Below are 230,686 nucleotides of genomic sequence, written 5' to 3'. Positions count from 1 at the left end.
GTCGTCGTCGGACTACTTCGTCGCGCCCGACGTGAAGCCGTTGTAGATGTACCGCTGCAGGAACAGGAAGAGCACGAGGATCGGGATGATCGTGATGACCACGCACGCGCAGATGGCTTCCCACTGCGAGCCGTAGGGCCCCTTGAAGGCAAAGAGCGCCGTGGAGATCGGGAGCTTGTCGGGGTCGTTGAGGTAGAGGTACGGCAGGTAGAACTCGTTGTAGATGCCGATGCCCTTGATGATGACGACCGTCGCGATCGCGGGCTTGAGGTTGGGCAGGATGATCTGGAAGAAGATCCGCAGGTGCCCGGCACCCTCGATCATCGCGGCCTCGTCCAGCGAGCGCGGGATGCTGCGCATGAACTGCACGAAGATGTAGATCGAGACGATGTCCGTGCCCATGAAGAGCAGGATCAGCGCCCAGCGCGAGCCGTACAGCCCCAGGCCGTTGATGATCTGGAACGTCGCGACCTGCGTGGTGACACCCGGCACGAGCGTCGCCAGCAGGAACATGAGGAGCACCAGGCTGCGTCCCCGGAACCGGAAGCGGTCCAGCGCGTACGCGGTGCCGGCGCCGATGAGGATGGTGCCCGCGATGGCAGCGCCGAAGATGAGCGCGGTGTTGAAGAACGCCAGCGCCATGCCGCCCTTGGTGAACGCCAGCACGTAGTTGTCGAAGTTGAACCAGCTGTCGGGCGGCTGGAACGGGTTGGTCGACAGGAACTCCTGGTTGGTCTTGAAGGACCCGAACAGGATGAGCCCCAGCGGGAGCAGCGTGACGATCGAGGCGACGACGAGGGAGACGTACTTGGCGGTGCTGGTGGCTGCGACCTTCACGTGAGGTCCACCTCCTCCTCCGGGACGAGCCGGCGCTGGAGCCAGGTGACCAGCAGAACGAACACCAGCAGCACGACGGCCATCGAGGAGGCGAGCCCGACCATGTTGCGCTGGAAGGCCATCCACAGGGTCCGCAGGACGAACGTCTCCGTGCCGTTGGCGCCGTTGGTCATGACGAACGGGATCTCGAAGACGGACAGCGAGCCGGAGATGCCGAGGATGAAGGCCAGGCCCACGATGGGTCGGATCGACGGCAGGATGATCGACCAGAACTCGTGCCAGCGGTTGGCGCCGTCGAGCGCGGCCGCCTCGTAGATCTCCGAGTTGATGGACTGGATCGCGCCCAGGAACATCACGAAGGTCAGGCCGGTGTACCGCCAGACGGAGACGGCCGCGAGCGAGAAGTTGGCGATGTCGGGGTCGCCGGTCCACTGGTGGATGAGGCTCTCGAGCCCGGTCTTCATGAGAACCGTGTCGAGGCCGCCGCCCGGCTTGAGGAAGTTGAGGAAGATCAGCCCGATCGCAACGCCGTTGATGAGGTACGGGAAGAACAGGATGCCCTTCCACATGTTCTTGAAGCGCACCTTGAACGACAGGATCGTCGCGAAGTAGAGCGCGAGCGCCATCTGCACGAGCGAGCCCACGATGTAGAACAGCGAGACGTAGAAGACCCGCAGGTTGTCGGGGTCCGTGAACACGTTGATGTAGTTCTCGAGCCCGATGAAGTTCTTGGTCTTGTCCAGGCCGTCCCAGTCGGTGACCGAGTACCAGAACATGTTGACGACGGGCGTGTACGTCAGGAGCAGCAGCAGCCCGACGGGGACGAGCAGGAACAGGTAGGGCGTGAGTCGGCGGTACCACGCGGAGCGGCGGCCCGCCCCACCCGGAACGTTCCGGGTGGGGCGGGCCAGCTCGGGCTCGGTCGCTACGGCCGTGGCCCGGCTGGCGTAGCTGGAGGATGAGGTCGTCATGGTGCGGTGAACTCAGGCGCCGGCGTCGGCGCGACCCTTGGCCCACTTGGAGTTCAGGTCGTCGAAGATCTGCTCCTTGGTGCGGTCACCGGAGCGGGCGTCGTCGATGATCTGCAGGCGGTACTTCGGGTCCGTGGTCACGATGCCCGACGCGGTGTCGATGTCCGCGAACAGCGACTCCTTGCCCTCGGGGGCCGGGTTCATGGTGATGAGCTCGACGCTGTCCATGAAGCTCTTGAGGGCATCGGGGACCGGGCCGTCGGCGAGGGGCGAGAGGCCGACCTGCGACTCCGAATAGCCCGAGTCGTGGTTGAACCAGTCGATCCACGCGCGAGCGGTCGCCTTGTTCTTCGAGTGCACGTTGATGCCGAGGTTGTAGTCGCCGCCGGCCACCGTGTGGAACTTGCCGTCCACCTGCACCGGGGTCGGCATGTAGGCGATGTCCGCGGGATCGGCGCCTGCGGCCTCCGCGGCCGCGGCCATCTGCGGGATCGCCCAGGAGCCAAGGACCATCGTGGCGATGTCGCCGACGCCGATCTGGCGCTTGGAGCCCTCCCAGTCCGTGGTGGTCGGGTCGGCCTCGGTGAGGCCCTCGGCGACGGCGTCGAAGATGGTGCCGTCGATGACTCCGTAGTCGGAGTCGTCGGTCCACGGGGTGTCCGTCTGCGCCATCTTGTTCAGGGCGTCCGGGTCCGCGGTCACCGCCCCGCGCCAGCCGTCCCACTGCGAGAGCGTCCAGCCGTCCTTGTAGTTGGTGTAGAGCGGGGCGACCTTGGCGACGCCCTTGTCCTTGATGGCCTGCAGGTCGTCGAGGAACTCCTGCGGGGTTGTCGGGAACTCGGTGATCCCCGCCTCCTCCCACACACGCTTGTTGTAGAGGATGCCCTGCACGTTGCCGACGACGGGGATGCCGTAGGACTTGCCCTCGAACGACTTGTCGTTGAGCCAGTTGTACTCCTTCTGCATCTCGGCGAGGTCGCCGAGCGGCTCGAAGAAGTCGCCGAACTGGTCGGGAGTCACGGAACCCGGGATGGCGAGGACGTCGCCGTAGTCGTCGGTGTTCATCCGGGTCTTGACGGTGCCCTCGTAGTCCTTGACGCCCTCGACCTTGACGTCGGTGACGTCGGGGTACTTGGCCTTGAACTCCTCGACGTACTTGTCGAACGTGCCGTCCTCCACGAGGTCGGTGCGCCAGGTCAGGACGTTGAGCTCCCCCGAGGGGGTGCCGTCGTCGTTGCCCCCGCCGCTGTCGCCGCCGCCCGAGCAGGCGGCCGTGAGGGCCAGGATCGAGCTGGCAGCCGCGACCGCGATGAGGCGGGTGCGTCGCTTCTGAGGGAACATCTTTGATCCTCTCGTCGTGCCGGCACCTCCGCGTGCCGACCGGGGTCTGATGAGGCAGGGCCACTCGGGATCGAGGGGTCTTGCTCCCGTGTGGCATTCTTAGGCAAGTGAACAAAGTAAGTCAACGGGCGTGTCTTGGGAGTCTGCTCCCGTTCCCGGATCGTTATGGTGTGCGACGAGGGGGACACCCCACGGAGGAGGATCAGTGAGCGGCTCGCAGCCGGGCCTCGGCGCCGCGCACGCCAGCAGCAGGTCGGCGATCCTCGACCTCATCCGGGCAGCCGGCACCATCAGTCGCGTCGAGCTCACCCGGGCGACCGGACTGACCGCCGCCACGATCTCCACGGTCGTGCGCCGGCTCATCGACGACGGCCTCGTGCTCGAGGTCGGGCGCGCCGAGTCCACGGGCGGCAAGCCCCGCATGCTCCTGCAGCTCGACCCGTCGGCGCGGTACGCCGTCGGCGTGCACCTGGACCACGCCGGCATCACCTACGTCATCGCGAACCTGGGCGGCGCGATCGTCGCCCGGTGGCGCCGGCCCGGCGCGGGGTCCGACGACCCGCGCGAGGTGGTCGCCCGCATCGCCGCGGAGATCCGCACCACCGTCACGCGCGTCGGGGTCGACCCCACCCGGATCCTCGGGCTCGGCGTGGTCTCGCCCGGGCCGATCTCGTCGTCCACGGGCATGACGCTGACCCCGCCCGTGATGCAGGCGTGGGCCGAGTTCCCGCTCGCCGACGCCCTGGAGGACGCCGTCGGGCTGCCCGTGCTGCTCGACAACGACGCGACCGCCGCCGCCATCGGGGAGTACTGGTCCGGCGGGATCGCGACCGGCTCCGCGTTCGCGGCGCTCTACATGGGCACGGGCATCGGCTCCGGGATCATCGTCGACGGCACCGTCTACCGCGGGTCGAGCTCCAACGCGGGGGAGGTCGGGCACATCTGCGTCGACCTCGACGGCCCGCAGTGCTGGTGCGGCAGCGTCGGGTGCGTCGAGGCGCTGGCCGGCCCCGCGGCCGTCGTCGCCGCCGCCCGCGACGCCGGCCTCGAGCTGGCCGGACGCAACATCGCCGAGAACTTCGGGTCGCTCGCCCGCGCCGCCAGCCGCGGCGAGGCCCTGCCCATGGAGCTGCTCCAGCGGTCGGCCCGGTACCTGGCGGTAGCCGCGCAGACGCTGGCCAACGTGCTCGACCTCGAGCTGGTGGTCCTCACCGGTCCGGCGTTCGCGCTCGCGGGCTCGCTCTACCTGCCGGAGATCGAGCGCCGGCTCGGGCAGTCCTTCTTCGCGCGTGGCAGCCATCCCGTGCGCGTCACCATCTCGTCGAACGCGCCCGAGGCCGCCGCCGTCGGCGCCGCGGCGCTGGTGCTGCAGAGCGAGCTCGCGCCGCGACAGGCCGGCGTGCGGATGCCGCTGKAGCTGCCGCTCGAGGTCACCGCCGGCGCCTGATCAGCCGGCCAGGCGCTCCAGCCCGGCGATCGGGATGGGCAGCCACGACGGGCGGTTGCGGGACTCGTAGACGGCCTCGTAGAGCGTCTTGTCCAGCTCGAGCGCGCGCAGCAGGGTCTGGTCCCCGCCGCCGTACCCGCGGAGCAGGCCCGCGCGGGCGGTGGCCGTCCAGTCGGCGGCGGCGGCCCTCGTCAGCCCGCCGACGGCCGCGGCGTAGTCGATCGAGCGCAGCAGGCCCGCGACGTCGCGCAGCGCCAGGTCGGGCCGGGTCCGCTGCGCGAGGGGGGCCAGGGGCTCGCCCTCGAAGTCCATGATGAACCAGGTGCCGTGCGAGCGCAGCACCTGGCCGAGGTGCAGGTCGCCGTGCACGCGCTGGCGCGGGGGAGCCGACGACAGGGCGCGCACCTCGGCGACGACCCGGGCGACGCCGTCGGCGAAGCGCGAGAGCGACGGGACCGCGGAGAGCGCCCACGAGAAGCGGGCTGCGACCGCGCGGGCGACCTCCTCGGGCCCCTGGTCGCCCACCTCGACGCCGTACGCCCGGACGAGCGCGTCGTGCATGGTCGCCGTGACCGCCCCGAGGGCGGCGGCGGGGCCCTCGAACGGCTCGCCCCGGCCCGCGTACGCGCACGCGAGCTCGAACCCGTCCTCGGCGGCGTCGACGAACGCGGCGAGCACGCCGAGGTAGCCCGTCACCGGCTCGCCGTCGTGGCCGGGCCACTCGCCCTGCAGCCACGCCAGCGGCGCCGGGACGTTCTGCCAGCCGACGTCCACCAGGTGGCGCGGCACGTCGACGTCCGGGTTCTCGCCCGGGGCGATGGCGCGCAGCACCTTGAGGATGCCGGGCCGCGCGCCGGGCAGGATCACCGAGGTGTTGGACTGCTCGCCGGAGACCGCTCGCGCCCGGGAGACGTCGACGTCCGCGCCGGGTCCGTCGGCGGCGGCGAGCCAGGCGGTCAGGAACGCCGGATGGTCGGCGCCGTCGAGGACGGTGCGACCGTCGAGGACGCCCAGCGCGCCGTCCCCGGGGCCGTCGGTCAGGACCAGCGGCACCTGCAGGAGGGCGTCGACGGACCCCGCCCGTGCCCGCACGAGCAGGACGGTCACGTCCGGGGCGAGCGCGAACGACGCGACGGCCGACAGCTCCGCCGACTGGCCCTTGGCGGGGAACCAGCGCTTCGTCGGCAGCCACTCGCGCACGACGTCGAGCAGGCGGGCGTCGTCGGGGGACCTGCGGGCGACCAGGCTCACGGGGCGGTCAGCTCCAGCCAGTAGAAGTCGCGCGACCCGAGCGTGAACGACGCGGACCCGTCGGCGCCGATCGGGGTGAACGGCGCGCCGCCGAACACGTCGCGCGTCGTCCAACGGGCGCGGTCCGGGAGCTTCACCGTCGCGGCGCGCGCGGTCGATGCCAGGTTGGCGACGACCAGGATCGTCTCGTCGGCCGTGTGCCGGCAGAACGCCAGGACCGACTCGTTGTCGCAGGGGAGGACCTCGAAACCGCCCGCTCCCAGCGCGGGGTGCTGCCGCCGGACGGCGAGCATGCCGTGCACCCAGTGCAGCAGCGACGTCGGCTGCGCCAGCTGGGTCTCGACGTTGGTGTGGCTGTAGTGGTGGACCAGCGACTGCACCAGCGGGAGGTAGAGCTTGCCCGGGTCGGCCGTGGAGAAGCCGGAGTTGCGGTCGGGGGTCCACTGCATGGGCGTCCGCACGGAGTCGCGGTCGGGCAGCCAGATGTTGTCGCCCATGCCGATCTCGTCGCCGTAGTAGAGGCAGGGGCTGCCCGGCAGCGAGAGCAGGAGCGCGTGCGCGAGCTCGATCTCCTTGCGGGAGTTGTCCAGCAGGGGAGCCAGGCGACGCCGGATGCCGACGTTGGCGCGCATGCGGGAGTCGGGCGCGAACCACCCGTACATCGACGCGCGCTCCTCGGTGGAGACCATCTCGAGCGTCAGCTCGTCGTGGTTGCGCAGGAACGTGCTCCACTGGGCGCCGTTGTTCGGGATCGGCGGTGTGTCGGCCAGGATGTCGACGATCTGCGCGGCCCGCTGGTCACGGATCGAGTAGTAGATGCGCGGCATCACGGGGAAGTGGAAGCACATGTGGCACTCCGGCTCCTCCTCGGTGCCGAAGTAGTGCACGACGTCCTCGGGCCACTGGTTGGCCTCGGCCAGCATGATGCGGCCGGGGAACTCGTCGTCGATCATCTTGCGGACCTTGCGCAGGAACGCGTGCGTCTCCGGCAGGTTCTCGCAGTTGGTGCCCTCGGCCTCGAACAGGTACGGCACGGCGTCGAGCCGGAAGCCGTCCACGCCGATGCCCAGCCAGTAGCGACCCACGTCGAGCATGGCCTCGACCACGCGCGGGTTCTCGAAGTTGAGGTCGGGCTGGTGGCCGAAGAAGCGGTGCCAGAAGAACTGGCGCCGGACGGGGTCGAAGGTCCAGTTGGACGTCTCGGTGTCGACGAAGATGATGCGGGCGTCCTGGTACTTCGTGTTGTCGTCGCTCCAGACGTAGAAGTCCCCGTACGGGCCCTCGGGGTCGGAGCGGGACGCCTGGAACCACGGGTGCTGGTCGCTCGTGTGGTTCATCACCAGGTCGACGACGATCCGCATGCCGCGGGCGTGCACCTGCTCGATGAGCTCGGTGAAGTCGGCCATGGTGCCGTACTGGCCCGCGATCGCGGTGTAGTCGGCGACGTCGTAGCCACCGTCGCGCAAGGGGCTGGGGTAGAACGGCGGCAGCCACAGGCAGTCGATGCCGAGCCACTGCAGGTAGTCGAGCCGGTCGATCAGGCCGCGCAGATCGCCGCTGCCCTGGCCCGAGCTGTCGGAGAACGTGCGGAGCATGACCTCGTAGAAGACCGCGGTGCGGTACCACTCCGGGTCGTCGGACAGCCCGGTCGTGTCGGGGGCGGGGTGCGGGAGCACGGGGGTGCGCCGTCCCGGCAGCACGATCTGGGCGGTCGTCGGCGCGGGCTCCCGGGCGTGGCGCCCGGCGGGCGGCGTCAGCGGTGTCTCCGTCACGGCGCCACCAGGTGGACCACGTGCGCGGCGCGGATCATCGGGTTGAGCTTGACGTAGACGGAGGACCCCCACTCGTAGGTCTCCTCCGACAGGACGTCGTGCGCGACGACCGGGCGGCCCGTGTCCAGCCCGTACGCGTGCAGGTCCAGCTGGACCGAGCCCTCGCGGGTGTTCCACGGGTCGAGGTTGACGATGACGACGATCGTGTCGGCCCGACCGGTGGGCGAGTGCTCGGCGTCGAGGTGCTTGGAGAACGCGACGAGCGCGTCGTCCGACGTCGGGAGCACGCGCAGGTTGCGCAGCTGCTGCAGGGCGGGGTGCGCGTGCCGGAGCTCGTTGAGCCGGCCGAGGAGCAGGTTGATGCCGATGGCGTCGGCCTTGGCCCAGTCGCGGGGCTTGAACTCGTACTTCTCGTTGTCGATCTGCTCGTCGACGCCCGGTCGCGGCACGTCCTCGACCAGCTCGTAGCCCGAGTAGATGCCCCACGTCGGGGCGCCCAGCGCGGCGAGCACGGCCCGGACCGCGAAGCCCCGCACGCCCGTGGCCTGCAGGTACGGCGGCAGGATGTCGTGCGTCGTCGGCCAGAAGGCGGGTCGCATCCAGGCGCCCTGGTCACCCGAGACCTCGGCCAGGTACTCGGTGATCTCGTCCTTCGTGTTCCGCCAGGTGAAGTACGTGTACGACTGGTGGAAGCCGATCTTGGCGAGCGTCTGCATCATGGCCGGCCGCGTGAACGCCTCGGACAGGAAGATCACGTCGGGGTGGTCGGCGCGCACCGACTGCAGGATGCGCGCCCAGAAGTCGAGCGGCTTGGTGTGCGGGTTGTCCACCCGGAACAGCGTCACCCCGTGGTCGATCCACACCTGCAGGACCCGGCGGATCTCGGTGTAGATGCCCTCCGGGTCGTTGTCGAAGTTCAGCGGGTAGATGTCCTGGTACTTCTTCGGCGGGTTCTCGGCGTACGCGATGGTGCCGTCCGCGCGCGTGGTGAACCACTCCGGGTGTGCCGTGACCCACGGGTGATCGGGCGAGCACTGCAGCGCGATGTCGATCGCGACCTCCATGCCGAGCGCGCGGGAGGCGGCGACGAAGCGGTCGAAGTCGTCGAACGTGCCGAGCGTCGGCTCGATCGCGTCGTGGCCGCCCGCGGGCGAGCCGATCGCGTACGGGGAGCCGGGGTCGCCTTGGTCGGAGTACAGCGAGTTGTTGCGGCCCTTGCGGTGCGTCGCGCCGATCGGGTGCACCGGGGTCAGGTACACGACGTCGAACCCCATGCCGGCGATGCGCGGCAGGTCCTCGGCCGCCGTCCGCAGCGTCCCGGAGACCCACGCGCCGATGTCGGGGTCGTACCGGGCGCCCTGCGAGCGGGGGAAGATCTCGTACCAGGCGCCGGCCAGGGCGAGCGGTCGCTCGACGACGAGCGGGTACGAGGGCGACCGGGTGACGTCGTCGCGCAGCGGGGTCTGGGCGAGCGCGGCGTGCACCGCGGCGGACAGGCCGGCCGAGAGCCGCTGGTGGGGCGTGTCGCGGACGTCCCGCAGCGCGAGGACCGCGTCGCGGAGCACCCGCACGGCCTCCGTGGGCATCGCCGTCGCGCCCGTGCGCCCGGCGGCCCGCTCGAGAAGGAGCGCACCCTCCGTGAGCATGAGCTCGACGTCGACGCCCGCCTCGACCTTGATCTCGGCGTCGTGCGCCCACGTGCCGTACGGGTCCGACCAGCCCTCGACCCGGAACGTCCAGTCGCCCTCGCTGGTCGGCACCAGCCGGGCCTCGAAGCGGTCCAGACCGGGCGCGATGTCGACCATCCGGGCGCTCGCCACGTCGACGCCCGAGGGGTCCGTGAGCACCGCGGTGGCCCCGACGGCGTCGTGCCCCTCGCGGAACACGGTCGCCCTGAAGGGCACCGCCTCGCCGACCACGGCTTTCGCCGGGAAGCGCCCGGCCTCGGCGACGGGGGAGACGTCCACGATCGGGATGCGGCCGACGGACGTGCCGAGCGGCGCAGGGGGAGTCGTCACGCTCCCGAACCTATCCGTAGGTCCAGGTCGGGGGCATCTGGTGGGGGCGTGGCGCGGATGTTTACGCCCCGAGTGCGCGCCCGACCGTCCGACCCGTGAACAGGCAGCCGCCGAGGAACGTCCCCTCGAGCGCGCGGTGCCCGTGCGCTCCGCCGCCGCCGAACCCGGACGCCTCACCGACCGCCCACAGGCCGGGCAGCACCTGGCCGTCGGGACGCAGCACGCGGCCCTCGAGGTCGGTGTGCAGGCCACCGAGGGTCTTGCGGGTGAGAACCGAGAGGCGCACGGCCAGCAGAGGGCCGTGCTCGGGGTCGAGCAGGCGGTGCGGCTTGGCCACGCGGATGAGCTTGTCGACGATGTACCGCCGGGCCATCGCGGTGGCCACCACCTGCAGGTCCTTGCCCAGGCCGGTCTCGACCTGACGGTCGCGCGCGACGATGGTGCGCTCGAGAGCCTCGGCGTCGATGCGGTTCGTGCCGGACAGCGCGTTCATCTTCGCGGCCAGCTCGGCGGGGGTGTCGGCCCAGAGGAACTCGTCGGACTTCTGCGCGAACGCCTCGACCGGCCCGACCGCGCCCGGCTTGACCCGCTCGAGCAGCAGCTTCATGTCCTTGCCAGTCAGGTCCGGGTTCTGCTCGGAGCCGGACAGTGCGAACTCCGACCCGAGGATCGTCTTGTCCAGCACGAACCACGAGTGGTCGTCGCCACGGGACGTGATGTGCGTCAGCGCTCCGAGGGAGTCGAAGCCCGGGAACAGCGGGACCGGCAGGCGGTGGCCGTCGGCGTCGAGCCACAGGCTGCTCGGTCCGGGCAGGATGCGGATCCCGTGCTTCGACCACACGGGCGAATGGTTGGTGATGCCCTCGGGGTAGTGCCACATGCGGTCCTCGTGCACCACCGCGGCGCCGGACGCCTTCGCCGCGGCGATGCCCGAGCCGTCGACGTGGTCCGGCACGCCCGAGAGCATGCGTGCGGGGAGCCGACCCGCCGACGCGGGCCACGTGGCGCGGACCAGCTCGTGGTTGGCGCCGATGCCGCCGGTGGCGACGACGACCGCGCTCGCGGAGATCTCGAAGGGCTCGGCGACCTCGCGGGAGCTGGGCACGGCGCGCTCCACGGGGTCGGCCACGAGCACGTCGCCCCGGACGCCCGTCACACGGCCGTCCGTCGTCACCAGCTCGGTCACGCGGTGCCGGAACCGCACGTCGACCAGGCCGTCGCGGCGCGCGTCGAGCAGCGCGCGGACGAACGGCTCGAGGATGCCGGGGCCGGTGCCCCACGTGACGTGGAACCGCGGGACCGAGTTGCCGTGGCCGTCGGCGAGGTACCCGCCGCGCTCGGGCCACTGCACGAGCGGGAACCAGCGCACGCCCTTGCCGTGGAGCCAGGGGCGCATGTCGCCGGCGGCGAAGTCGACGAACCCCTCGGCCCAGGCGCGGCCCCAGCGGTCGGAGCCGTCCGTCGAGAAGTCGGCGGACCCGAGCCAGTCCGCGAGCGCGAGCTCGGCGGAGTCCTTGACGCCGAGGCGGCGCTGCTCGGGGGAGTCGACGAGGAACAGGCCGCCGAACGACCAGAAGGCCTGGCCGCCCAGGCTCGCGGCGGGTTCGGCGTCGAGCAGGGTGACCCGGCGACCGGCGGCGACCAGCTCGGCGGTGGCGACCAGACCGGCGAGGCCTGCGCCGACGACCACGACATCGGAGTGCGTCATGGCTCGTACCGTACGCGTTTGGACGCTCGTCCAGAACTCTACGATCCGTGTCGCGTCCTATCTGCTCAGCGACGACCCTGACCGCCTCGACCGCGACGCGGTCTGGGCCCGGCTACACCAGGACGTACACGCGCATGCTGAGCGCCTCGACCACGGTCGCCTCGCCCGGCTCCGCGTGCAGCCCGCCCTCGATCGCGGCGGCGCGCTCCTCCGCGGGGTTCTCCCAGACCGAGTCCCACGCGAGGCGCCAGCGGCCGCCGTGGTCGTCGGCCAGGATCAGGTGCACCGCGTCGAGCGAGCCGTTGATCACCAGCAGCACGGTGTCCTGCTCGGGCGGCGGCGCCGTGCGGACCATCTGCAGGGTGCGGATCGACGGGTCGTGCCAGCGGTCGTGGTCGAACGGCAGGCCCAGCGCGTCGAACCAGGCGAGGTCCGGGCGCCTGCCGGGCACGTACGGCCGGCCCGAGTAGAAGCGCTCGGTGCGCAGGGCCGGGTGCTCGCGGCGCAGCAGCAGCAGCCAGCGGGCGGTCGACAGCATGTCCTTGCGCCAGGCCGACATGTCCCAGCGCAGCCAGGAGATCTCGTTGTCCTGGCAGTAGGCGTTGTTGTTGCCCCGCTGGGTCCGACCCATCTCGTCGCCCGCCGTGATCATCGGCGTGCCGGCCGCGAGCACGAGCGTGGCGAACAGGTTGCGGATCGAGCGGCGGCGCAGGGGCACCAGGTCGACGGCCGGGGAGTCCTGCTCCACCGGGCCCTCGACGCCGTGGTTCCACGAGCGGTTGTCGTCGCTGCCGTCGCGGTTCTGCTCGCCGTTGGCGGCGTTGTGCTTGTGGTCGTACGCGACCAGGTCGGCCAGCGTGAAGCCGTCGTGCGCGGTGATGTAGTTGACCGACGTGGCCGGCCCGCGGACCAGCGGCGGGTCGCTGTGCCCGAACAGGTCGACGGACCCGGACAGCCGCGTCGCCAGGTCGCGCACCCGGTGGCCGGGCAGGCCGTGGGCCGCGCGGCCCGGGTCGGCCAGCCAGAACGACCGGGCGGCGTTGCGGAACCTGTCGTTCCACTCCGCGAACGGGATGGGGAACTGCCCGGTGCGCCAGCCGCCGGGGCCGACGTCCCAGGGCTCGGCGACGAGCTTGAGGCCGTGCAGCGCGGGCTCCGTGGCCATCGCGACGAGCGCGGGGTGGTCGGGCGAGAAGCCGCCCGGGTCCCGCCCGAGCGTGACCGCGAGGTCGAACCGGAAGCCGTCGACGCCGACGACGTCCGCCCAGTAGCGCAGCGAGTCGAGCGTCATGCGGACCACCTCGGACCGGCGGAAGTCCAGCGTGTTGCCGGTGCCGGTGACGTCCGCGAGCGCGGCCGGAGCGCCGCCGTCGTGCGCGTAGTAGACGGAGCTGTCGAGCCCGCGCCACGACAGGTGCTGCCCGGGCAGGCCGCCCTCGCACGTGTGGTTGTAGACGACGTCGAGCAGCACCTCGAGGCCCGCCTCGTGCAGCGCGTGCACCGCCGTGCGCAGCTCAGCCAGCACCGCGGCCGGGCCCTGCGCCCGCGCGGAGGCCGTCGCGTACGCCGCGTGCGGGGCGAAGAAGCCGAGCGTGCTGTAGCCCCAGTAGTTGGTCAGGCCTTTCTCGACGAGGTGCGGCTCGTCGGCGAACGCGTGCACGGGCAGCAGCTCGACCGCCGTCACGCCCAGCCCGAGCAGGTGGTCGATCACGACGGGGTGCGCCAGGCCGGCGTACGTGCCGCGCAGCTCCTCGGGCAGGCCGTCCGCCAGGAGCGTGAGCCCGCGGACGTGCGCCTCGTAGACCACCGTCTCGGACCACGGGATCCACGGGCGGTTCGTCGTGGGGTCGGGACCGGGCAGCTGGCGGGTGTCCACGACGACGGAGAACGGGACGTGGCCCGCCGAGTCGCGCGGGTCCGCCGGACCGTAGGGGTCGCCGACCAGGTCCGGCCCGACGCGGTGGCCGTACGTGTGCGGGGTGTGCGCGACCTCGCCGTCCAGCCCCCGGGCATAGGGGTCGACCAGCAGCTTGGCGGGGTTGTAGCGGTGGCCCGCTGCCGGGTCCCAGGGGCCGTGCGCGCGGAAGCCGTACCGCTGGCCCGCGGCCACGTCCGGGACGGACGCGCTGAACACGCCGTGCACCGGGCCGTCGAGCCGGATCCGGCGCTCCTGGCGTCCGTCGGGACCGTCGAACAGGCACAGGTCGACACCCGTGGCGTGCGCCGCGAAGACAGCGGCATCGACGCCCTCGTCGGTCACGTGCACACCGAGGCGGGGCGCGCGTCGGCGGGGGGAGGGCTGGGTCACCGGGACATTGTGCGGGACGGAAGCCCACACATGTCGGGCGGAAGGGCCTGAGGAAGATGTTGAAGTTCTCACACAACGGTCGTCAGGCCCGTCCGTGGGACGGAGGTCCACCGCGTCGGGGCCGGGCGGTAACGTTCCGCGGGTGAGGATCGTCGTCTGCGTGAAGCATGTCCCTGACATCCAGTCCGAGCGGGCCCTGGGCCCCGACGGTCGCGTGGTTCGCGACGGCGGGGACGGCACCATCAACGAGCTGGACGAGAACGCCGTCGAGGCGGCGCTCGCGCTGGTCGAGTCGCACGAGGGTTCCGTGGTCGCCCTGACCGTGGGTCCCGACGACGCCGCCGACGCCGTCCGCCGCGGCCTGCAGCTCGGCGCGGACGAGGCCGTCCACGTGGTCGACGACGCGATCGCCGGCTCTGACGTGATCGGCACGGCCCGGGTGCTCGCCGCCGCGATCCGTCACCTCGACGCGCAGGAACCGGTCGACCTGGTCATCACCGGCATGGCCGGCCTGGACGGGCTGACGTCCCTGCTGCCGACCGCGCTCGCCGAGCTGCTGGACCTGCCCGCGCTGCCGCTCGCCGCCGGCCTCACCGTCGACGGCCGCACCGTGCGGGTGGAGCGCAACCTCGACCACGCCGCCGAGGTGCTCGAGGCGTCGCTGCCCGCGCTCGTGTCCGTCACCGACCAGGCCAACGAGCCGCGCTACCCCAACTTCAAGGGCATCATGGCGGCCCGCAAGAAGCCGATCACCACCCTGACGCTGGCCGACCTCGACATCGACGGTGCGCACGTGGGCGCCGCGGGTGCCCGCACCGAGGTGCTCGAGGCCGCCGCCCGACCGCCCCGTGACAACCGCGTGCTGGTGCAGGACACGGGGGACGCCGGCATCCGGCTCGCCGCGTACCTCGTCGACAACCAGCTCGTCTGACCTGGCTCCGAAAGCGATGAACAGAGGACCGCTGCTGTGACTGCTCCCGTAATCGTGCTCGTCGACCACACCGAGGCCGGTGCCGTCCGCGCGCCCGTGCGCGAGCTGCTGACGCTCGCGCGCGACCTGGCCGGGTCGGCCGGCGTGCACGCCGCGTGGGCCGTCGACGGGGTCGAGCCGTCCCCCGAGGTCGTCGCCGAGCTCGCCGCCCTGGGTGCCACGCACGTGCACCGCGTCGTCGCCGACGCCGACCTGCACCTCTCGGCCGTGCTCGCGGAGGCGCTCGCGTCGCTGCTCGACGCCACGGGCGCCGCCCTGGTGCTGACGGTCTCGTCGTTCGAGAACAAGGAGGCCGCCGCGCGCCTCGCGGTGAGCACCGGTGCGGGGGTCGTCACCGACGCGGACGGGCTCGCGCTCGTCGACGGTCGGTACGTCGCCTCGAAGACGGTCTTCGCGGGCACCTGGACCACCGCGTGCGCCGTCACCACCCCGCTGGCGATCGTCACGGTCAAGCCGAACTCGGTGCAGGCCTCGACCGTGGACGGCGTCACGCCGCAGGTCGGCGAGCACACCGTCACCGTGAGCGACAAGGCCCGGCGGGTCACCCTGGTCGAGCGCACCGAGCGACCCGCGAGCGGGCGGCCCGACCTCGGCAGCGCGAGCGTCGTCGTCGCCGGCGGTCGCGGCACCGAGGGCGACTTCTCCGTGGTCGAGGAGCTGGCCGACGTGCTCGGCGGCGCGGTGGGTGCCACGCGCGTGGCCACCGACGAGGGCTGGATCGGCCACGACGCGCAGATCGGGCAGACCGGCGTCACCATCGCGCCGCGGCTCTACGTCGGCGTCGGCGTCTCCGGTGCGGTCCACCACCGCGGCGGCATGCAGGCGTCCGGCACGATCGTGGCCGTGAACTCCGACCCCGACGCCCCGATCTTCGAGATCGCGGACTTCGGCGTCGTCGGGGACCTGTTCACCGTCCTGCCGCAGGCCGTCGCGGAGATCCGCCGCCTCAAGGGCTGACCCGCCGGGGCGAGCGCGGGCGGATAATCGCGCCATGCGGCGCGTGGGCATGGACGCGGTCGAGCTCGTCGAGCACGACGACGTTCCCGCGCGCCCGACCGAGCAGGTGCCGCCGCGCCGGTCGAGGCGATGGCTGCTGGTCCCCGCTGTCGCTCTGGCCGCGCTCGTTGCCGTGCAGGTCGTCGTGCAGGTGCGCGAGCGTGCCGCCGTCTCTGAGCTGGCGCGGGTGCCGGGGGTCGTCCGGCCGGTCGACCAGCGCCTGCAGATCCAGTGGCGGCCGGAGGCAGGTGCCGAGTCGGTGCTCTGGTCCGGCATCAACCCCGACGGCGCGCTGGTGGGACTGCGCCGGGCGAGCGACGAGTCGCAGGCAGTGGTCGCCGTCGACGAGCGGACGGGCGAGCAGATCTGGAGCACGCCGCTCGCCGACGCGCACGAGGTGGCCCGCGACGACGAGGGATTCAGCTCGCTCGGCGGGTGCGTGGGCGACCCCGGGGACGCCGGCCGGGCGGTCTGCCTGGTCACCGACGCCGTCATGGCCTACCGCGAGGCCGAGAACGTCCTCGTCCCGTCGGACCTGAGCCGGCTCGTGGTCGTGGACCTTTCCGACGGCTCGGTCGTCGCCGACCGGCAGGCGCCGGGAGCGACGGCGTTCGCTGCGCTCCCGGGCGGCGTGGTCGTCGTCGGGACCCCGGGCGCGGACGATGCGCTCGTCGTCACGGCCACCGACCTGCTGAGCGGGCGCGGGCGATGGCAGACCGTCGTGCCGTCCGACACGGCCGAGCCGGACGAGGGCGGTTTCGTCGACCGGTCGACGACCGTCTTCCCCACGGCGGACGGGCTCGCCGTCGTGACGGCGGGCGACCGGATCACGCTTCTCGACGGCGAAGGCCATCGGCTGGGCGCGGGCGTCGACGCGAGCAACGGCTTCGAGCCCGAACCACGGTGGGGGACCGTGGCTGCGTTCACGCAGGACGACCGGCGCCGCGAGACGACGACGCTCATGGGTGACGGGCCGGACGTCGTCCTGGACGGCCGGCTGGCGCCGGTCTCGGCGGACGACGGCAGCCTTCCCGGGCTGGTGCTCGCGGCGGGCTCGAGGATCCACGCGTACGACCGATCGACGGGACGCGAGCGGTGGAGCGTGGGGCACGGCCTGTCGGGCTCCGCGGTCGTGGCGCGCGGGCACGTGTACCTCAGCACCCCGGACGGGGTCGTGGCCGTGGACGGCCGCACAGGCGAGGAGCTCTGGCGGGCACAGGTCATGAAGGGCCGGACGATGGGCGACCTGGTCACCGACGGTCGCCACCTGCTCAGCGGCCAGGTGCGGCCGGACGAGCCGGGCGACGTGGCCGCGCTGAACGACTGGCCCGGGGTCGGCGAGCTCGTCGCGTACCGGTTCGCCGACGGCGCCGAGCAGTGGCGCGTCGACCTGCCCGGGACCCTGCTCGGCATCGGCTCGGTGGGGCACGCCCTGCTGGGCTGGGGCTCCACGTCCGCGGTCCTCGGCTGAGCGGGTTCGGGGATGAACCGGTCGGTCCAGTGGCGTCGCTGCCAGAAGGACTGACGGCGATCGCTGACTGCTCGTCCTCGTCCTCCTGCGCTCGGGGCGGTGGCGCCGAGACGCAGGCCGACGAGGTGGGGACCGGCTGGTGGGCGGGTGGCCCGGCGAGGTGGTCGTCCTGGCGGCCGGCGGCGCGTTCTGGTTCGGCTGACCGTGCGTTGTGTGCCCGGATAGTCTCCGGCCATGGCTCGGCGCGAGGTCATGCAGGCGGTCGAGCTCGTCGAGCACGACGTCGCGGCCGACGAGCCTGCCGCCGACGGGCCCCCGTCGCGCCGCCGGCTGTCCCGCCGCCGGCTGCTGGTGCCGGCGGCCGTGGTGGTCGCGCTCGTCGGGACGCAGCTCGTCGTCGCGACACGGGAGCGCGCGGCCGTCGCCGCTCTGGCCGAGGTCCCGGGCGTCGTCCGGCCCGTGGACGCCGATCTCCGGGTGCTGTGGACGCCAGAGCCGCAGTCGTCGGTGCTCGGGTCGGGCATCGTCGTCGACGGGAAGCTCGTCGGCCTGGACACCGCGGCCGACGGCGCGCAGTCCCTCGTGGCCGTCGACGAGCAGACAGGCGCCCGCACGTGGGCGACACCGCTGAGCGACGCCCACACGATCGACCGCGGCACCGACGGGTTCTCCCCGGTCGGCGGGTGTCTCGCCGAGCCGGGAACGGCCGGCCGGGCGGCCTGTCTCGTCACCGACGGGTACCTGACCTATCGGGACACGGCGATCGTCTACGTCCCGGACACGGCGAGCCGGCTCGTCGTGGTCGACGTCGCCGACGGCTCGATCCTCGCCGACCGGCCGGCACCGTCCGCGGTGGCGGCCGTCCTGCTGCCGAGCACGGCCGTGACTGCCGTACCGCAGGAGGACGGCGCGGTCGTGGTCACCGCCACGGACCTGGTCAGCGGGAGCCCGGCGTGGCAGACCGTCGTCCCACCTTCGCCCAGCGTGCCGGACGACAGCGGCTTCTCCGACGGGTCCACCTCGATGTTCGCGACCGCCGACGGGGTCGGCGTGGTCCTGCGGGGCCGACGCCTGACCCTGCTGGACACGCAGGGTCGCGTCGTGCGGTCGGACCTCGACGCGGACATGGGCTACTCGGCCGACCCGGGCCGCGCGAGCGTGGCCGTGTTCTCGATGGACGAGGCGGGTCGGCAGCGCACGACGGTCGTGGGCGACGGGCCGGATCTCGAGCTCACGGGCGGGATGGTCCAGCTGTCGGCCGACGACGGGAGCGTGCCCGACCTCGTGCTCGTCGCGGACACCACGGTCCGCGCCTACGACCGGTCGACGGGAGACGCGCGCTGGAGCATCCGGCACGTCATCGCGGGGGACGCCCTCGTGCTGCGCGGGCGGGTGTACGTGAGCACCGGCGGCGGCGTGGTCGCGGTCGACGGCCGCACGGGCAAGGAGCTCTGGCGCGCGCCGGTCGGGCCCGGGCTGACCCTGGGCGGGCTGGTCACGGACGGGCGCCACCTGCTCAGCTCGCAGCAGCGCCCCGAGGAGCCGGGAGACGTGACGTCACCGGACGACTGGCCGGGGGTCGGGGTGCTCGTCGCGTACCGGTTCGACGACGGTGGCGAGGACTGGCGAATCGACCTGCCCGACGGCCTGTTCGGGGTCGGGGCGGTCCGCCACACCCTCGTCGGCTGGGGATCCACGTCGGCCGTGCTCGGGTGAGTGCTCCGTCCGGGTGATCGGCTCCGCCGGGCGACGAAGCGCCGGACAACGGGATCCGCGGTTGGCTAGCGTGCGCGTCGGTCCCGGCTGCCCGTGCGCCGGGTGGGCGCCCGAGGAGAGACCGTGATCCGCTACCTGCCGTTCCTGATCGAGCTGGCGCTGCTGGTGTACTGCCTCATCGACTGCATCCAGACCGATGTGCCGCGGAACCTCTCGAAGACCACCTGGGTGTTCGTCATCATCATCCTGCCGCTGGTCGGCGGGATCGCGTGGCTGGTCGCGGGCCGCCCCGAGCACCGGCCCGCGCGGAACGTGGCGTGGCCGTCGACGCGGACCGCGGGGTTCCCGGAGTACGAGCGGCCGCGCCGGTCGGGCCCGGACGACGACGCCGAGTTCCTGGCGGGCATGCGCACGTCCGACCAGACCCACGAGCAGATGCTCAGGGACTGGGAGGCGCAGCTGCGCGAGCGGGAGCAGAAGCTCGAGCGCGACGACACGTCGTCCTGAGGATCAGGACAGCTCGCGCAGCCAGCGGACCGTGGCGAGGCCCTGCGCGGCCTGGAACCGGCGCAGGTTGGGGATGCCGAGGGGCGCGGGCTGCCGTGAGCTCCACGCGAAGTAGCCGGCCAGCCCCGCCAGCCCCGCCCGCAGGTGGTCGTCGTGCACACCGTCCGACACCGCGTGCGTGCGGAAGTTCGTCGCCGGGTCGCCGCCGCCCTGCAGCGCGACGCTGGGCAGCATGAACGCGAGGTCGAGCCAGGGGGCGCCGACGCTCGCGTGCGGCCAGTCGATGAGCCAGACGCGGTGCTGGTGGTCGGGGTCGATCATGACGTTGTCGGCGCGCAGGTCGCCGTGCACGAGCGCGTCGCCGGCGCACACCCGCAGCGCCTCCTGCTCCCAGCGGACCAGCCGCTCGATGTTGTCGAGCGCCCACCGCCCGGCGTCGCCGGCCAGCTCGGCGTAGCGGACCTGCGTCTCGGCGTCGAGCGCGCGCAGCTTGCGCCAGCCGGTGAAGTCGTCGGCCAGCTGGTCGTCGGTGCGGGGCAGCTGGTGGCCGGGCAGCGGCTCGGCGTCTGCAAGCGCTCCCAACGCGTCGGCGACGGCCCGCAGGTCGGCCGGCTTCCACGGCAGCTCGGGGGAGCGCCCGTGGACCACCTCGAAGCCGAGGATGACCCAGTCGTCGTCGTCGGAGAACCACAGCAGCCGCGGGGCGGGGACCTGCGGCGGCAGGGCGCGCGAGACGCGGATCTCGGCGCGCGCGAGGTCCGGCGAGACGGGGTTCTGCTCGGCGGAGACGGCCTTGACGAAGACGCCGCGCCCGTCGGCGAGCTCGAGGACGGCGGCGAAGCCGGGACTGAACCCGCTGGTCGCGCTGATCTCGGCCGTGACCTGGGAGCCGGCGAGCTCGGCGATCCGGGCCCGGACGGGGCGCGGGAGGTCGCGCCAGTCCAGCCGCTGGCCGCTGAAGGCGAGCGGGAGGGCGATGACGTCGTCGGCACTCACGCCGGACATCCTGCCAGGAGATTCGCGGCCGTCGGAGGGCCATCCCACGGACTGTGCGGTCGGGGCCGTCCGAGACTGTGCCGCGCGGTTCGTAGGATGGACCCCGATGAGCGTGTATCTCGATCATGCGGCGACCACGCCCATGATCCCGGAGGCCGCGCGGGTGCTCGCCGAGCAGCTCGCGCGCCCCGGCAACCCCTCCTCGCTGCACGCGTCGGGCCGGGCCGCCCGGCGGGTGGTGGAGGAGTCCCGTGAGCGGCTCGCCGCGGCCCTGGGTGCGCGCCCGAGCGAGGTCGTCTGGACCTCGGGCGGCACGGAGGCCGACAACCTCGCGGTGAAGGGCCTGTTCTGGGCCCGCCGCACGCAGCACCCGGACCGCCGACGCCTGCTGGTGTCCGCCGTCGAGCACCACGCCGTGCTCGACCCCGCCTTCTGGATGGCCGAGCACGCCGGCGCCGAGCTTGTGCTGCTGCCGGTCGACGCCGACGGCGTGCTCGAGGTGGACGCCCTGCGCGAGGAGCTCGAGCGGAACGGCGAGCAGGCCGCGCTGATCTCCGTGATGTGGGCGAACAACGAGGTCGGGGCGCTGCAGCCCCTCGACGAGGTGGTCGCGCTGGGCCGCCGGTTCGGGGTGCCTGTGCATGCCGACGCCGTGCAGGCCGTGGGGCAGGTGCCCGTCGACTTCGGTGCGTCCGGGCTCGACGCGATGACCGTCACCGGTCACAAGGTGGGTGGCCCCGGCGGCGCCGGGGCGCTGCTCGCCCGCCGCGGCCTCGACGTCACGCCCGTGCTGCACGGTGGCGGCCAGGAGCGCGGGGTGCGGTCGGGCACGCTCGACGCGGCGCTGCTGGCGTCGTTCGGGCTCGCCGTCGACGTGGCGGTCGCCGGCCGCGAGGCGTTCGCCGACCKGGTGGGAGCGCTCCGCGACGCCCTGGTCGCCGGGGTGGAGTCGGTCGTGCCCGACGCGGTGCTGCGCGGACCGCGGGACGCGGAGAGGCGGCTGCCCGCGAACGCCCACTTCACCTTCCCCGGTTGCGAGGGCGACTCGCTGCTCTACCTGCTCGACTCTGCCGGGATCGAGGCATCGACGGGGTCCGCCTGCCAGGCCGGCGTGCCGCGGCCGAGCCACGTGCTGCTGGCGATGGGCGTCGACGAGGTCGCCGCGCGCGGCGCGCTGCGGTTCAGCCTCGGGCACACCTCGACCGCCGACGACGTCGAGGCGCTGCTGTCCGCGCTGCCGGGCGTCGTCGACCGCGCCCGCGCGGCCGGGCTGGCGACCGTCGGGGCGGTGTCCTGATGCGCGTGCTGGCGGCCCTGTCCGGCGGCGTCGACTCCGCCGTATCCGCGGCCCGTGCCGTGGACGCCGGGCACGACGTGGTCGGCGTGCACATGGCCCTGTCGCGCACCCGCGACCAGTTCCGCACGGGCTCGCGCGGCTGCTGCTCGATCGAGGACGCCGGCGACGCCCGCCGGGCCGCGGACGTGCTCGGCATCCCGTACTACGTCTGGGACCTCTCCGAGCGGTTCGAGGAGACGGTGGTCGCCGACTTCGTCGCCGAGTACGAGGCGGGCCGCACGCCCAACCCGTGCGTGCGCTGCAACGAGCACATCAAGTTCGCGACCCTGCTGGACAAGGCCGTGGCCCTCGGGTTCGACGCGGTCTGCACGGGCCACTACGCCCGCATCGAGACCCGCGCCGACGGCACCCGGGAGCTGCACCGCGCCCAGGACCTCGCCAAGGACCAGTCCTACGTGCTCGCCGTGATGGKCCCGGAGCGGCTCGCGCGGTCGATGTTCCCGCTGGGGGACGTCGCCTCGAAGGAGCAGACCCGCGCCGAGGCGGCCGCGCGAGGGCTGTCGGTCTCGGCGAAGCCCGACTCCTACGACATCTGCTTCGTCGCCGACGGCGACACCCAGGGATTCCTGCGCTCGCGGCTCGGGTCGCAGCCGGGCGAGATCGTCGACGCGACCGGCGCGGTGCTGGGCGCGCACGACGGCGCCTACGCGTACACGGTCGGTCAGCGGCGTGGCCTGTCCATCGGGACGCCCGCCCCCGACGGGAAGCCCAGGTACGTGCTCTCGATCGAGCCCGTGCACAACCGCGTGGTGGTCGGGTCCGTGGACGACCTCGTCGTGGGGGCCGTCGAGGCGGACCGGGCAGTGTGGTTCGTCGACGGCGCCGACTCGTCGTTCGACTGCTCGCTGCAGGTCCGCGCGCACGGCACACCGGTCCCCGGCCGGGCGACCGTGCGCGACGGCGTGGTCGAGGTGGTCCTCGAGGACACCTCGCTGCGCGGCGTCGCGCCCGGCCAGTCGGCCGTCCTGTACGACGGCACGCGCGTGCTCGGGCAGGCGACGGTGACCGCCGCCCGGCGCGCCACCGCCGGTGCCACCCGGTGAGCGGGCGACCATCCGTCACGGGCACCGGTCCGTGGCCGGGCCTCGACGTGCTCGAGGCGCAGACCGTCGTCGTCGGTGACCTCGTCGACACCCCGTCCGAGGTGGCCGGCCTGCCGTTCACCGTCCAGCTGGCCGAGCGCGGGCCGTGGGGTGACCGGACCGGACGCGCGGCCGCGCTGCTGGCGGAGCTGCCCACCGAGCTGGGCCCGCACGGCTGGAAGCTGGCCGACCGGCCCGGGCGAGACCTCGCCCGGGCGCAGGCCTACGGGCGCGAGGACGTCGACGCGCTGGCCGTGGCCGGCCACGGGTTCACGGGTCGGCTCGTGGTGCCCGTCCTCGGGCCGATGACGCTCGCCGCCTCTCTCTACCTGTCGCGCGGGGACCGGGTGCTGTCCGACGCGGGGGCCGTCCGCGAGCTGGCCGCGTCGCTGGCCGTCGGCCTCGCGGAGCACCTCGCGACGATCCGCCGGTCCGTGCCCGGCGCCGAGCCGATCGTGCTGCTGCACGAGCCGCTGCTCGCGCAGGTCATGGCCGGAGTCCTGCCGTCGTTCTCCGGGTATTCCGCGCTGCGCTCGGTGCCCGGGCCCGTCGCGGCCGAGCGGCTCTCCGAGGTGGCCGCCGGCATCCGCCTCCTCGAGGGCGCGCAGGTCGTGGTGCACGGAGGCAGCGCCTGGACCTCGCTGGGCGCGATCCGGGCCGCGAAGGTCGACGGCTTCGGGCTGGCGGTGGACGCGCTCGACGAGCGGAGCTGGGAGAAGGTCGCCGAGGTGGTCGAGGGCGGGCTGGCCTTCTGGCCCGAGCTGCCACCGCAGGCCTCCTCGCAGTGCGCCGGTCCCGACGTGACGGGCCAGGCCGAGGCGCTCACCCGGCCGTGGCGGTCGGTCGGGCTGCCCATGGCGGGCCTGCGGGACGTCGTCCTGCTCGCCGGCGACATCACCGGGAAGGGCAGCCCGGACGACGCCCGCGCCGTGCTGGCCGGACTGGTACGGGCCGCGCGGATCGTGGCCGAACGAGCGGAGGACTGACGGTGGCGGCAGCACAACCGAGCGTGGGGCGCGCCCTGGCGCTGCTGATCGCCTCCGGCGCGGCGATCGTCGGGATGGTGCTTCTCGTCATCTGCTACACCGGCATCGGCGTGAGCACGCTGACCTCCTCGAAGGACGACCCCCACCCGTGCGTGCAGGCCTATGCGGCCGGGACCGACGACGCGAGCGTCCGGTACACCGTCGTCCCGCCGAAGGCGATCTGCACGTGGGACGTCGCGGGGCAGCCGACGGAGGTCGTCGTTGCCTCCGCGTCGCCCGCCCTGTTCACCGCGGGCGCGGTCCTGGCCGTCGGGGGAGTCCTCGTGTGCGCCGTCCTGCTGATCACGGGGCGCCGTCGCAGGTAGGTGTGGGTGCTCCGCGCCATGATGGGGGCGTGAGCAACGAGATCGACGACGACGCCGCCGCCCGCGAGATCCCCGCTGAGGCCCGACACCGCTGGACCGAGCTGGCCGCCCTGATCGAGGCCGACCAGTTCGCGTACTACATCCGTGACGCCCCGGTGTCGTCGGACAAGCAGTACGACGAGCGGCTGCGCGAGCTGCAGGCCCTCGAGGACGAGCACCCGGGCCTGCGCACCCCGGACTCGCCCACGCAGCGGGTGGGCGGCACGTTCTCCACGGAGTTTGCCTCGGTCGAGCACGTCGAGCGGATGCTGTCGCTGGACAACGCGTTCTCCGACGAGGACATCAGCACCTGGGCGGGCCGCCTGCACCGGGACCTCGAGTCCGACGCGACGCTGCACTACCTCTGCGAGCTGAAGATCGACGGGCTCGCCATCGCGCTGCTGTACGAGCAGGGCAGGCTCGTGCGGGCCGCCACGCGCGGCGACGGGCGCACGGGCGAGGACGTCACGCTCAACGTGCGCACCATCTCGACCATCCCGGCCGTGCTCGGCGGCGACCCGTCCACCCACCCGGAGCGGATCGAGATCCGCGGCGAGGTGTTCCTGCCGGTCGCGGCGTTCGCCGAGCTCAACGCCTCGCAGGTGGAGGCGGGCAAGAGCCCGTTCGCCAACCCCCGCAACGCGGCGGCGGGCTCGCTGCGGCAGAAGGACCCGCGAGTCACCGCGTCGCGCGACCTGCGGATGTACGCGCACGGGATCGGCGCGCTCGTGTGGGGAACAGGCCGCGGCACCGGGATCGAGCGGCAGTCGCAGGTGTACGACCTGCTCGCATCGTGGGGCGTGCCCGTGTCCGGGCACACGCGGATCGTCGAGGGGCTGGACGGCGTGCGGGAGATGATCGCCTACTACGGCGAGCACCGGCACGACGTCGAGCACGAGATCGACGGCATCGTGATGAAGGTCGACGAGATCGCGCTGCAGCGCCGGCTCGGCTCGACCAGCCGGGCGCCGCGGTGGGCGATCGCGTACAAGTATCCGCCCGAGGAAGTGAACACCAAGCTCCTCGACATCCGCGTGAACGTGGGGCGCACCGGGCGCGTGACGCCGTTCGGGGTGATGGAGCCGGTGTTCGTGTCCGGGTCGACGGTCGAGATGGCGACGCTGCACAACGCGAGCGAGGTGGCGCGTAAGGGCGTGCTCATCGGCGACACCGTGGTGCTCCGCAAGGCGGGCGACGTCATCCCCGAGATCGTCGGACCCGTGGTGGACCTGCGCGACGGCACCGAGCGCGCGTTCGTCATGCCGACGGAGTGCCCCTCGTGCGGCACGCCGCTGGCGCCCGCCAAGGAGGGCGACGTCGACATCCGCTGCCCCAACCAGCGGTCTTGCCCCTCGCAGCTGCGCGAGCGGCTGTTCCACGTCGCGTCGCGCGGGGCGTTCGACATCGAGGCGCTCGGCTGGGAGGCGGCCAGCGCGCTGCTGACGGCGGGCGTGGTCACCGACGAGGGGGACCTGTTCGCGCTCGACGCGGACGCGCTGCGCAAGGTGCCGCTGTTCACGCTGTCGGCGCGCTCCAAGGTGGCCGGCGCGGTCCGCGAGGCGGGCGACCTCAACGCGACCGGTGCCGCCCTGCTGGGCAACCTGGAGAAGGCCAAGCAGGCGGCGCTCTGGCGCGTCATCGTGGCGCTCTCCATCCGTCACGTCGGGCCGACGGCGGCGCGGGCGCTCGCGCAGCACTTCGCGTCGGTGCCGGCGATCGCGACGGCCACCGAGGAGGAGATCGCCGCGGCCGAGGGGGTCGGGCCGACCATCGCCGCCGCCGTCGTGGCGTGGTTCGAGCAGCCCGGCGAGGACGACAAGTGGCACGCGGCGATCGTGGAGAAGTGGGCGGCGGCCGGGGTGCGGATGCAGGAGGAGCGCGACGAGTCGGCGCCGCGCACGCTGGAGGGGCTGACGGTCGTGGTCACCGGCGGGCTCGAGCGGTTCAGCCGGGACGGCGCCAAGGAGGCGATCCTGGCGCGCGGGGGCAAGTCGGCGGGCAGCGTGTCGAAGAAGACGGACTACGTGGTCGTGGGGGAGAACGCCGGGTCCAAGGAGGCCAGGGCGCGCGAGCTCGGGCTCCGGATCCTCGACGAGGCGGGGTTCGAGGCGCTGCTGGCTCAGGGGCCGGCCGGCGTGGGGGACACCGCGTCGACCGTTGTCGAGGAGGGCTGACGTGCCCGGCGCCGTGGTCAGGGTGGCCAGCGGGGGTCAGGTGGCCGACGCCGGGGCGCTGACCGCCGAGGCGTACCTGGCCGACCGGCTGGTCGACGCGACCGACTCGTACGCTGACGAGCTGCGCGACGCCGAGCGGCGGGCGCGCGAGGCGACGCTGCTGGTCGCGCTGCTGCCGCCCGGCGAGGGGGATGGCGGGGAGGCCGAGCGCGACGACCTGGTGGTCGTCGGCACGGTGACGCTCGCCCCGTACGGCACCTCGTACGCGGAGATCGCCGAGCCCGGGGAGCTGGAGATCCGGATGCTCGCGGTCGCGCCCGAGGCGCGGCGTCGCGGGATCGCCGAGCTGCTGGTGTCCGCGGCGCTGCGCGAGGCGGTCGCCGGCGGCGCGCGGCGCGTCGTCCTGTCGACCCTCGACTCGATGCAGGCGGCGCAGCGGCTCTACAAGCGGCTCGGGTTCGTCGCCGTCCCCGAGCGGGACTGGGGCCACGTCGAGGTGCACCTGCGCGTGCACACCTGGACCCCGCCGGACGCGCCCGGAGCGCTGGTGGAGTCCGCGACCTGGCCGCCCGCCCGGGTGGTCGACGTGGACGGCTGGCGGGTGGGGTTGTCGGGCGGACTGACCCGGCGGGCCAACAGCGTCCTCCCGCTCGGTTCTCCGCCGGACGTGGGCGCGGCGCTCGACACGGTCGAGCGGCTGTACGCCGAGGCGGGGCAGCCGTCGATCGTGCGGGTGTCCCGCACGGCGACGCCGGCGCTGGACGACCTGCTCGCGGAGCGCGGCTACCGGGCTGTGTCCCACACGGACGTCCTCGTGCGTGAGGTCGACGACGGCTCCGCCGAGGCGGTGCGGCCGCCCGCGGGTCCCGTGCGCGTGACGGTCGCGGACCGACCGGACGACGCGTGGCTCGCGGCGTGGGCGGGTTCCAAGGCCCGGCTGCACGCCACCGGCACGGCGCACGACGACGACGGCGCGAGTCTCCGGCTGGCGCGCGCGGTGCTCGGGGGTGCGCCCGCGATCTACCTCACCGCGACCGACGCCTCCGGACCCGTCGGCGTGATCCGGGCGGCGTTCGCGGAGGACTGGGTGGCGCTGTCGAGCCTGGTGGTCGTGCCGTCGGCCCGCCGTCGCGGGCTGGGCCGGTCGCTCACGCTGCGTGCCCTGCGCGAGGCGGCCGACCGCGGCGCTCGCCGCGCGTTCCTGCAGGTGGAGGCCGAGAACACGGCCGCGGCCGCGCTCTACACGGGACTGGGGTTCCAGCCGGCGGAACGGTACGTGTACCGGGAGCTGCTCTGGTAGCAGAGACCGGCGCACAGTCCCGGGCGTCGCGGCGCTGACCGGCGCGGCTAGCCCACCAGCAGTCCCCGCAGGAGGCGGCTGAGCACGCGCTCGACCTGGTCCTCGTCCGCCGCCGCGGGTGGGGACGACAGGGCGGCGGCGAGGTACGGGTGTGCTCCGGCGCGGGCGACGGCCGCGAGGTGCTGGGCGGCGGCGAGCTGCCGACGCCGCTCCGCCGGGTCGGCGGCGTGCTGCTCGATCCGGGTGCGGGCGAGGAGCCGGACGACGGCGCTGAAGACGCCGACGGCTTCGAGCTTGCGGTGGCCGTCGACATCGAGGCCGCGCATCGCGACGAGAGCTCGTTCGACGTAGTTGACGGCGTGTGGCCCGAGGTCGACCGACGTCGGGACCTCGACGAGCCACGGGTGCCGCAGGTACACGGCGCGGCTCTCGCGAGCGAGCGCGAGCATGTCGTCGAGCCAGTCGTCGCCGGTGCGGCCGGTGTCGTCGATCTCCCCGTTGACCTGGTCGACCATGAGCGCCAGCAGCTCGTCCCGGGACTGCACGTAGCGGTAGAGCGAGGCCGAGCCGCCCCCGAGCAGCTGGGCGACCGATCGCATCGTGACCGCCGGAAGACCCTCGGCGTCCGCCAGCCGGATCGCGACGGCGGCGATGCTCTCGCGGGTGTGCTCCGGGGCTCGGCCCCGACTGCCGCGCTCGGGACGCATCCAGATGCTCGTCTGCTCGGTCTCCACGGGCACAGCCTCTCTCACGATTGTCGACGCCGTGCGCTAGAATAGCGAACACTGATCGCAATTAACGAGGAGAGCCGCTATGACCTACCCGACCCGCACCGGCGAGAGTGCCTGGACGCCGCCGCAACACGCCCGCCATGGCGAGGTCGACGTCGCGTTCGACCGCCTCGCGGGTGCGGACGGCATGCCGCTGCTGCTCGTCATGGGCCTGGCCACGTCGCGGTTCTGGTGGCCCACCGGCCTGTGCGAGGCCTTCGCGGCAGAGGGATTCGCGGTGGCCCGCTACGACCAGCGCGACGCCGGCGAGTCGACCCGGATGCCCGACGTCGCCGGGTCGAACCCGTTCGCAGCCCTTCTCCGCAAGAAGGGCGAGGCGTACACCGCCGAGGACATGACCGACGACGCGATCGCGGTGCTGGACGAGCTGGGCTGGCCGCAGGCGCACATCTTCGGGCACTCCCTGGGCGGGGCCGTAGCGCAGCGCATCGCCTTGCGTCACCCCGACCGCGTCCGGTCCGTCGTGTCCTCCGCGGCGCTGCCGAGCGACGTGTCCGGCCTTGGCGTAGCGCGCTATCTGCGCGTCGGCCTGCTGGCGAGGCTCGCGCGGACCACGTTCCCCGAGGGTCGCGAGGGGGACATCCAGGCGAACCTCGCGGTGGCGCGTGGGGTCGCATCGCCCGCCTACCCGTTCGACGAGGACGCCGCGCGGGACTGGATCGAGCGCGAGGTCGACTCCGGTCCGCGGGACACCAAGGCGCAGAGCCGCCAGATCGGCGCGCAGTGGCACGGCCCGCGGCTGCGTGACCTCCGCGCGCCCGCGCTCGTGCTGCACGGCGAGGCGGACCCGATCCTGCGGGTGTCGGCCGCGAGGGCCACCGCGAACGCGATCGACGGCGCGCGGCTCGTGACGTTCCCCGGCGTCGGCCACGACCTGCCCGCGCCGTTGTGGCCGACCGTCGCGCGCGAGGTCAGCGACCTCGCGCGGCGGGCGGAGGCCGCGGTGGTCTGACGGGTCAGCGAACGGGGCGGCCGACCCCCGGGCGCGGCCTCACCGGCTCGCCCAGAGCAGGCCGCGCTCGATGATCGTGCGGACAGCGGGCACCTCGAGATCGGCCAGCTGGTGGCCCGGCGCGCAGACGAAGACGCGACCGGCGCCCCAGCGGCGCGTCCAGACGGCCGGCGACGTGACGGGTGCGTGCCAGGGGTCGTCGGGACCCGGCGTGATCGTGGTGGTCGCCAGCACGTCGTTGAGCGGGTCGGTCAGCAGCCAGTACTGCTCGGAGCGCAGCGTGAAGTCGTGGACGCCCTCGACGATCGGGTGGTCGCCGGTGACGTTGATGGTGTGCTCGACCAGGGTGCCGCCGGGGTGCGCCGCGAACTGGGCGCCGACCAGCTGGAGGTAGTCGGTGGCGATCCGGAAGGAGTCGACGATCCCGCCGTGCCAGCCGGCGAACCCGGTGCCGGCGGCGACGGCGGACCGTAGGCCGCGCAGCTCGTCGGCGAGGATGTCGCMCATGGTCCAGCACTGCACGACGAGGTCGGTGGCGCCCATGAGGTCGGCATCGGCGTAGGCCTCGAGCGACCCCTCGACGACGACGTCGAAGTCGTGCTCGCGCAGGAACGGCACGAAGAGCTCGGCGGCCTCCTCGGGGGCGTGCCCGTCCCACCCGCCACGGACGACGAGGGCTCGGCGTTGCTCGGTCACGACTGCGCCTCCTAGTTGATCAGTGCGTCGATGGCGGCGGCGGACAGGACGTGCTCGGAGGCCATGGCGGACGCGCCGAGCACGCCGGCGCGGCCCTTGGTGCGGGACGCGACGATGCGCAGGTGCTGCGTGGCCAGGGGCAGGGAGCGCCGGTAGACCACCTCGCGGATGCCGGCAAGCAGGTGCTCGCCCGCCTCGGCGACGACGCCGCCGATGACGATGACCGACGGGTTCAGCATGCTCACGCACGCGGCGAGCACCTCGCCGATGTGCCGCCCGGCCTCGCGGACCTCCCGTCCGGCGTCGAGATCGCCCGCGCGGACCAGGGCGACGACGTCCGCGCTGGTGGTGGCGTGCCCGCCGAGCGCCTGCAGGGCGCTCGCGATCGCCGGGCCGCTGGYGACGGCCTCGAGGCACCCCGTGTTGCCGCAGCGGCACGGCAGGTCCAGGCCGCCCGGGACGGCGATGTGTCCCAGGTCGCCGGCGGCTCCCTGGGCGCCGCGGCGGATGTGGCCGTCGGAGATGATGCCGGCGCCGATGCCGGTGGCGACCTTGACGAAGAGCAGGTGGTCGACCTCGGGCCACTGCGAGGTGTGCTCGCCGAGGGCCATGACGTTGACGTCGTTGTCCACGAGCACCGGGACGCGGAGCTTGCGGGACAGGAGCGCGGGCACGTCGGCGTCGTCCCAGCCCGGCATGATCGGCGGGTTGATGGGCCGGCCGGTGGAGTGCTCGACCGGTCCGGGCAGGCCGACGCCGACGCTCACCAGGTCGCTGATCGGGCGGCCGGCGGTGCCGAGCAGGTCGAGCGCGACCTCGACCACGCGGTCGAGCACAGGGACCGGGCCCTCGGAGATCGCGATGGGCTCGTGGTGCTCGGCGAGCACGGTGCCCACCAGGTCGGTGAGCGCGAGACGCGAGTGGGTGGCGCCGAGGTCGACCGCGAGGACGACGCGCGCGGCCGGGTTGAACGCGAACGTCGCGGGCGGGCGGCCGCCCGTCGAGCTGGCCTCGCCGGCCGGCGTGACCAGCCCCGACGACAGCAGGAGGTCGACCCGGGCGGCGATCGTGGAGCGCGCTTGCCCGGTGAGCGTGGCCAGGTCGGAGCGGGTGCGGGGCTGCCGGTCCCGGAGGAGCTGGAACATCTCCCCGGCGCCCGTCGGCTTGGGGGCGAACTTGAGGAGCTCGTCCATGCGCACAGTGAACCATTCCGCCTTGTGTAGGTCACGTTCACGTAACTATGACACATCCGTGCCGACTTTTGCTTGACCAACGACAGAAGTGGGTTCTACGTTCTGCCCCATGGTCAATGTGGACCCGACGGCAGACGCAGTGCCTCTCCTGCAGATGCGCGGCATCGTGAAGCAGTTCCCGGGAGCCCGGGCGCTGGACGGCGTCGACCTGGAGATCCGGGCCGGCGAGGTCCACTGCCTGCTGGGCCAGAACGGCGCGGGCAAGTCCACCCTCATCAAGGTGCTGGCGGGCGCCCACCAGCCCGACGAGGGCGAGATCCTGCTCGACGGTCAGCCCGTCACCATCGCGCACCCGGTTKCCGGCCTGCGCCTCGGTGTCGCGACGATGTACCAGGAGCTCGACGTGGTCGACGGGCTGTCCGTCGCGGAGAACATCTACCTGGGACACGAGCTCGCCACGGGCGGCTTCTCGCAGCGGCGCGCCGCGACGGCTCGGACGCGCGCTCTGCTCAAGCGCCTCGGCCACCCCGACATCTCGCCGCACCGCGAGGTCGGCCGGCTCTCGGCCGCCGGCAAGCAGATCGTGAGCATGGCCCGCGCTCTGTCCCACGACGCCCGCGTGATCGTCATGGACGAGCCGTCGGCCGTGCTCGACGCGGAGGAGGTGACCAACCTCTTCCGCGTGGTCCGTGAGCTCACGGCATCCGGCGTCGCGGTGGTCTACATCTCGCACCGCCTCGAGGAGATCCGCCAGATCGGGGACCGGATCACGGTGCTCAAGGACGGCCGGACGGTCGCGACCGGCCTGCCCGCCGCGGCGACGCCCACGGCGGAGCTCATCAAGCTGATGACCGGCCGCACCGTCGAGTACGCCATCGCGCCGCGCCCGCCGGTGGCCGAGGATGCCGCCACGGTGCTCAGCGTCGACGGGCTCGCACTGCGCGGGGCGTTCAGCGACGTGTCGTTCGAGGTGCGCGCCGGCGAGGTCGTCGGCCTCGCGGGGCTCGTCGGCTCAGGTCGCACCGAGATCCTCGAGACCATCTTCGGCGCCCGCCGCGCCACCGCCGGAACGGTGCGAGTGGGCGACCGTCGCCTGCGGGCCGGGTCGGTGAGCGACGCCGTGAAGGCGGGCATCGGGCTGTGCCCCGAGGAGCGCAAGAGCCAGGGCCTCATCCTCGACGAGCCGGTCTACCGCAACATCACGCTCTCGACGTTCACGCGCAACTCCACGGCGTCGTTCCTCGACGAGGGCGCCGAGCGCCGCGTCGCCACGGAGCAGATCCACGCGCTGGACGTGCGGCCGTCCGACCCGGACCGCAGTGCGCGCACCCTGTCGGGCGGCAACCAGCAGAAGGTCTTGCTGGCCCGCTGGCTCGTGCACGGCTGTCGCGTGCTGCTGCTCGACGAGCCCACGCGCGGCGTCGACGTCGGCGCCCGCGCGGAGATCTACGCCCTGATCGCCGACCTGGCCGCCCTCGGTGCGGCCGTGGTGGTCGTGTCCAGCGAGATCCCGGAGGTGCTCGGCCTGGCCGACCGCGTCCTGGTCATCTCCGAAGGGCGCGTGGTCCACGAGGGACCGGCGTCCGGCATCGACGAGCACCGCGTGCTCGACCTCGTCATGGAAGGAAGTGCCGCGTGAGCGAGCAGGACATCACGGCAGCCGTGCCGGCCGCCGACGAGAGCTCTCGGGTCGAAGAGGTCTCCTCGACCAGCAAGCGCGGCGGCCTCCTCTCGGGCGCCGCGGGTCGCAACCTCGGCCTGGTGATCGCCTTGGTCGCGATCTGCGCGTTCGGGGTGATCACCGCGGGGGAGCGGTTCGCGAGCATCGACAACGTGCTGACGATCCTGCGGCTCGCGGCAGTGCTCGGCGTGATCAGCATCGGGATGACCTTCGTCATCACGGGCGGTGGCATCGACCTGTCCGTCGGCTCGGTGATCGGCCTCGCCTCGGTCTGGGCGTCCACGCTGGCCACGCAGACCATGGCGCAGAACTCGCACTGGATCGTCATGGTCGGGTGCGCGCTCCTGGTCGGCCTGGGCGCCGGTCTCGTCAACGGCGTGCTCATCGCCTACGGCAAGGTCGTCGCGTTCATCGCGACGCTCGCCATGCTCGTCGGCGCGCGGGGGTTGGCGGAGATCATCGCCAACCGCCAGACGCAGGTGGTCAAGGTCCAGGGATTCCTCGACTTCTTCCGCGACGACTTCCTCGGCATCCCGATGCTGGTCTGGATCTTCGTGGTCGTCGCGGTCGTCGGCTGGATCGTGCTCAACCGCACCACCTTCGGGCGGCGCACCATCGCCGTCGGCGGCAACCCCGAGGCCGCCCGCCTCGCGGGCATCAAGGTGAAGCGCCACACGATGTACCTGTACGCCTTGTGCGGCCTGACCGCGGGCATCGGCGGCCTGATGATGCTCGGCCGCACGACGGCCGGCAGCTCGACCAACGGCCAGTTCTACGAGCTCGACGCCATCGCCGCCGTGGTCGTCGGCGGCACCCTGCTCATCGGCGGCCGCGGCACCATCGTCGGCACCGTCCTGGGCGTCCTGATCTTCACCACGCTCACCAACGTGTTCACGCAGAACAACCTGTCCATCTCGGCGCAGAACATCGCCAAGGGCGTGATCATCGTCGTCGCCGTGCTGCTCCAGCAGCGCATCGCCGAGCGCAGCCGCGCCGGAACCTGACCCCACCACCCGCTGTCCCCGTCTCAGTCATGCCCGTTCGATCAAGGAGGATCGTCATGTCCGCAGCACCCCTGCGCCGGCAGCGTTCACGCTGGACCGCGCTCGCCGCCACCACTGCACTCCTGGCGCTCGTCGTCACCGGCTGCACGTCCAACACCCCCGAGGACACCACCACCGACGAGCCGGCAGCTCCCGCCGCGGCCGCCACCGGCAACGACGAGGCGGGCGACGAGGTCAYGATCGGCTTCTCGGCCCCGGCGGCCGACCACGGCTGGATGGGTTCGATCACCAAGTCGGCCGTCGACGAGGCGGCCAAGTACTCGGACGTGAAGCTGGTCCAGGCCGAGGGCACCAACGACGTCAACGTGCAGATCAGCCAGATCGAGCAGTTCATCAACGACAAGGTCGACGCCATCGTGCTGCTGCCGTTCGACGGCGCCGCGCTCACCGAGGTCGCGACCAAGGCCATGGACGCCGGGATCGTCGTCATCAACGTGGACCGCGAGTTCGACAACCCCAACGCCGCGCGCACCACGGTGCTCGGCGACAACTACGGCATGGGCGTCAGCGCCGGCGCGTACATCTGCGGCGAGCTGGGCGGCAAGCCCGACGCGAAGGTCGCCGAGATCGCCGGCATCGACTCCCTGCCCCTCACGCAGGACCGCAGCCAGGGCTTCAAGGACGCGCTCGCCTCGTGCGGCCTCAAGGTGAGCAACCGCGTCGCGGCCGACTTCACGGTCCAGGGCGGTGAGGCCGCTGCGGCCAACCTGCTGCAGGCCGCGCCGCAGCTCGACGCCATCTGGAACCACGACGACGACCAGGGCGTCGGCGTCATGGCGGCCATCGAGAACGCCGGCCGCGACGAGTTCTTCATGGTCGGCGGCGCGGGCTCCAAGAACGTCATGGAGTCCATCAAGGCCGACAACACGGTGCTCAAGGCGACGGTCATCTACCCGTCGACCCAGGCCGCCGACGGCATCAAGCTCGCCCGCCTGCTGGTGCAGGGCAAGTCGATGAGCGACCTGGTCGAGGTCGAGGTGCCCCGCAAGGTGCAGCTGTACGCGCCCGTCGTCACCAAGGACAACGTCGACCAGTACCTGCCCAGCGCCTTCGAGTCCTGAGCCAGCCTGACCGAGCCGGGCGGGTCCCCCTCCGCAGGGGACCCGCCCGGGGCCAGAAGGAGGAGCCGTGACAGCAGCACCCCCGCGCCTGGGCGTGGGCATGATCGGGTACGCGTTCATGGGGATCGCGCACTCGCAGGCCTGGCGCAACGCACCCCGGTTCTTCGACCTGCCGATGCACCCCGACATGGCCGTGGTGGCCGGTCGTTCTCCGGAGGCCGTCGAGGCGGCTGCCGCGAAGCTCGGGTGGGCGAGCACCGAGACCGACTGGAAGGCGCTCGTCGCCCGCGACGACGTCGACCTGGTCGACATCTGCACCCCGGGCGACACCCACGCCGAGATCGCGATCGCCGCGCTCGAGGCCGGCAAGCACGTGCTGTGCGAGAAGCCGCTGGCCAACTCCGTCGAGGAGGCCGAGGCGATGGTCCGTGCGGCCGAGGCCAGCACGGGCCTGGCGATGGTGGGCTTCACCTATCGCCGCGTGCCCGCGATCCAGCTGGCCCGCTCGCTCGTCGCGGACGGCCGCATCGGCACCGTCCGGCACGTGCGCGCGCAGTACCTGCAGGACTGGATCGCGGACCCCCAGGCGCCGCTCTCGTGGCGGCTGGACAAGCAGAAGGCCGGCTCGGGGGCGCTCGGGGACATCGGCGCGCACATCATCGACCTCGCACAGTTCGTCACGGGGGAATCCGTCACGGGCGTGTCCGCGGTGCTCGAGACGTTCGTGAAGGAGCGACCCGTCGCCGACTCGTTCGGCGGCCTGCACGGGACCGCGTCGAGCACGCAGGTCGGTCCGGTCACCGTGGACGACGCCGCGATCTTCCTCGGCCGGATGTCCGGCGGGGGCCTGGCGACGTTCGAGGCCACGCGGTTCGCGTGGGGCCGCAAGAACGCCATCCGGCTCGAGATCAACGGGTCGGCCGGCTCGCTGGCGTTCGACTTCGAGGACATGAACGTCCTGCACTTCTTCGACGCGTCGCAGCCGGCCGCCGAGGCCGGCTTCCGGCGGATCGTCGTCACCGAACCCGAGCACGCCTACGTGGCTGCCTGGTGGCCCGCGGGCCACGGCCTCGGGTACGAGCACGCGTTCACCCACCAGGCGGTGGACCTCATCACCGCGATCGCCGAGCACCGGCAGCCGGTGCCCAGCTTCGCCGACGGCCTCGTCGTACAACGCGTGCTCGACGCGGTGGAGCGGTCCGCCGCGAACAACAGCACCTGGACACCCGTGAACAAGGAGAGCTGACGATGACCCGACCGATCACCCTGTTCACCGGCCAGTGGGCCGACCTGCCGTTCGAGGAGGTCGCGCGCCTGGCGTCCGGGTGGGGCTACGACGGCCTCGAGATCGCGTGCTGGGGCGACCACCTGGACCCCTGGCGCTGGGACGACGACGAGTACGTGGCCGGCAAGCTCGCGCTGCTGGAGAAGTACGGGCTGAAGGTCTACGCGATCTCCAACCACCTCAAGGGCCAGGCCGTCTGCGACGACCCGATCGACCAGCGGCACCGCGACATCCTGCCCGATGTCGTGTGGGGCGACGGTGACCCCGAGGGCGTCCGGCAGCGGGCGGCCGAGGAGATGAAGCACACCGCTCGGCTCGCCGCGAAGCTCGGCGTCAAGACGGTCGTGGGCTTCACCGGGTCGAGCATCTGGAAGTACGTGGCGATGTTCCCGCCGGTCTCGCAGGAGGCCGTGGACGCCGGTTACCAGGACTTCGCCGACCGCTGGAACCCGATCCTCGACGTGTTCGACGAGGTGGGCGTCCGGTTCGCCCACGAGGTGCACCCCAGCGAGATCGCGTACGACTACTGGACCTGCGTGCGCACGCTCGAGGCCATCGGCCACCGCGAGGCGTTCGGGCTCAACTGGGACCCGAGCCACTTCATCTGGCAGCAGCTGGACCCGGTCGACTTCATCCTCGAGTTCGCCGACCGGATCTACCACGTCGACTGCAAGGACGTGAAGCTCCGGCTGGGCAACGGACGCAACGGCCGCCTCGGCTCGCACCTTGCGTGGGCGGACCTGCGTCGCGGGTGGGACTTCGTCTCCACCGGACGCGGTGACGTGCCGTGGGAGGCGTCGTTCCGCGCGCTGAACTCCATCGGCTACGACGGCCCGATCTCGGTCGAGTGGGAGGACGCGGGGATGGACCGGCTGCTCGGTGCGCCCGAGGCGCTCGAGTTCGTGCGGCGCAACGCGTTCGACCCGCCCGAGGCCGCGTTCGACGCCGCATTCAGCGCGCGCTGACCGCCGGCGGCGCGACTGTCAGGACACCCGGGCGCAGGCGACGGATACTGGTGGAATGATCTCGGGCGCGCTCGCGCAGCAGCTGCACGAGGCCGGGCTGCGCTGGCACCCGCGCCCCGGTGACCGGTTCGCGGTCCGCACGCTCGAGGACCAGGTGTTCACGATCTCCGACATGGTGGTCGAGCCGCACGACTACCCGACGGGCACGGTGCTGGGGTTCAACGGCACGACCGAGTGGGCGCTCGACTCGGTGGCGCAGGAGGACGCGCTGTGGCTGCCGCGCGAGGACCAGCTGCGCGACCTGCTCGGGGGCACGTTCCGGAGCCTCGCCCGGTCCACCTACGGCGGGTACCAGGTGCTGATCGAGGTCGCCGGACGACCGGAGCAGGTGTTCAGCGCCGAGGAGGCGGCCGACGCCTACGCCCAGGCGCTGCTGGCGCTCGTCCTGGCGGCGGCCGGCCGGGTCTAGCCGTAGCCGGCACTCACGGGGGTGGCGCGGCGGGGCGCGCATCCCGCGACTGCGTGCCGAGAGGCAACCGAGTGATCGACATGTACAACCTGATAGCGACGATGCCGTCGGGCGTGAGGTCGTAGACCAGGACGTACGGGAGCCGGTCTGCTGGCATGGCCCCAGCGACGACCGGCAGGCAGTCGCCTTCGATCATCGCGGCGTCGTCCTCGACTATGTACGTGCGCGTCGTGAGCTCACCCATCTGCACGTGCAGCGTGCGGACGAAGGCCGTCACCGCGGTCCGGCCGTGGAGTCGCTGGCCCGTCTCCTCGTTGATCCAGGTGACGTCCTCGGTCAGGTGGCGACCGAGGTCACCGTCCTTCAGGTCCCCGAAGTAACGCGCCATGAGCGCCCGAGATGCTTCCGTGGTGTTCATCCCGTCCACCCGCTCACCGCAGCTCCGACGTGCACTGGTATGGCCGTGCTCCGCGTCGTCGAGGCGATGTTCCTCTGCCGTCGACGGGCAGCACAAGGTGGGCAGCTCGAGCGCGCGGTCCAGATCTCAGCTCGCTCCGGGCGGGAGGCCCTTCCCGACTAGACTCCGACCCATGTCCACCCTCTCTCGCGACGAGGTCGCGCGCGTGGCGGGCCTGGCACGGATCGACCTCACACCGGCGGAGCTCGACCGCCTCGCGGGCGAGCTCGACGTCATCGTCGAGTCGGTCGCCCGCGTGAGCGAGATCGCCACGCCCGACGTGCCGGCCACCAGCCACCCCCTGCCGCTGACCAACGTGTTCCGGCCCGACGTCCCCGTGGCGCCGGTCGACCGGGACCTGGTGCTGGCGTCCGCGCCCGCCCAGATCGACGGCAAGTTCGCCGTGCCGCAGATCCTGGGGGAGGACTCGTGAGCACCGACCTCGTCCGCCTCTCCGCTGCCGCGCTCGCGGACAAGCTGACCGCGAAGGAGGTGTCCAGCGTCGAGGCGACGCAGGCACACCTCGACCGGATCGCCGACGTCGACGGCGCCATCCACGCGTTCCTGCAGGTCAGCGCGGATGCGGCGCTTGCCACGGCGGCCGACGTCGACGCGCGGCGCGCCGCCGGGGAGTCGCTGCACGCGCTCGCCGGCGTGCCGATCGCCGTCAAGGACGTCGTCGTCACCAAGGGCCTGGAGACCACCGCGGGATCGAAGATCCTCGCGGGCTGGATCCCGCCGTACGACGCGACGCTCGTCGAGAAGATCAAGGCCGCCGGGCTGCCCATCCTGGGCAAGACCAACATGGACGAGTTCGCCATGGGGTCGTCCACCGAGCACTCGGCCTACGGCAACACCCACAACCCGTGGGACCTCGACCGGATCCCCGGCGGCTCCGGCGGCGGGTCCGCCGCGGCGGTCGCCGCGTACGAGGCCCCGCTGGCCATCGGCACGGACACCGGCGGCTCGATCCGTCAGCCCGCGGCCGTCACCGGCACGGTCGGCGTGAAGCCGACCTACGGCGGGGTGTCCCGGTACGGGCTCATCGCGCTCGCCTCGAGCCTGGACCAGGCCGGTCCGGTGACCCGCACGGTCCTCGACTCGGCGCTGCTGCACGAGCTCATCGGCGGCCACGACCCGCGCGACTCCACGTCGATCGACGAGCCGCTGCCGGCGCTGGTCGCGGCCGCCCAGCAGGGCGCGAAGGCCGACCTGTCGGGCGTGCGCGTCGGCGTCATCCGTGAGCTGCAGGGCGAGGGCTACCAGCCCGGCGTGCTCGCGCGGTTCGAGGAGTCGCTCGAGCTGCTGCGCGGCGCGGGCGCCGAGATCGTCGAGGTCTCCTGCCCGCACTTCACGTACGCGCTCGCGGCGTACTACCTGATCCTGCCGGCCGAGGCGTCGAGCAACCTGGCCAAGTTCGACGGCATGCGCTTCGGGCTGCGCGTGATCCCCGAGGACAACCCGACCGCCGAGCGCGTCATGGCCGCCACCCGGGGCCAGGGCTTCGGCGACGAGGTCAAGCGCCGGATCATCCTGGGCACCTACGCCCTGTCCGCCGGCTACTACGACGCGTACTACGGCTCGGCGCAGAAGGTCCGCACGCTCATCCAGCGCGACTTCACAGCCGCGTTCGAGGCGGCCGACGTGCTGGTCTCCCCGACGGCGCCGACCACGGCGTTCAAGCTGGGCGAGAAGCTGGACGACCCGTTGGCCATGTACCTCAACGACGTCGCCACCATCCCGGCCAACCTCGCGGGCGTGCCCGGGCTGTCGCTGCCGAGCGGCCTGTCCGACGACGGACTGCCGGTCGGGTTCCAGGTGCTGGCACCGGCCAAGGCCGACGACCGGCTGTACCGCGTCGGTGCCGCGCTCGAGGCGCTGCTGGAGAACGAGTGGGGCGGGCCCTTGCTGCTCAAGGCTCCTGAGCTGGAGGTGGCCCGATGAGCACGCTGGTCGACTACGACGACGCCGTCGCGCGCTACGACACGGTCATCGGCATCGAGGTGCACGTCGAGCTGGGCACGCGTACCAAGATGTTCGACGGCGCCGAGGTGACGTTCGGCGCCGAGCCGAACACGCAGGTCACGCCGGTGAGCCTGGGCCTGCCCGGCGCGCTGCCGGCCGTCAACGGCGTCGCCGTCGAGTACGCGATCCGCATCGGGCTCGCGCTGAACTGCTCGATCGCCGAGACCTGCCGGTTCGCGCGGAAGAACTACTTCTACCCGGACGTCCCGAAGAACTTCCAGACGTCCCAGTACGACGAGCCCATCGCCTACGAGGGCTGGGTCGACGTCGAGCTGGACGACGGCAGCATCTTCCGCGTCGAGATCGAGCGCGCGCACATGGAGGAGGACGCCGGCAAGAACACGCACATCGGCGGCTCCGACGGGCGCATCCACGGGGCCGAGTACTCGCTGGTCGACTACAACCGCGCCGGCATCCCGCTGGTGGAGATCGTCACCAAGCCGATCACCGGCGCGGGGGAGCGGGCGCCCGAGGTCGCGCGCGCCTACGTGCAGACGCTGCGCGACATCTTCCGGGCGCTCGACGTCTCCGAGGCGCGGATGGAGCGCGGCAACGTGCGGGCCGACGTGAACGTCTCGATCCGACCGACGCCGGACTCGCCGCTGGGTACCCGTACGGAGACCAAGAACGTCAACTCGTTCCGGTCGGTCGAGCGGGCCGTGCGCTACGAGGTCAGCCGCCAGGCGGGCGTGCTGGACGACGGCGTCGCGATCATCCAGGAGACGCGCCACTGGCACGAGGACACCGGTACCACGGCGTCCGGCCGCGTGAAGTCGGACGCCGAGGACTACCGGTACTTCCCGGAGCCGGACCTGGTCCCGATCGCCCCGGACCGCGCGTGGGTCGAGGAGATCCGCGCGGGGCTGCCCGAGCTGCCGGCCGCGCGACGCCGGCGGCTGCAGGGCGAGTGGGAGTACGCCGACGCCGAGATGCGCGACGTCGTCAACGCCGGGGCCGTCGAGCTCATCGAGACCACGATCGCCGCGGGTGCCAGCCCGGCCGCCGCGCGCAAGTGGTGGATGGGCGAGCTGGCCCGCACGGCCAAGCAGCAGGAGGTCGAGCTGGCGGACCTGCCCGTGACGCCGACCCAGGTCGGGCAGCTGCAGAAGCTGGTCGACGACGGTCGGATCAACGACAAGCTGGCCCGTCAGGTGCTCGAGGGCGTGCTCGCGGGCGAGGGTGACCCGGAGACCGTGCTCGTCGCGCGCGGGCTCGAGGTCGTGTCCGACGACGGCCCGCTGCTCGAGGCCATCGACGCCGCCCTCGCCGCGCAGCCCGACATCGCCGAGAAGATCCGGTCGGGCAACCTCGGCCCGGTCGGCGCGATCATCGGCGCGGTGATGAAGGCGACCCGCGGGCAGGCCGACGCCGGCCGGGTCCGCGAGCTGCTGCTGGAGCGCATCAAGGCCTGAACCACATCGGCAGCGCCCCACTCTGCTCACACAGGGCGGGGCGCTGACCGCTACCCGTGATCGCCCGGTAACGTCCCTGGCACACCCACGCCGTAGCGTTCGCGGTCGGCGACAGGAGGCAGCGATGGAGAAGCCCACGCTCCAGGGCGAGATGATCGTGCTCCGACCCATCCGGGCGAGCGACGCGGACGGGATGTGGGAGTCGGTCAACGACGCCGACGGCAACCGGCTCACGGGCACGACGCGGGTGTTCACGCGCCAGGAGATCGACGACTGGTGCGCGACGATCTCGTCGGTCGACGGCCGGATCGACCTCGCGGTGACCGCGAACGCGTCCGACGAGTACCTCGGCGAGATCGTGCTCAACGAGATCGACGAGGTCGTGCGGTCCGCCAACCTGCGGCTCGCGATGCGGCCCGGCTACCGCGGCCGCGGGTACGGCACCGAGGCGATCCAGCTGATCCTCGGGCTGGCCTTCGACGGGCTCGCTCTGCACCGCGTGGAGCTCGACGTGCTGAGCATCAACGCCCGGGCCAAGTCGCTCTACGAGAACCTCGGGTTCCGGGTCGAGGGCCGCAAGCGCGACGCCTACCGCGACGGACCCGGGTACTGCGACGCCATCATCATGTCGCTGCTCGAGGACGAGTTCCGCGCGAGCCAGATCCCGTAGCCACGGTCAGCGGGGCAGGTACTTCTCCACGCTGGCCAGGTAGGCCTCTCCGTCGAAGTCTCGAACGATCGACGCCTGGACGACGTAGCCCTGCACGGCGGAGATGAGCAGCGGCACCTGCTCGTCGGCGAGCGCCGCGGCCTCGTCGGCGGGTGTGCCGTGCGTCCGCTGGTGCCAGAGCGACACGTACGCGGTCAGGGTCGCGCGCAGCCGCACGATCACGTCGTAGGCGAGCGCGTGCACCTCCGGGTCCGACATGCCCTCGCCCCACAGCTGCAGCATGATCCCCGGGCTGCCGAGCGAGCCGAGCATGCCGTCGATCAGCACGCGGGGGAGGGCCGGTGGCGGCGCCATAGGATCCACCTGCGCGAGCCGCTCGATGTCCTGGATCCGGGTGCCGACGACGCGGGTCGCCACGTCGACGACGATCGCGCTCTTGCTCGGGTAGTGCCCGTAGATGGCCCCGGCGGACAGCCCGGACTCCCCGATGATGTCGGCCATCGACGTGGCCTGGAACCCCTTGCGACGGAACGCTCGCAGCGCGGCGTCGGCGATCTCGTCGCGGCGGGCGGTGCGGTACTCCTCGGTGACCTTGGGCACATCTCACTATAAAAACGAATGATCGTTCTTGACAAACGAAGGTCAGCGGGTCGACGGTTGTCTAGAAGAAGGAACGTTCGCTTTTAGTGAAAGGACCCGTCATGCACACGCAGCCGCACACCCCGTGGCGTCGTCTGCTCGGCCTCGGTGCCGGGCTCGCCGCCGTCCTCACCGTCCTGGCACTCGCCTTCCTGTGGCCGGCCGTGACGTCCGAGCCGCGCAACCTGCCGGTCGCGGTCGCCGGGCCCGCCGCCGCGGTCGCGCCCGTCGCGCAGGGGCTCGACGAGCGCGCGCCCGGCGCCTTCGACGTCGTCTCCGCCACGGACCGCGCGGCGGCCGTCGACCTCATCGAGACCCGGGAGGTCTACGGCGCCGTCGTCCTCGGCGCGCAGCCGGAGATCCTCGTCGCGTCGGGCGGCAGCCCGATCGTCGCGCAGCAGCTCACGGCGCTCGCGCCGGTCCTCGCGGAGCAGACGGGCTCGACGGTCCCCGTCACGGACGTCGTTCCCCTGAACGCGGGAGACCCCCGCGGCGCGATCCTCGGTGCACTCACGTTCCCGCTGGTCATCGGCGGGATGATCGGCGGCATCGCGATCTCGCTGCTGGTCGTCGGCGTGTGGCGCCGGGTCGCCGCGGTCACGGCCTACTCGGCGCTCGGCGGTCTCGCGGTCGCGGGCGTCCTGCAGGGTTGGTTCGGTGCGCTGGCCGGCTCGTACCTGGTCAACGCCGGGATCATCGGGCTCGCGATCCTGGCCATCGGCGGCGTCATCGTCGGGTTCGTGTCGGTCGTCGGCCGCCCCGGCATCGCGATCGGACCGGTGCTCTTCCTGCTCGTCGCCAACCCCATCGCGTCGGCCGCCCAACCGTGGCAGATGCTCCCCGCGCCGTGGGGTGCCATCGGCCAGTGGATGCCCCCGGGCGCCGCCGCCGCGCTGCTGCGCGACGAGTCGTACTTCCCGGCCGCGGACACGACGAACCTCTGGATCGCGCTGGCATGCTGGGCACTCCTCGGGCTGCTGCTCGCGACCGTCGGCCACTTCCGCAACACCGGCGCCGCCACGCACGCCGCCCTCGAGGAGGCGTCCGAGGACGCCACCCCGGAGCTGGTGGACGCCTAGTCCCGACGTCCGCGGTGGAAGTCGTCGAGGGCCACCTTGCGCTCCGCCGCGTGGTCGACGATCCGGTCCGGGTACGCCCCGGGCGCCTCGAGCCCCAGCCGCCACGGCTGGTGCACGGCGCGCCCGGGGATCCCGCGCAGCTCCGGCACCCACTGCCGCACGTAGGACCCGTCGGGGTCGAACTTCTCGCCCTGGGTCACCGGGTTGAACACCCGGAAGTACGGCGCGGCGTCGCGACCGGTGCCGGCCACCCACTGCCAGTTGAGCTGGTTCTGCGGCACGTCGCCGTCCACCAGCCACTGCATGAAGTGGGCGGCGCCGCGCTGCCAGCGCACGTGCAGGTCCTTGACCAGGAACGACGCGACGACCATGCGCACCCGGTTGTGCATCCAGCCGAGCGCACGCAGCTGGCGCATGCCGGCGTCGACGAACGGATAGCCGGTCCGTCCGGCCGCCCACGCCGCGAACGAGGCGTCGCCGTCGTCCCACGAGTCGTCGGGCACGACTGCCCGCAGCGACCGGTGCGTCGCGCCGGGGTGGTGCCAGAGCACGTCCGCGTGGAACTCCCGCCACGCGAGCTCGGACCGGAACGTCGCGACGTCGAACGGCGCGGCAACGAGGTCGGCCAGGAGCGTCCGCGGGTGCAGCTCGCCGTACTTCAGCGGGATCGACAGCATCGAGGTGGCGTCGAGGTCGGGCCGGTCACGCAAGGTCGCGTACTCCGCCAGGTCGCCGTGCAGGTAGGACGCCCAGCGGTCGTGCGCCGCAGCCTCGCCGGCGTGCGGGAGACGCACGTCGGTCGCGGGGGCGTCCGGGACGCCGTCGGATCGGACGTCGGCCCACCGCGCCTCCGGGACCGGAGCCGGGGATGCCCAGCCGTGGTCGAGCCACGCGCCGCGGAACGGGGTGAACACCTGGAACGGCGTGCCGCCCTGCGTGGTGAGGCGGCCGGGAGCGACGGCGTACGGGGAACCGGTGCGGACCAGGGGGACGGAGAGCGCCCGCTCGACGGCGTCATCCCGGCGGCGACCGTAGGCCTCCGTCGCCGCGGTGACGTGCACCGCCGGTGCGCCGACCTCGCGAGCCACCTCCGGAACCACGTCGACCGGGGACCCGTGCCGCACCACCAGCCGCCCGCCGATCGCCGCGTCCAGCGCCCGCAGGCTGTGCGCGAGGTACGCCAGGCGGGGCGCGCCGGACGAGCGCCACAGGGCGGGGTCGACGACGAACAACGGCACGACCCCGTCGTCGTCGGCCCGAGCCTGCGCCACCGCCGCGAGCAGCGCGGGGTTGTCCGCGAGCCTGAGGTCGCGGCGGAACCAGTGGATCGAGGGCACCCGGCGACGGTAGCCGCGGCCCGATCGGGGCGCGCGGTGGTGCACCACCCCGGCGGCGAGGCCGCGATGGGCCAAGGAGCGGCGCGCAGGCGTGCGGCCCAGGGGGCTCGGCGCAGACGCCGCCGCAACGCGATCGCCGCCCAGGTCATCCACGGCACGCCGGACGCGTACTTCGGCACGATCGCGCTCATCGCGCTCGCGTTCGCCGGCGGGATGTTCGCCCTGGCGCCCTGGGTCACGCGGCACATCAAGGCGGGCGCCGACTCGGAGTCCGAGGCCGCGCTGCAGCACTGAGCGACCGTGGGTGACGGGTGGCAGGGTGGACGCCATGGCTGACACCACGCTCCTGCGCCACGCCGCCGTCACCGAGGCCGTCGACCCGCGGCACTGGCGGGTGCTCCTGCGGACCCTGCGGGCCACGTTCACGGCTCCCGACTTCACCACGGCCGCCGCGTTCGTCGCGCGGATCGCGTCGGCCGCCGACGAGGCGAACCACCACCCCGACGTCGTCCTGCGGTGGGGTCAGGTCACGGTGACGACGTCGAGCCACGACGTCGGCGGCCTCACGCAGCGCGACGTCGATCTGGCGGCCGCGGTGAGCGCGGCGGCCGACGAGCTGGGCCTGGCGGGTGACGTGGCCCGCAGCGAGATCCTCGAGCTGGCCATCGACGCCCTCGACATCCCGGCCGTGCTGCCGTTCTGGGCGGCCGTCATGGGATACGAGGTGACGGGCGACGACGAGGTCACCGACCCCGCGGGGATCGGCCCGGCCATCTGGTTCCAGCAGATGGATGCGCCGCGGCCGCAGCGCAACCGGATCCACTTCGACATCACCGTCCCGCACGACCGGGCGCAGGAGCGCATCGCCGCGGCGATCGCCGCGGGAGGTCACCTGGTCAGCGACACGCGTGCGCCGGCGTTCACGGTCCTCGCCGACGCCGAGGGCAACGAGGTGTGCGTCTGCACGTGGCAGGACCGGGCGCAGGCCTGAGATCAGGCGCGAGAGCAGCGGATCGGCTTGGAGGGTGACCCGGGGCCTTCGGGCCGCGCGGCGGCGGGCACCGTCCAGCCGCACCGTCACGGGCAGCAACAGCGTGGTCGACGTCGCGCCGGGGAGCTGACATCGTTATTGATAACGTTATCGAATCGTGAGGCCCGCGCCGCTGCCCGATCCCGGGTCGGCCGGGGCGCCCCGGCCGACCGTTGCGCCCGGACCGCGACACGAGCGTTAGTAAAACGTTATCGATAACGTTTGACGATGCGCCCGGGTCGATGCCAGAGTGGCGAGTGCGCCCACCGTCAGCGGAGACCGGGCGTATGTGAATGAAGAGACTGCACCACTTACAACGGTGGTGCCGCCCTTGCCAGGCGGGCGCAGAACCGGCGGCGATGCCGGCCTGTGGCGGTGACGAGCAGTGCGGGCAGCACGGCTGACCCGGGTCCGCCCGGGCGCAGCGGCGGTTCGCCCAGCAAGGGGCCAGCTTTCCACTCTGTGCAACTCGACGAAGAGGACAGATCTCATGATTGCTCGCAAGCTCCTGGCGGTCTCAGCCGCCATGGTGATGGGTGCCGCTGGGCTCACCGCCTGTAGCGGTGGCGATGACGGCGGCGACGGCGGGTCGTCCGGCAGCGGCGACACCCAGATGACCTTCTGGCACAACTCCACCACCGGTGAGGGCAAGGCCTACTGGGACTCGACCGTCAAGGACTTCGAGGCCGCGAACCCCGGCGTCACCATCAAGATCCAGGCCATCCAGAACGAGGACATGGACGGCAAGCTCCAGACCGCCCTCAACTCGGGCGATGCCCCCGACATCTTCATGGCGCGCGGTGGCGGCAAGCTGGCCGACGTCGTGGAGGCCGGGCAGGCGCAGGAGGTCCAGGTCGACGACGCGACGAAGACCGCGGTCGGCGACGCGGCGTTCAAGGCCTTCACCATCGACGACAAGGTCTACGGCATGCCGATGTCCATCCTTCCGGGTGGCATCTACTACTCGAAGGACCTGTTCACCCAGGCGGGCATCACCGACACGCCGAAGTCGATCGAGGACCTCGAGGCGGCGGTCGACAAGCTCAAGGCCGCCGGCATCCAGCCGATCGCCCTCGGCGCCAAGGACGCCTGGCCCGCCGCGCACTGGTACTACTTCTTCGCCCTGCGCGCCTGCACGAAGGACACGCTGGACAAGGCCGCGGCCGACATGACGTTCGACGACCCGTGCTGGAAGAAGGCGGGCGACGACCTCGAGGCGTTCTCGAAGACCTCGCCGTTCAACGAGGGCTTCCTGACCACCTCCGCCCAGCAGGGTGCTGGTTCGTCGGCCGGTCTGGTGGCCAACCACCAGGCCGCGATGGAGCTCATGGGCGCCTGGGACCCGGGCGTGATCGCGTCCCTCACCCCGGACAAGAAGCCCCTGGGCGACCTGGCCTGGTTCCCCTTCCCGACGACGAGCGGCGGCAAGGGTGAGGCCGGCGCCATGATGGGTGGCCTCGACGGGTTCTCCTGCTCCAAGGACGCCCCGCCGGAGTGCGCGAAGTTCCTCAACTTCGCGATGCAGAAGAAGTACCAGGAGGGCTACGCCAACGCGTTCCACACGCTGCCCGCCAGCCAGGAGGCCCAGGGCGTCGTCACCGAGCCGGCCCTGAAGGACGTCCTCGCGGCGTACAACGACGCGCCGTACGTCTCGCTGTGGCTGGACACGCTGTACGGCCAGAACGTGGGCAACGCGCTCAACACCGGCGTGGTGAACCTGCTCGCCGGCCAGGGTGACTCGGCCGCGATCGTCAAGGGCGTCGAGGACGCCGCAGCGAAGGAGTAACACCCACCATGAGCAACTCCTCGGGCGAGGGCAATCTCGCCGTGACATCCTCGCCCGAGGGTTCCTCGGCGATCGGGGACGGCGCCGACACGGCGTCGTCCCCGGTCTACCGGGTCGGGACCTCGCCGTGGCGGCAGCGCTTCGAGATCTCCCTGCTCGCGGGCCCCGCCGTCCTGATGTTCCTGACGTTCGTCATCTTCCCGGTGATCCTGGGCGGGTACTACGGCTTCTTCAAGTGGAAGGGCTTCGGCCCGCCGACGGACTTCGTCGGGCTGCAGAACTACGTCACGATCCTGCAGGACACGACGTTCCACGACGCCGTGCGGCACAACTTCGTCATCGTGATCCTGTCCCTGGTGCTCCAGGGCCCCGCCGCGGTGCTGCTCGCGCTCCTGCTCAACCAGAAGATGCGCGGCCGCTCGCTCGTGCGCGTGCTGATCTTCGTGCCCTACGTCATCTCCGAGGTGATCGTCGGCACCGGCTGGAGCCTCATGCTCCAGACCAACGGCGCGGTCAACGACCTGCTCACGAAGATCGGGTTCCCGAACTGGACGGTGGACTGGCTGTCCGACCCGAAGGTCGCGATGGCCTCGCTGATGGTCATCATCACGTGGAAGTACATCGGCTTCGCCGTGATCCTGTTCCTGGCCGGGCTGCAGAGCATCCCGGAGGAGCTGTTCGAGGCCGCGGCGATCGACGGGGCGAGCTACTGGCAGACCCAGCGGCGGATCACCCTGCCGCTGCTCGGCCCCACCATCCGGATCTGGGCGTTCCTCTCGATCATCGGAGCCCTGCAGCTCTTCGACCTCGTGTACATCATCTGGGGCCAGTACGTGGCCGCGACGGCCGGGACCTCGACCATGGCCACCTACATGGTGGTCAACGGCCGCAACGCCGCGAACTACGGCTACGGCAGCGCGGTCGCGGTGGTCCTCTTCATCATCTCGCTCATCGTCGCGCTGACCTACCAGCGGTTCGTGCTGCGGCGCGACACCGAGGGTGCCCTGACGGAAGGAAAGAAGTGATGACGGCGACTACGGCGCCCCCGCTGAGCCCGACGGCCCCGCGCCCGGTGGCCGGCCGCAAGCGGCCGAGCCTGTCCCGTGCCGGCTGGGCCACCTACGTCGTGGCGTGGGCGCTGGTCGGCCTGTGCATCGCTCCGGTGCTCTACATCATCATCGGCGGCTTCCGGACGAACGCCGAGATCACGGTCGACCCGTCGGGCTTCCCGTCGAAGTGGCAGCTCGTCAACTACACCGAGGTGCTGAGCAGCCCGATCTTCTGGCGCCAGCTGAGCAACTCGGTGATCTGCGCCGTCGGCACCACGATCGGCGTGGTCGTCCTCGGCGTGGCGGCCAGCTTCGTGCTCGCGCGCTACAAATTCTCGGGTCGGGCCGCCCTGTACGCGCTCTTCGCCGCCGGGCTGATGTTCCCGATCACCGTGGCCATCACGCCGCTCTACATCATGATCCGGGGCCTTGGCCTGAGCGACAGCCTGGCGGGCATCATCCTCCCGCAGATCGCTTTCGCCCTGCCGGCGACCGTCATCATCCTCGTGCCGTTCCTCCGGGCGATCCCCAAGGAGCTCGAGGAGGCGGCGTCGATCGACGGCGCGAGCCGGCTCGGATTCTTCTTCCGCATGGTGATCCCACTGTCCATCCCGGGCGTGGTGACCGTCGGGATCCTCGCGTTCATCGCCAGCTGGAACAGCTACATCCTGCCGCTGTTCATCCTCAACAACGAGAACAGCTACACGCTCCCGCTGGGGGTCCAGGCCTTCGCGTCGCAGTACTCCGTGGACACTGCGAGGGTGCTCGCGTTCACGTCCCTGTCGATGATCCCGGCCCTGTTGTTCTTCACGCTCTTCGAGCGCCGCATCGTCGGCGGCCTCACCGGCGCGGTCAAGGGCTGACCGGGCAGGAACCGGCGTCCGACGACGGGCGCGGCCGGCGCCGCGTCCGTGGTCGCGCGGCCCGTGCCGTCCGCCGACCAACGCACCACCACGTCATGACGAAGGAGAAGGACCCCGTGGCCGACGCCGTACCCGCCATCCCTCACGTGTCCGAGCGCGTGCGCGCCCTGCACGCGCAGATGACTCTCGAGGAGAAGCTGGCCCAGCTCGTGGGCTACTGGCTCGACCAGAACGGCACGGTCGCGCCCATGCAGTCCGAGATGGCGGCGGGCCAGAAGGCCTCCAGCGCCCTCGGGGACGTGACGCGCGACGGCATCGGCCACTACACGAGGGTGTACGGCACCCGCCCGGTGGACCCGGCCGAGCGCGCAGCCTGGCTGTGGGCCGAGCAGCGCCGCCTCAAGCGCGAGACGCGTCTGGGCATCCCCGCGCTGGTCCACGAGGAGTGCCTCACTGGCCTGGCCGCGTGGCGGGCCGCGACCTATCCGACCCCGCTGGCCTGGGGTGCGTCGTTCGACCCGGAGCTCGTGCACGAGGCCGCGCGCGAGATCGGCGCCTCGATGCGGGAGCTGGGCATCCACCAGGGCCTCGCGCCGGTGCTCGACGTGGTGCGCGACCCGCGGTGGGGGCGCGTCGACGAGTGCATCGGCGAGGACCCGTACCTCGTCGGCACCATCGGCACCGCGTACGTGCAGGGCCTCCAGGAGGCCGGCGTGCACGCCACGCTCAAGCACTTCGTCGGCTACTCGGGCTCGAGGTCCGGCCGCAACCACGCTCCGGTCAGCGCGGGTCCGCGCGAGATCGCCGACACGTACCTGCCGCCGTTCGAGATGGCCGTCCTCGACGGCGGTGCCCGCTCGGTGATGAACGCCTACGTCGACGTCGACGGCGTGCCCCTGGCGTCGAGCACGCAGTACCTGACCGAGGTGCTGCGGGAGCGGTGGGGCTTCGACGGTGTAGTCGTGGCCGACTACTTCGCCGTGGCGTTCCTGCAGGTCATGCACGCCATCGCCGGCGACCGCGGCGAGGCGGCCGCCCTCGCGCTCGAGGCCGGCATCGACATCGAGCTGCCCACCGGCGACGCCTACCTCCAGCCGCTGGCTGACCGGGTCCGCGCCGGCGCCTTCGACGAGGCGTTCGTCGACCGTGCCGTCCTGCGCGCCCTCGCCCAGAAGGAGGAGCTCGGTCTGCTCGACCCCGACGCCTTCGAGGACGAGCCGCCGACGGACGTCGACCTCAACTCGGCCCGGCACCAGGAGCTGGCCCGGCGCCTCGCCGAGGAGTCGGTCGTCCTGCTGTCGAACGACGACCGCGTGCTCCCGCTCAACGGGTGGGCCTCCCCGCCGGCGCGTGTCGCCGTCGTCGGCCCGAACGCGCACCGCGCGGAAGCCCTCATGGGTTGCTACTCGTTCGCCAACCACGTGCTCGCGCACCACCCCGAGCTCCCGATGGGCTTCGAGATCCCCACGGTCCTCGAGGGGTTCGACACCGCGTTCGACCGCGCCGGCCTGGCGCGCCCCGAGCTCGTGTTCGCGGAGGGCTGCACAGTCGAGGGCGACGACACCTCCGGGTTCGCCGACGCCGTCGCCGCCGCCCAGGGTGCTGACGTCGCGGTCGTCGTCGTCGGCGACCAGGCGGGCCTGTTCGGCCGAGGGACCGTGGGCGAGGGCAACGACTCGGAGTCGCTCGACCTGCCGGGCGTCCAGCGGCAGCTCGTCGAGGCACTCGTCGCGACGGGAACGCCGATCGTCATGGTGCTGCTGACCGGTCGGCCGTACGCCGTCGGTTGGGCGCTCGACGGCGTCGGCGCACGCCCGCGCGCCGTGCTCCAGGCGTTCTTCCCCGGTGAGGGCGGCGGGCTCGCCATCGCCGAGGTCCTCACGGGGGCGGTCAACCCGTCCGGTCGGCTCCCGGTGTCGATGCCGCGCTCGACCGGCGCGCAGCCGTACTCCTACCTGCAGCCGATCCTCGGTGGGCCGTCCGACGTCACCTCGACCGACTCCACGCCGCTGCGCCCGTTCGGGTTCGGCCTGTCGTACACGGACTTCGCCTACTCCGACCTGGCCGTCGACGCGTCCGTCGCGTCGAGCGGCACGTTCACGGCCGCGGTGACCGTGACCAACACGGGCTCCGTCGCGGGCTCCGACGCGGTCCAGCTCTACGGCCACGACGTGCAGGGCACGATCACCCGGCCGGTCGCGGCCCTGCTGGGCTACGCCCGTGTCGAGCTCGAGCCCGGCGCGTCCAGCCGGGTGACGTTCTCCGTGCCCACCACCCGGTTCGCCTTCTCCGACCGGCGCATGGTCCGCGTGGTCGAGCCGGGCGACGTCGAGGTATGGGTGGGCTCGCACGCGGCGTCGTCGCTCGCGGGGACGAACGTCAAGGAGTCCACCGGCGGGGTGATCTCCAACGGCAGGGCCACCGAGACGCACGAGATCCCTGGAACTGCGACGGCCCGCGCCGTGGTGGCGATCACCGGCGACGTCCACGAGGTCACGACCGCCGACTCGCGGACGGTGGAAGTCAAGATCGTCGGCGCATGACGCTCGTCGGCAACCCCCTGCTGCCGGGGTGCTACCCGGACCCGACGATCTGCCGGGTGGGGGAGGACTTCTACCTCGTCACCTCGACCTTCGAGTACTTCCCCGGGCTGCCGGTCTTCCGCAGCACCGACCTGGCGAGCTGGAAGCAGATCGGCCACGTGGTCGACCGGGCCGGCCAGCTCGACTACGACGGGATCGCCTCGTCGGGCGGCCTGTACGCGCCCACGCTCCGGTACCGCGACGGCACGTTCTGGCTCGTGTGCACCCTCGTCGACCAGCGGGACGCGACGCGGGGCGGCAACTTCGTGATGACGGCCTCCGACCCGGCCGGGCCATGGTCCGACCCGGTGTGGCTCGATGCCGACGGCATCGACCCGTCGATCTTCTTCGACGACGACGGTCGGGTCTGGGTGCACGGCGCCCGGCTTGCACGCGCGCCCGAGTGGCACGACCAGACCGAGATATGGGTGCGGGAGCTCGACCCGGAGACCATGGCGCTCGTCGGGCCGGAGCACATCATCTGGAACGGGGCGCTGCGGAACGTCGTCTGGGCCGAGGGTCCGCACCTGTACAAGGTCGACGGCACGTACTACCTCCTCGCCGCGGAGGGTGGCACCGAGTTCCACCACGCGGTCTCCGTCGCGCGAGCCGACACGGTGACCGGGCCGTACGTGGGCAGCAAGGGCAACCCGGTCCTCACCCACCGGCACCTCGGGATCGGGTCGGACGTCGTCGGCGTCGGGCACGCCGACCTCGTCCAGGCGGCGGACGGGAGCTGGTGGGCCGTCCTGCTGGGCATGCGGCCGTACGGTGGCTACCACTACAACCTCGGCCGTGAGACGTTCCTGGTGCCCGTCGTCTGGGAGGACGGGTGGCCGGTCTTCGCCCCCGGTGCCGGGCAGGTCATGCCCGAGGTCGAGGTGCCGTTCGCCGGGCACCCCGCCCCCGGTGTCGCCCAGGGTCACGCGTCCGGGACGGTTCGACCCGACGACCGGCGGTGGACCTCGGTGCGCGGGYCGGCGGCCGAGTTCGCGTCGGCGCGGGGTGACGGATGGGACCTGAGGATGCTGCCGAGCACCCTGTCCGATCCGGTCACGCCCGCCTTCCTCGGAGTCCGGCAGCAGCATGCCGACGTCGACGTGCGGGCGGTCGTCCGTGCCTCGGTCGGCTCGGGGGAGGAGGTCGGCCTCGCGGTGCGGCAGTCGGAGAGCAACCACGTGCGGCTGTTCTTCACCGGGCTCGAGCGCCGGGTGGTTGCCGTGCACCGACGGGGTGGCGTCGAGTCGACCCTCGGAGAGCTGTCGCTCCCGGCGGGCGGCGGGCCCGTCACGCTGACCGTGCGCGCCAGAGGGCAGGACTACTCCTTGCTGGCTGGAGCAGAGGGCGCCGAGCCGGTGACCGTCGCGGTGGTCGACGGGCGAGCGCTCGACTCCGTCGCGACCGGCGGGTTCCTCGGGTTGTGGATCGGCGCGTACGCCACCAGCAACGGGCGGCCGACGGCGACGGTCGCGCACGTGGAGCGGTTCGAGTACCTGCCCTCGAGATGACGGCAGCTCCGGCGCGGCGCGCAGTCGCCTGGTCGCCGTGGTCCAGGTGGGTCGATAGCATCGCCTCGTCCCCATGATCCAGGGGCCAGGGAATCTGCAATATCAAACGTTATCGATAACGATTTAGTTGCAGTACGCTCCACACATGGGTCAACGGGTGACGATCACGGATGTCGCGCGGCGAGCGGGAGTCTCGACCGCGACGGTCTCGAAGGTGATCAACGAGCGCTACGGCGTCGCCAGCCGGACGACCTCGCACGTGCAGGCCGTGATCGAGGAGCTCGGGTACGAGTCGAGCCTCGTGGCCCGGAGCCTGCGGTCCCACAAGACCAACGTGATCGGCATCCTCGTCGCCGAGTTCGAACCGTTCAGCGCCGAGATCCTCAAGGGTGCCTCGATCGGGCTCGGTGACTCCGGCTACGCGCTCCTCGCCTACACCGGTGGCCAGCTGACCGGCGGGGTCGGCTGGGAGCGGCGCTACCTCTCCCGGCTCAGCGGCACCCTGATCGACGGTGCGGTCCTCGTCACCCCGACCGTCCTGGAGGCCGACGCCGGCATCCCTGTCGTCGCGATCGACCCCCACGCGGGGCCATCGGGGCTGCCGACCGTGGACTCCGACAACTTCACCGGCGCCGTCCACGCCGTCGAGCACCTCCTCGGTCTCGGCCACCGGCGGATCGGTTTCATCGGCGGTCGCTCCGACCTCGAGTCCTCACGGCTGCGCGAGGCCGGCTACTGCAAGGCCCTCGCCGACGCCGGGATCGCGGTCGATCCCGGCCTCATGCGGGCGGGCGACTACCGCAAGGACTCGACCCACGAGCCCGCCCGCGAGCTGCTGACGCTGCCGGAGCGACCGACCGCCGTCTTCGCCGCCAACGACCTGTCCGCGATCGGCACGCTCGAGATCGCGCAGGAGCTGGGGCTGGACGTCCCGGGCGAGCTGTCGATCATCGGGTTCGACGACATCCCCGAGTCGACCCTGACCACCCCGGCACTCAGTACGGTCCACCAGCCGATCCAGCAGATGGGTGCGGCGGCCATCGCGTTGCTCATCACGCTCATGGCCGGGGAGCCGGTCGACAAGACCCACATCCAGCTCGTGACGTCTCTCGTCGAGCGAGGATCGACCGCGCCGCCTCGTTGACCCGACGTCCGGCGGCGGCCGTCGTCCGCAGGCTGACCCTCCCGTCGCCGCGCCGGAGCGCAGTCATACACTCGCGAGCATGACCGTGACGTCGGACAACGCCCCCACCTCTGCTGCACCTTCCGTCGACATCAAGCCCCGCTCGCGCACCGTCACCGACGGTCTGGAGGCCACGGCCTCGCGCGGCATGCTCCGCGCGGTAGGCCTCGGTGACGACGACTTCGCGAAGCCCCAGATCGGCGTCGCCAGCTCCTGGAACGAGATCACGCCCTGCAACCTGTCGCTCCAGCGGCTGGCCCAGGCGGCCAAGGCGGGCGTGCACGCCGCGGGCGGGTACCCGCTGGAGTTCGGCACGATCTCGGTGTCCGACGGCATCTCGATGGGCCACGAGGGCATGCACTTCTCGCTGGTGAGCCGCGACATCATCGCGGACTCGGTGGAGACCGTCATGCAGGCCGAGCGCCTCGACGGGTCCGTGCTGCTGGCCGGCTGCGACAAGTCCCTGCCGGGCATGCTCATGGCGGCGGCCCGCCTCGACCTGGCGAGCGTCTTCCTCTACGCCGGCTCGATCGCGCCGGGCTGGGTCAAGCTCGAGGACGGCACCGAGAAGGACGTGACCATCATCGACGCGTTCGAGGCGGTCGGCGCCTGCGCGCGCGGGCTCATGAGCCGCGAGGACGTCGACCGCATCGAGCGCGCGATCTGTCCCGGGGAGGGCGCCTGCGGCGGCATGTACACCGCCAACACGATGGCGTCGGTGGCCGAGGCGATCGGCATGTCGATCCCCGGCTCCGCCGCCCCGCCGTCGGCCGACCGCCGCCGCGACGCCTACGCGCACAAGTCCGGCGAGGCCGTCGTGGAGCTGCTGCGCAAGGGCATCACCGCGCGCCAGATCATGACCAAGGAGGCGTTCGAGAACGCGATCGCCGTCGTCATGGCGTTCGGCGGCTCCACCAACGCGGTCCTGCACCTGCTGGCGATCGCCCACGAGGCGGAGGTCGACCTCACGCTCGCCGACTTCTCGCGCGTCGCCGCCAAGGTGCCCCACCTGGGCGACCTCAAGCCGTTCGGCCGCTACGTCATGAACGACATCGACCGCATCGGCGGCGTGCCCGTCGTCATGAAGGCGCTGCTCGACGCGGGCCTGCTGCACGGCGACTGCCTCACGGTCACCGGTAAGACGGTCGCGGAGAACCTGGCCGACGTGAACCCGCCGGACCCCGACGGCAAGATCCTGCGGGCGATGAACAACCCGATCCACAAGACCGGCGGCATCACGATCCTGCACGGCTCGCTGGCGCCCGACGGCGCCGTGGTCAAGTCGGCCGGCTTCGACTCCGACGTGTTCGAGGGCACGGCCCGCGTGTTCGAGCGCGAGCGCCACGCGATGGACGCGCTGGAGGACGGCACGATCGTGGCCGGCGACGTCGTGGTCATCCGCTACGAGGGCCCCARGGGCGGACCGGGCATGCGCGAGATGCTCGCCATCACCGGCGCCATCAAGGGCGCCGGCCTGGGCAAGGACGTGCTGCTGCTCACGGACGGCCGGTTCTCGGGCGGCACCACGGGCCTGTGCGTCGGCCACGTTGCACCCGAGGCGGTCGACGGCGGCCCGATCGCGTTCATCAAGGACGGCGACCGGATCCGGCTCGACGTGGCCAACGAGACGCTCGACGTGCTGGTCTCGGAGGAGGAGCTCGAGGCCCGCAAGGTCGGCTGGGCGCCCCTGCCCCCCACCTACACGCGCGGAGTGCTGGCCAAGTACGCGAAGCTCGTGCAGTCGGCGTCGAAGGGCGCCGTGCTGATCTGACCGGTACGAACGACGGGCCCGCGCCTTGAGGGAGCGGGCCCGTCGGTCGTCGCGGCTACTTGATCGACCCCCGCGTGACCCCGGAGATGACCCAGCGCTGGCTGAAGACGTAGACGACCAGCAGGGGCGCCATGGCCATGAGGTAGGACGCGAACGCCACCGTGTAGTCGGTGTTGAACTGGCCCTGGAAGACGTACTGCGCGAGGGGCAGGGTCCGCGCCCCGGGATCGGTGAGCACGACGAGCGGCATGATGAAGTCGTTCCATGCCCATACGCAGGTGAGGATGCCGACCGTCGCGTTCATCGGGGTCAGCAGCGGGAAGATGATCTGCCGGAACACCCGCCAGGTCGATGCGCCGTCGACCCGTGCCGCCTCTTCGAGCTCGATCGGGATCGAGCGGATGTAGGCGGTGTAGATGAAGATGTTCAGCGACAGCCCGTAGATCGTGTAGAGCAGGATCATGCCGGCCTGGTTGTCGAGGCCCAGGAGCGCGGTCTGCTTTACCAGCGGCAGCATGATGATCGGGAACGGGATGAACAGGGCCGCGAGCAGGTAGAAGAACACGCCCTTGAAGAACGGTCGGTGGATGTTCCGTGCGATGGCGTAGGCGACGACCGAGCTGGTCAGCAGCGTGAGGACGACGGACCCGACGGTGATCATCGCCGTGTTCATGAGCGCCTGCGGGAAGTCGGTCCGCGTCCAGGCCTCGCTGAAGTTCTCCCAGCGGATCGGGTTCGGCAGCTCGAGACCGGTGCCGGCGGCGAGCTGGTCGGGTGTCTTGAGCGCGACGACGACGGCGAGGTAGAGCGGGACGAGGATCGTCAGCGAGCACACCGCGATCAGTGCGGTCACCCACCAGTTGATCTTGCGGGTGTCGTCGTCGGCGACTGCCTTGGTGCGTCGACGTCGGGGTTCGGGAAGGACGGCCTCGGCCTGGCCGAGGGCGGTTCCTGCGGTGGTCATCAGAAGTCCGCCTCTCTGCGCTGAAGAACCTTGAACTGGAAGAGCGAGACCACGGTGATGACGATGAAGAAGATCACCGCGTTCGCGGACTGGTAGGCGAACTCCCCGCCGGAGAACCCGCCGCGGAAGATGAGCAGGGTGACCGACTCGGTCGCGGTGCCCGGCCCGCCGTTGGTCAGGGCGACGATCTGGTCGAAGACCTGCAGGAAGCCCTTGAGGCTCAGCACGATGTTGATGGTGAAGAACGCGCTGATCAGCGGGAAGGTGATCGACTTGAACTGCCGCCACGCCTTGGCGCCGTCCAGGGACGCGGCCTCGTAGAGCTCGCGCGGGATCGTCTGCAGGCCGGACAGGTAGATGATGATCGTGAAGGCGCAGGCCTGCCAGACGGCCAGGGCGACGATCGCGGTCCATGCCCAGGTCTCGTTGGTGAGGATGTTGTCGGCGAAGAGCGGGATGCTCGCCAGGATCTTGGGCAGCGAGCTCGAGAAGAAGAACTGGAAGACGTAGCCGATGACCAGGGCCGCCAAGACGTACGGCACGAAGTACACGCCGCGCCAGAAGTTGCGCGCCATGATCTTGGTGTTGAGGCCCATCGCGATGGCCAGCGAGATCGCGTTGGTCAGCACGGTCGCCGCGATGGCGAACAGGAACGAGAACCCGTAGGCGGCCAGGACGCGGTCGTCCTTGAACAGGTTGACGTAGTTGGACAGGCCGACGAAGTTCCAGGCGCCGTAGCCGGCGTAGTTCGTCAGGCTGTAGAAGACGCCCACCAGCACGGGGATGGTGTGGAACAGGGCGAAGGCGATGACCGCGGGCCAGACCATCCAGTAGAAGGTGGACTGTGCCCGGCCGATCTTGACGCGCCGCACGGTGGGTGCGCTCGAACGGTCGGCTCCGGGTTCCGCGGGCAGGACTTGCGTGGAGGACGTCATCGTCATTCTCCCGTCACGGGGATGGTGCGAGCGGCGACCTTGCTCCACTCGCTGTCGAGGGTGGCGAGCGCGGCGTCCGCGTCGCCGCTGAACAGGAACTGCTGGTCGATGGCGGCGAGCGGGATGCTCGGCGGGATCTGGTGGTCGATGAAGCCGGCGATGCGGCCCTCGTCGAAGTACGGCTTGACCGACTGGATTGCGGGTTCGTCGCTGAGCTCGGCGCCCTTGACCGACGGGACCATGTTCTGCGAGGCGGCGAACGCCTCGATGACGTCCTTCTGGAACAGGTAGTCGATGAACCGCAGCGCCTCCTTGGGGTGCTTCGAGTCCTTCGGCATGGTGACCGCGACGTCGACGCCGGAGACGAGCATGCGGTCGGCGGGGTCGTCTGCGGCCGGGTACGGGAAGATGCCGGTCTGGATGTCGGGGTTGATGCCCTTGATCGGGCTCAGCGCCCAGATGCCCTGCAGGAGCATCGCGACGTCGCCGTTGGCGAACGCGGCGTTGCCGTCGTCGTAGGTCGCCCCTCGGTAGCCGTCCTGCATGTAGCCGAACAGCTGGGCCTGCTGGTCCATCGCCTCGGCGAAGTTCTTCTGGAACGAGACCTCGGAGTCGGGTCCGGTGTCCTCGCCCTGCTCGCGCATCGTGTCGAAGAAGCCGTCCTGCGCGGGGTATGCCCCGAGTCCGTTGAACGAGGGCAACCCGGTCCACGAGTCGGCGAGGGTGCCGTAGAACGGGGTGATGCCCGCGGCGTTGAGCTTGTCGCACACGGCGATGAGCTCGTCCCATGTCTCGGGGACCTCGAGGCCCTGCTGGGCGAAGATCTCCTGGTTGTAGAGGATCCCGTTGGCGTTGTTGACGTAGCCGAGGCCGTTGACCTCGTCGCCGTACGTGCCGAGGTCCTTGAGGATCTCCTGCACCGCAGGGTTGATGGTGTCGAGCACGGGCTCGTCGGAGAAGTCGTAGAAGACCCCGGCCTGCGCGAGGCGGCCGAAGTTGCCGCTGGCGTTGAGGGTGATGACGTCCGGTGCCTTGTTCTTGACGAGGAGTGTCCGGATGACCGTGTCGGCATCTGCGACCTGGTTCTGCACGACGCGGATGTCGGGGTTCTCCGCCTCGAAGTCGGCGATGATCTTGTCGAAGTCTTCGAGTGCCTCGCCCTTGAACTGGAAGAAGTTCAGGGTGGTCACGCCGTCGGACGGTTCGTTCGCGCAGCCGCCGACGGCGGCGAGCAGGGCGACCGCTGCGGCCGCTGCCGTCATGCGAACGCGTCGTGGGTCTCGGTGTCTCATCGTGCGCCTCCTTGCGCCGGGATCTGGCTGCTCAGTCCTGAGCGACCAGCTCGATGACGGTGGATCTCTGGGGGTACTGGACCGGGGGTCGCAGGCCGACGGCGTCGAGCTCACGACCCGTCAGCGTGGTGTCGAAGGCCAGCCACTGGAGCTCCGACTGGGCGGCGGCGTTCGTCGCGCCCCCGACGAGCCGGAGCTGGTAGATCCGGCCGGGGTCGAGCCCGGGGATCCGGACCCGTCCCGGCGGGTAGGCGGCGGTCGTGTCGGTCTGCGTGATCGTGAACACGGCCGACGTACCGTCCGGGGCGACGACGCCGCGGACATCGATCCCGGGCTCGCTGTCGTCGACGTTGACGGTCAGGCCCGTGGCGACCAGCGGGCGGATGCGCTTGGCGTACTCCACCCACGCCGCGATCCGGCCTCGGGTGTCGTCGTCGGTCGCGGTCAGGTCCCACTCGATCCCGAAGTGGCCGAACAGCGCGACCGCCGCACTGAAGTCGAGGTCCACGGTCCGGCCGGTGGAGTGCACGACGGGACTGGTCAGGTGCATGCCCATCATCTCGGGGGGCACCACCAGCGCCGTGTACCGCTGGTTCACCAGCCGCTCGAGCGGGTCGAGGGTGTCGCTGGTCCAGATCCGGTCGGTGCGCGCCAGGATCCCGAGGTCGACGCGGGCGCCACCGGAGGCGCAGCTCTCGATCTCCAGCGCGGGGTTGGCCGCCTTGAGCTCGTCGAGCAGCCGGTAGAGGGCCAGGGTGTGCTCGCGGACCCGGGCACCCCCCTCGGGGCCGCTGCCGGCATCGAGCAGGTCGCGGTTGTGGTCCCACTTGAGGTACGCGATCGGGTACTCGTCGAGCAGCGCGTGCAGGCGGGCGGCGACGTAGGCGTAGGCGTCCTCGTGCGCGAGGTTGAGGACCTGCTGCTGGCGCGCGGCCGGCGGCAGCGCCGTCCGCGCCCGCAGGATCCAGTCGGGGTGCCGCCGGGCGACGTCGCTGTCCGGGTTCACCATCTCGGGCTCGACCCACAGCCCGAACTCCATGCCGCGGGCGAGGACGTGATCCACGAGCGGGTGCAGCCCGTCCGGCCACACCGTCTCGTCGACGTACCAGTCGCCGAGACCCGCCGTGTCGTCGCGGCGCCCGTCGAACCACCCGTCGTCGAGGACGAACCGCTCGACGCCGACCGTCGCGGCGGCGTCCGCGAGCGCGGTCAGCCTCTCGAGGGAGTGGTCGAAGTAGACCGCTTCCCACGTGTTGAGGGTGATCGGCCGCGGCCGGCGAGGGTGGGCCGGGCGGCGGCGCCACTCGTCGTGGAAGCGGTGCGCGAGCTCGCTGAGCCCGTCGCCCCACGACCCGACGACCTCCGGCGACGTGAGCGACTCGCCCGGCGCGAGGACGACCTCTCCGGGTGCGAACAGCTCACCGCCGGCGAGGACCGCGTCGCCGGTCGCGGAGCGCTCCGCGAGAAGGCGGTGGTTCCCGCTCCACGCGACGTGGACGGCGTGGACCCGACCGCGTTCGAAGCCGAACCCCGGTCGGCCGGCGGCCAGCACGAGGGTGGCGTCCGCACCCGGCCGGCCGCGACGGCTCTCGCGCAGGTACGTGCCGTACCCGAACGGGTGCCGCTGCGGCGTGCGTTCCCGCAGGTGTCGACCGGTGGTGTCGAGGATCTCGGTGGCGTCCCACGGCACCGGGAACGCGAGGTGCATGACCTGGACGACGTAGGGGGAGTCCCCGTCGTTGCGCAGCGTGATCCGCTGGTGGAACAGCCCGGCGGTGCCCACGCGCAGCTCCAGCTCCGCGCTCAGCCGGGCTTGGGAGTCCACGAGCGACAGCCGCGCCCCGTGGTCGTCGGCCTCGATGCCGACGAGCTCCATGCGGACGCTGAACGAGACTCCGTCGCGGTGCCCCTCGAGGCCCGGGGTGCCGAGCCATCCGCCGGCCTGCGAGGCGACGAGCGTGGCGCGCGCCGGCTCGTCCAGGCCGCCCGAGACACGCTGGGGGCGCGCCGCGATCGCCAGGCTGTGCAGCGTCTGCTCGCTCGAGTCGGTGAGCTCCTCGCCCCAGTGCACGATCGCCGGGTGCGGCTCGGCGTCGACATCGATCACGACGCTGGTGCCACCGCGACGCAGGTGCAGAACCCGTTCCGGGATTCCGGGCAGCGGGGCAGCCGGGCGGTCGGCGGCGGTCACCTCGTCGTGGAAGAGCATGGGTTAGTTCTAACACGGAAGAAACAAGACCCACAAGACGCGCAGAGCGCCGATTCGCACCGCAAGGAAGCCTCGTTCATGCCATGATGGAACCAATGAACGGGTCGAGTGCATGTTGAGCGACAGCGAGGGCGCCCTCGCGCGCGCGGTGCTGATCCACGGGCCGATCTCGCGCAGTGAGCTGACCAGCCGGCTCGGGCTGTCACCGCCGAGCCTGACGCGCCTCGCGAAGCCCTTCCTCGACCGGGGTCTGCTGGTCGAGCTCGACGACCGGTCCGACGGCTCGGTCGGTCGCCCTGTTCGCCCGCTCGACGTCCGGCCGGGCCTGGCCCACTTCGCCGGCGTCAAGGTGACGGGGGAGTCCCTGCACGTCGTCGCGACCGACGTGCGAGCGGCGCTCCTCGCCTACGAGGAGCGCCCTCTCAGCACCCGCGACCCGGAGGGCGTCGCGGCCGAGATCGCCCGCGCAGTCCGTGGGCTCGGCGTCGACCGCATCGCGGGGGTGGGGGTGTCGCTCGGCGGCGCTGTGCGGGACGGCCGGGTGGAGTTCGCCCCGTTCCTCGGCTGGACAGATGTGCCGTTCGCCTCGCTCGTCGAGGCAGAGCTGGGGGTCCCCGCGTCGCTCGAGAACGACCTCGTCGCGCTCGCCGAGGCGGAGCTCTGGTTCGGGCTGGGTCGCGACATCCCAGGTTTTGTCGTCATCACGATCGGTGCCGGCGTCGGGTACGCGCTCGTGGTGAACGGACAGGTCGTGCACTCGCGTGAGGCGGGAGTCGGCCTCGGAGGGCACATCCCGCTCAGCACGACCGGCCCGGTGTGCCACCTGGGCCACCGCGGGTGCGCGGAGGCGATGCTGGCCTCGGGGTCCATCGCGGCTCAGGTGTCGGCGGCGCACCAGAGGCCCCTCGACTACGCCGAGGTCCTGCGGCTCGCGCGCGATGGCGACCCCGCGGCGACGACCGTGGTCGACGAGGCTGCGACGGCCCTCGGGCGCCTCGTCGCCCTGTCGGTCAACCTCACGCTGCAGCCCGCGGCCGTGCTCGCCGGCGAGGGCATCGGGCTCCTCACCGTCGCCGAGGAGCGAGTGCGCGCGGCGATCGCCGCCGACCGCGACCCGCGCGCCGAACCCGTCCGGCTCTACGTCGACGAGTCCGGCTTCTCGGCGTGGGCCCGAGGGGCCGCGACGATCGCGATCCAGGACGCCGTCGAGCGCATCCGGCTCGACCAGCCCGAGCAGGACCTGCTGCCGGCGAGAGGAGCCATCGCATGACCTTCACCCCCGAGAATGCCCCGTGGTGGACCCGGGCCGTGGTGTACCAGGTGTACCCGCGCTCGTTCGCGGACTCCGACGGCGACGGCATCGGCGACCTCCCCGGCATCCTCGGGCGGCTCGACCACCTGTCCGCCCTCGGTGTCGACGTCGTGTGGCTGTCGCCCATCTACGCGTCCCCGCAGGACGACAACGGGTACGACATCAGCGACTACCAGGCGGTCGACCCCGTGTTCGGCACGCTCGAGGACCTCGACGCGCTGGTCCACGAGCTGCACGCCCGCGGCATGAAGCTGGTCATGGACCTCGTCGTCAACCACACGTCCGACGAGCACCGGTGGTTCGTCGAGTCGCGCGACCCGGCCAGCCCGAAGCGCGACTGGTACTGGTGGCGACCGCCCCGCGACGGCATGGCCGCCGGGGCGCCGGGCGCGGAGCCGACCAACTGGCGGTCCTTCTTCGAGGGGTCGGCCTGGCAGCTGGACGAGGCGAGCGGCGAGTACTTCCTGCACCTGTTCAGCCGCAAGCAGCCGGACCTGAACTGGGAGAACCAGGAGGTCCGGGACGCCGTCTACGAGATGATGCGCTGGTGGCTGGACCGGGGGGTCGACGGCTTCCGGATGGACGTCATCAACCTCATCTCCAAGGACACGACGCTGCCCGACGGGGTGGTCTCCGACGGCCTGCTCGCCGACGGATCGGCGTCGTACGTGTGCGGCCCGCGCATCCACGAGTTCCTGGCGGAGATGCACAAGGCGGTCTTCGCCGACCGGCCCGAGAAGCTGCTCACCGTGGGGGAGATGCCCGGCGTCACGGTCGACCAGGCGCGCGACTTCACCGACCCGCAGCGGGAGGAGGTCGACATGGTCTTCCAGTTCGAGCACGTCGGCCTCGACCACGGCCCGGGCGGCAAGTTCGACGTCCGCCCGCTGCGCCTGCTCGACCTCAAGGCCTCGTTCGGGCGTTGGCAGGCGGGGCTGGCCGACGTCGGCTGGAACAGCCTCTACTGGGACAACCACGACCAGCCCCGGGTGGTCTCCCGCTTCGGCGACGACGGCGCTTTCCGACGAGAGTCCGCGACGATGCTCGCCACGGTCCTGCACCTGCACCGCGGGACGCCGTACGTCTACCAGGGCGAGGAGCTGGGGATGACGAACGCGCACTTCACGCGGTTCGACCAGTACCGGGACATCGAGACGCTCAACCACGTGGCCGTCGCGAAGACGGTCGGCACCGGCAGCGACGAGGACCTGCTCGCCGGCATCGCCGCGATGGGCCGAGACAACGCGCGCACGCCGATGCAGTGGGACGGCTCGCCGCACGCGGGGTTCACCACCGGCACGCCGTGGATCGAGGTCAACGAGAATTACCCGTCGCTCAACGCCGCCGCCGAGCGCGCGGATCCCGAGTCGGTCTTCCACTACTACCGCGCGCTCATCGCCCTGCGGCACGACGACCCGGTGGTGTCCCTGGGCGACTTCACCATGCTGCTGCCCCAGCACGAGCACGTGTACGCCTTCACCCGTCGGCTGGGCGACGTGACGCTCACCGTGCTGGGCAACTTCTCGGGGGTCGTGCAGGACGTCCCGCTGGGTGACGACCTGGGCGAGCTCGTGCTCGGCAACTACGCCCACCCCGCGGGCCCGCACCTGCGCCCGTGGGAGGCGCGGGTCCACCGGGCGGTCACCGCCTGATCCCGAGGTGGGGTCAACCCCCTGGTGAGCCGGGGGGCTGACGGTACAGACCGGGCCATGCACCGCTCCCTAGCGTCGAGTCATGACCCTGGCCCCGGCGCGACCCCGTCCTCGGACCCGCACCCGGCACCGCGTCGGCTGGACGTGGATCGCGCTCTCGTCGCTGGCCATCGCGGTCTACGCCGTGACCCCCTACGTCACCGCTCCGCTGCACGAGCTGGCCGGCGACGCCGTCGGGCTCGCTGGAGCGTACGAGGACAAGGCCGCCTGGGTGCACGCCGCGTTCTACGTCCACATCGTCGGTGGCGGCGTCGCGCTCCTGCTCGGCCCGTTGCAGTTCTGGCGGTCGCTGCGTGAGCGCGTGCCCTCCGTGCACCGGGCCATCGGCCGGACGTACCTCGTCGCGGTGCTGGTCGGCGGGGTCGCCGCGCTCGCGCTCGCGCCGGTGAGCTCGGCGGGCATGGTCGGGTTCTTCGGCTTCGGCACGCTCGGCATCCTCTGGATCTGGACCGGGTGGCGCGGGTACCGGGCCATCCGCGCCGGCGAGGTCCGCAGCCACCAGGCGTGGATGATCCGCAACTTCGCCCTGACCTACGCGGCCGTGACGCTCCGGCTCTGGACCGGCATGCTCGTGGCCGTGCAGACCCCGTGGATCGCGACGGCTGCCGACGCCGACGCCGCCTTCACCAACGCGTACACCGCGGTCCCGTTCCTGGCCTGGATCCCCAACCTGGTCGTCGCCGAGCTGCTCCTCCGCCGCCGCGGACTGCCCGCCCTGCGGATCGTGGACGACCGCTCGACGGCTCGTGGCTACGCTCGGGCGGAGGTCGTCGAGAGGTAGGAGCGGGCGTGGGCAAGGTTCACGAACGGATCGACGGTCGGTTGCGCGCATTCGTCGAGGCGCAGCCGATGTTCTTCGTCGCGACGGCACCCAGCGGCCCCGACGGGCACGTCAACCTGTCGCCCAAGGGCATCGCCGGCTCGTTCGTGGTCCTCGACGAGCACACCGTCGCGTACATCGACCTCACCGCGAGCGGCTCGGAGACGATCGCCCACCTGCGGGACAACGGCCGCATCACGCTCATGTTCTGCGCGTTCGAGGGCCCGCCCAACATCGTCCGGCTGTACGGCCGCGGCCGCTTCGTCACGCTCTACGACGAGGGTTTCGACGAGCTCGCGGCGCTGTTCCCCGAGACGCGCGGCGCCCGCGCCGTGATCGTCGTCGACGTGGACCGCGTCTCGGACTCGTGCGGCTACGGCGTCCCGCGGATGGCGCTGGAGGGGGAGCGGGACCTGCTGCCGCAGCACATGGAGCGCAAGGGCATCGAGGGCCAGGCGGACTACCGGCGCCTGAAGAACCGGGTGAGCATCGACGGGCTGCCGGCATTCGACATGGACCCGGTCGTGGGGCCCGACCCGTCCAACAGTTGATCTCGTGAACCACGATGTGAGACGCGCGGGAGGCGGCGTGACACAGCGGAAACGTGGGCGTAGTGTCCAACGCGTGCAGACGACCCTTCTCGTAGTACTTCCTGAGCGCGCCGGCTAGAGGCCTCCCGCACAGGCCTCGTCAGCGCGCTCGCCCCTCGTCCAGCCCGTACGTGGCTCGAGGGGCTTTTCTGTGTTCGGACCGCAGTGAACCGGCAATACCCAGCAGCACGATCCAGGGAGACATCGATGGTCCAGGGCCCTCACCCGGCACCGCCGCGAACGCCCACGCCCACGGCCGCCACCCCGCGCGTCGCCGCCGCGGCGACCACCAGCGCGATCGGCCCCGAGCAGGTCACGGGCGCCAAGTCGATCGTCCGCTCGCTCGAGGAGGCCGGGGTCGAGGTCGTCTTCGGCATCCCGGGCGGCGCGATCCTCCCCACGTACGACCCGCTGATGGACTCCACCCGGGTCCGCCACATCCTCGTGCGGCACGAGCAGGGCGGCGGCCACGCGGCCGCCGGCTACGCCGCCGCGACAGGTCGGGTCGGGGTCTGCATGGCGACCTCCGGGCCGGGCGCGACGAACCTGGTGACCCCGATCGCCGACGCCCACATGGACTCGGTGCCGCTCGTCGCGATCACCGGCCAGGTCTCGGCGTCCATGATCGGCACGGACGCGTTCCAGGAGGCCGACATCGTCGGCATCACGCTGCCCGTGACCAAGCACAACTACCTGGTCACCAACCCGGACGACATCCCGCGCGTCATCGCCGAGGCGTTCCACATCGCCTCGACCGGCCGCCAGGGACCGGTGCTGGTCGACATCGCGAAGTCGGCGATGCAGTCGCAGACGACGTTCTCCTGGCCGCAGGAGCTCACGCTGCCCGGCTACCACCCGGTCACCAAGCCGCACGCCAAGCAGATCCGTGAGGCGGCCCGCCTGCTGGCGACCGCCCGGCGCCCGGTCCTCTACGTGGGTGGCGGCGTCATCCGCGCCCGTGCGTCCGCCGAGCTGCGCGCGCTGACCGAGGCGTCCGGCGCACCGGCCGTCACCACGCTGATGGCTCGCGGCGCGCTGCCCGACTCGCACCCCCAGCACCTCGGCATGCCCGGCATGCACGGCACCGTGTCCGCCGTCGCGGCGCTGCAGAAGGCCGACCTGATCGTCGCCCTCGGCGCCCGGTTCGACGACCGCGTGACCGGCCTGCTGTCCAGCTTCGCGCCGAACGCCACGGTCGTGCACGCGGACATCGACCCGGCCGAGATCGGCAAGAACCGCCACGTCGACGTGCCCATCGTCGGCGACCTCAAGGAGGTCATGGCCGACCTGCTGCCCGAGCTGGCCCGCGAGCACACGCAGCACGGCAAGCCGGACCTCGAGGAGTGGTGGCGACAGCTGGACGACTGGCGCTCGACGTTCCCCCTCGGCTTCGACGTGCCGGCCGACGGTCACCTGGCTCCGCAGCACGTCATCCAGCGGATCGGCGAGCTGTCCGGGCCGGAGTCGATCTTCGCCGCGGGCGTGGGGCAGCACCAGATGTGGGCCGCACAGTTCATCAAGTACCAGCGGCCCAACTCGTGGCTGAACTCCGGCGGTCTGGGCACCATGGGCTACGCGGTGCCGGCGGCGATGGGCGCGAAGGTCGGGGACCCGTCGCGGACCGTGTGGGCCATCGACGGCGACGGCTGCTTCCAGATGACCAACCAGGAGCTGGCCACCTGCACGATCAACGAGATCCCGATCAAGGTCGCGATCATCAACAACTCGTCGCTCGGMATGGTGCGGCAGTGGCAGACGCTCTTCTACGAGTCCCGCTACTCCAACACCGACCTCAACACCGGGCACGGCACCGCGCGGATCCCCGACTTCGTCAAGCTCGCCGACGCCTACGGCTGCGCCGGCCTGCGCTGCGAGACGCTCGGCGACGTCGACGCGACCATCAAGCGGGCCCTCGAGATCAACGACCAGCCGGTGGTCATCGACTTCACCGTGTCGCGCGACGCGATGGTGTGGCCGATGGTCGCCGCGGGAGTCTCCAACGACGACATCCAGTACGCACGGGGCATCTCCCCGGCGTGGGACCGGGAGGACTGAGCCATGTCCCGTCACACCTTGTCGGTCCTCGTCGAGAACAAGCCCGGCGTGCTCACGCGCGTCGCGGGCCTGTTCGCGCGGCGCTCGTTCAACATCCACTCGCTCGCGGTCGGTCCCACCGAGCACGACGAGATCTCGCGCATCACGGTCGTCGTGGACGTCGACGCCCTGCCGCTCGAGCAGGTGACCAAGCAGCTCAACAAGCTGATCAACGTCATCAAGATCGTCGAGCTCGAGGACGCCGCGTCCGTGCAGCGCGAGCTGCTGCTGGTGAAGGTCAAGGCGGACACCACGCAGCGGACCAGCGTCCTCGAGGTCGTCCAGCTGTTCCGGGCGCACGTCGTCGACGTCGTGCCCGACACGGTCGTCATCGAGGCGACCGGCGGTCCGGGCAAGCTCGACGCCCTGCTCGCCGCCCTGGAGCCGTTCGGCATCCGGGAGATCGTGCAGTCCGGCACCGTGGCCATCGGCCGTGGGTCGCGCTCGATCACCGACCGCGCCCTCGAGCGCGTCAACCGCTCCGCCTAGCTCTTTCCCGTTCCTGAAGCAGAAGCAGAATCACACACCGAGGAGACCCATCGTGGCCGAGCTGTTCTACGACGACGACGCCGACCTGTCGATCATCCAGTCCAAGAAGGTCGCCGTCATCGGCTACGGCAGCCAGGGGCACGCGCACAGCCTCAACCTGCGCGACTCCGGCGTCGACGTGACCGTCGGCCTGCGCGAGGGCTCGGCGTCCCGCGCCAAGGCCGAGAACCAGGGCCTCAAGGTCGCCTCGGTGGCCGACGCGGTCCGCCAGGCCGACGTCGTCGTCATCCTGGCGCCCGACCAGGTGCAGCGCATCGTCTACCGCGAGGAGATCGAGCCCAACCTGCAGGACGGCGCCGCGCTCGTCTTCGGCCACGGCTTCAACATCCGCTTCGGCTACATCAAGCCGGCCGCCGGGCACGACGTGCTCATGGTCGCGCCCAAGGGCCCGGGTCACCTGGTCCGTCGCGAGTACGCCGACGGGCGCGGAGTGCCGGTCATCGTCGCCGTCGAGCACGACGCCTCGGGCGCCGCCTGGGATCTCGCGCTCTCCTACGCCAAGGCGATCGGTGGCCTGCGCGCCGCCGGCATCAAGACGACGTTCACCGAGGAGACCGAGACCGACCTGTTCGGTGAGCAGGCCGTCCTCTGCGGTGGCGTCTCGCAGCTCATCCAGTACGGGTTCGAGACCTTGACCGAGGCCGGCTACCAGCCCGAGGTCGCGTACTTCGAGGTCCTGCACGAGCTCAAGCTGATCGTCGACCTCATCTTCGAGGGCGGCATCACCAAGCAGCGCTGGTCCGTGTCCGACACCGCCGAGTACGGCGACTACGTGTCCGGCCCGCGCGTCATCACGCCCGACGTGAAGACCAACATGCAGGCCGTCCTCGCGGACATCCAGAACGGTGCCTTCGCCGAGCGGTTCATCAACGACCAGGACGCCGGCGCGCCGGAGTTCAAGGCCCTCCGCGAGAAGGGCCAGAACCACCCGATCGAGCCCGTTGGCCGCGAGCTGCGCAAGCTGTTCGCCTGGGTGAAGCCGTCGGAGACCGACTACGTCGAGGGCAGCGCGGCGCGCTGACCGGAGGTAGGGGCCGCCCGAAGGGTGGCACCTGCCGTAGGTCGGGGCAGAGCGCTGCCCGACCACAAGTACGAGGGCAGCGCGGCGCGCTGATCTGCCCCACGCTCACCGAACGGCACCCCTCCGGGGTGCCGTTCGGCGTTTCAAGCGTCGAGCAAGCCATGAGTGCCGTGATCGACGGCCATGCCGTCGCTCATGGCTTGCTCACCAGCCGGTGTGCCGCTGGGCTGCGGGTACGCAAGGATGGGCGGACGACGACGGAGGGACGACGATGACCGACGAGCTGGTGGACCGACCCGAGGACGGCGTCGAGGGCGCCGTCGAGGACGTGCGCGTCGCAGCGTTCTGGCAGGCGGCCCGTGGCCATGTCGGGTTCGGCAAGCTGGACAGCGTGCTCGGTGAGTCGCCCGAGGACGTCGTGCCGCCGCCGTCGTGGTCCTACGGCGACGACGCGGAGGCGGCCGAGCTCCTGGCCCGCGTGCTGGACGGCCGCAAGACGGCCACGGCGCTCGCGGTCGCCGAGCTCGAGCAGGTGGGTCTCGAGGTCCCGCGCGTCGGCGACCTGTCGATCGTCGTGGACGGCGCCGGCACCCCGCGGGCGCTCCTGCGCACCACGGACGTCGAGGTCGTCCCGTTCGACCAGGTCGACGCCGAGCACGCGGCGGCCGAGGCCGAGGACGACGGCTCGCTGGAGTCGTGGCGCACCCACCACGAGGCGTCGTGGCGCCGGGTGCTGGGCCAGGACTTCTCCCCGACGATCCCTGTGATGCTCGAGCGCTTCGAGCTGATCTACCCGACGACCGGCCCGACGCCCCCGGTGGACTGACCGCAGGATGAGACATCCGTCCCGAGCGGTGGGACGGGGTTTAGGCTCGCTCCATGGTCGAGACCTCTGCTGCCCGGGACATCCGCCTCGCCGTCGTCGCTGGTGACGGCATCGGCACGGAGGTCGTCGAGCAGGGCCTGCTCGCCTTGGAGACGGCGCTGCACGGCGGCCCGGTCACGGTCTCGACGACGGACTTCGACCTGGGCGCGCGCCGCTGGCACGCGACGGGCGAGACGCTCACGGACACCGACCTCGAGGCGATCCGCGCGCACGACGCGATCCTGCTGGGCGCCATCGGCGACCCGAGCGTCCCGTCGGGCGTGCTCGAGCGGGGGCTGCTGCTCAAGCTGCGCTTCGCGCTGGACCACTACGTCAACCTGCGCCCGAGCCGGCTCTACCCGGGCGTGGCCTCCCCGCTGGCGAACCCCGGCGAGATCGACTTCGTCGTGGTCCGCGAGGGCACGGAGGGCCCGTACGTCGGCAACGGCGGCGCGATCCGCGTCGGCACGCCGCACGAGGTGGCCAACGAGGTCAGCGTGAACACGGCGTTCGGCGTCGAGCGCGTGGTCCGCGACGCGTTCGCCCGCGCCGCCGCCCGCCCGCGCAAGAAGCTCACGCTGGTGCACAAGCACAACGTGCTCGTGCACGCGGGTCACCTGTGGCGCCGCACGGTCGAGGCCGTGAACGCCGAGTTCCCCGATGTGACGGTCGACTACCTGCACGTGGACGCGGCGACCATCTTCCTGGTCACCAACCCGGCGCGGTTCGACGTGATCGTCACCGACAACCTCTTCGGCGACATCCTCACGGACCTCGCCGCCGCGATCACCGGCGGCATCGGCCTGGCGGCCTCGGCGAACATCAACCCGGACCGCACGGCGCCGAGCATGTTCGAGCCCGTGCACGGCTCCGCGCCCGACATCGCGGGCCAGGGCAAGGCCGACCCGACGGCCACGGTGCTGTCGGTCGCCCTCCTGCTCGAGCACCTCGGCCTCGCCGACGAGGCCGCGCGGGTGGAGAAGGCCGTCGCCGACGACATCGCCGACCGCAAGGGCGCCGAGCGAGTACGGTCGACGGCCGAGGTGGGCAAGGACCTCGCCGCGCGCATCGCCGGCTGAGCCGTATCCGTGGGGCCCGAGCGCCCCACCTCGGATATCCACCCGGCCGTCCTCACCGGTACCGTCAAACCTGACTCTGGTGAAAGGCCCCCGCAGATGAGCACCCTGGCAAACCCGACGTCCGCCGACCTCTTCGAGATCACGCGGACCGACACCCCCGTCCCCGACGAGCAGCGCGAGGCAGCGCTGGCGTCGCCGAAGTTCGGCACCGTGTTCACCGAGCACATGGCCCGCATCTCGTACTCGCAGGAGAGCGGCTGGACCGGCCGCCGCATCGAGAAGTACGGCCCCCTGCTGCTCGACCCGGCGACCGCCGTCCTGCACTACGCGCAGGAGATCTTCGAGGGCCTCAAGGCGTACCGGCACCCCGACGGCTCGGTCTGGACGTTCCGCCCGCAGGCCAACGCCGCACGGTTCGCGCGGTCGGCCCAGCGCCTGGCCCTGCCGGAGCTGACCGAGGCGGACTTCCTCGGCGCCATCCAGGCCCTCGTCGCCACGGACCGTGCCTGGGTGCCGTCCGGCGAGGAGACGAGCCTCTACCTGCGCCCGTTCATGTACGCGTCCGAGAGCTTCCTCGGGGTGCGCCCGTCTCTCGAGGCCGAGTTCCTCGTCATCGCGTCGCCCGTGGGCCCGTACTTCGCGGGCGGCGTGCGTCCCGTGGCCATCTGGGTGGACCAGGAGTTCCACCGCGCCGGCGCCGGCGGGACGGGTGCGGCCAAGTGCGGCGGCAACTACGCCGCCAGCCTGCTGCCGCAGCAGGAGGCCTACGCCAAGGGCTTCGAGCAGGTCTGCTTCCTCGACGCGTCGACGAACACGCAGCTCGAGGAGCTCGGCGGCATGAACGTCTTCATCGTCCACGCGGACGGGTCGGTGGCCACGCCGCCCATCTCGGGGTCGATCCTCGAGGGCGTGACGCGCATGTCGATCCTGCGCCTGCTGACGGACGCCGGGCACGAGGTCTCGGAGCGCCCGATCCCGCTGGCCGAGCTCCAGGCAGGACTGGCCGACGGCTCGGTGCGCGAGGTGTTCGCGTGCGGCACGGCCGCCGTCATGACGCCCATCGGACGCATGGCCAGCGACGACTTCGACCTCACGGTCGGCGACGGTGAGGCCGGTCCGGTGACCACCCGCATCCGCGCGGAGCTGACCGACATCCAGTACGGTCGCGCGACCGACCGGCACGGCTGGCTGCACCGCCTGGTCTGATGGATCTCCAGGGGCTCGTCGACCGGACCGCCGCCGAGATCGGCTTCTCGGGGGTGGTCCGCGTCGACCGGGCGGACCGCACGGAGCTGAGCGCGGCGTACGGTCTGGCCGACCGGCGGCACGGCATCGCGATGTCGCCGGACAGCCAGGTGGCGATGGCGAGCGGGACGAAGGGGCTGACCGCGCTCGCCGTGATGAGCCTGGTCGAGGACGGCACCCTCGCGCTCACGACGACCGCGCGCTCGCTGCTGGGCGCGGACCTGCCGCTGATCGCCGACGACGTCACGGTCGAGCACCTGCTGGCGCACCGGTCGGGCATCGGCGACTACTTCGACGAGGACAGCGACGCCCCGATCAGCGCGTACGCGTTGCCGGTGCCCGTGCAGGACCTGGCGACCGTCGAGCAGTTCCTGGCGGTGCTGGACGGCTTCCCGACGAAGTTCCGGGCGGGCGAGCGGTTCTCCTACTGCAACGGCGGGTTCGTCGTGCTCGCACTCCTCGCCGAACGAGCGTCCGGGGTGCCGTTCCACGACCTGGTCCGGCAGCGCGTCTGCGCGCCCGCGGGGCTGGTCGACACGGACTTCCTGCGGTCGGACGCGCTGCCCGGCCGCGCCGCCGTCGGGTACGTCGAGATGGACGGCGCGTGGCGGACCAACGTGTTCCACCTGCCTGTGCTCGGGAGCGGCGACGGCGGCATGTACACGACGGCTGCCGACGTGCACCGGTTCTGGACTGCGCTGTTCGAGGGCGCGATCGTCGGCACCCCGACCGTCGCGCGGATGATCGAGCCGCGCAGCGACGTCCCCGAGGAGGGCAGACGCTACGGGCTCGGGTTCTGGCTGCACCCCACCCGCGAGGTCGTGCAGCTGGACGGCTACGACGCCGGCGTGTCGTTCCGCAGCCTGCACGACCCCGCGGACGGGCTGACCGTGACCGTGGTCGGCACGACGTCCGAGGGCGCGTGGCCCGTGGTCAGGGCGCTCGAGAAGGAGCTGATCGGCTAGTCGACAGCCGTCCCCGGGCGCAGCGTCCGTCCCAGGACGCCGACGAGCAGCGACCAGATGGCGATGCCGATGAGCGCGTTGACGATGCCCGCGGAGATCGACGCCTCGAGCGCGTCGGTCCAGGTGAGCGGCAGGAGCGCAGCGGTCAGCGTGCCGAGGAACATGATCCAGCCGAAGAACGCCTTGGGCTTCGGGGTGGTGAGCACGAGCAGCTGCAGCAGCCCACCGGCGAGCACCGCGAAGAGCGCGGCACCGACCACGTAGGTCGCCCCGGTCGAGTCCGTGCCGAAGATGTACTTGACGGCGGTCTCGAACGTCTCGATGTTGAGGATCTGGTCGACGATCACGACGCCGACCAGGCCGATGAGCGCCGCCACCAGCGCGGTCGCGACGACCCCGGCCCAGTAGCGCCCGGCATCCACCGACGGACCCGCCGGTGCGGCGGGGACAGGAGCCGGCGCCGGAACGGGGGCGGGCGCCGGGGGGACCTGGGCGGGCTGTACCGAGACGGGGTAGACCATCGTGGGGTCCGCCACCGGGGGCGGTGGTGGGACCGGCGCCGGGGCGGGCGTCGAGTGCGGGTAGGCGGACTGGCGCTCCGGAGGGGGAGTGGGGGTGGACATGCTGCCTCCTGGTAGGTCGACCGACCTGCGTACCGCCGGTGACGGTATCCGTCCACGGTAGCGAATCGGACAGCCCGGGCACGGGCGAGCGGGCATCCACGCCGTCGACGGCGTGTCCAAGGCGTGGAACGCGTGACCACGGATGGTGACGTGTGCCACGATGCACTGGTGACCCGCTCCTCCCTCATTATCGAGTAGCGCGTCGGCTCACCAGCTGACGCGCAGACCTCCCGTACCCCGGGGGGTCTTTTTGTTGGTCGGAGCACCACCCCCGCCCCGACTACCGTCGACTGCACCGGCACACCCCGCCCACGAGCAGGACGACGAAGCAGAGCCAGCACGAGGTCACGTCGCCCGTCCCAGCACCGAAGAGAGCCCATCGTGTCCGTCCCCGCCAGCACCCCGTTCCAGGTCTACGACACGACCCTGCGCGACGGTGCACAGCAGGAGGGGATCAACCTCTCCGTCTCCGACAAGCTGGCCATCGCGCCCCTGCTCGACGAGCTCGGCGTGGGTTTCATCGAGGGCGGCTGGCCGGGCGCGGTGCCCAAGGACACCGAGTTCTTCAAGCGGGCGGCCAAGGAGCTGGACTTCCGCAACGCAGAGCTCGCGGCGTTCGGCAGCACCCGCAAGGCGGGCACGCGCGCGGTCGACGACCCCCAGGTGCGCGCGCTCGTCGACTCGGAGGCGCCGGTCGTCGCGCTCGTCGCCAAGCACGACCTGCGGCACGCGGAGCGGGCGCTGCGGACCACGGGCGACGAGAACATCGCGATGATCGCCGACACGGTCGCGTTCCTGGTGCGCGAGGGGCGCCGGGTGGTGGTCGACGCCGAGCACTTCTTCGACGGCTACCGCTTCGACCCGGCGTACTCCCGTGCCGCCGTGCTGGCCGGGTTCGAGGCGGGCGCCGAGGTGGTCGCCCTGTGCGACACCAACGGCGGCATGGTGCCCTCGTGGGTGGCCGACATCGTGCACGACATCCGCGGTGCCGTCGGGCCCGACGCCATCCTGGGCATCCACGCGCACAACGACTCCGGCTGCGCGGTCGCCAACACGCTCGCTGCCGTCGAGGCCGGGTGCACCCACGTGCAGGGCACGGTCAACGGGTACGGGGAGCGCACGGGCAACGCCGACCTGCTGGCGGTCGTCGCCAACCTGCAGCTGAAGTACGGGCTGCCCGTGCTCAAGGTGACCGACGGGCTTCCCGGCGGTCTGCCCGAGCTGACGCGCATCGCGCACGCCATCAGCGAGATCACCAACATCTCGCCGTTCGCCCGCTCGCCCTACGTCGGGGCCAGCGCCTTCGCGCACAAGGCCGGCATCCACGCCTCGGCCATCAAGGTGGACCCGGACCTCTACCAGCACACGGACCCCGCCGAGGTGGGCAACGACATGCGCATGCTGATCTCCGACATGGCCGGACGCGCGTCGATCGAGCTCAAGGGCCGCGAGCTCGGGTTCGACCTGTCGGGACGCCCGGAGCTGCTGGGCCGGGTCACGGACCGGGTGAAGGACGCCGAGGCGCGCGGCTACACCTACGAGGCTGCCGACGCGTCCTTCGAGCTGCTGCTCCTCGAGGAGATCGACGGGCAGCGTCCGCTGTACTTCCGCGTCGAGTCGTGGCGGACGATCGTCGAGCGCTCGGGCGGGCGCGGGACCCCGGCGACGGCCGAGGCGACGGTCAAGCTGCACGCCGGCGGCGAGCGGATCGTCAGCACCGGCGAGGGCAATGGCCCCGTCAACGCGCTCGACCACGCGCTGCGGCTCGCCCTCCTGCGCGTGTACCCGGAGCTCGAGGACTTCGAGCTCATCGACTTCAAGGTGCGCATCCTCGACTCGATGCACGGCACCGATGCGGTCACGCGCGTGCTCATCGAGATGACCGACGGCCAGCGCTCGTGGAGCACCGTCGGCGTCGGGCCCAACCTGCTCGAGGCGTCGTGGGAGGCGCTCACGGACTCGGCCATCTGGGGGCTGCGCAACCGCGGCGTGCTGCCCCGCTGAAGTTCATCCCTGCACACTCGACCGCGGCGGCTTAGCCTCGGAGCAACGGCCGCTGCAGCGCGGCCGCCGACGTGCGGAGGGAGCGGTCGTGTCCGGCAGTGCGCCGCAGCCCGTCGACCCGGCGCCCGGGGACGGGCCGCAGGTGGGGGCACGGTCCCGGTCACGGCGCGGCTGGTGGTGGCTGGTGCTCGCCCTCCTCGCGCTGGCCCTCGTCACCGCGCTCGTGGCCCAGCCGTGGGAGCCGGTGGAGACGGAGCCGACGCCCACCGCGACGGTCTCGGTGTCGACGCCCGCGAGCACGCCGTCACCTTCGGTCTCGATCGGGCCGCCCGGGGCGGACGCCGTCTTCGACCCCACGACGGCCACCGCGCTGTTCGTCACGCCGGAGGACCTGGTCGCCGACATCCCGGCCGCCGAGCCCGGCGTGCAGCCCCTGATCCCGTCGGGCCAGATGACGTGGGGGCTCCCCGCCGGATCCACGGTCGAGCCGCCGGAGTGCCTGACCGCGGTCACGGTCGTCGCCGCGCCGCCGCCCTGGTACGACTCCCGCATGTGGGGGAACAGCGCCCTGAGCTTCGAGCAGGAGGTCGTGCTGATGCCCGACCCCGCCGCGGCCCGCGAGGCCTTCCGCGCGCTCGTCACCACCGTCGACGCGTGCCCGAAGTACAGCCAGGTCAACGAGGGGGTCGACGGCGCGACCTGGACCGCCGAGCCGGCGATCGAGGGCCAGGGCGTCTTCCCGTCGATCGTGCAGGAGATCACCCACTCCGCCGAGGCCGCGACGCTGCCCGCGTACCGGGGCCACATGCTCGTCGGCAACGCCATCGTCACCTGGACCGCCGAGTCTCTGGCGACCATCGACCCGGACGCGGCGCTCGCCACCCTCGGCGACCCCGAGACCCTCTCGGCGATGGTGCAGGGCCGCGCGCAGTCGGCCGTGCAGGCGCTCGGCTGACGCGCACCTACGCTGGGCTCCGTGCACGGTGAGTACAAGGTCCCCGGCGGCAAGCTCGTCGCGGTCGACCTCGACGTGGTGGACGGGCTGCTGAGCGGCGTCAGCGTGAGCGGCGACTTCTTCCTGGAGCCCGACGAGGCGCTGCCGGTGCTGTCGTCGGCGCTCGACGGCCTGCCCCGGGACGCGCCGGTGAGCCGGCTGGCCGACGCCGTGACGTCCGCCCTCGCCCGCGAGGAGCAGCCGGTCACCATGGTCGGGTTCGACGCGCACGCGGTCGCCGTGGCGGTGCGCCGGGCGCTCGGCCTCTCGACGGCGTGGAGCGACCACACGTTCGAGCTGATCCACCCGGGTCCGCTGCCTCCCGCCCTGCACACCGCGCTCGACCAGGTGCTCACCGAGGAGCTCGCCGCCGGTCGGCGTGGCCCCACGCTGCGGTTCTGGGAGTGGGTGGAGCCGGCGGTGATCATCGGCTCGTTCCAGTCGCTGCGCAACGAGGTCRACCTCGAGGCCACGCAGCGCTACGGCATCACCGTGGTTCGGCGGATCTCGGGCGGCGGCGCGATGTTCATGGAGGCCGGCAACTGCATCACGTTCTCGCTGGTGGTGCCCGCGTCGCTGGTCGACGGCATGACCTTCGAGGAGTCCTACGCGTTCCTCAACCAGTGGGTGCTCGGCGCGCTCGCGGACGTGGGGGTGCAGGCGTTCACCAGCGGGCTCAACGACATCGCGTCACCAGCCGGCAAGCTCGCGGGGTCGGCGCAGAAGCGCATGGTGGGCGGTGCGGTGCTGCACCACGTGACCATGTCCTACGACATCGACGCCGACAAGATGCTCGAGGTGCTGCGGATCGGCCGCGAGAAGCTCTCGGACAAGGGGACGACGAGCGCGAACAAGCGCGTCGACCCCGTCCGCTCGCAGACCCAGCTGCCGCGCGAGGCCGCCATCGCGGCGTTCGCGGCGCACTTCCGGAGCCGGTACCCGACGGTCGACGGCGCGCTGCGGCCCGAGGAGCTGGAGCGGGCGACCGAGCTCATGCGGACCAAGTTCACCGATCCGGGGTGGACCGCCCGCGTGCCGTGACTCAGGCGCCGTGCAGCAGCACKAACGCCCCGGCGGCGACGCCCATCACGACCAGCGAGAACGCGCAGACGGTCACCAAGCGCCCGCCGGGAGGCAGCGAGCGGCCCACGAGATGGCGTCGGTGCGACGAGATCGTGAGGGCGGTGGCGGCGACGAGGCCCAGGACGGCGATGCTCCACGCGGAGAGCCCGACGTACTCCTGGAGCAGGTGGGCGGCGGCGATCCCCCCGCCGAAAAGCCCCAGCGCCGTCCGACGCCACGCGAGGTGCGTGCGCTCGACCGCGAGGGTCGTCGGGGCCGCGTCGGTCACGCCAGCGCCAGCCCCACGAGCACGAGGCCGCCGGCGACGCACACGCCGACGACGAGGAGCCCGAACGCCGAGGGTGCCGGCAGAGGGGTGCTGGTCCGCACCGAGCGCTCGGCGCGGGCCCAGCCGAGCCAGGCGAGCACCGGCGCGACCGCGCCCAGCGCGACGAGCACCATCGCCGCCGCGAACCGCAGGTCGGTCTGCACGGGCAGGTTCAGGGCCTCGAGCGCCACGCCGCCGGCCAGCAGGGCCAGCGACGTGCGGATCCAGGCCAGGAACGTCCGCTCGTTGGCGAGCGAGAACCGCGCGTCGGGGTCGGTCCCGGTGCCGTAGACCCACCGGGGGAACCGGCGCTCGTCGCTCATGGGCCCATCCTGCCGTCAGAGCCGCCGGGAGAGTACGACGTTCGCCACGACGAGCACCACGAGCAGCGTCGCCTCGATGGCGCCGATCACGGTGGAACCGTCGGCGCCGAGCGCCACGGCGGCGAGCCCGATCGCGTTGGCCAGGAACGCCGCGAGTCCCACCCACGCCAGGGAGGCGGTCTGGATCGTCTTGTCGCGCTCGTCGGCCGTGCCCAGCAGGGCGCGGCCGACGCCACCCTCGGGCGACGCCCCCCGGCGCCGGGCGCGCCAGCGGATCGCGAGCGCAACAGCGACGACGAGTCCGCCGCCCACGAGCGCACCCGCGGCGGTGTCGGGCTGGCCGGCCAGCGTGAACGCCAGCCAGAGGAGGCCGACGGCGACCAGCGCGGCCCCGCAGCTGGCCAGGAAGCGGCGGTCCGAGAGTGCTCGGGTCTGCCGTGTCGGGCGGCCGGGCTCAGACGTCGTCATGGAAGATCTCCTCGATCGTGGTGCGGAAGTAGCGGGCCACGGCGAACGCCAGCGGCAGCGAGGGGTCGTAGCGGCCGGTCTCCAGGGAGTTCACGGTCTGCCGGGACACGGCCAGGGCCTCGGCGAGGGCCGCCTGGGAGAGGCCCGCCTCCTCGCGCAGTCGCCGGATCTCGTTCCTCATGCGTCGGCGGGCACAGGCGCGTCGGGCCGCGTGCGGGTCAGCAGCGGCCGGAGGTCGACCAGCAGGTGCAGGACCATGGGAAGCAGCAGGCTGCCCGTCAGCAGGTACAGCTGGGCGAAGACGGCGCCCAGGGCCCCTGTCGCCAGCATTCCGAGCCGACCCTGGTACCAGTGCGCCACCCCGAAGAGCGCCGCGGCGGCGGCGACCACCCAGCCGTGGCCGAGCGAGGGCAGCCCCACCGCGAGGGCGAGCACGACCAGCCCGCGGTAGGTGATCTCCTCGGTCACGCCGGCGCTCACGGCGAGCCCCGCCCAGCCGCGGCGGGCCGCCGGTGTGGTCGGGAGCATGACGTCGACGGCGGCGAGCACCGGGCGGACCCGGGCCGAGGACCGGCGCAGGACCACGGCCAGCGCACCGGCCGACAGCGCGAGGCCCACCGCCGCGCCGAGGACCATGGCGAGGGCGTCGTCCCCGCCCTCGCTCAGACCGCCGAGGTGGGGGAGGCGCAGGCCCAGCTCCGCGACCCCGACGCCGGGGAGCGCGAGCACCAGGGCGACGGCGACCGCTCCGGCCAGCCAGCCCAGCCACGTCCAGCTCCGGTAGAAGCGCCGGCGGACGGCGTCCCGGGTCACCTCGTCGTCGGCGGCGGCGAGGTCGTGGACGAGCCGCCGGTGCTGGCGACGACCGAGCACGGGGTCGAGGGCGACCAGCGCGGTGGCGGCGAGCACCAGGACGAGCGCGGTCGCCGTGGGGACGTCCAGGGCGTGCAGGGTGTCGAGCGTGTCCGGCACGAGAGTCCTCCGATGCGTCGTTCCGATGTCAAGCGTGCTTGACGTGACAAGCGTGCTTGACATCGAACCGGCTGTCAAGCGACCTTGTCATCGGGCGACGTATCAGGCGTCTCGGTCCGCACTCCTGACCGTCGACGAAGGAGTGACATGGACCTCGACCTGGACCGCCAGCTGCGCCGCCTGACCGTGCTCCGTGCCCGCGAGCTCGCTGCCCACCAGCGCGCCTCTGTCCGGACCGCGCAGGTGCTGCTGCTGCGCAGGGGTCATCCCCGGGCGCCGAAGACCGCGCTGCCGACGCGCACCAAGGTCGCGCCCTCCGCGATGGCGAGCTCGAGGTCCCCGCTCATGCCCATCGACAGCTCCGTGGCGGTCTGAGTCCCCGACGCCACGACCTCGTCCCGCAGGGTGCGCAGCAGGGCGTACCCGGCCCGCACCACGCCGGCGTCGTCGGACCGCGCCCCCACGGTCATCAGCCCGGCGACGCGAAGCAGCGGCAGCGCCGCGACCTCGGCCGCCAACGCCACGGCCTCGGCCGGAGGCACCCCGTGCTTGGTCGCCTCGCCCGAGACGTTCACCTGCAGGTACACGTCGACCGTGTCGCCCGCCCGTGCCGACAGGCGCTCCGCCAGGTCCAGGGACGCGACCGACTCGATGCACGAGGCCCACCGCAGCGCCGCGTTGACCTTGTTGGACTGCAGAGGGCCGATGAGGTGCAGGCTCGCCAACCCGTCGAGCTCCGGCGCCTTGGCGACGAGCTCCTGCACGCGGTTCTCGCCGACGAGCACGGCCGTGAGGGTCGGGTCGGCGGCGCGGGCCTCGCGATCGGCCTCGAGGGCGGCGCGCACGAGCGAGACGGGCTGGGTCTTGGTCGCCAGCAGCAGTCGCACCTCGCGGGGGCCGCGTCCCGCGGCGTGGGCGGCCACGGCCACGCGCCGCCGGACGTCCGCCAGCCGACCGGCGAGGGTCAGCCGGTCTGCCGCGTCGTCGCCCATGGCTGCAGAACCTACCGGCGGTCAGCCCCGGGCGATGTCCGCGACCACGGCCGACGTGAGCCGGACGAGGTCGTCGGGGGCGAGCTCGACGTCGAGGCCGCGCCGGCCCCCGGACACGAGGACCGTGTCGAACAGCCACGCGGTCTCGTCGACGACCGTCGGATGGGTGGTGCGCTGCCCGAGCGGGGAGATGCCGCCGACGACGTACCCCGTCGCCCGCTCGGCGTCCGGCTTGGCGGCCATGGCCGCCTTCTTGCCGCCGACGGCGTGCGCGAGCGCCTTGAGGTCCAGCTGCCCGGTCACGGGGACGACGGCGACCGTGAGCGTGCCGTCGACCGTCGTCATGAGGGTCTTGAAGACCTTCTCGGCCGGCACGCCCAGCGCCACGGCGGCCTCCAGGCCGTAGCCGAGGGTGCTCGCCGGGTCGTGCTCGTAGGCGTGCGCCGTGTGCGGGACGCCGGCGGCGGTCAGCGCGACGAGGGCGGGGGTGCCCGAGGGGGCGTGCTCTTTCTTAGCCACGGAGCCACGATAGGGGCCGATCAGGGTGGTCCCGGATACCGCCGGCCGAGGCGCAGGGTGCAGGCTGGCTCCGTGAAGACACTGCTCAACATCATCTGGCTCGTGCTGGCCGGCCTCTGGCTGGCCCTGGGCTACGTGCTCGCCGGGATCGTCTGCTGCATCCTCATCATCACGATCCCCTTCGGCATCGCATCGTTCCGCATGGCCAGCTACGCGTTGTGGCCGTTCGGCCGGACCGTCGTCGACAAGCCGACGGCGGGCGCGTTCGCGGTGATCGGCAACATCATCTGGCTCGTCATCGCCGGCTGGTGGCTGGCCCTGGGGCACATCATCACGGGCATCGTCCAGGCGATCACGATCATCGGCATCCCGTTGGCGCTGGCCAACTGGAAGATGGTGCCGATCTCGCTGTTCCCGCTGGGCAAGCAGATCGTGCCGTCCGACCGCATCATGGCGGCCTACGGCCAGTGATCGCCTACTGGCCGATGATCAGGACGGTCACCAGGTAGAGCAGCGTCCCCGCGGCGACCCCGGTGCTCGCCGCGAACCAGAGGGCCGGGTTCTTGCCGCGGGCCTGGAGCACCATCGCCGTGACCACGAGCACGACGGCCGCCACGAGCGTGAGCAGACCGAGCACGAGGAACGCGGACAGGAACGCCGCGACCAGGCAGATCACGAACACGAAGCGCGGAGACCTCGTGACGCGCACGGGCGGTTCGGTCGGCTGGGGCTGCGGGTCTCTCGCCATGCGCGAACGGTAACGCGCGCGCCGGGCCCGCCGGGCGCCGTCTCAGGCCGGCCCGTCGGGATGCTCGTCGAGCCACTGGGCGGCCAGACGCTTGGGTGCCTGCGCCAGCCACGCCTCCGTGAGCAGGTCGCGCAGCTCGGGCACGTCGATGACGTCGAGACGCACGAGGATCGCCGGGTAGCCGCGGAAGTGCGGCGTCGTGAAGTAGATGTCGGGGGCCCGGGCGACCAGCTCGTCCTTGGCCTCCAGGCCTGGCACCCGGGCGCAGAGGATCGGTCCCTCGGGCGCCGACGCGCCGAGCGCTTCGCGGTCCTTCGGGCGCAGTGGGCGGTCCCACGCGAGCGGCTTCGACCCGACGCTCCAGTCCAGCCCCGACCCCTGGGACGTCTCCGGCAGCGCGGCCACCTCGCGACGGACGTCGTCCCAGGTGGCCATGGCTCAGCCTGACAGGTCGCCGAGCGGCCCGACCACCGCGATCCGGAGCTGGACCTCGCCCGTCTCGTCGGAGCCCGCGAGGTCGACGACCGCGTCGATGCGCCAGTCGTGGTCGTCCTCGGGGTCGTCCAGCAGCTGGCGGACCTGCCACGTGCCCCGACCCGGGGTGACCTGGAACAGGGCCGGGCCGCGCGCGGGGGCGCCCGTGAGGATCTCGTCGTGGTCGTCGTAGAACGGGTCGAGTGCGGCCCGCCACCGGTCGGCGTCCCACGGGACCTCGTCGGTGTCGAGATCGCCCAGCTGCGCGAGACCGCCGTAGTACTCGCGCGCCGCGAGCTCGACCCGGCGGAACAGGGCGCCGCGGACGAGCGCCCGGAACACGCGCGGGTTGGCGGTGATCGGCTCGGGGACGTCCTCGTCGATCCCGCCGGGGGCGTCAGCACCGTGCTCGTCCAGCGGGTTGCTCAGCCGCTCCCACTCGTCCAGCAGGCTCGAGTCGGTGCGCCGGACCAGGTCGCCCAGCCACTCGATGATCTCCCACAGCTCCTCGGTGCGCGCCTCCTCCGGGACCGTCTGGCGCAGGGCACGGTAGGCGTCGGCGAGGTAGCGCAGCAGCACGCCCTCCGTCCGGTCCAGCTGGTAGTACGCGACGTACTCGGCGAAGCTCATGGCGCGCTCGTGCATGTCGCGCACCACGGACTTGGGGGACAGGGCCAGGTCCGCCACCCACGGGTTGGTCTGCCGGTACGTGACGAACATGGCCTCGAGCAGCTCCGCGAGCGGCTTGGGGTAGCCGACGTCCTCGAGCAGGGCCATGCGCTGGTCGTACTCGAGCCCGTCGGACTTCATCTGCGCGACGGCCTCGCCGCGGGCCCGGTTCTCCTGCGCGGAGAGCACCTGGCGGGGGTCGTCGAGGGTGGCCTCGATGACCGAGACGACGTCGTGCGCGTAGGCGGGGTCGTCGCGGTCGAGCAGGTCGAGCGCCGCGTACGCGAACGGGGACAGCGCCTGGTTGAGCGCGAAGTTGGGGGCCAGCTCCGCGGTCAGCTGCACGGCCCGACGACGCCCGTGCGGAGCCGTCGGGTCCTCGACCCACGGGCGCTCGATGACGCCCGCCGCGCGCAACGAGCGGTACACGGCGATGGCCTGGCGCACGTGCCTGCCCTGCGCGCCCGGCGGCTCGTGGTTGTCCGTCAACAGCTTCGTCATGGCGGCGACCGGGTCGCCCTCGCGGGCCAGCACGTGCAGCACCATGGCGTGCGACACGGCGAAGCTGCTGGTCAGCGGCTCGGGCGGGGCGTCGCGCAGGCGCTCGAAGGTGCTGTCGGTCCAGTTGACCTGCCCCTCGGGGGCCTTCTTGCGGACGATCTTCTTGAGCTTGCGAGGGTCGTCGCCCGCCTTCTCCAGCAGCTTGCGGTTCTCGATCACGTGCTCGGGCGCCAGGACGATGACCTCGCCGACGGTGTCGAAGCCGGCCCGGCCCGCCCGGCCGGCGATCTGGTGGAACTCGCGCGCGGACAGGTGCCGCATCCGCACCCCGTCGTACTTGACCAGGCTGGTGAGCAGGACCGTGCGGATGGGCACGTTGATGCCGACACCGAGCGTGTCCGTGCCGCAGACCACCGGCAGGAGGCCCTTCTGCGTCAGCCGCTCGACCACGCGGCGGTACTTGGGCAGCATCCCCGCGTGGTGCACGCCGACCCCGTGCCGGAGCAGCCGGTTGAGGGTGCGGCCGAAGCCCGGCCCGAACCGGAAGCCCGCGATCTCGTCGGCGATCCGGTCCCGCTGCTCGCGGCTGGCCAACGGCGTCGACATGAGCGACTGCGCCCGCTCGACGGCCTCCTTCTGCGTGAAGTGCACGACGTAGACGGGGGCGCGACGGGTCTTGACCAGCTCGTCCAGCAGCTCGTGCAGCGGCTCGATCGCGTAGGTGAACGTCAGCGGCACAGGCCGTTCGGCGTTCGCGATGACGGCGACGGGCTGGTGGGTCCGGCGCGTGATGTCCTCGGCGAAGAACCCGACGTCGCCGAGCGTCGCGGACATGAGCACGAACTGGACCTTGCTCAGCTCGAGCAGCGGCACCTGCCACGCCCAGCCGCGCTGTGGGTCGGCGTAGAAGTGGAACTCGTCCATGACGACCTGGCCGACGTCGGCGTCGTCGCCGTCGCGCAGGGCCACGTTGGCCAGGATCTCCGCCGTGCAGCAGATGATCGGCGCGCCGGGGTTGACCGCGGAGTCGCCGGTCATCATGCCGACGTTCGCGGAGCCGAACGCCTCGACGAGCGCGAAGAACTTCTCGCTGACCAGCGCCTTGAGCGGGGCGGTGTAGTAGGTCCGGCGGCCCTGGGCCAGGGCGACGAAGTGCGCGGCGACCGCCACGAGCGACTTCCCCGAGCCCGTCGGCGTCGACAGGATCACGTGCGCGCCGGTGACCAGCTCGAGCAGGGCCTCGTCCTGGTGCGGGTACAGGGTCAGGCCCTGGTCGTCCGCCCAGCCGACGAAGGCCTCGTACAACGCGTCGGGATCGGTGGGATCGGCGGGGATGCGGTCGGCCAGCGTGGGGGTGCTCATCGTGCGTCGATGGTCCCATGCAGCCGTCTAGGGTGTGGCCCGTGAGCGAGCGACCGACGGTGGAGATGTGGACCGACGGCGCGTGCAAGGGCAACCCGGGCGTCGGCGGCTGGGGCGCGTGGATGCGCTACGGCGAGCACGAGCGCGAGCTGTTCGGCGGCGAGCCGCTCACCACCAACAACCGCATGGAGCTCACCGCGGTCATCGAGGGCCTGCGGGCGCTGACCAAGCCGTGCGCCGTGACCCTGCACGTCGACTCGCAGTACGTGATGAACGGCGTCACCAAGTGGATCGCCGGGTGGAAGCGCAACGGCTGGCGCACAGGCGACAAGAAGCCCGTGAAGAACCAGGAGCTCTGGGAGGCCCTCGACGCGGAGGTCGCCCGCCACACGGTCACCTGGGTCTGGGTCAAGGGGCACGCCGGGGACCCGGGCAACGAGCGGGCCGACCAGCTGGCCAACCGGGGCGTCGACAAGGTCCGCGCCGAAGCCTGAGGTCAGCTCCAGCGCCAGGACGCGATCATGGCCTCCACCGTGGGTCGCCACGTGTCGTCGTCCGGGCGGTGCATCCACTCGACCAGGTACAGGTGGTCGCCGTGCTCCACGGCCCACTGCGTGATCGTCAGGCCGTCGTTCATGACCAGGTCCTTGCGGACGGCCGCGCCGAGGGCGCTGTGCTCCACGACGGGGTCGTCGACGACGTGCGAGTCCTCGGCGTGCCGGCGCTGCCAGTCGGTGTAGTGCTCGAGCGAGTCGAACCCGCCGCTCCGGGGGACCGAGACCACGCCGACCGACGACGCCGACGGAGGCGCGGCCAGCGGCACGGTGAGCAGGTCCCCGCCCAGCTGCCCGTCGACGGGGGAGTCGAAGGCGAACGCCGACCCGTCCACGCGCGCGGGCAGCGAGATCCCGGTCGGTGGCGCGAGCGTCTCGACGGCGAGGGGCGGCAGGGGCTCGGGTCCGCGGTTCATCCAGACCGCGGCCACCGTCCCGGCGGTCCCGGCCAGCACGAGGCCGCCGACGAGGGGCCCGACGACCCGGTGGTTGACGCGCACCCGCTCATGGTGGCGGCGCCCAGCACGCCGGACGCGTCGCTCGAGCGGCTGTCACCCGATCAGCCGACCTCCGTGGGCCGCCCGATCTCCAGCCAGCGGACGTCTGCCTCCGTCCCCGCGAGCGCCGGTTCGAGGACGTCGCGCCCCTGCCGGAAGTGCGACCAGCCCTCGTAGTGCACCGGCACGACCAGCCGCGGCGTCAGCAGGTTCACCATCTCGACGCCCTCGCGCGCGCTGAACGTGAAGCGGACCGGCCCGGTCACCCCGAACTGGACCGCGCCGAGGTGCAGCACCGCGACGTCGACGGTCAGGCGGCGCGCAACCTCCCGCAGGCCCTCGAACATCACGGTGTCGCCGGAGATCCACACGGCGACCTCGTCGGCACCCGACCGCCGGACCGCGAACCCGGTCACGTCGCCCACGATCGAGCGGGTGAGCGGCGGTCCGTGGCGGCCGGGCGTCGCGGTCACGGTGAGGGACGGACGGTCGCCGTCCTCGAGGGTCGTGGTGCGCCACGGCTCGAGCCCGACGGCGTTGCCGCCCAGGCGCCGCGCGGCCGGGACCGTGGTGAGGACCGTGCCGACCGATGGCAGGAGCGCCCGGCCGGCGTCGTCGAGGTTGTCCGCGTGCTGGTCGTGGGTGAGCAGGACCGCGTCGATCCGGCCGAGGTCCGCCAGGCCGACCGACGGCCCCGCGACCTTGGTGCCGTGGGTGCCCCAGCCAAAGGCGTACCCGCGCCCGGGTGCCTCGAACGTGGGGTCGGTGAGCAGCCGCCAGCCGTCGATCTCGATGAGGAGGGTCGGCCCTCCGATGTGCGTCAGCCTGGTCATGGTGGCCAGCATGGCCTGGCCGGGCGCACTCCGGACAGGGTCGACCTACCATCGAACACGCAGGGAGCGCCGATCGGGAGGACCCATGGTGCAGAGCCTTCGCGCGATGCGAGACCGGGCCGGCACGAACCTGTTCCTGCGCGTCGCCGGGCCGGACGGGCTGGCCAGCCGCGAGCGCATCCACGGCACGCCCGGCCCGCGCTGGTTCCCGCCCGGCTCTGCCATCCGGACGGTGCACGGCGACGCGTCGATGTTCGTCGGCGGCATGCGGGCGCTGCTCCTGCAGTCGCTGCACCCGGCCGCGATGGGCGCGGTCGCGGCGCACTCCGGATACCGCGGCGACCCATGGGGCCGCCTCGCGCGGACCAGCACGTTCCTGGCCGTCACCACGTTCGGCACGATCGAGCACGCGACGGAGGCGATCGACCGCGTCCGGTGGGTGCACGAGCGCCTCCGCGGCGTGACGGCCGACGGGCTCGAGTACTTCGCCGGCGACCCCACGCTGCTGCGCTGGGTGCACGTCGCCGAGGTCGACAGCTTCCTGCGGGCGCACCGCGCGTACGGGCAGCGGCGTCTCGACGATGCCGGTGCCGACGAGTACGTCGCGCAGGCGTCGCGGGTCGCGATCGCGCTCGGGGCGGAGCGGGTGCCCGAGTCGGTGGCCGAGCTGGCCAAGGCGCTCGACGAGTTCCGTCCCGCGCTCGCGGCGTCGACGGCTGCGCGCGAGGCGGCCGACTTCCTGCTGCACGAGCCGCCCGTCCCTCGCGCGCTGCGGCCGGGCTACACGTTGCTCGCGCGGGCGGCGGTCGCCTCGATGCCACCGTGGTCGTTCGAGCTGCTTGGCCTCGACCGGCCGGGCCGCGTCGGGCTGGCGGCGGCCCGCGCCGGCGGGTCCGTGGCCACGCGCTCGATCCGCTGGATGCTCGGTCCCGACGACGCCAGCCGGGTGTCGGTCGTGCGATGACCCGCTTCCTGCTCCTGAGCTCGCGCGCCGAGGACGTCGCCGCGGTGGGGGAGCACGCGGCCTTCCTGAGGTTCGGCGGTCTGCGCGCCGACGAGCTCGAGCAGGTCCGGATGGAGGCGGCGCCGTTCCTGCCCGTCGACCTCGACCGGTACGACGGCGTCATCGTGGGCGGCAGCCCGTACGACGCGAGCAAGCCGGAGGACGAGAAGTCGCCGGTGCAGCGCCGGGTCGAGGCCGAGGTGTCGGCGCTGCTGGACGACATCGTCGACCGGGACCTGCCGTTCCTCGGTGCCTGCTACGGCGTCGGCACGCTCGGGGTACACCAGGGCGCGGTCATCGACGGCACGTTCGCCGAGCCGATCGGCGCGGTGACGGTGACGCTCACCGAGGCGGGCCGCGCGGACCCGCTGCTCGCGGCGCTCCCGGAGGCGTTCGAGGCCTTCGTCGGCCACAAGGAGGCGTGCCGCGTGCTCCCGCCCGCGGCGGTGCTCCTCGCCTCGTCGGCCACGTGTCCGGTCCAGATGTTCCGCGTGCGCGAGAACCTCTACGCCACGCAGTTCCACCCCGAGCTGGACCTTGCCGGGATCGTCACGCGCATCGGGGTGTACCGCGACTACGGGTACTACCGGCCGGGGGAGTACGACGAGGTCGTCGCCCGGGTCCGCGCCGCCGACGTGTGGGCGCCACCGCTGATCCTTGAGGCCTTCGTGCGGCGGTACGCGCGCCGCTGAGCAGGTGAGCCGCCTGCACAGCGTGCTGACAGGAGTCTCGGAGAAACCTCTGAGATCGCGTCGCCAGACTCGGTGACATGGCCACGACCACCTGGGAAGCACCGACGATCGCACCGATCGCCGCGCCGGCGTCCGTGCGCGCACGCGGCGGGGTCCTCCCGGTGCTCTGGCTCGGCGTCGTCGCGGTGCTGGTGTTCTGGTGGACCGGGACGGACGCAGCGGCCGGGGCGACGCCCGGCGGAGCGCTCATGGCGCTGGGGGAGCTGGCGGGTCTGCTCGCCTCCTACCTCGTCTGCGCCCAGCTGCTCCTGGTCGGCCGCGTCCCGTGGTTCGAGCGAGCGGTCGGCTTCGACCGGCTGGTCGCCTGGCACCGCTCGCTCGGCACGTCGGTGGTGCTGCTGGTGATGACGCACGTGGCCCTCATGATCGTCGGCGGCGCGCTGCTCGACGGCGTGACCGTGTGGTCCGAGGTCCCGGGCGTGCTCGCCCGTCAGCCGTACCTGTGGCCGGCGCTGATCGGGACGGTGCTGTTCCTGGCCGTCGGGCTGTCGAGCGCCCGGCTCGCCCGCCAGAAGCTCTCCTACGAGGTCTGGTTCGCGGTGCACCTCACGATCTACGTCGGGGTGTTCCTCGCCTTCGCCCACCAGGTGGCCGGCGGCACCCACTTCGTCGGCTCGCCCGTCGCGCAGGGCCTCTGGATCCTGCTGTACGCGGGGACCGCGGCGGCGTTGCTGACCTGGCGGGTGGCGCTGCCGCTCCTGGCGCAGCGTCGGCTGGCGCTGCGGGTGTCGGCCGTGGTGCCCGAGGGGCGCGGGCTGGCCAGCCTGTGGCTGGAGGGACGCGGGCTCTCGTCGCTCGGCGCTCGCGGCGGCCAGTTCTTCCTCCTCCGGTTTCTCACCCCGGGACACCGCGGGACCGCCCACCCGTACTCGCTCTCGATGGTGCCCACCGGGGATCACCTGCGGTTCACGATCGGCGCGCTGGGTGACCACTCGTCGGCCGTCGCGGAGCTCCGGCCGGGCACCCGCGTGCAGGTCGAGGGGCCGTTCGGGCGCTTCACGGCGGACCGCGCCACCACCCGCAAGGCTCTCCTGGTCGCCGGCGGCGCCGGCGTCGGACCGGTGCGGGCGCTCGCGGAGGACCTGCTCGTCCGTGGCCACCAGCTCGTCGTCGTCCATCGGGCGCATGACGCCGCCGGGCTGGCACTGGCCGCCGAGTTCACGCCGTCGCCGGGACTGCACTACGTGCCGGTGCCCGGCCGTCGCGCGCAGCTGGGCTACGACCCGCTCGACGCGCCGTACCTGCGCTCGCTCGTGCCCGACATCGCCTCGCGGGACGTGTTCGTCTGCGGCCCGCCGGCCATGACCGACGCGGTCGTGCGCTCGGCGCGGGCGCTGGGCGTGCCGCGCACAGCCATCCACCGAGAGGAGATCGAGTCATGACGACGCGTTGGCGGGGAACTCTGATCTACACCGGGGCCGTGGCGGCGATGGGGGCGGCGGGGTTCGCCAAGTTCGCGGTGCTGGCGCCGGCGGACACCCCGGCGGGCGCCGACACGTCGACGTCGACCTCGTCGTCCGCGGACGCCGGCTCGCCTTCCGGCTCATCCTCGGCGGACTCCTCGGGGTCCAGCGCCAGCAGCACCGACTCCCGCGCCTCGACGACGAACAACGACACCGTCACGGTCGTCGGCACGTCGGTGCAGACCCGGTACGGCCCCGTGCAGGTGTCGGTGACGTTCACCGCGGGCCAGATCACCGACGTGCAGACGCTGCAGGCGCCGGGCGGTCACCGCGAGAGCGTCCAGATCAACGCGCGGGCCACGCCGATCCTCGCCCAGGAGGTGATCGCCGCCCAGTCGGCGCAGATCGACACGGTCTCGGGCGCGACCTACACGTCAGAGGCCTACGCGCGGTCCGTGCAGGCCGCCATCGACCAGCAGGGCTGACGCATGCGACACCTGGAGCTGGTGATGGGCGTGCCGATGTCGGTGGACGTGCGGCACGGCGGAGAAGACCGAGACGACGCCGACGTTCGGCGGGTGGTCCGCGCCGCGTTCGACGCGATGCACGACGCCGACCGACGGTTCAGCCGGTTCCGCCCGGACAGCGAGGTGAGCCGGCACGACCGCGGGGAGCACGACGAACCGAGCGACGACCTGCGCGAGGTGCTCGCCATCGCCGCCCGCTACGGCGCGGCGTCCGGCGGCGCGTTCAGCGTGCGGCGCCCCGACGGCTCGCTCGACACCGACGGCGTGGTCAAGGGCTGGGCGGCGCAGCGCGCGGCGGACACCCTGGTCGCGGCCGGGCTGACCACGTTCTGCCTCAACGCCGGGGGCGACGTCGTCGTGCGCGGGGAGCCGGAGCCCGGGAGGGGCTGGAACGTCGGCGTGCGCGACCCCGCCGATCCACAGGCGTTCCTCACGGTGCTCGAGGTACGGGACGGCGCCGTCGCGACGTCCGGCACGTACGAGCGGGGCGAGCACGTCTGGGACGGCCGCACGGGCGAGGCGGCTACCGGGCTGCTGGCGGCGACCGTGGTCGCGGCGGACCTCACCACGGCCGACGTGCTGGCGACCTGCGTCCTCGCCCTCGGCACCGACGGCGTGGCCTGGGCGTACGAGCACGGGGCCGCCGCGGTCGTCGCCGTGCGTGCCGACGGCGAGATCCTCACGGGGCTGCAGGCAGCTCCAGCGTGATGACCGCGCCCGGCCGTCCGTCGTCGCGCGACGCGGCCGACACCGTGCCGCCGTGCTGCGCCGCGACCTCGGCGACGAGCGCGAGCCCGATGCCGTAGTGCCGACGGTCGCCCTCGGTGTCCCGGTGCGAGGCGAAACGCTCGAACAGCCGGTCGCTGTCGGGCAGCCCGGGACCGTCGTCCCGCACCCGCACGGCCACGCGCCCGTCGCGGTTGAGAACCACGACCTCGACAGAGGTGGTGGCGTGGTCGATGGCGTTGTCCACCAACGCCGTGACCGCGCGGCGCAGCGCGACCGGGGAGGCGAGCGCGAGCGCGGTCGGGTCGCCCTCGCGGGCGATCTGCACGCCCCGCTGCAGCGCGGTCGCCCGGGCGGCGTCGACCACCTCCTGGGCGAGGGCGACCGTCTCCACGAGCACGGAGTCGACCGACCGGGCATCGGCCGCCAGCAGCATGTCGTCCAGGACCGCGGTGAGCGCCGCCGCGTCGGCGAGCAGGCCGTCGACGTCGTGCTGGACCCGCTCCGGCGAGGCGCCGCCCCAGTCCGCGCTCATGTGCCGGTCCAGCAGCTGGGCCCGGGTCGCCAGCAGGGTGAGCGGGGTGCGGAGCTCGTGGCTGGCGTCGGCGACGAACCGCCGCTGCAGGCTGAGCGCGGCCACCATCGGCTGCACGGCCCGACGGGTCAGCCAGACGGCGCCCAGGCCCGCGAGGAGCACACCCACAGCGCCCGCGACCAGCAGCGCGACGACGAGCCGCGCCAGCTCCTCGCGGGACTCGTCGGGGTCCAGCGCCGCCTGCACGACGGTCGCGTCGTGGCTGCCCGTGAGCACGCGGACCCTGCCCGAGGGCGTCGACGCGGTGGTCCACACGTCCTCCCCGGACCGGGCGACCTGCCGCATCGCGTCGAGGTCGGGGAGGCTGTCCGGCAGGTCGTCCGAGGCCGAGAGGCCGCGCTGCGACGCCACGGCGACCCACATGCCGGGAGGGGCGTCGTGGGCATCGTCGATCGAGTGGACCGCACCCTCGAGCCGGGAGGTCGCCGACTCGGCCTGGGCTCGGACGACCACCAGGAGCACGGCGGCGCCGACGACGACCAGACACCCGAGGACCAGGAGCGCGGTCTGCACGCCGAGCCGACGGGCGGTCCGTCGCAACGCGTCGCGCTCGGATCCGGTGGTGGGTTCTGTGGTCACCCGGCCCCCAGCCGGTATCCGGCGCCCCGGACCGTGGAGATGCTCGCCCGGCCGAGCTTGCGGCGCAGGTAGTAGACGTAGGTGTCGACGACCCCCTCGTCCTCGGCCTCGGTGAACACCCTGTCCAGGATCTCCGCGCGGGTGAACACCTGCCGCGGGTGCCGGGCGAGCAGCTCGAGCAGCGAGCACTCGCGCTCCGAGAGGTCGACCAGCTCGCCGGACGCGCGCGTGACCTGTCGCGTGCCCAGGTCGAGCGTCCCCGCGGGGAGGGGGAGCGACGCGGCGTGCTCGTACCGTCGTCGCCGCAGCGCCCGGAGGCGGGCCGCCAGCTCGTCGACGTCGAACGGCTTGCTCATGTAGTCCTCGGCACCGGCGTCCAGCCCGGCGACCCGGTCCGCGGGGTTGCCCAGCGCCGACAGCACCAGGGCGGGCGTGATCACGCCCTTCGACCGGAGCCGGCCCAGCAGGTCGAGGCCTTCGATGGCCGGGAGCCCGCGGTCGAGCACGATGACGTCGTACGTGCGGGTCAGGCCGAGGTGCAGCCCGCGCTGGCCGTCCCGCGCGACGTCGACCTGGTACCCCTCGCCGACGAGGATCTGCTCGAGCATCGAGGCGAGCTGCCGGTCGTCCTCGACCAGGAGCAGCTGCGCGGGTTCGGGCATCGCATCCTCCCTGCTCAGCACGTCCTCGCATCGTACGGTGGCCTTGTCGGCGCCGACGGACGGGGCCGACGACACGAGGGGACGCCATGAACGCACGGCGACGCTGCATCGCGGGGATGGGCCTCGGCGCGATCATGCTGCTCGCGTCCTGTGCAGGCGGTGGGCGGGCGACTCCGTCGCAGACCTCGACGACGCCCTCGACGACGACCGCGACGGCGACTTCGCCGCCCACGACACCCTCGGTCGCTGCCGAGTCGGACGCGCCCGTCCCGTTCCCAGCGGACGTCGAGCCCGACGAGCAGCCGTCCTCCGACGGCGCCGCGATGACTCTCACCGACGTGTCCACGGGTCAGCACGAGGGCTACGACCGCGTGGTCTTCCGGTTCGAGGGGACCGGGACGCCCGGGTGGATGGTGCGCTACGTGGACACCGCGACCGACGACCCGGCCGACACGGTCCTCGACATCGCGGGGGACGGCACCCTGCAGGTGGTCCTGCTCGGGGTCCAGCTGCCCGACACCACGGGTGTCGCGGAGTGGAGCGGCACCAACCCGGTCCTCACGCCGGGGTACCCCGTGCTGCGGGAGGTGAACGTGCGAGGACAGTTCGAGGGGCAGGAGCTCGCGTTCGTCGGCGTCGACACCGCCGACCACCCGTTCCGCGTCTTCGCACTCACGGACCCCGCCCGCGTCGTCGTCGACGTGCGGCACGACTGACCCGTCAGACCGTCAGCGCCTCGCACACCTCGACCAGCCGCCCGCGCAGCACGTTCCCGCGCTCGGCGAAGCCCCGCTGCTGCGCGACGTACTCGGCCTTGCCGTCGGACGTCTCGATCGCCACGGGGTCCAGGCCGTACGTCGTCACGTCGTACGGCGACGCCCGCATGTCGAGCGTCCGGATGTCCCGGGCCAGCGCGAAGCAGTCGAGCAGCAGGTCCCCGGGGACGGCAGGCCCGAGCTTGGTGGCCCACTTGTAGACGTCCATCCCGGCGTGCAGACATCCCGGCTGCTCCATCGCGGTCATCGACTCGCGTGTCGGCCGCCGGGTGTTGCGCTCGACGGCCTCGGGCGTGAAGAACCGGTACGCGTCGAAGTGCGTGCAGCGGATCTTGTGGGTCTCGACCACCGCGTCGGTCCCGGCCGACCCGAGGCGCAGGGGGAGCGGGTGCCGGTGCTCGTCGACCTCGCGGTAGACCATCGCCCACTCGTGCAGGCCGAAGCAGCCGGTGAGGGCCGGGCGGCCGAGCGTCGCGGCGAGCAGACCGTGGATGAACCGGACGGCGTCGCCGCGGTCGGCGACGAACGCGTCGACATCGAGCGCGACCACGCCGTCCGTCTCCCGGTACCAGCGCCAGCCGTCGTGCGGTGCGGGTGCCTCCAGCGCGACGCCGACGCCGGGGTGCCAGCGGCGCAGCGCGGCCGGCGTCACCGGGTAGTACTCGAACAGGAAGTCCTCGATGGCGTGCTTCTGCTGACGCGACCGGCGCTCGCGGCGACCGGCGGTGAAGGCGTCTGCCCGGTCCGCGTGTGCCTCGGCGAGGGACTGCCACGTGGTGGCGTCGAGCGCGGAGGCGGCGGTCACGGGCATGCCCCCAGGGTAGGCGAGGCTGACACACTGCCTCCGTGACCATCCTCGCGGCCGTCTTCGCCATCCTCGCTGCCCTGCTGCACGTGCTCTTCTTCGCGTACGAGTCGGTGCTCTTCGAGCGCCCCGACGTGCACGCGCGGTTCCAGACGCGGACGGAGGACGTCCCCGCGGTGAAGCCGTGGGCCTACAACCAGGGCTTCTACAACCTGTTCCTCGCCGTCGGCGCCCTGGTGGGCGCGGTGCTGGCGCTCGCGGGCCAGGAGACCGTGGGCCTGGCGCTGATCCTGTTCGCCTGCGGCTCGATGGTGTCCGCCGCGCTCGTGCTCGTCGTCACCAACCGCAGCATGGCCCGTGCAGCGGCCACCCAGGGCGCGTTCCCGCTGCTGGCCGTGATCTTCGCCGTGGTCGCGCTGGTCAACGGCTGACCGGTTGGTCGGGCCCGGTCAGGGCCGGCTCCGGCAGCTGGTCCGGCGCGACGTCGGCCGCCCGCGTCGACACCCGGTGCAGCGCCCACTCGAGCGGCCCGCGCCCGAGCGTGGTGGCCCACAGCCAGCACAGCGCGATCGTCGTGAGCACGAACGCCAGCCAGACCGCGACCGTCGGGTGGTAGACGACCGTCCGCCCCAGGGCCGCGATGACGACGACGTGCACGGTGTAGGCCGTCAGGGCGAGCGACCCGACGGCGGCCAACGGCGAGAGGGCGCCGGGCCAGCAGTCGGCGAGGGCGAGCGACGCGCTGATGACCAGCAGCGCGACGCCCACGTTGCCGACGACCTCGAACGTGGTCGACGAGTGCGGCTCGCTGGTGGCCAGCCCGGTCGGCCAGTGCAGGACGTGGAGCGCGACCCAGGACCCGCCGTGACCGAGGAGCACCAGGCCGACCCCGACCAGGGCGGCGACGGCTCGCCGCGAGCGGTCGCGCAGGTCGCTGCGGCCCAGCGAAAGGCCGACGAGCAGGTACGCGAGCCAGACGATCGCGGGGTAGAAGTGCCCGGTCGCGAGCGTGACGAGCGTCGTGGCGGGCCGGCCCTCGAACTCGGCGGCGATGGTCCCGCCGAGCGGCGGCCCGAGGACGGCGACGATGCCGGCGGCCGTGAGCAGCGCGGCCCGCGACCAGCGCAGCGCGAGGCAGCCGAGCGCGAACAGCAGGCCGTACGTCGGCAGGATCACGGCGACGGGCGTCGCGAGCAGGACGAGCAGCTCCCCGATCGTGAACAGCAGCAGCGCTCGCACGAGGATCCGGACGCGCGCCTGCACCAGCCGCGTCCCGACCACCGGCGAGGCGCCTCCCGAGAGCAGCCCGAGCGACAGCCCGGCGAGCACGACGAACAGTGACGCGGGCCGGCCGTCAGCCAGCTCTGAGAAGCCGTACGGGTCGTCGGGACCCACGTGCGCGGTCATCATCCCGAGCACGGCGAGCCCCCGGGCGACGTCGATCCCCACGATGCGGCGCATGCCCGGATGCTAGCGAGCCACGGAAACTCGAAATCTCGCATGTCGAAACCGTTCGTCCCGATTCTTGAAATTCGACCCCGTCGGGTGATTACAGTTCGATGTGAACTCCCCGACGCACCCCGACGTGTACACCCACGGACACCACGAGTCCGTGCTGCGGTCGCACCGCTGGCGCACGGCCGAGAACTCCGCCGGGTACCTGCTGCCGGCGCTCGTCCCGGGGACCCGACTGCTCGACGTGGGCTGCGGCCCGGGCTCCGTCACCATCGACCTGGCTGCCCGCCTCGAGCCGGGCGAGGTCGTCGGAGTCGACACGTCGGCGGCCGTCGTCGAGATCGCGCAGAAGGCCGCCGCGGACGCCGGCGCGGACAACGTGACGTTCCAGGTGGCCGACGCCTACGAGCTGCCGTTCCCCGACGACGCGTTCGACGTGGTCCACGCGCACCAGGTGCTCCAGCACCTCACCGACCCCATCGCCGCCCTGCGCGAGATGCGCCGCGTCACACGCCCGGGCGGGATCGTCGCGGTGCGCGACGCCGACTACTCCGGCATGACCTGGTTCCCGCAGTCGAACGGCCTGGACGAGTGGCGCGAGCTCTACCACGAGGTCACCCTGGCCAACGAGGCCGACGCCAACGCGGGCCGCAAGCTGTTGTCGTGGGTCCGCGAGGCCGGCTTCGACCCGGCCGGGATCGTGCCCTCGGCCGGTGTCTGGTGCTACGCCACGCCCGAGGACCGCACCTGGTGGGCGGAGCTGTGGGCGGACCGGTCGGTCGCCTCGAACTTCGCCAAGCAGGCCATCGCCCACGGCCTCGCCGACGAGGTCGGCCTTGAGCTGCTGGCCGACGCCTGGCGCGAGTGGGGCACGCAGCCCGACGGCTGGTTCGCGGTGCTCCACGGCGAGGTGCTCGCTCGCGCCTGACCTAGGCTTCCGACATGCGCATCGCGAGGTTCACCACCGGGGGAGACCCCCGCTACGCCCTGGTCGACGGAGCCCCCGGTTCCGAGGAGCTCGTGGTCATCACGGGTGATCCGCTCTACACGCCCGTCCAGCCGACCGGGGAGCAGATCCGGCTCGACGACGACAGCGTCCGCCTGCTGGCCCCCGTGATCCCACGCTCCAAGATCATCGGCGTCGGCCGCAACTACGCCGCGCACGCCGCCGAGCTGGGCAACGAGGTCCCCGCGGCGCCGCTGCTGTTCCTCAAGCCCAACACGTCGATCATCGGTCCGGACGACCCGATCGTCTTGCCCGACTGGACCGAGCACGTCGACCACGAGGCCGAGCTGGCCATCGTCATCGGCAAGGTCACCAAGGACGTCACGCCCGACCGCGCCCTGGACCACGTCTTCGGGTACACGGTGGCCAACGACGTCACGGCACGCGACGTCCAGCGCGCCGACTCGCAGTGGACCCGCGCCAAGGGGTTCGACGGCTCCTGCCCGATCGGCCCGTGGATCGTGCCCGGCCTCGACGTCGACGACCTGTTCGTCCGTGCCCGCGTCAACGGCACGACGACGCAGGACGGCCGCACGTCGCAGATGATCTTCGACTCCGCGTACCTCGTGTCGTACATCTCCGAGGTGTTCACGCTCCTGCCCGGCGACGTCATCCTCACCGGCACCCCCGCGGGCGTCGGGCCGATCGTGGACCGCGACATCGTGGAGATCGAGGTCGAGGAGATCGGCACGCTGCGCAACCCGGTGCTGCGCCGGCACTGAGGTTCGGGAGACCGCGAGCCCGCCAGTAACCTGGAGCCCGTGACTTCCTCCGCCGTGTCCGGCTCTGCCGTGCGTGTCCGCTTCTGCCCCTCGCCCACCGGCCTGCCGCACGTCGGCATGGTCCGCACGGCACTCTTCAACTGGGCGTACGCACGCCACACGGGCGGCACCTTCGTGTTCCGCATCGAGGACACGGACGCGGCCCGTGACTCGGAGGAGAGCTACCTGCAGCTGCTCGACGCGCTGCGCTGGCTGGGGCTGGACTGGGACGAGGGCGTCGAGGTCGGCGGCCCGCACGAGCCGTACCGGCAGTCGCAGCGCATGGACCTGTACGCCGACGTCGCCCGCCGCCTGCTCGAGGGTGGCTACGCCTACGAGTCCTTCTCCACGCCGGAGGAGATCGAGGCCCGCCACAAGGCGGCCGGCCGCGACCCCAAGCTGGGCTACGACGGCGTCGACCGCGACCTCACGGACGAGCAGAAGGCGGCGTTCCGCGCCGACGGCCGCGAGCCTGTCTTGCGCCTGCGGATGCCCGACGACGACCTCACCTTCACGGACCTGGTCCGCGGCGACGTGACGTTCAAGACCGGCTCCGTGCCGGACTTCGTCATCGTCCGCGCCAACGGCCAGCCTTTGTACACGCTGGTCAACCCGGTGGACGACGCGATCATGGGCATCACCCACGTGCTGCGCGGCGAGGACCTGCTCTCGTCGACCCCCCGCCAGATCGCGCTGTACCGGGCGCTGCTCGAGCTCGGCGTCGCCACCGTCATGCCGGTCTTCGGCCACCTGCCGTCCGTCAACGGCGAGGGCAACAAGAAGCTGTCCAAGCGCGCGCCCGAGGCGAACCTGTTCCTGCACCGCGATCGCGGCTTCACCCCCGAGGGCCTGCTCAACTACCTCGCGCTGCTCGGCTGGTCGATCGGCCCGGACCGCGACATCTTCACGATGGCGGAGATGACGGCCGCGTTCGACGTCGCGGACGTGAACCCCAACCCGGCGCGGTTCGACGAGAAGAAGGCCGAGGCGATCAACTCGGCGCACATCCGGATGCTCGCGCCCGACGACTTCCGCGACCGCCTGGTCCCGTACCTGCACCGCGCGGGCCTGGTCCCCGCGGACTCCTACGCCGACCTCGAGCCGACCCACCGCGCGCTGCTCGACGCGGGGGCGCCCCTGATCCAGGAGCGCATCACGCTGCTGGGTGAGGTCGAGGGGATGCTCGGCTTCCTATTCGTCGGCGACGACGCCCTCGAGATCGCCGACGACGCCCGCGGCGCGCTGCGCGAGGAGTCCCCGGCCGTCCTCGACGCCGCCGCGGACGCGCTGGCGGGGCTCACGGACTTCACGACGACGACGACGCAGGAGGCCCTGCAGGCCGCGCTCGTCGACGGGCTCGGCATCAAGCCGCGCTTCGCCTTCACGCCGCTGCGTGTCGCGCTGAGCGGTCGCCGCGTCTCGCCGCCGCTGTTCGAGTCGATGGAGATCCTGGGCAAGGAGTCCACGCTCGCGCGGATCGCCGCCCTGCGCGCCACGTTGTGAGCGGGCTCGAGGGCGTCCTCTTCGACATCGACGACACGCTCGTCGACACCCGCGGGGCCTTCGTCCACGCGCTGGCCGGCGTCGCCCGCCGCTACCTGCCCGCGCTCCCCGAGCACCGGCACGGCGAGCTGGTCTCGGTCTGGCGCGCCGACGTCGGCGGCCACTACGCGGCGTACACGCGCGGCGAGGTGAGCTATGCCGAGCAGCGCATGGCGCGCGCCAACGAGCTGCACGAGCGGTTCGGCGGTCCCGCGCTGGACGACGCCGGGTTCGCGCGCTGGGACGAGACGTTCGAGGCGGAGTTCTCCGGGGCGTGGTCCGCGCACTGGGACGTCGACGCGGTCGTCGACCGGCTGCTCGCGGCGGGCCTGGCCGTCGGTGCCCTGTCCAACGCGGCCGTGGCGTACCAGACCCGCAAGCTCGACCGGGCGGCGCTGCTGGACCGGGTTCCCATGCTCGTCGGCGTCGACACCCTCGGCTTCGGCAAGCCCGACCCGCGCGTGTTCGCCGAGGCGTGCCGCCGGCTGGGCACCGACCCGGAGCGGACCGCGTACGTCGGCGACGAGCTCGACGTCGACGCGGCAGCGGCCCGAGCCGCGGGGCTGGTCGGCGTCTGGCTCGACCGCCCGGGGAGCCGTCGGATCCCGATCAGCGACGAGGGGATCGCCGACGCCGGCGTGCTCGTCGTGACGTCCCTCGACGAGCTCCCGGCCGCGCTCGGGCTCTGACCCAGGACACGCGAGAACGTCACCTCGCCGCGAGAACGTCACCGCGAACTGCCGTTCTCGCGGCGAGCTGACGTTCTCACCGCTCCCGGCCGCCGTCGGGCCCTAGCGCAGCCGCGCGCGGTAGCACTCCGTGCGGTACGGCACATCGACGACGTCGCGTCCGCGCAGGTCGGGGTGGGTGGCGACGAGCTCGTCGACCTCGTCGAGCAGGGCCTCGCGCTCGTCGGGCGGCAGCAGGATGAGGTGGCTGCGGCTGGCGGCCAGGGCGCGCAGGTCGGTGGCGCGCAGCCGGTCGGTCCAGTGGAACGTCGCCGTCTCCGGCTCCGTGAAGCGGTGGCCCAGCGTCGGGGTGCTGTAGTCGAGGGACGGCCCGAGGCTGTCCCCGCGGTGCACGATGTCCGTCCAGCGGACCACCCAGTCGACGGAGAAGTCGCGGATGTTCCACAGCACCGCCAGCCGACCGCCTGGCCGCAGCACGCGCGCGATCTCCGCGGCGGCCGCCGGCGGGTCCACCCAGTGCCAGGCCTGCGCGATGGTCACGGCGTCCACGCAGGCGTCGGGCAGGTCCATCCGCTCGGCGGTGCCCGGACGGGCGTCGACGGTCGGCAGGGCCCGGGTCAGCTCGGCCCGCATGGCGTCCGACGGCTCGACGGCGACGACGTGCAGCCCGCGGGCGACCAGCCGCTCGGTCAGCTTGCCCGTGCCTGCCGCGAGGTCGAGCACGTCGTGCGCGTCGGGCGGGACCGACCAGCGGACGGCGTCGTCGGGATAGCTCGGCCGGGTGGCCTGGTACACGGACGCCCCACCCTCGAAGGAGGCGGCGCGCGCGGCGCGGTCGTCGGTGCTCATGCCCCCATCGTGCCCGGTCAGAGGTCCGGGAGCGGGTCCAGAAGCTCGAGCGCGGCCTTGTGCAGCAGGCCGTTGGACACGAGCGCGGACCCGCCGAACGGGCCGGGCACGCCGCGGATCGACGTGAACGTGCCCCCGGCCTCGGTCACGATGGGCACCAGCGCGGCCATGTCGTGCAGGGCCAGCTCCGGCTCGGCGGACAGGTCCACGGCGCCCTCGGCGACGAGCACGTGCGACCAGAAGTCGCCGTACGCGCGGGTCCGCCAGGCGCGACGGGTCAGCCCGAGGAAGGCGTCGAGCTGCCCGCGCTCCTCCCAGCCGCTGAGCGACGAGTAGGACAGCGAGGCGTTCTCGAGCCGGTCGACGCCCGACACGCGCAGCTGGCTCGCGGCCGCCAGGGACTTGCCGGTCCACGCGCCCGACCCCTGAGCCGCCCACCACCGGCGCCCCAGCGCGGGGGCGCTCACCAGGCCGACCACCACCTGGTCGCCGTCCAGCAGGCCGATCAGCGTGGCCCACACGGGGACCCCGCGGACGAAGTTCTTGGTCCCGTCGATCGGGTCGATGACCCAGCGTCGCGGTCCGTGCCCGGTGTCGCCCATCTCCTCGCCGTGCACAGCGTCGCGGGGCCTCGCCCGGGACAGCTGCCCCCGGACGATCTCCTCGGCCGTCTTGTCGGCGTCGGACACCGGCGTCAGGTCGGGCTTCGTCTCCACCCGCAGGTCCTGCGACTTGAACCGGGACATGGTCAGCGAGTCGACCTGGTCCGCGATCACGTGGGCGAGGCGCAGGTCGTCGTCGTACCCGGGGCGCAGGCTCATGCCCGACACGGTAGTGGCTCATCGGTGCACGTCAGGGACGTGCGGGCTCGCGGTTGTCCGGTTCGCCGGTGCCCAGGCGGCTGGCCAGCAGGCGGCGGAACGACTCGACGCGCGCCGAGCGGGCCTCGCGCGTGACGTCGTCGGGGGAGCCGGCCACCCACTCGTCGAGGGCGCAGTCCGGGGCGTCGTCGGCGTGCGTGCACCCGCGCGGGCACTCCTCGGCCACGGCGGCCAGGTCCGCGAACGCGCCCAGCAGGTGCTGAGGGTCCACGTGGGCGAGCCCGAACGACCGCACGCCCGGGGTGTCGATGACCCAGGTGGGCTTGCTCGTGCCGGGCACCCGCAGCGCCACGGCGGAGCTCGACGTGTGTCGACCCCGGCCCGTCACGTCGTTGACGACGCCGACCGCGCGGTACGTGCCCGGCACCAGCGCGTTCACCAGCGTCGACTTGCCGACGCCCGAGTGCCCGACCAGCACCGACGTCTTGCCCTCGAGCGCCGCGCGCACGTCGTCGAGCCCGTGGATGATCCGGCCGCCGACGGACTTCTCCGCGCTGGTGACCACCACCTCCACCCCGATCGGCGCGTACATGCCCACCAGCTCCGCCGGGTCGGCCAGGTCCGCCTTGGTCAGCGCGAGCAGGGCGTCCATACGGGCGTCGTAGGCGGCGGCGACGCACCGGTCGATCATGCGCGTGCGCGGCTCGGGGTCGGCGAGCGCGGTGACGATCACCAGCTGGTCGGCGTTGGCGACGATGATCCGCTCGATCGGGTCGGTGTCGTCGGCGGTGCGGCGCAGGACGGTCCGGCGCTCGCCGATCCGCACGATCCGAGACAGCGACCCCTCGTCGCCGGACGTGTCGCCGACGATGTCCACGCGGTCGCCCGGCACGACGCGGTCGCGGCCGAGCTCGCGCGCCTTCATCGCGATCGCCACGCGCTCGTCGGGCCCGTCGGGGTCCACCAGGATGGCGTACCGGCCGCGGTCGACGGCCGTCACCAGCGCCACCTCGGCGTCGGCGTGCTCGGGGCGCTGCTTGGTGCGCGGGCGCGAGCCGCGACCGGGACGGATCCGGACGTCCCGCTCGTCGTAGCGCCGGGTTCCCATCAGGCGAGCACGGCCGACCCGGCCAGCATGCCGCCCCAGAGGCCGACGAAGTCCGGCAGCGTCTTCGCGGTCGTTGCCACGTCCTCGACCTGCACGCCGGGCACCCGCAGACCCACCAGCACGCCGGCCGTGGCCATGCGGTGGTCCTCGTAGGTGTGCCAGGGGCCGCCGCTCAGCGGCCGCGGCGTGATGACGAGCCCGTCGGACGTCTGCTCGGCCTGCCCGCCCAGCCGCGTGATCTCCGCGGCCAGCGCGGCGAGCCGGTCCGTCTCGTGCCAGCGCAGGTGCGCGATGCCGCGCAGCCGGGTGGGGGAGTCGGCCAGGGCCGCGAGCGCGGCGATGGTCGGGGCGATCTCGCCGGCGGCGTGCAGGTCGAGGTCGACGCCGTGCACGGCACCGGTCCCGGTCACGCTCAGCACGTCGCCGTCCAGCCGCGTGGTGGCGCCCATGCGCTCGAGGATGCCGGGCAGCAGGCCGCCGGGCTGTGTCGTGTGCACGGGCCAGCCCGGCACGCGCACCGTGCCGCCCGCCACCAGCGCCGCGCAGAGGAACGGCGCCGCGTTGGACAGGTCCGGCTCGACGCGCACGTCACGGCCGGCGATCGGGCCCGGCTCCACCCGCCAGATCGCGGGGCGCGAGTCGTCGACCTCGACGCCCGCCTCGCGCAAGACGGCGACCGTCATCTCGATGTGCGGCAGGCTCGGCAGCGTCCGCCCCGTGTGACGCAGCGTCAGCCCGCGCTCGAACCGCGGCGCCGCGAGCAGCAGGCCGGACACGAACTGGCTGGACGCGGACGCGTCCACGTCAACCTGGCCGCCGACGAGCGACCCGTGGCCGTGCACCGTGAACGGCAGGTGACCGGGCTCGCCGTGCTCCTCGACGCGGACGCCGAGCGTGCGCAGTGCCGTCAGGACCGGGCCCATGGGCCGGGCGAGCGCCGACTCGTCACCGTCGAACCGGACCGGCCCGTCGGCGAGCGCCGCCACCGCCGGCAGGAACCGCATGACGGTCCCGGCAAGCCCGCAGTGGATCTGCGTCGAGCCCCGCACGGGTCCGGGCGTCACCACCCAGTCGCTGCCGTCCTCGTCGATCCCGGCGCCCAGGCTCGTCAGCGCCGCGGCCATGAGCCGGGTGTCGCGCGAGCGGAGCGCGCCGCGCAGCCGACCCGGCGAGGCGGCCAGCGCGGCAAGCACCAGGTACCGGTTGGTCAGCGACTTCGAGCCCGGGACGTCCACCAGGGCGTCGAGGGGGCCGTCGGCCAGCGGCGCGGTCCAGAGATTCATGGCACCCAGGTTAGTGGGGGTGCCGATGATCCCCGCGGATGTCTCAGTCAGACGACTTCGCCGCCGCGTGGTCCGCACGGGCCTTCTGCACGCGCCAGCCGATCCCGGGCCTGCCCTCGAGGTCGATGCCGGCGAGGAGCGCACCCCCGGTGAACGCGAGCGCCCGCACGAACCGGTCCTTGCGCGCCTTCCGGACGGCGGGGTCCTCGCCCTTGATCCGCTTGACCGGCAGGTTCACCAGGACCAGTGGAGCCGTGAGCGCGGCGAGCGCGAGGGCGGCGGTCCGCGGCGCCTTCCCGACGGCGAGCAGGACACCGGCCCCGGCGAGCGCGAAGCCGTGCACCTGGACGATGGTCGTCAGCTGGCGGTCGCTGACCTCGTACCCGAGGGCCTCGCCCGCGGGTCCCTCCTTGACGGCCTGCGGCAGGCGCGAGCGCAGGGTGGTCAGCGCGCCGCGGGCGTCGGCGGCGTGGGCGGCGGGATGGCGGACGACGTCGAGCCCCTCGCTGACGAACCACGAGGCGAACAGGGGACGCGCGAGACGGCGCAGCAGCACGGCAGCTCCTCCTACAGGGCGCCGCCGGCAGCGGACGGCGCGTCGGCGGACTCGCCGCCGTCACCGATCTGCTCCCGGGCGACGTAGTTCTCGAGGTCGAACAGGTTGTCGCCGGCACGCGTGGCGACGGTGAGCAGCGTGGTCGCCGAGGCGACCTCCTCCACCTGCTCCTTGAGGAACCACAGCAGGAACTGCTCGCCCAGGGCGTCGCCCTCGGCGCGCGCCGCCGCGAAGATCGCCTCGATCTGCGCGGTGACCTGCTTCTCCTGCTGCAGGGCGAGGCCGATCGGGTCGGTCACGCGGGTGAAGTCGTTGCGCACCGCGCCGCCGGCGGGGATCTGGACGGCGAGGTCCCGGTCGAGCAGGTACTGCACGATCATCAGCGCGTGGTTCCGCTCCTCGATCGCCTGCCGGTAGTAGTGCCGGGCCAGCTGGGGGAGGTCCTGCCCGTCGAACCAGACGGCGATCGACACGTACTGCTGGTGGGCGTCGAACTCGTGGCCGATCTGCTCGCGCAGCAGGCGCAGGAAGGTGGACTCGTCGGTGCTGCTGGTCATGCCGCCAACCTAGTGCCGCGCCTGCACGTGCGCGACGGTGGGAATGGCTCGCGCGCTGCGGCCGTTGTGCCCACCATGAGCTGCGCCACCGCGACGCGACCCACGACGCCCCCCGGGACCGGTTGGGCGATCGGTGTCCCCGCGGACACCATCCCGACCCAGCGACCCGCGCCGGCGGGTGTGGCGTCGCCCACCCCGGTCGGTGGTCCTCAGCCCGCGGGACTAGGCTTCACCGCGATGAGCGAGGACACCAACCGAGCGCCCGAGTCCGAGGACGGCGCGGCGCGCACCGAACGGTTCGAGGCCGAGGCGCTGGTCTACCTGGACCAGCTGTACGGCGCTGCCCTGCGGATGACGCGCAACCCGGCCGACGCCGAGGACCTGGTGCAGGAGACGTTCGCCAAGGCGTTCGCCGCCTTCCACCAGTACCGCCCGGGCACCAACCTCAAGGCCTGGCTGTACCGGATCCTCACCAACACCTACATCAACTCGTACCGCAAGAAGCAGCGCGAGCCCCAGCAGTCCCGGTCCGAGGAGATCGAGGACTGGCAGCTGGCCCGCGCGGAGTCGCACACGTCGAGGGGTCTACGGTCCGCCGAGGCCGAGGCGCTCGACCACCTCCCGGACTCCGACATCAAGGACGCGCTCCAGCGCCTGCCTGAGGAGTTCCGGATCGCGGTGTACCTCGCGGACGTCGAGGGCTTCGCGTACAAGGAGATCGCCGAGATCATGGGGACGCCGATCGGGACGGTGATGTCCCGGTTGCACCGCGGGCGCGCGCAGCTGCGCGAGATGCTGTCGGACTACGCGCGGGGGCGTGGTCTGGTCGCGGTGGCCCCGACCGCACCGGAGGGCGAACGATGAGTGAGAGCGACCTGTCCCAGGACCTGCCTCTGGCGTCCGGCAGCTGCGGCAACAACTGCGCGGACGCGCTGGACCGGCTCTGGGAGTACCTGGACTCCGAGCTGGGGGCGCTCGACGCCGAGACGGTCCGCGCCCACCTGGCCGAGTGCCAGGGCTGCCTGCAGGAGTACGACGTCGACGTCGTCGTGAAGACCCTGGTGCGCCGGGGCTGCCAGGAGTCGGCGCCGGACGGGCTGCGGCTGCGCATCCACGAGCAGCTGACTGTCATGCAGGTCACGCTCGACTGAGCGACCCTCACCGAGGAGTCGGGGATAGACGAAGGCCCGGTGCAGCGGTTGCTGCCCGGGCCTCCTGACTACCTGTCTCCGAACGCTCAGGCGTTGGGACGGTTGCCGTGGTTCGCTGCGCTGCCCTTGCGGGAACGGCGCTTGCGGCCTCGCTTGCTCATGGGATCTTCCTTCGTCGATACGGGGGTCGGCGCCCGTGCTGCGCGCCGGACTCGTCCCATGGTCCCACATCTCGCGCGCACTCAAGTCACGGGCCCGCCCGTCCGATGACTACGGGGTGAGCCAGCAGACACAGTCCGTGATCCCGTTCCTGCACGCCCTCGCGAGCACGGGCGGCTCCGACCTGCACTGCAAGGTCGGGTCCGCGCCGCGTGTGCGCGTCGACGGACGGCTGCGCAAGCTGCAGGTGCCCGACCTCACACCGGCGGACACCGAGCGGATGCTCGAGGAGGTCCTGCCCAACGACCTCGTCGACACGTTCCGCGACAACCACGAGGCCGACTTCGCCTACTCGGTGTCGGGCGTCGGCCGGTTCCGCGTCAACGCCTACCAGGCGCGCGGCACCTACGGGATGGTCTTCCGACGGGTCGCCGTCGGCGCGCAGTCGCTGGCCGAGCTGGCGCTGCCCGAGGTCGTCGGAGAGCTGGCGCTCGAGCCTCGCGGCCTGGTGCTGGTGACGGGCCCGACCGGTTCGGGCAAGACGACGACGCTGGCGTCGATGGTCGACCTCATCAACACGCTGCGCGAGGTCAACATCGTCACCATCGAGGACCCGATCGAGATCCTGCACCACGACAAGAAGTCGATCGTCTCCCAGCGCGAGGTCCGTCAGGACACGGCCGACTTCACGGTCGCGCTGCGCGCCGCGATGCGGCAGGACCCCGACGTGATCCTCGTCGGCGAGATGCGTGACGTCGAGACGGTCCGCGCGGCGCTGTCCGCGGCCGAGACCGGGCACCTCGTCCTGTCCACGCTGCACACCATCGACGCGGCAGAGTCGATCAACCGCATCATCGACTTCTTCCCGCCGCACGAGCAGAAGCAGGTCCGCATCGCGCTGGCCCAGGCGCTGCGCGGCATCGTGTCCCAGCGCCTCGTGCGCCTGTCCAACGGCACCGGCCGTCGCCCGGCCATCGAGGTCATGGTCAACACCGGCCGCACACGCGACGCGATCCTGGAGCCCCAGGACGCCCCGCCCCTGATCGACCTGATCAAGGAGGGCGACTTCTACAAGATGCAGACGTTCGACCAGCACCTGTTCCAGCTGGTCCGCGACGACGTCATCACCTACGACGAGGCACTCTCCGCCTCGACCAGCCCGCACGACCTCACGGTCGAGCTGCGACAGGCCGGCCTCGTCTCCTAGAGCCCTCCAGAGAAGAGCCCGTGACCACCTCGGTCACGGGCTCTTCGCGTTCCTGGACGCGATATGACGCGTGTGGGTTGCCTTCGCGCCACACGCGATATAACGTGTCTGCGGAACGAGATATATCGCGAATGGAGAGCATCATGGCTTCGGAGTCCTGGGTCGTCGCCGGCCCGCAGATCATCGAGATCGAGAAGATCACCAGCCTGCGCGTGCAGCTCGTCGCGGGCCGGGTCGACGTCGTCGCGCACGACGGGCCGGGCGCCCGCATCGAGGTGCACGACGTCGACGGGCGGCCGCTCGAGGTCAGCCTGTCCGACGGCGAGCTCCGCGTGGGCTACCAGTTCACGCTCGGCGGCTGGGACGGCTTCCTCGAGAAGTTTCGCAACTTCCGCGGCAAGGACCGCGCCGACGTGCACATCGCGGTGCCGCGCGACGTCCACGCGAAGGTGGGCACCGTGACGGCCGAGGGGCTGCTGGCCGGGATCCAGGAGGACGCGTCGGTGTCGACCGTCTCGGGCACGCTGATCACCGACGGCACGCGCGGCCGGCTCGGGGCCAAGACGGTGTCCGGCGAGATCGTCGTGCGTGACCACCACGGCGACCTCCAGCTCCACTCGGTCTCGGGCGAGCTCGCCGCCTCCGGCGAGCTGAGCCTGGTGCAGGCGAACTCCGTCTCGGGCTCGGTGACGCTCGACGTGACCTCCGGGACCTCGAGCGTCACGGCGACCACCGTCTCGGGCGACGTCACCGTGCGCCTGCCCGCCGGCAAGGGCGTCCAGGTCAAGGGCCAGTCGGTCTCCGGGCGCCTGGTCGTCGACGGCGAGGAGTACAAGGGGTCGTCGCCGGGCCATCGCAAGGTCGACCTGCGCACGGGAGACGGCGCCTGCTTCGTCTCCGCCACCACCGTGTCGGGGCACCTCACCGTGCTGCGCGGCGCGGGGACCGGGGTCGCGTGATGATGGCGCCCGTCTTCGCACACGGTCAGCTGCGCCTGTACCTGCTGTCGCTGCTCGAGAGCGGCCCGAAGCATGGCTACGAGCTGATCACCGCGCTGTCCGACCGGTTCGGCGGCACCTACCGCCCGAGCCCCGGCACGGTGTACCCGCGCCTGGCCCGCCTCGAGGAGGAGGGCCTGGTCATGCGGGTCGACGAGGAGCGCAAGAGCACGTACGCGCTCACCGAGGCGGGCTTCGCCGAGCTCGACGCCCGCCGGGGCGACCTGGCGAACCTCGAGGAGGGCATCGCCGAGTCGGTGCGCGAGCGCGCCGCGCAGGTGCGCGACGACGTGCAGGGGTCGATGCGCGGTCTGCGCGCCGATCTCGCGGCCGCGGCCCAGCAGGCTCGCGCCGACGCGGTCCCGCACACGGCGGGGGTCCCCGACGACCCGCGGCTCGCGTCGCACGTGCGGTACCAGGATGCCGAGGCGATGATCAGCCGGTTCCGCGACGAGATCCGCGCTGACCTGCGCAAGGTCGACGCCCGCGGCAGCGTCGAGCAGCTCACGCTCGACACGCTGCGGACCGTGCTGGACTCGGCGCTGACGGCCGTGCGGGGGACGTTGCGATGACCCTCTGGATCCGGTGGCTGTCAGGCGGCGTCGTCGGGCAGCCCGAGCCAGGCGTGCCAGCCGGTGTGCAGCACCAGCCAGGCCATCAGGCCGTAGCCGGCCTGCCCTGGCAGGATCCCGTCGCCCGCGGCGAGGTCGCCGAGCCACTGGTCGTGGGCGGCCAGGGGCGTGTAGGTGTCGACGAACGGCACGCGGCGCCGGGTCGCCACATCCGCGTACGCGGCTGACAGGTCGGCCAGCTTGTCGGCGTCGGCGGTGCCTCCGGGAGGGGGACCGACGACGAAGGCGGGGATCTTGCGCTGCTCCGCGACGTCGAGGATGTTCGCGAGGTTGAGCCGGCTCCGGGCGAGCGAGAGGCCTGCGGCGGCGTCCGCCCGGCCGAGCGCGACGACCAGGCGGTTGTCGGCCTCGGGGGAGAACCGGCGCGTGACCTCGTCGTCCCAGCGGGCGCCCAGGGCCGTGCTCGTCTCACCCGGCACCGCCAGCGTCATGACGGTCAGTGGCTCGGGAGTGGGCGTCCGGGCCGTCACGCGGCCCACCCAGCCCAGCCCCTTGGGGTCACCCGCGCCGGCCACCAGCTCGTCGCCGACCACCGCCAGCCTCAGCGGCAGCTCACCCACGTTGCTTCACCCTTCGCCGTCGGACCGTGCAGCGACGGCCATCGGCCGCCGTCGGCACAGTCTCTCAGGGTGTGGCGAGGAGGGCAGGTTCATCGCCGGGCCAGTCGCGAGGCTCACCCGGCCGCGCCGGGCTCCGGGCGATCAGCCGGCGGTCCGGAACGGGTGGCTCGGGAGATCGGACGAGGAGTCCGACCAGTCGGGGTGGGAGGCGGGCGGGCGGCTGCTGCCCAGCCCGTCGCGACGCAGCGTGACGACCAGACGGGCGACCAGCCAGGCCGCGACGGCGAGTGTCAGGACGATCCAGAAGGTGGTCATGGCAGAAAGTCTCCGCCCATGGAGAATGTGCCACGAGTGGCAGGACCGACGCCCACCGTTGACATTCCGCCACCCAGTGCGGATGCTGTCGAGATGCTCCGTTCCGTCGCCGCCATCGCCCTGCCGAACGTCGCACCCTTCGAGCTCGGGGTCGCCTGCGAGGTGTTCGGCATCGACCGCCGGGACACCGGCGGACCGTCGTTCGACTTCACGCTGTGCGGCATCGAGCCGGGCCTGGTCCCGACGAAGGGGGCGGGCTACTCGATCGTCGTCGAGCACGGGCTCGAGGCGACCCGGGACGTCGACCTGGTCATCGTGCCCGCGTACGGCGACACCGGTGACGTGCCCGAGGTCGTGCTCGACGCGCTGCGCGACGCCCACGCGCGGGGTGCCTGGGTGCTCAGCATCTGCAGCGGCTCGTTCGCGCTCGGCCAGGCGGGTCTGCTCGACGGGCGGCAGTGCACCACGCACTGGATGTACACCGACGAGCTGGCGCGGCAGTTCCCGGACGCGCGCATCAACCCCGCGGTCCTCTACGTCGACGACGACCACGTGATCACGAGCGCGGGCACGGCCGCGGGCATCGACGCCTGCCTCCACCTGGTCCGCCGCGAGCTCGGTGCGGCCGCGGCGTCGGCGGTCGCCCGCCGGATGGTCGTGCCGCCCCACCGCGACGGCGGTCAGGCGCAGTACGTCGACACCCCGCTGCCGTGCGACGCCGACACGCTGGCGCCGCTGCTCGCGTGGATGGTGGAGAACCTCGAGGAGGAGATGAGCGTGCCGGACCTCGCGGCGCGGGCCTTCGTCTCCGAGCGGACCTTCGCGCGCCGGTTCCGTGCCGAGACCGGCACCACGCCGGCCGCCTGGGTCACCCGGCAGCGCGTGGTCCGAGCGCAGGAGATGCTCGAGCGGTCCGACGCGAGCATCGAGGAGATCGCGCGGCTCTGCGGGTTCGGCACGGCGGCGGTCCTGCGGCACCACTTCGCGCGGACGCTGGGCACCAGCCCGCAGGCCTACCGCCGGACGTTCGCGCCGGTCGCGGTCGGCTGATACGACGGAGGCCCGCACCCCTCGCGGGATGCGGGCCTCGATCGGTCGGGCTCAGCGCTGGAAGGCGGTCTCGACGAGCGTCGCCTGCTGCGCCTGGTGCTTCTTGGCGGACCCGGCGGCCGGCGAGGCCGACTCCTTGCGCGAGACCACCCGGAGCGTGCGGCCGAGCAGCTGCGGCAGGTGCATGGACAGGAAGGTCCACGGGCCCTGGTTGCGCGGCTCGTCCTGCACCCACACCAGCTCGGCACCATCGAACGGGGCGAGCGCTGCGCGGGCCGCGTCGCCGTCGAGCGGGTAGAGCTGCTCGAAGCGGACGATCGCCGTCTGCTCGTCGCCCGTCTTGACGCGGTGGGCGAGCAGGTCCCAGTAGACCTTGCCCGAGCAGAGCAGCACGCGGGTGACCTGACCGGCCTTGGCGGCGGCGAGGTCGTCGCCGATCACCGGGCGGAACGTGCCCGAGGTGAAGTCCTCCACGTCCGACGACGCGGACTTGAGGCGCAGCATCGACTTCGGCGTGAACACCACCAGCGGGCGGCGCGGACGGGCGTACGCCTGGCGGCGCAGCAGGTGGAAGTGCGACGCGGGCGTCGACGGCTGCGCGATCGTCATGTTGTCCTCGGCCGCGAGCTGCAGGAACCGCTCGATGCGGGCCGACGAGTGGTCGGGCCCCTGACCCTCGTACCCGTGCGGCAGGAGGAGCACGACGGAGGACCGCTGGGCCCACTTCTGCTCGGCAGACGAGATGAACTCGTCGATGATCGTCTGCGCGCCGTTGACGAAGTCGCCGAACTGCGCCTCCCAGAGCACCAGGGCGTCCGGGCGCTCGACCGAGTAGCCGTACTCGAAACCGAGGGCCGCGTACTCCGACAGCGACGAGTCGTAGACCCAGAACTTCGCCTGGTCCGCCGACAGGTACAGCAGCGGCGTCCACTCGGCACCGGTCTCGCGGTCGTGCATGACCGCGTGGCGCTGCACGAAGGTGCCGCGGCGCGAGTCCTGCCCGGCGAGGCGGACCGGGGTGCCCTCGACCAGCAGCGACCCGAACGCGAGCAGCTCGCCGTAGCCCCAGTCGATGCCACCCTCGCGGGTCATCGCCTCGCGCTTGGCCAGCAGCTGCGCCAGCTTCGGGTGCACCGTGAAGCCCTCGGGCGGCCGCACGTGGGCGCGGCCGATCCGCTCGAGCGTGCCGGCGTCGACGGCGGTCTTCCAGCCGACCATGACGCCCGCGTCCTCGAGCTGCGACTCCGGGCGCTCCAGGCCCTTGACGGCCTCGGCCTCCGGGGGAGCCGGTGCGTAGCCGTCCTCGCGGGTCTCCGCGAACACCCGCTCGAGCTGGGACTGGTAGTCCTGCAGCGCCTGCTCCGCGTCGGAGATCGTGAGGTCCCCGCGCGCCACCAGGGTCTCGGTGTAGAGCTTGCGGACCGAGCGCTTCGCCTCGATGAGGTTGTACATGAGCGGCTGCGTCATCGAGGGGTCGTCGCCCTCGTTGTGCCCGCGGCGGCGGTAGCAGACCATGTCGATGATCACGTCGCGGTCGAACTGCTCGCGGTACTCGAACGCCAGCTCGGCCACCCGCACGCACGCCTCGGGGTCGTCCCCGTTGACGTGGAAGATCGGCACCTGCAGGCCCTTGGCCACGTCGGTCGCGTACTGCGACGAGCGCGACGACGAGGGGCCGGTGGTGAAGCCGACCTGGTTGTTGATGATCACGTGGATGGTGCCGCCGGTGCGGTACCCGCGCAGCTGCGCCAGGTTGAGCGTCTCGAACACGACGCCCTGGCCGGCGAAGGCCGCGTCGCCGTGGATGAGGATCGGCAGCACGGAGAAGCCGTCGCCGCCCAGGTCGATGCGGTCCTGCTTGGCGCGGACGATGCCCTCGAGCACGGGGTCCACGGCCTCGAGGTGCGACGGGTTGGCCGCGAGGTACACCGCGGTGGTCGCGCCGGACTCGGCGGTGAACGTGCCCTCGGTGCCCAGGTGGTACTTGACGTCGCCCGAGCCCTGGACCGACTTGGGGTCCTGGTTGCCCTCGAACTCGCGGAAGATCTGCCCGTAGGACTTTCCGGCGATGTTGGCCAGGATGTTCAGCCGACCGCGGTGGGCCATGCCGATGCCGACCTCGTCGAGACCGTTGTTCGCGGCCTTGGACAGGATCGCGTCGAGCAGCGGGATGACCGACTCGCCGCCCTCCAGGGAGAACCGCTTCTGGCCGACGTACTTGGTCTGCAGGAAGGTCTCGAAGGCCTCCGCCGCGTTCAGGCGGCGCAGGATCCGCAGCTGGTCCTCGCGTGGCGTGCGGGCGTAGCCGGACTCGAGGCGCTCCTGCAGCCAGCGGCGCTGGCGCGGGTCCTGCAGGTGCATGTACTCGATGCCGACCGTGCGGCAGTACGAGTCGCGCAGCAGCCCGAGCACCTCGCGCAGCTTGGCGCGGGGCTTGCCGCCGAAGCCGCCCGTGGGGAACGTGCGGTCGAGGTCCCAGAGGGTCAGCCCGTGCGTCTGCACGTCGAGGTCGGGGTGCTTGCGCTGGCGGTAGGCCAGCGGGTCCGTGTCGGCCATGAGGTGGCCGCGCGACCGGTAGGAGTGGATGAGCTCGGCGATGCGGGCCGGCTTGATCGCCTCGGCGTCGGGGTCGTTCGACTCGCGGACCCAGCGCACCGGCTCGTAGGGCACGCGCAGCGACGCGAAGACGCGGTCGTAGAACCCGTCCTCGCCCAGCAGCTTGCGGCCGATGATCCGCAGGAAGTCGCCGGACTGCGCGCCCTGGATGATCCGGTGGTCGTAGGTCGAGGTGAGCGTGAGCACCTTGGAGACGCCGATCTTGTTGAGCGCCTCCTCGGAGGTGCCCGCGAACTCGGCGGGGTAGTCCATGGCGCCGACGCCGATGATCGTGCCCTGGCCCTGCATCAGCCGCGGCACCGAGTGGACCGTGCCGATGGTGCCCGGGTTGGTCAGCGAGATCGTCGTGCCGGCGAAGTCGTCGACCGTGAGCTTGTTGCCCCGCGCGCGGCGTACGACGTCCTCGTAGGCCGACCAGAAGCCGGCGAAGTCGAGCGTGTCGGACTTCTTGATCGACGGGACCAGCAGCTGACGGGTGCCGTCGGGCTTGGCCAGGTCGATCGCGATGCCCACGTTGACGTGCGCGGGCGTCAGGACGCTCGGCTTGTCGTCGGCCAGCGTGTACGAGGTGTTCATCGCCGGCATCTCCGCCAGCGCCTCGACCAGCGCGAAGCCGATGAGGTGCGTGAAAGAGATCTTGCCGCCGCGACCACGGGCGAGGTGGTTGTTGACGACGATGCGGTTGTCGACCATCAGCTTGGCCGGGATGGCGCGCACCGAGGTGGCCGTGGGGACCTCGAGCGAGGCTTCCATGTTGGTCACCACGCGCGCGGCCGGGCCGCGCAGCTTCTGGATGTCGTCGGCGGCCTGGACCTCGGCGGCCTGGACCTCGTCGGCCTGCGTCGCGCGCTGGGCCACCTGGGCGTACGGCGCGGTGGCCGGCTGTGCCGTCGCGATCGGCGACGTCACGGCCGGCGGCTCGACGAACGGTGCGGCCTGGGCCGGGGGGAGCGCGGCCGGGGCCGCCGGAGGGGCAGGAGGCGGAGCGGCGGCCACCGGGGCCGCGACGACCGGCGTCGGCTTCGTCGCCGGGGTGCCGTTGGTCCGCGCGGGGGCCGGCTTCGTCGCCGGGGTCGATCCGTTGGTGGAGGCCTCGTCGGGCTTGTAGCCCTCGAAGAAGTCCCACCACGCGGGGTCGACCGCGTTCTTGTCCTGGAGGTACTGCTCGTACAGCTCGTCCACGAGCCACTCGTTGGCGCCGAAAACGGCACGCGTCGAGTCAGGATCCGCCTTCTGGGTCACGCTGGGATCGCCCACTTCCGCTGCGGTTCGTGACCGCGTCTCTGCTAGTCCGACTGCTGGTTCTGTTGATGACAACACTACGGCCTCGACGCCCGCCGACCCGCCTCAGGAGGCCCCTGCGGGACGGATCCACAGGTGTCTTCACCTCGTCGCGACATGTGGGTCAACGGGGGGCAACGTGCCCGTGCGGCGCGGCTCAAGGTGGGGTTGTCGGCACCCCTGGCAGGTCATGCTTGTGCACACGCGTTCCGCACGGGTGGACGCGCTCAGGTGATGTCGCGCCGGAAGGTCGTCACGCGCCCGATCGCCGCCAGCCCGATGCCGTATGCGAGCAGGACGAGAGCGCCCTGCCACCACTCGAGCAGGGTGCCGAGACCGGTCTCGGAGTAGAAGCTGCCGCCGGACACCGCTTCGCCGGCGGCGCCCGGCAGGTAGGCCGCGATGCCCGGGCCCCAGCTGGTCAGACCCAGGACGAACCGCAGGACCGGCTCGACGAACTGAGTGAACGCGAGCACGACGACGATGACAGCGACCTGGTTGGTGAGCACCGAGCCGAACCCGACGCCGACCACCGCCCAGAGGGCGAGCGCGAGCGCGGACAGCGCGATGGTGCGCCACGTCGACGCCTCGCCGAGGAACGTGGGCTGGCCGAGCACGGTGAGCACGGCGGCGCCCGCGCCGACGGCGGCGAGCGTGCCGACGACGCCGTAGACCAGCCCGAGCACCGCGGCGGCGACGACCTTCGCGGACAGCAGCACGGTCCGGCGCGGCTCGGCGAGCAGGGTCGGCGTGATGGTCTGGTGGCGGAACTCCGAGGCGACGGCCAGGGCGCCCACCACCAGCGGGAACACGTAGCCGAACGTCACGGCGATCGTGTAGACCGCCCGGACGACCGCGTCGGGCTCGAGGACGACGTCGTCGCTGCCGCCGGTCGTGCTGCTCATGCCGCCGCCCTGGGAGACGCCCCAGCCGAGCACGGCCGCGAGGAACGCCATGTAGACGACCATCGCGAGCAGCAGGATCCACCACAGCCGGGTGCTGACGAGCTTGCGGTACTCCGTGACCAGCGCGGCGCGCATCAGGACGCCGCCTGGTCGACGGCGCCGACGAGCTGCAGGAACAGGCCCTCGAGCCCGGGGTCCTGGCCGGCCAGCTCGTGCAGCTCGAGCCCCGCGGCGAACGCGGCCGCGCCGACCGTGGCCGCGTCGACGTCGAGCAGCTCGGCCACCCGGGCGTCGGTGGTCGCGGTGCGCGTCCAGCCGGACCGCTCGACGAGCCCGGCGAGGCCGGCGGCGTCGGGGGAGACCACCCGGACCCGGATCCGGGCCATGGCGGCGAGGTCGGCCAGCGAGGAGGCGTGCGCCAGCTGCCCGCGGGCGATGATCACGACGTCGTCGACCGTCTGCTCGACCTCCGACAGCACGTGGCTGGACACCAGGACGGTGCGGCCCTCGGCGGCCAGCGCGCGCAGGAAGCCGCGCAGCCAGCGGATGCCCTCGGGGTCCAGGCCGTTGGCGGGCTCGTCGAGCAGGAGCACGCGGGGGTCGCCGAGCAGGGTGGTGGCGAGGGCGAGCCGCTGTCGCATGCCGAGCGAGAACCCGCCGACGCGTCGGTCCGCCGCCGCCGAGAGGCCGACGAGCTCGAGCACCTGCCCCGCACGGGCGTCGGGCACACCGGCCTGCGGCGCGTAGAGGCGCAGGTGGTCCAGCGCCGTGCGACCAGGGTGGAAGCTCGCCGCCTCGAGCGCGGCGCCGACCGTGCGCAGGGGGCGGGGGATCTGCCCGTAGGCCAGTCCGCCGATGGTCGCGACGCCCGACGTGGGTCGGACGAGGCCGAGCAGCATGCGCAGCGTCGTCGTCTTGCCGGCGCCGTTGGGTCCGAGGAATCCCGTGACGCGGCCCGGGGCCACCTCGAACGAGAGATCCTGCACCGCGCGGACCGACCCGAACGACTTGGAGAGGTGCTCGACGAGGATCGTGCCGTCGGACGTCATGCGACCGACCGTACTGTTCTAGTCGCGATAGAACAAGAACCTCAGGCGGCGCGCGGTTTCGCCGCCGGGAGGGACACACGCATGGTGCACCCGACGTCCGTGTCGGCGACCTCGATCCGACCGCCGTGCAGCTCGACCGCCCAGCGCACGATCGCGAGCCCCAGGCCAGTGCCACCCGTCGAGATCTGGCCGGTGAGCGCCGGCGTGTTGCCGCGCACGAACCGCTCGAACACGTGCGCCCGGTCGTCGCGCGCGATCCCCGGGCCGTGGTCGACCACGTCGATCCGCACCTCCGATCCCACGCGTGACGCCTCGAGCCGGACCTCGTCGCCGTCGGGGGAGTGTCGGACGGCGTTGTGCAGGAGGTTCGCCACCACCTGGTGCAGGCGGTCCGGGTCGGCCGGGACCGTGAGGTCGGGTGGGTCGACGACGACCGGGAACCGTAGGTGCTTCGTCGAGCCGACGAGCATCGCGCCGTCGGCGGCCTCCTCGAGGAAGCCGCGCAGGTGGACATCCGCGATCTCCAGCGGGACGTCGCCCGCCTCCAGCCGCGACAGGTCCAGCAGGTACGTGACCAGCCGGCCCAGGCGCTCGGTCTGCGCCAGCGCGGCCTGCATGGTCGCCGGGTCCGGCTCCGTGACGCCGTCGACGATGTTCTCCAGCTGGGCCTGCAGCGCGGTGACGGGGGTGCGCAGCTCGTGGGAGACGTTGGCGACGAGCTCGCGCCGGAACGTGTCGGCCTGTTCGAGGTCGTCGGCCATCGTGTTGAACGCGTCCGCGAGCTGGCCCACCTCGTCCAGGCTGGTCGCCCGGACCCGGCGGCTGTAGTCGCCGCCGGCCATGCGCCGCGCCGCGTAGGTCATCTCCCGCAGGGGCGAGGTCATGCCACGGGCCAGCAGCTGCGTGACGATGAGCGAGGCGACGATCGCGAGCGGCAGCGTCCGCGTGGGGCCGAGGTGGTTGTACAGGCCGACCCAGGTGATGAAGGCGGCGAGGGTGACGGTCGCGGCCACGAGCACGCCGAGCTTGACCTTGATCGAGCGGAAGCGGTCCAACGGCCGGACGTCGGGGATCCGCGAGCGGGCGAACTCGCCGCGGACGTGCCGGGGTGCGTTCACGCGCCCTCGGAGACGTCGCCCGCGCTGTCGCTCGGCTCGAACGCGTAGCCCACTCCGTGCACCGTGCGGATGAGGTCGGCGCCGAGCTTGCGGCGCAGCGCCTTGATGTGCGAGTCGACCGTGCGGGTGCCGCTGGCGTCCACCCAGTCCCACACCTCCGCGAGTAGGCGTTCGCGCGTGAGCACGGTCCGCGGCGTCGCCGCCAGCGCGAGCAGGAGGTCGAACTCGGTGGGCGTGAGGTGGACCTCGGCGTCGCCCCGCAGGACACGCCGCTGGGCCCGGTCGACCGTGACGTCACCCAGCACGAGCGGCGGGTCGGGCTGGTCGGCCGCCGCCATCTCGGCCGCCCGGGTCGCGCGTTCCGTGCGGCGCAGCAGCGCCTTCGTGCGCGCGACGAGCTCGCGCATCGAGAACGGCTTCGTCATGTAGTCGTCGGCACCCACGCCGAGACCGATGAGCATGTCCGTCTCGTCGTCGCGTGCCGTGAGCATGAGGACGGGCACCGGCCGTTCGGCCTGGATGCGTCGGCACACCTCGAGCCCGTCGATGCCCGGGAGCATCACGTCCAGCACCACCACGTCGGGGCGCAGGCGCGAGGCGGCGCTGACGCCGGCCAGCCCGTCGGCCGCCGACTCGACCGTCCACCCCTCTGCCGAGAGCCGGTGCACGATCGCCTGCGCGATCGCCGGCTCGTCCTCCACCACCAGGACCGTCGTGCCGGCCGCACCGCCGGGTGACGTGTTCACGTTCGCCATGCCGCCAGCGTGGCACAGCGCGGCGCCGATGACGTCGCGACGGGTCCGTCGAGCCTGCGCCGACGAGGGGACCACCCGTATGATGGCGCCCACCATGAGCAGCTCAAGTAGCTGCCGGCGTCGTTCCCGGGCCGACGAGCCCGGTGGCGGCCATGCCGGCCACCTCCCCCTCTTTGTCATGACCTCCACGACGAGCGCCGGCCCCCGGGTCGGCGTTCGTCGTGCGCCCGGCGGTGCCGCGTGCTGACCGAGTGGCTGCTGGTCGGCCTCGGCATCCTGCTGACGCTCGGGACCGCGGTGTTCGTCGCGAGCGAGTTCTCGCTGGTCACGCTGGACCCGGGCCTCGTCGAAGGCCAGACGGCGCCCGACGACCGTCGCGGCCAATCCGTGCTCAAGGCGCTGCGCCGGCTGTCGACCGAGCTCTCCGGCGCCCAGCTCGGCATCACGCTGACCACCGTGCTGCTCGGCTACACCACACAGCCGGCCGTGGCGCGGCTGCTGAGCCTGCCGCTGCAGGACTCCGTGCTCGGGCAGGCGGTCGGCGGCGTCGTCGCGGCCGTGGTGGCGCTCATCGTCGTCAACGGGTTCTCGATGGTCGTCGGCGAGCTGATCCCCAAGAACCTGGCGATCAGCCGACCGATGCCCACCGCGCGCATGGTCGCGCCGCTCCAGCGCGGCTTCACCAGCGCGCTGCGACCGCTCATCACCCTGTTCAACGGCAGCGCCAACGCCCTGCTGCGCAGCGTCGGCGTCGAGCCGCGCGAGGAGCTCTCGGGCGCGCGGTCGCCGCAGGAGCTCGCGGCGCTCGTGCGCCGCTCCGCGCAGGTGGGCACGTTGGACGAGTCGACGGCCACCCTGCTCACCAACTCCATCGAGTTCACCGAGCTCACCGCCGTCGACGTGATGACCGACCGGCTGCGGCTCGTCGTCGTGCGGCGCGAGGAGTCCGCCGCCGACGTCATCGACGTGTCGCGCCGGACCGGACACTCACGCTTCCCCGTGATCGGTGACTCCAGCGACGACATCGTCGGGCTGGTGCACCTGCGCCGCGCGATCGCGGTGCCCTACGAGCGGCGGGCCGAGGTGCCCGCCGCCGCCCTCATGGTCGACGCGCCGCGCGTCCCGGAGACCGTGCACCTCGGACCGTTGCTGGTCGAGCTGCGCGAGCAGGGCCTGCAGATGGCGGTCGTCGTCGACGAGTACGGCGGCACCTCGGGCGTCGTGACGCTCGAGGACGTCGTCGAGGAGCTCGTGGGCGACGTCGCCGACGAGCACGACCGCCGACGCGCGTCGACCGCCCGGTCGGCGGACGGCTCCTGGCTGCTGCCCGGCGTGCTGCGTCCCGACGAGCTGGTGGAGGTCACCGGCCTGCACGTCCCGGCCGACGGCCCCTACGAGACGCTGGGCGGCCTGCTCATGTTCGTGCTCGGCCGCATCCCGGTCGACGGCGACGAGATCGTCGTCGACGGTGTCCGCCTCCAGGTCGAGGCGATGGCGGGCAGGCGGGTGGAACGGGTGCGCGTCTGCGCGGTCGACGCCGACGACGAGGGGGACGAGTCGTGAACTCGACCCTGGCCCTGGTGCTGGCGGCCGTGCTGCTCGCCGCCAACGCGTTCTTCGTCGGCGCGGAGTTCGCCATCATCTCGGCCCGGCGCAGCTCCATCGAGCCGCTCGCCGCCGCCGGCGACCGCCGCGCCAAGACGGTGCTGTGGGCCATGGAGCACGTCTCCCTGATGCTCGCGTGCGCCCAGCTGGGCATCACGGTCTGCTCCACGAGCCTCGGTGTGGTGGCCGAGCCGGCGATCGCGCACCTCATCGCCGACCCGCTCGCCGCGCTGGGCGTCAGCGAGGACCTCACGCACCCGATCTCCTTCGTCCTGGCGCTCGCGATCGTCGTCTACCTGCACGTGGTGCTCGGCGAGATGGTGCCCAAGAACCTCGCCGTCGCGGGGCCCGACCGCGCGGTGCTGATGTTCGGGCCGCCGCTCGTCTGGGTCGCCCGCGTGGTCGGGCCCGTCATCACGGTGCTGAACTGGATGGCCAACCACGCGCTGCGGCTGTTCGGCGTCGAGCCCAAGGACGAGGTGTCGTCGGCGTTCACGGCCCAGGAGGTCCAGTCGATCGTCGAGCGCTCGCAGGCGGAGGGGCTCCTCGAGGACGAGCAGGGGCTGCTCGCCGGGGCGATCGAGTTCTCCGACCTCACCGCGCACGACGTCATGATCGGGACGGGTGAGCTGGTGGCCGTCGGACCGGGCAGCACCCCCGAGGACGTCGAACGGCTCGTGGCGCGGACGGGGTTCAGCCGCTTCCCGGTCGTCGACGCGGCCGGCGCCCTCACGGGGTACCTGCACCTCAAGGACGTCCTGTACGCCGACCAGACCAACCGGGCCGTGCCCGTGCCCGCCTGGCGCGTACGCGCGCTGGCGGTCGTCGGGCCGCAGGACGAGATCGAGGACGCGCTCGCGGCCATGCAGCGGTCGGGCTCGCACCTTGCGCGGGTCGACGAGGGCGCCCAGGCCGTCGGCGTGGTGTTCCTCGAGGACATCCTCGAAGAGCTGGTCGGCGAGGTCCGGGACGCCATGCAGCGGGGGCAGATGTCCTGACCGCTGCCAGCGGATGGGGGGATCGCGTGCGCCTCTCGGCGTGTCGCCCCGCGTGTCGCCCGGTATGTCCGCTCGATGGACTGGACATCCGTCCAGGGGCTTGGAAGCGCGCCCGCGAGCCGTTATGGTTTCGTGACCGCAGTCGCCGGGACGTGCCCTGCCGCGTGCTCGACGACGACGTCGCGGCAGATCAGACGCGTGAGAAGAGACTGGAGGTGTCGTGGGGTCGCACAGCGAGGAGCCCGTGACGGGCCTTCCCACACGCCGCAGCCTCCGTGAGGCCGAGCGGCGTTCCGCTGTCGAACCCGTCTCGACGCCGGTCCCCGCGACTGCCCCGCGCACCGATCCTGACTCCCCGACGGCCGTCCACCACGTGCCGACCTGGGCCGCGCACCGTGCGCCCATCGCACCCGCCACCGAGCAGCTCGCGCACGTCGCGCAGCGGTCGGTCGCTCCGTCGGCCCGCACTGCGGCACCCGTCGCGCCGGAGCCGGTCGCTCCGTCGGGCCGCCCCGCGGCACCGGTCGCGTCGCAGCCTCTTGGTGCCCCGCAGTGGGCTGCCGCTCCGCAGGCTCCGACGTGGTCCTCCGAGCCTGTTTCTCCTCCCGCCGGGCGCCGGGTCGCCTGGGCGGCCGCCCCGCGGGACGGTGCCGCCRCTCCGGTGGCGCGGCCCGCCGAGCCCGTCGCGCTGCCGACGCTCCCCGTCGTTTTGCCGGCGCTTTCGTCGCCCCCGGTGACCGCCCCGGATCCGGAGCAGGCGGCGGTCGCTCACCCCATCGACGAGGTCCCCGAGCTCGCGGGCGTCGAACACGGCACCTCGCGGCGCCGCGCCCGTCGGCCCACCCGCACGGCAGCACGCCTCGGCGTCCTCGGTGTCCTCGCGGGCATCACGGTCGTGATCCCCGTGAGCCAGGGCGTCGTGCCCAGCCCCGTCGCTTTCGGCTCGGACGCGCTGGCGGACTCGACGTTGCCGTCGACGGTCTCCGCGCTGGCCGGCTCCTCGCTCTCGGCGCTGCCCCCCTCCTCGCTCGTGTCCGCCGACGGCGCCCTGCAGGCGCGGAGCCTGGCGGCGGCCTCCAGCCGCACCGAGGAGCGGTCCCTGCTGGCCGGCTGCGACGGCTCGGTGCGCCCGGCCGGTCAGAACGGCCTGCTCAAGGTCTCCGACCTCTGCACCCTCTGGGACAACCACACGCAGCTCCGCGCGGACGCGGCCGTGTCTCTCGCGGAGTTCAACCAGGCCTTCGCCGCGCGGTTCGGCGGCGACCTGTGCCTCGCCTCCGGCTACCGGACCCTCGCCCAGCAGCGTGCGGTCAAGGCGCAGAAGGGCGGCCTCGCCGCCGCACCCGGCAAGAGCAACCACGGCTGGGGTCTCGCCGTCGACCTCTGCCAGGACCAGACGTCCGGCGTGAAGTGGCGCTGGATCACCGAGAACGGGCCCACCTATGGCTGGCAGAACCCCGCGTGGGCCCAGCCCGGCGGCAGCGGCCCCCACGAGAAGTGGCACTGGGAGTACGAGAAGGGCGTCGAGGCCGACGGCGAGTACTACGACGGCTGACCCCGCCGCCTGAGCCTCACAGCAGCGTGAGGCCCCAGGTGATCGTGTGGCTCTCGCCCGGCGCCAGGTGCACGAGGTCGTTCCCGGTGCGGAACGCGTCCGCGATGCACGTCATCGGTTCCGCGGCTACGCCGCGGCGCGCGATGTGCACGACCGTGTCCCCGGTGCAGACCTGCCACGCCTTCGTCGCGTCGTCGGCCCACATAGCGACCGTGCGGCCGTCGGGGCAGCCCAGCCGGATCCACGAGATCCCCTCGGCGTCTCGGGTCAGGTCGATCCAGGCGTCGTCGAGGTCGAGTCCCTGCAGTCGGCGCGGCTCGCGCAGGTCGAAACCGCCGGACACCCGCTCCGAACCCGTGGGCAGCAGCCGCTCGTCGATCGTCACATGCCGCGCGGCGTCCACCTGCAGGGTGCAGTCGTCGACCTCGGCGTCGCCCGGAGACAGCCACGGGTGGAACCCGATGCCGTACGGCGCCGTCGTCGTGCCGAGGTTCGTCGCCTCCGCACGGACGTGCAGTCCGGCCTCGGTGAGCGTGTAGACGAGCTGCACCCGCACGGGCCAGGGGTAGCCGTGCGTGGGGACGATGACGTGCTCGAGGGTCACCGAGGTGGCGTCGGCGTCCACCGTCGTGAACGTCGTGCTCGAGACCAGCCCGTGCAGCGCCGTCTGGCGCAGGTGCTCCGTCAGCGGCACCTCGTACGTCTCGCCGCGGTAGCCGTAGACCCCGTCGCGCAGGCGGTTAGGCCAGGGTGCGAGCGTGGCCCCGGAGAACGCCGGGGGGATCTGCGTCTCGTCGAAGGGGAGCACCACGTCCCGGCCGTCAACCGTGTACTCCCGGAGGCTTGCGCCCACCGCCGTGATGACGGCGCGTTGGCCGCCGAGCTCGAGGACGTGCTGGCGGCCGGTGGGCAGGGGGGTGGTGATCGTCGTGGACACGCTCACACGCTAGCGGGCCGGACCCACGACCCGCGGCAGCGCGTCATGTGTCCGGCCAGCCGGCTCAGCGCGTGCGGTCGGAGGCGGTCCGCCGGCGGGCCAGCACCACGAGGGCTGCGCCGGCCGCGACCGCCAGCGCGCCGAGCGCCCCGACGGTGGCGGCCGGGGAGCCTGTCGCGGCGAGCGTGGCGCTCGAGTCGGTCGCGTCCGACGGCTCCGCCGCGAGGACCACGCTGATGAACTCCGGCTCCGTCGTCGTCGGGAGCGCCGGGTCGGCGAGAACCACGCTGTCGAACGGGTCGGTCGGCGTGAGCGGGGCCAGCGGCTCGACCGGGGTAACCGGGTCGGTGGGGGTGACGGGGGTGACCGGGTCGGTCGGCTCGACCGGGTCGGTCGGGTCGACGGGGTCGGTGGGGTCGATCGGGGTGATGGGGTCGACGGGGTCGGTCGGGTCGACCGGGGTGACCGGGTCGGTGGGGTCGACGGGGGTGACCGGCTCAATGGGGTCCGTGGGGTCGACCGGGGTCACCGGCTCGATCGGGTCGGTCGGGGTGACGGGCTCGACGGGCGGGTCGGTCGGGGTGCAGACGGGCAACTGACCGCCCTCGCCGAAGTGCTCGTTGAACAGGCTCACCTGCACCCACTTCAGGCAGTACCCGTTGGGGAAGGCAGCGGCGAAGTCCGGGTGAGCCGTCCACGGGTAGTAGCTCTGTCCGACATACCGGGCCTGCGGCCAGATCCCGTTGTCCGGCACGGACTGCTGCACGTTGAACGTCTTCTCGCCGGTCCCGTCCAGCTTGGTGACCTTGTAGTTGACGTGCCCGTTCGCCTCGAAGGTCTTCCCGTAGAGCAGCGACAGACCTTCAGCGGTGACGGTGTACGGGGTCGCGGAATCGGAGCCGCCGGCGTGCGCGGCGGTGGGCAGGAGCACGAGCGCTGCGGTGAGCAGGGCGGCGCCGAGGGCGCGAATACGCATGGGGATGTCCTTCGATGGAGTCAGGGTGCACCGGCCTCGGTGCGGGGTGACGTCGCGGGGGGTATCGGGCGCCCGGGGGCAGCCCCCTGAAAGGGCTGCGGAATCGCGCGCGTTCGTTCGTCGTCGCGCTGCTCGCCGCCCTGTTCGTCGTACGTCAATTGTCTGGGGCAAGCGGTCCGGATCCCTAGGACCGAAGTCCCAGACGAGTCCCTCCGACGGGTGAACGGGCGTCCCCCCTGTGGACAGCGGGGTGTGCTGACCGCCGGGCGTCCCCTAAGGTTCCGGCCAGCGTGCAATCGGACATGACGGATGAACCGGGCGCTGTGACCGAGAGCGAGGCGGCCCCGTGGACGGTGTGGCAATCCTCGAGACCGAGGTCCGCGAGCTCATCCGGCGTCGCGGCATCGACCCGGTCCGCGACCGGCCCGGCGTCGTGTCGCTGGTCTCGGACGTGATCGCCGACTACGACGAGCGGTCGGTCGTCGGTGCGGTCCCGCCGTTGGTGGATGCCGTCGCCGCGCACAAGGCAGTGGTGGACGCCGTCGCCGGGCTGGGGCCGCTGCAGAAGTACCTCGATGACCCCGAGGTCGAAGAGATATGGATCAACGCGCCGACGCAGGTTTTCGTCGCGCGACGCGGGGAGTCCGAGCTGACGACGACGATCCTCACGGACGGCCAGGTGCGAGACCTCGTCGAGAAGATGCTCAAGGTCTCGGGCCGTCGACTCGACTTGTCCAGCCCGTTCGTCGACGCCAGCCTGCCGGGCGGGGAGCGGCTGCACGCGGTGATCCCCGACGTCACGCGGCAGCACTGGTCCGTGAACATCCGCAAGTACGTGGTCCGGGCGACCACGCTCGACGAGCTGGTCGGCCTCGGCACGCTGACCCCGCACGCAGCGGCGTTCCTGCACGCCGCCGTCCGCGCCGGGCTCAACGTGCTGGTCTCGGGCGGCACGCAGGCAGGCAAGACCACGATGCTCAACGCGCTGGCCGGCGCGATCCCCGCGCGCGAGCGCGTCATCACGTGCGAAGAGGTCTTCGAGCTGCGGCTGAGCGCGCGCGACTGGGTGGCGATGCAGTGCCGCCAACCGAGCCTCGAAGGGACCGGGGAGATCCCGCTGCGGCGGTTGGTCAAGGAGGCGCTGCGCATGCGTCCGAGCCGGCTGCTCGTCGGCGAGGTTCGCGAGGCCGAGGCGCTCGACCTGCTCATCGCGCTCAACGCGGGCGTGCCCGCCATGTGCACGATCCATGCAAACTCGGCCCGCGAGGCGCTGACGAAGCTCTGCACCCTCCCGCTGCTGGCCGGCGAGAACGTGTCCGACCGGTTCGTGATCCCCACGGTCGCCTCGGCGGTGGACCTCGTCGTGCACCTCGACCTCGACGGCACCGGCAGGCGGCTGGTTCGCGAGATCGTCGCCGTCCCCGGCCGGGTCGAGCAGGGGATCGTCGAGACCGCCGACATCTTCCACACGCGTGACGGGCACCTGGTCCGCGCGGACGGCTATCCGCCGCACCCGGAGCGGTTCGCCCGCCCGGGCACCGACCTGGCCGCCCTGCTGCGCGGGCGCGGCTGATGGGGGTCGTGGTCGGGCTCCTGCTCGGTGCCGGGGTGGCCTGCATCTGGTGGTCGTTCTGGGCCGAGCCGCGGCAGGCCAAGGGGTCGCGGGCGGCCGGCTGGCACGCGCGGACCCAGGACACCCTCGTGCAGGCCGGGGCGAGCGGGGTGACGCCGGGCGCACTGGTGCTGACCAGCGTCGTCGTCGGGCTCGTGGTCCTCCTGGTGGGCGTGATTCTGACCCGGATCCCGTCGATCGCGCTCTGCTTCGCGGTGTTCGCGGCGCTGGCGCCGTGGGCGGTCGTGCGGGGGCGGGCGCGGCGCCGACGGGCGCGCCTGCGGCAGCTCTGGCCGGAGGTGGTGGACCACCTGGGCTCGGGGATCCGGGCGGGGCTGGCGCTGCCCGAGGCGGTCGCGCAGATCGGGGAGCGCGGTCCGGTCGAGCTGCGGCCGGCGTTCACGGCCTTCGCGGAGGACTACCGGGCGACCGGCCGTTTCGGTGAGTGTCTCGACGCCCTCAAGGCGCGCCTGGCCGACCCCGTCGCGGACCGCATCGTCGAGGCGCTGCGCCTGACCCGGGACGTGGGCGGCACCGACCTCGGCCGCCTGCTGCGCACGCTGGCCACGTTCCTGCGCGAGGACGTCCGGACCCGCGGCGAGCTCGAGGCGAGGCAGAGCTGGACCGTGTACGCGGCGCGGCTGGCGGTCGCTGCTCCGTGGGTGGTGCTCGCCCTGCTGTCGACGCGTCCGGAGGCGGCGAGCGCGTACGACACCCCGGCCGGGTTCGCGGTCCTCGTCGTCGGGGCCGCGTGCACGGCGGTCGCCTACCTGGTCATGCTCCGCATCGCGCGGCTGCCCGACGACCCGCGGGTGCTCCGGTGAGCCCGGGAGTGGTGGGCGCGCTCGTCGGGCTCCTCGGCGGTCTCGGGCTGGCGCTCGTGGCCCTGCGGCTGCGGTCCCGCCGGATCGACTTCGACCAACGCCTCGCTCCCTACCTCCGGCCGCAGCCCACCGGCTCCGGCCTGCTGCGGTCCGCGCCCAGCGAGCGCGGGCCGTTCGCCACCGTGGAGCGGCTCGTCGCCCCGATCATGAGCGACGCCGTCCGGTTGGTCACGCGGCTCGGCTCGCCGACCTCGGAGCTGCGCCGTCGCCTGGAGCGGGCAGGGCGCAGCGAGACGGTCGAGCAGTTCCGGGCTGGGCAGGTCGTGTGGGGTGTGCTCGGGCTGGCGGCTGGGCTCGCGCTCGCGCTCCTGCTCGCGGCGACGCGGGGGGCCGGCGTCGGCGCCCTGGTCGTGCTCGTCGCCGTGTGCGGGCTGCTCGGCGTGCTGGCGCGCGACTGGGCCCTCAGCCGGGAGCTCCGGGAGCGCGAGTCCCGGATGCTGCAGGAGCTCCCGACGATCGCGGAGCTGCTGGCCCTGGCGGTCGGTGCGGGCGAGGGTGCGGTCGGCGCGTTGGAGCGCGTCGTGCGGACGACGCACGGGGAGCTCACCGGGGAGCTGGCCAGGACACTCGCCGACGCTCGGTCAGGCGCGCCGCTCACGGTCGCGCTGGACAGCCTGGCCGACCGGACTGGCCTGCCGGCCCTCGCGCGCTTCGCCGAAGGCGTCGCCGTCGCGGTCGAGCGGGGCACGCCGCTCGCCGACGTCCTGCGGGCGCAGGCGCAGGACGTGCGCGAGGAGGGGCGCCGCGCGCTCATGGAGACGGGTGGGCGCAAGGAAGTTCTGATGATGGTTCCGGTCGTCTTTCTGATTCTTCCGGTCACCGTCGTCTTCGCAGTCTTCCCGAGCATGGTCGTCCTGCGGGTCGGCCTGTGACGGGCAGCGGTATCAGGCACGGCGCCCGACGGGCGCCCGACGAAGGGACGACGACCGATGACGACGGGCAGCGAGAGCCAGACGAAGGAAGGCGGCGGTGCGCCGTCGCGCACGGCGACACTGATGTGGGGGTCGCTGGTGTGGGGCTCGACCGCGTGGAGCGCCGTCCGGCACCGGGTCACCGCGCGCGGGTCGGACCGTGGCGACGTCCCGGGATGGGTGCTGGTGACGTTGATGACCGCGGGCTTGGTCACCGCCCTGTGGATCATCGCGGGCGACGCGCTCGCCCGGGTGTTCGAGGACGCCATCGACAGCGTCAAGGCGCCCTGACCGGCGACGCGGGGTCGGCGATCGTCGACTTCGCACTGGTCGGCGGGCTGGTGACCGTGCTGTTCGTGGCAGTGCTGCAGCTGACGGTCGTGCTGCACGTCCGCAACACGCTGGTCGACTCGGCGTCCGAGGGCGCCCGGTACGGCGCGCTGGTCGGGCACGCCCCCGCGGACGGCGCGGATCGGTCGCGTGATCTCATCACCCAGTCGCTCTCCGCGGCGTACGCGCAGGGCGTGAGCGCCGGCCTGGCGACGATCGACGGCCTGGACGTCGTCGAGGTCGAGGTGCAGGCGCCACTGCCGCTCGTCGGGTTGGTGGGCCCCGCCGGCACGCTCACGGTCCGCGGGCACGCCCTCCTCGAGGTCCCGTGACCGGGCGGTTCGGGGGCGACGAGGGCAGCTCGGTGGTCGAGTTCCTCGGGCTCTCGCTCGTGCTGCTGGTGCCCCTGGTCTATCTGGTCCTCGTGCTCGGTCGCATCGAGGCGGCGACGTTCGCCGGTGAGGGGGCGGCGCGCGAGGCGGCCCGCACCTTCGTGGTCGCCGACGATGCCGACGAGGGCGCGGAGCGGGCGATCGCCGCGGCCGGGATCGCGCTACGGGACCAGGGGTTCGACGACGACCCGGCCGAGGCGCTGACGATCACCTGCTCGGCCTCGCCGTGCTTGGCACCGGGCAGCGACGTGTCCGCCCGGATCGACGTGAGGGTGCCGCTGCCCTTCGTGCCGGGGTTCGTGCGCGACGTCGTCCCGCTCGAGATCCCGGTCAGCGCCGAGCGCGTGGCGCCGGTGGACGCCTACCGGGCGGGCGGATGAGGCGCGTCCGGATGAGGCGCCGCCGTAGCGGGCGCCGGGACGACGGCCAGATCATGATCCTCACGATCGGGTTCGTCGTCGTCGCGCTCTTGCTGGTGACGGTCGTGGCCTCGGCGGCGGGCGTGCACCTCGAGCGCAAGCGGCTGCTGGCGCTCGCGGACGTGCTCGCGCTCGAGGGCGCCGACGCCGTGGGCGACGACCGCTACTACGCGCCCGGTGCAGACCGGGAGCCCGGACTCCCGCTGACCGATGCGGCGGTGCGGTCGGCGGTCGAGGAGTACCTGCGCGACAACCCCGACGCCGCGGCGCAGTCGGACCAGCTCGTGGTGCTGTCGGCCAGCACGCCCGACGGCACCTCGGCGCGCGTGCACCTCGGCGCCGTGACGCACCCCGTCCTGCTCAGCTGGGTCCTCGCGGCGTGGCAGGACGGCATCGCGCTCGATGCCGAGTCGACGGCCCGCGCGTCCTGACCGCGATATCGCCCCCGGCTCGGTGCGCAGGCAGGCTCCGGTAGCCTGAGCGGTTGTGGCCACCACCGACTTTCCCTCCGCGATCCGCGATCTGCGCACCACCCTGGGCACCATCCAGGCGGTGAGCGACCCGACCGCGCTCCAGGCGAAGGTTGCCCAGCTCTCGGAGCAGGCCTYGGCCCCCGACCTCTGGGACGACCCGGAGGCGGCGCAGAAGATCACCAGCGCCCTCTCGTCGACGCAGGCCGAGCTGGACCGCATGAGCAAGCTCGACGGGCGCATCGACGACCTCGAGACGCTGGTCGAGATGGCCGCCGAGGAGGAGGACGAGGAGACCCTCGCCGAGGCCGAGGCCGACCTGCTCAAGATCAAGAAGGACCTGGGCGAGCTCGAGGTCCGCACGCTGCTGGCGGGGGAGTACGACCAGCGCGAGGCCGTCGTCACCATCCGCGCCGGCGCCGGTGGCGTCGACGCCGCGGACTTCGCCGAGATGCTGCTCCGCATGTACCTGCGCTGGGCCGAGCGCCACAACTACCCGACCACCGTGCTCGACACCTCCTACGCGGAGGAGGCCGGCCTGAAGTCGGCGACGTTCGAGGTCAAGGTGCCCTACGCCTTCGGCAACCTCTCCGTCGAGGCCGGCACGCACCGCCTGGTCCGCATCTCGCCGTTCGACAACCAGRGCCGACGCCAGACCAGCTTCGCGGCCGTCGAGGTCATCCCGCTCATCGAGTCGAACGACTCCGTGGACATCCCCGAGTCGGAGATCAAGGTCGACGTCTTCCGCTCGTCGGGCCCCGGCGGCCAGTCGGTCAACACCACCGACTCCGCGGTCCGCATGACCCACATCCCGACCGGCATCGTCGTGTCGATGCAGAACGAGAAGTCCCAGATCCAGAACCGCGCCGCGGCGCTACGCGTGCTGCAGTCTCGCCTGCTCCTGGTCCGCAAGGCCGAGGAGGACGCGAAGAAGAAGGCGCTTGCGGGCGACGTCAAGGCGAGCTGGGGCGACCAGATGCGGTCCTACGTGCTGCAGCCGTACCAGATGGTCAAGGACCTCCGCACCGAGCACGAGGTGGGCAACCCGGCCGCGGTGTTCGACGGCGACATCGACGACTTCATCGAGGCCGGCATCCGCTGGCGCCGCTCGGCCGAGTCCGCCGACGCCTGACCCCCCGCAGGCCCGGCCTCCGCTCGTGTACGCCCGGCTGACGCCCCGACCACTCGCTAGCGTCCGAATAACTGGCGGCTGTACCCCTCCGTTCCTCGGACGTCCCGCGGGGCCTCGCAGGCTCAGCGCTCGCACAGGGATTGTTGTGGCCCCGAACATGATTCGCCCAGGTGAGCGAATCGAGGACCAAAGAAAGCGCTTGCTCAGCCTGCAAGGTCACAGTTTGACCACGGAAAATTCGTCTGACCTTGTGAGGGACCCCGCCCGGTCATATGTTGTGGCCCGCAACATAGTCCGAGCGCCCGAAAGCGCCGGGTGGAGACGAGCGCAACGGGGCGTCGTCACGAGAGGGAGCACGATGCGACGAAGCATGGTTCTGGCAATGGCGGCCGTCACGGCCTCCGGCTTGCTGCTGGCCGGTTGTGGCAGCGATGACACGCCCAGCGGCAGCGACACGGCAAGTGGCGGAAGCAGCGAAGGGGCGGCGCCGAAGGTCGGCGTGATCCTTCCTGACACCAAGTCCTCGGCCCGGTGGGAGACCGCCGACGCCAAGTACCTGAAGGAGGCGTTCGATGCCGCGGGTGTCGACGCCGACATCCAGAACGCCCAGGGTGACAAGACCCAGTTCCAGACGATCGCGGACCAGATGATCACGAGCGGCGTCAACGTCCTCATGATCGTCAACCTGGACTCCGGGTCGGGCAAGGCGGTGCTGCAGAAGGCTCAGGCGCAGGGCATCGCGACGATCGACTACGACCGGCTCACGCTGGGCGGCGGCGCGGACTTCTACGTGTCGTTCGACAACACGAAGGTCGGCCAGCTCCAGGGCGAGGGCCTGCAGAAGTGCCTCGATGACGCCGGCAAGACCAAGGCGAACATCGCGTACCTCAACGGCTCGCCGACGGACAACAACGCCACGCTCTTCAAGGCGGGTGCGGTTGCCGCGCTGCAGGCGAAGACGACGAGCGGTGACTACACGGTGGTCGCCGACCAGGCCGTGCCCGACTGGGACAACCAGCAGGCCGGCACGATCTTCGAGCAGATGTACACCGAGACCGCCGGCAAGATCGACGGCGTCCTCGCGGCCAACGACGGTCTCGGCAACGCCGCGATCGCCATCCTCAAGAAGAACGGCGTGAACGGCACCGTCCCGGTCACCGGTCAGGACGCGACGGACCAGGGCCTGCAGAACATCCTTGCCGGCGACCAGTGCATGACCGTCTACAAGGCCGTCAAGAAGGAGGCCGACGCCGCTGCGGCGCTGGCCATCGCGGCCGCCAAGGGCGACAGCACCGCTGACCTGGCCACGGGTTCGGTCGACGACTCCGAGTCCGGCAAGAAGGTTGCGGCGGTCCTGCTCGACCCCCAGGCGATCTACTTCGACAACGTCAAGGACGTCATCGCCGACGGCTACACCACGAAGGACAAGGTCTGCACGGCCGACTACGCGGCCAAGTGCGCTGAGGCCGGCATCTCCTGACGCACGACGCCGGGGTGGTCGACCGACCACCCCGGTGACCAGGCGGGGCCGGTTCGCGCGAGCGGCCGGCCCCGGCCTGGCGTCCGGGTCACCGGGAGCACGACAACGACAGACCTGCGACGAGGACGTCGCCGCAACACCCGCACAGACCCGCGACGACGCGGGGTGAACCGACGGACCCCATGAGGTGGACGATGACACAAGCAGCGCATGCCGCACCCGACCTGGCCCCTCCACCGACACTCGAGGTCAGGGGAGGGCGGAAGAACTTCGGCGCGGTGCACGCGTTGCGCGGCGTCGACCTGGTCGCCCGGGCCGGTGAGGTCACGGCGCTGGTCGGTGACAACGGCGCCGGCAAGTCGACCATGATCAAGTGCGTCGCGGGCATCTTCCCGTTCGACGCCGGCGAGGTGCTGTTCGAGGGCGAGACGACGCACATCAGCTCGCCGGCTGACGCCAACGACCTCGGCATCGAGGTCGTCTACCAGGACCTCGCGCTCTGCGACAACCTCGACATCGTCCACAACATGTTCCTCGGGCGGGAGATCAAGAGGGGCATCCGGCTCGACGAGTCCGCCATGGAGACCCGCGCCGCCGAGGTGCTCGCCAGCCTGTCGGTGCGGACCGTCCGGTCCATCCGCCAGCACGTCGCCAGCCTCTCCGGCGGTCAGCGCCAGACGGTCGCCATCGCGCGGGCCGTGCTGTGGAACTCCAAGCTCGTCATCCTCGACGAGCCGACGGCCGCCCTGGGCGTCGCGCAGACCGAGCAGGTGCTGCAGCTGGTGCGCCGGCTCGCCGACGCCGGCCTCGCGGTGGTCCTGGTCTCGCACAACATGAACGACGTCTTCGAGGTCGCGGACTCCATCAACGTGCTCTACCTGGGCCAGACGGCGGCGCAGGTGCGCACCAAGGACACGTCCCGCACCGAGATCATCGAGCTCATCACGAGCGGCTCCGCCGGCCTGGCACCCGGCCAGGTGGCCCCGCGGATCTCGCCCGACGCGCCGGAGCGCGTCACGGCAGTCCCGGCCACCACGAGCGACGCGCCGACCACCACGAACGGGAGCACCTCCGCATGAGCACGTCCACGGTTCCCCCGGCGCAGACGTCGCCTTCCCTCCTGGCCGGCTCGGTCGAGCAGCCGACGTTCGGCGAGGCGGTCGGCAACTACGTGAGCAAGGTGCGCGGCGGCGACATGGGCTCGCTGCCGGCCATCCTCGCGCTCGTCGTGCTCCTCGCGGTCTTCGTGATCCTCAAGCCGGCGACCTTCCCGTCCATCGGCAACATCGCCAACCTGTTCCAGCAGGGCGCGGTCGTCGTGACGATCGCGATGGGCCTCGTGTTCGTCCTGCTGCTGGGCGAGATCGACCTGTCGGCCGGCTTCACCTCCGGGGCCTGCGGTGCCGTACTGGCCACCTGCCTCGTGGTCTACCACTGGCCGTGGTGGGCGGCGCTGCTCGCGGCGCTCGTGACCGGCCTGATCGTCGGCACCCTCCTGGGCACGCTCGTCGCGCGCGTCGGCATCCCGTCGTTCATCATCACGCTCGCGATGTTCCTGGCACTCCAAGGCGTCGTGCTCCTGATCATCGGCTCGGGCGGCAACATCTCGATCACCGACCCGGTGATCATCGCGCTGCAGAACAAGAACGTCCCGCCACTGCTCGGCTGGGCGCTCGCGATCATCGCCGTGCTCGCCTACGCGGGCTCGAGCCTGCGCACCTGGCAGCTGCGCCGCCAGCGCGGGCTGCTCGCCGCGCCGCTCGGCATGGTGGTGCTGAAGATCGTCGCGCTCGGTGGTGTCGTCATCGCGATGGTCGCCATCCTCAACCAGGAGCGCAGCCTCAACCCGCTGCGGACCTCGATCATCGGCGTGCCCATCGTGGTGCCGCTCATCGTGGTGCTCGCGCTCGGGCTCGGCTTCGTCCTGACCCGGACGGCGTTCGGTCGGCACATCTACGCCGTCGGCGGCAACGCCGAGGCGACGCGCCGGGCGGGCATCAACGTCAAGGGCGTGCGGACGGCGTGCTTCATGATCTGTTCGACGATGGCGGCAGTGGCCGGCGTGCTGGCGGCGTCGCGCGCGACGTCGGTGGACCCGAACGCGGGCGGATCGAACGTCTTGCTCTATGCCGTCGGCGCGGCCGTCATCGGTGGCACGTCGCTGTTCGGTGGCAAGGGCCGGATCATCGACGCCCTCATCGGTGGCGCCGTGATCGCGGTCATCGACAACGGCATGGCCCTGCTCGGGTACTCGCCCGGCGTCAAGTACGTTGTCACCGGTGGCGTTCTCGCCGCCGCCGCTGCGGTCGACGCGATCTCTCGTCGGCGAGCCACGGCCTCAGGGCGCGGCTAGATACCTGAAGGGGGCTGCTGGTGCGTCTGGGGGCTGGGCCGCCGGTCCGGCGCGCTGACGCGGCGGCGCAGGACGACGTCCGACGGGCCAACCTGTCCGCCGTCCTGCGCCTGCTGCACTTCCACGGTCCGGCGACGCGGTCGGACCTGGTGGCCAGCACCGGGTTCAACAGGTCGACGGTCGGGTCGCTCACGTCCGAGCTGGTCAAGCTCGGGCTCGTGCGTGAGCGACCCGGCGTCGTCTCCGGCAAGGGCCGGCCGTCCAACGTGGTGGAGCCGGTCAGCACGAGCGCGCACGTGCTCGCGTTCGACGTGACGCCGTCCAGCGTGGGGGCGGCGCGGGTCGGGCTCGGCGGCTACATGCTGCAGGTCCGACGCCGGCTGCACAGCACGTCCCCGCACGACGTCCCCGCCGTGGTCCAGCTCATCGCGACGCTGGCCAAGGAGATGCAGGCGAAGGCCGCGCCCGGGTCGGTGTGTCTCGGGCTGGTCGTCTCGGTGCCGGGCAGCGTGCGGCAGCCCGACGGCCTGGTCCGCCGGTCGCCCCCGCTGGGTTGGCACGAGGTGCCGTTCGCGGACCTGCTCCGCGCTGCGACGGACCACGAGTACCCGGTCGCCGTCGGGAACGACGGCGACCTCGGTGTCGTCGCCGAGTACCTGCGGGGCGCCGCGCGCGGTGCGCAGGACGTGCTCTACGTCCGCGGCGAGGTCGGCGTCGGCGGCGGCGTGGTCGTCGACGGCGAGCTGCTCAAGGGCGCGGGCGGCTACGCAGGGGAGGTCGGCCACCTCGTCGTGAAGCCGGGCGGGCGTGTGTGCTCGTGCGGCGCGCGAGGCTGCTGGGAGGCGGAGATCGGCGACGCCGCGCTCATCCGCGCCGTCGGCCGCGACCCGCGCGAGGCGGACATCGAGGACGTGCTCAGCGACGTCGCCATCGGCAACCGCCGGGCCATCGCGGGCGTCCGCAAGACGGGGGAGTGGGTCGGCCTCGGGCTGGCGAGCCTGGTCAACATCTTCAACCCGCGGGTCGTGGTGCTCGGCGGGACGCTCGGTGCGCTCTACCCGACGATGGAGCAGACGCTCGCGGCGTCCTACTCACGGGCGCTGGGACCGATGCGGGAGCAGGCGCTGCTGGTGCGGTCCGACCTGGGGTCGGACGCGCAGCTGGTGGGGGGTGCCGAGGTGGCCTTCGCGGACGTCCTCGAGGACCCGGCGGGCACGCTGGACGCCCGGGCGGACGACGAGCACCAGGCGCTGTCGGGCACATAGCGGCCCGACATTCTGCAGCAAAGCGCCCAGCGAAGGGTTCTCACAGGCAATCGTCGGCGTGTCACCGTCTGGTGACCCCCGGTCCGCTGCCTACTCTCGACGAGGCCAGCGCTGTACCCCGTCCGTCCCCGAACCTGGCCCGCGAGCATCGTGATCAGATTCGAGAACGTCACCAAGGTCTACGCGCGCGGCGCCCGACCGGCGCTGGACCGCGTGTCCCTGGATGTCGAGCGGGGCGAGTTCGTGTTCCTCGTCGGTGCGTCCGGCTCCGGCAAGTCGACCTTCCTGCGCCTGGTGCTGCGGGAGGAGCGGGCCTCGGCCGGCCGCGTGTTCGTCGCAGGCAAGGAGCTGGGCACGCTGTCGTCGTGGAAGGTGCCGACGCTGCGTCGCCACATCGGCGCCGTGTTCCAGGACTTCCGCCTGCTGCCCAACAAGACGGTGTTCGAGAACGTGGCGTTCGCGCTGCAGGTCATCGGCAAGCCGCGCCACCACATCCTCACCACGGTGCCGGACACGCTCGAGATGGTCGGCCTGGCCGGCAAGGAGAAGCGCCGCCCGCACGAGCTGTCCGGTGGCGAGCAGCAGCGCGTGGCCATCGCGCGCGCGTTCGTCAACCGCCCGAACATCCTGCTGTGCGACGAGCCGACGGGAAACCTCGACCCGACCACGTCCCTGGGGATCATGCGCCTGCTCGACCGGATCAACCGCACGGGCACCACGGTGGTCATGGCCACGCACGACGACGAGATCGTCGACCAGATGCGCAAGCGCGTCATCGAGCTGTCCACCGGCGAGCTGGTCCGTGACCAGTCGCGCGGCGTCTACGGGTCGGACCGCTGATGCGCCTCCAGTTCATCCTGTCCGAGATCGGCCTGGGGCTTCGTCGCAACCTGTCGATGACGATCTCCGTCATCCTCGTGACCTTCGTGTCGCTCATGTTCGTCGGCTCGGCGGCGCTGCTGCAGACGCAGATCGGCAAGATGAAGGACGACTGGTACGACAAGGTCGAGGTCTCCGTCTTCCTCTGCCCGCAGAACTCCACGGAGCCGACCTGCGCGAGCGGTGAGGTCACCGACGACCAGAAGGCCGACATCCAGGCTGCGCTGGACTCGCCGGAGATCAAGCCGTACGTCGAGCACGTCTACACGGAGTCCAAGGAGCAGGCGTACGACGCCTTCCAGAAGCAGTTCAAGGACCAGTTCTGGGCCACGGCGGCGACCGTCGACGACATGAACTCGTCGTACCGCATCAAGCTGACGGACCCGAAGCAGTACCAGGTGGTCGCGGACGTGGTCTCGGGCCGGCCCGGCGTCGAGGACGTCAAGGACCAGCAGCGGCTGTTCGACAAGCTGTTCACCGTGCTCAACAGCGCGACGCTGCTGGCAGGTGGGCTCGCGCTCGTCATGCTCCTGGCCGCGGTCCTGCTCATCACGACGACCATCCGGCTGTCCGCGCTGAGCCGCCGCCGCGAGACCGGCATCATGCGCCTGGTCGGGGCGTCGACCATGTTCATCCAGCTGCCGTTCATGCTCGAGGGTGCGATCGCCGCCACCATCGGCGCGCTGCTGGCGGTCGGTGGCCTGTGGCTGGGCGTCGGCTACCTGGTCGACGACTGGCTGGGCGAGTCGGTGACCTGGATCCCGTACGTCAGCACAGCGGACGTGCTCGCCATCGCGCCGATCCTCATCGTGGTCGCCATCGCGCTGGCCGCGATCTCGTCCCTGGTCACCCTGAGCCGCTACACGAAGGTCTGAGATGCCTCGTCTGCGGATGTCCGCGTTCCTCACGATCCTCGTCCTGCTGGTCGCCGCGTTCTTCGCCGCGCCGGCGAGCGCCGACAGCATCGACGACCGGCGCAAGGCGGCCGAGGCGCACAAGGCAGCCGTCGCGAAGGCTCGCGACGACACCGAGGCCGCGATGGAGGGCGTCGACGCGAGCATCCAGGCGCTCGCGATGCAGCTGGCGGACACCCAGGCGCAGATCCCCACCGCGCAGGCCACGCTGGATGCGGCGAACGCGGCGCTGGAGAAGGCGCAGCGCGAGGCCGCGATCATCGCGGCGCGGCTGGTCGACGCGCAGGACCAGCAGGCGACGATCTCGACGACGATCACGCAGGACGCCGAGCACGCCACCGCGATGCGTGCGGCGATCGGGCAGATGGCCCGGCAGGCCTACCAGGGCGGCGGCAGCGTCTCGGGCGTCGACGTCATCCTCGACTCGCAGAGCACGGCCGACTTCGTGCAGCGCTACGGGCTCATGGCCACGGCGCTGCGCACGCAGGCGCAGATTCTCGACGAGCTCAAGGCGACCGAGTCCGCGAACAAGAACGCGGAGGCACGCCTGGGCGCGGTGAAGGACAAGATCACCGAGCTCAAGGCGGCGGCCGACCAGAAGGTGGTCGAGGCCGACGCGGCGAAGACGGCCGCGGCCGCAGCGAAGGCCGCGCTGGACGCGTTGCTCGCCCAGCAGATCAGCCAGCAGCAGGCGCTCGACGCGCAGAGGGCCGCCCTCGAGGCGCAGCTGGCCCAGGCCGACGCCGAGGCCGCGGCCGTGCAGGCCGAGCTCCAGGCGGCCATCGCGGAGCAGAAGGCGCGCGACGCCGCGGCGGGCAAGCCGCACGGCGCGGCAGGGCCCATCGGCACCGCGCTGTTCTCCAACCCGTCGAGCATCAACCCGATCTTCGTGACGTCCGAGTACGGCATGCGCATGCACCCGACGCTGCACTACGTCCGCCTGCACGCGGGCATCGACCTGCGCACCTACTGCAACACCCCGGTGTACGCGGGCCGCGCCGGCACGGTGACGTGGGCCAAGACGCGGTTCGGCTTCGGCAACCAGGTGATGATCGACAGCGGGTTCGTCAACGGCAACGCCCTGTCGGCGTCGTACAACCACCTGACCAGCTTCGCGGTGAGCGCCGGGCAGCACGTCGAGCAGGGGCAGCTGATCGGGCGGTCGGGCAACACCGGCACGTCGGCGGCGTGCCACCTGCACTTCGAGGTGTACGTGAACGGCGCGACGACGAACCCGCGGCCCCTGCTCGGCCTCTGATTCCGCTGGCCACGGCCGGGTAGTCTCGTCCCGCACCATTCATTGAACGCAGGAACGGGGTTCGACCACAGTGGCCAAGGAGACCGGGCGCAAGCTCGTCGCCTCGAACCGGAAGGCGCGGCACGACTACGTCATCGAGGACGTGTTCGAGGCCGGCATGGTGCTCAGCGGCACCGAGGTCAAGGCGCTGCGCCTGGGCCGCGCGTCGCTGGTGGACGGCTGGTGCGAGGTGACCAACCACGAGCTCTGGCTCGAGGGCGTGCACATCCCCGAGTACTCGCAGGGCACCTGGACCAACCACGCGCCCCGCCGCAAGCGCAAGCTGCTGCTGCACCGCACGGAGATCGACCGCCTGGAGTCCCGCACCCGCGAGAAGGGGCAGACGATCATCCCGCTGTCCCTGTACTTCCTCGACGGGCGCGCCAAGGTCGAGATCGCGCTGGCCCGCGGCAAGCGCGAGTGGGACAAGCGGCAGGCGCTGCGCGAGCGTCAGGACAACCTGGAGGCGAACCGCGCGATCCGCGAGAAGCGCGACCTGTGAGGACCCTGCGGGCGTCGCTCGTCGCCCTCGTCCTCGTCCTGTTCACCGCGGTCCCGGCTCTCGCCGCGCCCGACCAGTCGAGCGGTCGGGAGATCACGCGGTACGACGTCACCGCCGCGCTGACCGCCGACGGCGTCATGAAGGTCGCGCTCGACTTCGACTTCGACTTCGGCGACGAGCCGGGTCACGGGCCCTTCCTGACCTTGCCGACGAGGGTCTACTACGACGACTCGTCGGACCGCGCGTTCCGCTACTCCGACATCTCGGCGTCGTCGCCGACCGGCGCCCCCGCACAGGTGAACCGCGAGGAGTCCGACACGGCCCTCATCCTGCGCATCGGCGACCCGGACGTCGACAACGTCTCCGGCGTGCAGACGTACCACGTCGAGTACACCGTCGACGGGCTGGTCAACCCCGCGAACGCGCAGCACTCCGGCGACGAGCTGTACTGGAACGTCATCGGCGCCGGCTGGGAGATCCCGCTGGGCGACCTGTCGGTCGAGGTCACCGGCCCGGCCGCCGTCGAGGGTGCCGTCTGCTTCGCCGGCCCCGAAGGCTCCACGTCGTCCTGCACGTCGGTGGCGTTCGACGGTGCGTCGTCCACCTTCACGCAGGACCTCGTGACCGTGGGCTCGCAGTTCTCGACGGTCACCGGGTGGCCGGCCGGGACGTTCCCCGGGGTCGAGCCGATCCTCGTCGACAAGCCCGACCCGCTCGGCCCCGTGCAGCCGGTGTCGCCGCTCGGCGTGCTGGCGCTGCTCGTGCTCATCGGCGGCGTCCTCCTCGCGATCGTGCGGGTGCGCCGCACCGGCCGCGATCGCGCGTACCTGGGTCTCACGCCCGGCCTGCGGCCGGCGGACAACCAGCCGGGTGCCGCGTCGGGCTTCCGCGATCGTCGCGAGGTCGTCTCGGTGCAGTTCCAGCCGCCGGAGGGCGTGCGGCCGGGGGAGGTGGGCACGCTCGTCGACGAGAAGGCCGACCCGGTGGACGTGACGGCGACGCTGGTCGACCTCGCGGTGCGCGGCTGGCTGCGGATCGAGGAGGTCCCGCGGTCCGACCCCCGGAAGAAGGCCAAGGACTGGACCCTCGTGCAGACGAGGAACCGCGACGGCTCGCTGCTGCCGTTCGAGGACACCCTGCTGCGGGAGATCTTCACGTCGGCGACGTCGGTCAAGCTGTCGGACCTCAAGACCACGTTCGCGTCGTCGATGGCGCAGGTGCAGGACGGTCTCTACACGCACGTCACCGAGAAGGGCTGGTTCCGGTCCAACCCGAAGTCAGTGCGCGGCGCGTGGCGTGCCGCCGGCATCGTGCTCGTCGTGATCGGCGTGGGCCTGGCGCTGTTCGCCTTCGCGTCCGGTGTCTCCGTCACGGGGATCGCGCTGGTGCCGATCGCCATCGCGGTCGTCGGCGCCCTGGTCGCGGTGCTCGGCAACGCCGCCCCCGCCCGCACCGAGGACGGCACCGCGGTGCTCGCGCAGTCGCTGGGCTTCCGCCGGTATCTGGCGACGGCCGAGGCGAACCAGCTCAAGTTCGAGGAGGGCGAGGACATCTTCAGCCGGTACCTGCCGTACGCGATCGTGTTCGGCCTGGCCGACCGGTGGGCGCGCGTGTTCTCCGAGCTCGCCGCGCAGGGCCGCGCCGTCGCGCAGCCGGGCTGGTACGTGGGCGGCTACTACCCCGGCCAGAACATCTTCTGGGCGACCGCGTTCGCCTCGTCGCTGGACCGGTTCCAGACCATCGCGACCGAGTCGATCTCCGCCCCGACGCCCGGATCGTCGGGCGGATCGGGCTTCTCCGGCGGGTTCTCCGGCGGTGGCGCCGGCGGCGGTGGTGGCGGGGGCTGGTAAGACTTCCTGTATGACGCTGCCGGTGATGCCGCCCGTGGACCCCATGCTCGCCAAGTCGGTGCCCTCCATACCCGCGGGCAAGCTGTACGAACCGAAGTGGGACGGCTTCCGGGCCATCGTCTTCCGCGACGGGGACTCCGTGGAGATCGGCTCCCGGAACACCAAGCCGATGCAGCGGTACTTCCCGGAGATCGTGTCCGCCGTCCTGTCCTTCCTTCCCGAGCGGTGCGTCGTCGACGGCGAGATCATCGTGCCGTCGTCGTCGCACAGCGGCCTCGACTTCGAGGCCCTGCTGCAGCGGGTGCACCCGGCGGAGTCGCGGGTGCGGCTGCTGTCGGTCGAGACACCCGCACTGCTGGTCCTGTTCGACGTGCTGGCGCTGGGGGACGACGACCTCACGGGGTTGCCGTTCTCCTCGCGTCGTGAGGTGCTCTCCTCGCTCGTGAAGCCCGGCGGCCCGATCTCGGTCACCGCGCAGACCGACTCGCTGGACCTCGCCACGCAGTGGTTCTCCCAGTTCGAGGGCGCGGGGCTCGACGGCATCGTCGCCAAGGACCCCGCGGGCCTCTACGAGCCCGGCAAGCGGACGATGCAGAAGATCAAGCACGAACGCACCGCCGACTGCGTGGTCGCCGGCTACCGCCCGCACAAGTCCGGGGGCGACGCCGTCGGGTCGCTGTTGCTGGGGCTGTACAACGACGACGGCGTGCTGGCCTCCGTCGGCGTCGCGGCGTCGTTCCCGATGGCGCGGCGGCGCGAGCTGGTGACGGAGCTCGCGCCCCTGGTGGTGCCCCTGGAGGGGCACCCGTGGGACTACTCGGCCGCCGCCCGCACGCCTCGCGAGGCGGCGGGAAGCCGGTGGTCCGCCGGCAAGGACCTCTCGTTCGTGCCGCTGGAGCCGTCGCTGGTGGTGGAAGTCGCGTACGACCACATGGAGGGCGACCGCTTCCGGCACACCGCGCAGTTCCGCCGGTGGCGCCCGGACCGCACTCCTGACTCGTGCACCTATGCGCAGCTCGAGGAGCCGGTCTCGTACTCGCTGTCGGACGTCCTCGCGGCCGGCTGACGTTCCACAGGTTGCGCACGGGTCGATACCAGCGATCTCCCGGTTCGCCCGAGTTCCCTGATCCTTGTCGGCACCACCCCGGGTGCCGCCGAGGAGGGCAGGACCATGGACGAGCTGCAGCGCAACGAGGCCGCCGCGGGTGGCGACGAGTTCCTTGCGACGAGCGCGCACCCGGCCCTGCCGGCGGCCACCCCGGCGGACCCGCACCCCGCCTCCGTCGCGGCCGCCACGAAGCCGACCGTGCGGCGCGGCCTGGCGATCGGCGCGGCGGGCGGCGCGCTCGCCCTCGGTCTCCTGGCCGGCGGTGTCACGGCGGGCGCGGTCGTGGCGGCGCACGCGTCGACCACCGACGACAGCACCACGACGAGCGCGCAGGGCGCCTCGTTCGTGCCGCCGACGATCGACCCGCCCCCGTCGTCCTTCGGCACCGACCCGGGCACGCAGACCGTCCCCGACACGACCCAGTCCGCCGCCACCGCGGCGAGCGCGGACCAGCAGGTCGGCGTCGTCACCATCAACACGACGCTCGGCTACCAGAACGCGGCCGCCGCCGGCACCGGCATGGTCCTCACGGCGGACGGCCTGGTGCTCACCAACAACCACGTGATCGACGGCTCGACGGCCATCGAGGTGACCATCGAGTCGAGGGGGGAGACCTACACGGCGACGGTGCTGGGCACGGACGCCACCCACGACGTCGCGCTCCTGCAGCTGCAGGGCGCGTCCGGGCTGTCGACGGTGTCGCTCGACGACGACAGCGGCGTGGTCACCGGCGACGCGGTGACGGCGGTCGGCAACGCGGAGGGCGGCGGCGACCTGCTGGCTGCCGTCGGGTCGGTCGTGGCGACGGACCAGTCGATGACGGCGTCGTCGGACGGCTCATCCTCCGAGACCCTGAGCGGGCTCATCGAGTTCTCCGCCGCGGTGGTCCCCGGCGACTCGGGTGGCCCGCTGTTCGACTCGGAGGGCGAGGTCGTCGGCATGACGACCGCGGCCTCCTCGAACAGCCAGGTGACGACGGTCGCGTACGCGATCACCATCGAGGACGCGCTGGTCATCGCCCACCAGATCGACTCGGGCGCCGCCTCCGACACCGTGACCATCGGGTATCCGGCGTTCCTCGGCATCTCGCTGGCTTCTGGGTACCAGGGCGCGGTCGTGGCGGGCGTCCTCGACGGCACCCCGGCGGCATCGTCTGGCCTGGCCGCCGGCGACACGATCACGTCCGTGAACGGGGTTGCGGTGTCGTCCGCCGCCTCGCTGTCCGAGGCTCTCGCCCAGTTCGCTCCCGGCGACTCGGTGGCGCTGACCTGGACTTCTTCGGACGGTTCCGCCGGCTCGGCCACGGTCACCCTCGTCGCCGGACCCGCCGACTGACCGGGAATGAGGCCGACCAGCCCGCCGTTGCGAGGTAGGCTGGTGGGACCGGTTGTGCTTCGGCGCTGCTGGTGCTTGAAAACTGAACATGGGGGTGATCGGTTTCGACGGTGATCGTCGAACCAGGAGAAGCGGGTCGAGGACGCACGGTTATCTCGTCAACGCTCCGTGCAAAACCATAGGTGCCAATACAAACCGCACCGACTTCGCCCTCGCCGCCTGAGCGAGTCCCGAAGTCCGTTGGCCTGAGTACGCTCTCGACTCAGTAACCAGCGTCATCTAGAGAGCCACTGCTGGTAATCCTCGTCAGTGGGGTTGCCGGGACTTTTAGCTGACTGAGCCCGTCCACAACTTGCCTGTGGGATTGTGGGGGCCGAGAAAATCACAGCAGGCTGCACCCGGAGAATCCCTGGTACTGCGTCACCGGACGCGGGTTCGATTCCCGCCACCTCCACCGCTCTGACCTGCGGAAACGTAGGTCTTGTTGACCAGGAATAGCCATCCGTTGACTCGGGTGGCTATTTTTGTGTCTGTGGCGAGCATCCGTGAGCGCCGGCGTCGCGATGGCACGAAGGCCTTCGCCGTATTGTGGCGCGACCCGGATACCGGACGCCAGACCTCGCTCACGTATGACGATCTTCGCGATGCCACGGTGGCTCGTCAGCTCACCGAAGCGGCTGGCGGATACGCCGCCGAAGCCGCGCGGATCGCGGACACTGTGCGTCATCGCGGCCCGACCGTCGATGACGTCATCTCCGAACACATCGACCTGCTGACGTCGGTCGGCCGGGACACCCGCGCGCACTACCGCCAGCAGCTCGCCACGCACATCTCGCCCGTTCTCGGCGCATATGCCGTCAAGTCGATCACCTACCGGCACGTGGCCGAGTGGGTGCGCACGATGACGGACCGCGGCTACGCACCCAAGACGATCGCCAACGTGCACGGTCTGTTCTCTGCGGCGATGACGACCGCGATCCGACTCGGGTACCGCGACGACAACCCGTGTGCTGGCGTCGAGCTGCCCAAGTCTCAGGCGACGCATGACGAGATGACGGTGCTCACGCGCGACGAGTTCGCGCTGCTGCTGTCGAAGGTCGCCGAGTACTACCGGCCGCTCGTCCTACTGCTCGTTGCCACCGGGCTGCGCTGGGGCGAGGCGACCGCGCTCACCGTCGCCGACTTCGACCTCACGTCCACGCCTGCGACCGTGCGCGTGACGAAGGCGTGGAAGCGTGACGAGAACCGTCATTCGTACGTCGGCCCACCTAAGACCAGGCGGGCGCGACGCACCGTGTCCCTTCMCGACGACCTMGTCGGCGTTCTCCGCGGCGTCATCGCCGGCAAGGCCCCGGGGGATCTCGTGTTCCCAAACACCGTCGGCAGCCAGCTCTCGTCCTCAAGGTTCTGGACGCAGACGTGGACACCCGCGCTCGAGGCCGCGATGAACCCGCTGCGGCCGGACGGGTCGCCCGACCCTGACGCGCCCCGGCTGACCAAGCGGCCCCGAGTGCACGACCTGCGGCACACGCACGCGTCGTGGATGATCGCCGCCGGCGTCGACCTGTTCATCCTCCAGCGGCGGCTCGGGCACGAGTCGATCACGACGACGACCGAGACGTACGCACACCTGCTGCCGGACCAGCAGGCGGCCGCGGCGGCCGCCGCGGGAAGAGCGTTGAACGGGCTCGTCATCCAGCCTCAATGACGGCTCACGCGCGCAGCGTGAATGTCGCGTCATCGCCGTGTCTATAGGCACGGTGTATCGCGTGGCCGTCATCGGCCGTTCGTCAGGCGATCGGGAACGCCTCCGCCAGCCGCCGATGGATCTCGTCGACGATCGTCGGTCCGAGCGCGCCGGGGGAGGTCAGTCGTTCGTACGCCTTCCGCGGCCAGAGGACGTCGACGCCATCGATCTGGAACGAGCCGCCGAACACCGGCCAGTCGGCGTCGACGAAGCAAAGCATCCCGCGCGCGGGGATGTCATCGTGACCCGCAGCGGCAAGCGCGTCCCGGACGAGCCCGACCTGCTTGTGAACGCCCTCGGCTAGCTTGGTGCCGTCGCGGGAGCCGATGACGAGGCGGGACGTGCGCGGGCGGACGATGCCGCCCTCGACCCGAAGCGTCGGTCGCCCGGCGTAGCGCTTGGCGTCGATGACGTAGACGCCTGAGGCCGCCACGGCGATGTGGTCGATGTTGGCCCTCGTGCGAGGGATCCGACGGTCGTGCAGCAGGCGGACGCCCTTGTCGGCGAGCGCGTCCAGACCTCGCCCGAGCTTCTCCTCACCCTTGGCGCCGCGCGCCCAGGCGGTCGTGGTCTGCGGCTGCTCCGAGACCGCGAGCATGAGTCCGCCGAGACGCGGGTGCGCGTCGCGAATACGCGTCTCCCGGGCCGCACTGCGGCGCTCGAACTCTCGCCGCGCCGAGCTGCCTGCTACCCCGGCCTCAACCTCGACTGGCGGCGGGGGAGAGGGCTCGGGCAGGGTGTCGCCGGTTGCCGTCTCCAGTGGCGCGGCTGCCGGGCACCGCACGCACGTGACCGACTTCGTGCTCCGGTCGTAGACGCCCGTGGTCCCGGCCGCAAGCGACGTCCCGCATGCGCGGCACGTCCCGGCGTAGCGCAGGCGCATCGTCTTGAGACCGGGGACTGACTCGCCGCCGCTTGTCGCCATGCCTGTGCATCGGCAGCTTCGCCGCCGTCCTGAACGCCCCAGATTTGCCCAGGAGCGGCGACACGGCGATGGCCGGCCCCTCAGAACATCTGCGGGTCGCCCTGCACGTGCGGGCGGCGCTGGTGCGCGCGGATCGAACGGACCGTTGCCCCGAGCGCACCGAGATCGACCGAGGCCTCAGCCGGCGGCTCGGCCTCGGGGTCGACGCCGTCGACCGTTGCAAGCCGAACAAGCGCATCAATGTGCTCGGGAAGGAAACGGATCTTGCCCCGCCCGAACTTCAGGTGCGGCACCCGACCGCGCCGCGCCTGCTCGCGCACCCACTCGACTGAGATGCCGAAGGACTCCGCGACCTCCTGCGGGGTGGCCGCCGTGTACCCGATGGTCATGGTTACTCCCTCCCGAACTCATCACGGCGCGGCGCGAGCGTCGCCGCAAGGCACTACCGGAGATCTGTGGACGACGTCAGCATCGGTTGAGGCTGTGTGTCGCCGGTGCTGTACCGCTGACGAGCGCCCTGCCGTGTGATCGCCAGGCATTGAGCGATGGCGGTCCATGGCGCGCCCACCGCGCGCGCCCGCTCAACCTCGTTCGCGATCTCGGTGTCGAGCGCCCGCACGGCCGCCCGGGCCTCGTCGCGGCGCCGAACAAGCTCCCGCAAGGGAGCGCCCTCGTACGGAGGCAAGGCCGGCCGTCTGTCGGTCAAGCGTTGTGACGACGGGCGCCGTCGGGGCGCCGGCCGCGGAGGCTGCGGCGTCGACGTCGTGCGTGACGGGATGGACCTCACCCGGTTCGACTCCGACGACGCGACCGTCCCGCCGGTCCCTAGCCATGCCGGCAATGGTGCTGCCGGACCTGACTCCGCCGCGTCGCGCGCTTCGGCCGCCGCCCGCTTCGCGCGCTCCCGTCGGATCAGGTCCCGTCGTCCCATCACGATCACCTCCCTTCGACGGCAGGTGTGCGGCGATCGGCGCAAGATGCGACGACCCACGGCTGCGAGGTGCCCAGCGGTCGGTGACTAGGCCAGACGGTGGCCTGACAACGGAGGTTTCAGGGCGTTGACTCTTCTGGCACCAGTGGCAGCGGCGGTTCCCAGACTCGGTGTGGACCGTCTCCTGAAGTGCTGTCTAGGGCCAGCGAGAGGACTCAGATATACGCGGTCCTTCGCCATCTGGGTGATCGGGCCCCTCTCTTCGCCCATCGGACGGATAGCCTCGCCTGAGGTTGGGCGGCCATCGACGTCCGCGGCGGCTCCTAGCAGGACGAGGTCACAACAATGAGCAAGCTCAGCGGTTTCGTGTGGTCGATCGCGGACCAGCTGCGTGGCCCGTATCAACAGCACGAGTACGGGTCGGTCATTCTGCCGATGACGATCCTTCGTCGGCTCGACGCGATCCTCGAACCACACCGTGAGCAGATCGTCCAGCTGATCGCAGGCGTGGACTCTGCGATGCGCCAGGCCTCGCTAGTGCGCCAGGCCACCGGGCTGCGGTTCTACAACACCTCGAAGTTCACGCTGACGACGTTGCTTAAGGACCCCGACGGTCTTCAGGCCAATCTCACCGAGTACGTCAACTCGTTCTCCTCGGCAATCGATGTGTTCGACCGATTCAAGTTCGACGAGGTCATCGCCAAGCTCGCCGAGAAGGACCGCCTGTTCCTCGTGGTGGAGCGGTTCGTCAAGGTCGATCTGCACCCCGACGTCATTTCCAACTCCGACATGGGCGACCTGTTCGAGGACCTGATTCGCCGCTTCGCTGAGGCCTCCAACGCCACGGCCGGCGATCACTTCACTCCCCGCGATGCGGTGCGCCTCGTCGTGGACCTGATGTTTGCCGAGGACAACGACGCCTTGCTCGAGAAGGGCGCTGTGCGTACGGTCTACGACCCGACGGCCGGCACCGGCGGCATGCTCTCGCTGGCCGATGAACACCTGAGGGCTCAGAACCCCGAGGCTCGCCTGACCCTGTACGGGCAGGAGATCAACGACCAGTCGTACGCGATCTGCAAGTCGGACCTGCTGGCCAAAGGCCAGAGCCCGGACAACATCAAGATGGGCGACACGCTCGCCGACGACCAGTTTCCCGGCCAGACGTTCGACTACTGCCTGGCTAACCCGCCCTACGGTGTCGACTGGAAGGCGTCCGAGAAGGCCGTCCGGGACGAGCACAAGCTCGGCTTCGCCGGCCGGTTTGGCCCCGGCCTGCCCGGGGTCGGCGATGGCCAGATGCTCTTCCTGCTGCACCTTGCATCCAAGATGCGCCCGGCCTCCCAGGGCGGCGGCCGCGTCGGCGTCGTGATGAACGGGTCGCCGCTGTTCAGCGGCGGCGCGGAGTCGGGGCAGTCCGAGATCCGTCGATGGCTGCTGGAGCACGACCTGGTCGAGGCGATCGTCGCCCTCCCGACCGACATGTTCTACAACACCGGAATCTCCACCTACGTGTGGGTGCTCGATAACACCAAGGCTCCCGAGCGCGCCGGCAAGGTTCAGCTCATCGACGGGTCGATGCGGTCCACCAAGATGCGAAAGTCCCTGGGCTCCAAGCGCGTTGAGATCAGCAACGACGACCGCACCGCGATCCTGGCCGACTACGCCGCGTTCGAGCAGAGGACGACGTCCAAGATCTTCGACACCCAGGACTTCGGGTACTGGACCATCACCGTCGAGCGGGCGCTGCGCCTAAACTTCACCTGCACTCCCGAGCGCATCGACCTAGTCCGCGACGACGCCAAGCTCAAAGGCACCGACCGCGACCGGCTGGCCGAGGTGCTCGGCAGCTTCGGTGAGAGGCTGTATCGCAACCGCGATGAGTTCATGAAGGACTTGGGCAAGCATCTCGGCGCGAACAGCGTCGGCCTGACGACCCCACAGCGCCGGGCTCTGTGGCTCGCCCTCGGCGAGCGTGACGAGACCGCCGACGAGGTTCTCGACGTCAAGGGATACCCCGAGCCCGACCCGAAGCTGCGAGATACCGAGAACATCCCGTTCGGCTGGAACGACACCCCCAAGACCGCCTACGCCGACGGATTCGCTCGCACAGTGGTCGACGCCTACGTGACCGCCGAGGTTCTGCCTCACGTCCCCGACGCGTGGGTCGATCACACGAAGACGCGGATCGGATACGAGGTCCCGTTCACCCGGCACTTCTACACCTACGCGCCCCCGCGCCCGCTCGACGAGATCGACTCCGACCTGAACAAGATCGTCGCCCAGATCCTTGACCTCTTGAAGGAGGTCGAGGCGTGAAGCGACTGGGTCGCTACGAGCGGTACCGGAGCACAGGTGCAGATTGGTGCCCCGAGGCGCCAGCGGATTGGAGGTTTGTGCCAATCCGCAGGATCGGCACCGTCACCAACGGTGGAACCCCCGCCTCCGAGGAGCAGTACTGGAACGGGGAGATTCCGTTCATGACACCGCCGGATCTCCGGCTTGCTGATGGCCGCGAGATTGTTACGACACAGCGCACAGTGACGGAAGCAGGCGTCGCCGCGGGCTCTTCGACGGTTGGTGCCGGTAGCGTCGTCGTCTCGATCCGAGCACCGATCGGGCACGTCGGACGCACGATCGGTGTGACTGCTCTAAACCAAGGTTGTCGGGCGATCACGCCTGACGATCGATCTGACCCTCGATACACCGCGTACTCACTAGTCGCATCACGAGATGAACTAGACGCGCAAGGGCGAGGCACCACGTTCATGGAGGTCTCGGGGGCGCAGTTCATGAGCGTCCCGGTGCCGTTGCCTCCGCTCGCCGAGCAGCGCGCGATTGCGGACTTCCTGGACGAGCAGACGTCGAAGATTGACACACTGATCGCCAAGCAGACCCAACTGGTCACCACCCTCCGCGAACGCCGTACTGCGGTCATCGAGGGCTCAGTACTCGGCGGGCTCGATCTCGAGCGACCGCGCGTTCCGCCGCCTGTCCAATGGTTGCCTCCTGCTCCGGCGACGTGGACGTGGCCTCAGCTCGGATTCGTAGCTGAGACGCTGGCTGGCTACGCATTTCCGAGCGACGGTTTCGAGTCCAGCACAGATTTCACTCGCCTCGCTCGAGGTGTAAACATCAAGCCAGGCCGCATGGACTGGGCCGAGACCGTCTATTGGGACGAGATTTCCCTGCCGGTACCGCCGGTATACCGACTCCGACAGGGGGACCTTGTCCTCGGCATGGACCGTCCGTTCATCGCGTCGGGTGCTCGTGTTGCCCAGGTCGAAGCAGCAGATTTGCCGGCTCTGTTGCTGCAGCGGGTCATGCGCCTACGAGCTGGAAGCCGAATGGATCAGACGTACATGGGGTTGACGCTGTCGACGCAGGCGTTCGCGGCGTACGTGGAGCCCTTGTTTACTGGGGTCAGCGTGCCGCACATGAGCGAATGGCAGGTTAGGAAGTTTGTCTTGCCATTACCGCCGCTCGCTGAGCAGTTGGAGATCGTGGCGCACGTCAGCGAACAGACGTCCCGCATCGACGCGTTGCTTGCAAAGACCAAGGAGCACGTCACGCTCGCACAGGAGCGGCGGGCGGCGCTCATCTGCGCTGCGGTGACCGGGCAGATCGACGTGCGGACCGCGGGTCACGCAGCCCGGGGGATGGCGTAGTGGCGGACTACAACGAGGAGCCATTCGAATCGGAGTTGTGCGCATACCTTGCTGCGCACGGGTGGCTTTACTCGTCGTCGGACCATGAGATCGGCGCGGTCTATGACCGAGAGCGAGCGCTGATCCCAGATGACGTCCTCGGGTGGCTGGCGGAGACGCAGCCGGAGGAGTTTGCGAAGGCGGTCAAGTCCGGGTCACCGCAGGAGCAGAGCGCGCGAAACGCGTTGCTGGACCGGCTGTGCAAGGTGCTCGACACTCCGGTCGACCAGGGCGGCGGCACGCTGAACGTGCTGCGTCGCGGGTTCAAGCACGTGTCGTCGTCGTTGCGGATGTGCCAGTTCCGGCCGGCGACCAGCCTGAACGCGACGACGCTCGCGGACTATGCGAAGGTGCGTGTCCGTGTGATGCGGCAGGTGCACTTCTCGACCAAGGACAACCGGTCGCTCGACCTTGTGCTGTTCGTCAACGGGCTACCGGTCGCGACGCTGGAGTTGAAGACGGACTTCACGCAGTCCGTTGCGGAGGCGGTCGAGCAGTACAGGGTGGCCCGCCGGCCCAAGGACCCGGGCGGCCACGTCCAGCCCCTGCTCGGCTTCGGCAACCGGGCGCTGGTGCACTTCGCGGTGTCCAACGAGGAGGCGTGGATGACCACGCGCCTGGCCGGGGACAAGACGTACTTCCTGCCGTTCAATGCCGGCGACGGGCACGGCGGCAAGGGCAACCCGCCGAACCCGCGCGGGTCGGCCACGTCCTACCTGTGGGAGAAGGTGCTCGAGCGGGACAACTGGCTGATGATTCTGGGCAAGTTCTGCCACGTGGAGACCAAGCAGAGCCGCGACCCGATCAGCGGCGCCGTCACGAAGTCCACGACGCTGGTGTTCCCGCGGTACCACCAGTGGGAGGCCGTCACGGCGATGGTGTCCCATGCGCGCGAGCACGGGGCCGGGCAGAGCTACCTGATCCAGCACTCGGCGGGCTCGGKCAAGACGAACTCGATCGCGTGGACCGCGCACCGCCTGGCCCGGCTGTTCGACGAGGGCGACCACAAGGTGTTCGACACGGTTATCGTCGTCACCGATCGCACGGTCCTGGACGACCAGCTCCAGGTCGCGGTGCGGCAGATCGACTCGGCCGACACGGGCTCGGCGAGCGGCGAGGGCATCATCACGACGGTCGACGAGGTCGAGGCTCGCAAGGCCGGGTCGAAGTCGTCGGCCCTGGCCGACGCGCTCACGGGCGGCAAGCTCATCGTCGTCGTGACCCTGCAGACGTTCCCATTCGCGATGGAGGCGATCGCGCGGAACAAAGGTCTGGCCGGTAAGCGGTTCGCTGTCATCGCTGACGAGGCGCATTCGTCGCAGTCGGGCACGACCGCCGGCAAGATCCGCGAGATCCTCTCGGACGCGGAGCTCGCCGACCTCGACGACGGCGGCGAGGTCTCGGCCGAGGACCAGCTCGCCGCCCTGATGACAGCCCGCGCGACGACGCCGAACGTCTCGTTCTTCGCGTTCACCGCGACCCCGAAGGCCAAGACCCTCGAGCTGTTCGGCACCCCGGACGATGACGGGATCCCGCACCCGTTCCACACGTACACGATGAAGCAGGCCATCGAGGAGGAGTTCATCCTCGATGTCCTGCGCGGCTACCAGACCTATGACACCGCGTTCCAGATCGCGCGCACCGCGGTCGCCAGCGGACTCGCCGAGGAAGCCGAGCTCGAGCCCTCGGTCGCCGAGGCGGCGGTCGAGGACCTGCTCGTCGACAAGTCCGCGGCGACCAAGGGCCTGATGCGCTGGGTCAAGCTGCACCCGACGAACATCAGCCAGAAGTGCGCGATCATCGTCGAGCACTTCCGGGAGAACGTTGCCYACCTGCTCGACGGGCACGCCAAGGCCATGGTCGTCACAGACTCCCGCAAGGCCGCCGTCCGGTACAAGACGCTGATCGACGCATACATCGCCAAGCGCGGCTACACCGGCATCGGGACACTGGTCGCGTTCTCCGGGTCGGTGGACGACCCCGAGACTGGCCCCGAGCCGTTCACCGAGACATCGATGAACCCGACCAAGATCGGCTCGCAGATCGCCACGGCGTTCGCCGGCCCTGAGTACAAGGTCATGCTCGTCGCCAACAAGTTCCAGACCGGGTTCGACCAGCCGTTGCTGTGCGCTATGTACGTCGACAAGCGCCTGTCCGGGGTCCTGGCGGTGCAGACCCTGTCTCGCCTCAACCGCACCTACCGGGCGCCGTCCGGGGAGCGCAAGGACGTCACGTTCGTCCTCGACTTCGTGAACGACCCCGAAGAGATCCGCAAGTCGTTCGAGCCGTACTACACCGACGCCCGGCTCGAGACGACGACCGACCCGAACGTCGTCCACGACATCTCCGCCAAGCTCGACCAGGCGGCCGTGTTTTCCGAGGCCCAGGTCGATGCGTGCGCAACCGCATGGCTCAGCCGCGCCGGCAACAACGCCCTCGCCGCGATCATCAAGCCGCCCCGTGACGAATTCGCCAAGCGGTACACCGACGCCGTCAAGCGCGACGACACCAGCGAGATCGACGCCCTCGACCAGTTCCGCAAGGACGTCGGTACCTTCGTGCGGCTCTACGACTTCATGAGCCAGGTCGTCGACTACGCCGACACCCAGCTGGAGAAGCGCGCCATCTTCCTCCGGTTGCTCGAGCGGTACATCCGCACAACCACCGTGACCGCCGACATCGACCTGTCCGACGTCGTGCTCAAGAAGGTCAAGCACACCAAGAGTGACCAGCTCGACATCAGCCTCGGTGACGGGACCGGCCTGCGCGGCGTCGTCGCCGCCGGCTCGGGCACCACCCCCGACCCCGTGCTCGTCGCGTTCCAGGCAGTCATCGACCGGCTCAACGACCTGTTCGGCGCCGAGTTCTCCCGGGCTCAGGTCGAGGGCTTCGTCGACACCCTCGGCGCCGTGCTCCTGGAGGACGAGGACCTCGTCGGCCAAGCCCGCGCCAACTCGCGTGCCCAGTTCCTTGAGTCACCCGACCTCGGCGACGCCGTCGTCGACGCCGTGTTCGCCAACCAGCACTCCCACAACGCAATCGCCGACTACATCGCCTCCGGCCACGCCGACGCCCACAAGGTCATCGTGGAGGTCGGTGCAATGATCCACGCCGCCGTCGCCGCGGCTCCTGCCCACTGACATGGCAAGACCAGAGGCGGTGATCGTCGATGTCGACGGAACGCTGTGCGACGTTCGTGAGATTCGCGGATGGGTTGAGCCACTTCCGAGCGCCCGCGAGTTTAAGGCGGATTTCGATCGCTTCCATTCGGAATCGATCAATTGCCCACCACACCCTGCCGTCGTCGACTTTGTATCGCGTGCCAAGACGCACGGTTTCGCAGTGCTAGTCGTGACCGCCCGTGAACAGAAGTGGTCCTTTCTGACCCTGCTGTGGCTCGCCGAAAACGGCGTCGAATTCGACGAGCTCTACATGCGCGCGAACGCCGACTACCGACCGGACGCGCAAGTCAAGGCCGAGATCGAGCGAGCGATTGCAGCCCGGTTTGTCGCCCGACTCGCACTTGACGATCGCTCCGAAATTATCGAAGTCTGGAGGGCTGCGGGCATCGCGACTGCGCAGGTGACGTCGCACGGCACCATTCTGCCTGCGCAATGGCCCGCGTCAGGCGCAGCGGATCCGCGTCTTGCGGAACTATTCGGCGGAAGCTGAACCAAGAGAGTCGACTACTGCTCAGTTCGCCGCCCAAGCAACGGGCCCCACAAGCTATCGCGCGCGACTCGCTCCGCTCGCGACTGCTTCAGGACTCACCGCGGCAGAGATGTGCCTCAGGACGAAGCGACTCTCAGAGCCGCGACAGCACGTTCCAAGGGCCATCCGAGCGATGACCAGTTCTCGTTCGCTGACAAGATGCTCTGATAGTCGCCGAATGAGAGGTTCGTGAAAGACTCGTGACGTTTTCGGCCGCCTGCCGCGCATGCGGCATTGACCTGATCGAGGCTGAATGAATCGCTAACCAAACGTCGAAGCAGCCGGTCGAGTTCACCGATCAGGAAGAACGGCGAAGCGAGGTCGCCGTACGCTCCAACTACATCTGCCGCAGTCACTATCCCAGTGATAACGTTGGTCGCGTCTTGGACCAGGACGAATCCTTGCTTCTGCAATACGTCGAGCACGTCGATGAGTTCGGTGTCGAATCGATATGCCTGTGCCACGACAAATGCGTCCGAGAGCTCGGCGGACTTGTCAATGTGCCAGGCTCTCGCGATTGATTGCCATGTCACTGCGTGCCGAACCGATCGATCATCCTTTTTCTGCATCACCGGCAGCTGTGAAAAATCGTCGATCAGCATCCTCGTTATCGCCTCATCGATGCTGGCCTGCGGGTGAATCCCCTTTACGCCGACGTTGGAGGACGGGAGGTGCCCGAGCGTCAGCCCGACTTCTTCACGGACGGGTCCGTCAAAGTCTCCAATTTCCATTGATGTATTGACGTCGACGTCGACGACATCCGCTGCAAGCGGATCCTCGGCGACGATTTCGATCAGCTTGACAGGCGTGTCGAGACTGACCTTAAAGAAGTTCGGATCGGTTGTGAGCCCATAGTTCTCTAGGTCCGTGCTGATTCGTTCGACGACGAGTTCGCTGCGCGACGTCGCGCCCCAAATGTGTAGAAGCTCCTCGACGCTCGGTGATACGGGGTCGCCGGCCCTGGCGCGAGCACGAGCATCCTTAAGGAAATCGTGGTGAGTGGTGGTGTCAAGCGCCGCTCCTCCAAGTCGTGCTTTGGCATCCGCCGCCGCGCGATCAAGTAGCTGCTCTCTGGCGTCGGCGAGGAACTCGCCAGTCTCTTTGACACGCCAAGCGAACCAGCCATCGAATGAGCCTGAACCCACCGCAGCGACGGCGGCACGGGATGGAGCGTTGTACGCTCGACCGTTCTCGAGTTCGATTCTTCCGTCTGCTCGGAGAATGGCGTAATACGATCGGCCGGCTCGCGGCCGGACGAACTCCAACTCAGTATCCGGTTCTAGGATGCGCGCATCCAGGAGGTCAGTCATGCGGACACGTCTGCCCTCGAACAGATAGCCGTTGCGAGCTGAGAGGTCACCATCGTCCACGCGATGCTCCTTGGAACTGCGAGAATGTCCGCGTTGGTTCAACGCGGCTGGATCGGGAACACAGGGTCCGCGCGAGCATATCGATGGCCTGGCGCAACTCGTTAGGTGGGGACTACGCAGTCGGTCAGCCCGTGAGTTCCACGGGTGCACCCAATCCCCGTCGAAGTCACGGACGGTCGTGTCCAACCGAGTCAGCGCGTGGACGAGCGTCGCAGGAGACCGCTCATCAGGCAGGACTTCTAGGTCGAACCGGGCCGGCAAAGCATCCTTCGCGGCCGGAAGATCGATCCCAGGTTCGCCGTTCGATCTCTCCTGGGGTTTCCCGCGCATCGTCAGGTCGTCAGGTAGTGCTCTCGTGCGGACGGTAAGTAGACGGCGCCTGCTGATCACCAGTGGCTGGCTGCGCCGGATCCCGCTCGGCATGATCACAGCGAAGGAAGAACGGCTCCCGCGCAACGGAGTGGCGCGAGGAGGGCGTCTCGGTGTCGATGGTCACGTGGCGGACGCCCGACGACCTAACCGACGACGAGGTCCAGACGCTGGAGGCAGCAACAAAGTCGCGGCCGACACAGTGCGTGGCCGGTCCAGATCGCCAGACGAACTGCTGGACCAGGCGGTCCGACCTACCTCGACGAACTCGCCGCCGGCCCTGGCCTCGTGCGATGCCTCTTCGACGGCTTCGAACGACCGGAAGGAACGTTGCGGGACTGGAATGGGCAGCGCTTCCTTTCAGCGGCGGTGCCAGGAAGGGGCCGTGCTCATCCGGGCCTCGGCTGAGCTCCCGACCGACCGCGCCTGGTGCCCCTGAGGGGGAGGGACGACCTGATCGCCCAGGCAGCGCAAAGCCCGAGCGCCACAACCATCCGGAAGGGTCTCGGGCTCGCTTCTCGTCACTACTGCGACGAGCAGACACCAGGTTAGGACACCCCGGGCCCCAAAGTGACCCGCAAAGCGTCTCCGGATGCCGCACCACCCCACCTGGCACGGTCGCGATGAGCCCCCGGCGCCCTTCGGCTGTTTGGCATAGCAGTGGGTTAGCACGTGTCTCGCATGGAGTATCGGCAGGTAATCTCACACTGGCACCTGGGAACGTCCTTAGCCCCCTTCGCCGATCGTCGCCGTGCAGCGCGAGGACTGTACAGTTGCGACCATGACAGAGGAGCGCGATCCGTTCGAGGGGATTGCCGACGAGCCGGCAACTTCCCCCGCTCAGACGCGTCGCGATCTGCTGGCGCGCGCCAAGCGCGGGTTCGTGCGGATTCGCAAGGACATGGTCCAGCACTCTCACGATCCGCGACCGTCCGTCCTCGCCGACCTCGTGACCGAGCGGCGCGAGCGTGCGTTGGACCTGCTGCTGACGGTTCACGCACTCCAGCCCATGCTCGTGGACGAGCCGCTGACGCTCGCATCCTGGGCGCGAATGATCGACGTCCCCCGCCGGCCGTGCACGACGCGGTCGGTCGCCGACTCCCTTCGATACCTGCAGGGCAAGGCGCTCCTCTCGATCAGCGGGTCACCCGCCGCCCCGACGATCGAGCTCCTGCGTGAGAACGGCGACGGGGAGTCCTGGGTCGAGTCCGGAGCGGACGACGGTCGCGGCCGGGGGTACTTCACGGTGCCGTTTGAGTACTGGACTTCGACGACCTTCGAGACGCTTCGCCTGCCCGGCAAGGCGATGCTCTTGATTCTGCTGAAGGAGACTCAGAACCCGGCAGGGCCACTGACGTTCACGATGCCGGTGGAACGGGCCTTCCAGTGGTACGGGATTAGCGAACGCACCGCCGAGCGCGGCTACCTCGAGCTGCGCCGTGCCGGCATCATGCGCGAGAAGGTCCAGAGGATTCCTGACGCAGCCCACCCTGCGGGACGGCGCGAGGTGCACCACCGAGCACTGACTCCGCCGTTCAGCACCGACTCCCGCGAACGGCTGCGCCTCGAGGCCGCAGCGAGCCGCTTGAGCAAGGCCTCGCCGTGAGCCCTCGCCTCGTGTTCGCCGACGAGAGTAAGTCGAACGACTACTTGCTCGTGACCGTGAGCATGGTGCCGGAAGGCCTGCAGGGTGCCCGGAATTCCCTCAACGCATTACGCCTCAACGGGCAGAGCCGACTGCACATGGTTCATGAACGCGACCCGCGACGTCGCCTGATCTTGTCGACCCTCTCGACGCTCGGCGTGAAGGCGACGATCTATTGCGCCGCCGCGGGATCGGCCAAGACGCAGCTCGAACTGCGGGACCGCTGCCTGGACGGGCTGGTCCACGATCTCGCACTGCTGGGTGGCAGCTCGCAGATCTGCCTTGAGCTCGACGAGAGTCTGCAGCGCCGCGACCGCATCCAGCTGTTCCGCTCGGTCCAGCGAGAAGGGGCAGAGGCGACGATGCGGTACCGACACGAACGGGCCGCGCAGGAGCCTCTCCTGGCCATCCCCGACGCGATCGCGTGGGCCTGGGCGCGCGGGGGACAGTGGCGCCGGCGGGCAGCCGCCCTGGTCGGGGACGTCCGGAACGTCTAGCGCGCTGAACGGGGCATCTGCTCGATCACGCGCCGCGCGATCTCGATGATCCGAGAGCACACGGGCCACCTCAGCGCGGACGTCTTCGCCAACGAGGTGCTGCTCCACGCCGTAGTCGACGGCGTTTCGTGCGTCGAAGGCACCGTTCGGGACCGGTCCGGCGCAGCCACGCCTCGACGTACGCGGCGCGACGTTGGGCGAGCCCCGGCTCGGTTGCGTCGGCCAATAGGCGACGATCGCCGAGCTCGCGGCTCGCGACCCGAGTCCAGGGGTTCGGGCTCAGGGCGCAAGCCATAGCGGCATGTCTTCGAGTTCCGCGGCGATCTGCGCCCACGGTTGGTTGAGGTCGAGTGTCCGAGCGCCGATGCGGTTGCCCTGGATGACGACGTCGAGGTCGGGCTGCGCCTCCGCGTCGGTCCGTGCATAGAGCAGCAGGCCGCACACGGACCCGTCGCGGGCGCGATCTTCGTTCTTCACGTAGGTCAGGATCTGGTACAGATTCCCGGAGTGCACCGTTGCCTTGCCCCACTGGCCAACCTGCATCGTCTGCCCGTAGTACTTCGCGTCGATGATGAGCGTGCGGCCGCCGCGGCGCAGTGTGACGTCGGTACGCATCTCGGGGAGCTGCCCGCTGAATTGGGTTGGTTGGTCGATGTCCCAGGGGACGGTCCGTGCGCCCGGCGAAAGCTCGGGGTGGTGGACTGCGTAGTACTCACGCAGGAACCGCTCGTACAGCGAGCTCATGCTGTCGTCAGAGATCCAGGACGAGAGACGGGTGGTGCCCGCCGTCTCGGTGGGCAGAAGCCCGCGGACGACGAGTTCGCAGACACCGAGTAGGAGTCGATAGGACGCGTTCGAGCGGTGGTAGGTCAGTGCATCCCACCTGATCGATCTCGGAGCGATCAGCGTGACCGCGTCGAGGTAGGGCAGCACTCGACGAAGTGCGTCCTTGCGCGGCGCGGAGACCTCGCCGTGCCGGATGAGGAGCACGATGACCGACTTCAAGGCTCGGTTGTGAGGCGTGTCGATCTCGTACTCGTCAAAGTCGCACACGAGTCGGCCGCGCGTCATCGTCCGGGCGCTCACCGTGCGGGTGACGTCGATGCGCCCGCGGACCGTGGCGAGCTCCTCGCTCTGTGCGAGGTAGTCGTGGTGCAGGCCGCGTTTGACTTGCGTGCCCACGCCGCGGGCGAGTATCTCAGCGAGCAGATCGTGCAGGTGGTCGAACTCCTCGGCGACGATCCTCTGCGTGCCGGTGCCGCGCATCGCCCGGAACGCGTACGCGAGCATCACGTACACGTTGCGGATGACGATGCTGCGGTCGATCACTTGACGGCGCCGCGCAGCTTGCCGGCCCACTGCTTGGCAATCTCCGGTTCGTCGAACCAGTACTCGTCGAGGAGGGGGACGAGCTCGTCCTCGACGACGGAATAGAGCCAGGCGTCGTCGGCGTCGTCGTCCTCGGGCGGGCAGAGGTAGCTGTGGCCGATCGCGAAGCCGGGTCCGAGTGCGTCGTCGCCTGCGATCGCCCGGTTCAGGTCGACGACGACGTCGACGAGCGCGTTGAGGGCCAGGCTCTCGGCGGACTGCTGCCAGGCGGTGAAGCCTGTCGAGTCGAACCCGGGGGTCATCTCGAAGAACCCGAAGCGGCGCCGGAGCGCGTAGTCCATCACGGCGAGACTGCGGTCGGCGGTGTTCATCATGCCGACGAAGAAGGTCTCGTTCTTGTAGAGGAGCCGAATCTCCTGGCCGCGCTTGTCCGCCTCGATCAGCATCAGCAGCTCGCCGAAGATCTTCGAGATGTTGCCCCGGTTGATCTCGTCGACGACGAAGAAATAGGGCCGGTTCGCGTCGTCCTTGCGGGCCTCCTCGCAGAACCGGTAGAACGGGCCCTCGGTGAGGATGAAGCCGCCGGACTCGGTCGGCCGGTAACCCATCATGAAGTCCTCGTACGAGTAGCTCTGATGGAACTGGACCATCTCGACTCGGGTGCGGTCCTTCGCCCCCATGATCGAGTAGGCGAGGCGCCGCGCGGCGTATGTCTTCCCGACGCCGGGAGGGCCTGCGAGGATCACGTTCTTCTTGCGGAGAAGCAGGGCGCGCAGTCGGTCGTAGGCGTTCTCGGTGAGGTAGACCTCGCTGAGGAAGGCGGCTCGGTCGTAGGCGGGCGCCGGTCGGACGAGCTCCTCTGCGATGGTGTCTACGTCGCCGTCCGTGAAGAGCGCTTCGAGCTTGCCAACGTAGTCGCGGTAAGACGTGATGTCGGTCAGCGTCTTCATCACCGCGGAGCCAGGGTGCTCCCACGCGCCGACGTTGGTCCACTTCACCGAGCGGACGTGGCGGTACTCGCCGCGCTCGGGCTCGAACCTCGCGGCGGAGACGACCTCACCGCGACCGACGAGCTCTCGCCGGCCGCGCTTGGCGTAGACGATGTCGCCGATCGCGATCTCGTTCTGGAACTGCCACAGGCACAGCACGTCGTTCCTCATCGAGGACGCCGATCCGGACGCGGCGGCGAGGTCGGTGCGGATTGCCTCGCGGCTCGCGTATCCGCCGAGGTCGCCGATCTCCTGCCAGCCGATGGCCATGATCCCGACGGTCGAGAACTCGTCCCATTCGGAGGCCTGTGCGCCGGGGGAGTAGAGCCAGTAGTGGCGGGGCCGCGGTTCCTCGAGGGCGGGACCGGGCGCCGGCGACGGAGCGGTGTCCCACATGTCGCGCACGATCGGCGACCAGAAGTTGAAGGGTTCCGCGATCTGCGTTGAGAGCGAGGCGCGGATCGCGAGGAGGTCGCGGTCCAGCGACTGGGCGTCGGTCCCGCTCGGTTCACCGATCCGACTGCCAACCCGGACCGCATCTGCGCCTTCATGTTCGCCGACGAGATCGGCTCGAACGTGTCGGGGAATGCGAGGAACTGCAGTGCGTTGCGGATATCGGGGTTGCCGTCCCCGGAGTCGAGCATGATCCGCTGCATACGCCAGGGGTCACCCTTGGCGAGGTCGCGCTCAACCCCGGAGAGGCCGCACCACTCCCGGACGAACGTGGCCGCCCAGATCAGGTGCTGCCACAGGCGACCGTTGTAGCCCTGCCCACCCTTGAACCCCGCCTGCCCGGTGGGCCGGTCGAGACAGGCGTTCATCCAATCGGGGATCGCCGCGACGGGTTCGGACATCTTCAGCGTGCGTGCGAGATGCTCGCGACGGGTGGCCGGTGCCGCGTTGAACACCGGCTGCTCGCGTAGAAGGACGAGTTCCGCAGCCAGAAGAACCACATTTCGCGAGGCTCCGGCGAGCTGTTGCTCCAGCTTGTCCCACTGACTGGAGCCAGCGCCCAGAATCGGGTTGTCCTCAATCCGCCGCCGCAAGTCCTCCGCCGCGTCTCCGGTCCAGATCGCCACATCCGGATCGATCACGGAACGCCCGTCACCGAACATGTGGTCGAAGATCAGGGCGACATCCTGCGCGATCGCCATTGCGTGGTGTGGCCGCGACGCCAATGCGGCGGCGACATCGCTGTCGTAGGAAGGTTCTGGGTTCATCGTTGCGCACTCCGTTGCCGGCGGGTGGCTCGGTCCGCCCGATGTGACGCCGCTCCTCGGCGAACGGCCTACACATGACCGTAGCCGCCGGTGGGCCTTGACGACGGTCGGCGGGGCGCGCAGCAACGCGCGATCCGTGCCGTCGCCCCAGGACCGAGCGGTTGAGGTTCGGGGGCAGAGTTAGCGGGCGGCCGGCTAGTTCCGACTAGGCAACTGCGGCACCGAAAGCTTGATAGAGATCACCGGGAAGCGGTGTGTGTAGCTCCCATGTGATCGCCATCGGCCGCTCGCCAACGTGGCCTCGGTAGGTGGCCGGGCCCAAGAACCAGAAGGCGCGGTCGTCAGACCGCAGCCGAGCAAACAGCAGGATGGATCTGCCATCGCGCTCGTGGCCGCGGTAGCGCCGGCCCGTGGGTCCGTCGGCCCGGGTCGTGGACTGACTCTCCCAGTGAATGAGCGAACGGCTGATCGCGTAATCCCGGTACCTCGTGGTCGGCGAGAAGCCGCCGCTGCTTTTGTCGAGGGTGAACGCGAGGAGGTCGGCATTTGCCGTCCCGGCGTCCAACACGCCGCTTTGCCAGGCGAACGCCTTTGCGCGATCGACAAGGCTGAGCGCGGTCAGGATCTCGATCCGGGAGTAGCGAGCGTGAATCTGGAGGGGTGCGTCCGGGTGGCTCGCGAGCGGCGTGTGGACATGATCGATCCGGGCGCCGAGGATCGCCGACATTTCCGAGATCTCCGCCAGGACCTGCGGGTGCTCCCAAACGAGGTCCACGGCGTCCTGCAGTGACGAAGTTTTGGATACCACCTGATCCGATAGTCCCGCGATCATCATGTGGAGCAGCCGCCGATCGGCTTCGACGAGGTTTGCGACCTGCGGGGCTTGCCCTCGGGCCGCCAATCGTCCGTAGCCCGACGTTCGGATGCGATCGTCGACGTGAAGGAGGCGCCCCACAGCTCGTCGAAGAGATCGTTCGTGGGGCCCCTCGGGGAGGCATGGAGCTCCGGCCGCCGAGAGGAGATCCGACCACGAGTGGTTGCCCTCGTAGACGTCCGTCAGGTCGAGCCCGGACTCGTCAAGGAACCGCGCGAGTGTGAGGTCGTCGCCACCTCGACGCAACGACCGGAGCTCGTCAACCTTCGCCGGCCACCGAGACGGCAACGCCTCTCGCAGGCTGCGCAAGACGATCTCGGAAGACCGACGGTCGAGCTGCATGGAGCATCCGGCGGGCAGGAAGGGGAACCCGTCCGCGACGGCACGCTCGACGTCCCGTCGAGAACCACCTAGGAGTGCCCGGTAACGACGGTCAAAGCGAAACTCGGTGCGGTGTGTGCCGACGAAGTCGAGCACCGTGCATGCGCCCTTGGTGCCGGTCTTTCGGAGGCCTCGTCCAAGTTGCTGGAGGAACAGTGTCGGGCTCTCCGTTGGCCGAAGCATGAGGATCGTGTCGATGTTGGGCACGTCGACGCCTTCATTGAAGAGGTCGACCGAGAAGAGAATCCGAACTCGTCCGGCCGCGAGATCTCGGAGCGCAGCGTCGCGTTCGTCCCACGGGCTGTCGCCCCAGACCGCGACCGCTGGGATTCCGTTCGCGTTGAAATGGTGGGCCATGAACTGGGCGTGCTTGATACTCACGCAGAATCCAAGCCCCCGCATCGAACCGATGTCCGCATGGTCGGCGACTTGCTTGACGACCATACGAGCCCAGGCGTCAGAGCTGGTGTAGAGATTCGTAAGTCCATCGATGTCGTATCCCTGCCCACGTCGCCAGGGAATCTCGCGCAGGTCCAGTCCATCATGAACGCCGTAGTACACGAACGGTGCGAGGTGTTGTTGGTCGATGGCGTCCCAGAGTCGCAGCTCGGCCGCGATGCGGTCGTCGAACCAGTGCAAGATTGGGAGACCATCACTGCGCTCTGGCGTTGCTGTCAGGCCGAGCAACTCCTTGGGACGCAGACCGCCGAGCACACGAGCGTATGAAGCAGCGGCGGCGTGATGAAACTCATCGACGATCACGACGTCGAAGTGCGACGGGTCGAGAGACGCCAGGCCGTTCGCGTTGAGGCTCTGGATCGACGCAAAGACGTGCTGGAAGTCACGGGGCCGTGACTTACCGACCCACTTCTCACCAAACTGAGTTTCGCGGAGCGTGTGACGGAAGGTGGCAAGGCTCTGGTCGAGGATCTCTTCGCGGTGCGCGACGAAGAGCAGCCGGGAGCTGTCGAGCCGGTCGCGCAACGTGGCGTAGTCGAGCGCCGCCATCACCGTCTTCCCGGTCCCCGTCGCAGAGACGAGGAGGTTGTGGTGATGCCCTTGCCGGCGTGAGACCTCCAACAGTTCGATGAGGCGCGACTGGTAGGGGTGGGGCGTGACCTCAATTGGACTCAGCATAATGTTGGGTCCGGCGTCTGTCCGCCCTGCACGCTGTTGCTCGACTTCGAACTGCTCGGCGTTGTACGGCACGAAGTCGCCGCCCGACCAGTAACTCTCGAAGACCGCACCGAACTTGGCGACGGCGTCCGGATTGCGGGCGGCAGACAGCCGAACGTTCCATTCCAAGCCTGTAACCGCGGCGGAGCGAGTCAGGTTCGACGAGCCGACGTAGGCGGTCGAGAACGTCTGTCGATGGAAGACCCAGGCTTTGGCGTGCAGCCGGGTCGAGCTGAGGTCGTAGGACACTCGCACCTCGGCCCCGAGCTCCACGAGCTGCTCGAGCGCCTCACGCTCAGTCGAGTTTGTGTAGGTCGTTGTCAGAACCCTCAGCGACCGGCCCGATGCGCAGTGCTTTCGCAATCGATCGAGGAGCGGCGTGATGCCGCTGCGCCGGATGAATGCCATGACGAGGTCAATGGACGACGCCGAGGCGATCTCGGAGCCCAACTGACTCCAGAGCGTTGGTTCGCCAGGTGCGTTGGTCAGAAGTGTTGTATCCAGCAGCGGTATTGCCGGAGCCGAAATCTCCTCGGGCTTGCCGTCGGGCCGGCGACGCAAGATCGCGTGCAGCACCGACGCAGGCTCCGCGAGTTGCGCGCTCTCATCGGCGGCAGCAAAGTCGCCGAGTCGATGCAGCATCGCTTGTGCGACGCGGAGTGCGACTTCGACTCGCTGCGCTTCGCTGACGTCGAGCAGAGCGCGCTCGACTTGTTGGCTGACATGCCAAGCGATGCGATCGGCGGCGTCGGCGCTGCTCAGGATGTGGTCGCGCGGAACCAGCGTGTTGGGAAGGCTGCCGAGCTTGTCTCGCAACTCTCGCGTGACAAGAAGCTCGTAGAGCCCGGGCTCGAGGTCCGACACGTTCGTGACAGTACACAGCCCCTAGCGGGCCGGTGCGCAGCTGTGTGGGGGAGCGGTCCTGTTGACCACGTCAACGGATCGGCTCGAATCGGGTCGGGGCGGACGGATCCGCGATCGCGGAGGTGCAGATCAGAGGTTCACCGTCGTCCGCCGAGGCTCGTCGCAGCGCTTTCGATTCCCGTCTCCTGACTGTGTCGGCGACCTGCGATCTGACGTCCCCGTGCGCCCTCGTTGAAGGAGCGTGCCTGACCTCGACCCAGACGAAGGTGTGCGACCCGAAGAAGTTGACCACCTTCACGCCCTGGCCGTCAGCCTCCAGACGGACTCGGTACTGGCGCATCCCGGCCAGTGCCAGCACGATGCCGTACAGGATGCAGACCTGTCATTGCGGTCCCACCGGGTGACCTCGCTGGCGACGCACATTCCGGCTTAGAGCAGGAACAGACCGAGCCACGCCCGTCGACCGGCGCGAGATGCCCGAAACGGCGGAGCAGCACTTGCAGGACCTGTCCACGAGTCGTTGGACAGCAGACGTCGTCGAGGGCCACCGAAGCCTCCGCCGACGAGCTAGAGCGACTGGATGCACATGAGCAGGGCGGCCGTGCCGGCCGACGAGATGACCGCGGCGATCACGACACTCGTCCGCTCCCGCGGACGGAGGCAGGTACTCCGGCCGCTCAGCCGAGCTCGGCGCAGAGGTCGCGCGCCCTTCCGGAGGTCGAGACCAGGGTCCAGTTCCCCTGTGCGTCGACTGCGTAGACGACCCGGCCGGTGTACAAGGTGGTGGTCGGTCCGGCCGGCACGTCCGTCGGGAACAGGATGATGACGTGGCTGCCCATCGACTCGACCCGGGTGGCCCCGCCCGGGAGCGCGGTGTACCTGTCGGCGACCCCCTTGGACGGCAGGGTGATCGAACTGCCCGTGCTGACGTTGGTAAGGGTGAGGTTCCCGCCCAGGCCAGTGGTCATGAACGTCGGGTTGTCGTGGATCTTGACAGACGCGCCGGTGCTGATGGTCGCAAGAGGGAACGAGCACGCCATGCCGGCGGGGAAGAAGAGCTCGTCTGCGGCGTGCGCCGGAGCGGCGACGACGCCGACGGTCGCGAGCGCGACGGTGGCTATGCAAAGTGTGCGGATGCGTGCGGTGATCATGAGGACGGTCCCTTCGGAGCGGCGTTCGCGAGCATGGGAGAGTGCGCGGCTCGACGGTGCTCTCTGCTCCGGTCACCACACGCCCAACTGGGGGTAACCTCCGGGATCACGACGGTACTCGCCGGCACGCGAGGGTGGCAGCACCATCGGCCTGGTCTTCGGCCTCGTGCGCCGAGCCCGCACACTGCTCACCGGCCGTGAACCGAGGTCGTGTGTCGTTGACCATGTCAACGGATCGGCTGGAATCGGGTAGGGGCCGACGAAACCGCGATCATGAACATGCAGATCAGACGTTCGCCATCGTCCGCCGGTACCCGCCGAAACGCCTTCGATTCCCTACTGGCCGCTGGCGGCGAGCGCGCCACTGGTGCGACCGAGAGCCGACAGCATCGTCGATGCGAGGCGCGTCGGACCCGAGCTCGTCGACGTGCGTGACTACCTGCGGGGGCGCGCCTGGCCGAGGGACGGGACGACGGCCACCTTGTTCTTGGGGCGGCCGGAAGGGCGGCCCAAGGTTCTCAGCGGGCTTCGCTGCCAGCCGTTGTGGGACCACTGTCTCTCGGCGGATACCTCGCCGCGGTCGCCGCACGGATCGGCCCCCTGAGCGGAGCCAAGTGTCTGGGCTGCGACTTAGGGCTGAACCCGATCATCTGAACGTGGCGCCGCGGAGAGCCCCGGGGGACGTGCGAGCAGCTCGAGCACTGCGTCGGCGACGGCCTGCGGCTGACGGAACGGCACGAAGTGGTCGCAGTCGAGCATCCGCAGATCGAGGGAGGGTTGTGTGGCCATCCAGGTCAGGTCTGACTCGGTCAGGAAGTAGTCGGTGCGTCCCATCAGCACGACCGCCGGGATCGCGTGCCAGGCGGCGCCCACCTGTCGGTTCGCCATGGCGCTCGGCGCGATGGGGCGCCGGGGATGGTCACGCAATACGGCGCGTACTTCGGGTGGGAAGGTCGCGCCGGCCTCGTCGTCCAGCCACCATCGGTTGTCGAGCGCGTACGTGCCGTCGGGAAACCAGATGAGGTGCTCGTTGCCGTCCAACCAGTCGTCGTCTTGGACGAAGCCCTCATCGCGAGGGACCGAACTGACGTAGACCAGGCCGGCGACGTCGGGCTCAGCGTCGGCGGCGGCTGTGATGACGGCACCGCCGTAGGACCAACCGACGACGACGACGGGAGTCTCGCTGGCACGGATCGCCTCGCGAACGGCTTCGCTGTCGTCCATGAGCCCGGCGGTCGCTGACCGATGGGACGGCAGGTCCGGTGCCAGAACGTGGATGCCCCCCGCCTCGAGGGGTTGCCGGACCCAGAGCCAGTCGGACGGGTTGCCCCATCCGCCGTGGACCAACACGGCCGTCCCCTGAGTCCCCGGGGGGAGTGCCGACTGCTGTGCGGAAGACGCTGCGGACACGGGTCCGCTCCCTTCGTCGGCGAGCGTGCTGGAAGCCCAGCTGCCAGCCACCCGCTGCGGGTTGTCCAGGTTGTGCGCCACATGGCGGTGCGCGATCGGCCCCGTGCTAGGTCCCATTCAACCAAGTGGGCGCACCCCGTTCTTCGGCGACAGTATCGACCCCTCGGTCCACCGCCTGGGGGAGGCGTTCGCACTCTCGGGCTTGACCTGCGCCGAGGAGCACGACGACGCTCGGCGGTACTGGCTGGAGCATCCGGCGCTGCGGGCGACGGAGGTCCGGCTGGCCGCGACCTCGCCACGATCGTCGGCGTCCGCTGGCGATAGCCGGGCGGACCGAAGGGGGCACGCCGCCGGACGGTCCGCACCACTCTGGCGCGTGCCGCGTCCGGAGCACGCTCAGACCGGCACTCGTCGGCCCGTCTCGAAGGACTCGATGCAGCCCAGGGCCAGTGCGAGCGCGCGGCGGCCCGCACGAGCGTGGATCGGTGGTTGGCCTCCAGACCGGAGGGCGGGCAGCAGTGCGTCGACATGTCGGTCGAAGGTGCGCTGGAACTGCCGGGCTTCGTCGTTGAAGTACCCGGCCTGCCACACCTGGCTGGTCTCGTCGCCGACGGTCGAGACCGTCAGCCGGCGCACCGTGTCCTCCACCAGCAGGCGTCCGGCGCGCCCGTTGATCTCCAGCTGGTGGGTCAGGGGGTAGGCGTACGACGAGTCGTAGGTGCCGACGAGGCTGCCGACGCCGCCGTTCGCGAGCTCGAGCGCGATGGCGACGGTCGTGTATGGGCCGTCGTGGGGCCGCGCCATCTGGGCCATCACGGACACGATCGGTCCGCACAGGTGCTCGATCGTGTCGAACGCGTGGCACTGCGTCTCGATCAGCTGGGCGTGCGGGTGCGTGCCGATGTTCGCCTCGCCTCCGAAACGCCAGCTCGTGAACACGATCTCGCCGAGGGTGCCGGCCGTGATCGCGGCCCGTGCGCGGAGCATCGGCTCGGCGTAGCGGTGGTTGAAGTTGATCGCCAGGAACAGGTCCCGCTCGGCCGCCTCGCGAAGGAGCTGGTCCGCCTCGGCAAGATCGAACACGAAAGGCTTCTCGACGAGGAGCGGAACGCCGCTGCGGATCAGCTGGAGCGTCGGGGCGAAGTGGTGCTCGTTCGGCAGCGCGACAGTGACGAGGTCCGGCTGGGCGGCGTCCAGCATCGCAGCGATGTCGGTGTAGCCCGTGGTGCCCGCCTCTGCTGCCTGCCGTCGTACGCGCTCGTCGGTCCTCCCGACGATCGCGACGACGGTCGTGTCGGACCGCTCGGTGAACACCCGGATGTGCTGTCGACCCCACCCGCCGGGGCCGACGACCGCGACGCGCAGAGGCGAGCCGCTTCCGGAGTCGGAGAGTGCCGCCCCCGCTCCTTCGTCGGCGGCACTGTTGACGACACCCGGGCTCTCGGTCATGACCTTCCCCCGTCGTCGGGCAGCGCGTTCCTGCAGTGAAACGTCACGCGGCGTGCGAGTCAATCGTCTGCCGGTGGCACCTCGGCGCCGCCGCGCGCCCACGGCAGCATCGACACCAGCAGGTTCTCGACGTCCTGGTTCCCTGAACGGCTTCGGGGACTCCTCCTGGCTCGGCCGGACGAGCCAGCCGGTCGAGCAGGCACCCGCCTGAGTCCAGCTTCGTGATGGGCGAGGTCATCAACGTCAACGGCGGGGCGCACGTGCCCTGACCGCTGCGCCCGGGTGGACCCGTTCACTGCGGGAGCCTCACGTTGACCACGTCAACAGAACCGCTCGAATCGGGTCAGGGTCGATGGATGTGCGATCGCGGACGTGCAGATCAGGCGTTCTCGCTTGTCCGCCGCGACCCGCCGAAGTGCCTTCGATTCCCGCCGCCTCCACGGTTTCTGCGTCCCTGACCTGCGTAAACGCGCGACTCCGGGCGACAGTGGTTGATGCCGTCAACCGATGAGGCCGCTAGCGGGACGTCATTGAAGCCGCAGGTGAGCCGTGTCGTCCTACCGGCGACTGGGCTGCAGGATGTGGGCCACGGTCCAGTTCGCGATCTTCTCCCCGTGGTGGGTGCCGACTTCCACCGCGTCGCGGAAGTGGTAGCCGACGTAGATGCGCGAGACGGCGTTCTCTTGTGCCGCCTGGGAGAAGCTGGTGAAGCTACGCAGCGTCGGCGCCGGGTCCGCGCACGTCTGCCCGCTGGGCAGCGTGTAGCTGCAGTTCGTGAACGAGATGCGGTCGGTGTGGAAGAACCGCTTCAGGACTTGCGCACCGGCTCCGCCTTCGACCGCGTGCCCGGAGTCGTAGTCGGGGATCGGCGGCACCGGCAGCAGCGGCGTCCAGGTCGGGTCGGCGATGGTGGCGGGGTTGCCGTCGGTGTCGGCCAGCTGGATCGCGGTGACCGGGCGCCAGAAGAGGTAGTGGTACTTGGCCTCGAAGGTGCCGATGTAGCCGTCGGTCAGCGCCGTGTTGAGCAGGGCGAACAGCCGGGCGCTCTCCCAGAGGTCGAGCCCCTGGCTCGTCGCGACGGTCCTGGCGATGCGGCTCCACATGAGCGGTGAGCTCTCGACCCAGAAGAGCGCGATCTGCGTCTGGTCGGGTGTGCGGTCGCTCGGGGTCGTCACGTCGTCGCCACCGAGGTGCTGGATCTCGTTGACGTCGGCTGCGTACTTCGGGCTCGTCACCGACAGCGGACCGCGCGGCCGGAACTGGGCACCGTCCTTTAGAGAGAATGGGCGCAGGTCCTCGCCGAGGTGCGGGTAGAAGGCGAACGGCGTGCCCGGGGTGTAGCGGTACTCGCCAGGCTCCGTGCCTTCCTGGAAGTTCGGGTCGGTCAGAGGCGTGTCGTAGCCGTCGTCGGCCCTCAGGGTGAGGACCGCGGACGCGGCTTGGTGCCCGAGCGCGATGCCCTGCGTCTTGGCGGCACCATCCGGAACGCCCGCCAGGGCGGTCGCGTAGTCGGCTTCGACGCTGGCGACGCCGGCGTTCAGGCAGTCGGCGGGGAGGAAGAAGGAGAAGGAGCCGAGGGTGGGGACGAGCACGTCACGAGCGGCCGTCGCCACGGCCGCGTCCGTGGACGTTCCTGGTGCGGCGTGCAGGTCGGCGGCGTACGGCCGCGAGTGGCGGTCGATGGCGTTCAAGGCGTCGTGGATGGCGATGTGCATCATGGCGTACATCCGGGCTTCCTGGGGCCCGTTGCCGCCGATGAAGCACGCGTCGACCGAAGCCGCGCCGGCGTGCGCGTTCCAGGCGATCACCGCGTTGGGGGAGCCCGCCGGGGTGCTGGGCGAGGGGTGGTGTGCGTCGACCTGATGCGCGCTCGGCGGGGGCGCGGCCGCCACCGGGGAGGCGGTTGCCGGTGCTGCCAGGGCGACCGCCGCGACGGCAGCGGCCACGAGCCCCGTCGAGAACCTCCCGGGATGGGGTGTGAGCGAGGCGAGCCACGTACGGCTGGGTGGGCGCATGAGGCCTCCAACGGAGACTGTCCGCGACAAGAGGCTGGATGCCCGGATCTACCGTCGGGTGGCGAGGACAGCGGCCGCCTTACAGGCCTACGCCCAACGCGGCAGCACGTCAAGGCACTACGGGAGACCCACACGGGGGCATCTTGACGTGAGTCGCCGGCCCATGCTCGGAGCCGTGCGGCCTGGCCAGGCGAGAAGTCCCGCGACCGACCGGACGTCGACGCCTCTGACCTCGGCCAGCTCCGGTGCCGAGATCGGGTCCATTCACCCTGACGATGGCGTTGTCACACCGGGCAGCCCGATACTCGCAAGGTGGGCGATTGCTGCGGTCGAGGCGACTATCAGGCCACGTTCACCGACCGGTTCGCGCGCCAGATCGCAGAGCGGTTCCGCGAGCGCGGCCTGACCCGTGTCGAGGAGCGGCTGGTCGGTTTTCTCACCGAGCGCGGCATCGAGGGCGCCACGATCCTGGAGATAGGCGGGGGCGTTGGCGAGATCCAGATCGAGCTTCTACGCCGCGGAGCGGCCTCGGCGACGAACCTGGAGCTCTCGACCAACTACGAACACGAGGCCCGGCTTCTGCTCGAGCAATCCGGATTGACCGGACGAGTAAGCCGCCGGTTCCTCGACATCGCGACGGCTCCAGACGACGTCGAGCCGGCCGACGTGGTCGTGCTGCACCGCGTCGTGTGCTGTTACCCGGATTACGAACGGCTGCTCGCGGCCGCGGGTAGCCATACCCGGCGGCTGTTGGTCTTTTCCCACCCACCACGCAGCGGGATGACTCGTGTGGCGCTGTGGTGTGAGAACGCGTTGCGACGATTGAGGCGCAACGACTTCCGCGCCTTCGTCCATTCGCCCCCGGCCATGGTGGACGTGCTGACAGCCCAGGGACTGACCCCTCGCTACCATCGGTCTGGCCTGGTCTGGGATGTCGTCGGGTTCGAACGATGATCGGGCGTGCCCAGATATCCGTTCTTGTTTGGCGGCGAGCGCAGTGGTCGAGTGTCTGCTTGGAGTCGCGCTCGTAGGTAGAGCACAGTGAGTGACCGTGCCGCCACCGGCCCCGCTCTTCGAGCCCTCGCGGAGTCGGCCAAGATGCTCTGTTGCGTGTACGCGAACCGCGCAGACAGGGTGGCGCTGACAGACCGGCGCGGCRCGCGACGCCCCACGACGAGAGCCGGCGGGTGCTCAAGCGGCTCGCCGTTGGCGTGCATCAGCCCAGGCGGGTCATCTGCTCCTGCTGCAGGGCGATGAGGCGGCGGCCGATCTCGAAGAACGCCACGGTGCCCGGTGGCCCCGCAGCCGTCCAGAGCACACGCCCGTCAGTGATGTCGACCGCCGTGAGGATCGGCTCCTGGTCGTCGTACCCCGTCGCGAAGAGGACGACGTGACCATCGGTGAGCAGGGGACGACGGACCCGCAGATCGTCCGGAGCTGTCCACAGGCGTTTGCCGGTGCGGGTGTCCACCGCGACGAGGTCGTCCCCGAAGGTGGTGATCAGGCGGTCGTCCAGCAGGAGTTCCCAGTCCTCAGGCGTCGCCTCCGCGCTCCATCTGGGCTCACCGGTCCGGGCGTCGAGCGCGACGATCTCGGCGGCCGTCGCGCTGGTGGTGAAGAGCAGGTCGCTCGCCGAGCCGTCGTCGACGGCGAGCCGGAGGAGAGGACGGTCGATCGGGAAACCATTCCCGGCATCGGAGGCAGAGACGGTGCCGTACGGGCCCTGAACGCTCGGGGAGCCCACGACGAATCGCCCGTCGGCGAGCACGGTGAGCTCCACCGGCCGCTGGCCGCCCTCCTCCGGCCACTCACCCAGGACCTCCCCGTCCTCGGACAGGGCCAACGCCATGAGACCGCTCACCACGATGACGCCGTGCTCAGTCCTCGTCTCAAGTGCCCGTGGCCCCTGTTCCGACCCGGCCCCGGGCAGCGGCTGCTCGCTCCGGGCGGTCCAACGCACCCGACCGGTCAGCGGATCCTCGCGTGTCACCTGCACGCGTCCGTCCGAGAGCACGGTCGTCACCAGGATGTCGGAGCCGAGCGTCTCCACGGTGCCGAACCCGTACTCGAGGCTCCGATCGCTGACCCTCTCCCCGGTCTGCGCGTCGAGAACCACCAAGCGGGCCTCGGATCGGGGGCCGTGCGCCGGGAGCTCGGCACCCGGGGCGGCGGGGACAACCAAGCGGCAGACGATGTGCGTGCTCACCGCACGCGGTCCCGAGCGAGCGTGGAACACCGAGATCAGCCCTTGAACGTCCGGACCAAGAGCTCGACATCCCACGTCCAGCTCGCTGGCGACCTCGGGAAGCGCGACGTCCCACCGCTGCTCGCCCGTCACGATGTCGTTCCCGACKAGCCGGAAGCCCTCCCGGGGGTCCCCGAAGAGGCTGACCATCAGGTCGGGGCCGTGCACCGCCGGATGCCCCCAGCCGCCCGGCTGGGTCCACACCTCCCGCAGCGAGGAGTCCATCGGCTCGAGCAGGCCTGCCACGGCGGCGAGGTGAGCATCCCTGGCCCGGGCCCGGACGCCGTCGACGACCACGACCGCCGCGAGCAGTGCCAGTGCGCACGCGAGGAGCAGCCATCGACGACGAGCCCACAGCGCCGGTCCGACCCCACCGTCGGCAGCGACGGCTGGGACCGGCTCGCGCTGTCCTTGTCCCGGATCCCCGCGCGCCCGCGCCGCCTCGTCGCCGGCCCCCGGTCCACCGTCGTCCGGTCCGCCGTCGTCAAGTTCGACATCACGCATCCCCTTGCCGCGCGACATGCTTCGGACACTACGCCGGCCCGGACTCGAAAGACCCAGTCGTCGGCCCGACGGATCCGCGAACGCGGACGTGCAGATCAGACGTCCGCGACCCTCCGCCGCAACTGGCCGAATCGCCTCCGACTCCCGCCACCTCCTCCGCGTCATCCGGTACGGCGACGCTGGAACAGGCATGCAGATTCGCCAGGTGGACAACACGCTGCGCGTTGATGCGGCGAGTCGGAGTCCCGGCGGCCGCCTGACGCCGGGGGGCAGAGGCAGCGGGGGAGGCGCCGGCGTCCATCGAGCGCCCGTGTCGTGACGTGGTTCGGGGACCTCGGCGGTCGGTGGCCCTCAGGAGTCGGTGGCCCTCAGGACGAGGCGCGCAGCGAGACGGCCGACGACCGCGCCCGTCACGGCACCGACCAGAACGTCGCCGGGGTAGTGGACGCCGGTGTAGACGCGGGACAGCGCGACGGTGGCCGCGGCGACGCGTAACGGGATCCGCAGCTMGGGCAGGACCTGCCCAACGGCAGCGGCGAACGCGGCGGCGGACGCGGAGTGCCCGGACGGGAAGGACGTCGACGTGGGCATCGGCACCCACCGCGGTGCCGGCACGCGCAGCGCGTGCCGGTCCGGTCGGAGTCGGGCCCCGGCGCGCTTCATCGGCTGGTTCACGACGAAGGATGTCGCAGCGATGGCCGCCACACCCGCCAGTGCGGCGGTCCGCCCCCTGCGCCCGCCGAAGGTCGCGAGGAGCGCCGCGGTGGCGATCCAGGGCTTGGAGTGGTTGGCCGCCTGGGCCACGATCCGCATCGGCTCGTCGAGCAGCGGCGTCGACCACTCGGCCACCGCCTCGTAAGCCTGACGGTCCCACCGGCCGAGCGTGCGCAGGACGCGGAGCAGCGCCTCGGGCTGCTCGCCCGGCACGGCGTCGGCAATCCGCTGGGCCAACCAGTCCTCGACCGGCTCCCGGCCGTCCGCCGTCGAACCGTCCGCGGGCGGCACCGGGTTGCCGCCGACTGGCGCGCTCACGTCAGGCCCCGTCCGGAGATCAGCCGCGACAGCGCCGTGAATGGCAAGGGTCGCTTCCCGCTCGACAGCAGTGTCGGCTTGCTCTGGACCCGGTCGCGGGCGACGCGCACGACCAGCGCACCCTGGCGGGTCACGAAGTGCAGTGGGGGATCGAGGGTGAGAGCCTCACCGTCGATGCCCAAGGCGACGGGCTGGTCGGAGGCGACCTCGAGCGACGTCGTCGTCCACTCGTCCCATCCGGGGAACAGCTCGCTGAGCCCGGCCGCGGTCAGCGCGGCCAGCTGTTGAGCCTCCGCACCGCTCACGACGCGCAGCGAGGCGATGCCCAGCAGGCCATCGTCGAGCCTCGGACGTCCTGCGCCGCGCGGTGCAACGGACAGGTCATAGGGGTTGTTCGACACGAGAAGCACCTGGGCCGTCGTCGCCAGCCCGCCGCCGGGCAGCGTGAACCGCAGGTCGACGGGCGCAGCCGACGGGCCGACCAGCTCGGGGAGCAGCTCGACAGCGGTGCGGACCTTCGACTCCCGATACCGCGGCGAGCGGACCAGCTGGGCGTACGCGCCCATCGACGCGTTGTTGACGAACACCCGGCCGTTGACCTCGGCCAGGTCGACGCGGACGTCGACGCCGTCGACGAACGCCGCCAGGGAGCCGACGACACCCGTCCCGACGCCGAGGTCGCGGGCGAAGTGGTTGCGCGTGCCGGCGGGCACCACGACGAACGGGATCCCGTGCCGGGCTGCGACGGCGGCGACCAGCGCTTGCGAGCCGTCGCCGCCGGCCATGCCGAGCAGGTCGCTGCCCCGCGCGACGGCGGCCTCGGCCAGCGCCTCGAGGTCGTCGCCCGGACTCAGCACGACGGGCTCGACGCCAAGGTCGCGGCAGCGGTCCTCGAGCCCGAACTTGGTCGCCTTGCCGCCGCCTGATCTCGGGTTCATCAGCAGGACAGGGTGCGTCGGCCGGGGCGCACGGTTGGCGGCGTGCCGCTGGTGGCGCTGCGCGCCGGCGCCGGTGCCGGCACTCGGGTGCGACATGCCGGTGCCTCCCGACGCCCGATCGATTCGGATACTGACGATAGTCAGGCACGTCGAGGTCGGCGAGCCCGGATGGTCAGCGAGTGATCGGGCGGCGCGACCCGTTGCGTTGTCCGTACCGCCGCTCTCTCGAGCCTGATGCGTGGCGGCGTCGTCCATCTGCCGGGGCCCTAGTGCCGGCCGGGTCGGCCGCCGCATTGAATGTTCGTGCGATCGCTCGCCCACCAGACAAAGCTCAACGTCTCGGCCGGCGACGCGCTCAGTGCGGTGCGAGGCGCTTGGAGCGCCCAACGCTGACGACCGATCGACACACCGGTCGCTTCGGCCCGGGGAGCCTCGGCAGCGAGGTGAGTGTGCAGTTTCGCTGCCATGCCAGTTGTGTTGACCACGTCAACGGATCGGCCCGAATGGGGTCGGGATCGACGGATCCGCGATGGTGGACCTGCAGATCACACGTTCGCCCTCGTCTGTCGGGCCTGGCCGAATCGCTTCGATTCCCGCCAACCTCCACATCGCCAATGCCTCTGACCTGCGCCAATGCGCAACCGAGGCACCACTGGTTGACGCCGTCAACAGATCCGGTGCGCACCGAGGGGCGAGGCTGGCGGGATCTCCGCAGGCACCGAATGCCTCGCGGAAGGAGGTCCTCCTAGGGACACGCACGGCGCTCGCGCACCGAGTCGAATGGCTCCGTGCGCACGCGTGACGGCCGGAGGCAGAGATGTTCGATGAGCGACAACTCGGTGTTGGCGGCCGGCCGATGGCACCGGAGCGCGCCGATCCGACATCGACAGGTTGGCAATTCCTGCCGGACGCGCTCGGTGGAGCCGTCCGACGCGTAGCGCGTGCTGCCCGACGGAGAGCGGCGTCGCGGTCGCCGACGACGAGCGTCGCATCGCTGTCACCCGAACCGCGCTGCTTTCGCTCCGTCCCGCGATGGACGACGGAATCGACGTCCGCGGATATCTCCGTTGGAGCCCGTTCGGCCACTGGGTAAGGAGATCGCAGATGAACGATGACGACGCCGCGCTCCCCGGCGAGGACTACGGGTCCGCCTTCGACCGCGAGCCTCACAGGAGCTCGCGAGCCCGCCGTCGCGCATTCGTCGTTCTCTTGGCGATCGCCCTCGGAGCGCTGACCGGTGCAGGCGTCTACCAGGTCTCGCTGCAGCCAGGGGCGCTGATCATCAAATCGGTGTTCGAGGCGAAACCGCTCGTCACACCGCCCGCCGGTTTCGCCGCCGACCGGGGAGCCGTGGCGCCGATGCGCCGCGTCGCCCTCGGTGCCTCCGGGGCGCACGTCGATCTCTACGAACCTGCGAGCCGCTCCGCTGACCGCCATCCGATGATCCTCTGGGTGCACGGCGGCGGGTTCGTGTCGAGCTCGTCGGCGACCGTCGCCGACTACGCGATCCTCCTCGCGTCATCCGGCTTCGTCGTCGGGAACCTCGATTACACGCTCGCGCCGACCGCGAAGCACCCGGTGCAGGTGCGGCAAGCGGCCGCGGCCCTCGACTACCTGCGCGCGCACGCCGATGGCCTCGGCGGGAATCCGCTGGCGCTCACGATCGGCGGCGATTCCGCTGGCGCGCAGATCGCGAGCGAGACCGCCGCCGCGGAATCCGACCCCGCGCTTGCGAGCGCCATCGGCATCGCCGTTCCCGCTGCTCACGAGCGGCTGCGCGGAGTCGTGCTGTTCTGCGGGCTGTACGACATGCAGACCGTGGGCCAGACCGGTTTCCCCGGTCTCCGCACCTACCTCTGGGCCTACACCGGTCATCGGGACTGGCTGCAGGACCCGCGAGCGGCCGAGCTCTCCTCCGCGACGGAGGCGACCTCCGCCTTTCCGCCGACATTCGTGTCGGTGGGCGACGCAGACCCGTTCCGCACGCAGGCAGCCGAGCTCGCCGCAGCGCTGCGTGGGAGGGCTGTGCCCACCACGACGCTGTTCTGGCCGGAGGGGACCGGTCTGGGCCACGAGTACCAGTTCGACTTCAGCACACCGCAGGCGCGCTCCGCTCTCACTGCCACGCTCGCGTTCCTCGCGCAGGTGACGCGATGAGGGCGCGAGCGGGACGTCGAGGGGTCCGGGTCGCTGCACTCGTGGCCATCGGGCTGCTCTCCGCGTCCATGGCCTACGTACTGCTGGTCGTGATCGGCCGATGAGCCTCGAAGGACGACGCTTCGTCGCACTCGGCAGCTCCTACGGCGCCGGACCGGGGCTGCGGCCGCGGGTGAAGGGCAGCCCTCTCGCCGCGGGCCGCTCAGCGAGCAACTATGCGCACCTCGTCGCCGGGCATCTCGGGATGGACCTCACCGACGTCACGTTCTCCGGAGCGACGGTCGCGCAGCTGCGCCACGGCGGGCCTGCCGACCGGCCCGCTCAGCAAGCAGCGGTCACCCCGGACACCGCGTTGGTCACGATCACCGGCGGCGGCAACGACGTCGGATATCTCCCCGCGCTGACGCTCTCGAGCCTCCCCTCCCCGCTCGCCGAGCTCCTCCGGACGCCGTCTCGCATCCGGGCGTTCACGAGCCGGACCGAGACCGACCGACGCTTCGCCGACCTGACGACGGAGCTCGTCGGGCTGCTCGCAGACCTCCGCACGACCGCGCCGGACGCCAGGATCCTGATGGTCGGCTACCTCACCCTCCTACCGCCCCGCGATACGGACACGGGCGTACTGCCCGCACCGGTCGCGGAGTGGGGCCGAGGCATCGCTCAGCGCCTCACCGATGTGATGCGGAGCGCGGCACAGGCGACGGGTACGGAGTTCGTCGACGTGTCCACCGCATCGGCCGAGCACCATGCATGGTCGGCGGACCCGTGGACGCGTCGGTTCCACCCGACGTTGCGCGGCGGCGCCGCGTACCACCCGAACCTCGCCGGTATGCGCGCGGTGGCCGAGATGGTCGCGGAACGCCTCCGCGCCGAACCACTCTCCGACTGAGCCGCTCAGGTCCCACCGATCGCTCGGACCACCGGATCGAAGCGGACCTCTCGGCCCACCCGATGCCGAACGGAGCCACCAGGACGGACATCCACATCGGTGCGTCGGTGACTGTCGCCGAGGCGCCGCTGCACCCCATCGAGGCCGGCGACGGCCTCCGCGATGCGTATAAGCGACTCTGAACTTGGGGGTTGCCCTGCCCAGGGCATAGCCCTGGCCAACACATTGCTCGTTCGACGCCTGGTGCTCTCGATCAGGTCGAACTGGTTGCCGTCCGGGCCGGCCAAGGTGAGCCAGTGGGCGAATTGATGGAGACGCTGTCTCGTGCGGCGCCCGGGCCGGGCAGGGTCGTGACGTCGTGGGTCGGGACGACCCGACCAGACGCCGTCACGAAGGCGAGCCGGACCGGCTCCCCGGTCGCACCCTCGACATGGGTCGCCGCCGGACCGAACTCCGTCCGGCGGTACTCGTCGCCCCACTGCGTGAACGCGGCCAGAACAGGGCGCAGCGCGTGACCGGCAGGGGTGAGCAGGTACTCCTCGCGTTCGCGAGCACCGTCGTCCCGGTAGGTGCTGCGCGTCAGCACGCCGGCCTCGACCAGTCGCGCGAGCCGGTCGGCCAGCACGTCCGGTGCGACTCCGAGCTGTTCGCGGAACTGCGAGAAGCGGGTACGGCCCCACATTGCCTCGCGGACGATCAGCAGCGACCACTTCTGCCCCAGCACGTCGAGGCTGTTCGCGATCGAGCATCGAGACATCAGAGGCACAGGCATGAGGCGAGTCTACCCGTTCTGGGTTTGAAGTCCCAAGCGAGCATGCTAACTTGGTGATTCCTACACAGCCTCGGAAGGCGGTCCCGTGCCCCAGCTCACCCGTCGCGGTTCGTTCGCCGCAGGGGCCGCCGTCGCCGGCATCGCCCTGTGGGCCAGCGCCGCACCGACGATGGTCTACCCGCAGTACGCCGACGCGTGGGCACTGTCGACGGCGACGACCTCGGCCCTGTTCGCTGTCTATCCGTTGGCTCTCGTCCCGACGCTCGTGATCTTCGGGAACCTCTCCGACTCGATCGGGCGGCGCGCGACGATCCTGGTCGGCCTGGCCGCACTGGCGGCCGGATCTGTCGCGTTCGGGCTCGCCCAGGACGTCAGCTGGGCATTCGTCGGGCGCGCGCTGATGGGTGTCGGCGTCGGCTTCGCGCTGAGCCCGGCCACCGCCGCGATGGTCGAGAACGCCCGGCGCCCGGAGCGCGCAGGCTCGGCGACGACGGCAGCGACCGCCGGCGGCCTCGTCATCGCCACCCTCGTCGGCGGCGCCCTGGTGCAGTACGCACCCGACGCCCTCCACCTCAGCTTCTGGGTTCTGGCCGTGGCCACCGCGACAGCGTTCGCACTGTCCTGGTTCCTGCCGCGCCACCAGCGCGACGCTGCGCAGCCACCGTGGACGCCTCGGCGGCCGATGGTTCCCGCCTCCGCACGGACGCGGTTCGTGGCCGGTGCGCTCGGCATCGGCGCCGCCTACTCCATGGGTGCGATCTACCTGGCGCTCGGCGCCCACATTGCACGGGACCTGCTCGGTTCGGGCAACACCTTCGTGGACGGCGCGATGATCGCGCTGTCGGCGGTCGCCATCGGGACCGTGGCCATCGCCGCGCGCCGCCTTCCGGCACGCACGGCACTCCTGTCGGGACCGATCCTGGCGACCGTCGGACTGGGCGCGTTGATCGTGGCCGGATCGCAGCACTCGGTGGCGCTGTTCGTGCTCTCGTCCGTGGTCGGCGGCGCCGGCTACGCCCTCCTGTTCTCCGGCGGTCTCGGTGCGGTCACGCAGAGCGCTCCGCCAGACCATCGCGCCATGGTCCTGTCCGCGGCCTACGTCGTCGGCTATGTGCTGCAGGCCGGCACGGCCCTCGGCCTCGGCGAGCTGACCCGGCAGGCCGGCCTGGAGTCCGCGCTCGTGGTCGGCGTCCCCGTCATCCTCGCGATCGGGTACGCCGCCGCCGTGCTCGTCCGTCACCCGGCGGCGATCGTCGGCAATGTCACCCAGGTTTCGCACCACCCGGTTCTCGAAGGGAACACCCCATGACCACCCTGCACGACGCCGTCGTCCTCGTCACCGGAGCGAACGGCGGCCTCGGCCGCGAGTTCGTCGACCAAGCCCTCGCCCGGGGAGCCGCGAAGGTCTACGCGAGCGCCCGGAACCCGCAGACCTGGACCGATTCCCGAGTCGTTCCGCTGGCGCTCGACATCACCGACGAGGGCTCGATCGAGGCAGCCGCCAAGGCCGCCGACGACACCACCGTCCTGATCAACAATGCCGGGATCTCGGGCCCCGGCCCGGTCCTGACGTCGAGCCTGCAAGACCTGCGTGCGCTGTTCGAGACGAACGTCTTCGGCCAGGTCGCGCTCGTGCAGGCCCTCGCCCCGACGCTCGCCGCGAACGGCGGCGGCGCGATCATCGACGTGCACTCGGCCCTGAGCTGGCTGGCCACCGGCGGGACCTACTCGGCCTCGAAGGCCGCCTTCTGGTCCCTCACCAACAGCCTGCGCCTCGAGCTGCACGGTCAGGGCACGCAGGTCGTCGGCGCCCACCTCGGGTACACCGACACCCCGATGACCGTGGACGTCACCGCGCCGAAGGGCGACCCGGCCGATGTCGTCGCAGCGATCTACGACGGTCTCGAATCGGGGGCCCACGAGGTCCTCGCCGACGAGACATCGCACCGGGTCCGCGGAGCGTTGTCCGGGCCGCTCGAGGCGCTCTACCCGAGCATCGCCTAGCTCGGCCCGTCAGGCGGGGGGCTCACGCGAGGCCGTCGACGCCTTCCTTTCCATCACCTTCGACACCGTCCTGGCGCCGAACCCGAGTTGAGTCCCCAACCACCGAAGGAATCCACCATGACTACCGGCACGACCACGAGCGTCGTCACGACCCCGCTGCAGCACATCGCAGCCACGAACGGCGTCACATACGCCTTCAAGCGCCTGGGCACCACCACCGGCACACCGGTCGTGTTCCTGCAGCACTTCCGCGGGAACATCGACAACTGGGACCCGCAGCTGATCGACGCCATCGCCGCGGAACGCGACGTGATCCTCTTCGACAACGCTGGCATCGGCGGCACCGACGGCACGACGCCGAACACGGTCGGCGCGATGGCGGAAGACGCGGTCGCGTTCATCGATGCTCTCGGCCTGACCGGCATCGACCTGTTCGGATACTCCCTCGGCGGCTTCGTAGCGCAGGAGATCGCGCTGTCCCGCCCGGCACTCGTGAACCGGCTGATCCTCGCCGGTACAGGACCCAAGGGAGCCCCCGGCATGGAGCGCTGGTCCGAGGACGTCGTCAACGCGGTCGTGGTCGACGAGACCGGTCCCGCAGGTGTGCTCTACGTCTTCTACGCGCCGACCGAGACGAGCCAGGCAGCCGGCCGGGCCTCGCTCGGTCGGATCTACGGCTGGCAGGACGGCCGCGACGAGCAGCCGTCGCTCGAGGCGAAGAACGCCCAGTACAGCGCGGTGCTCGACTGGGGCATGCAGGACTGGGCTGCTGTCCAGCGCCTCCGCAGCATCACGCAGCCGACCCTCATCCTGCAGGGCGACGACGACATCATGATCCCCACCAAGGCGAGCCACACGATGGCTGGCCTCATCCCGAACGCGCGTATCCGGATCTTTCCGAACGCCTCACACGGATCGATCTTCCAGTACGCCGACGAGGCCGCCGCAGAGACGATMGCGTTCCTGACCGACTGACGAGCTGCTGGGCGTGCGGAGGCACCTCCCGCACGCTCCGTGCTGCGTGTCAGCCTCAGCCGCGATGGAGATCGGAGGATGAGATGGCAACCATGCAGGGCGCCCGCGGTCCGAGGCGGACGAGCTCGCTGCTCGGCGACTACCTGCGCGCACGCCGCGGCATGCTCCAGCCGGAGGACGTCGGACTCTTCCGTTACGGCGGCCGACGCGTCGGCGGTCTCCGACGCCAGGAGGTCGCCGACCTGGCGGGGGTGAGCACGGACTACTACCTGCGGCTCGAGCAAGGACGGGATCGCCAGCCGTCCGACCAGGTCATCGTCGCCCTGGCCCGGGCGCTCCGGGTGGGCGACTTCGGCATTCGGCACATGCGGCGCCTCGTCCAGCTGCAGAATCAGGGCGCCGCACCCATCCGCAGGACGGACATCGATGGCGCCGTGGGGTCGCTCATGGACTTCTGGCAGCTCACCCCGGTCGCTGTGGTCGACTCCAATCTCGACATCGTCGCCGCGAACGACATCGCGCAGGTACTGGACGAGGGGCTGCTGTCGCCGAGATCGAACCTGGTGCTAGGGCTGTTCGAACGGCAGGACCACACGGCCGATGGCTGGCTCGAGAAGGCCGAGCGGGTCGTGGCGGACCTGCGGTTCCGATGCGATCCCGACGACGTCCGCTTGCAAGAGATTGTCGGCCGGCTGTCCATCCGTGAGCCCATCTTCCGGCGCCTCTGGGCCAGCCATGACAGCCAGCCGTTTGCCGAGGGTCTCGTTCGCTCCACGCTCGAGGAGCTGGGCCGTTTCACCTTCCGTTTCCAGTCGCTCGACCTTCCCTCCATCGACGGCTGCTCGGTCCTTGCTTTCCACCCCGCTGATGAGGCGGCACAGGCCGCGATCTCATCGATCGCCCGACACTTCGACCACGTCACCTCGGCCAGTGCTTGACCGGGTCGTGTCGGCTCGCCGGCAGGCGAGATGACCGTCCGGACGAAGTGCACGGGGCGCTCGGTTCGATCCGTCGGTTCGTCGATCAGACGTCCGGCCTGCCGGCCGTGCTGCGCCTCGAGTTCGTGCGTCTCCCGGTCGAGGGGACCGTCGGAGCGACGCTGGTGCTGGCCCGCCCGTCGGACGAGGAGACGGCGGATCGTCTCCACCTCCTCGACGGGACCCGCTGATCCGGCGGGCGGGCGCAGCCCCGGCTAGCTGCGGACGAAGTCGAGGATGTCCTGGTCAAGCTCCGTCTGGAAGCTGCCGGCGATGCCGTGCGGCCGACCGGGGTACAGCTTGAGGGATCCGTGCTTCAGCAGCCCGATCGCCTTCTCCGAGGCCGCCTGCACGGGGACGATCTGATCGTCATCACCGTGCAGGAGGAGCACGGGCACGTCCAGCGCGACGAGGTCCTCGGTCTGATCGGTCTCCGAGAAAGCCTTGATGCAGTCGTACATGGCAGCGAGGTCACCCGCCAGTCCCTGCCGCACGAAGTCGCGACGGACCCCCTCCGAGATGTCGGAGCCCTCCCGATTCGTCCCGTAGAAGGCGGCGGAGAGGTCCCAGAAGTACTGCGCTCGATCGCTCGCCGTTCCCTGGCGGATGCCGTCGAACACGTCGATCGGAGCCCCCTCCGGGTTGGCCTCGGTCTGCAGCATGAGCGGTGGGATCCCGCCCGCAGTGACGACCTTGACCACGCGGCCCTGCCCGTACTTCGCGGCGTACTTGATCACCTCGCCGCCGCCGGTCGAGTGCCCGACCACGATCAGGTCGTGCAGGTCCAGCGCCTCCACAAGCTCCGCGAGATCCTTGGCGTACGTCTCGATGTCGTTGCCGGAATAGGTCGGCGCCGAGCGCCCGTGACCTCGCCGGTCGTGCGCGATGACGCGGTATCCGGCGTCGGCGAACAGCTTCCGCTCGAGCTGCCAGGCGTCCGAGTTGAGGGGCCAGCCGTGGCTCAGCACGATCGGTGTCCCTGTGCCGTGCTCGGTGTAGTAGAGCTCTACACCGTCTGATGTCGTGAAGAAGGACAACGGACTTCCCTTTCGTCGTGTGCGATGCGAGGCGACCGAACGGCAGCCCGGCGCGACCGTAGGCACCGCAGTCCGTGCCGAAGAAGGTCCTGCCGGGGACACCCTCGACCGTGCCCGATCGACTCGAATAGGAGGACGACGGAAAGGAACGGACCATGACCGACGCACGACGGAGCCCGGAGCTGGAGGAGGCGTACGCCGAGTTCAGCTCGTGGTTCGAGGACCGATACATGCCCGCGTTCATTCGCGGGGTCGGCGGCGGGGCCGACCCCCGATTCATCTCCGACTACTGGGGCTCGCCGCTGTGGGTCGGGAACGATCTGGGCCCGGCGACGCTGGCGGAGACCGAGCAGGACGTTGGGCGCGCCTTCGCAGCCATGACCGATCGGCTTCATGCCGACGGCTACAGCGACAGCGTCGTGCTCGACCGGAGGACGGTCGTCTTCAACCGGGACGGCGCGGCGATCGACTCACTCTGGTCTCGTCGACGTGGCGACGGTTCCGAGATCGAGCGCGTCGCTGTCCACTTCGTGGTGGTGCGCCGACTCGACGGCATCCGCGTCGTCGCGTTCGAGACCCACGGCACGGAAGCGGACACGCTCGACGGGGTCTGGCCGGTCGTGCGCGGCTGAGGCCTCGCTGTCCGCCGCGGAACGGGGATGTCGCCTCGGCGGTTAGCCTCGGTGGTGTGGATGCAGCGGCCGGGCATGATGAGACCGACGTGCTCGCCCACCTCCGGCGCCACCCCGATGTCGAGGCGCCGAACCTGCACGCGGTCGACGCCAGCGACCGGCTGATCCTCGACGAGGCGGCACCTGCGCTGGAAACGACGGGCGGCTCGGGCGTCGTCGTGATCGGCGACCACCACGGCGCGATGACGCTCGGCGCGATCGCGCGGTACGGGCTCTCCGGGGTCCGCACGCACCAGGACCGTCTGCTCGGCGAGCGGGCGCTCCAGGCGAACGCCGAGCGGCTCGGGCTCGGCGGGTTCACGAATCACGAGCTGACGCCAGCGCTCGTCGCGGGTGCCCGCGTGGTGCTGCTCCAGCTGCCGCGGTCGCTCGACGCCCTCGACGAGAACGCGGGCCTGATCGCCGAGCACGCCGACCCCGACGTGCTCGTCGTGGCGGGCGGTCGGGTCAAGCACATGACGACCGCGATGAACGACGTCCTCGGGCGCCACTTCGCCGACGTGCAGGCGCACCTGGCGAGGCAGAAGTCGCGCGTGCTCACCGCGTCACAACCGCGTCGGGAAGCTGAGCGACCTGAGAAGCGGTGGCCCGAGCGCCAGGAGCACCCGGAGCTCGGCATCACGGTGTGTGCGCACGGCGGCGTGTTCGCCGGGACGGGGATCGACATCGGCACCCGCGCGCTGCTGCAGCACCTCGACGCGATGCCTCCGGTCGCCGCAGAGGCCGTCGACCTCGGCTGCGGCACGGGGGTGCTGGCGGTCCTGCTGGCGCGGGCGAACGACGGGCTGACCGTCACGGCGACCGACGAGTCAGCCGCCGCGGTGGCCTCCGCCCGGGCGACGGTCGCGGCGAACGGTCTGGAGGGCCGGGTCCTCGTCCAGCGCGCGGACGGCGCAGGCGACGTCCCGGACGCGAGCGTCGACCTCGTGCTGCTCAACCCGCCGTTCCACGTCGGCGCCGCGGTGCACGACGGGGTGGCCAAGACGCTGTTCGCCGATGCCGCGCGGGTTCTCAGACCCGGCGGCGAGCTGTGGGCGGTGTGGAACTCGCACCTGCGCTACCGCGCGACGCTGGAACGCGTCGTCGGGCCCACCCGACAGGCCGGCCGCGACCCCAAGTTCACCGTCACGGTGTCCACGCGGGCACAGCAGTAGTTGATAAGCCAGAAACCGGACGTACGCTCGACCGGATGATGCGTCCAACAGCGGCAACGGTCGGTGAGCTCCGCGCTTCGGGGCACGTGCACACGTCGGTGCGCGACGAGATCCGCACCAATCTCCTCGCGGCCCTCCGCGACGGCCGCGACCCGTGGCCCGGCATCCACGGCTTCGACGACACCGTCGTCCCGCAGCTCGAGCGCGCGCTGATCGCCGGGCACGACGTGGTGCTGCTCGGCGAGCGTGGCCAGGGCAAGACGCGACTCCTGCGCACCCTGGTCGGCCTGCTCGACGAGTGGTCGCCGGTGATCGTGGGGTCCGAGCTGGGGGAGCACCCGTACGAGCCGATCACCGCGGCCGGCCGGAGGCGCGCAGCGGAAGAAGGCGACAACCTTCCGATCACGTGGCGCCACCGGGACGAGCGGTACGTCGAGAAGCTCGCGACCCCGGACACGAGCGTCGCGGACCTCATCGGCGACGTGGACCCCATGAAGGTCGCGGAGGGGCGCGCGCTCGGCGACCCCGAGACGATCCACTTCGGCCTCGTCCCGCGGGGCCACCGGGGCATCGTCGCCATCAACGAGCTGCCCGACCTCGCCGAGCGCATCCAGGTCGCGATGCTCAACGTGATGGAGGAGCGCGACATCCAGATCCGCGGCTACGTCCTGCGTCTGCCGCTCGACGTGCTCGTGGTGGCAACCGCGAACCCGGAGGACTACACCAACCGCGGGCGGATCATCACGCCGCTGAAGGACCGGTTCGGCGCCGAGATCCGGACGCACTACCCGACGGAGCTCGTCGACGAGGTCGCGGTCATTCGTCAGGAGGCCGCGCTCGTCGCGGACGTGCCGGACCACCTCGTCGAGATCCTGGCCCGATTCACGCGCGCGCTGCGGGAGTCGAGCGCGGTCGACCAGCGCAGCGGGGTGAGCGCCCGGTTCGCCATCGCCGGCGCGGAGACCGTGGCCGCTTCGGCGCTGCACCGGGCCGCACGGCAGGGCGAGGAGCACGCGGTGGCCCGGCCGGTGGACCTGGAGACGGCGGTCGACGTCCTCGCGGGCAAGATCGAGTTCGAGTCCGGGGAGGAAGGTCGCGAGGACGAGATCCTCGACCACCTGCTGCGCACCGCCACGGCGGAGACCGTGCGCGCGCACTTCCGCGGGATCGACTTCGGCGTCCTGGTCGACGCGATCCAGGGCGGGGCCATGGTGACCACCGGCGAGCAGGTCAGGGCCCGCGACGTCCTGTCCGGCCTGCCCGCGCTGGGGGAGTCCGAGCTGTACGACGAGATCTGCGCGCGGCTCGACGCCACCAACGACGGCGAGCGCGCTGCCGCCATCGAGCTCGCGCTGGAGGGGCTCTACCTCGCGCGCCGGATCAGCAAGGAGTCGGGGGGCGGCGAGACGATCTATGGCTAGGCCCAACCGGCGCCTCGCGAGGTACACCCCGTACGTCGACGGGCCGGACCCGCTCGCGCCGCCGGTCGACCTGGCCGAGGCGCTGGAGGCGATCGGCGAGGACGTGATGGCGGGCCGCTCGCCCGAGCGGGCGATGCGCGAGTTCCTGCGGCGCGGCGGCCGGGACCACACCGGCCTCGACGAGCTGGCGCGGCGGGTGGCCGAACGACGGCGCGAGCTGACACGAGGGAACAACCTCGACGGCACGCTGCGGGAGGTCAAGGAGCTGCTCGATCGCGCCGTCCTGGCCGAGCGCAAGCAGCTGGCACGCGACGTCGACATGGACGAGGGCGACCGCGCGCTGGCGCAGATGCAGCTCGACAACCTCCCGGCCTCGCCCGCGGCCGCCGTCAACGAGCTCAACGGCTACGACTGGCGCAGCGCCGAGGCGCGGCAGGAGTTCGAGAAGATCAAGGACCTGCTGGGCCGGGAGATCCTCGACCAGCGCTTCGCCGGGCTGAAGCAGGCGCTGGAGAACGCGACCGACGACGACCGGGCCGCCCTGAGCGAGATGCTGGCCGACCTCAACGGCCTGCTCGAGAGCCGCAAGCGCGGCGAGGACACGCAGGAGCAGTTCGACGAGTTCATGGCCAAGCACGGCGAGTACTTCCCCGAGGGCCCGACGAACCTCGACGAGCTTCTCGACGCCCTCGCGCAGAGGGCCGCCGCCGCGCAACGCATGCGGAACTCGATGACGCAGGAGCAGCGCGACGAGCTCGACGCGCTCGCCCAGCAGGCGTTCGGTTCGTCGGACCTCATGAACGAGCTCAGCCAGCTCGACGACAGCCTGCGCTCCCTGCGCCCCGGCGAGGACTGGGGCAGCTCGGAGCGGATGGACGGGGAGAACGGGCTCGGGCTCGGCGACGGCACCGGCGTGTTCCAGGACCTCGCCGACCTCGACGAGCTGGCCGAACAGCTCGCGCAGTCCTACCAGGGCTCCCAGCTGGACGACCTCGACCTCGAGAAGCTGTCCCGCCAGCTCGGACACGACGCCGTGGTGGACGCCCGCACCCTGCAGCGGCTGGAGAAGGCGCTGAGCGAGTCCGGGACGGTGCGACGCGGCTCGGACGGCCAGCTCGCGTTGACGCCGAAAGCGATGCGCCAGCTCGGCAAGTCGGTGCTGCGCGCCATCGCCGACACGATGTCCGGCCGCACGGGCGGGCACGACGTGCGCCGCTCCGGTGCCGCCGGCGAGCCCTCGGGATCGACCCGGGAGTGGGCGTTCGGGGACACCGAGCCGTGGGACGTGACCCGCACGATCACCAACGCGCTGGTCCGCCAGGCCGGCACGGCGGGCCCGGTCAAGATCCTTGTCGAGGACGTCGAGGTCCAGGAGACCGAGGCGCGCACGCAGGCGTGCGTGGCGCTGCTGGTCGACACCTCGTTCTCGATGGCGATGGACGGTCGCTGGGTGCCGATGAAGCGCACCGCACTGGCCCTGCACACGCTGATCACGAGCCGGTTCCGCGGCGACGACCTGCAGCTGATCGGCTTCGGGCGCAGCGCGTCGGTCATGCAGATCGAGCAGCTGGTCGGGCTCGACGCTCAGTGGGAGAAGGGCACGAACTTGCACCACGCCCTGCTGCTGGCCAACCGGCACTTCCGCAAGCATCCGCAGGCGCAGCCCGTGCTCCTCATCGTCACCGACGGCGAGCCGACCTCCCATCTGGAGCCCGACGGCGAGATCTTCTTCGACTACCCACCGAACCCCGTGACGATCGCTCTCGCCGTGCGCGAGCTCGACGGCTCGGCGCGCCTGGGCGCGCGCACGACGTTCTTCCGCCTCGGCGAGGATCCGGGTCTCGCGCGGTTCGTCGACGCCATGGCCCGGCGGGCGGGAGGCAACGTCGTCACGCCCGAGACGGACGACCTGGGCGCCGCGGTCATCGACTCCTACCTCAGCTCGCGCCGCAACGGCGCCTTCGGCGGCTGGGGTCGCGACGAGGAGTGGTGACGCTCAGAAGAAGGGCCACGGGAACGCCGGCATCGCGCCCCGAGGTCCGGGGAAGACGCCCTTGCGGAGCAACCGGTCGCAGCGGGTGGCCAGCGCGGCCAGCTCGTCGTCGCTGAGCAGCTCGGCCAGGCGCGGCCCGAGGTCGCCGTCCAGCTGCGCGCGGACGCGTTCCACGCCCGCCGCCTCCTCGTCGTGGAGCGCGTCGCCTCGCCAGCCCCACAGGACCGTCCGCAGCTTGTGCTCGACGTGGAAGCTGACGCCGTGGTCGACGCCGTACCGGTGGCCCGGCTGCGTCGGGAGGATGTGGCCGCCCTTGCGGTCGGCGTTGTTCACGACGACGTCGAAGACGGCCATCCGGCGCAGAGCGGGGGAGTCCTCGTGGATCAGGGTGAGCGGCTGGTCGTCGTCGTCGATCCCCTGGAAGACGGCGCGCCAGCCCTCCGTCGGCACGGCCTGCGCGGGGACGATGTCGACCGGATCCTGCTCGGCGTCGGGCTCCTGCCAGAGCTGCACCATGCCGGGGCCCAGCGGCCCGTCGCGCAGGATCGTGACCGGGACGATGTCCCAGCCGAACGCCTCCGAGACGAGGTACGCCGCGGCCTCGCGGTTCGCCAGCGTGCCGTCCGGGAAGTCCCACAGGGGCCGCTCCCCGGCGACGGGCTTGTAGACGACCTGGACCTCGCCGATCGTGGCGAGGAAGGTCGCGTTCGAGGCGACCGTGATGCGCCCGACGAGCTCGAGCTCACCGCCGAGCAGGTCGGTCACGACTCCTCGGGCAGGCGGCACACGTGGCCGTCGTCGTCGACGGGCTCGCCGCAGAGGGGACACGCGGGCCGGCCCGACCGGACGACCTGCCGGGTGCGCTGGACGAACGCCCGCGCGGTCCCCACCGGCATCCGGACCAGGAGCATCTCGCTCGAGTCCTCGGGATCGGTTTCCTCCTCGTCGGAGGTCTCGTCCAACGGGAAGGCCTCGACGATGACCTGCGCGGTCGAGGGGTCCCAGCCCAGGCGCATCAACCCGGCGCGGAACTCTTCCTCGACGGGTTGGTCCAGGGGGTCGTTGTCGACGAGCTCGGCGGGTGTGTCGGCGGGAACGCTGAACCGGTTGCCCTCGTCGGCCATCAGCGCGTCCAGGATCTCGTCGATCTTCTCGGCGAGCACCGCGGACTGTTCCTTCTCGAGGCCGATGCTGGCGCTCCGGGCGCCGTCGCGCACCTGCAGGTAGAAGGATCGCGAACCGGGGCGACCGACGGTGCCCACCACCACACGGTCGGGCCAGTCGAACAGGTGAACAAGTGCCGGCATGTCGCCCATTTTAGGAGCGGACGTCTGCGACCGCTGCGGGGCCGGCGCCGCCCCCGACCTGCGCGTCGCCCACCGGACCGGCGGAGCGCAGCCACGAGAGGTCGCCGGAGTCCGTGTTGGTGGCCACGACCTCGGGGCGAGTCGTCCCGTACCTGATGATCGAGAGCGAGCCGGGGTTGACGGTGATGCGCTGGAACAGGTCGAGACCCATGCCCAGCGCGTCGGCGAGGACGGACTTGATGATGTCGCCGTGCGAGACCGCCACCCACACCGCGCCGGCGCCGTGCTCCGCCTCCAGCGCCGCGTCGTGCCGCCGGATGGCCGCCACCGACCGGCCCTGCATGGCGGTCATCGACTCGCCGCCCGGGAACACGGCCTCGGACGGCTTGGTCTGCACGACCGACCACAGCGGCTCCTGCGCGAGCTCCTTGAGGGGCCGCCCCTGCCACTGCCCGTAGTCGCACTCGACGATGCCCGCGTCGAGCTGCGGCTGCAGGTCGCTGTGGTGCTCCGCGATGATCCGCGCCGTCTGCCGGCATCGCGCCAGAGGGCTCGTGACCACCGCGACCAGCGGCACCGGGTCGAGCCGTTCCGCCGCCCGCGCGGCCTGGCTGCGTCCGACGTCGTCGAGATCGACGCCGGCCGCCCGCCCGGTCAGGATCCCCGCGACGTTCGCCGTGCTCCGACCGTGCCGGACGAGGATGACGGTGGCCATGCCTGGAGCCTAGGCACCCCTGCGCGCGAAGGCGTCGGCTGACCTCGCGGCCCGGCCCGTTCAGCACGTCTGGCGGTACGGACCCAGGGCGGAGGCGTAGGTCGCCCACTCGACCTTGGTCAGGTTCCGACCGGCGACGGCGCAGGCGGCCTTGCTGAGGTGCGCGGGGTCGAGGTCCCACTCGGCGACACCTTGGGCGACGGTGACCAGCACGGCCTCGCCGTCGGGACGCAGGTAGCCCGGGTGGGTGATCTGGGTGCCGAACGGCCGGGTGGTGCCGACGGCCAAGCTCCCATCCTGCTGCCTGGGCGTGGAGCTCGGTATCGGCTCGCCGAGCCGGATGCCCACGTCCGGGTCGTAGACGCTGACGCTCTGGTCGTCGGCCGTGGCGATCAAGATCGTGCCGTCGGCCGAGAACTGCAGGTTGGAGATGGCACCGCGCGCGCCCGGCAGGTCCCGGAGGGTCCGCATCGTCGCGCTGTCGACGAGCTTGATCGAGCCGCGTCGCGCGACGGCGAGCAGGCCGTCGTCCCGCAGGGCGACCACGTCGGCGTCAGGCCGCGCCTCCCCGACAGGCCCGCCGGTGCGGCCGTCGTACATCTGCACGACCGTGTTCGTCCCCACGTCCGTGGACTGAGAAGCGGCTTGGTTCCCGGTGAAGTCCTCGAGCGCGATCGCCACCCGCGAACCGTCCGAGGTCGCAGACATGTCGACCACGGCCTGACCGCGCCCGTCGATCGGGTTCTGGTCCCACGTCTGCGTGGTGGTGCTGCCGATCCAGAGCTGCCAGCCGGGCATGGACACGTATGCCCGGTCGCCCGACGGCGAGGACCAGATCTGCTCAGCATCGACGGGCACGCGAAGGCCGTCCGACACCTCCTGGCCGGTCCGTGCGTCGATCGGTCGCAGCGTGTCCTCGCCAGGGACGTAGGCCGCGACGATGTCCCGGAAGAGCCAGCTGACCTCGCGGACGGGGTCCGGCAGCGTCTGCGCCGGGGTGTCCGTGCGCGCGTCCCACACCGCGTAGGACGTCAGTTCCGCTGTGCTCCGCGCATCGGCCGGCCGACGGGCGGTCAGGAACGTGCGCCCGTCCGGGTCGTACCCGGCCGCCGCGACGGAGCCGCGGGCCAGGAGGCGGGTCACCGGTCCGGCCCCGTCGATCCTCCAGCGGGTGATCACGGGCGCCCCCGCACCGAACACCACGAGTTCTCCTTGCGACACAGAGAGATCCCCGACGTCGCCGCGCTGGATGTCGAGCCGGACGCCGTTTTCGGTCCCGGTCGTGAGCGAGCGTTCCCGCACGACTCCGAACCGGTCGCCGCAGAGCACGAGGCCCGCCTCGAGAGCCACGGTGAACCACGAGCACGAGTCGGCACGGGCCCCACTGAGGTCGGCAGTCCAGAGGATCGCGCCGGTGGACGGCACGACGGCGACCAGCGCGAACGGCCCCACGAGGACGACGAGGTCGTCCCCGGCGGCCACGGCGTGCTCGTCGGTGACGGCGCGACCGGCGAGGCGTCCCGCGATGGAGGACTGCGTCGGGGCTCGCGGCAGACCGGCATGGCTCTCGGAGGGCGGCGTCGGAACATCGATAGTCCGCTGCGTGACCAGCGTGCTCGGGTCGAGCACCCGGATGGGGCCGTCAGCCGACCCCACGACCAGTCGCCCCGACGCATCGAACGCGGCGCCGGCCTTCCCGGTGCCTGTCAGCGTCCCGAGAACGACGCCGTCCTCGACCCGCCGCAAGGTCACGGAGCCGTCGTTGCCCGCGACCGTCACGACCACCTGACCGTGCGGGTCGAGGGCGAGCTCACCCGCGGGGCCTGTGGGCAGCGGGCCGAGGAGTCGCGCTCCTGTGGCGATGTCGTAGACGGTCAGCGACCTGCCCTTCTGGATCGCTGCTCGTGTGCCGTCGTCACTGACCCGCACGAGCGGGCGCGGCCCTTCGTCCGCCGTCGCGATCGGATCGAACGTGCGGATGACGGAGCCGTCCTCGGTGTTGACCAGCTGCGGCGTGGCGGCATCGACGACGACGACTGACATGGCGGTTCCCGGGACGCTCGAACCCGCGATGCGCGTGGCGCCGGGGACGCGTCGATAGCCGACGAACCCCGGGGCGGCGGTGAAGGTGCTCAGCAGCGCCGAGCGTGCGTGCGCGTCGCCGGGTGCCCGGCGGTATGCCTCGACGGCCAGCAGCGCTGCTGCGTCACGGTTCGTGGCCTGCAAGGCGATGGACTGGTTGACCAGCACCTGCAGCTGCGCATCGTTCCGGGCCCGGGCTGCGTCCGACCGGCTCACGCCGGCCACCGAGGCCGCCAGGATCGCCAGGACGAGGACGGCGACCACGCCGGACAGGGCGGTCCGCAGCCGACGGTTCTGGCGGGCGTCGCGTGCCGCTCGCAGCGCGAGCGAGTCCGCGTCTGCGTCGCGCAGTGCCCGTGCCGCGTCGAGGAAATCGCCCTCGACTGCTGTCAGGTCGGGGGTCGTCGTCGCCCGCCACTCGAGGGCCGCGTCCAAGCGTGCACCTCGATACAGCTCACCGCTCGGGCGTCCGAGAGTGTCCCAGCCGTTCGCGGCTGCGCTCAGGTGCCGCAGGATGCGCACGCCGGCCGCGTCGTCGTCGAGCCACGCCCGCAGTCGGGGCCAGGCACGTACCAGCGACTCGTGCGCGATCTCGATCGTGCCCTCGTCAGCGGTCAGGAGGCGGGCCCGGACGAGGTCTCTCATGACGCGATCTCGGCCGCCGTCGAAGCCCAGCGCGCGCATGGGTTGGCGACGGTGGATCGCGCCGCCCTCGCCCGACGGCGTCACCAGCCGCAGCAGGAGCGCTCGACAGGTGGACCGATCCGCCTCCGAGTACCCCTGGTAGACGCGCTCGGCGGTCTGCGCGACGGCGGCCGAGATGCCACCGGACGCCTGGTAGCCGTCGACGGTCAGGACGGACCCGTCGCGTCGGCGCCACGTCTCGACCAGCGCGTGCGACAGCAACGGGAGCGACCCTGTTCCGTCTCCCGCCTCCCTGACAAGAAGCTCGACCAGACCCCGCTCGAGGCGCAGGCCGGCCTGCCGCGCCGGCTCCTCGATGACCTCCCGCAGCTGGTCGTCGGTGAGCGGACGGACCAGGTGCAGCCCGTGCTCGGTCAGCTGTGCCAGGCGGGGGTCGATGCTGAGCCCGGCCATCTGGTCGACCCGCACGGTGACGACGACGAGGTGGTCGTCCGTCGCCGCAGCCACCAGGCGGCAGAAGTCGCGGACGACGCCCTCCCGGTAGCCGCCGACAAACAGGTCTTCCAGCTGGTCGACCACCAGGGCCGACGCCGTCGGGGTGCTACCGATCGCCTCGCGCAGCGCGCCGACCGGGTCCGGCCCCGGCATGACGACCACTGCCGGTGCGCCCTGGTGACGGAGTGCCGCGGCGACGCCGGCCCGCGCCAGCGAGCTCTTGCCCGCTCCGGACGGTCCCGCGATCACGAGCAGGGGATGAGCGCGGAGCCGGCTCATGCACGCGTCGATCTCGGCGGCCCGACCGTAGAACTGTTCGCTGTCGTCCACACCGAACGCGGCCAGCCCCCGGTAGGGGCAGTCCTGGTGGCCCTCCGGCGCGGGCTCGATGGCCGCGATCCTCGGGTCGTGATGGAGGATCTGCTGCTCCAGCTCCCTGAGCTGTGCACCTGGATCGACACCGAGCTCGGCGACGAGGTGCCGACGAGCCTCACGCAGGGTGAGCAGCGCGTCGCCTTGCCGGTCGCAGCGGTACTGGGCCAGTGCCAGGATCGCCCACCGCCGCTCCCGCAGCGGGTCCTGCTCGACGAGCTTGCGGGCGTCGCTCGCGACCGCGCGGTGCTCGCCGGCCGCGAGCTGCGCCTCGAGGAGGTCTTCCTCGCAGGTGGACCGCAGCTCCGTCAGGCGCGCCACCTCGCTCGCGGCGCCGTCCCACTCACGCAGCTCCGCGAAGGGGTCTCCGCGCCAGAGCGCCAGCGAACGGCTGTACGCGCTCGCGGCGCGGTCCGGCTCCCCGGACGCAGCGAACGTACGCGCGCGGGCGACACCCTCAGCGAACGCGTCGACGTCGATGTCCCCGTCCGGCAGCTCGAGGCGGTACCCGCCCGGGCAGGTGACGATCGCACCCGTCGGCAAGACCCGGCGGATGTGCCCGATCGTGGCTTGCAGCTGCTTCGGCCACGTGGCCGGTGGCTCCGGACCCCAGCTCGCGTCGGCCAGCTCGTCGAGGCTGACGGACACAGGGCGCCGCAGCACGAGCGCGCAGAGCGCCGTCCGCGCCCGTGGACTCAACGGCGTTCCGCCATCGATCTCGATCGGCCCCAAGACACGGACGGCCATGTCCGCAGTGTGCGGCGGCCCGTCGGGGCCGGTCAATGGTCCGTATACCGGGTGCATACCGGGGGAGCGACGGCTTCATACCTCGCGGTCCGACGGTCGAGTCATGAACCGATCACGACGTCCTCATGTCACCACCCTCTTGACCTTCGACTTCGAGGCGGAACCGGAGCCGACCCACGTGGCGCCGCCACCGCATCACGCTCGTCTGGCCGGTGCCGGAGCCGCGCTGGCCGTCGCGGCGGTCCTCGTCCTGAACGCGCCGAACATCGGTGCGAGCCCACCGGCACCCGTACCGAGCATGTCCACTGACGTGTCCACTGCCGTGTCCTGCGGGGCGGTGATCCCGTGCTCACCCTCCGGTGAGGTCGCGGCCCGGTGGGCTCGCGAGAGAGATGCCGCGCGACACGAACGCGAACACGCGGGGCCGCGATCGCGGATGCCGGGGACCAGCGACGCCGTCGATCGGCTGGGGCCGGACAACGCGTACCCGGATGCGGCGCGGGTGGAGGTCATGGTGCCCTGAGAGAGGTGACCACGCACCTGGTCCAGCCCCGACCCTCGCGCTAACCCGACATTTCCCCTACTCTCTACAACGTTGGAATGTTAGCGCTCACATCGAGCCGACCAACCAGACGGCGCACATCGACGTGCGCAAGGAGGCAGCCATGCCCGTCGCAGCGTCGCGACAGCCCAGCACCACCCGCCGACCTCGTTCCCTCGCCCTGGCCGCAGCCCTCGCCGCCGCGCTCGTCGTGCCGCTCGGCATCTCGGCGGCGACGCGGGCCAGCGCCGCCGCTCCGCCCGTGCCCGCGGGCGCCTGGACGGACGGCTTCGACTCCGCGACGCTCGGTCAGCGCTGGACGGCCGTGAACGACGAGCCCACGGCGCGCTCGCTCACGACGAACCCCGGCGCGCTGACCCTCACGGCCTTGCAGGGCGACACCTACCAGGGCAACAACTCGGCGCGGAACGTCATGACGCTCGACATCCCGGACGGGGACTTCTCCATCTCCGTGACCGTGCAGGCGCCCGTCGAGCGGGTGTTCCAGGGCGCGGGTCTCATCGCGTACCAGAACCTCGACAACTACGTGCGCGCCGGCCTCACGTTCGTCGGCGGGCTCACGCCGTCGGGCGTCGCGATCGAGAACGACATCGAGACCGACGCGGCGTTCCTCGCGGCCGGCTTCGAGGACCGCCCGGGGTCGACGGGGGAGACGCTGCGGCTGACGCGCGCGGGCAGCACCGTGACGACGGCACGCTGGGACGAGCCCGCGGCTGCGTGGGTCGACGTGAGCTCGGTGGACGTGACGTTCCCGATCGAGCACGTCGGCCTGTACGCGCTCGGGGCGCTGGACGGCACGACCTATCCGGCGGTGTTCGACGACGTCCGGCTGGTGGCCTCGCCGGGTGAGGACGTGGTGCCGGACGGGCCTTTCACCCTGCGCGCACCAGGCGACGCCCCGCACCTGACCGCCGGAGCCGACGGCGCGATCGTCGTCGCGGAGCAGCGGCCTGGCGACACCTTCGTGCTCGACGCGACGGAGGTCGCGGGCACGCCCGGCGCGGTGACGCTGGTCGCGGGCGACCGGCCGGTCGTCGCACGAGCCGACGGCCACCTCGCCCTGGGCGAGGCCGGCGACGCGCCGACGGCCCTGCGGATCACGGAGGCCGGCGGCGGCAAGCTGCACCTCGCGCTCGCGGACGGCTCGAAGGCTGTGGGGATCGTCGACGGCGGGCTCGTGCTGGGCGACCCCGACGCCGCGGCCGGGTTCGTGCTCGAGCCGTTCACGGTGGCCGAGGGCACGTCGATCACGATCGACGGCGACGGCACCGACGCGGAGATCTCCGACCGCCTGTACGGGATCTTCTACGAGGACATCAACTACGCGGCCGACGGCGGCCTGTACGCCGAGCTGGTGCGCAACCGCTCGTTCGAGTTCAACACGTCCGACAACGGCACGTTCAACGGCCTCACCGGGTGGGACGTCCTGAACCGGAGCGGCGCGGGCACCACGGTCACGGTCGTCGACGACGCCGGCCGGCTCAACGCCACCAACCGCACGCGAGCCGTGCTGGTCGCGGCCGCGGCCGGCGACGGCCTGCGCAACGCCAGCTTCAACACCGGCGTCGCGGTGCAGGACGGCGAGAAGTACGACGCGAGCATCTGGGTGCGCACGACGACGGCGCAGACGATCACCCTCGCCGTCGAGAACGCCGACGGCACGCAGACCGTCGCGTCCGGCACGGTCGACGTCGACGGCTCGGACACGTGGAGCAAGTACGAGGTCGCGCTGACCGCGAGCGCCACCACCGATGCGGGCCGGTTCGTCGTCCTCGCCGGCGCACCCTCGACCGTCAACCTCGACCAGGTGTCGCTGTTCCCGCAGGACACGTGGGTCGGACCGGTCAACGGCACGTCCGTGCTGCGCAAGGACCTCGCGGAGAAGATCGCCTCCCTGCACCCGTCGTTCCTGCGCTTCCCCGGCGGCTGCGTGACCAACGTCGGCACCTTCAAGTCCTACGAGGAGTCCGGCTACACCGACCGCCGCCGCACGTACCAGTGGAAGGAGACCATCGGCCCGGTCGAGGAGCGCGCCACCAACTGGAACTTCTGGGGCTACAACCAGTCCTACGGCATCGGCTACCTGGAGTACATGGAGCTCGCCGAGGACGTCGGCGCCGTCCCGCTGCCCGTCCTGTCGGTCGGCGCGAACGGTTGCGGCAGCACCATCCCCGAGATGACCGACCCCGCGCAGATCGACCGCTGGGTGCAGGACACGCTCGACCTCATCGAGTTCGCCACGGGCGACGTCTCGACGACGTGGGGCGCCAAGCGCGCGGCGCTGGGTCACCCCGAGCCGTTCGAGCTGCCGTACATCGGGCTCGGCAACGAGGAGAACAGCACCACCTTCGAGGCCAACTTCCCGAAGTTCAAGGACGCGATCGAGGCCGCCTACCCGGACATCAAGATCATCTCCAACTCGGGTCCGGACGACACGGGCGCCCGCTTCGACACCCTGTGGGACTTCAACCGCGCGCAGGGCGTGGACCTCGTCGACGAGCACTACTACAACGACCCGGGCTGGTTCCTCTCGAACACCGACCGGTACGACTCGTACGACCGTGAGGGTCCGCACGTGTTCCTCGGTGAGTACGCGTCCCAGGGCAACTCGTGGTGGAACGGCCTGACCGAGGCCGCCTACATGACGGGCCTGGAGCGCAACGGCGACCTCGTCGAGCTCGCGTCGTACGCACCGCTGCTCGCCAACGAGTCGAACGTGCAGTGGTCGCCGGACGCGATCTGGTTCGACAACGACGAGTCCTGGGTCAGCGCGAACTACTGGGTCCAGCACCTGTTCTCGAACAACGTCGGCGACCAGGTGGTGCCCAGCACCCTGAGGACACCGTCGGTCGAACCCGTGCCGCTCGATGGCGGAGTGTTCCTGTCCACCTGGAGCACCGCGGCGGCGTACGACAACCTCCGGGTGACGGACAACGCCGGCGGCGGGGTGCTGTTCGAGGACAGCTTCGCGGACGCCTCCGCGTGGTCGCCGCAGACCGGCTCCTGGTCGGTGGTGAACGGCGAGTACGTCCAGTCGAGCACCACGACCAACGACGCGCGCAGCGTGCCGACCGGCGCGTACGAGAAGGACTGGAGCAACTACACGCTCGAGCTCGACGCCCGCAAGGACGCCGGCTCCGAGGGTTTCCTCGTCGGCTTCGCCGCCGGCGGCCCGACCGACTACTTCTGGTGGAACCTCGGCGGCTGGAACAACACCCGCCAGGCCCTGCAGAAGGCCCAGGGCGGCGGCGCCGGCGAGGTGAAGGCGGTCGAGGGCTCCAGCATCGAGACCGGCCGGACCTACCGGGTCAAGGTCGTCGTGCAGGACCGGCACATCGAGCTGTACCTCGACGGCGTGCTCCAGATGGCGTACGACGACCCCGCGCCGGCCGCCGACGTCTTCCAGGTGGTCACGCGCGACGAGGACAGCGGCGACATCGTCGCCAAGGTGGTCAACGTCTCGGCCGCTACGCAGCGCACCCAGGTCGAGGTGTCCGACGCCGTGATCGCCCCGACCGGGTCCGTCACGGAGATCGTGGCCCCGCCCGGGGCGACGAACACCAAGGCCGCACCCGGCACGGTCACGCCGGTCACTCGCGAGATCGACGGGCTGTCGTCGTCGTTCTCGTACGATCTGCCGCCGTACTCGGTGACGTTCCTGACGATGCACACGGTGCCGGACACGACGGCACCGACCGTCGACTCGCTGCTCGTCTCGCCCCAAGCCGCGCACGGCTGGCGCAAGGCACCCGCGACCGTCGTGGCCACCGCGTCCGACGACCGCGCGGTCGCGACGCTCGAGACGTCCGTCGACGGCGGCCCGTGGACGGCGGCCGACGACCCGACGACCATCTCCGTCCAGGTGGACGGGCACGGCGAGCACACCGTGCAGGTCCGCGCGACGGACGCCGCCGGCAACGTCTCCACGGTCCGGTCGACCACGTTCCGGCTCGACGCGATCGCGCCGACCACCTCGGCGTCGGTCGACGTGGCGAAGCGCCGCGTGAAGCTCGACGCGACCGACACGGGCTCGGGCGTGGAGCGGATCGAGTACCGGCTGGGCGCCGGGCCGTGGACGACGTACCACGGTCAGGTCAAGGTCGGTGCCGACGCCGCGGTGGTCGAGCACCGGGCGGTGGACAAGGTCGGGAACGTGGGCCCGACGACGAGCACCGACGTACCGGCTCCACCTCGGCGCTGACCGTCGTCCCCCCGCGCACGGGCGCGGGGGGTGCCGCGATCACAGTCCGGACACCATTTGCAACGTTGTAGAACAGGGATCAGCATGGAGACATACCGACCCACAACGACGTGGAAGACGAGGATTCCTATGAAGCGCACCGCCCTCTGGCTCGCCCTGCTCGCCATCGCGAGCCTCGTCGGGCTCGCCGGTCCGGCATCGCCCGCGACCGCCGCGCCACCTGCGACCGCCGAACGACCGGTCGACCCCATCGCGCACGACCCGACGATGGTCAAGGAGAAGGGCTGGTACTACGTCGCGATCACGGGTGACGCCGCGTTCGACAACACGTACCTCCCGTTCAAGCGCTCTCGCGACCTGGTCCACTGGGAAGATCTCGCCCCGGCGATGACCGAGCTCCCGGCCTGGGTGCTCTCGGCGCTGGGCGTCTCCGCCGAGCAGGCTCCCCGGGACGCGTGGGCTCCTGACCTGAGCTGGTCGGGGACCGAGTGGCGGCTGTACTACGCGGTCTCGCAGTTCGGTACCAACAACTCGGTCATCGGACTGCTGACCTCGCCGTCGCTGGCGGACCCCCAGTGGGTGGACCGCGGGCTGGTGGTCCGCTCGCAGCCGGGCGTGGACACTTTCAACGCGATCGACCCGAATATCGTCACGGACGCCGACGGCGGGACGTGGCTCTCGTTCGGCTCGTTCTTCTCCGGCATCCACCTCCTGCCGGTCGACGCCGCCACCGGACTGGCCGTCGACGGCGCCCAGCCGGTCCAGATCGCCCAGCGCGTCTTCCCGCCCAACGCGGAGGAGAACTCGACGATCGCGTGGCACGACGGCTATTACTACCTGTTCCTGTCGTGGGACTACTGCTGCCGCAGCGTCGAGAGCGACTACCGCACGGTCGTCGGTCGCTCGACGGAGCTCACCGGCCCCTACCTGGACGCCGACGGCGTGCCGCTGCTCGGCGGCAAGGGTGGCACCGAGGTCATGCGCGGCTACAACGAGTTCGTCGGGGCCGGCGGAGCCGACCTGCTCATGGAGAAGAACGGGCGGACCGGGTACGTCGTCAACCACTACTACGACGCGACCGACGGTGGCGCCCCGCGACTGAACGTCCGCACCCTGACCTGGGGACGTGACGGCTGGCCGGTGGTCAGCGAGCCCATCAACCCCAGCCGCTCCCTCGGTCACGGCGACGCGTACGTCCAGGTCGTCGCCCGGGGCGGGAGCGCCGTCGTCGAGAACGCGGGCTGCGGCTACGAGGGCGCGAACATCGCGCTGTGGACCGACCTCGACAACGCCTGCCAGCAGTGGCAGCTCTCCGACCGCGGCACTGGCACGCGGATCCTCAACCGGTTCAGCAACAACGTCGCCGAGGTCGGCGCGTGCCAGAACGTCGACGGCGGCAACGTCGCCCAGTGGGGCTGGCTCGGCTTCCTCCCGAACAACGACTGCCAGCGCTGGAGCTTCTCGGCGGCGGGCCAGGGGTGGACGACGGTCGCGAGCATCCTGCCCGGCAACCGCGTCTGGACGGTGCAGGGCGCTCCGGTCGCGGGCAGCAACGTCGCGATCAGCACCCCGACCGGGGGTGCCGACCAGCAGTTCCGGTTCGAGCCCGTCGGCGACGTGCTGCTGGCGAGCTCGACGAGCCCGACGGAGACTCTCGGGGCCGACGTCTGCACCGCGCGACCGGCGCACGGCACGCCGGTGTCGTTCCAAGCCCGTGACGACCGGCGGTGCCAGACCTGGCACCTCGATCCCGTGGTCGGGACCGCGACCTACACGGTGAGCAGCGCCGACGGCCGGCCCGCCTGCCTGACCGACGGCGGGAGCGGTGGGCTGCGGATGGTCGAGGCGGGGCGGAAGGACGCCGAGTGCAGCGCCTGGACGCTCGTGCCGACCGACGACGGCACGTGGTCGCTCGCGAGCGACCGCACCACGCTCGCCGTGCGACTGCTCCTGCCGTAGGACGCACACCGGCCGGCCACCGCGGCGGCCGGCCGGTGTCGCGTGGCTACAGCTTGAGGGAGATGAGCATCCCGCCGTCTTCCACGAGGGCGTTCGTGGTCGCGTAGAGCGTCGACCCGTTGACGTCGACGTCGGCCGCCATGCCCGCGCCGAGGAAGAGGCTCGCGGTGTGCGACCCCGCGGGGACCTTGAAGATGCCGTCCCCGAACAACGACGCGATGTACAGGTTGCCGCGACCGTCGAACGCCAGGCCGGTGGGGGTCACCAGGTTCTCGACGTGGACCTGCAGCTGTCCGGTCGCCGGGGCGACCCGGAACACGGCACCGCGAGGTCCGAAGGAGGCGTCCTCCGGTCCACCGGGGAGCGACGACACGTACAGCCAGCCGTCCGGTCCCACCTGGACGTCCGTCGGGACAGGCTCGAAGACGTACGTCAGCCCGACGCAGGCGCCGATGGGGAACGCTGTGGCCGCCTCCTGGGTGATGACCGCCGGGCGCGGCGGCAGGACGGCCACCGTTCGGATCGCACCGGTGGTGAGATTCACGGCGAGCACGGCGTTCATGCCCGCGTCGGCGACGTACGCGACGTTGCCGGCGACGGTCAGCGCGTAGGGGTGCGAGTCGACCTCACCGGTGTAGCTGGTGGGGAATCCGAGGTTGGAGAGCTGCGCGACGCAGTCCGGGTGGGCTGCGACGTCCGCGGCCGAGAGCCCGTAGTGCACACCGCCATCCGCGTTGTTCGCGGTCTCGTAGGCGCCGATCTGATCGGTGACGGTGCTGACCGTCCCGCGCCCGTGGATCGACTTGAGCGACCCGGCCAGTGGCCTGGGGTCCTCCGGACCCGCTCCCTGGCTCTCGAGGAAGTAGAGGGTGCTCCCTCGGTAGTCGCTGCCCGAGACGTCCCAGCCCGGGGCCTCGTAGACCGTCGTGCTCGACCAGTTGTCGAAGGTGGTGAGCTGGCCCAAGAACTCCTGGGAGACCGTGACGTCCTTGCCTGGCCCCCCGGACACGTGGAGCGGACTGACGAGTCCCTCGGCGAGCGTCGTGGGTCCGGGCGGCGGCGGGGCCGCGCTGGCGGCGGCGACTGGCCCGAGGACCAGGAGAGCGGCGGCGCTGACGATGACAGCGGGAGTCCTCATTGATCTCCTCCATCTTCACGAACAAGCGGGACAAATCTCCCATAACACCGCGAACGAGGTTACGCGCGTGCGACCGAGCCCGCTAGGAGCTGCCGGGGGTGACGCGCGTGGTTCAGCGGCGCCTCAGTGCTCGCCCTTGATCACGAAGAAGGAGCCCCGGATCGTGCCGGCCAGCTTCGACTTCTGCCTCGCGAACTTGAAGCGTGACGCGAGCTCCTCGGGAACCTCCATGCCGTCGGACAGCTTGAAACCGACCGCGCGCTTCTTGCCGTCCTCGAGGCCGTACATCACGTTGATGGACAGGCCCGACTCGTAGAAGACGTAGGCCATCCGGGTCCCGTCGACGACGAAGGACGTCGCCTCGAGAGGGCGGGACGCGATCACCAGGTCGCGCTCGTCCTTGAGGATCCCGTGCACCCAGTCCACCGTCTCGACCGCCTCGGCGGCGGGGTCGACGGTGAAGACGTGGTCGAACTTGTTCTTGAAGTAGCGGGCCTCGTTGGCTCTCAGGCCGGCGAGAGCCTCCGCGACGGGCGAGGACTCCAGCCCGGTGGTGGAGACATCGGTGAAGTCGACGACGTACGGCACGTGAACCCTCCCAGCGTGGACCTGACACCGGGAGACTATCCACCGCGCCAGGTGCGACCAGGCACCTTGACGTGCTGGCGCGCGCTCAGTGCTGCTGGCGCATCCGCAGCCGCGTCGGGCGACCGTCGGGGTCGACGACGGCGTGGTAGACGGGGGTCGCGAGCAGGCGCTGCCAGGGCGGCAGGTGCCCGACCGAGTGCGCTCGCAGCCGGCCGGGCGGACGCGGGCCCGACCGACCGCCGGCGTACCACGCGTCCAGAGCGGCGGCGCTCGACCGCACGGCCTCGACCGCGTCAGCGGGGTCGATCAGCCCGTCGTCGGAGTCGCGATCGAGGTGCTCGCGCCACAGCTCGAGCCGGAGCTCGCGGGCGAACCCTCGCGCGCCGTCGCCCAGGCCCGCGGGATCGCGGGGCTCCCGTCCGTCCAGGCGCCGGTCGAGGACCGCCGCCGTGAGCTCGGAGTCGTGGGTCCAGGACCGGCGGTTGAGGTTGTCGCTGCCGACCGTGGCCCACACGTCGTCGACCACGCAGACCTTCGCGTGCACGTAGACGGGAGTGCCGTCACGGTTCTCGACGTCGAGCACCTGGACGCGGTCGCCACCCGCGGCGCGCACGATCTCCAGGGCCCGCGCGTGGCCGAGCCGCACCGGCGGCAGGCTCAGCCGGCCGTCCTGGTCCGGATACCGGGGGACGACCGCGATGAGGTGCAGCCCGGGCTCGCGGCGCAGGGCGGCGGCGAAGACCTGCGCGACGTCGGCCGACCACAGGTACTGGTCCTCGACGTAGACGAGGCGCCGGGCCCGCCGCAGCGCCTTGGCGTACCCGCGGGCGGCGCTCCGTTCGCCGTCTGGCGCGAACGGGTACCCGGGGTGGCGCTGGGGGTAGGTGCGCAGGAGCTGGACGGCGCACGTGCCGGCCTGGGGCGGGGGAGGCGCCGCCGGCGGGAGCCTGCTGGGCTCCCGGTCCTCCCGGTGCAGCACGTCGGGCACGACCTGCCACGGCAGCCGGGAGAGTGCGGCGGGGTCCTCCCACCGCTCGCGGAAGACGTCCTCGACGTCCCGGACGGCCGGGCCGCGGATCTCGACCTGGACGTCGTGCCACGGCGGCCGCGGCCCGTACTGGTGGGCGAAGGGCTGCCCCTGGGGATCGCCGTGGTGGTCGGCGTCGTCCCGCCGCGCGTGCGCCAGGTCGATCCCGCCGAGGAACGCCGTGTCGTCCGCCGGGCGGCCCGGGTGCCGGATGACCACGAACTTCTGGTGGTGGCTGCCGACGGCGCGGACGCGCTGGTCGAGCAGCACCTCGCCGCCGACGTCGTTGACGCTCTCGGAGAGGCTGCGGTTCTCCTCGTTGGAGAACCGCAGACCGTCGAGGTGCGAGCGCCAGATCAGTCCCTTGACCAGCGCGCCGCGGAGCACGGCCGCCGAGAGCGCCTGCGCGACGGTCTCGCCGTCGTGCGTCAGCCGCTCGTCGGGATCCCCGCGCCAGTCGCTGAAGAGCACGAGGTCCCCGTCGCTCGCCCGTGCCAGCGCGTCGGCAAGAACAGCGAAGTACGCGGAGCCGTGCACGAGCGGGCGCACCGCGTTGCCCTCGGTCCACGGCCGGATCCGCGTCGCGTCGTTGCCGCGCTGCTCCTCGGTGAGGAACCATCCCAGCTCCGTCTGCCCTCCGGCGATCGCCGGCAGGCGAACCCCGGACAGCGTCCGACGCCGGTGTGACCTGGGCCGGAGCGCCGGGAGTGCGTAGCGGTGCACGGGACCAAACTCGCACACGTGGCCGGTCGCGGCCACGCGCCAGATCTCCAGAGCACACGGTTCTGGACTTTTCGCCACGAGGCGATCGGGTGACGGGACTACTCGTCTGGTGGGCCTGCGCCGATGATCTCCGTGTACGAACGGCTCGCTGCGTCGTCATCCGGGCGGCCCGCGACCTCGGACGAGGAGTCACCATGGGCAGCACCCGCCGGACCGGGTTCAGGCGCCTGAGCCTCGGCGCGAAGGTGGGCGTCGGGATGGCCGTCGCCGCCGGCGCGCTGGGCGTGGCCGCCGCTGTGCCGGCAGCTGCCGACGCGGCGACGGACGACGGCGGCGACCAGGTGGTCGTCGCGCCGACCACCGAACCGACGGCAGAACCGTCGGCGGAACCCGTGGAGGAGGTCAGCGCCGAGCCGACCGCCGATGCCCCCGAAGCTGCCGACGACGAGTCGGACGCCGAGGATGCGGGCGAGGTCGACGACAGGCCCGGGGCCGACAACTTCGGCGCCTGGGTCTCGTCGCAGGCGCACGACGGCGGCGTGGACGGCCAGGCGATCTCGGAGGCCGCGCACGAGCGCAACGACGCGCGCCACGCCGCCAAGGCCGCGTCGGCGGCGAAGCACGCGCACGACAAGCCGAAGCACCCGCACGACAAGTAGGAGGGGACAGGCAGGCTCGTCCCGCACACCGCGCGCGACCCCACAGGTTCCGCCAGACTCGACGGATCACTCGTGCGACGTCGGGGGACCCGGTCATGAGCGTGCTGCGCACCAAGTCCGTCGAGCTGTCCCTGGCGGACGCCGAGGAGCCGGAGTTCAAGCTCAAACGCTCGCTGAGCGCGCTCGACCTGATCGTGTTCGGCGTCGGAGTGGTCATCGGCGCCGGCATCTTCACGCTCACCGGGCGCGCGGCGCACGACGTGGCGGGGCCGGGGATCGTCCTGTCGTTCGTCATCGCGGCCATCTGCTGTGCGCTCGCGGCCATGTGCTACGCGGAGTTCGCCTCGACCGTCCCGGTCTCGGGATCGGCGTACACGTTCAGCTACTCGTCCCTCGGCGAGATCTTCGCGTGGATCATCGGCTGGGACCTCATCCTCGAGATGTTCCTGGGCGCCAGCGTCGTCGCGCAGGGCTGGAGCGCGTACCTGGGGGTGCTGCTCGAGAACCTCGGCCTCGCGATCCCCGACGAGATCGCGTACGGCGGTGTCGTCGACGTCCCGTCGATCCTGCTGGTCGTGGTGTTGGGGGTGCTCATCACCATCGGGATCAAGGAGTCGTTGCGCGTCAACCTCGTGCTCGTCGCGCTCAAGCTGTTCGTCGTGCTGTTCGTCATCGTGGCAGGCATCCAGTTCATCTCGACGGAGAACTACAGCCCGTTCATCCCGCCCGCGCAGGCCACCGAGACGACGACCGGGTTGACCCAGCCGCTCCTGCAGGCGATCGCCGGGCTCGAGCCGACCGCGTTCGGCTGGGGCGGGGTCGTCGCTGGTGCGGCACTCGTCTTCTTCGCCTTCATCGGGTTCGACGTGGTCGCGACGACCGCCGAGGAGACCCGCCACCCGCAGCGGGACCTGCCCATCGGGATCATCGGATCGCTCATCATCTGCACGATCCTGTACTGCGCCGTCTCCATCGTCGTCACCGGGATGGTGAGCTACGACAAGCTCGACCCGGAGGCCGCGCTCGCCAACGCGTTCACCGCGCACGGCGAGGACTGGATGGCGACGGTCATCTCCGCGGGCGCCGTCGCCGGGCTGACGACCGTCGTGCTCACGCTCATGATCGGCGGGAGCCGCGTGATCTTCGCGATGAGCCGCGACCACCTCCTGCCCGCCGGGCTGGCCAAGGTGCACCCGACGTTCCGCACGCCGTACGTGATCACCGCCGTCGTGACGGTGGTCGTCGCGCTCGTCGCGGGCCTGACCCCCGTCGGGGTGCTGGAGGAGATGGTGAACATCGGCACCCTGAGCGCGTTCGTGCTGGTCAGCCTGGGTGTGCTGGTCCTGCGGCGCAAGCGCCCCGACCTGCCGCGCTCGTTCAAGGTGCCGTGGATGCCGGTGCTGCCGTTGCTGTCCGCCGCGATCTGCCTGTACCTGATGCTCAACCTGTCGGTCGAGACGTGGTTGCGATTCGTGGTGTGGCTGGTGCTGGGCTTCATCGTGTACTTCGGGTACTCGATGCGGCGCTCGCGGCTCGCGAAGGTGGAGCAGCAGCCGGTTCCTTGACGGCACCGGGTCGCGCTCCTAGGGTTTCGCCCACCGCCTGAGTTGGTCAGTTGTTCAATTCGCGGCCAGAACCTGCCCAGGAGCGCAACGATGCGTGCTGCACGACCGTGACGGCGGTACCCGAGAGTCCCGTCCTCGACGACCCGACGACACCCACCGTCCGGGTCCGGGCGCGCTGGATCATCGCGTTCTCCCTGGCGGTCGTGGGCGTCGCGGCCGGGTGGTTCGGCCCGATCCAGATCCTGCTGCCCGCGCAGGCGGCCCGGCTCGAGGACCTCGGGCTCGGTGGCAAGGAGGCGATCCTGGCGATCGTGACCGCGACCGGCGCGGTCGTCTCGATGATCGCGAACCCGCTGTGGGGCGGCATCTCCGACCGCACCCGCTCGCGCTGGGGGCGCCGCCGACCCACGATCGTCGCCGGCACGGCCGTCGGCGTCGTCGGGCTGGTCGTCCTCGGCTCCGGCGACACGCTCCCGGTCATGATCGGCGGCTGGGTCGCCATCCAGATCGGCCTCAACGGTCCGTTCGCGGCGCTCGCCGCGACGATCGCCGACCGTGTCCCGCCCGACCAGCGCGGGCTCGTCGGGGCGTTGTTCGGCATCGCCCAGACCGTCGGCGTCGTGCTCGGCACCGCGATCGCCGTCGTCGCGGGCGAGGGGCGGCTCGGCTACTACGCGATCGCCATCGCCGTCCCGGCACTCGTCGTCGCCTTCCTCCTCGTGCACCGCGAACCGTCGACGCGCACGAGCGACGCACCCACGCCGCAGCGCGCAGCCCTCGCGTTCTGGCGCGGGCTGCGCCCCACCCGGCTGTTCGTCTGGGCGTGGACGATCCGGTTCCTCGTCAACCTCGTGAACGCCCTCGTGCTGCTCTACCTGTACTTCTACCTCTCCGACGAGGTCGGGGAGTCGGACCCCGGCAGCTGGGTGCTCGTCGTCACGCTGCTCGTCGTGGTCGTCGCGGCTGCCACCGCGGGCGTCGCGGGCACGCTCTCGGACCGGTGGGGGCGTCGCGTGCCGTTCATCGTGGCCGCGACCGTCGTGCTCGCCGCGGGCTCCGTGCTCCTGGCCGTCGTCCCCGAGCTGCCGGTGGTGCTGGGCGCGGCCGGCCTGGTCGGGATCGGGTGGGGCCTCTACATCAGCGTCGACCTCGCGGTGCTCACCGCGGGCATGCCGAGCGGCGAGACCCACGGCGCGATGCTCGGGATCGGCAACGTCGCGAGCGCGCTGCCCCAGGCGCTCGCGCCGGTGGTCGCGGCGCCCATCGTGCTCCACCTCGGCGGCTACACCGGCCTCTACCTCGTGGCTGCGGTGGTGTGCGTCGCGGCGCTGCTGTGCGTGCCCGGGTTGCGCGGCATCCGATGACCTCCACAGACGGGACATCCATGACCAGCCACCCGATCCTGCCCGCCGGCTTCCGCTTCGGGGTCGCCACCGCCGCGACCCAGATCGAGGGGGCCACCGACGAGGACGGCAAGGGCCCCAGCATCTGGGACACCTTCGCGGGCCGCCCCGGGACCATCGCCGGCGGCGACACCCCGGCGGTGGCGACCGACCACTACCACCGCTACCTCGAGGACGTCGGGGACATCGGCGACCTGGGGGTGCAGGACTACCGGTTCTCGATCGCCTGGCCGCGCGTCGTCCCCGCGGGGACCGGGGAGGTCAACGCGAAGGGTCTCGACTTCTACGACCGGCTCGTCGACGCCCTGCTCGCGCGCGGCGTCCGGCCGGTGCCGACGCTGTTCCACTGGGACCTGCCGCAGCCGCTGCAGGACGAGGGCGGCTGGATGTCACGGAGCACCGCGGACGCGTTCGCCGACTACGTCGACGTCGTCGTCTCCCGGCTCGGCGACCGCGTCGCGGACTGGTTCACGCTCAACGAGATGAGCGTGCACACGCTCTACGGGCACGGGCTCACCGACCACGCGCCGGGCCTCGGGCTGGGCCTCGGTGCGCTCCCGGCCGCGCACCACCAGCTGCTCGGTCACGGGCTCGCCGTGCAGCGCCTCCGGGCCGCGGGGGCGCAGAACGTCGGGGTGGTGAACCAGCACTTCCCTGTCCTGCCGGCGACGGACGACCCCGCCGACCTCGCCGCGGCCGAGGCCTTCTCGGTCCTCACCAACTGGACGTTCGCGGACCCGATCCTGCGGGGGGAGTACCCGGCGGACGAGGTCGCCGGCGGGATCCTGCTGGGCACCGGCATGTCCGAGCAGCAGCTCGCGGACGACCTCGCGGTGATCTCGGCGCCGCTCGACGTGTACGGCGTCAACTACTACGAGCCGACGTTGATCGAGGCGCCACGCGCGGGGCAGGACTACGCGGGGGTGCTCGAGGTCGACATCCCCGAGGGGCTGCCGTTCGCGCCCGTGCCGATCGAGGGCGTCGAGCGGACCGACTTCGGCTGGTCGATCGTGCCGTCGGCCCTCACCGACACCCCCGGCACCCTGCACGAGCGGTACCCCGACCTGCCTCCCGTGATCGTCACCGAGTCGGGGGCGTCGTTCCACGACGTGCGGACCGACGACGGTGCCGTGCACGACGAGCGTCGCATCCGGTACCTCGACGCCCACCTGCGCGCGGTCGGCGACGCCATCGCGGCCGGCGTGGACGTGCGCGGCTACTACGTGTGGTCTGCGCTGGACAACTTCGAGTGGGCGGCGGGCTACCGCGAGCGGTTCGGGCTCGTGCACGTCGACTTCGACACCCTCGAGCGGACCCGCAAGGACTCGTGGCACTGGTACCGCGAGGTGATCGCGGCGCAGCCGGAGGCGCTCTGACCTGCAGTTGACCCGCGACCGAGGCGTGACCAGTCGTCGGGCGGTGAGCCCCAGGGCCAGGCGGCGACCTCGCCGTCACCGCGCCACCGGTGAGAAACCGTTGTCCTGGCGGCTCGCGACGGTCCATCGTAGGGAGACGGGTCGGCCGGTCCACGGGGCTGCTCCTCGTCCGGGGATCAGGACGCTGCTGGAGGTGACGGTCCCGATGGCTGCTCGCGAGGTCCTCGTCGTCGGTGCCGGGATCGGTGGCCTCGCTCTGGCCGCTGGTCTCTCGGGCGACGTGCGGGTCACTGTCCTCGAGCAGGCGGCCGGCCTCAGGGAGACCGGCGGTGCCCTCACCCTCTTCCCGAACGGGGTCGCGGCGCTGGCTTCGTTCGGCATCGATGTCGCCGGCACGGGCGCCCCCGTGAGCGTCATGAGGATGCATCGTCACGACGGGACCCGGCTGATGACGATCGACTTCAACGAGATGGCGCGCAGGACGGGCTACCCGGTCCGCAACATCCTCCGCCGAGACCTCCTGCGCCTGCTCGCGGCCCACGTCCCGGCCGGCGCGGTGGAGCTCGACACCGGGGTCACCGGCGTGGCGGCGACCGAAGTGTCCGCAACCGCGGTCCTGTCCGACGGCACGTCCCGCGAGGCGGATCTGGTCGTCGGCGCAGACGGCACCTCGTCCGTGGTGCGCCGGTCCGTCGTCTCGGCGCGGCCCGCCCGCACCAGCGGATGGATGACGGTGCAGTCTCTGATCACCGGCGCGCTCCCGGAGGTCGTCACCGACCGCTCCGGCGCCTCCTTCGTCGGGCGTGCGGGGTTCTGCGGCATCATGCCGGTGAGCCCCGACGTGACGATGGTGTGGTGCGACGTCCGGGTCCCGCCGGACGGCTGGCGGACGGTGGACGCCGAGTGGCTCCGCGAGATGTTCGGGGGCTACGCCCATCCCGTCCGCGACATCCTGGAGCGGATCGAGACGCTCGACCACTTCGAGCACCGCACCCACGAGGTGCTGGACTGGTGGGGGCGCGGACCGACGACGCTCCTGGGAGATGCCGCCCACGCCGTGCCTCCGACGGCGGGCCAGGGCGCCAACCAGGCGCTGGACGACGCGTGGACCTTGCGCGAGGCCTTGCGCGGGGACGAGGACGTCGTCCGCGCGGTTCGACGCTATGAGAACCATCGGGTGCCTCGGGTGCGTCGGATGTCGCAGGTTGCCGCCGCCGAGCGGCCGAACCAGGCGCCCGGCCGGGCGGCGGCGTTCGTGATGAGACACGTCCCGGCCCGCGCGGCGGGCATCGGGCACACAGCCCTGGTACGCCGGTGGAGCAGCGTGCTGTCGGGTTCGCTGCCCTGAACGGACCGGTCGATCGATCTGTTCGGTCGCCGCTCCCCGTCGCTACGGTCAGACCATGACAACTCTCGTGGAGAAGCTGGCGGACTCGGTCGCGTCGTGGGGCACGAAGGTGGCGTATGGCGAGAAGGTGACGCTGGGCGGGCAGGAGCTGGTGACCGTCGCGCTCGTCGGCTTCGGCTTCGGCGGGGGCGAGGGCTCGGGCGAGATGCCGGAAGGGGGTCCGGCTCCGACGGGCAGGGGCGAGGGCAACGGCGGTGGGGGCGGCGGCTACGCGGTACCGATCGGGGCCTACGTCGGCGGTCCGGACGGGTTGAGGTTCCGCCCCAACGTCATCGCCCTGATGGTGGTCGCCGCGCCGTTGGTGTCCGCGTCGGGCATGGCGTTGGCGCAGGTCGTCCGGGCGTTCCGCGGTCGCGCGACGAGCTGATCGCATCCGTGACGGGCTACGACAGCGCGCGCTCGACCGCGGCGGCCTCGTGGCGGTACCCGACGGTCTCGTAGCCGACCACGACCACCGCCGGCGCGAGCGTGACGACGACCAGGCACACGCCGATCGGCGCTCCCGCGACGGCGAGCCCGATCGCGGCGACCAGGATCGCGACGGACCCCGCCACGAGGCCGGCCATGACCGCGTCGACCTCGCGCACCAGGTAGACGTTCAGCGCGAACAGGGTCACGGAGAACACCAGGGCCGGCACGGACACGGCGACGATCGCGCCGGCGACGCCGATCGCGGCGTGTCCCTCGATCACCTCGGCAGCGACGTGCAGTCCGCCGCCGATCGCCGCGATGGCGCCGAGGATGACGATCTGGCCGTAGCCCCAGACGAACGACCGCTCGCGGTGCCGAGCGAGGATCTCCGCGGAGGGCACGATGAAGTAGGTCCACCAGAGGCCGAACGTGATCCCGACCCCCGCCACGACGACGAGCACGGCCTCCGTGCTCCAGCCCTGCTGGTCCACCAGCCCGGAGACGGCGGCGACCGTGCCGAAAATCCCCTCGCCGAGCGCGATGATCGCGAGCAGCCCGTAGCGCTCGGCGAGGTGCCGAGGGTTCCACGGGGTGCCCGACGACCGGCGCTCGGCGATCACGGGGCTCGCGGCCTCGAGCACGAAGAGCAGTGCGGCGCAGACGAAGAAGACGAGCGCGGACTGGTGGGCGACCGCCAGGGCGATCCACGCGAGCTGCGCGATCCCCACGAGCACGGCGTACGCGAGGGCTGTGCTGCGGCGGGAGGGATCCTGGACCGCCACGCGCATCCACTGCGCGATCATGGCGACCCGCATGATCACGTAGCCGGCCACCAGCACGCCGCTGTCGACGCTGCCCCCGACCTCCAGCGACTCGAACATGGCCGGTAGCCCGAGTGCGAAGACGACGACGCCGATCATCTGGACGAGGGTCAAGACCCGGAACAGCCAGTCGTCGGTGTCATAGGCGGACGCGAACCACGAGAAGTTGACCCAGGCCCAGCACGCGGCGCCGATGGCGAAGACGAAGCCGAGGACGGCGGGGCCCGCGTGGCCGGCGGCGACGAGGTGGGCCAGCTCGTCGGCGGCCTGTCCGAAGGCGAGCACGAACGTCAGGTCGAAGAGGAGCTCCAGCGGGGAGGCGGCGCGGTGGCTCGCGCCCGGGTCGCGCCCGGTCATCCGCGCGAGGCGATGCCCTGACGCTCGCGGGCTGTCGTCCTGCACGGCACTCATGGTGCCACTGCGCCTTGGCTCCGGTGCCGGAGTAGGCAAGGCTGCCCGACATGAAGGCGTCCGAGGTGCTGGTCCTTCTGCAGGAGCACGCGTCCGCCGACGCCCGGGCACAGCTGGGTCCGCGGTACGGGATCCACGTCGAGAAGGCCCTCGGGGTGTCGATGGCGGACATGAAGCGCCTCGCTCGTCGGGTCGGACGCGACCACGCCCTCGCCGCCGAGCTGTGGGCGACCGGCGTCTACGAGGCGCGGGTCGTGGCCGGGCTCATCGACGAGCCGTCCGCTGTCACGATCGAGCAGATGGATGCCTGGTGCGCGGACTTCGACAGCTGGGCGATCTGCGACACCGTGTGCTTCACGCTCTTCGACCGAGCGCCTGGTGCGTGGACCCGGCTCGCGCCGTGGGCCGCCGACGACGCGGAGTTCGTGCGCCGTGCGTCGTTCGCGTTGCTCTGGAGCCTGGCGCTGCACGACGACGACGCCTCGGACGCGAGCTTCCGGACCGCCCTGGACCTCGCCGAGGAGCACGCAGGAGACGAGCGCCCGCTGGTGGGCAAGTCGATCTCGATGGCGTTGCGCGCGGTGGGCAGACGCAACGCCGACCTGCGAGCGGCCGTGCTGACGGCGGCGGAGCGGCTCGCCGACTCCGACAGTCTCCCGGCTCGACGCGTGGGCCGGACGGCGCTGCGCGAGTACCGGTAGAGGGTCAGCGCGGCTCGCGCAGGCTGCTCGCGCGACGCCGCCGAGCCCGCGCGGAGTAAACGTCCCCGCTGGCCGTCGTGTCCTGCGCTGCGGCGGGACATGTATCCGATGGCCCGCCCCGCGGGTCTTGACCTCATCAGGAGCACGCGGCAGGCACGCGGGACGTGGGGGACTTCACGATGTCGAATGCGACGGATACCCGGGATCACGCCAGGAACGGGCTCTCGGTCACGCACACCTCGGTGGACCGGCAGACCTACCCGCCCGACCTGAGGACAGCGTCGGGCCCGGGGCAAGCCAGGGGTGCGCCGGCCGCGCCGCCGCCCACGTTCATGGGACTCGCCTCGTGGCAGGCACAGCCGGAGGCGCGCCGTCGCGAGCTGCTGCGGCAGATCGAGGAGCTCAAGGGCGACATCCCGGAGGCGGTCGTCGACATGCTCCGCAGCGATCTCCTCGACGTCGACCGGATGCTGATCGGACGTGGCAACCAGGAGAGCCGCAGGCACGCGCAGGGGCTGCGTGAGTGGGCGACGGGCGCCCGGATCGAGGCCGTCTGGCAGACCCTGCACGGGGTGGAGCGAGCCCTCGTCATGTACCGGTCGGGCAAGGACCTCAAGGGCAGCATCGACGGGATGGTCGCGGACGCGAAGCGGTACCTGCCGAAGGACGACCAGTCGATCGGCCAGGCGGTGCGATGGTCGCGCGTGGCTCCCAAGGACCTCGGGGAGTTCCGAAGCGGGGTGCGTGACCTGCTCGAGAGGTCGCACGAGGCGTCCAACGAGTTCCACGAGGCCGCACGCCGCCTGCGCAACGGGATGCTCGGGATCACGATCCTGACCATGGCGTCCACCGCGGCACTGCTCGTCGTGCAGTGGCGCGTGCCGGCCATCTGGTTGGTCCCGGCACCGGCGGACTTCACCGGCACGCCGTGGATGCTCCTTGCCTTCGTCATGCTCGCGGGCTCGCTCGGGGCGTTCATCACGGCGATCCCGACGACGATCCGCGCACGCTCGGGTGGGCTGCCGTACCGGCTGCCGATCCAGCAGGGGCTCCTGAAGCTGGCGATCGGTCCGCTGCTCTCGGTCGTCGGGGTGATGTTCGTGGCCGGGGGTCTCGTCGCGGCCACGAAGGCGGACGGTGTGCCCCAGCTGCTCGCGCTTGCGGTCCTGTTCGGCTCCGCCCAGCAGGCGCTCACGGCGTTCGCCGACAAGAGCGCGGGGGACCTGCTGGCGACGAAGGACGCGACGTAGGTCAGCGCGGCTCGCGCAGGCCGCTCGCTCGGCGGACGGGTCGGTCGACCGCCGCGCGGATGGCGGCCTCGGTACCGATGACCCGCACGTGCTCGCGGGCACGCGTGACGGCCGTGTAGAGCAGCTCGCGGCTGAGCAGCGGGGAGTCGACCGGCGGGAGCAGGAGCGTCACGCGCGCGAACTGGCTGCCCTGACCGCGGTGGACCGTCATCGCGTGCACCGGCTGGACGGCGGGCAGGCGGTAGGGGCGGACCAGGCGCGGGTCGTCGGGCTCGCCGAACGCGACCACGACGCCGCCGAGCCCGTCGGAGACCACCACGCCGGTGTCACCGTTGTAGAGGCCGCTGGCGCGGTCGTTCTCGGTGACCAGCAGCGGGCGGCCGAGCGGCCACTGACCCTGGTCGGCGCCGATCCATGCCTCCGCCGTCGCGGCCCAGTGGGCGACGCCGAACGGGCCCTCGCGGTGGGCGAGCAGGAGCCGGTGGGTGGCGAGCGCCCGGAGTGCCGCGCCGGCGTCTCCCGAGCGGGCCGCCTCGACGAGGGCGTGCCCGCTGGTCTCGACGTCCTCCCGCAGGCCGGAGACGTCCTGCGCCGAGAGCCTGTCGGCGGCCGGCTCGACGAGCGAGCGGTGCTCGTCGCCGGAGCGCAGCAGCGCGAGCGTGGTGTCGGCGTCGCCGAGCCGGATCGACTCGGCCAGCGCGGCGAGAGCCGGGCCGTAGCGGTGCGCGTGGGTGAGCCGGACGACGCCGCGGGGGAGGGCCGCGACGAGGTCGCCGAGCACCGCGCCGGCCTCGACGCTGGCCAGCTGGTCCGGGTCGCCGACGAGCACGAGTCGGGCCGTCGGGCGCAGCGCCTCGACCAGGCGGGCCATCAGCGACAGAGACACCATCGAGGACTCGTCGATCACGACGACGTCGTGCGGGAGCCGCCGCAGACGGTCGTGCCGGAAGCGGGTGGTCGTGCCGGGGCGCCAGCCGAGCAGGCGGTGGACGGTCGTCGCCCGCAGGGGGCCGACGGCGTCGTCTGCGCCGAGCTGGGCGACCTCCGCGTTGACCGACTCCTGCAGGCGGGCCGCGGCCTTGCCGGTGGGGGCCGCCAGGGCGACGCGGAGGCCGGGGCCCGCGGCGGCCTGCAGGGCGGCGACCAGGCGCGCGACCGTCGTCGTCTTGCCCGTGCCGGGGCCGCCCGTGAGGACCGTGAGGTGCGAGGTCGCGGCGGTGCGGAGCGCCTCCCGCTGCGCGTCGTCGGCGGGTGACGGGTAGAGGCGGTCGATGGCCGCGTCGAGAGCGACGGCGTCGGCGACGGCCGGTCGGGCGAGGCGCTCGTGCATCGCCGCCCGGACGACCTGCTCGTCGCGCCAGTAGCGGTCGAGGTAGACGCGGCCGTCGACCCAGCGCAGCGGGCGGTCGGCGGCGCCCTCCGGGCCGTCCGCGACGAGCGGGCTGCGGCGGATCGCCTCGTGCCAGCCGATGGGCGCATCGGGAAGGTCGTCGAGCGCCACGCACACCGAGCCGCTGCGCAGCGCCTCCACGGCCAGTGCGGCGGCGAGCAGGACGCGTTCGTCGTCCTCGCCGCCGATCGCGCCGAGACGCTGGGCGACGTGCACGTCGGCCGCCGTGAGGGTCTCGTTCCACCCGGCGAGCAGCCCGGCCACGCGCCACGGGACGCTCGCGGCGTACGGGTCGTCGGCGACGGTCATGAGCCCGCCAGCAGGTCGGAGAGGGCGACGACGAGCGTGGCCGGGGGTCGCCACGACACGACGCCGAACGGGACCCCGGCCTCGGTGGGGGTCTTCGGGCCGGCCATCCCGCGCAGGAACAGGTACAGGCCGCCGCCGAGGTGCTCGGCCGGGTCGTAGGCCGGCAGGCGCCAGCGCAGGTAGCGGTGCAGGGCTGCGGAGTAGAGCAGGAGCTGCAGCGGGTAGTGGGCGTCCATCATCGCCGCGAGCGTCGAGGCCGGGCGGTAGTGCCAGAGCGTCAGGGGCTCGTCGAACGTGCCGAGGCGGTTGGTCTTGTAGTCGGCGACGAGATAGCGGTGGCCGCCCGGCACGTCCGCGGGGACCCGCAGCACGGCGTCGATGGAGCCGGTGAGGTAGCCGCGCAGGCGGGCGGCGGCCAGCGACTCGTCGTCGAGGCGGTCGGCGTACTGGGCGAACGGGTCGTCGGCGGGCAGGTGGGTGCGCAGCAGGCCGGCGACGTCGCGGATCGTGTTCGCGCCGCGACGCGGACCGGCGTCGCCGCCGGCCAGCGGCAGCTCGAACTCCAGCTCGGCGAGGCGGTCCCGCGGGCCGATCGCGGCCAGGGTCAGGTCGCCGGCCAGGGGACCGAGCGGGGTGTGGAGCGCCGGGAGCAGGGCCGATGCCATCACGGGGGGGTCGGTGGCGAGCAGCGCGCCCGTGCCCGCCTCCGAGCAGCGTGCGGTGAGCTCGGCGGCCAGGTCCGGCGCGCTGGTGTCGACGAGCTCCAGCACCCGGTGCGCGAACGTGCCGAAGGTCGTGCCCGACGGGAGGTCGGCCATGGGGGAGGGCACGTCGCGCGTGGCGGTGTGGTCGCTGTCGGTGGTGCCGCCGACGACCTCCGGCTCGTCCTGCACGCCCGGCGACTCGGGCTCGGACCCGACCCGGCCGGTCTCGTGGGCCGTCGCCGTCAGCGCCGAGTACGAGGTGCGGCGCCACGCGACGTCCGGTCGTCGGCCGAGCCTCGCGACGCGCAGCTCCACGGCCGGGGTCGTCGGCGGAGCCCACGGGGCGACCGCGGCCGCCGACGTCACCAGCTCGAGCTCGAGCGCGTCGGACGTCAGCGCCCGCAGCGCGTCCGTCGTCCGGGCGTCGGACGTCGTCTTCACCAGGTCGGCCGGGTGGCCGTCGGCGTCGCGCGCGCTGAGCAGGAGCCGGGTGAGGGCGCCGCGGGGCGAGTTCGCCGACGGTGCCCACCACGCGACGACCTGGCTGGTGGCGCGCGTGAGGGCGACGTACGCGAGCCGCAGCCCTTCGCCGTCGTCGGCGGCGGCGCCGGCCGCGCGCGCTTCGTCGTACCCCGGGCTGCCCTTGCCGCCCACGTGCAGCAGGCGGACGTCGGCGCGGTCGTATCCCACGGTCGCGGGGGTGGTCGGCGTGAACTTGTCCCAGAGGAACGGCACGAGCACGACGGGGAACTGCAGCCCCTTGCTCGMGTGCACGGTGATGACCTGCACGGCTGCCGTGTCTGTMTCGAGGCGGCGGCTGCGCTCCTCGGCGTAGTCCTGGCCGGCCTCGTCGACGCGGGCGCGCAGCCACTCGAGCAGCGCGGCCGCACCGAGCCCGTCGTCGGTCGCGGCGGCATGAAGCGCCTCGCCGACGTGCCGGACGTCGGTGAGCCGGCGCTCGCCGTCGGGCAGGCGGACCAGCCGCTCGCGCAGGCCGGCGGCGGCGGTCGCCTCGAGCAGGGAGGCCACGCCGTGGTCGTCGAGCACGCGCGACCACGTGCGCAGCAGGTCCGAGAGCTGGTCGCGGCGCTCGTCGGAGGCCTCCGCCAGCTCGGACGTGGTCCAGCCGATGAACGGAGTGAGCGCGGCCGCCGACACGAACCCGCCGACCCCGGGCCGCGCGAGCGCCGAGAGCAGGACGAGCCAGTCGCGGGCGGACGGCGTCGCGAAGACGCTGGACAGCATCGAGATGACGGCCGGGATGCCGGCCGACGCGAGCGCGCGCTGGACGGCGACGGCGTCCCGGTTGACGCGCGTGAGCACGGCGACGTCGCCGGGCTCGACGGCCCGCCAGCCGTCGTCGTCGATCTGCTCCTCCGCGAGCGTGCGCAGCACCTGGGCGGCGACGTCGGCGTAGATGAGCTCGCGGACCTTGCCGACGGGCGGCGGAGCGTCGCCGGAGATGCCCAGCGCCGGCCGCGTCACCTGCCGCAGCCGGACCGCGGGACCTCCGCGCAGCCGCCGGCCCGTCCGGGCGGGCTCGATGGGGTGGACGACGATGCGAGCATCGCCCAGAGCGGTCCCGGACAGGATCGGGGCGAGGCCGTCGAGCACCGCCGGGTCGGCGCGCCAGTTGCGGTGCAGGGTCTGCGTCGTCGCGACCGCGCGGGCACGCAGGTAGGTGGCGACGTCGGCGCCGCGGAACCGGTAGATCGCCTGCTTCGGGTCGCCGATGAGCACGAGGGTCCGGTGCCCGTGGAACGCGGTCCGCAAGATGTCCCACTGGACCGGGTCGGTGTCCTGGAACTCGTCGACCATGACGATGCGGTACCGGGAGCGGACGCGTTCCGCGGCGGCCGGTCCGGTGGACGGGTCCGTGAGCGCGTCGCGCAGCAGGATGAGCAGGTCGTCGTAGTCGAGCACGCGCAGCGCGCGCTTGCGTCGCACGAGCTCGCGGCGGGCGGCGGTCGCGAGGCCGAAGGAGTCACGCGCCCTGGCGTCGTTGCCGTCCGCAGGTTCCAACGTCGCGGCCGCGTCGCTGATCGCCTCGTGCGCGATCGTGCGGGCGTCCTTCACCGTCAACGTCGGCTTCGCGGTCGACGCGTACTTGCGCAGGTACAGGTCGTCGACCACCTCGGCCTCGAGCGAGGCGATGTCCGGGACCAGCCGCGCGTCGGGCTCGACGTCCCCGAGCGTGCCCAGCGACGTGAGCATCTGCTGGCAGAAGCCGTGCGTGGTGGTGATGGTCGCCGCGTCGAACTCGGCCAGCGCTTCCGTCAGACGCTGGGCCCGTGCGGCGCGGTCCGTGCCCGCGAGCAGCGCGATCACCCGATCGGTCGGATCGACGGCGTCGTTCCGGAGCGCGCGCTCGACGACGACCAGGCGCTCGCGGACGCGCTCGCGCAGCTCGGAGGTGGCCAACCGGCCGAACGTCACGAGCATGAGCTCGGGGAGCGTCGCGACGCCCTCGGCGACGTACCGGACGGCCAGCGACGCGATCGTCGTGGTCTTGCCCGTGCCGGCACTCGCCTCGAGCACCACCGTGCCCTCGGGCAGCGGGCCGCACACGTCGAACGGCACGGTCATCCGACCTCCTCGTGCGCGATGAGGTCGTTCCAGAGCGCCATGGACAGCGCGCCGAACCGGGTGCTCTCAGCGCCCGTGGCCTTCTCGACGAGCAGCCGGTCGAACGTGACCGGGTCGCCGAACGCGAGCAGGTGGTAGTCGTCGACGGCCTCGAAGCCGCCGCGGCCGTTGGTCGCGTCCTCCGCGGTGCCGAGCTCCTTGCGGGCGCTGGCCAGCGCGTCGGCCTCGTCGCCACCGCCGGTGCGCGGGTGCGCGTAGGCGAGGCTCGTGGCCAGCGGGAGGGGGAGCGGGCCGCACATCGCCTCGTCGTGGATGGCGACCAGGCGGTGCAGGGCCGCTCGCGGGTGCGCGGGCGCGGTGAGCCGGGCGACGCGCGACGAGCTGACCTGGCCGCGGCCGATCGTCACGGCCGTGAACTCGCGTTCGGGGGACGCGGTGGCGAGCGCCAGCAGCTGGACCCAGGCGCGCAGGCGGTGCTTGGCGCCCAGCCGCGAGAACACCGTGCGGACCAGGACGTCGCCGTGCACACCGTTGACCGTGCCCGTGAGCGTGCGTCCGTCGTCCAGCGGGATCGTGACGTCGATGCTCGCGGCCGGCTCTGCCAGGTACCGGTGCGAGGCGGCGAGCAGCGGCTCGACCTGCGTCTGGATGGCCTGCAGGGTCGCGCTGCCGAGCGTGGCGGGCGGCATGTGGCCCCGGCGGCGCTCGGCCGCGGCGGCGTCGGCGAGGTCGACGCCGTCGAGCGACGCCTGCAGGAGGCGGTCGCCGATCGCCCACCGCTCGAGGCCGTCCAGCTCCAGGGGGAGGCGGTCCTCGAGCTGCGGCTCGTCGCCGGGCAGGGTCGCGCCGAGCCGTCGGCGGACGAACGCGCGGACGGGGTGCTCGAGCGTCGACGCCAGGTCCTCGAGGTCGAGCACGTCGCTCTCGGGCGGCGCCAGCCTCTGGGTGGACACCGGCGGCCTGCTCCTCCTCTTCGTCAGCGCCGCGGCCAGGTCGAGCACGTCGAAGCTGAACGGCTCCGGCCGCCCGAGCCGCCCCGGCACGAAGTTGCGCTCGTCGACGGTCTGCAGCGGGTGGTGCACGACCCGGTCCCGCGCGGTCGCGCCTTCGGGGTAGGCGACCGCCGCGTCGAGGGCGTCGAGCAGCTCGCCGACCGGCACCGCGGGCGGCCGGGTCGCCCCCGTGCGCTCGTCGGCACCCGAGTACACGACGACGAGGTGCTGCTGGGCGCTGGTCACCGCGTCGAGGAACAGCTGCCGGTCCTCCTGCCGGGCGTCGCGCTCGCCGATGAGCGGGTCGCGCGCCAGGATGTCGTCGCCGTCGCGCCCGGACCCGCGGGGGAACGCGGCGTCGTCCATCCCGAGCAGCGCGACCACCCGGTGCGGCACGGCTCGCATGGGCGCGAGCGAGCACACGGTCAGCGCGCCGGTGCGGAAGCCCGACCGCGTCGGGCGGCCGGCGAGGTGCGGCTCGAGCAGCGCGACGACGTCCGCGAGCCGGAGCGTGGTGCTGGCGGTCCGCACGGTGTCGATCGCCCGGGCGGCCTCGGCCTGCTGCCAACGGTCGGCGGGCGCGACGTCGGTGAGCAGGCGGATGGCGCGGTCGAGCGTGGTGAACCAGTCCGTCGCGGGCCGCGCTCCGTCGAGCTCGCTGAGCGTCGCGGTCAGGCGGTCGACGAACTCCGCCAGCCGGCCGACCAGGTCGACGTCGGTCGAGCCGACGTCGTCGACGGGTAGGACGGTGCCGACGAACCGCTGGTCCTCCTCGGCCATCGCGACCCCGAGCAGCAGCCGGTCCAGCGCGGTCGCCCAGGTACCCTGCGCGAGGCCCCCGAGCTGGTAGCGCTCGCGCCGCGACGCGTCCTCGCCCCAGCGCACCCCCGACTCGAGCGCCCACGCGCGCACGCGGTCGAGCTCCTCGTCGTCGAACCCGAACCTCCTGCGCACGGGCGCCTGGCCGGCGAGGTCGACCACGGCCGACGCCCCGACGCGCGAGTCGGCCAGCTCCAGCAGGGTCGCGACCACCGCGAGCACCGGGTTGGCGCTCCGTGGCGCACGGTCGGCGATGCGGACACGCAGCGTGCGGCCGGGGTGCTCCGGGGCGCCGTCGTCGACGCCCGCCGCCGGACCGAACGCGGCCTCGACCAGCGGTGCGAACACCTCGACGTCCGGGCACATGACGATGACGTCGCGCGGCTCGAGGGTGTCGTCGTCGGCGAGCAGGCCGACGACGACCTCGCGGAGCACCTCGACCTGGCGCGAGCGGCCGTGGCAGGCGTGGACCTGGACGGACCTGTCGGCCGGCTCGGCGCCGTGCCGCGGGCCGTCCGCACGGTCGGCGGCGATCCGGGCCTGGAGGGCGCCGAGCGCCGTCGGCGGGCGCGGCGCGGACGCGAGGACGGTCACCTCGGGCGCGAGCTGCATGACCCGCGTGGCGAGCTCCGTGGCATCGTTCGCCATCGACGCGAGCATCGGGTGCGTCGCGGGGGTCGGTGCCTGACTCCTGCGTCGGGTGCCTCGCGTGACCTGCAGGCGATCCCAGAGCACCGTCGACGGCTGCGGCAGCCACAGGTGCACCTCGCGGTGCGCCGCCAGAGCGTCGAGCACCCGCAGGTGTGCGTCGGGCAGCGCGGTTGCTCCGAAGAGCGACAGGCGGCCGGGCAGGTCCACCGACGCCGGGTCGGCGACCAGCTGAGCCACCGCTTCGCCGAGGCGCTCCGCGGGAGCCGGCACGCCGACGGACTCCCGCACCGTGCGCCACAGCTGTGGCTGCCAGCGCAGGTCGTCCGCCAGCGGGGCTCCGCCGCCGTCCTCGTCGCGACCCTCCGCCCAGGCTCGCAGCATCGCTGGCCGCTGCGCGTCGTAGGTGCCGAACAGCCGGGCCACCCGCTGCGCCAGCCGGAACCGGCGGCTGCGCCGCACGTCGTCGGACTCGTCCGCGCCCAGATAGCGGCTCACCGTCCGGAGCCAGTCCGCGCCCAGGTGCGCGTCGATCGTCGCCAGCACGTGCCACGCGAGCCGGTCCCGGCTCCAGGGGTCGTCGTCGCCCTCGAGGCCGAGCGTGCCGGCGAGGACGTCGCCGACGAGGCGACGCGGCGAGGGGAACAGGACGTTCGCGCAGATGCCGTCCGGCGCGGTGCCGACGCCGAGCCGGTGAGACAGCCGCTGGGCGACCCACCGCTCGACGCCCCGTGTCGGCACCGAGACGATGTCCGGCGTGAACGGGTCGGCAGGGGTGCTGGCGAGCACGTCCGCGAGGGCGGCGACGAGGACGTCCGTGCGCTCAGCGACGTGCACACGCAGGCCGGAGCCCGTCGTCGTCGAAGCCTCCGAGCTCACACGGGCACTCTAGCCACGGCGCGAGCCGACCGACGGCGCGGGTGTGGACGGCCTCGCAACCCGGTACCGGAGCACGGTCAGCGGGAGATCAGGAGCGCCTCGCCCTGCCCGCCTCCGCCGCACAGGGCGACGGCCGCGCGTCCGTGCCCCCGCCGCGCCAGCTCCATCGCCGCGTGACCCGCGAGTCGCGCCCCCGACGCGCCGATCGGGTGCCCGAGGGCGATCGCTCCGCCGTGGATGTTCGTCTGCTCCAGCGGGTAGGCCAGGTCGCCCAGGGACTGCACGACGACGGACCCGAAGGCCTCGTTGATCTCCACGAAGTCCACGGTCGACAGGTCCCATCCGCCCCGAGACAGCGCGGAAGCGATCGCCGCCGACGGCTGCGAGTGCAGCGAGTTGTCCGGTCCGGCCACCTGCCCCGAGGCCCCGACCGCCGCGAGCCACGTCAGCCCGCGCGCCTCGGCGAGCTCGCGGCTCGCCACCACGACCGCCGCGGCTCCGTCGGTCAGGGGAGAGGCGTTGCCCGCGGTGATGGTGCCGTCGGCGGAGAACGCCGGTCGCAGCGACGCCAGCGACTCGAGCGACGTCTCGGGCCGGATCCCCTCGTCGAGCGAGACGACCACGGGGGCGCCCCGCCGCTGGGGGACCTCGACCGGCACGATTTCCGACGCGAACACCCCGGACGCGACGGCCTCAGAGGCCCGGCGATGGCTCTCGACGGCGACGAGATCCTGCGCCTCGCGCGGGATCGACAGCGCCTTGTTGCCGCGCTCGGTCGACGACCCCATCGACTCGCGGTCGAACGCGTCGGTGAGCCCGTCAAAGGCCAAGGAGTCGACGGCCTGGATGTCCCCGTAGGTCCACCCGCGTCGCGACCCGGGCAGCAGGTGCGGCGCCTGGCTCATCGACTCCTGGCCGCCGGCGACGACGATGTCCGCCTCGCCCAGCCGGATCATCCGGGCGGCGTCGATGATCGCGGTCAGCCCGCTGAGGCACACCTTGTTGATGGTCGTCGCCGGCACGGTCCAGGGGATGCCGGCCTTGACGGCGGCCTGCCGAGCGGGGTTCTGGCCGGCGCCCGCCTGGACGACCTGGCCCATGAGCACCTGGTCGACGTCGGACGGGTCGAGCCCGGCCCGCGAGAGGGCGCCGGCGATGGCGACCGCGCCCAAGGACGCGGCGGACAGGGACGACAGCGACCCGTTCAGGCGCGTCATCGGCGTGCGCGCGAACGAGAGGATCACGACCTCACGATCAGTACTCATGACAGCACCATCTCCCGAACATCGTCACCGATCACCAAGGCCACCAGGGCGGTGGCCGCGACAACGTCGTCGACGCTCACCCCCGGGGCGCACTCCCGCAGGACCAGCCCCTGCGCGGACACGTCCAGCACCGCCAGGTCGGTGATGATCCGATCCACCACCCCGACCCCGGTCAGCGGCAGCGTGCACTCTGGGAGGATCTTCGCCGACCCGTCGCGCGCCACGTGCTCCATGAGCACCACGATCCGCCGCGCACCGTGCACCAGGTCCATCGCGCCGCCCATGCCCTTGACCATCTTCCCGGGGATCATCCAGTTGGCGATGTCCCCGGACTCGGACACCTGCATCGCCCCGAGGATCGCGACGTCCACCTTTCCGCCGCGGATCATCGCGAACGACGTCGCCGAGTCGAAGTACGACGCCCCGGGAGCGATGGTGATCGTCTCCTTGCCGGCGTTGATCAGATCGGGATCGACGGCTGAGTCAGCCGGGTACGGACCCACCCCCAGCACCCCGTTCTCCGACTGCAGCACCAGCTCGACGCCGGGAGGCACGTAGTTCGGCACCAGGGTCGGCAGCCCGATCCCGAGGTTCACGTAGGACCCGTCGGCCAGCTCCAGCGCGGCCCGGGCGGCCATCTGCTCACGGGACAAGGTCATGAGACCGTCCTCCGCTCGATGCGCTTCTCGGCAGCCTCGGAGGGTGAAAGTGCGACGACGCGGTCGACGAAGATCCCCGGCAGATGGATCGCATCGGGGTCCAGCGCACCGACCGGCACCACCTCCTCGACCTCCGCGATCGTCACCGCGCCGGCGGCCGCGCACAACGGGTTGAAGTTGCGGGCGGAGGCGTGGAAGGACAGGTTCCCCAGGCGGTCACCGCGAGCCGCGCGCACGAGTGCGAAGTCGGCGGTGATCGCTTCCTCGAGGACGAACTCGTGCGCGACGCCACGCACGGTGAACGTCTCGACCGGCTTGGGCGGCGAGGCGACGGCGACGCCTCCGGACGCGTCGTAGCGCCACGGCAACCCGCCGGACGCCACCAACGTCCCCACCCCGGTCCGCGTGTAGAACGCGGCGATCCCGCTCCCACCTGCACGAAGGCGCTCTGCCAGGGTGCCCTGCGGCGTGAGCTCCACCTCGAGCTCACCGGCCAGGTACTGCCGCGCGAACTCCTTGTTCTCGCCCACGTACGAGGCGATGATGCGCCGGATGCGACCCGCCTGCAGCAGCAGGCCGAGCCCCCAGTCGTCCACGCCGCAGTTGTTGCTGACCACCTCCAGGTCGGTGACGCCGGAGTCGAGCAGAGCGTGGATCAGCACGCTCGGGATACCGCACAAGCCGAATCCACCGACCGCGAGGGTCGCCCCGTCGGGGATGTCGGCTACCGCCTCGACGGCGGACTGGAAGACCTTGTCCATCGTTGTCTCCTGTCGACGAGGTCATTGTGCGCCGACGTGTCGAGGCTCGCGCTAGAGCAGACGCGGACATACATTGGCAGGACATCAGGCAATGGGGCCTAGCTTCACAAGAGCGACGGTTCCGCCACCAAACGGAGCGAAACATGTTGCGTGCAGATGTGTCACCCGGCCGCGCCCTGCCCACTCATCAGCAGGCCGAAGCGCTGCAGCTCGTGACGCCGGAGGGCGTCCGTCGTGAAGACCCGGTCTACGACCCGTGGATCTCCGACGTCGATGACGAGCACCTCCTGAACCTGTACGAGGACATGGTCGTCGTGCGCCGCTTCGACACCGAGGCCGTCGCGCTCCAA

At 71.5% G+C, this 230,686-nt stretch carries 200 protein-coding genes and 1 other RNA gene (1 of these 201 only partly in view); 118 read left to right on the top strand and 83 right to left on the bottom strand.

The genetic code is table 11. The annotated features are described in order from the left end of the window. Window positions 1-12 precede the first annotated feature (12 nt). Genes ACXJKA_RS04170 through ACXJKA_RS04160 form a run of 3 tightly spaced genes read right to left on the bottom strand, consistent with a single transcriptional unit; the run spans window position 13 to window position 3,149 of the window. Window positions 13-837: a carbohydrate ABC transporter permease gene (locus ACXJKA_RS04170; protein WP_456823913.1), complete on the bottom strand. Its 825-nt coding sequence runs from the start codon at window positions 835-837 to the stop codon at window positions 13-15. Next, window positions 834-1,808: a carbohydrate ABC transporter permease gene (locus tag ACXJKA_RS04165; protein WP_456823912.1), complete on the bottom strand. Its 975-nt coding sequence runs from the start codon at window positions 1,806-1,808 to the stop codon at window positions 834-836. Before ACXJKA_RS04165 ends, ACXJKA_RS04170 begins: the two co-directional genes overlap by 4 nt. A 12-nt stretch (window positions 1,809-1,820) precedes the next feature. Then, a complete protein-coding gene (locus ACXJKA_RS04160; protein ID WP_456823911.1) occupies window positions 1,821-3,149 on the bottom strand; it encodes an ABC transporter substrate-binding protein in 1,329 nt (442 codons plus the stop codon). A gap of 205 nt (window positions 3,150-3,354) precedes the next feature. Here ACXJKA_RS04160 and ACXJKA_RS04155 point away from each other — a divergent pair, with 205 nt between their 5' ends. Continuing rightward, on the top strand, window positions 3,355-4,596 hold the full coding sequence (locus tag ACXJKA_RS04155; protein ID WP_456823910.1) for an ROK family protein: 1,242 nt from the start codon (window positions 3,355-3,357) through the stop codon (window positions 4,594-4,596). On the opposite strand, the gene ACXJKA_RS04150 is transcribed toward ACXJKA_RS04155, so the two are convergent. The 5 genes from ACXJKA_RS04150 to glgX form a co-directional block, all read right to left on the bottom strand. Beyond that, window positions 4,597-5,847, bottom strand: a complete 1,251-nt coding sequence (locus ACXJKA_RS04150; RefSeq protein ID WP_456823909.1) for a maltokinase N-terminal cap-like domain-containing protein — start codon at window positions 5,845-5,847, stop codon at window positions 4,597-4,599. Beyond that, complete coding sequence (treS, locus tag ACXJKA_RS04145; RefSeq protein ID WP_456823908.1) at window positions 5,844-7,619, bottom strand: maltose alpha-D-glucosyltransferase; 1,776 nt, start codon at window positions 7,617-7,619, stop codon at window positions 5,844-5,846. The genes ACXJKA_RS04150 and treS overlap by 4 nt, the downstream gene beginning before the upstream one ends. Then, entirely contained in the window at window positions 7,616-9,637 is a 2,022-nt protein-coding gene (locus ACXJKA_RS04140) for an alpha-1,4-glucan--maltose-1-phosphate maltosyltransferase (RefSeq protein ID WP_456823907.1), read from the bottom strand. The genes treS and ACXJKA_RS04140 overlap by 4 nt, the downstream gene beginning before the upstream one ends. 61 nt (window positions 9,638-9,698) lie before the next feature. Next, complete coding sequence (locus tag ACXJKA_RS04135) at window positions 9,699-11,345, bottom strand: FAD-binding dehydrogenase (protein ID WP_456823906.1); 1,647 nt, start codon at window positions 11,343-11,345, stop codon at window positions 9,699-9,701. A gap of 112 nt (window positions 11,346-11,457) precedes the next feature. Continuing rightward, window positions 11,458-13,653 carry a glycogen debranching protein GlgX gene (gene glgX / locus ACXJKA_RS04130; protein ID WP_456823905.1) on the bottom strand — a complete coding sequence of 732 codons (2,196 nt, stop codon included), beginning with the start codon at window positions 13,651-13,653 and terminating at the stop codon, window positions 11,458-11,460. A 142-nt stretch (window positions 13,654-13,795) separates the two neighbouring features. Here glgX and ACXJKA_RS04125 point away from each other — a divergent pair, with 142 nt between their 5' ends. From ACXJKA_RS04125 to ACXJKA_RS04105, 5 genes are all read left to right on the top strand, one after another. Beyond that, window positions 13,796-14,584: an electron transfer flavoprotein subunit beta/FixA family protein gene (locus tag ACXJKA_RS04125; protein WP_456823904.1), complete on the top strand. Its 789-nt coding sequence runs from the start codon at window positions 13,796-13,798 to the stop codon at window positions 14,582-14,584. A gap of 36 nt (window positions 14,585-14,620) precedes the next feature. Beyond that, entirely contained in the window at window positions 14,621-15,601 is a 981-nt protein-coding gene (locus tag ACXJKA_RS04120) for an electron transfer flavoprotein subunit alpha/FixB family protein (RefSeq protein ID WP_456823903.1), read from the top strand. Between the two features lie 34 nt (window positions 15,602-15,635). Further along, entirely contained in the window at window positions 15,636-17,111 is a 1,476-nt protein-coding gene (locus ACXJKA_RS04115) for an outer membrane protein assembly factor BamB family protein (RefSeq protein ID WP_456823902.1), read from the top strand. Between the two features lie 234 nt (window positions 17,112-17,345). After that, window positions 17,346-18,827, top strand: coding sequence for an outer membrane protein assembly factor BamB family protein (locus ACXJKA_RS04110; protein ID WP_456823901.1), 1,482 nt, complete (start codon window positions 17,346-17,348; stop codon window positions 18,825-18,827). Between the two features lie 123 nt (window positions 18,828-18,950). Further along, entirely contained in the window at window positions 18,951-19,334 is a 384-nt protein-coding gene (locus tag ACXJKA_RS04105; protein WP_456823900.1) for a PLD nuclease N-terminal domain-containing protein, read from the top strand. Between the two features lie 3 nt (window positions 19,335-19,337). Here the strand turns inward: ACXJKA_RS04105 and ACXJKA_RS04100 are convergent, their stop codons facing one another. Beyond that, window positions 19,338-20,339, bottom strand: a complete 1,002-nt coding sequence (locus ACXJKA_RS04100) for a phosphotransferase family protein (protein WP_456823899.1) — start codon at window positions 20,337-20,339, stop codon at window positions 19,338-19,340. Window positions 20,340-20,436: 97 nt separating this feature from the next. Here ACXJKA_RS04100 and ACXJKA_RS04095 point away from each other — a divergent pair, with 97 nt between their 5' ends. Genes ACXJKA_RS04095 through ACXJKA_RS04070 form a run of 6 tightly spaced genes read left to right on the top strand, consistent with a single transcriptional unit; the run spans window position 20,437 to window position 27,633 of the window. Continuing rightward, entirely contained in the window at window positions 20,437-21,627 is a 1,191-nt protein-coding gene (locus ACXJKA_RS04095; RefSeq protein WP_456823898.1) for a cysteine desulfurase family protein, read from the top strand. Beyond that, the gene (gene mnmA, locus ACXJKA_RS04090; protein WP_456823897.1) at window positions 21,627-22,730 is read left to right on the top strand and encodes a tRNA 2-thiouridine(34) synthase MnmA; all 1,104 of its coding nucleotides are present in this window, start codon (window positions 21,627-21,629) and stop codon (window positions 22,728-22,730) included. Before ACXJKA_RS04095 ends, mnmA begins: the two co-directional genes overlap by 1 nt. After that, the gene (locus ACXJKA_RS04085; protein ID WP_456823896.1) at window positions 22,727-23,755 is read left to right on the top strand and encodes a hypothetical protein; all 1,029 of its coding nucleotides are present in this window, start codon (window positions 22,727-22,729) and stop codon (window positions 23,753-23,755) included. Before mnmA ends, ACXJKA_RS04085 begins: the two co-directional genes overlap by 4 nt. Window positions 23,756-23,757: 2 nt before the next feature. Continuing rightward, on the top strand, window positions 23,758-24,120 hold the full coding sequence (locus ACXJKA_RS04080) for a hypothetical protein (protein WP_456823895.1): 363 nt from the start codon (window positions 23,758-23,760) through the stop codon (window positions 24,118-24,120). 2 nt (window positions 24,121-24,122) lie between these two features. Further along, window positions 24,123-26,333, top strand: a complete 2,211-nt coding sequence (gene ligA / locus ACXJKA_RS04075; protein ID WP_456823894.1) for an NAD-dependent DNA ligase LigA — start codon at window positions 24,123-24,125, stop codon at window positions 26,331-26,333. Between the two features lies 1 nt (window position 26,334). After that, window positions 26,335-27,633: a GNAT family N-acetyltransferase gene (locus ACXJKA_RS04070; RefSeq protein ID WP_456823893.1), complete on the top strand. Its 1,299-nt coding sequence runs from the start codon at window positions 26,335-26,337 to the stop codon at window positions 27,631-27,633. A 47-nt stretch (window positions 27,634-27,680) separates the two neighbouring features. Here the strand turns inward: ACXJKA_RS04070 and ACXJKA_RS04065 are convergent, their stop codons facing one another. Next, window positions 27,681-28,367, bottom strand: coding sequence for a TetR/AcrR family transcriptional regulator (locus ACXJKA_RS04065; protein WP_456823892.1), 687 nt, complete (start codon window positions 28,365-28,367; stop codon window positions 27,681-27,683). Between the two features lie 79 nt (window positions 28,368-28,446). Here ACXJKA_RS04065 and ACXJKA_RS04060 point away from each other — a divergent pair, with 79 nt between their 5' ends. Next, on the top strand, window positions 28,447-29,376 hold the full coding sequence (locus ACXJKA_RS04060) for an alpha/beta fold hydrolase (RefSeq protein WP_456823891.1): 930 nt from the start codon (window positions 28,447-28,449) through the stop codon (window positions 29,374-29,376). A 39-nt stretch (window positions 29,377-29,415) separates the two neighbouring features. Here the strand turns inward: ACXJKA_RS04060 and ACXJKA_RS04055 are convergent, their stop codons facing one another. Together ACXJKA_RS04055 and ACXJKA_RS04050 are read right to left on the bottom strand one after the other, a co-directional pair. Then, on the bottom strand, window positions 29,416-30,072 hold the full coding sequence (locus tag ACXJKA_RS04055; protein ID WP_456823890.1) for a ThuA domain-containing protein: 657 nt from the start codon (window positions 30,070-30,072) through the stop codon (window positions 29,416-29,418). 11 nt (window positions 30,073-30,083) lie between these two features. After that, window positions 30,084-31,265 carry an ROK family protein gene (locus ACXJKA_RS04050; protein ID WP_456823889.1) on the bottom strand — a complete coding sequence of 394 codons (1,182 nt, stop codon included), beginning with the start codon at window positions 31,263-31,265 and terminating at the stop codon, window positions 30,084-30,086. A gap of 109 nt (window positions 31,266-31,374) precedes the next feature. On the opposite strand from ACXJKA_RS04050, the gene ACXJKA_RS04045 reads away from it, so the two are divergent. The 6 genes from ACXJKA_RS04045 to ACXJKA_RS04020 all read left to right on the top strand — a co-directional run bounded on the left by ACXJKA_RS04045 (window position 31,375) and on the right by ACXJKA_RS04020 (window position 37,790). Next, entirely contained in the window at window positions 31,375-32,904 is a 1,530-nt protein-coding gene (locus tag ACXJKA_RS04045) for a sugar ABC transporter ATP-binding protein (protein ID WP_456823888.1), read from the top strand. Next, the gene (locus ACXJKA_RS04040; protein WP_456823887.1) at window positions 32,901-33,950 is read left to right on the top strand and encodes an ABC transporter permease; all 1,050 of its coding nucleotides are present in this window, start codon (window positions 32,901-32,903) and stop codon (window positions 33,948-33,950) included. The genes ACXJKA_RS04045 and ACXJKA_RS04040 overlap by 4 nt, the downstream gene beginning before the upstream one ends. Window positions 33,951-34,006: 56 nt before the next feature. Further along, the gene (locus tag ACXJKA_RS04035) at window positions 34,007-35,071 is read left to right on the top strand and encodes a substrate-binding domain-containing protein (RefSeq protein WP_456823886.1); all 1,065 of its coding nucleotides are present in this window, start codon (window positions 34,007-34,009) and stop codon (window positions 35,069-35,071) included. Between the two features lie 100 nt (window positions 35,072-35,171). Next, the gene (locus tag ACXJKA_RS04030; protein WP_456823926.1) at window positions 35,172-36,317 is read left to right on the top strand and encodes a Gfo/Idh/MocA family protein; all 1,146 of its coding nucleotides are present in this window, start codon (window positions 35,172-35,174) and stop codon (window positions 36,315-36,317) included. 2 nt (window positions 36,318-36,319) lie between these two features. Beyond that, a complete protein-coding gene (locus ACXJKA_RS04025; RefSeq protein ID WP_456823885.1) occupies window positions 36,320-37,321 on the top strand; it encodes a sugar phosphate isomerase/epimerase family protein in 1,002 nt (333 codons plus the stop codon). 55 nt (window positions 37,322-37,376) lie between these two features. After that, window positions 37,377-37,790: a pilus assembly protein CpaE gene (locus tag ACXJKA_RS04020; protein WP_456823884.1), complete on the top strand. Its 414-nt coding sequence runs from the start codon at window positions 37,377-37,379 to the stop codon at window positions 37,788-37,790. A 13-nt stretch (window positions 37,791-37,803) separates the two neighbouring features. On the opposite strand, the gene ACXJKA_RS04015 is transcribed toward ACXJKA_RS04020, so the two are convergent. Further along, the gene (locus tag ACXJKA_RS04015; protein ID WP_456823883.1) at window positions 37,804-38,208 is read right to left on the bottom strand and encodes a nuclear transport factor 2 family protein; all 405 of its coding nucleotides are present in this window, start codon (window positions 38,206-38,208) and stop codon (window positions 37,804-37,806) included. Between the two features lie 172 nt (window positions 38,209-38,380). Here ACXJKA_RS04015 and gatC point away from each other — a divergent pair, with 172 nt between their 5' ends. From gatC to ACXJKA_RS03995, 4 genes are all read left to right on the top strand, one after another. After that, entirely contained in the window at window positions 38,381-38,680 is a 300-nt protein-coding gene (gene gatC / locus ACXJKA_RS04010; protein WP_456823882.1) for an Asp-tRNA(Asn)/Glu-tRNA(Gln) amidotransferase subunit GatC, read from the top strand. Further along, window positions 38,677-40,191, top strand: coding sequence for an Asp-tRNA(Asn)/Glu-tRNA(Gln) amidotransferase subunit GatA (gene gatA, locus ACXJKA_RS04005; RefSeq protein ID WP_456823881.1), 1,515 nt, complete (start codon window positions 38,677-38,679; stop codon window positions 40,189-40,191). Before gatC ends, gatA begins: the two co-directional genes overlap by 4 nt. Next, complete coding sequence (gene gatB / locus ACXJKA_RS04000; protein ID WP_456823880.1) at window positions 40,188-41,684, top strand: Asp-tRNA(Asn)/Glu-tRNA(Gln) amidotransferase subunit GatB; 1,497 nt, start codon at window positions 40,188-40,190, stop codon at window positions 41,682-41,684. The genes gatA and gatB overlap by 4 nt, the downstream gene beginning before the upstream one ends. 124 nt (window positions 41,685-41,808) lie before the next feature. Then, window positions 41,809-42,354, top strand: a complete 546-nt coding sequence (locus ACXJKA_RS03995; protein ID WP_456823879.1) for a GNAT family N-acetyltransferase — start codon at window positions 41,809-41,811, stop codon at window positions 42,352-42,354. Window positions 42,355-42,360: 6 nt separating this feature from the next. Here the strand turns inward: ACXJKA_RS03995 and ACXJKA_RS03990 are convergent, their stop codons facing one another. After that, on the bottom strand, window positions 42,361-42,954 hold the full coding sequence (locus ACXJKA_RS03990; RefSeq protein ID WP_456823878.1) for a TetR/AcrR family transcriptional regulator: 594 nt from the start codon (window positions 42,952-42,954) through the stop codon (window positions 42,361-42,363). Between the two features lie 101 nt (window positions 42,955-43,055). Between ACXJKA_RS03990 and ACXJKA_RS03985 the strand changes: the two genes are divergently transcribed. Next, entirely contained in the window at window positions 43,056-44,072 is a 1,017-nt protein-coding gene (locus tag ACXJKA_RS03985) for a hypothetical protein (protein WP_456823877.1), read from the top strand. Here ACXJKA_RS03985 and ACXJKA_RS03980 read toward each other — a convergent pair. Further along, window positions 44,069-45,409 carry a cryptochrome/photolyase family protein gene (locus tag ACXJKA_RS03980; protein ID WP_456823876.1) on the bottom strand — a complete coding sequence of 447 codons (1,341 nt, stop codon included), beginning with the start codon at window positions 45,407-45,409 and terminating at the stop codon, window positions 44,069-44,071. The genes ACXJKA_RS03985 and ACXJKA_RS03980 overlap by 4 nt on opposite strands. Before the next feature lie 36 nt (window positions 45,410-45,445). Between ACXJKA_RS03980 and ACXJKA_RS03975 the strand changes: the two genes are divergently transcribed. The 9 genes from ACXJKA_RS03975 to ilvD all read left to right on the top strand — a co-directional run bounded on the left by ACXJKA_RS03975 (window position 45,446) and on the right by ilvD (window position 57,181). Beyond that, window positions 45,446-45,703, top strand: coding sequence for a hypothetical protein (locus ACXJKA_RS03975; RefSeq protein WP_456823875.1), 258 nt, complete (start codon window positions 45,446-45,448; stop codon window positions 45,701-45,703). A gap of 34 nt (window positions 45,704-45,737) precedes the next feature. After that, complete coding sequence (locus ACXJKA_RS03970) at window positions 45,738-46,400, top strand: VOC family protein (protein ID WP_456823874.1); 663 nt, start codon at window positions 45,738-45,740, stop codon at window positions 46,398-46,400. A 529-nt stretch (window positions 46,401-46,929) separates the two neighbouring features. Next, complete coding sequence (locus tag ACXJKA_RS03965; RefSeq protein WP_456823873.1) at window positions 46,930-48,225, top strand: extracellular solute-binding protein; 1,296 nt, start codon at window positions 46,930-46,932, stop codon at window positions 48,223-48,225. Between the two features lie 8 nt (window positions 48,226-48,233). Beyond that, window positions 48,234-49,250 carry a carbohydrate ABC transporter permease gene (locus ACXJKA_RS03960; RefSeq protein WP_456823872.1) on the top strand — a complete coding sequence of 339 codons (1,017 nt, stop codon included), beginning with the start codon at window positions 48,234-48,236 and terminating at the stop codon, window positions 49,248-49,250. Beyond that, the gene (locus ACXJKA_RS03955; RefSeq protein ID WP_456823871.1) at window positions 49,250-50,137 is read left to right on the top strand and encodes a carbohydrate ABC transporter permease; all 888 of its coding nucleotides are present in this window, start codon (window positions 49,250-49,252) and stop codon (window positions 50,135-50,137) included. Before ACXJKA_RS03960 ends, ACXJKA_RS03955 begins: the two co-directional genes overlap by 1 nt. Window positions 50,138-50,232: 95 nt before the next feature. Next, window positions 50,233-52,680 (top strand): beta-xylosidase/alpha-l-arabinosidase, encoded by a 2,448-nt coding sequence (locus ACXJKA_RS03950; RefSeq protein WP_456823870.1) that lies wholly within the window; start codon window positions 50,233-50,235, stop codon window positions 52,678-52,680. Beyond that, on the top strand, window positions 52,677-54,227 hold the full coding sequence (locus tag ACXJKA_RS03945) for a family 43 glycosylhydrolase (protein ID WP_456823869.1): 1,551 nt from the start codon (window positions 52,677-52,679) through the stop codon (window positions 54,225-54,227). The genes ACXJKA_RS03950 and ACXJKA_RS03945 overlap by 4 nt, the downstream gene beginning before the upstream one ends. A gap of 145 nt (window positions 54,228-54,372) precedes the next feature. Further along, window positions 54,373-55,371 carry a LacI family DNA-binding transcriptional regulator gene (locus ACXJKA_RS03940; RefSeq protein WP_456823868.1) on the top strand — a complete coding sequence of 333 codons (999 nt, stop codon included), beginning with the start codon at window positions 54,373-54,375 and terminating at the stop codon, window positions 55,369-55,371. A 79-nt stretch (window positions 55,372-55,450) separates the two neighbouring features. Next, window positions 55,451-57,181 (top strand): dihydroxy-acid dehydratase, encoded by a 1,731-nt coding sequence (ilvD, locus tag ACXJKA_RS03935; protein ID WP_456823867.1) that lies wholly within the window; start codon window positions 55,451-55,453, stop codon window positions 57,179-57,181. Between the two features lie 55 nt (window positions 57,182-57,236). Here the strand turns inward: ilvD and ACXJKA_RS03930 are convergent, their stop codons facing one another. The 4 genes from ACXJKA_RS03930 to ACXJKA_RS03915 form a co-directional block, all read right to left on the bottom strand. Continuing rightward, window positions 57,237-58,145, bottom strand: a complete 909-nt coding sequence (locus ACXJKA_RS03930; RefSeq protein ID WP_456823866.1) for a carbohydrate ABC transporter permease — start codon at window positions 58,143-58,145, stop codon at window positions 57,237-57,239. Beyond that, entirely contained in the window at window positions 58,145-59,080 is a 936-nt protein-coding gene (locus ACXJKA_RS03925; RefSeq protein ID WP_456823865.1) for a carbohydrate ABC transporter permease, read from the bottom strand. Before ACXJKA_RS03925 ends, ACXJKA_RS03930 begins: the two co-directional genes overlap by 1 nt. 2 nt (window positions 59,081-59,082) lie before the next feature. Further along, a complete protein-coding gene (locus ACXJKA_RS03920; RefSeq protein WP_456823864.1) occupies window positions 59,083-60,342 on the bottom strand; it encodes an ABC transporter substrate-binding protein in 1,260 nt (419 codons plus the stop codon). A 61-nt stretch (window positions 60,343-60,403) separates the two neighbouring features. After that, window positions 60,404-62,581: an alpha-galactosidase gene (locus tag ACXJKA_RS03915; protein WP_456823863.1), complete on the bottom strand. Its 2,178-nt coding sequence runs from the start codon at window positions 62,579-62,581 to the stop codon at window positions 60,404-60,406. A gap of 112 nt (window positions 62,582-62,693) precedes the next feature. Between ACXJKA_RS03915 and ACXJKA_RS03910 the strand changes: the two genes are divergently transcribed. From ACXJKA_RS03910 to ACXJKA_RS03860, 11 genes are all read left to right on the top strand, one after another. Then, window positions 62,694-63,851, top strand: coding sequence for an ROK family protein (locus tag ACXJKA_RS03910; RefSeq protein ID WP_456823862.1), 1,158 nt, complete (start codon window positions 62,694-62,696; stop codon window positions 63,849-63,851). Then, a complete protein-coding gene (locus tag ACXJKA_RS03905; RefSeq protein ID WP_456823861.1) occupies window positions 63,848-65,545 on the top strand; it encodes a glycoside hydrolase family 13 protein in 1,698 nt (565 codons plus the stop codon). Before ACXJKA_RS03910 ends, ACXJKA_RS03905 begins: the two co-directional genes overlap by 4 nt. Window positions 65,546-65,627: 82 nt before the next feature. Further along, a complete protein-coding gene (locus tag ACXJKA_RS03900) occupies window positions 65,628-66,386 on the top strand; it encodes a DUF2306 domain-containing protein (RefSeq protein ID WP_456823860.1) in 759 nt (252 codons plus the stop codon). Between the two features lie 8 nt (window positions 66,387-66,394). Then, window positions 66,395-66,976 carry a pyridoxamine 5'-phosphate oxidase family protein gene (locus tag ACXJKA_RS03895; protein ID WP_456823859.1) on the top strand — a complete coding sequence of 194 codons (582 nt, stop codon included), beginning with the start codon at window positions 66,395-66,397 and terminating at the stop codon, window positions 66,974-66,976. Between the two features lie 246 nt (window positions 66,977-67,222). After that, on the top strand, window positions 67,223-69,070 hold the full coding sequence (locus tag ACXJKA_RS03890) for an acetolactate synthase large subunit (RefSeq protein ID WP_456823858.1): 1,848 nt from the start codon (window positions 67,223-67,225) through the stop codon (window positions 69,068-69,070). 3 nt (window positions 69,071-69,073) lie between these two features. Then, on the top strand, window positions 69,074-69,598 hold the full coding sequence (ilvN, locus tag ACXJKA_RS03885) for an acetolactate synthase small subunit (RefSeq protein WP_370502885.1): 525 nt from the start codon (window positions 69,074-69,076) through the stop codon (window positions 69,596-69,598). A 52-nt stretch (window positions 69,599-69,650) separates the two neighbouring features. Further along, window positions 69,651-70,679: a ketol-acid reductoisomerase gene (ilvC, locus tag ACXJKA_RS03880; RefSeq protein ID WP_456823857.1), complete on the top strand. Its 1,029-nt coding sequence runs from the start codon at window positions 69,651-69,653 to the stop codon at window positions 70,677-70,679. 271 nt (window positions 70,680-70,950) lie between these two features. Continuing rightward, window positions 70,951-71,505 carry an ASCH domain-containing protein gene (locus tag ACXJKA_RS03875; protein ID WP_456823856.1) on the top strand — a complete coding sequence of 185 codons (555 nt, stop codon included), beginning with the start codon at window positions 70,951-70,953 and terminating at the stop codon, window positions 71,503-71,505. Between the two features lie 53 nt (window positions 71,506-71,558). Next, entirely contained in the window at window positions 71,559-72,623 is a 1,065-nt protein-coding gene (locus tag ACXJKA_RS03870; protein WP_456823855.1) for a 3-isopropylmalate dehydrogenase, read from the top strand. A 96-nt stretch (window positions 72,624-72,719) separates the two neighbouring features. Then, window positions 72,720-73,829, top strand: coding sequence for a branched-chain amino acid aminotransferase (locus ACXJKA_RS03865; RefSeq protein WP_456823854.1), 1,110 nt, complete (start codon window positions 72,720-72,722; stop codon window positions 73,827-73,829). Next, window positions 73,829-74,833, top strand: a complete 1,005-nt coding sequence (locus tag ACXJKA_RS03860) for a serine hydrolase domain-containing protein (protein ID WP_456823853.1) — start codon at window positions 73,829-73,831, stop codon at window positions 74,831-74,833. The genes ACXJKA_RS03865 and ACXJKA_RS03860 overlap by 1 nt, the downstream gene beginning before the upstream one ends. Here the strand turns inward: ACXJKA_RS03860 and ACXJKA_RS03855 are convergent. After that, window positions 74,830-75,456 carry a hypothetical protein gene (locus ACXJKA_RS03855; RefSeq protein WP_456823852.1) on the bottom strand — a complete coding sequence of 209 codons (627 nt, stop codon included), beginning with the start codon at window positions 75,454-75,456 and terminating at the stop codon, window positions 74,830-74,832. The two genes, ACXJKA_RS03860 and ACXJKA_RS03855, sit on opposite strands and share 4 nt — an antisense overlap. Before the next feature lie 378 nt (window positions 75,457-75,834). Between ACXJKA_RS03855 and cimA the strand changes: the two genes are divergently transcribed. The 3 genes from cimA to ACXJKA_RS03840 all read left to right on the top strand — a co-directional run bounded on the left by cimA (window position 75,835) and on the right by ACXJKA_RS03840 (window position 79,495). Further along, on the top strand, window positions 75,835-77,460 hold the full coding sequence (gene cimA / locus ACXJKA_RS03850; protein WP_456823925.1) for a citramalate synthase: 1,626 nt from the start codon (window positions 75,835-75,837) through the stop codon (window positions 77,458-77,460). 88 nt (window positions 77,461-77,548) lie between these two features. After that, complete coding sequence (locus ACXJKA_RS03845) at window positions 77,549-78,415, top strand: hypothetical protein (protein WP_456823851.1); 867 nt, start codon at window positions 77,549-77,551, stop codon at window positions 78,413-78,415. A 21-nt stretch (window positions 78,416-78,436) separates the two neighbouring features. Then, window positions 78,437-79,495, top strand: a complete 1,059-nt coding sequence (locus tag ACXJKA_RS03840) for a lipoate--protein ligase family protein (protein ID WP_456823850.1) — start codon at window positions 78,437-78,439, stop codon at window positions 79,493-79,495. Window position 79,496: 1 nt separating this feature from the next. Here ACXJKA_RS03840 and ACXJKA_RS03835 read toward each other — a convergent pair whose 3' ends face one another. From ACXJKA_RS03835 to ybaK, 8 genes are all read right to left on the bottom strand, one after another. Further along, window positions 79,497-79,805 (bottom strand): DUF202 domain-containing protein, encoded by a 309-nt coding sequence (locus ACXJKA_RS03835; RefSeq protein ID WP_456823849.1) that lies wholly within the window; start codon window positions 79,803-79,805, stop codon window positions 79,497-79,499. Continuing rightward, the gene (locus tag ACXJKA_RS03830) at window positions 79,802-80,167 is read right to left on the bottom strand and encodes a YidH family protein (protein ID WP_456823848.1); all 366 of its coding nucleotides are present in this window, start codon (window positions 80,165-80,167) and stop codon (window positions 79,802-79,804) included. The genes ACXJKA_RS03835 and ACXJKA_RS03830 overlap by 4 nt, the downstream gene beginning before the upstream one ends. 15 nt (window positions 80,168-80,182) lie before the next feature. Further along, window positions 80,183-80,635 carry a hypothetical protein gene (locus ACXJKA_RS03825; RefSeq protein WP_456823847.1) on the bottom strand — a complete coding sequence of 151 codons (453 nt, stop codon included), beginning with the start codon at window positions 80,633-80,635 and terminating at the stop codon, window positions 80,183-80,185. Continuing rightward, entirely contained in the window at window positions 80,622-80,816 is a 195-nt protein-coding gene (locus tag ACXJKA_RS03820) for a helix-turn-helix transcriptional regulator (protein WP_456823846.1), read from the bottom strand. Before ACXJKA_RS03820 ends, ACXJKA_RS03825 begins: the two co-directional genes overlap by 14 nt. After that, window positions 80,813-81,607, bottom strand: a complete 795-nt coding sequence (locus ACXJKA_RS03815) for a CPBP family glutamic-type intramembrane protease (protein ID WP_456823845.1) — start codon at window positions 81,605-81,607, stop codon at window positions 80,813-80,815. Before ACXJKA_RS03815 ends, ACXJKA_RS03820 begins: the two co-directional genes overlap by 4 nt. A gap of 102 nt (window positions 81,608-81,709) precedes the next feature. After that, a complete protein-coding gene (locus ACXJKA_RS03810) occupies window positions 81,710-81,874 on the bottom strand; it encodes a hypothetical protein (protein WP_456823844.1) in 165 nt (54 codons plus the stop codon). Further along, window positions 81,871-82,599 carry a YggS family pyridoxal phosphate-dependent enzyme gene (locus tag ACXJKA_RS03805; protein WP_456823843.1) on the bottom strand — a complete coding sequence of 243 codons (729 nt, stop codon included), beginning with the start codon at window positions 82,597-82,599 and terminating at the stop codon, window positions 81,871-81,873. Before ACXJKA_RS03805 ends, ACXJKA_RS03810 begins: the two co-directional genes overlap by 4 nt. 21 nt (window positions 82,600-82,620) lie before the next feature. Then, window positions 82,621-83,118 (bottom strand): Cys-tRNA(Pro) deacylase, encoded by a 498-nt coding sequence (gene ybaK, locus ACXJKA_RS03800; RefSeq protein WP_456823842.1) that lies wholly within the window; start codon window positions 83,116-83,118, stop codon window positions 82,621-82,623. 72 nt (window positions 83,119-83,190) lie between these two features. Between ybaK and ACXJKA_RS03795 the strand changes: the two genes are divergently transcribed. Continuing rightward, window positions 83,191-83,589, top strand: a complete 399-nt coding sequence (locus ACXJKA_RS03795; RefSeq protein ID WP_456823841.1) for a YccF domain-containing protein — start codon at window positions 83,191-83,193, stop codon at window positions 83,587-83,589. 4 nt (window positions 83,590-83,593) lie between these two features. Here ACXJKA_RS03795 and ACXJKA_RS03790 read toward each other — a convergent pair whose 3' ends face one another. Genes ACXJKA_RS03790 through ACXJKA_RS03780 form a run of 3 tightly spaced genes read right to left on the bottom strand, consistent with a single transcriptional unit; the run spans window position 83,594 to window position 86,872 of the window. After that, complete coding sequence (locus ACXJKA_RS03790; protein WP_456823840.1) at window positions 83,594-83,866, bottom strand: hypothetical protein; 273 nt, start codon at window positions 83,864-83,866, stop codon at window positions 83,594-83,596. 42 nt (window positions 83,867-83,908) lie between these two features. Then, the gene (locus ACXJKA_RS03785; RefSeq protein WP_456823839.1) at window positions 83,909-84,301 is read right to left on the bottom strand and encodes an MmcQ/YjbR family DNA-binding protein; all 393 of its coding nucleotides are present in this window, start codon (window positions 84,299-84,301) and stop codon (window positions 83,909-83,911) included. Window positions 84,302-84,304: 3 nt separating this feature from the next. Next, the gene (locus ACXJKA_RS03780) at window positions 84,305-86,872 is read right to left on the bottom strand and encodes a DEAD/DEAH box helicase (protein ID WP_456823838.1); all 2,568 of its coding nucleotides are present in this window, start codon (window positions 86,870-86,872) and stop codon (window positions 84,305-84,307) included. A gap of 17 nt (window positions 86,873-86,889) precedes the next feature. Between ACXJKA_RS03780 and rnhA the strand changes: the two genes are divergently transcribed. Further along, window positions 86,890-87,366 carry a ribonuclease HI gene (gene rnhA / locus ACXJKA_RS03775; protein WP_456823837.1) on the top strand — a complete coding sequence of 159 codons (477 nt, stop codon included), beginning with the start codon at window positions 86,890-86,892 and terminating at the stop codon, window positions 87,364-87,366. Window positions 87,367-87,368: 2 nt separating this feature from the next. Here rnhA and ACXJKA_RS03770 read toward each other — a convergent pair whose 3' ends face one another. Next, on the bottom strand, window positions 87,369-87,926 hold the full coding sequence (locus tag ACXJKA_RS03770; RefSeq protein ID WP_456823836.1) for a hypothetical protein: 558 nt from the start codon (window positions 87,924-87,926) through the stop codon (window positions 87,369-87,371). Window positions 87,927-87,985: 59 nt separating this feature from the next. Continuing rightward, complete coding sequence (locus tag ACXJKA_RS03765) at window positions 87,986-88,756, bottom strand: MBL fold metallo-hydrolase (RefSeq protein ID WP_456823835.1); 771 nt, start codon at window positions 88,754-88,756, stop codon at window positions 87,986-87,988. 85 nt (window positions 88,757-88,841) lie between these two features. Here ACXJKA_RS03765 and ACXJKA_RS03760 point away from each other — a divergent pair, with 85 nt between their 5' ends. From ACXJKA_RS03760 to ACXJKA_RS03740, 5 genes are all read left to right on the top strand, one after another. Further along, window positions 88,842-89,720 (top strand): oxygenase MpaB family protein, encoded by an 879-nt coding sequence (locus tag ACXJKA_RS03760; protein ID WP_456823834.1) that lies wholly within the window; start codon window positions 88,842-88,844, stop codon window positions 89,718-89,720. Then, the gene (locus ACXJKA_RS03755) at window positions 89,717-90,451 is read left to right on the top strand and encodes a glutamine amidotransferase (RefSeq protein ID WP_456823833.1); all 735 of its coding nucleotides are present in this window, start codon (window positions 89,717-89,719) and stop codon (window positions 90,449-90,451) included. The genes ACXJKA_RS03760 and ACXJKA_RS03755 overlap by 4 nt, the downstream gene beginning before the upstream one ends. A 77-nt stretch (window positions 90,452-90,528) precedes the next feature. Continuing rightward, a complete protein-coding gene (locus tag ACXJKA_RS03750; RefSeq protein WP_456823832.1) occupies window positions 90,529-91,893 on the top strand; it encodes a ferredoxin reductase family protein in 1,365 nt (454 codons plus the stop codon). Continuing rightward, the gene (locus ACXJKA_RS03745) at window positions 91,890-92,399 is read left to right on the top strand and encodes an FMN-binding protein (RefSeq protein WP_456823831.1); all 510 of its coding nucleotides are present in this window, start codon (window positions 91,890-91,892) and stop codon (window positions 92,397-92,399) included. The genes ACXJKA_RS03750 and ACXJKA_RS03745 overlap by 4 nt, the downstream gene beginning before the upstream one ends. A 3-nt stretch (window positions 92,400-92,402) precedes the next feature. Further along, on the top strand, window positions 92,403-93,149 hold the full coding sequence (locus ACXJKA_RS03740) for an FAD:protein FMN transferase (RefSeq protein WP_456823830.1): 747 nt from the start codon (window positions 92,403-92,405) through the stop codon (window positions 93,147-93,149). Here the strand turns inward: ACXJKA_RS03740 and ACXJKA_RS03735 are convergent. Both ACXJKA_RS03735 and ACXJKA_RS03730 read right to left on the bottom strand, forming a co-directional pair. Continuing rightward, complete coding sequence (locus tag ACXJKA_RS03735; protein WP_456823829.1) at window positions 93,121-94,341, bottom strand: sensor histidine kinase; 1,221 nt, start codon at window positions 94,339-94,341, stop codon at window positions 93,121-93,123. The genes ACXJKA_RS03740 and ACXJKA_RS03735 overlap by 29 nt on opposite strands. Continuing rightward, entirely contained in the window at window positions 94,338-95,003 is a 666-nt protein-coding gene (locus ACXJKA_RS03730) for a response regulator transcription factor (RefSeq protein WP_456823828.1), read from the bottom strand. The genes ACXJKA_RS03735 and ACXJKA_RS03730 overlap by 4 nt, the downstream gene beginning before the upstream one ends. An 86-nt stretch (window positions 95,004-95,089) precedes the next feature. Here ACXJKA_RS03730 and ACXJKA_RS03725 point away from each other — a divergent pair, with 86 nt between their 5' ends. Further along, window positions 95,090-95,719 carry an AMIN-like domain-containing (lipo)protein gene (locus ACXJKA_RS03725; RefSeq protein ID WP_456823827.1) on the top strand — a complete coding sequence of 210 codons (630 nt, stop codon included), beginning with the start codon at window positions 95,090-95,092 and terminating at the stop codon, window positions 95,717-95,719. Window positions 95,720-95,723: 4 nt separating this feature from the next. On the opposite strand, the gene ACXJKA_RS03720 is transcribed toward ACXJKA_RS03725, so the two are convergent. Continuing rightward, window positions 95,724-96,590, bottom strand: coding sequence for a 3-methyladenine DNA glycosylase (locus tag ACXJKA_RS03720; protein WP_456823826.1), 867 nt, complete (start codon window positions 96,588-96,590; stop codon window positions 95,724-95,726). Window positions 96,591-96,625: 35 nt separating this feature from the next. Here ACXJKA_RS03720 and ACXJKA_RS03715 point away from each other — a divergent pair, with 35 nt between their 5' ends. Continuing rightward, window positions 96,626-97,015: a DUF1304 domain-containing protein gene (locus tag ACXJKA_RS03715; protein ID WP_456823825.1), complete on the top strand. Its 390-nt coding sequence runs from the start codon at window positions 96,626-96,628 to the stop codon at window positions 97,013-97,015. Here ACXJKA_RS03715 and ACXJKA_RS03710 read toward each other — a convergent pair. Beyond that, window positions 97,005-98,045 carry a DUF418 domain-containing protein gene (locus ACXJKA_RS03710; protein ID WP_456823824.1) on the bottom strand — a complete coding sequence of 347 codons (1,041 nt, stop codon included), beginning with the start codon at window positions 98,043-98,045 and terminating at the stop codon, window positions 97,005-97,007. The genes ACXJKA_RS03715 and ACXJKA_RS03710 overlap by 11 nt on opposite strands. A 100-nt stretch (window positions 98,046-98,145) precedes the next feature. Here ACXJKA_RS03710 and ACXJKA_RS03705 point away from each other — a divergent pair, with 100 nt between their 5' ends. From ACXJKA_RS03705 to ACXJKA_RS03690, 4 genes are read left to right on the top strand one after another with little or no spacing between them, the layout of a single operon-like run. Next, entirely contained in the window at window positions 98,146-98,967 is an 822-nt protein-coding gene (locus ACXJKA_RS03705) for a methyltransferase domain-containing protein (protein ID WP_456823823.1), read from the top strand. Window positions 98,968-98,981: 14 nt separating this feature from the next. Continuing rightward, window positions 98,982-99,767, top strand: coding sequence for a fumarylacetoacetate hydrolase family protein (locus tag ACXJKA_RS03700; RefSeq protein WP_456823822.1), 786 nt, complete (start codon window positions 98,982-98,984; stop codon window positions 99,765-99,767). A gap of 39 nt (window positions 99,768-99,806) precedes the next feature. After that, on the top strand, window positions 99,807-101,309 hold the full coding sequence (gltX, locus tag ACXJKA_RS03695) for a glutamate--tRNA ligase (RefSeq protein WP_456823821.1): 1,503 nt from the start codon (window positions 99,807-99,809) through the stop codon (window positions 101,307-101,309). Next, complete coding sequence (locus tag ACXJKA_RS03690; protein WP_456823820.1) at window positions 101,306-102,037, top strand: HAD family hydrolase; 732 nt, start codon at window positions 101,306-101,308, stop codon at window positions 102,035-102,037. Before gltX ends, ACXJKA_RS03690 begins: the two co-directional genes overlap by 4 nt. 102 nt (window positions 102,038-102,139) lie before the next feature. On the opposite strand, the gene ACXJKA_RS03685 is transcribed toward ACXJKA_RS03690, so the two are convergent. The 6 genes from ACXJKA_RS03685 to ACXJKA_RS03660 are packed head-to-tail and all read right to left on the bottom strand — an operon-like array spanning window position 102,140 to window position 107,211. After that, a complete protein-coding gene (locus tag ACXJKA_RS03685) occupies window positions 102,140-102,886 on the bottom strand; it encodes a class I SAM-dependent methyltransferase (protein ID WP_456823819.1) in 747 nt (248 codons plus the stop codon). Window positions 102,887-102,903: 17 nt separating this feature from the next. Beyond that, window positions 102,904-103,707: a histidinol-phosphatase gene (hisN, locus tag ACXJKA_RS03680; RefSeq protein WP_456823818.1), complete on the bottom strand. Its 804-nt coding sequence runs from the start codon at window positions 103,705-103,707 to the stop codon at window positions 102,904-102,906. A 31-nt stretch (window positions 103,708-103,738) separates the two neighbouring features. Then, complete coding sequence (gene rsgA / locus ACXJKA_RS03675; RefSeq protein ID WP_456823817.1) at window positions 103,739-104,815, bottom strand: ribosome small subunit-dependent GTPase A; 1,077 nt, start codon at window positions 104,813-104,815, stop codon at window positions 103,739-103,741. Then, window positions 104,815-106,098, bottom strand: coding sequence for a 3-phosphoshikimate 1-carboxyvinyltransferase (aroA, locus tag ACXJKA_RS03670; RefSeq protein ID WP_456823816.1), 1,284 nt, complete (start codon window positions 106,096-106,098; stop codon window positions 104,815-104,817). Before aroA ends, rsgA begins: the two co-directional genes overlap by 1 nt. Window positions 106,099-106,141: 43 nt before the next feature. Further along, window positions 106,142-106,654: a DoxX family protein gene (locus tag ACXJKA_RS03665; protein WP_456823815.1), complete on the bottom strand. Its 513-nt coding sequence runs from the start codon at window positions 106,652-106,654 to the stop codon at window positions 106,142-106,144. 11 nt (window positions 106,655-106,665) lie between these two features. Beyond that, window positions 106,666-107,211 carry a ferritin gene (locus ACXJKA_RS03660; RefSeq protein WP_456823814.1) on the bottom strand — a complete coding sequence of 182 codons (546 nt, stop codon included), beginning with the start codon at window positions 107,209-107,211 and terminating at the stop codon, window positions 106,666-106,668. A gap of 75 nt (window positions 107,212-107,286) precedes the next feature. On the opposite strand from ACXJKA_RS03660, the gene ACXJKA_RS03655 reads away from it, so the two are divergent. Then, on the top strand, window positions 107,287-108,075 hold the full coding sequence (locus tag ACXJKA_RS03655; RefSeq protein ID WP_456823813.1) for a sigma-70 family RNA polymerase sigma factor: 789 nt from the start codon (window positions 107,287-107,289) through the stop codon (window positions 108,073-108,075). Further along, window positions 108,072-108,362, top strand: a complete 291-nt coding sequence (gene rsrA / locus ACXJKA_RS03650) for a mycothiol system anti-sigma-R factor (protein ID WP_456823812.1) — start codon at window positions 108,072-108,074, stop codon at window positions 108,360-108,362. Before ACXJKA_RS03655 ends, rsrA begins: the two co-directional genes overlap by 4 nt. An 86-nt stretch (window positions 108,363-108,448) precedes the next feature. On the opposite strand, the gene ACXJKA_RS03645 is transcribed toward rsrA, so the two are convergent. Then, window positions 108,449-108,523, bottom strand: coding sequence for a 50S ribosomal protein bL37 (locus ACXJKA_RS03645; RefSeq protein ID WP_155859599.1), 75 nt, complete (start codon window positions 108,521-108,523; stop codon window positions 108,449-108,451). Window positions 108,524-108,639: 116 nt separating this feature from the next. Here ACXJKA_RS03645 and ACXJKA_RS03640 point away from each other — a divergent pair, with 116 nt between their 5' ends. The 3 genes from ACXJKA_RS03640 to ACXJKA_RS03630 all read left to right on the top strand — a co-directional run bounded on the left by ACXJKA_RS03640 (window position 108,640) and on the right by ACXJKA_RS03630 (window position 111,298). Further along, window positions 108,640-109,728, top strand: a complete 1,089-nt coding sequence (locus ACXJKA_RS03640) for a type IV pilus twitching motility protein PilT (RefSeq protein ID WP_456823811.1) — start codon at window positions 108,640-108,642, stop codon at window positions 109,726-109,728. 143 nt (window positions 109,729-109,871) lie between these two features. Further along, window positions 109,872-110,687 (top strand): DUF4097 family beta strand repeat-containing protein, encoded by an 816-nt coding sequence (locus ACXJKA_RS03635; protein ID WP_456823810.1) that lies wholly within the window; start codon window positions 109,872-109,874, stop codon window positions 110,685-110,687. 2 nt (window positions 110,688-110,689) lie between these two features. After that, window positions 110,690-111,298 (top strand): PadR family transcriptional regulator, encoded by a 609-nt coding sequence (locus tag ACXJKA_RS03630; RefSeq protein WP_456823924.1) that lies wholly within the window; start codon window positions 110,690-110,692, stop codon window positions 111,296-111,298. 20 nt (window positions 111,299-111,318) lie between these two features. Here the strand turns inward: ACXJKA_RS03630 and ACXJKA_RS03625 are convergent, their stop codons facing one another. Both ACXJKA_RS03625 and ACXJKA_RS03620 read right to left on the bottom strand, forming a co-directional pair. Beyond that, window positions 111,319-111,918 carry a GDSL-type esterase/lipase family protein gene (locus tag ACXJKA_RS03625; RefSeq protein WP_456823809.1) on the bottom strand — a complete coding sequence of 200 codons (600 nt, stop codon included), beginning with the start codon at window positions 111,916-111,918 and terminating at the stop codon, window positions 111,319-111,321. A 141-nt stretch (window positions 111,919-112,059) separates the two neighbouring features. Beyond that, on the bottom strand, window positions 112,060-112,233 hold the full coding sequence (locus ACXJKA_RS03620) for a hypothetical protein (RefSeq protein WP_456823808.1): 174 nt from the start codon (window positions 112,231-112,233) through the stop codon (window positions 112,060-112,062). Window positions 112,234-112,326: 93 nt separating this feature from the next. On the opposite strand from ACXJKA_RS03620, the gene ACXJKA_RS03615 reads away from it, so the two are divergent. After that, on the top strand, window positions 112,327-113,283 hold the full coding sequence (locus ACXJKA_RS03615) for a GlxA family transcriptional regulator (protein WP_456823807.1): 957 nt from the start codon (window positions 112,327-112,329) through the stop codon (window positions 113,281-113,283). Window positions 113,284-113,334: 51 nt separating this feature from the next. Here ACXJKA_RS03615 and ACXJKA_RS03610 read toward each other — a convergent pair whose 3' ends face one another. The 5 genes from ACXJKA_RS03610 to ACXJKA_RS03590 all read right to left on the bottom strand — a co-directional run bounded on the left by ACXJKA_RS03610 (window position 113,335) and on the right by ACXJKA_RS03590 (window position 121,007). Then, entirely contained in the window at window positions 113,335-117,141 is a 3,807-nt protein-coding gene (locus tag ACXJKA_RS03610) for a multifunctional oxoglutarate decarboxylase/oxoglutarate dehydrogenase thiamine pyrophosphate-binding subunit/dihydrolipoyllysine-residue succinyltransferase subunit (RefSeq protein WP_456823806.1), read from the bottom strand. Window positions 117,142-117,407: 266 nt separating this feature from the next. Next, window positions 117,408-118,220 carry an ABC transporter permease gene (locus ACXJKA_RS03605; RefSeq protein WP_456823805.1) on the bottom strand — a complete coding sequence of 271 codons (813 nt, stop codon included), beginning with the start codon at window positions 118,218-118,220 and terminating at the stop codon, window positions 117,408-117,410. Continuing rightward, the gene (locus tag ACXJKA_RS03600; RefSeq protein WP_456823804.1) at window positions 118,220-119,134 is read right to left on the bottom strand and encodes an ATP-binding cassette domain-containing protein; all 915 of its coding nucleotides are present in this window, start codon (window positions 119,132-119,134) and stop codon (window positions 118,220-118,222) included. Before ACXJKA_RS03600 ends, ACXJKA_RS03605 begins: the two co-directional genes overlap by 1 nt. A 41-nt stretch (window positions 119,135-119,175) precedes the next feature. Continuing rightward, window positions 119,176-120,252 carry a sensor histidine kinase gene (locus tag ACXJKA_RS03595; protein ID WP_456823803.1) on the bottom strand — a complete coding sequence of 359 codons (1,077 nt, stop codon included), beginning with the start codon at window positions 120,250-120,252 and terminating at the stop codon, window positions 119,176-119,178. Further along, window positions 120,249-121,007, bottom strand: coding sequence for a response regulator transcription factor (locus ACXJKA_RS03590; protein WP_456823802.1), 759 nt, complete (start codon window positions 121,005-121,007; stop codon window positions 120,249-120,251). The genes ACXJKA_RS03595 and ACXJKA_RS03590 overlap by 4 nt, the downstream gene beginning before the upstream one ends. Before the next feature lie 240 nt (window positions 121,008-121,247). Between ACXJKA_RS03590 and ACXJKA_RS03585 the strand changes: the two genes are divergently transcribed. From ACXJKA_RS03585 to ACXJKA_RS03575, 3 genes are all read left to right on the top strand, one after another. Continuing rightward, the gene (locus ACXJKA_RS03585) at window positions 121,248-122,570 is read left to right on the top strand and encodes a hemolysin family protein (protein ID WP_456823801.1); all 1,323 of its coding nucleotides are present in this window, start codon (window positions 121,248-121,250) and stop codon (window positions 122,568-122,570) included. Next, window positions 122,567-123,610, top strand: a complete 1,044-nt coding sequence (locus tag ACXJKA_RS03580; RefSeq protein ID WP_456823800.1) for a hemolysin family protein — start codon at window positions 122,567-122,569, stop codon at window positions 123,608-123,610. The genes ACXJKA_RS03585 and ACXJKA_RS03580 overlap by 4 nt, the downstream gene beginning before the upstream one ends. Window positions 123,611-124,343: 733 nt before the next feature. Then, the gene (locus tag ACXJKA_RS03575; protein ID WP_456823799.1) at window positions 124,344-125,165 is read left to right on the top strand and encodes a M15 family metallopeptidase; all 822 of its coding nucleotides are present in this window, start codon (window positions 124,344-124,346) and stop codon (window positions 125,163-125,165) included. 16 nt (window positions 125,166-125,181) lie between these two features. Here the strand turns inward: ACXJKA_RS03575 and ACXJKA_RS03570 are convergent, their stop codons facing one another. Both ACXJKA_RS03570 and ACXJKA_RS03565 read right to left on the bottom strand, forming a co-directional pair. After that, the gene (locus ACXJKA_RS03570) at window positions 125,182-126,102 is read right to left on the bottom strand and encodes an aldose 1-epimerase family protein (protein ID WP_456823798.1); all 921 of its coding nucleotides are present in this window, start codon (window positions 126,100-126,102) and stop codon (window positions 125,182-125,184) included. A 64-nt stretch (window positions 126,103-126,166) separates the two neighbouring features. Then, on the bottom strand, window positions 126,167-127,078 hold the full coding sequence (locus ACXJKA_RS03565; protein WP_456823797.1) for a hypothetical protein: 912 nt from the start codon (window positions 127,076-127,078) through the stop codon (window positions 126,167-126,169). Between the two features lie 346 nt (window positions 127,079-127,424). Between ACXJKA_RS03565 and ACXJKA_RS03560 the strand changes: the two genes are divergently transcribed. The 21 genes from ACXJKA_RS03560 to ACXJKA_RS03460 all read left to right on the top strand — a co-directional run bounded on the left by ACXJKA_RS03560 (window position 127,425) and on the right by ACXJKA_RS03460 (window position 147,919). Beyond that, window positions 127,425-128,651 carry a CpaF family protein gene (locus ACXJKA_RS03560; protein ID WP_456823796.1) on the top strand — a complete coding sequence of 409 codons (1,227 nt, stop codon included), beginning with the start codon at window positions 127,425-127,427 and terminating at the stop codon, window positions 128,649-128,651. After that, window positions 128,651-129,514: a type II secretion system F family protein gene (locus ACXJKA_RS03555; RefSeq protein WP_456823795.1), complete on the top strand. Its 864-nt coding sequence runs from the start codon at window positions 128,651-128,653 to the stop codon at window positions 129,512-129,514. Before ACXJKA_RS03560 ends, ACXJKA_RS03555 begins: the two co-directional genes overlap by 1 nt. Next, window positions 129,511-130,446 (top strand): type II secretion system F family protein, encoded by a 936-nt coding sequence (locus ACXJKA_RS03550; RefSeq protein WP_456823794.1) that lies wholly within the window; start codon window positions 129,511-129,513, stop codon window positions 130,444-130,446. Before ACXJKA_RS03555 ends, ACXJKA_RS03550 begins: the two co-directional genes overlap by 4 nt. Before the next feature lie 123 nt (window positions 130,447-130,569). Beyond that, on the top strand, window positions 130,570-130,776 hold the full coding sequence (locus ACXJKA_RS03545) for a hypothetical protein (protein WP_456823923.1): 207 nt from the start codon (window positions 130,570-130,572) through the stop codon (window positions 130,774-130,776). A 65-nt stretch (window positions 130,777-130,841) separates the two neighbouring features. Continuing rightward, window positions 130,842-131,147, top strand: a complete 306-nt coding sequence (locus ACXJKA_RS03540) for a pilus assembly protein (RefSeq protein ID WP_456823793.1) — start codon at window positions 130,842-130,844, stop codon at window positions 131,145-131,147. Then, window positions 131,144-131,587: a pilus assembly protein gene (locus tag ACXJKA_RS03535; RefSeq protein WP_456823792.1), complete on the top strand. Its 444-nt coding sequence runs from the start codon at window positions 131,144-131,146 to the stop codon at window positions 131,585-131,587. Before ACXJKA_RS03540 ends, ACXJKA_RS03535 begins: the two co-directional genes overlap by 4 nt. Before the next feature lie 11 nt (window positions 131,588-131,598). Continuing rightward, a complete protein-coding gene (locus ACXJKA_RS03530) occupies window positions 131,599-132,057 on the top strand; it encodes a pilus assembly protein TadG-related protein (RefSeq protein WP_456823791.1) in 459 nt (152 codons plus the stop codon). A 55-nt stretch (window positions 132,058-132,112) separates the two neighbouring features. Beyond that, window positions 132,113-133,228 carry a peptide chain release factor 2 gene (gene prfB, locus ACXJKA_RS03525; protein WP_456823790.1) on the top strand — a complete coding sequence of 372 codons (1,116 nt, stop codon included), beginning with the start codon at window positions 132,113-132,115 and terminating at the stop codon, window positions 133,226-133,228. Between the two features lie 499 nt (window positions 133,229-133,727). Beyond that, window positions 133,728-134,708, top strand: a complete 981-nt coding sequence (locus ACXJKA_RS03520; protein WP_456823789.1) for a sugar ABC transporter substrate-binding protein — start codon at window positions 133,728-133,730, stop codon at window positions 134,706-134,708. 194 nt (window positions 134,709-134,902) lie between these two features. Then, window positions 134,903-135,787, top strand: a complete 885-nt coding sequence (locus ACXJKA_RS03515) for an ATP-binding cassette domain-containing protein (RefSeq protein WP_456823788.1) — start codon at window positions 134,903-134,905, stop codon at window positions 135,785-135,787. Beyond that, on the top strand, window positions 135,784-137,061 hold the full coding sequence (locus tag ACXJKA_RS03510) for a sugar ABC transporter permease (protein ID WP_456823787.1): 1,278 nt from the start codon (window positions 135,784-135,786) through the stop codon (window positions 137,059-137,061). The genes ACXJKA_RS03515 and ACXJKA_RS03510 overlap by 4 nt, the downstream gene beginning before the upstream one ends. Before the next feature lie 20 nt (window positions 137,062-137,081). After that, window positions 137,082-138,326, top strand: coding sequence for an ROK family protein (locus tag ACXJKA_RS03505; RefSeq protein WP_456823786.1), 1,245 nt, complete (start codon window positions 137,082-137,084; stop codon window positions 138,324-138,326). Window positions 138,327-138,476: 150 nt separating this feature from the next. Beyond that, a complete protein-coding gene (gene ftsE, locus ACXJKA_RS03500; protein WP_456823785.1) occupies window positions 138,477-139,166 on the top strand; it encodes a cell division ATP-binding protein FtsE in 690 nt (229 codons plus the stop codon). Then, a complete protein-coding gene (gene ftsX, locus ACXJKA_RS03495; RefSeq protein ID WP_456823784.1) occupies window positions 139,166-140,080 on the top strand; it encodes a permease-like cell division protein FtsX in 915 nt (304 codons plus the stop codon). The genes ftsE and ftsX overlap by 1 nt, the downstream gene beginning before the upstream one ends. A gap of 1 nt (window position 140,081) precedes the next feature. Continuing rightward, window positions 140,082-141,377 (top strand): peptidoglycan DD-metalloendopeptidase family protein, encoded by a 1,296-nt coding sequence (locus ACXJKA_RS03490; RefSeq protein WP_456823783.1) that lies wholly within the window; start codon window positions 140,082-140,084, stop codon window positions 141,375-141,377. A 70-nt stretch (window positions 141,378-141,447) separates the two neighbouring features. Beyond that, entirely contained in the window at window positions 141,448-141,918 is a 471-nt protein-coding gene (smpB, locus tag ACXJKA_RS03485) for an SsrA-binding protein SmpB (RefSeq protein ID WP_456823782.1), read from the top strand. Beyond that, window positions 141,915-143,768, top strand: a complete 1,854-nt coding sequence (locus tag ACXJKA_RS03480; RefSeq protein ID WP_456823781.1) for a DUF2207 domain-containing protein — start codon at window positions 141,915-141,917, stop codon at window positions 143,766-143,768. Before smpB ends, ACXJKA_RS03480 begins: the two co-directional genes overlap by 4 nt. A gap of 10 nt (window positions 143,769-143,778) precedes the next feature. Next, window positions 143,779-144,834, top strand: a complete 1,056-nt coding sequence (locus tag ACXJKA_RS03475; protein ID WP_456823780.1) for an ATP-dependent DNA ligase — start codon at window positions 143,779-143,781, stop codon at window positions 144,832-144,834. Between the two features lie 105 nt (window positions 144,835-144,939). Then, window positions 144,940-146,211, top strand: a complete 1,272-nt coding sequence (locus ACXJKA_RS03470; RefSeq protein WP_456823779.1) for a S1C family serine protease — start codon at window positions 144,940-144,942, stop codon at window positions 146,209-146,211. Between the two features lie 90 nt (window positions 146,212-146,301). Next, window positions 146,302-146,668, top strand: a transfer-messenger RNA (tmRNA) gene (gene ssrA / locus ACXJKA_RS03465). A gap of 195 nt (window positions 146,669-146,863) precedes the next feature. Then, the gene (locus ACXJKA_RS03460; protein WP_456823778.1) at window positions 146,864-147,919 is read left to right on the top strand and encodes a tyrosine-type recombinase/integrase; all 1,056 of its coding nucleotides are present in this window, start codon (window positions 146,864-146,866) and stop codon (window positions 147,917-147,919) included. Window positions 147,920-148,001: 82 nt separating this feature from the next. On the opposite strand, the gene ACXJKA_RS03455 is transcribed toward ACXJKA_RS03460, so the two are convergent. Both ACXJKA_RS03455 and ACXJKA_RS03450 read right to left on the bottom strand, forming a co-directional pair. Beyond that, the gene (locus ACXJKA_RS03455; protein ID WP_456823777.1) at window positions 148,002-148,556 is read right to left on the bottom strand and encodes a nuclease-related domain-containing protein; all 555 of its coding nucleotides are present in this window, start codon (window positions 148,554-148,556) and stop codon (window positions 148,002-148,004) included. A gap of 407 nt (window positions 148,557-148,963) precedes the next feature. Further along, window positions 148,964-149,272 (bottom strand): helix-turn-helix domain-containing protein, encoded by a 309-nt coding sequence (locus ACXJKA_RS03450; protein ID WP_456823776.1) that lies wholly within the window; start codon window positions 149,270-149,272, stop codon window positions 148,964-148,966. Window positions 149,273-150,159: 887 nt separating this feature from the next. Between ACXJKA_RS03450 and ACXJKA_RS03445 the strand changes: the two genes are divergently transcribed. The 4 genes from ACXJKA_RS03445 to ACXJKA_RS03430 all read left to right on the top strand — a co-directional run bounded on the left by ACXJKA_RS03445 (window position 150,160) and on the right by ACXJKA_RS03430 (window position 157,190). Further along, window positions 150,160-152,130, top strand: a complete 1,971-nt coding sequence (locus tag ACXJKA_RS03445) for a type I restriction-modification system subunit M (RefSeq protein WP_456823775.1) — start codon at window positions 150,160-150,162, stop codon at window positions 152,128-152,130. After that, the gene (locus ACXJKA_RS03440; RefSeq protein WP_456823774.1) at window positions 152,127-153,479 is read left to right on the top strand and encodes a restriction endonuclease subunit S; all 1,353 of its coding nucleotides are present in this window, start codon (window positions 152,127-152,129) and stop codon (window positions 153,477-153,479) included. The genes ACXJKA_RS03445 and ACXJKA_RS03440 overlap by 4 nt, the downstream gene beginning before the upstream one ends. Window positions 153,480-153,724: 245 nt before the next feature. Then, window positions 153,725-156,658 carry a type I restriction endonuclease subunit R gene (locus ACXJKA_RS03435; RefSeq protein WP_456823773.1) on the top strand — a complete coding sequence of 978 codons (2,934 nt, stop codon included), beginning with the start codon at window positions 153,725-153,727 and terminating at the stop codon, window positions 156,656-156,658. Window positions 156,659-156,677: 19 nt separating this feature from the next. Beyond that, window positions 156,678-157,190: a phosphatase domain-containing protein gene (locus ACXJKA_RS03430; RefSeq protein WP_456823772.1), complete on the top strand. Its 513-nt coding sequence runs from the start codon at window positions 156,678-156,680 to the stop codon at window positions 157,188-157,190. Window positions 157,191-157,306: 116 nt separating this feature from the next. On the opposite strand, the gene ACXJKA_RS03425 is transcribed toward ACXJKA_RS03430, so the two are convergent. Further along, window positions 157,307-158,599, bottom strand: a complete 1,293-nt coding sequence (locus ACXJKA_RS03425; protein ID WP_456823771.1) for a restriction system modified-DNA reader domain-containing protein — start codon at window positions 158,597-158,599, stop codon at window positions 157,307-157,309. A gap of 1,150 nt (window positions 158,600-159,749) precedes the next feature. On the opposite strand from ACXJKA_RS03425, the gene ACXJKA_RS03420 reads away from it, so the two are divergent. After that, complete coding sequence (locus ACXJKA_RS03420) at window positions 159,750-160,574, top strand: hypothetical protein (RefSeq protein WP_456823770.1); 825 nt, start codon at window positions 159,750-159,752, stop codon at window positions 160,572-160,574. Further along, window positions 160,571-161,110: a hypothetical protein gene (locus tag ACXJKA_RS03415; RefSeq protein ID WP_456823769.1), complete on the top strand. Its 540-nt coding sequence runs from the start codon at window positions 160,571-160,573 to the stop codon at window positions 161,108-161,110. Before ACXJKA_RS03420 ends, ACXJKA_RS03415 begins: the two co-directional genes overlap by 4 nt. Before the next feature lie 279 nt (window positions 161,111-161,389). Here ACXJKA_RS03415 and mcrC read toward each other — a convergent pair whose 3' ends face one another. The 8 genes from mcrC to ACXJKA_RS03375 all read right to left on the bottom strand — a co-directional run bounded on the left by mcrC (window position 161,390) and on the right by ACXJKA_RS03375 (window position 173,968). After that, entirely contained in the window at window positions 161,390-162,439 is a 1,050-nt protein-coding gene (gene mcrC, locus ACXJKA_RS03410) for a 5-methylcytosine-specific restriction endonuclease system specificity protein McrC (RefSeq protein WP_456823768.1), read from the bottom strand. Beyond that, entirely contained in the window at window positions 162,436-163,824 is a 1,389-nt protein-coding gene (locus ACXJKA_RS03405) for an AAA family ATPase (protein WP_456823767.1), read from the bottom strand. Before ACXJKA_RS03405 ends, mcrC begins: the two co-directional genes overlap by 4 nt. A gap of 1,029 nt (window positions 163,825-164,853) precedes the next feature. Then, window positions 164,854-167,943 carry a DUF3427 domain-containing protein gene (locus ACXJKA_RS03400; protein ID WP_456823766.1) on the bottom strand — a complete coding sequence of 1,030 codons (3,090 nt, stop codon included), beginning with the start codon at window positions 167,941-167,943 and terminating at the stop codon, window positions 164,854-164,856. 70 nt (window positions 167,944-168,013) lie between these two features. Further along, complete coding sequence (locus tag ACXJKA_RS03395; protein ID WP_456823922.1) at window positions 168,014-168,283, bottom strand: PH domain-containing protein; 270 nt, start codon at window positions 168,281-168,283, stop codon at window positions 168,014-168,016. A gap of 337 nt (window positions 168,284-168,620) precedes the next feature. Further along, window positions 168,621-169,094: a hypothetical protein gene (locus ACXJKA_RS03390; RefSeq protein WP_456823765.1), complete on the bottom strand. Its 474-nt coding sequence runs from the start codon at window positions 169,092-169,094 to the stop codon at window positions 168,621-168,623. A gap of 630 nt (window positions 169,095-169,724) precedes the next feature. Next, window positions 169,725-170,621, bottom strand: a complete 897-nt coding sequence (locus ACXJKA_RS03385; protein WP_456823764.1) for an alpha/beta fold hydrolase — start codon at window positions 170,619-170,621, stop codon at window positions 169,725-169,727. A 279-nt stretch (window positions 170,622-170,900) separates the two neighbouring features. Further along, window positions 170,901-171,953: a Gfo/Idh/MocA family protein gene (locus tag ACXJKA_RS03380; RefSeq protein WP_456823763.1), complete on the bottom strand. Its 1,053-nt coding sequence runs from the start codon at window positions 171,951-171,953 to the stop codon at window positions 170,901-170,903. Between the two features lie 557 nt (window positions 171,954-172,510). Continuing rightward, window positions 172,511-173,968 (bottom strand): vanadium-dependent haloperoxidase, encoded by a 1,458-nt coding sequence (locus ACXJKA_RS03375; protein WP_456823762.1) that lies wholly within the window; start codon window positions 173,966-173,968, stop codon window positions 172,511-172,513. A gap of 312 nt (window positions 173,969-174,280) precedes the next feature. Between ACXJKA_RS03375 and ACXJKA_RS03370 the strand changes: the two genes are divergently transcribed. Further along, window positions 174,281-174,922 carry a class I SAM-dependent methyltransferase gene (locus ACXJKA_RS03370; protein ID WP_456823761.1) on the top strand — a complete coding sequence of 214 codons (642 nt, stop codon included), beginning with the start codon at window positions 174,281-174,283 and terminating at the stop codon, window positions 174,920-174,922. A gap of 262 nt (window positions 174,923-175,184) precedes the next feature. On the opposite strand, the gene ACXJKA_RS03365 is transcribed toward ACXJKA_RS03370, so the two are convergent. The 3 genes from ACXJKA_RS03365 to ACXJKA_RS03355 form a co-directional block, all read right to left on the bottom strand. Then, window positions 175,185-176,735 carry an outer membrane protein assembly factor BamB family protein gene (locus ACXJKA_RS03365; RefSeq protein WP_456823760.1) on the bottom strand — a complete coding sequence of 517 codons (1,551 nt, stop codon included), beginning with the start codon at window positions 176,733-176,735 and terminating at the stop codon, window positions 175,185-175,187. A 333-nt stretch (window positions 176,736-177,068) separates the two neighbouring features. Then, window positions 177,069-177,749 (bottom strand): phosphatase PAP2 family protein, encoded by a 681-nt coding sequence (locus tag ACXJKA_RS03360; RefSeq protein WP_456823759.1) that lies wholly within the window; start codon window positions 177,747-177,749, stop codon window positions 177,069-177,071. Then, window positions 177,746-178,783, bottom strand: a complete 1,038-nt coding sequence (locus ACXJKA_RS03355) for a diacylglycerol/lipid kinase family protein (protein WP_456823758.1) — start codon at window positions 178,781-178,783, stop codon at window positions 177,746-177,748. The genes ACXJKA_RS03360 and ACXJKA_RS03355 overlap by 4 nt, the downstream gene beginning before the upstream one ends. A gap of 1,113 nt (window positions 178,784-179,896) precedes the next feature. Here ACXJKA_RS03355 and ACXJKA_RS03350 point away from each other — a divergent pair. Next, entirely contained in the window at window positions 179,897-180,844 is a 948-nt protein-coding gene (locus tag ACXJKA_RS03350) for an alpha/beta hydrolase (protein WP_456823757.1), read from the top strand. Between the two features lie 100 nt (window positions 180,845-180,944). Continuing rightward, the gene (locus tag ACXJKA_RS03345) at window positions 180,945-181,733 is read left to right on the top strand and encodes an SGNH/GDSL hydrolase family protein (protein ID WP_456823756.1); all 789 of its coding nucleotides are present in this window, start codon (window positions 180,945-180,947) and stop codon (window positions 181,731-181,733) included. Window positions 181,734-181,986: 253 nt separating this feature from the next. Here the strand turns inward: ACXJKA_RS03345 and ACXJKA_RS03340 are convergent, their stop codons facing one another. Further along, window positions 181,987-182,505: a winged helix-turn-helix transcriptional regulator gene (locus tag ACXJKA_RS03340; RefSeq protein ID WP_456823755.1), complete on the bottom strand. Its 519-nt coding sequence runs from the start codon at window positions 182,503-182,505 to the stop codon at window positions 181,987-181,989. 85 nt (window positions 182,506-182,590) lie between these two features. Between ACXJKA_RS03340 and ACXJKA_RS03335 the strand changes: the two genes are divergently transcribed. From ACXJKA_RS03335 to ACXJKA_RS03320, 4 genes are all read left to right on the top strand, one after another. Beyond that, entirely contained in the window at window positions 182,591-183,814 is a 1,224-nt protein-coding gene (locus ACXJKA_RS03335) for an MFS transporter (protein ID WP_456823754.1), read from the top strand. After that, window positions 183,811-184,509 (top strand): SDR family oxidoreductase, encoded by a 699-nt coding sequence (locus ACXJKA_RS03330; RefSeq protein ID WP_456823753.1) that lies wholly within the window; start codon window positions 183,811-183,813, stop codon window positions 184,507-184,509. Before ACXJKA_RS03335 ends, ACXJKA_RS03330 begins: the two co-directional genes overlap by 4 nt. Before the next feature lie 117 nt (window positions 184,510-184,626). Beyond that, complete coding sequence (locus tag ACXJKA_RS03325; protein WP_456823752.1) at window positions 184,627-185,484, top strand: alpha/beta fold hydrolase; 858 nt, start codon at window positions 184,627-184,629, stop codon at window positions 185,482-185,484. Between the two features lie 83 nt (window positions 185,485-185,567). Further along, complete coding sequence (locus tag ACXJKA_RS03320; RefSeq protein ID WP_456823751.1) at window positions 185,568-186,422, top strand: helix-turn-helix domain-containing protein; 855 nt, start codon at window positions 185,568-185,570, stop codon at window positions 186,420-186,422. Window positions 186,423-186,676: 254 nt separating this feature from the next. On the opposite strand, the gene ACXJKA_RS03315 is transcribed toward ACXJKA_RS03320, so the two are convergent. After that, on the bottom strand, window positions 186,677-187,498 hold the full coding sequence (locus ACXJKA_RS03315) for an alpha/beta fold hydrolase (protein WP_456823750.1): 822 nt from the start codon (window positions 187,496-187,498) through the stop codon (window positions 186,677-186,679). A 155-nt stretch (window positions 187,499-187,653) separates the two neighbouring features. Between ACXJKA_RS03315 and ACXJKA_RS03310 the strand changes: the two genes are divergently transcribed. The 4 genes from ACXJKA_RS03310 to ACXJKA_RS03295 are packed head-to-tail and all read left to right on the top strand — an operon-like array spanning window position 187,654 to window position 192,758. Beyond that, window positions 187,654-188,130: a DUF6841 family protein gene (locus ACXJKA_RS03310; RefSeq protein WP_456823749.1), complete on the top strand. Its 477-nt coding sequence runs from the start codon at window positions 187,654-187,656 to the stop codon at window positions 188,128-188,130. Window positions 188,131-188,186: 56 nt separating this feature from the next. Then, the gene (locus ACXJKA_RS03305) at window positions 188,187-189,344 is read left to right on the top strand and encodes a class I SAM-dependent methyltransferase (RefSeq protein ID WP_456823748.1); all 1,158 of its coding nucleotides are present in this window, start codon (window positions 188,187-188,189) and stop codon (window positions 189,342-189,344) included. Between the two features lie 35 nt (window positions 189,345-189,379). Next, complete coding sequence (locus ACXJKA_RS03300) at window positions 189,380-190,765, top strand: magnesium chelatase (protein ID WP_456823747.1); 1,386 nt, start codon at window positions 189,380-189,382, stop codon at window positions 190,763-190,765. Beyond that, window positions 190,758-192,758, top strand: a complete 2,001-nt coding sequence (locus ACXJKA_RS03295; RefSeq protein ID WP_456823746.1) for a vWA domain-containing protein — start codon at window positions 190,758-190,760, stop codon at window positions 192,756-192,758. The genes ACXJKA_RS03300 and ACXJKA_RS03295 overlap by 8 nt, the downstream gene beginning before the upstream one ends. Before the next feature lie 3 nt (window positions 192,759-192,761). On the opposite strand, the gene ACXJKA_RS03290 is transcribed toward ACXJKA_RS03295, so the two are convergent. From ACXJKA_RS03290 to ACXJKA_RS03275, 4 genes are read right to left on the bottom strand one after another with little or no spacing between them, the layout of a single operon-like run. Then, window positions 192,762-193,523 (bottom strand): SCO1664 family protein, encoded by a 762-nt coding sequence (locus tag ACXJKA_RS03290; RefSeq protein WP_456823745.1) that lies wholly within the window; start codon window positions 193,521-193,523, stop codon window positions 192,762-192,764. Continuing rightward, complete coding sequence (locus tag ACXJKA_RS03285; RefSeq protein ID WP_456823744.1) at window positions 193,520-194,065, bottom strand: DUF3090 domain-containing protein; 546 nt, start codon at window positions 194,063-194,065, stop codon at window positions 193,520-193,522. Before ACXJKA_RS03285 ends, ACXJKA_RS03290 begins: the two co-directional genes overlap by 4 nt. A 10-nt stretch (window positions 194,066-194,075) precedes the next feature. Continuing rightward, a complete protein-coding gene (locus ACXJKA_RS03280; RefSeq protein WP_456823743.1) occupies window positions 194,076-194,780 on the bottom strand; it encodes a histidine phosphatase family protein in 705 nt (234 codons plus the stop codon). Window positions 194,781-194,840: 60 nt separating this feature from the next. Further along, entirely contained in the window at window positions 194,841-199,121 is a 4,281-nt protein-coding gene (locus ACXJKA_RS03275; RefSeq protein WP_456823742.1) for an nSTAND1 domain-containing NTPase, read from the bottom strand. Between the two features lie 665 nt (window positions 199,122-199,786). Between ACXJKA_RS03275 and ACXJKA_RS03270 the strand changes: the two genes are divergently transcribed. Both ACXJKA_RS03270 and ACXJKA_RS03265 read left to right on the top strand, forming a co-directional pair. Continuing rightward, window positions 199,787-203,884, top strand: a complete 4,098-nt coding sequence (locus tag ACXJKA_RS03270) for an alpha-L-arabinofuranosidase C-terminal domain-containing protein (protein WP_456823741.1) — start codon at window positions 199,787-199,789, stop codon at window positions 203,882-203,884. Window positions 203,885-204,013: 129 nt separating this feature from the next. Further along, window positions 204,014-205,843: a family 43 glycosylhydrolase gene (locus ACXJKA_RS03265; RefSeq protein WP_456823740.1), complete on the top strand. Its 1,830-nt coding sequence runs from the start codon at window positions 204,014-204,016 to the stop codon at window positions 205,841-205,843. Between the two features lie 46 nt (window positions 205,844-205,889). On the opposite strand, the gene ACXJKA_RS03260 is transcribed toward ACXJKA_RS03265, so the two are convergent. From ACXJKA_RS03260 to ACXJKA_RS03250, 3 genes are all read right to left on the bottom strand, one after another. Continuing rightward, window positions 205,890-206,981, bottom strand: coding sequence for a ScyD/ScyE family protein (locus tag ACXJKA_RS03260; protein WP_456823739.1), 1,092 nt, complete (start codon window positions 206,979-206,981; stop codon window positions 205,890-205,892). A gap of 123 nt (window positions 206,982-207,104) precedes the next feature. Continuing rightward, complete coding sequence (locus tag ACXJKA_RS03255; RefSeq protein ID WP_456823738.1) at window positions 207,105-207,569, bottom strand: phage tail protein; 465 nt, start codon at window positions 207,567-207,569, stop codon at window positions 207,105-207,107. An 85-nt stretch (window positions 207,570-207,654) separates the two neighbouring features. After that, window positions 207,655-209,355: a phospholipase D family protein gene (locus tag ACXJKA_RS03250; protein ID WP_456823737.1), complete on the bottom strand. Its 1,701-nt coding sequence runs from the start codon at window positions 209,353-209,355 to the stop codon at window positions 207,655-207,657. 158 nt (window positions 209,356-209,513) lie between these two features. On the opposite strand from ACXJKA_RS03250, the gene ACXJKA_RS03245 reads away from it, so the two are divergent. From ACXJKA_RS03245 to ACXJKA_RS03220, 6 genes are all read left to right on the top strand, one after another. Beyond that, window positions 209,514-209,978: a hypothetical protein gene (locus ACXJKA_RS03245; RefSeq protein ID WP_456823736.1), complete on the top strand. Its 465-nt coding sequence runs from the start codon at window positions 209,514-209,516 to the stop codon at window positions 209,976-209,978. Between the two features lie 95 nt (window positions 209,979-210,073). Further along, window positions 210,074-211,543 (top strand): amino acid permease, encoded by a 1,470-nt coding sequence (locus ACXJKA_RS03240; RefSeq protein ID WP_456823735.1) that lies wholly within the window; start codon window positions 210,074-210,076, stop codon window positions 211,541-211,543. 107 nt (window positions 211,544-211,650) lie between these two features. Then, window positions 211,651-212,907, top strand: coding sequence for an MFS transporter (locus ACXJKA_RS03235; protein WP_456823734.1), 1,257 nt, complete (start codon window positions 211,651-211,653; stop codon window positions 212,905-212,907). A 20-nt stretch (window positions 212,908-212,927) separates the two neighbouring features. Next, window positions 212,928-214,322 carry a GH1 family beta-glucosidase gene (locus tag ACXJKA_RS03230; RefSeq protein WP_456823733.1) on the top strand — a complete coding sequence of 465 codons (1,395 nt, stop codon included), beginning with the start codon at window positions 212,928-212,930 and terminating at the stop codon, window positions 214,320-214,322. 205 nt (window positions 214,323-214,527) lie between these two features. Then, complete coding sequence (locus tag ACXJKA_RS03225) at window positions 214,528-215,670, top strand: FAD-dependent oxidoreductase (protein ID WP_456823732.1); 1,143 nt, start codon at window positions 214,528-214,530, stop codon at window positions 215,668-215,670. Between the two features lie 55 nt (window positions 215,671-215,725). Beyond that, on the top strand, window positions 215,726-216,097 hold the full coding sequence (locus ACXJKA_RS03220) for a hypothetical protein (protein WP_456823731.1): 372 nt from the start codon (window positions 215,726-215,728) through the stop codon (window positions 216,095-216,097). Window positions 216,098-216,113: 16 nt separating this feature from the next. Here ACXJKA_RS03220 and ACXJKA_RS03215 read toward each other — a convergent pair whose 3' ends face one another. Then, a complete protein-coding gene (locus ACXJKA_RS03215; RefSeq protein WP_456823730.1) occupies window positions 216,114-217,319 on the bottom strand; it encodes a low temperature requirement protein A in 1,206 nt (401 codons plus the stop codon). Window positions 217,320-217,423: 104 nt separating this feature from the next. On the opposite strand from ACXJKA_RS03215, the gene ACXJKA_RS03210 reads away from it, so the two are divergent. Together ACXJKA_RS03210 and ACXJKA_RS03205 are read left to right on the top strand one after the other, a co-directional pair. Further along, window positions 217,424-218,074 (top strand): DNA alkylation repair protein, encoded by a 651-nt coding sequence (locus tag ACXJKA_RS03210; protein WP_456823729.1) that lies wholly within the window; start codon window positions 217,424-217,426, stop codon window positions 218,072-218,074. A 242-nt stretch (window positions 218,075-218,316) separates the two neighbouring features. Further along, the gene (locus ACXJKA_RS03205; RefSeq protein ID WP_456823728.1) at window positions 218,317-219,324 is read left to right on the top strand and encodes a hypothetical protein; all 1,008 of its coding nucleotides are present in this window, start codon (window positions 218,317-218,319) and stop codon (window positions 219,322-219,324) included. Between the two features lies 1 nt (window position 219,325). On the opposite strand, the gene recD is transcribed toward ACXJKA_RS03205, so the two are convergent. The 6 genes from recD to ACXJKA_RS03175 all read right to left on the bottom strand — a co-directional run bounded on the left by recD (window position 219,326) and on the right by ACXJKA_RS03175 (window position 230,336). Further along, window positions 219,326-221,023, bottom strand: coding sequence for an exodeoxyribonuclease V subunit alpha (gene recD, locus ACXJKA_RS03200; protein WP_456823727.1), 1,698 nt, complete (start codon window positions 221,021-221,023; stop codon window positions 219,326-219,328). Continuing rightward, on the bottom strand, window positions 221,020-224,313 hold the full coding sequence (locus ACXJKA_RS03195) for a UvrD-helicase domain-containing protein (RefSeq protein ID WP_456823726.1): 3,294 nt from the start codon (window positions 224,311-224,313) through the stop codon (window positions 221,020-221,022). Before ACXJKA_RS03195 ends, recD begins: the two co-directional genes overlap by 4 nt. Further along, window positions 224,310-227,651: an exodeoxyribonuclease V subunit gamma gene (recC, locus tag ACXJKA_RS03190; RefSeq protein ID WP_456823725.1), complete on the bottom strand. Its 3,342-nt coding sequence runs from the start codon at window positions 227,649-227,651 to the stop codon at window positions 224,310-224,312. Before recC ends, ACXJKA_RS03195 begins: the two co-directional genes overlap by 4 nt. Window positions 227,652-227,728: 77 nt before the next feature. Further along, window positions 227,729-228,916 carry an acetyl-CoA C-acetyltransferase gene (locus ACXJKA_RS03185; protein ID WP_456823724.1) on the bottom strand — a complete coding sequence of 396 codons (1,188 nt, stop codon included), beginning with the start codon at window positions 228,914-228,916 and terminating at the stop codon, window positions 227,729-227,731. Next, window positions 228,913-229,575, bottom strand: a complete 663-nt coding sequence (locus ACXJKA_RS03180) for a CoA transferase subunit B (RefSeq protein ID WP_456823723.1) — start codon at window positions 229,573-229,575, stop codon at window positions 228,913-228,915. The genes ACXJKA_RS03185 and ACXJKA_RS03180 overlap by 4 nt, the downstream gene beginning before the upstream one ends. Further along, window positions 229,572-230,336 (bottom strand): CoA transferase subunit A, encoded by a 765-nt coding sequence (locus ACXJKA_RS03175; protein ID WP_456823722.1) that lies wholly within the window; start codon window positions 230,334-230,336, stop codon window positions 229,572-229,574. The genes ACXJKA_RS03180 and ACXJKA_RS03175 overlap by 4 nt, the downstream gene beginning before the upstream one ends. 143 nt (window positions 230,337-230,479) lie before the next feature. Here ACXJKA_RS03175 and pdhA point away from each other — a divergent pair, with 143 nt between their 5' ends. Then, on the top strand, window positions 230,480-230,686 hold the start of the coding sequence (gene pdhA / locus ACXJKA_RS03170) for a pyruvate dehydrogenase (acetyl-transferring) E1 component subunit alpha (RefSeq protein WP_456823721.1). Its footprint extends 915 nt past the window's final position; the window shows 207 of its 1,122 coding nt (coding positions 1-207); it begins with the start codon at window positions 230,480-230,482; its stop codon lies off the right edge, out of view.

Source organism: Cellulomonas sp. P5_E12 (assembly GCF_054049315.1).
Note: the sequence above shows the minus strand (reverse complement) of the source record. Positions and strands in the feature narration are given on the sequence as shown.

What these genes read in the sequence shown, in the direction of transcription:
- ACXJKA_RS04165 (WP_456823912.1), bottom strand. Translation starts at nt 1,808, where the DNA reads ATGACGACCTCATCCTCCAGCTACGCCAGCCGGGCCACGGCCGTAGCG.
- ACXJKA_RS04160 (WP_456823911.1), bottom strand. Translation starts at nt 3,149, where the DNA reads ATGTTCCCTCAGAAGCGACGCACCCGCCTCATCGCGGTCGCGGCTGCC.
- ACXJKA_RS04135 (WP_456823906.1), bottom strand. Translation starts at nt 11,345, where the DNA reads ATGACGCACTCCGATGTCGTGGTCGTCGGCGCAGGCCTCGCCGGTCTG.
- ACXJKA_RS04115 (WP_456823902.1), top strand. Translation starts at nt 15,636, where the DNA reads ATGCGGCGCGTGGGCATGGACGCGGTCGAGCTCGTCGAGCACGACGAC.
- ACXJKA_RS04110 (WP_456823901.1), top strand. Translation starts at nt 17,346, where the DNA reads ATGGCTCGGCGCGAGGTCATGCAGGCGGTCGAGCTCGTCGAGCACGAC.
- ACXJKA_RS04100 (WP_456823899.1), bottom strand. Translation starts at nt 20,339, where the DNA reads ATGTCCGGCGTGAGTGCCGACGACGTCATCGCCCTCCCGCTCGCCTTC.
- ACXJKA_RS04060 (WP_456823891.1), top strand. Translation starts at nt 28,447, where the DNA reads ATGACCTACCCGACCCGCACCGGCGAGAGTGCCTGGACGCCGCCGCAA.
- ACXJKA_RS04030 (WP_456823926.1), top strand. Translation starts at nt 35,172, where the DNA reads ATGATCGGGTACGCGTTCATGGGGATCGCGCACTCGCAGGCCTGGCGC.
- ACXJKA_RS04025 (WP_456823885.1), top strand. Translation starts at nt 36,320, where the DNA reads ATGACCCGACCGATCACCCTGTTCACCGGCCAGTGGGCCGACCTGCCG.
- ACXJKA_RS04020 (WP_456823884.1), top strand. Translation starts at nt 37,377, where the DNA reads ATGATCTCGGGCGCGCTCGCGCAGCAGCTGCACGAGGCCGGGCTGCGC.
- ACXJKA_RS04015 (WP_456823883.1), bottom strand. Translation starts at nt 38,208, where the DNA reads ATGAACACCACGGAAGCATCTCGGGCGCTCATGGCGCGTTACTTCGGG.
- gatC (WP_456823882.1), top strand. Translation starts at nt 38,381, where the DNA reads ATGTCCACCCTCTCTCGCGACGAGGTCGCGCGCGTGGCGGGCCTGGCA.
- gatB (WP_456823880.1), top strand. Translation starts at nt 40,188, where the DNA reads ATGAGCACGCTGGTCGACTACGACGACGCCGTCGCGCGCTACGACACG.
- ACXJKA_RS03995 (WP_456823879.1), top strand. Translation starts at nt 41,809, where the DNA reads ATGGAGAAGCCCACGCTCCAGGGCGAGATGATCGTGCTCCGACCCATC.
- ACXJKA_RS03985 (WP_456823877.1), top strand. Translation starts at nt 43,056, where the DNA reads ATGCACACGCAGCCGCACACCCCGTGGCGTCGTCTGCTCGGCCTCGGT.
- ACXJKA_RS03970 (WP_456823874.1), top strand. Translation starts at nt 45,738, where the DNA reads ATGGCTGACACCACGCTCCTGCGCCACGCCGCCGTCACCGAGGCCGTC.
- ACXJKA_RS03965 (WP_456823873.1), top strand. Translation starts at nt 46,930, where the DNA reads ATGATTGCTCGCAAGCTCCTGGCGGTCTCAGCCGCCATGGTGATGGGT.
- ACXJKA_RS03960 (WP_456823872.1), top strand. Translation starts at nt 48,234, where the DNA reads ATGAGCAACTCCTCGGGCGAGGGCAATCTCGCCGTGACATCCTCGCCC.
- ACXJKA_RS03955 (WP_456823871.1), top strand. Translation starts at nt 49,250, where the DNA reads ATGACGGCGACTACGGCGCCCCCGCTGAGCCCGACGGCCCCGCGCCCG.
- ACXJKA_RS03950 (WP_456823870.1), top strand. Translation starts at nt 50,233, where the DNA reads ATGACGAAGGAGAAGGACCCCGTGGCCGACGCCGTACCCGCCATCCCT.
- ACXJKA_RS03940 (WP_456823868.1), top strand. Translation starts at nt 54,373, where the DNA reads ATGGGTCAACGGGTGACGATCACGGATGTCGCGCGGCGAGCGGGAGTC.
- ACXJKA_RS03930 (WP_456823866.1), bottom strand. Translation starts at nt 58,145, where the DNA reads ATGACCACCGCAGGAACCGCCCTCGGCCAGGCCGAGGCCGTCCTTCCC.
- ACXJKA_RS03925 (WP_456823865.1), bottom strand. Translation starts at nt 59,080, where the DNA reads ATGACGTCCTCCACGCAAGTCCTGCCCGCGGAACCCGGAGCCGACCGT.
- ACXJKA_RS03920 (WP_456823864.1), bottom strand. Translation starts at nt 60,342, where the DNA reads ATGACGGCAGCGGCCGCAGCGGTCGCCCTGCTCGCCGCCGTCGGCGGC.
- ACXJKA_RS03915 (WP_456823863.1), bottom strand. Translation starts at nt 62,581, where the DNA reads ATGCTCTTCCACGACGAGGTGACCGCCGCCGACCGCCCGGCTGCCCCG.
- ACXJKA_RS03910 (WP_456823862.1), top strand. Translation starts at nt 62,694, where the DNA reads ATGTTGAGCGACAGCGAGGGCGCCCTCGCGCGCGCGGTGCTGATCCAC.
- ACXJKA_RS03905 (WP_456823861.1), top strand. Translation starts at nt 63,848, where the DNA reads ATGACCTTCACCCCCGAGAATGCCCCGTGGTGGACCCGGGCCGTGGTG.
- ACXJKA_RS03900 (WP_456823860.1), top strand. Translation starts at nt 65,628, where the DNA reads ATGACCCTGGCCCCGGCGCGACCCCGTCCTCGGACCCGCACCCGGCAC.
- ilvN (WP_370502885.1), top strand. Translation starts at nt 69,074, where the DNA reads ATGTCCCGTCACACCTTGTCGGTCCTCGTCGAGAACAAGCCCGGCGTG.
- ACXJKA_RS03875 (WP_456823856.1), top strand. Translation starts at nt 70,951, where the DNA reads ATGACCGACGAGCTGGTGGACCGACCCGAGGACGGCGTCGAGGGCGCC.
- ACXJKA_RS03870 (WP_456823855.1), top strand. Translation starts at nt 71,559, where the DNA reads ATGGTCGAGACCTCTGCTGCCCGGGACATCCGCCTCGCCGTCGTCGCT.
- ACXJKA_RS03865 (WP_456823854.1), top strand. Translation starts at nt 72,720, where the DNA reads ATGAGCACCCTGGCAAACCCGACGTCCGCCGACCTCTTCGAGATCACG.
- ACXJKA_RS03860 (WP_456823853.1), top strand. Translation starts at nt 73,829, where the DNA reads ATGGATCTCCAGGGGCTCGTCGACCGGACCGCCGCCGAGATCGGCTTC.
- ACXJKA_RS03855 (WP_456823852.1), bottom strand. Translation starts at nt 75,456, where the DNA reads ATGTCCACCCCCACTCCCCCTCCGGAGCGCCAGTCCGCCTACCCGCAC.
- ACXJKA_RS03830 (WP_456823848.1), bottom strand. Translation starts at nt 80,167, where the DNA reads ATGAGCGACGAGCGCCGGTTCCCCCGGTGGGTCTACGGCACCGGGACC.
- ACXJKA_RS03825 (WP_456823847.1), bottom strand. Translation starts at nt 80,635, where the DNA reads ATGACGACGTCTGAGCCCGGCCGCCCGACACGGCAGACCCGAGCACTC.
- ACXJKA_RS03820 (WP_456823846.1), bottom strand. Translation starts at nt 80,816, where the DNA reads ATGAGGAACGAGATCCGGCGACTGCGCGAGGAGGCGGGCCTCTCCCAG.
- ACXJKA_RS03810 (WP_456823844.1), bottom strand. Translation starts at nt 81,874, where the DNA reads ATGACCCCTGCGCAGCAGCAGCACCTGCGCGGTCCGGACAGAGGCGCG.
- ACXJKA_RS03805 (WP_456823843.1), bottom strand. Translation starts at nt 82,599, where the DNA reads ATGGGCGACGACGCGGCAGACCGGCTGACCCTCGCCGGTCGGCTGGCG.
- ACXJKA_RS03790 (WP_456823840.1), bottom strand. Translation starts at nt 83,866, where the DNA reads ATGGCGAGAGACCCGCAGCCCCAGCCGACCGAACCGCCCGTGCGCGTC.
- ACXJKA_RS03785 (WP_456823839.1), bottom strand. Translation starts at nt 84,301, where the DNA reads ATGGCCACCTGGGACGACGTCCGTCGCGAGGTGGCCGCGCTGCCGGAG.
- ACXJKA_RS03780 (WP_456823838.1), bottom strand. Translation starts at nt 86,872, where the DNA reads ATGAGCACCCCCACGCTGGCCGACCGCATCCCCGCCGATCCCACCGAT.
- rnhA (WP_456823837.1), top strand. Translation starts at nt 86,890, where the DNA reads ATGCAGCCGTCTAGGGTGTGGCCCGTGAGCGAGCGACCGACGGTGGAG.
- ACXJKA_RS03765 (WP_456823835.1), bottom strand. Translation starts at nt 88,756, where the DNA reads ATGACCAGGCTGACGCACATCGGAGGGCCGACCCTCCTCATCGAGATC.
- ACXJKA_RS03760 (WP_456823834.1), top strand. Translation starts at nt 88,842, where the DNA reads ATGGTGCAGAGCCTTCGCGCGATGCGAGACCGGGCCGGCACGAACCTG.
- ACXJKA_RS03755 (WP_456823833.1), top strand. Translation starts at nt 89,717, where the DNA reads ATGACCCGCTTCCTGCTCCTGAGCTCGCGCGCCGAGGACGTCGCCGCG.
- ACXJKA_RS03750 (WP_456823832.1), top strand. Translation starts at nt 90,529, where the DNA reads ATGGCCACGACCACCTGGGAAGCACCGACGATCGCACCGATCGCCGCG.
- ACXJKA_RS03745 (WP_456823831.1), top strand. Translation starts at nt 91,890, where the DNA reads ATGACGACGCGTTGGCGGGGAACTCTGATCTACACCGGGGCCGTGGCG.
- ACXJKA_RS03740 (WP_456823830.1), top strand. Translation starts at nt 92,403, where the DNA reads ATGCGACACCTGGAGCTGGTGATGGGCGTGCCGATGTCGGTGGACGTG.
- ACXJKA_RS03730 (WP_456823828.1), bottom strand. Translation starts at nt 95,003, where the DNA reads ATGCCCGAACCCGCGCAGCTGCTCCTGGTCGAGGACGACCGGCAGCTC.
- ACXJKA_RS03725 (WP_456823827.1), top strand. Translation starts at nt 95,090, where the DNA reads ATGAACGCACGGCGACGCTGCATCGCGGGGATGGGCCTCGGCGCGATC.
- ACXJKA_RS03720 (WP_456823826.1), bottom strand. Translation starts at nt 96,590, where the DNA reads ATGCCCGTGACCGCCGCCTCCGCGCTCGACGCCACCACGTGGCAGTCC.
- ACXJKA_RS03710 (WP_456823824.1), bottom strand. Translation starts at nt 98,045, where the DNA reads ATGCGCCGCATCGTGGGGATCGACGTCGCCCGGGGGCTCGCCGTGCTC.
- ACXJKA_RS03700 (WP_456823822.1), top strand. Translation starts at nt 98,982, where the DNA reads ATGCGCATCGCGAGGTTCACCACCGGGGGAGACCCCCGCTACGCCCTG.
- ACXJKA_RS03685 (WP_456823819.1), bottom strand. Translation starts at nt 102,886, where the DNA reads ATGAGCACCGACGACCGCGCCGCGCGCGCCGCCTCCTTCGAGGGTGGG.
- hisN (WP_456823818.1), bottom strand. Translation starts at nt 103,707, where the DNA reads ATGAGCCTGCGCCCCGGGTACGACGACGACCTGCGCCTCGCCCACGTG.
- rsgA (WP_456823817.1), bottom strand. Translation starts at nt 104,815, where the DNA reads ATGGGAACCCGGCGCTACGACGAGCGGGACGTCCGGATCCGTCCCGGT.
- aroA (WP_456823816.1), bottom strand. Translation starts at nt 106,098, where the DNA reads ATGAATCTCTGGACCGCGCCGCTGGCCGACGGCCCCCTCGACGCCCTG.
- ACXJKA_RS03660 (WP_456823814.1), bottom strand. Translation starts at nt 107,211, where the DNA reads ATGACCAGCAGCACCGACGAGTCCACCTTCCTGCGCCTGCTGCGCGAG.
- ACXJKA_RS03655 (WP_456823813.1), top strand. Translation starts at nt 107,287, where the DNA reads ATGAGCTGCGCCACCGCGACGCGACCCACGACGCCCCCCGGGACCGGT.
- rsrA (WP_456823812.1), top strand. Translation starts at nt 108,072, where the DNA reads ATGAGTGAGAGCGACCTGTCCCAGGACCTGCCTCTGGCGTCCGGCAGC.
- ACXJKA_RS03635 (WP_456823810.1), top strand. Translation starts at nt 109,872, where the DNA reads ATGGCTTCGGAGTCCTGGGTCGTCGCCGGCCCGCAGATCATCGAGATC.
- ACXJKA_RS03630 (WP_456823924.1), top strand. Translation starts at nt 110,690, where the DNA reads ATGGCGCCCGTCTTCGCACACGGTCAGCTGCGCCTGTACCTGCTGTCG.
- ACXJKA_RS03620 (WP_456823808.1), bottom strand. Translation starts at nt 112,233, where the DNA reads ATGACCACCTTCTGGATCGTCCTGACACTCGCCGTCGCGGCCTGGCTG.
- ACXJKA_RS03615 (WP_456823807.1), top strand. Translation starts at nt 112,327, where the DNA reads ATGCTCCGTTCCGTCGCCGCCATCGCCCTGCCGAACGTCGCACCCTTC.
- ACXJKA_RS03605 (WP_456823805.1), bottom strand. Translation starts at nt 118,220, where the DNA reads ATGCGCGCCGCGCTGGTCACGGAGTACCGCAAGCTCGTCAGCACCCGG.
- ACXJKA_RS03600 (WP_456823804.1), bottom strand. Translation starts at nt 119,134, where the DNA reads ATGACGTCCGACGGCACGATCCTCGTCGAGCACCTCTCCAAGTCGTTC.
- ACXJKA_RS03590 (WP_456823802.1), bottom strand. Translation starts at nt 121,007, where the DNA reads ATGGCGAACGTGAACACGTCACCCGGCGGTGCGGCCGGCACGACGGTC.
- ACXJKA_RS03565 (WP_456823797.1), bottom strand. Translation starts at nt 127,078, where the DNA reads ATGCGTATTCGCGCCCTCGGCGCCGCCCTGCTCACCGCAGCGCTCGTG.
- ACXJKA_RS03555 (WP_456823795.1), top strand. Translation starts at nt 128,651, where the DNA reads ATGGGGGTCGTGGTCGGGCTCCTGCTCGGTGCCGGGGTGGCCTGCATC.
- ACXJKA_RS03545 (WP_456823923.1), top strand. Translation starts at nt 130,570, where the DNA reads ATGTGGGGGTCGCTGGTGTGGGGCTCGACCGCGTGGAGCGCCGTCCGG.
- ACXJKA_RS03530 (WP_456823791.1), top strand. Translation starts at nt 131,599, where the DNA reads ATGAGGCGCCGCCGTAGCGGGCGCCGGGACGACGGCCAGATCATGATC.
- ACXJKA_RS03515 (WP_456823788.1), top strand. Translation starts at nt 134,903, where the DNA reads ATGACACAAGCAGCGCATGCCGCACCCGACCTGGCCCCTCCACCGACA.
- ACXJKA_RS03510 (WP_456823787.1), top strand. Translation starts at nt 135,784, where the DNA reads ATGAGCACGTCCACGGTTCCCCCGGCGCAGACGTCGCCTTCCCTCCTG.
- ftsX (WP_456823784.1), top strand. Translation starts at nt 139,166, where the DNA reads ATGCGCCTCCAGTTCATCCTGTCCGAGATCGGCCTGGGGCTTCGTCGC.
- ACXJKA_RS03490 (WP_456823783.1), top strand. Translation starts at nt 140,082, where the DNA reads ATGCCTCGTCTGCGGATGTCCGCGTTCCTCACGATCCTCGTCCTGCTG.
- ACXJKA_RS03475 (WP_456823780.1), top strand. Translation starts at nt 143,779, where the DNA reads ATGACGCTGCCGGTGATGCCGCCCGTGGACCCCATGCTCGCCAAGTCG.
- ACXJKA_RS03470 (WP_456823779.1), top strand. Translation starts at nt 144,940, where the DNA reads ATGGACGAGCTGCAGCGCAACGAGGCCGCCGCGGGTGGCGACGAGTTC.
- ACXJKA_RS03455 (WP_456823777.1), bottom strand. Translation starts at nt 148,556, where the DNA reads ATGCTCGCGGTCTCGGAGCAGCCGCAGACCACGACCGCCTGGGCGCGC.
- ACXJKA_RS03450 (WP_456823776.1), bottom strand. Translation starts at nt 149,272, where the DNA reads ATGACCATCGGGTACACGGCGGCCACCCCGCAGGAGGTCGCGGAGTCC.
- ACXJKA_RS03445 (WP_456823775.1), top strand. Translation starts at nt 150,160, where the DNA reads ATGAGCAAGCTCAGCGGTTTCGTGTGGTCGATCGCGGACCAGCTGCGT.
- ACXJKA_RS03420 (WP_456823770.1), top strand. Translation starts at nt 159,750, where the DNA reads ATGACAGAGGAGCGCGATCCGTTCGAGGGGATTGCCGACGAGCCGGCA.
- ACXJKA_RS03405 (WP_456823767.1), bottom strand. Translation starts at nt 163,824, where the DNA reads ATGTGGGACACCGCTCCGTCGCCGGCGCCCGGTCCCGCCCTCGAGGAA.
- ACXJKA_RS03395 (WP_456823922.1), bottom strand. Translation starts at nt 168,283, where the DNA reads ATGCGCCAGTACCGAGTCCGTCTGGAGGCTGACGGCCAGGGCGTGAAG.
- ACXJKA_RS03390 (WP_456823765.1), bottom strand. Translation starts at nt 169,094, where the DNA reads ATGATCACCGCACGCATCCGCACACTTTGCATAGCCACCGTCGCGCTC.
- ACXJKA_RS03385 (WP_456823764.1), bottom strand. Translation starts at nt 170,621, where the DNA reads ATGGGACCTAGCACGGGGCCGATCGCGCACCGCCATGTGGCGCACAAC.
- ACXJKA_RS03380 (WP_456823763.1), bottom strand. Translation starts at nt 171,953, where the DNA reads ATGACCGAGAGCCCGGGTGTCGTCAACAGTGCCGCCGACGAAGGAGCG.
- ACXJKA_RS03375 (WP_456823762.1), bottom strand. Translation starts at nt 173,968, where the DNA reads ATGCGCCCACCCAGCCGTACGTGGCTCGCCTCGCTCACACCCCATCCC.
- ACXJKA_RS03355 (WP_456823758.1), bottom strand. Translation starts at nt 178,783, where the DNA reads ATGTCGCACCCGAGTGCCGGCACCGGCGCCGGCGCGCAGCGCCACCAG.
- ACXJKA_RS03345 (WP_456823756.1), top strand. Translation starts at nt 180,945, where the DNA reads ATGAGCCTCGAAGGACGACGCTTCGTCGCACTCGGCAGCTCCTACGGC.
- ACXJKA_RS03340 (WP_456823755.1), bottom strand. Translation starts at nt 182,505, where the DNA reads ATGCCTGTGCCTCTGATGTCTCGATGCTCGATCGCGAACAGCCTCGAC.
- ACXJKA_RS03330 (WP_456823753.1), top strand. Translation starts at nt 183,811, where the DNA reads ATGACCACCCTGCACGACGCCGTCGTCCTCGTCACCGGAGCGAACGGC.
- ACXJKA_RS03320 (WP_456823751.1), top strand. Translation starts at nt 185,568, where the DNA reads ATGGCAACCATGCAGGGCGCCCGCGGTCCGAGGCGGACGAGCTCGCTG.
- ACXJKA_RS03310 (WP_456823749.1), top strand. Translation starts at nt 187,654, where the DNA reads ATGACCGACGCACGACGGAGCCCGGAGCTGGAGGAGGCGTACGCCGAG.
- ACXJKA_RS03300 (WP_456823747.1), top strand. Translation starts at nt 189,380, where the DNA reads ATGATGCGTCCAACAGCGGCAACGGTCGGTGAGCTCCGCGCTTCGGGG.
- ACXJKA_RS03295 (WP_456823746.1), top strand. Translation starts at nt 190,758, where the DNA reads ATGGCTAGGCCCAACCGGCGCCTCGCGAGGTACACCCCGTACGTCGAC.
- ACXJKA_RS03285 (WP_456823744.1), bottom strand. Translation starts at nt 194,065, where the DNA reads ATGCCGGCACTTGTTCACCTGTTCGACTGGCCCGACCGTGTGGTGGTG.
- ACXJKA_RS03280 (WP_456823743.1), bottom strand. Translation starts at nt 194,780, where the DNA reads ATGGCCACCGTCATCCTCGTCCGGCACGGTCGGAGCACGGCGAACGTC.
- ACXJKA_RS03275 (WP_456823742.1), bottom strand. Translation starts at nt 199,121, where the DNA reads ATGGCCGTCCGTGTCTTGGGGCCGATCGAGATCGATGGCGGAACGCCG.
- ACXJKA_RS03270 (WP_456823741.1), top strand. Translation starts at nt 199,787, where the DNA reads ATGCCCGTCGCAGCGTCGCGACAGCCCAGCACCACCCGCCGACCTCGT.
- ACXJKA_RS03265 (WP_456823740.1), top strand. Translation starts at nt 204,014, where the DNA reads ATGAAGCGCACCGCCCTCTGGCTCGCCCTGCTCGCCATCGCGAGCCTC.
- ACXJKA_RS03260 (WP_456823739.1), bottom strand. Translation starts at nt 206,981, where the DNA reads ATGAGGACTCCCGCTGTCATCGTCAGCGCCGCCGCTCTCCTGGTCCTC.
- ACXJKA_RS03245 (WP_456823736.1), top strand. Translation starts at nt 209,514, where the DNA reads ATGGGCAGCACCCGCCGGACCGGGTTCAGGCGCCTGAGCCTCGGCGCG.
- ACXJKA_RS03240 (WP_456823735.1), top strand. Translation starts at nt 210,074, where the DNA reads ATGAGCGTGCTGCGCACCAAGTCCGTCGAGCTGTCCCTGGCGGACGCC.
- ACXJKA_RS03230 (WP_456823733.1), top strand. Translation starts at nt 212,928, where the DNA reads ATGACCAGCCACCCGATCCTGCCCGCCGGCTTCCGCTTCGGGGTCGCC.
- ACXJKA_RS03225 (WP_456823732.1), top strand. Translation starts at nt 214,528, where the DNA reads ATGGCTGCTCGCGAGGTCCTCGTCGTCGGTGCCGGGATCGGTGGCCTC.
- ACXJKA_RS03220 (WP_456823731.1), top strand. Translation starts at nt 215,726, where the DNA reads ATGACAACTCTCGTGGAGAAGCTGGCGGACTCGGTCGCGTCGTGGGGC.
- ACXJKA_RS03215 (WP_456823730.1), bottom strand. Translation starts at nt 217,319, where the DNA reads ATGACCGGGCGCGACCCGGGCGCGAGCCACCGCGCCGCCTCCCCGCTG.
- ACXJKA_RS03210 (WP_456823729.1), top strand. Translation starts at nt 217,424, where the DNA reads ATGAAGGCGTCCGAGGTGCTGGTCCTTCTGCAGGAGCACGCGTCCGCC.
- recD (WP_456823727.1), bottom strand. Translation starts at nt 221,023, where the DNA reads ATGACCGTCGCCGACGACCCGTACGCCGCGAGCGTCCCGTGGCGCGTG.
- ACXJKA_RS03185 (WP_456823724.1), bottom strand. Translation starts at nt 228,916, where the DNA reads ATGAGTACTGATCGTGAGGTCGTGATCCTCTCGTTCGCGCGCACGCCG.
- ACXJKA_RS03180 (WP_456823723.1), bottom strand. Translation starts at nt 229,575, where the DNA reads ATGACCTTGTCCCGTGAGCAGATGGCCGCCCGGGCCGCGCTGGAGCTG.
- ACXJKA_RS03175 (WP_456823722.1), bottom strand. Translation starts at nt 230,336, where the DNA reads ATGGACAAGGTCTTCCAGTCCGCCGTCGAGGCGGTAGCCGACATCCCC.